At 67.6% G+C, this 201,897-nt stretch carries 176 protein-coding genes and 1 pseudogene (1 of these 177 cut by a window edge); 116 read left to right on the top strand and 61 right to left on the bottom strand.

Going from position 1 to position 201,897, the window contains the following annotated elements:
- Positions 1 to 84: 84 nt before the first annotated feature.
- Positions 85 to 843, bottom strand: coding sequence for a hypothetical protein (locus ABD260_RS19160; protein WP_344234959.1), 759 nt, complete (start codon positions 841 to 843; stop codon positions 85 to 87).
- A gap of 177 nt (positions 844 to 1,020) precedes the next feature.
- On the opposite strand from ABD260_RS19160, the gene ABD260_RS19155 reads away from it, so the two are divergent.
- A complete protein-coding gene (locus tag ABD260_RS19155; RefSeq protein ID WP_344234958.1) occupies positions 1,021 to 3,609 on the top strand; it encodes an SdrD B-like domain-containing protein in 2,589 nt (862 codons plus the stop codon).
- A gap of 78 nt (positions 3,610 to 3,687) precedes the next feature.
- Here the strand turns inward: ABD260_RS19155 and ABD260_RS19150 are convergent, their stop codons facing one another.
- From ABD260_RS19150 to ABD260_RS19140, 3 genes are all read right to left on the bottom strand, one after another.
- Positions 3,688 to 3,891, bottom strand: coding sequence for a DUF7489 domain-containing protein (locus ABD260_RS19150; RefSeq protein ID WP_344234957.1), 204 nt, complete (start codon positions 3,889 to 3,891; stop codon positions 3,688 to 3,690).
- Between the two features lie 39 nt (positions 3,892 to 3,930).
- Entirely contained in the window at positions 3,931 to 4,401 is a 471-nt protein-coding gene (locus tag ABD260_RS19145; protein ID WP_344234956.1) for a tetratricopeptide repeat protein, read from the bottom strand.
- Between the two features lie 157 nt (positions 4,402 to 4,558).
- Positions 4,559 to 5,353: a phytanoyl-CoA dioxygenase family protein gene (locus ABD260_RS19140; protein ID WP_344234955.1), complete on the bottom strand. Its 795-nt coding sequence runs from the start codon at positions 5,351 to 5,353 to the stop codon at positions 4,559 to 4,561.
- 70 nt (positions 5,354 to 5,423) lie between these two features.
- Between ABD260_RS19140 and ABD260_RS19135 the strand changes: the two genes are divergently transcribed.
- Positions 5,424 to 6,260, top strand: a complete 837-nt coding sequence (locus tag ABD260_RS19135; protein ID WP_344234954.1) for a helix-turn-helix transcriptional regulator — start codon at positions 5,424 to 5,426, stop codon at positions 6,258 to 6,260.
- Here the strand turns inward: ABD260_RS19135 and ABD260_RS19130 are convergent.
- From ABD260_RS19130 to ABD260_RS19120, 3 genes are read right to left on the bottom strand one after another with little or no spacing between them, the layout of a single operon-like run.
- Positions 6,238 to 6,636, bottom strand: coding sequence for an MAPEG family protein (locus ABD260_RS19130; protein ID WP_344234953.1), 399 nt, complete (start codon positions 6,634 to 6,636; stop codon positions 6,238 to 6,240). The genes ABD260_RS19135 and ABD260_RS19130 overlap by 23 nt on opposite strands.
- Complete coding sequence (locus ABD260_RS19125) at positions 6,633 to 7,586, bottom strand: ATP-grasp domain-containing protein (protein ID WP_344234952.1); 954 nt, start codon at positions 7,584 to 7,586, stop codon at positions 6,633 to 6,635. The genes ABD260_RS19130 and ABD260_RS19125 overlap by 4 nt, the downstream gene beginning before the upstream one ends.
- Positions 7,583 to 8,464: a glutamate-cysteine ligase family protein gene (locus ABD260_RS19120; RefSeq protein ID WP_344234951.1), complete on the bottom strand. Its 882-nt coding sequence runs from the start codon at positions 8,462 to 8,464 to the stop codon at positions 7,583 to 7,585. Before ABD260_RS19120 ends, ABD260_RS19125 begins: the two co-directional genes overlap by 4 nt.
- A 59-nt stretch (positions 8,465 to 8,523) precedes the next feature.
- Between ABD260_RS19120 and ABD260_RS19115 the strand changes: the two genes are divergently transcribed.
- Positions 8,524 to 9,057: a MarR family transcriptional regulator gene (locus ABD260_RS19115; RefSeq protein ID WP_344234950.1), complete on the top strand. Its 534-nt coding sequence runs from the start codon at positions 8,524 to 8,526 to the stop codon at positions 9,055 to 9,057.
- On the opposite strand, the gene ABD260_RS19110 is transcribed toward ABD260_RS19115, so the two are convergent.
- Entirely contained in the window at positions 9,054 to 9,629 is a 576-nt protein-coding gene (locus ABD260_RS19110) for an ArsR/SmtB family transcription factor (protein WP_344234949.1), read from the bottom strand. The two genes, ABD260_RS19115 and ABD260_RS19110, sit on opposite strands and share 4 nt — an antisense overlap.
- A gap of 25 nt (positions 9,630 to 9,654) precedes the next feature.
- Here ABD260_RS19110 and ABD260_RS19105 point away from each other — a divergent pair, with 25 nt between their 5' ends.
- The gene (locus ABD260_RS19105; RefSeq protein ID WP_344234948.1) at positions 9,655 to 10,257 is read left to right on the top strand and encodes a dienelactone hydrolase family protein; all 603 of its coding nucleotides are present in this window, start codon (positions 9,655 to 9,657) and stop codon (positions 10,255 to 10,257) included.
- Between the two features lie 31 nt (positions 10,258 to 10,288).
- Here the strand turns inward: ABD260_RS19105 and ABD260_RS19100 are convergent, their stop codons facing one another.
- Positions 10,289 to 11,740: an MFS transporter gene (locus ABD260_RS19100; protein ID WP_344234947.1), complete on the bottom strand. Its 1,452-nt coding sequence runs from the start codon at positions 11,738 to 11,740 to the stop codon at positions 10,289 to 10,291.
- A 120-nt stretch (positions 11,741 to 11,860) separates the two neighbouring features.
- Between ABD260_RS19100 and ABD260_RS19095 the strand changes: the two genes are divergently transcribed.
- The 5 genes from ABD260_RS19095 to ABD260_RS19075 are packed head-to-tail and all read left to right on the top strand — an operon-like array spanning position 11,861 to position 16,304.
- Complete coding sequence (locus ABD260_RS19095; protein ID WP_344234946.1) at positions 11,861 to 13,066, top strand: cytochrome P450; 1,206 nt, start codon at positions 11,861 to 11,863, stop codon at positions 13,064 to 13,066.
- A gap of 11 nt (positions 13,067 to 13,077) precedes the next feature.
- Positions 13,078 to 13,728: a TetR/AcrR family transcriptional regulator gene (locus ABD260_RS19090; RefSeq protein ID WP_344234945.1), complete on the top strand. Its 651-nt coding sequence runs from the start codon at positions 13,078 to 13,080 to the stop codon at positions 13,726 to 13,728.
- Positions 13,725 to 14,870, top strand: coding sequence for an NAD(P)/FAD-dependent oxidoreductase (locus tag ABD260_RS19085; protein WP_344234944.1), 1,146 nt, complete (start codon positions 13,725 to 13,727; stop codon positions 14,868 to 14,870). Before ABD260_RS19090 ends, ABD260_RS19085 begins: the two co-directional genes overlap by 4 nt.
- A gap of 27 nt (positions 14,871 to 14,897) precedes the next feature.
- Positions 14,898 to 16,097, top strand: coding sequence for a cytochrome P450 (locus ABD260_RS19080; RefSeq protein ID WP_344234943.1), 1,200 nt, complete (start codon positions 14,898 to 14,900; stop codon positions 16,095 to 16,097).
- A 12-nt stretch (positions 16,098 to 16,109) separates the two neighbouring features.
- Entirely contained in the window at positions 16,110 to 16,304 is a 195-nt protein-coding gene (locus tag ABD260_RS19075) for a ferredoxin (protein ID WP_344234942.1), read from the top strand.
- On the opposite strand, the gene ABD260_RS19070 is transcribed toward ABD260_RS19075, so the two are convergent.
- Positions 16,305 to 17,087, bottom strand: coding sequence for an NAD(P)H-binding protein (locus ABD260_RS19070; protein ID WP_344234941.1), 783 nt, complete (start codon positions 17,085 to 17,087; stop codon positions 16,305 to 16,307).
- 54 nt (positions 17,088 to 17,141) lie between these two features.
- On the opposite strand from ABD260_RS19070, the gene ABD260_RS19065 reads away from it, so the two are divergent.
- The gene (locus tag ABD260_RS19065) at positions 17,142 to 18,266 is read left to right on the top strand and encodes an epoxide hydrolase family protein (protein WP_344234940.1); all 1,125 of its coding nucleotides are present in this window, start codon (positions 17,142 to 17,144) and stop codon (positions 18,264 to 18,266) included.
- A 78-nt stretch (positions 18,267 to 18,344) separates the two neighbouring features.
- On the opposite strand, the pseudogene ABD260_RS19060 reads toward ABD260_RS19065, so the two are convergent.
- A pseudogene (locus ABD260_RS19060) lies at positions 18,345 to 18,632 on the bottom strand (GNAT family N-acetyltransferase); the annotation flags it as partial.
- Positions 18,633 to 18,845: 213 nt separating this feature from the next.
- Here ABD260_RS19060 and ABD260_RS19055 point away from each other — a divergent pair.
- On the top strand, positions 18,846 to 19,340 hold the full coding sequence (locus tag ABD260_RS19055; RefSeq protein WP_344234939.1) for a winged helix-turn-helix transcriptional regulator: 495 nt from the start codon (positions 18,846 to 18,848) through the stop codon (positions 19,338 to 19,340).
- 52 nt (positions 19,341 to 19,392) lie between these two features.
- On the opposite strand, the gene ABD260_RS19050 is transcribed toward ABD260_RS19055, so the two are convergent.
- Complete coding sequence (locus ABD260_RS19050) at positions 19,393 to 20,274, bottom strand: helix-turn-helix domain-containing protein (RefSeq protein WP_344234938.1); 882 nt, start codon at positions 20,272 to 20,274, stop codon at positions 19,393 to 19,395.
- Between the two features lie 171 nt (positions 20,275 to 20,445).
- Here ABD260_RS19050 and ABD260_RS19045 point away from each other — a divergent pair, with 171 nt between their 5' ends.
- Both ABD260_RS19045 and ABD260_RS19040 read left to right on the top strand, forming a co-directional pair.
- The gene (locus tag ABD260_RS19045; RefSeq protein ID WP_344234937.1) at positions 20,446 to 21,276 is read left to right on the top strand and encodes an SAM-dependent methyltransferase; all 831 of its coding nucleotides are present in this window, start codon (positions 20,446 to 20,448) and stop codon (positions 21,274 to 21,276) included.
- Between the two features lie 160 nt (positions 21,277 to 21,436).
- Positions 21,437 to 22,618, top strand: a complete 1,182-nt coding sequence (locus ABD260_RS19040; RefSeq protein ID WP_344234936.1) for an MFS transporter — start codon at positions 21,437 to 21,439, stop codon at positions 22,616 to 22,618.
- Position 22,619: 1 nt separating this feature from the next.
- On the opposite strand, the gene ABD260_RS19035 is transcribed toward ABD260_RS19040, so the two are convergent.
- Positions 22,620 to 23,189, bottom strand: a complete 570-nt coding sequence (locus tag ABD260_RS19035; RefSeq protein WP_344234935.1) for a helix-turn-helix domain-containing protein — start codon at positions 23,187 to 23,189, stop codon at positions 22,620 to 22,622.
- Positions 23,190 to 23,243: 54 nt separating this feature from the next.
- On the opposite strand from ABD260_RS19035, the gene ABD260_RS19030 reads away from it, so the two are divergent.
- The 7 genes from ABD260_RS19030 (at position 23,244) to ABD260_RS19000 (ending at position 28,466) form a co-directional block, all read left to right on the top strand.
- Positions 23,244 to 23,933, top strand: coding sequence for an AzlC family ABC transporter permease (locus tag ABD260_RS19030; RefSeq protein WP_344234934.1), 690 nt, complete (start codon positions 23,244 to 23,246; stop codon positions 23,931 to 23,933).
- Entirely contained in the window at positions 23,930 to 24,253 is a 324-nt protein-coding gene (locus ABD260_RS19025) for an AzlD domain-containing protein (RefSeq protein ID WP_344234933.1), read from the top strand. Before ABD260_RS19030 ends, ABD260_RS19025 begins: the two co-directional genes overlap by 4 nt.
- A 25-nt stretch (positions 24,254 to 24,278) precedes the next feature.
- Positions 24,279 to 24,989, top strand: a complete 711-nt coding sequence (locus tag ABD260_RS19020) for a hypothetical protein (RefSeq protein WP_344234932.1) — start codon at positions 24,279 to 24,281, stop codon at positions 24,987 to 24,989.
- Positions 24,989 to 25,690 (top strand): tyrosine-protein phosphatase, encoded by a 702-nt coding sequence (locus ABD260_RS19015; protein WP_344234931.1) that lies wholly within the window; start codon positions 24,989 to 24,991, stop codon positions 25,688 to 25,690. Before ABD260_RS19020 ends, ABD260_RS19015 begins: the two co-directional genes overlap by 1 nt.
- Positions 25,691 to 25,732: 42 nt before the next feature.
- The gene (locus tag ABD260_RS19010) at positions 25,733 to 26,632 is read left to right on the top strand and encodes an ABC transporter permease (RefSeq protein ID WP_344234930.1); all 900 of its coding nucleotides are present in this window, start codon (positions 25,733 to 25,735) and stop codon (positions 26,630 to 26,632) included.
- Positions 26,619 to 27,377 carry an ABC transporter ATP-binding protein gene (locus ABD260_RS19005; protein WP_344234929.1) on the top strand — a complete coding sequence of 253 codons (759 nt, stop codon included), beginning with the start codon at positions 26,619 to 26,621 and terminating at the stop codon, positions 27,375 to 27,377. Before ABD260_RS19010 ends, ABD260_RS19005 begins: the two co-directional genes overlap by 14 nt.
- 150 nt (positions 27,378 to 27,527) lie before the next feature.
- On the top strand, positions 27,528 to 28,466 hold the full coding sequence (locus tag ABD260_RS19000) for a type IV toxin-antitoxin system AbiEi family antitoxin domain-containing protein (RefSeq protein WP_344234928.1): 939 nt from the start codon (positions 27,528 to 27,530) through the stop codon (positions 28,464 to 28,466).
- Positions 28,467 to 28,544: 78 nt separating this feature from the next.
- Here the strand turns inward: ABD260_RS19000 and ABD260_RS18995 are convergent, their stop codons facing one another.
- Both ABD260_RS18995 and ABD260_RS18990 read right to left on the bottom strand, forming a co-directional pair.
- Entirely contained in the window at positions 28,545 to 29,549 is a 1,005-nt protein-coding gene (locus ABD260_RS18995; protein WP_425553353.1) for a glycosyltransferase family 2 protein, read from the bottom strand.
- A 6-nt stretch (positions 29,550 to 29,555) separates the two neighbouring features.
- A complete protein-coding gene (locus ABD260_RS18990; RefSeq protein WP_344234927.1) occupies positions 29,556 to 31,040 on the bottom strand; it encodes an LCP family protein in 1,485 nt (494 codons plus the stop codon).
- A gap of 258 nt (positions 31,041 to 31,298) precedes the next feature.
- Here ABD260_RS18990 and ABD260_RS18985 point away from each other — a divergent pair, with 258 nt between their 5' ends.
- From ABD260_RS18985 to galE, 3 genes are all read left to right on the top strand, one after another.
- Entirely contained in the window at positions 31,299 to 32,162 is an 864-nt protein-coding gene (locus tag ABD260_RS18985; RefSeq protein WP_344234926.1) for a S1 family peptidase, read from the top strand.
- Positions 32,163 to 32,204: 42 nt separating this feature from the next.
- Positions 32,205 to 34,283: a spermine/spermidine synthase domain-containing protein gene (locus tag ABD260_RS18980; RefSeq protein WP_344234925.1), complete on the top strand. Its 2,079-nt coding sequence runs from the start codon at positions 32,205 to 32,207 to the stop codon at positions 34,281 to 34,283.
- Positions 34,284 to 34,346: 63 nt separating this feature from the next.
- Positions 34,347 to 35,303, top strand: a complete 957-nt coding sequence (gene galE / locus ABD260_RS18975; RefSeq protein WP_344234924.1) for a UDP-glucose 4-epimerase GalE — start codon at positions 34,347 to 34,349, stop codon at positions 35,301 to 35,303.
- 1 nt (position 35,304) lies between these two features.
- Here galE and ABD260_RS18970 read toward each other — a convergent pair whose 3' ends face one another.
- On the bottom strand, positions 35,305 to 36,084 hold the full coding sequence (locus ABD260_RS18970) for an SDR family NAD(P)-dependent oxidoreductase (RefSeq protein ID WP_344234923.1): 780 nt from the start codon (positions 36,082 to 36,084) through the stop codon (positions 35,305 to 35,307).
- Position 36,085: 1 nt separating this feature from the next.
- The gene (locus tag ABD260_RS18965) at positions 36,086 to 36,778 is read right to left on the bottom strand and encodes a TIGR03089 family protein (protein ID WP_344234922.1); all 693 of its coding nucleotides are present in this window, start codon (positions 36,776 to 36,778) and stop codon (positions 36,086 to 36,088) included.
- A gap of 68 nt (positions 36,779 to 36,846) precedes the next feature.
- Between ABD260_RS18965 and ABD260_RS18960 the strand changes: the two genes are divergently transcribed.
- The 5 genes from ABD260_RS18960 (at position 36,847) to ABD260_RS18940 (ending at position 42,161) form a co-directional block, all read left to right on the top strand.
- Complete coding sequence (locus ABD260_RS18960) at positions 36,847 to 37,167, top strand: twin-arginine translocase TatA/TatE family subunit (protein ID WP_344234921.1); 321 nt, start codon at positions 36,847 to 36,849, stop codon at positions 37,165 to 37,167.
- A gap of 167 nt (positions 37,168 to 37,334) precedes the next feature.
- Positions 37,335 to 38,672 carry a hemolysin family protein gene (locus ABD260_RS18955; RefSeq protein WP_344234920.1) on the top strand — a complete coding sequence of 446 codons (1,338 nt, stop codon included), beginning with the start codon at positions 37,335 to 37,337 and terminating at the stop codon, positions 38,670 to 38,672.
- A gap of 46 nt (positions 38,673 to 38,718) precedes the next feature.
- On the top strand, positions 38,719 to 39,837 hold the full coding sequence (locus ABD260_RS18950; RefSeq protein WP_344234919.1) for a hemolysin family protein: 1,119 nt from the start codon (positions 38,719 to 38,721) through the stop codon (positions 39,835 to 39,837).
- Positions 39,838 to 39,966: 129 nt separating this feature from the next.
- A complete protein-coding gene (locus tag ABD260_RS18945; RefSeq protein ID WP_344234918.1) occupies positions 39,967 to 41,055 on the top strand; it encodes an NAD(+)/NADH kinase in 1,089 nt (362 codons plus the stop codon).
- A gap of 11 nt (positions 41,056 to 41,066) precedes the next feature.
- Positions 41,067 to 42,161 (top strand): mannose-1-phosphate guanylyltransferase, encoded by a 1,095-nt coding sequence (locus tag ABD260_RS18940; RefSeq protein ID WP_344234917.1) that lies wholly within the window; start codon positions 41,067 to 41,069, stop codon positions 42,159 to 42,161.
- A gap of 644 nt (positions 42,162 to 42,805) precedes the next feature.
- Here the strand turns inward: ABD260_RS18940 and ABD260_RS18935 are convergent.
- The 3 genes from ABD260_RS18935 to cofD form a co-directional block, all read right to left on the bottom strand.
- Entirely contained in the window at positions 42,806 to 43,471 is a 666-nt protein-coding gene (locus ABD260_RS18935) for a thioredoxin-like domain-containing protein (protein ID WP_344234916.1), read from the bottom strand.
- Between the two features lie 144 nt (positions 43,472 to 43,615).
- The gene (locus ABD260_RS18930; RefSeq protein WP_344234915.1) at positions 43,616 to 44,608 is read right to left on the bottom strand and encodes a coenzyme F420-0:L-glutamate ligase; all 993 of its coding nucleotides are present in this window, start codon (positions 44,606 to 44,608) and stop codon (positions 43,616 to 43,618) included.
- Complete coding sequence (cofD, locus tag ABD260_RS18925; protein ID WP_344234914.1) at positions 44,605 to 45,582, bottom strand: 2-phospho-L-lactate transferase; 978 nt, start codon at positions 45,580 to 45,582, stop codon at positions 44,605 to 44,607. The genes ABD260_RS18930 and cofD overlap by 4 nt, the downstream gene beginning before the upstream one ends.
- Before the next feature lie 115 nt (positions 45,583 to 45,697).
- Here cofD and ABD260_RS18920 point away from each other — a divergent pair, with 115 nt between their 5' ends.
- The 4 genes from ABD260_RS18920 to ABD260_RS18905 all read left to right on the top strand — a co-directional run bounded on the left by ABD260_RS18920 (position 45,698) and on the right by ABD260_RS18905 (position 52,124).
- The gene (locus ABD260_RS18920) at positions 45,698 to 46,981 is read left to right on the top strand and encodes a hypothetical protein (protein WP_344234913.1); all 1,284 of its coding nucleotides are present in this window, start codon (positions 45,698 to 45,700) and stop codon (positions 46,979 to 46,981) included.
- A 328-nt stretch (positions 46,982 to 47,309) separates the two neighbouring features.
- Entirely contained in the window at positions 47,310 to 47,561 is a 252-nt protein-coding gene (locus ABD260_RS18915; RefSeq protein ID WP_020389877.1) for a WhiB family transcriptional regulator, read from the top strand.
- Positions 47,562 to 47,730: 169 nt separating this feature from the next.
- Positions 47,731 to 50,646 carry a glycosyltransferase family 2 protein gene (locus ABD260_RS18910; RefSeq protein ID WP_344234912.1) on the top strand — a complete coding sequence of 972 codons (2,916 nt, stop codon included), beginning with the start codon at positions 47,731 to 47,733 and terminating at the stop codon, positions 50,644 to 50,646.
- Entirely contained in the window at positions 50,643 to 52,124 is a 1,482-nt protein-coding gene (locus ABD260_RS18905; protein WP_344234911.1) for a DUF5719 family protein, read from the top strand. The genes ABD260_RS18910 and ABD260_RS18905 overlap by 4 nt, the downstream gene beginning before the upstream one ends.
- A 12-nt stretch (positions 52,125 to 52,136) precedes the next feature.
- On the opposite strand, the gene ABD260_RS18900 is transcribed toward ABD260_RS18905, so the two are convergent.
- On the bottom strand, positions 52,137 to 52,520 hold the full coding sequence (locus ABD260_RS18900; RefSeq protein WP_184836277.1) for a DUF3499 domain-containing protein: 384 nt from the start codon (positions 52,518 to 52,520) through the stop codon (positions 52,137 to 52,139).
- A 31-nt stretch (positions 52,521 to 52,551) separates the two neighbouring features.
- Here ABD260_RS18900 and ABD260_RS18895 point away from each other — a divergent pair, with 31 nt between their 5' ends.
- From ABD260_RS18895 to ABD260_RS18860, 8 genes are all read left to right on the top strand, one after another.
- The gene (locus ABD260_RS18895) at positions 52,552 to 52,998 is read left to right on the top strand and encodes a metallopeptidase family protein (RefSeq protein WP_344234910.1); all 447 of its coding nucleotides are present in this window, start codon (positions 52,552 to 52,554) and stop codon (positions 52,996 to 52,998) included.
- Between the two features lie 453 nt (positions 52,999 to 53,451).
- On the top strand, positions 53,452 to 54,540 hold the full coding sequence (locus ABD260_RS18890; RefSeq protein ID WP_344234909.1) for a Gfo/Idh/MocA family protein: 1,089 nt from the start codon (positions 53,452 to 53,454) through the stop codon (positions 54,538 to 54,540).
- Positions 54,533 to 55,276 (top strand): ThuA domain-containing protein, encoded by a 744-nt coding sequence (locus ABD260_RS18885; protein ID WP_344234908.1) that lies wholly within the window; start codon positions 54,533 to 54,535, stop codon positions 55,274 to 55,276. Before ABD260_RS18890 ends, ABD260_RS18885 begins: the two co-directional genes overlap by 8 nt.
- Before the next feature lie 49 nt (positions 55,277 to 55,325).
- Entirely contained in the window at positions 55,326 to 56,711 is a 1,386-nt protein-coding gene (locus ABD260_RS18880; protein WP_344234907.1) for a phosphomannomutase/phosphoglucomutase, read from the top strand.
- Positions 56,712 to 56,915: a Trm112 family protein gene (locus tag ABD260_RS18875; RefSeq protein WP_344234906.1), complete on the top strand. Its 204-nt coding sequence runs from the start codon at positions 56,712 to 56,714 to the stop codon at positions 56,913 to 56,915.
- Positions 56,915 to 57,985, top strand: coding sequence for an SIS domain-containing protein (locus ABD260_RS18870; RefSeq protein ID WP_344234905.1), 1,071 nt, complete (start codon positions 56,915 to 56,917; stop codon positions 57,983 to 57,985). The genes ABD260_RS18875 and ABD260_RS18870 overlap by 1 nt, the downstream gene beginning before the upstream one ends.
- Positions 57,979 to 59,133, top strand: a complete 1,155-nt coding sequence (gene manA / locus ABD260_RS18865) for a mannose-6-phosphate isomerase, class I (protein WP_344234904.1) — start codon at positions 57,979 to 57,981, stop codon at positions 59,131 to 59,133. Before ABD260_RS18870 ends, manA begins: the two co-directional genes overlap by 7 nt.
- Positions 59,134 to 59,154: 21 nt before the next feature.
- A complete protein-coding gene (locus ABD260_RS18860) occupies positions 59,155 to 60,114 on the top strand; it encodes a cation diffusion facilitator family transporter (RefSeq protein WP_344234903.1) in 960 nt (319 codons plus the stop codon).
- A gap of 243 nt (positions 60,115 to 60,357) precedes the next feature.
- Here ABD260_RS18860 and ABD260_RS18855 read toward each other — a convergent pair whose 3' ends face one another.
- Positions 60,358 to 60,717, bottom strand: a complete 360-nt coding sequence (locus tag ABD260_RS18855; protein ID WP_184836262.1) for a MerR family transcriptional regulator — start codon at positions 60,715 to 60,717, stop codon at positions 60,358 to 60,360.
- 123 nt (positions 60,718 to 60,840) lie between these two features.
- Between ABD260_RS18855 and ahcY the strand changes: the two genes are divergently transcribed.
- On the top strand, positions 60,841 to 62,301 hold the full coding sequence (gene ahcY / locus ABD260_RS18850) for an adenosylhomocysteinase (RefSeq protein ID WP_344234902.1): 1,461 nt from the start codon (positions 60,841 to 60,843) through the stop codon (positions 62,299 to 62,301).
- A 44-nt stretch (positions 62,302 to 62,345) separates the two neighbouring features.
- Here the strand turns inward: ahcY and ABD260_RS18845 are convergent, their stop codons facing one another.
- Positions 62,346 to 63,092, bottom strand: a complete 747-nt coding sequence (locus ABD260_RS18845) for a class I SAM-dependent methyltransferase (protein WP_344234901.1) — start codon at positions 63,090 to 63,092, stop codon at positions 62,346 to 62,348.
- A gap of 21 nt (positions 63,093 to 63,113) precedes the next feature.
- Entirely contained in the window at positions 63,114 to 64,202 is a 1,089-nt protein-coding gene (locus ABD260_RS18840; protein WP_344234900.1) for an RDD family protein, read from the bottom strand.
- Between the two features lie 82 nt (positions 64,203 to 64,284).
- On the opposite strand from ABD260_RS18840, the gene ABD260_RS18835 reads away from it, so the two are divergent.
- Together ABD260_RS18835 and ABD260_RS18830 are read left to right on the top strand one after the other, a co-directional pair.
- Complete coding sequence (locus ABD260_RS18835; protein ID WP_344234899.1) at positions 64,285 to 65,280, top strand: stage II sporulation protein M; 996 nt, start codon at positions 64,285 to 64,287, stop codon at positions 65,278 to 65,280.
- Between the two features lie 46 nt (positions 65,281 to 65,326).
- On the top strand, positions 65,327 to 66,076 hold the full coding sequence (locus ABD260_RS18830) for a DUF1206 domain-containing protein (RefSeq protein ID WP_344234898.1): 750 nt from the start codon (positions 65,327 to 65,329) through the stop codon (positions 66,074 to 66,076).
- 96 nt (positions 66,077 to 66,172) lie between these two features.
- On the opposite strand, the gene ABD260_RS18825 is transcribed toward ABD260_RS18830, so the two are convergent.
- The 3 genes from ABD260_RS18825 to ABD260_RS18815 are packed head-to-tail and all read right to left on the bottom strand — an operon-like array spanning position 66,173 to position 69,257.
- Complete coding sequence (locus tag ABD260_RS18825) at positions 66,173 to 67,759, bottom strand: ABC transporter permease (RefSeq protein ID WP_344234897.1); 1,587 nt, start codon at positions 67,757 to 67,759, stop codon at positions 66,173 to 66,175.
- Positions 67,756 to 68,652, bottom strand: coding sequence for an ABC transporter ATP-binding protein (locus tag ABD260_RS18820; protein WP_344234896.1), 897 nt, complete (start codon positions 68,650 to 68,652; stop codon positions 67,756 to 67,758). Before ABD260_RS18820 ends, ABD260_RS18825 begins: the two co-directional genes overlap by 4 nt.
- A 2-nt stretch (positions 68,653 to 68,654) precedes the next feature.
- A complete protein-coding gene (locus tag ABD260_RS18815; protein WP_344234895.1) occupies positions 68,655 to 69,257 on the bottom strand; it encodes a TetR/AcrR family transcriptional regulator in 603 nt (200 codons plus the stop codon).
- A 1,731-nt stretch (positions 69,258 to 70,988) separates the two neighbouring features.
- Here ABD260_RS18815 and ABD260_RS18810 point away from each other — a divergent pair.
- Genes ABD260_RS18810 through ABD260_RS18775 form a run of 8 tightly spaced genes read left to right on the top strand, consistent with a single transcriptional unit; the run spans position 70,989 to position 78,563 of the window.
- Entirely contained in the window at positions 70,989 to 72,800 is a 1,812-nt protein-coding gene (locus ABD260_RS18810) for an ABC transporter substrate-binding protein (RefSeq protein WP_344234894.1), read from the top strand.
- Positions 72,797 to 73,831: an ABC transporter permease gene (locus tag ABD260_RS18805; protein WP_344234893.1), complete on the top strand. Its 1,035-nt coding sequence runs from the start codon at positions 72,797 to 72,799 to the stop codon at positions 73,829 to 73,831. Before ABD260_RS18810 ends, ABD260_RS18805 begins: the two co-directional genes overlap by 4 nt.
- Entirely contained in the window at positions 73,828 to 74,712 is an 885-nt protein-coding gene (locus ABD260_RS18800) for an ABC transporter permease (protein ID WP_344234892.1), read from the top strand. Before ABD260_RS18805 ends, ABD260_RS18800 begins: the two co-directional genes overlap by 4 nt.
- Positions 74,712 to 75,656 carry an ABC transporter ATP-binding protein gene (locus ABD260_RS18795; RefSeq protein WP_344234891.1) on the top strand — a complete coding sequence of 315 codons (945 nt, stop codon included), beginning with the start codon at positions 74,712 to 74,714 and terminating at the stop codon, positions 75,654 to 75,656. The genes ABD260_RS18800 and ABD260_RS18795 overlap by 1 nt, the downstream gene beginning before the upstream one ends.
- 2 nt (positions 75,657 to 75,658) lie before the next feature.
- Positions 75,659 to 76,618, top strand: coding sequence for an ABC transporter ATP-binding protein (locus ABD260_RS18790; RefSeq protein ID WP_344234890.1), 960 nt, complete (start codon positions 75,659 to 75,661; stop codon positions 76,616 to 76,618).
- 22 nt (positions 76,619 to 76,640) lie between these two features.
- Positions 76,641 to 77,018, top strand: a complete 378-nt coding sequence (locus ABD260_RS18785; RefSeq protein ID WP_344234889.1) for an ArsR/SmtB family transcription factor — start codon at positions 76,641 to 76,643, stop codon at positions 77,016 to 77,018.
- Positions 77,011 to 77,811, top strand: coding sequence for a VOC family protein (locus ABD260_RS18780; protein WP_344234888.1), 801 nt, complete (start codon positions 77,011 to 77,013; stop codon positions 77,809 to 77,811). The genes ABD260_RS18785 and ABD260_RS18780 overlap by 8 nt, the downstream gene beginning before the upstream one ends.
- Positions 77,811 to 78,563, top strand: a complete 753-nt coding sequence (locus ABD260_RS18775; RefSeq protein WP_344234887.1) for a phosphotransferase — start codon at positions 77,811 to 77,813, stop codon at positions 78,561 to 78,563. The genes ABD260_RS18780 and ABD260_RS18775 overlap by 1 nt, the downstream gene beginning before the upstream one ends.
- Here ABD260_RS18775 and ABD260_RS18770 read toward each other — a convergent pair.
- From ABD260_RS18770 to ABD260_RS18750, 5 genes are read right to left on the bottom strand one after another with little or no spacing between them, the layout of a single operon-like run.
- Positions 78,560 to 79,852 carry a DUF58 domain-containing protein gene (locus ABD260_RS18770; RefSeq protein ID WP_344234886.1) on the bottom strand — a complete coding sequence of 431 codons (1,293 nt, stop codon included), beginning with the start codon at positions 79,850 to 79,852 and terminating at the stop codon, positions 78,560 to 78,562. The genes ABD260_RS18775 and ABD260_RS18770 overlap by 4 nt on opposite strands.
- Entirely contained in the window at positions 79,852 to 80,823 is a 972-nt protein-coding gene (locus tag ABD260_RS18765) for an AAA family ATPase (protein WP_344234885.1), read from the bottom strand. The genes ABD260_RS18770 and ABD260_RS18765 overlap by 1 nt, the downstream gene beginning before the upstream one ends.
- Complete coding sequence (locus ABD260_RS18760; RefSeq protein WP_344234884.1) at positions 80,820 to 81,962, bottom strand: DUF4350 domain-containing protein; 1,143 nt, start codon at positions 81,960 to 81,962, stop codon at positions 80,820 to 80,822. Before ABD260_RS18760 ends, ABD260_RS18765 begins: the two co-directional genes overlap by 4 nt.
- Positions 81,959 to 82,591, bottom strand: coding sequence for a DUF4129 domain-containing protein (locus ABD260_RS18755; protein WP_344234883.1), 633 nt, complete (start codon positions 82,589 to 82,591; stop codon positions 81,959 to 81,961). The genes ABD260_RS18760 and ABD260_RS18755 overlap by 4 nt, the downstream gene beginning before the upstream one ends.
- The gene (locus ABD260_RS18750) at positions 82,588 to 83,607 is read right to left on the bottom strand and encodes a hypothetical protein (protein WP_344234882.1); all 1,020 of its coding nucleotides are present in this window, start codon (positions 83,605 to 83,607) and stop codon (positions 82,588 to 82,590) included. Before ABD260_RS18750 ends, ABD260_RS18755 begins: the two co-directional genes overlap by 4 nt.
- A gap of 226 nt (positions 83,608 to 83,833) precedes the next feature.
- On the opposite strand from ABD260_RS18750, the gene mtrA reads away from it, so the two are divergent.
- From mtrA to hpf, 5 genes are all read left to right on the top strand, one after another.
- Complete coding sequence (gene mtrA, locus ABD260_RS18745; RefSeq protein WP_141859693.1) at positions 83,834 to 84,511, top strand: MtrAB system response regulator MtrA; 678 nt, start codon at positions 83,834 to 83,836, stop codon at positions 84,509 to 84,511.
- A 59-nt stretch (positions 84,512 to 84,570) separates the two neighbouring features.
- Positions 84,571 to 86,319 carry an MtrAB system histidine kinase MtrB gene (mtrB, locus tag ABD260_RS18740; protein ID WP_344234881.1) on the top strand — a complete coding sequence of 583 codons (1,749 nt, stop codon included), beginning with the start codon at positions 84,571 to 84,573 and terminating at the stop codon, positions 86,317 to 86,319.
- Positions 86,316 to 88,082, top strand: coding sequence for an LpqB family beta-propeller domain-containing protein (locus tag ABD260_RS18735; RefSeq protein ID WP_344234880.1), 1,767 nt, complete (start codon positions 86,316 to 86,318; stop codon positions 88,080 to 88,082). Before mtrB ends, ABD260_RS18735 begins: the two co-directional genes overlap by 4 nt.
- A gap of 263 nt (positions 88,083 to 88,345) precedes the next feature.
- Positions 88,346 to 88,837 carry a ComF family protein gene (locus ABD260_RS18730; RefSeq protein ID WP_344234879.1) on the top strand — a complete coding sequence of 164 codons (492 nt, stop codon included), beginning with the start codon at positions 88,346 to 88,348 and terminating at the stop codon, positions 88,835 to 88,837.
- A 216-nt stretch (positions 88,838 to 89,053) separates the two neighbouring features.
- Positions 89,054 to 89,677 carry a ribosome hibernation-promoting factor, HPF/YfiA family gene (hpf, locus tag ABD260_RS18725; RefSeq protein ID WP_344234878.1) on the top strand — a complete coding sequence of 208 codons (624 nt, stop codon included), beginning with the start codon at positions 89,054 to 89,056 and terminating at the stop codon, positions 89,675 to 89,677.
- A gap of 67 nt (positions 89,678 to 89,744) precedes the next feature.
- On the opposite strand, the gene ABD260_RS18720 is transcribed toward hpf, so the two are convergent.
- Complete coding sequence (locus tag ABD260_RS18720) at positions 89,745 to 90,554, bottom strand: S1 family peptidase (RefSeq protein WP_344234877.1); 810 nt, start codon at positions 90,552 to 90,554, stop codon at positions 89,745 to 89,747.
- A 145-nt stretch (positions 90,555 to 90,699) separates the two neighbouring features.
- Between ABD260_RS18720 and ABD260_RS18715 the strand changes: the two genes are divergently transcribed.
- Both ABD260_RS18715 and secA read left to right on the top strand, forming a co-directional pair.
- Positions 90,700 to 91,911 (top strand): winged helix-turn-helix domain-containing protein, encoded by a 1,212-nt coding sequence (locus ABD260_RS18715; protein ID WP_344234876.1) that lies wholly within the window; start codon positions 90,700 to 90,702, stop codon positions 91,909 to 91,911.
- Positions 91,912 to 92,094: 183 nt separating this feature from the next.
- Positions 92,095 to 95,091 (top strand): preprotein translocase subunit SecA, encoded by a 2,997-nt coding sequence (secA, locus tag ABD260_RS18710; RefSeq protein ID WP_344234875.1) that lies wholly within the window; start codon positions 92,095 to 92,097, stop codon positions 95,089 to 95,091.
- A gap of 40 nt (positions 95,092 to 95,131) precedes the next feature.
- Here secA and melA read toward each other — a convergent pair whose 3' ends face one another.
- Genes melA through ABD260_RS18680 form a run of 6 tightly spaced genes read right to left on the bottom strand, consistent with a single transcriptional unit; the run spans position 95,132 to position 101,236 of the window.
- The gene (gene melA / locus ABD260_RS18705) at positions 95,132 to 96,421 is read right to left on the bottom strand and encodes an alpha-glucosidase/alpha-galactosidase (protein ID WP_344234874.1); all 1,290 of its coding nucleotides are present in this window, start codon (positions 96,419 to 96,421) and stop codon (positions 95,132 to 95,134) included.
- A complete protein-coding gene (locus ABD260_RS18700) occupies positions 96,418 to 97,356 on the bottom strand; it encodes a carbohydrate kinase family protein (RefSeq protein WP_344234873.1) in 939 nt (312 codons plus the stop codon). The genes melA and ABD260_RS18700 overlap by 4 nt, the downstream gene beginning before the upstream one ends.
- 5 nt (positions 97,357 to 97,361) lie before the next feature.
- Positions 97,362 to 98,180, bottom strand: a complete 819-nt coding sequence (locus ABD260_RS18695; RefSeq protein ID WP_344234872.1) for a carbohydrate ABC transporter permease — start codon at positions 98,178 to 98,180, stop codon at positions 97,362 to 97,364.
- The gene (locus tag ABD260_RS18690) at positions 98,177 to 99,127 is read right to left on the bottom strand and encodes a carbohydrate ABC transporter permease (RefSeq protein ID WP_344234871.1); all 951 of its coding nucleotides are present in this window, start codon (positions 99,125 to 99,127) and stop codon (positions 98,177 to 98,179) included. Before ABD260_RS18690 ends, ABD260_RS18695 begins: the two co-directional genes overlap by 4 nt.
- Complete coding sequence (locus ABD260_RS18685; protein WP_344234870.1) at positions 99,097 to 100,383, bottom strand: ABC transporter substrate-binding protein; 1,287 nt, start codon at positions 100,381 to 100,383, stop codon at positions 99,097 to 99,099. The genes ABD260_RS18690 and ABD260_RS18685 overlap by 31 nt, the downstream gene beginning before the upstream one ends.
- Before the next feature lie 34 nt (positions 100,384 to 100,417).
- Complete coding sequence (locus ABD260_RS18680; protein WP_344234869.1) at positions 100,418 to 101,236, bottom strand: endo alpha-1,4 polygalactosaminidase; 819 nt, start codon at positions 101,234 to 101,236, stop codon at positions 100,418 to 100,420.
- 275 nt (positions 101,237 to 101,511) lie between these two features.
- On the opposite strand from ABD260_RS18680, the gene ABD260_RS18675 reads away from it, so the two are divergent.
- From ABD260_RS18675 to ABD260_RS18650, 6 genes are read left to right on the top strand one after another with little or no spacing between them, the layout of a single operon-like run.
- Positions 101,512 to 102,567: a LacI family DNA-binding transcriptional regulator gene (locus ABD260_RS18675; protein WP_344234868.1), complete on the top strand. Its 1,056-nt coding sequence runs from the start codon at positions 101,512 to 101,514 to the stop codon at positions 102,565 to 102,567.
- Positions 102,568 to 102,596: 29 nt separating this feature from the next.
- Positions 102,597 to 103,862, top strand: coding sequence for an extracellular solute-binding protein (locus tag ABD260_RS18670; protein ID WP_344234867.1), 1,266 nt, complete (start codon positions 102,597 to 102,599; stop codon positions 103,860 to 103,862).
- On the top strand, positions 103,859 to 104,755 hold the full coding sequence (locus ABD260_RS18665) for a carbohydrate ABC transporter permease (protein ID WP_344234866.1): 897 nt from the start codon (positions 103,859 to 103,861) through the stop codon (positions 104,753 to 104,755). The genes ABD260_RS18670 and ABD260_RS18665 overlap by 4 nt, the downstream gene beginning before the upstream one ends.
- A complete protein-coding gene (locus tag ABD260_RS18660; protein WP_344234865.1) occupies positions 104,752 to 105,570 on the top strand; it encodes a carbohydrate ABC transporter permease in 819 nt (272 codons plus the stop codon). The genes ABD260_RS18665 and ABD260_RS18660 overlap by 4 nt, the downstream gene beginning before the upstream one ends.
- Positions 105,571 to 105,587: 17 nt before the next feature.
- Positions 105,588 to 106,646 carry a glycoside hydrolase family 130 protein gene (locus tag ABD260_RS18655; protein WP_344234864.1) on the top strand — a complete coding sequence of 353 codons (1,059 nt, stop codon included), beginning with the start codon at positions 105,588 to 105,590 and terminating at the stop codon, positions 106,644 to 106,646.
- 3 nt (positions 106,647 to 106,649) lie between these two features.
- Positions 106,650 to 108,533 carry a hypothetical protein gene (locus ABD260_RS18650; RefSeq protein WP_344234863.1) on the top strand — a complete coding sequence of 628 codons (1,884 nt, stop codon included), beginning with the start codon at positions 106,650 to 106,652 and terminating at the stop codon, positions 108,531 to 108,533.
- Here the strand turns inward: ABD260_RS18650 and ABD260_RS18645 are convergent.
- Together ABD260_RS18645 and ABD260_RS18640 are read right to left on the bottom strand one after the other, a co-directional pair.
- On the bottom strand, positions 108,517 to 109,542 hold the full coding sequence (locus ABD260_RS18645) for an aminoglycoside phosphotransferase/kinase family protein (protein WP_344234862.1): 1,026 nt from the start codon (positions 109,540 to 109,542) through the stop codon (positions 108,517 to 108,519). The two genes, ABD260_RS18650 and ABD260_RS18645, sit on opposite strands and share 17 nt — an antisense overlap.
- Before the next feature lie 23 nt (positions 109,543 to 109,565).
- The gene (locus ABD260_RS18640) at positions 109,566 to 110,270 is read right to left on the bottom strand and encodes a helix-turn-helix domain-containing protein (RefSeq protein ID WP_344234861.1); all 705 of its coding nucleotides are present in this window, start codon (positions 110,268 to 110,270) and stop codon (positions 109,566 to 109,568) included.
- Between the two features lie 321 nt (positions 110,271 to 110,591).
- Between ABD260_RS18640 and ABD260_RS18635 the strand changes: the two genes are divergently transcribed.
- Complete coding sequence (locus ABD260_RS18635; protein WP_344234860.1) at positions 110,592 to 110,999, top strand: cupin domain-containing protein; 408 nt, start codon at positions 110,592 to 110,594, stop codon at positions 110,997 to 110,999.
- A gap of 272 nt (positions 111,000 to 111,271) precedes the next feature.
- Here ABD260_RS18635 and ABD260_RS18630 read toward each other — a convergent pair whose 3' ends face one another.
- The 4 genes from ABD260_RS18630 to ABD260_RS18615 all read right to left on the bottom strand — a co-directional run bounded on the left by ABD260_RS18630 (position 111,272) and on the right by ABD260_RS18615 (position 115,159).
- Positions 111,272 to 112,216 carry a VanW family protein gene (locus tag ABD260_RS18630; RefSeq protein ID WP_344234859.1) on the bottom strand — a complete coding sequence of 315 codons (945 nt, stop codon included), beginning with the start codon at positions 112,214 to 112,216 and terminating at the stop codon, positions 111,272 to 111,274.
- Positions 112,217 to 112,395: 179 nt separating this feature from the next.
- Positions 112,396 to 112,731 (bottom strand): Rv3235 family protein, encoded by a 336-nt coding sequence (locus ABD260_RS18625; RefSeq protein ID WP_344234858.1) that lies wholly within the window; start codon positions 112,729 to 112,731, stop codon positions 112,396 to 112,398.
- A gap of 227 nt (positions 112,732 to 112,958) precedes the next feature.
- A complete protein-coding gene (locus tag ABD260_RS18620) occupies positions 112,959 to 113,495 on the bottom strand; it encodes a hypothetical protein (protein ID WP_344234857.1) in 537 nt (178 codons plus the stop codon).
- A gap of 566 nt (positions 113,496 to 114,061) precedes the next feature.
- Entirely contained in the window at positions 114,062 to 115,159 is a 1,098-nt protein-coding gene (locus ABD260_RS18615; RefSeq protein WP_344234856.1) for a LysM peptidoglycan-binding domain-containing protein, read from the bottom strand.
- Between the two features lie 157 nt (positions 115,160 to 115,316).
- Here ABD260_RS18615 and ABD260_RS18610 point away from each other — a divergent pair, with 157 nt between their 5' ends.
- A complete protein-coding gene (locus ABD260_RS18610; RefSeq protein WP_344234855.1) occupies positions 115,317 to 115,865 on the top strand; it encodes a hypothetical protein in 549 nt (182 codons plus the stop codon).
- Between the two features lie 277 nt (positions 115,866 to 116,142).
- On the opposite strand, the gene ABD260_RS18605 is transcribed toward ABD260_RS18610, so the two are convergent.
- A complete protein-coding gene (locus tag ABD260_RS18605) occupies positions 116,143 to 116,391 on the bottom strand; it encodes a helix-turn-helix domain-containing protein (RefSeq protein ID WP_184836195.1) in 249 nt (82 codons plus the stop codon).
- A 166-nt stretch (positions 116,392 to 116,557) separates the two neighbouring features.
- Between ABD260_RS18605 and ABD260_RS18600 the strand changes: the two genes are divergently transcribed.
- From ABD260_RS18600 to ABD260_RS18580, 5 genes are all read left to right on the top strand, one after another.
- Positions 116,558 to 117,217, top strand: coding sequence for a CpaB family protein (locus tag ABD260_RS18600; protein WP_344234854.1), 660 nt, complete (start codon positions 116,558 to 116,560; stop codon positions 117,215 to 117,217).
- Positions 117,217 to 118,497 carry a CpaE/TadZ family protein gene (locus ABD260_RS18595; protein WP_344234853.1) on the top strand — a complete coding sequence of 427 codons (1,281 nt, stop codon included), beginning with the start codon at positions 117,217 to 117,219 and terminating at the stop codon, positions 118,495 to 118,497. Before ABD260_RS18600 ends, ABD260_RS18595 begins: the two co-directional genes overlap by 1 nt.
- Before the next feature lie 99 nt (positions 118,498 to 118,596).
- Complete coding sequence (locus ABD260_RS18590) at positions 118,597 to 119,391, top strand: DUF4097 family beta strand repeat-containing protein (protein WP_344234852.1); 795 nt, start codon at positions 118,597 to 118,599, stop codon at positions 119,389 to 119,391.
- Between the two features lie 66 nt (positions 119,392 to 119,457).
- Entirely contained in the window at positions 119,458 to 120,129 is a 672-nt protein-coding gene (locus ABD260_RS18585; protein WP_344234851.1) for an HAD family hydrolase, read from the top strand.
- Positions 120,126 to 121,349 carry a glycosyltransferase 87 family protein gene (locus tag ABD260_RS18580; protein ID WP_344234850.1) on the top strand — a complete coding sequence of 408 codons (1,224 nt, stop codon included), beginning with the start codon at positions 120,126 to 120,128 and terminating at the stop codon, positions 121,347 to 121,349. Before ABD260_RS18585 ends, ABD260_RS18580 begins: the two co-directional genes overlap by 4 nt.
- On the opposite strand, the gene ABD260_RS18575 is transcribed toward ABD260_RS18580, so the two are convergent.
- Together ABD260_RS18575 and ABD260_RS18570 are read right to left on the bottom strand one after the other, a co-directional pair.
- Positions 121,329 to 122,654 carry a hypothetical protein gene (locus ABD260_RS18575; protein WP_344234849.1) on the bottom strand — a complete coding sequence of 442 codons (1,326 nt, stop codon included), beginning with the start codon at positions 122,652 to 122,654 and terminating at the stop codon, positions 121,329 to 121,331. The genes ABD260_RS18580 and ABD260_RS18575 overlap by 21 nt on opposite strands.
- Positions 122,654 to 123,118 carry a cupredoxin domain-containing protein gene (locus ABD260_RS18570; protein WP_344234848.1) on the bottom strand — a complete coding sequence of 155 codons (465 nt, stop codon included), beginning with the start codon at positions 123,116 to 123,118 and terminating at the stop codon, positions 122,654 to 122,656. Before ABD260_RS18570 ends, ABD260_RS18575 begins: the two co-directional genes overlap by 1 nt.
- Before the next feature lie 166 nt (positions 123,119 to 123,284).
- On the opposite strand from ABD260_RS18570, the gene ABD260_RS18565 reads away from it, so the two are divergent.
- The 4 genes from ABD260_RS18565 to pruA all read left to right on the top strand — a co-directional run bounded on the left by ABD260_RS18565 (position 123,285) and on the right by pruA (position 128,044).
- On the top strand, positions 123,285 to 124,766 hold the full coding sequence (locus tag ABD260_RS18565) for a WS/DGAT/MGAT family O-acyltransferase (protein ID WP_344234847.1): 1,482 nt from the start codon (positions 123,285 to 123,287) through the stop codon (positions 124,764 to 124,766).
- Positions 124,763 to 125,308 (top strand): DUF6912 family protein, encoded by a 546-nt coding sequence (locus ABD260_RS18560; RefSeq protein WP_344234846.1) that lies wholly within the window; start codon positions 124,763 to 124,765, stop codon positions 125,306 to 125,308. Before ABD260_RS18565 ends, ABD260_RS18560 begins: the two co-directional genes overlap by 4 nt.
- A 15-nt stretch (positions 125,309 to 125,323) precedes the next feature.
- On the top strand, positions 125,324 to 126,250 hold the full coding sequence (gene ku, locus ABD260_RS18555) for a non-homologous end joining protein Ku (protein WP_344234845.1): 927 nt from the start codon (positions 125,324 to 125,326) through the stop codon (positions 126,248 to 126,250).
- Between the two features lie 165 nt (positions 126,251 to 126,415).
- Positions 126,416 to 128,044 (top strand): L-glutamate gamma-semialdehyde dehydrogenase, encoded by a 1,629-nt coding sequence (gene pruA, locus ABD260_RS18550; RefSeq protein WP_344234844.1) that lies wholly within the window; start codon positions 126,416 to 126,418, stop codon positions 128,042 to 128,044.
- A 76-nt stretch (positions 128,045 to 128,120) separates the two neighbouring features.
- On the opposite strand, the gene ABD260_RS18545 is transcribed toward pruA, so the two are convergent.
- The gene (locus ABD260_RS18545; protein WP_344234843.1) at positions 128,121 to 130,886 is read right to left on the bottom strand and encodes an AfsR/SARP family transcriptional regulator; all 2,766 of its coding nucleotides are present in this window, start codon (positions 130,884 to 130,886) and stop codon (positions 128,121 to 128,123) included.
- Positions 130,887 to 130,964: 78 nt separating this feature from the next.
- On the opposite strand from ABD260_RS18545, the gene ABD260_RS18540 reads away from it, so the two are divergent.
- On the top strand, positions 130,965 to 131,138 hold the full coding sequence (locus ABD260_RS18540; RefSeq protein ID WP_344234842.1) for a hypothetical protein: 174 nt from the start codon (positions 130,965 to 130,967) through the stop codon (positions 131,136 to 131,138).
- A 2-nt stretch (positions 131,139 to 131,140) separates the two neighbouring features.
- On the opposite strand, the gene ABD260_RS18535 is transcribed toward ABD260_RS18540, so the two are convergent.
- The 5 genes from ABD260_RS18535 to ABD260_RS18515 all read right to left on the bottom strand — a co-directional run bounded on the left by ABD260_RS18535 (position 131,141) and on the right by ABD260_RS18515 (position 135,715).
- Positions 131,141 to 131,350 (bottom strand): hypothetical protein, encoded by a 210-nt coding sequence (locus tag ABD260_RS18535; protein ID WP_344234841.1) that lies wholly within the window; start codon positions 131,348 to 131,350, stop codon positions 131,141 to 131,143.
- A gap of 156 nt (positions 131,351 to 131,506) precedes the next feature.
- A complete protein-coding gene (locus tag ABD260_RS18530) occupies positions 131,507 to 131,998 on the bottom strand; it encodes a DUF2505 domain-containing protein (protein WP_344234840.1) in 492 nt (163 codons plus the stop codon).
- A gap of 16 nt (positions 131,999 to 132,014) precedes the next feature.
- Positions 132,015 to 133,436, bottom strand: a complete 1,422-nt coding sequence (locus ABD260_RS18525) for a hypothetical protein (protein WP_344234839.1) — start codon at positions 133,434 to 133,436, stop codon at positions 132,015 to 132,017.
- A gap of 18 nt (positions 133,437 to 133,454) precedes the next feature.
- The gene (locus ABD260_RS18520; protein WP_344234838.1) at positions 133,455 to 134,927 is read right to left on the bottom strand and encodes a glycoside hydrolase family 76 protein; all 1,473 of its coding nucleotides are present in this window, start codon (positions 134,925 to 134,927) and stop codon (positions 133,455 to 133,457) included.
- A gap of 308 nt (positions 134,928 to 135,235) precedes the next feature.
- Positions 135,236 to 135,715 (bottom strand): hypothetical protein, encoded by a 480-nt coding sequence (locus ABD260_RS18515; RefSeq protein WP_344234837.1) that lies wholly within the window; start codon positions 135,713 to 135,715, stop codon positions 135,236 to 135,238.
- 80 nt (positions 135,716 to 135,795) lie between these two features.
- Between ABD260_RS18515 and ABD260_RS18510 the strand changes: the two genes are divergently transcribed.
- The 6 genes from ABD260_RS18510 to ABD260_RS18485 all read left to right on the top strand — a co-directional run bounded on the left by ABD260_RS18510 (position 135,796) and on the right by ABD260_RS18485 (position 146,400).
- The gene (locus ABD260_RS18510) at positions 135,796 to 136,617 is read left to right on the top strand and encodes a tryptophan 2,3-dioxygenase (protein ID WP_344234836.1); all 822 of its coding nucleotides are present in this window, start codon (positions 135,796 to 135,798) and stop codon (positions 136,615 to 136,617) included.
- Between the two features lie 39 nt (positions 136,618 to 136,656).
- The gene (locus ABD260_RS18505; RefSeq protein WP_344234835.1) at positions 136,657 to 137,271 is read left to right on the top strand and encodes a hypothetical protein; all 615 of its coding nucleotides are present in this window, start codon (positions 136,657 to 136,659) and stop codon (positions 137,269 to 137,271) included.
- A 47-nt stretch (positions 137,272 to 137,318) separates the two neighbouring features.
- Positions 137,319 to 138,002 (top strand): response regulator transcription factor, encoded by a 684-nt coding sequence (locus tag ABD260_RS18500; protein ID WP_344234834.1) that lies wholly within the window; start codon positions 137,319 to 137,321, stop codon positions 138,000 to 138,002.
- Positions 138,003 to 138,004: 2 nt separating this feature from the next.
- A complete protein-coding gene (locus tag ABD260_RS18495) occupies positions 138,005 to 139,312 on the top strand; it encodes a HAMP domain-containing sensor histidine kinase (RefSeq protein WP_344234833.1) in 1,308 nt (435 codons plus the stop codon).
- 114 nt (positions 139,313 to 139,426) lie between these two features.
- The gene (locus ABD260_RS18490) at positions 139,427 to 145,258 is read left to right on the top strand and encodes a DUF7507 domain-containing protein (RefSeq protein WP_344234832.1); all 5,832 of its coding nucleotides are present in this window, start codon (positions 139,427 to 139,429) and stop codon (positions 145,256 to 145,258) included.
- Positions 145,259 to 145,440: 182 nt separating this feature from the next.
- The gene (locus tag ABD260_RS18485) at positions 145,441 to 146,400 is read left to right on the top strand and encodes a hypothetical protein (protein WP_344234831.1); all 960 of its coding nucleotides are present in this window, start codon (positions 145,441 to 145,443) and stop codon (positions 146,398 to 146,400) included.
- 82 nt (positions 146,401 to 146,482) lie between these two features.
- On the opposite strand, the gene ABD260_RS18480 is transcribed toward ABD260_RS18485, so the two are convergent.
- On the bottom strand, positions 146,483 to 147,304 hold the full coding sequence (locus tag ABD260_RS18480; RefSeq protein WP_344234830.1) for an undecaprenyl-diphosphate phosphatase: 822 nt from the start codon (positions 147,302 to 147,304) through the stop codon (positions 146,483 to 146,485).
- 312 nt (positions 147,305 to 147,616) lie between these two features.
- Between ABD260_RS18480 and ABD260_RS18475 the strand changes: the two genes are divergently transcribed.
- The 9 genes from ABD260_RS18475 (at position 147,617) to ABD260_RS18435 (ending at position 169,753) form a co-directional block, all read left to right on the top strand.
- Positions 147,617 to 156,829, top strand: a complete 9,213-nt coding sequence (locus ABD260_RS18475) for a LamG-like jellyroll fold domain-containing protein (protein WP_344234829.1) — start codon at positions 147,617 to 147,619, stop codon at positions 156,827 to 156,829.
- 1,827 nt (positions 156,830 to 158,656) lie between these two features.
- Positions 158,657 to 158,992 carry a sigma factor-like helix-turn-helix DNA-binding protein gene (locus tag ABD260_RS18470; protein ID WP_344234828.1) on the top strand — a complete coding sequence of 112 codons (336 nt, stop codon included), beginning with the start codon at positions 158,657 to 158,659 and terminating at the stop codon, positions 158,990 to 158,992.
- 53 nt (positions 158,993 to 159,045) lie between these two features.
- Complete coding sequence (locus ABD260_RS18465; protein ID WP_344234827.1) at positions 159,046 to 159,747, top strand: hypothetical protein; 702 nt, start codon at positions 159,046 to 159,048, stop codon at positions 159,745 to 159,747.
- 422 nt (positions 159,748 to 160,169) lie between these two features.
- Positions 160,170 to 160,700, top strand: a complete 531-nt coding sequence (locus ABD260_RS18460) for a hypothetical protein (RefSeq protein ID WP_344234826.1) — start codon at positions 160,170 to 160,172, stop codon at positions 160,698 to 160,700.
- A gap of 845 nt (positions 160,701 to 161,545) precedes the next feature.
- Positions 161,546 to 162,838 (top strand): FAD:protein FMN transferase, encoded by a 1,293-nt coding sequence (locus tag ABD260_RS18455; RefSeq protein WP_344234825.1) that lies wholly within the window; start codon positions 161,546 to 161,548, stop codon positions 162,836 to 162,838.
- Positions 162,838 to 163,386, top strand: coding sequence for a hypothetical protein (locus ABD260_RS18450; protein ID WP_344234824.1), 549 nt, complete (start codon positions 162,838 to 162,840; stop codon positions 163,384 to 163,386). The genes ABD260_RS18455 and ABD260_RS18450 overlap by 1 nt, the downstream gene beginning before the upstream one ends.
- Complete coding sequence (locus ABD260_RS18445) at positions 163,383 to 164,582, top strand: NADH-ubiquinone oxidoreductase-F iron-sulfur binding region domain-containing protein (RefSeq protein ID WP_344234823.1); 1,200 nt, start codon at positions 163,383 to 163,385, stop codon at positions 164,580 to 164,582. Before ABD260_RS18450 ends, ABD260_RS18445 begins: the two co-directional genes overlap by 4 nt.
- On the top strand, positions 164,579 to 164,776 hold the full coding sequence (locus ABD260_RS18440) for a ferredoxin (RefSeq protein WP_344234822.1): 198 nt from the start codon (positions 164,579 to 164,581) through the stop codon (positions 164,774 to 164,776). Before ABD260_RS18445 ends, ABD260_RS18440 begins: the two co-directional genes overlap by 4 nt.
- Before the next feature lie 114 nt (positions 164,777 to 164,890).
- Positions 164,891 to 169,753, top strand: coding sequence for an NAD-glutamate dehydrogenase (locus tag ABD260_RS18435; protein ID WP_344234821.1), 4,863 nt, complete (start codon positions 164,891 to 164,893; stop codon positions 169,751 to 169,753).
- 4 nt (positions 169,754 to 169,757) lie between these two features.
- Here the strand turns inward: ABD260_RS18435 and ABD260_RS18430 are convergent, their stop codons facing one another.
- Positions 169,758 to 170,498 (bottom strand): GntR family transcriptional regulator, encoded by a 741-nt coding sequence (locus ABD260_RS18430; protein ID WP_344234820.1) that lies wholly within the window; start codon positions 170,496 to 170,498, stop codon positions 169,758 to 169,760.
- Between the two features lie 154 nt (positions 170,499 to 170,652).
- Between ABD260_RS18430 and ABD260_RS18425 the strand changes: the two genes are divergently transcribed.
- From ABD260_RS18425 to ABD260_RS18370, 12 genes are all read left to right on the top strand, one after another.
- Entirely contained in the window at positions 170,653 to 171,639 is a 987-nt protein-coding gene (locus ABD260_RS18425) for a Gfo/Idh/MocA family protein (RefSeq protein WP_344234819.1), read from the top strand.
- Positions 171,640 to 171,731: 92 nt separating this feature from the next.
- Entirely contained in the window at positions 171,732 to 172,616 is an 885-nt protein-coding gene (locus ABD260_RS18420) for a sugar phosphate isomerase/epimerase family protein (protein WP_344234818.1), read from the top strand.
- A gap of 49 nt (positions 172,617 to 172,665) precedes the next feature.
- Positions 172,666 to 173,607 (top strand): 5-dehydro-2-deoxygluconokinase, encoded by a 942-nt coding sequence (gene iolC / locus ABD260_RS18415; RefSeq protein ID WP_344234817.1) that lies wholly within the window; start codon positions 172,666 to 172,668, stop codon positions 173,605 to 173,607.
- Positions 173,608 to 175,091: 1,484 nt separating this feature from the next.
- Positions 175,092 to 175,976: a Cgl0159 family (beta/alpha)8-fold protein gene (locus ABD260_RS37605; protein WP_425553355.1), complete on the top strand. Its 885-nt coding sequence runs from the start codon at positions 175,092 to 175,094 to the stop codon at positions 175,974 to 175,976.
- A gap of 48 nt (positions 175,977 to 176,024) precedes the next feature.
- Entirely contained in the window at positions 176,025 to 176,936 is a 912-nt protein-coding gene (gene iolB / locus ABD260_RS18405; protein WP_344234815.1) for a 5-deoxy-glucuronate isomerase, read from the top strand.
- Positions 176,933 to 178,846, top strand: coding sequence for a 3D-(3,5/4)-trihydroxycyclohexane-1,2-dione acylhydrolase (decyclizing) (iolD, locus tag ABD260_RS18400; protein ID WP_344234814.1), 1,914 nt, complete (start codon positions 176,933 to 176,935; stop codon positions 178,844 to 178,846). The genes iolB and iolD overlap by 4 nt, the downstream gene beginning before the upstream one ends.
- Before the next feature lies 1 nt (position 178,847).
- Positions 178,848 to 179,741, top strand: coding sequence for a sugar phosphate isomerase/epimerase family protein (locus ABD260_RS18395; RefSeq protein ID WP_344234813.1), 894 nt, complete (start codon positions 178,848 to 178,850; stop codon positions 179,739 to 179,741).
- A gap of 82 nt (positions 179,742 to 179,823) precedes the next feature.
- Positions 179,824 to 180,819, top strand: coding sequence for a sugar ABC transporter substrate-binding protein (locus ABD260_RS18390; protein ID WP_344234812.1), 996 nt, complete (start codon positions 179,824 to 179,826; stop codon positions 180,817 to 180,819).
- Positions 180,820 to 180,828: 9 nt separating this feature from the next.
- Positions 180,829 to 181,875, top strand: coding sequence for an ABC transporter permease (locus ABD260_RS18385; RefSeq protein ID WP_344234811.1), 1,047 nt, complete (start codon positions 180,829 to 180,831; stop codon positions 181,873 to 181,875).
- Positions 181,872 to 182,723 carry an ATP-binding cassette domain-containing protein gene (locus ABD260_RS18380; protein ID WP_344234810.1) on the top strand — a complete coding sequence of 284 codons (852 nt, stop codon included), beginning with the start codon at positions 181,872 to 181,874 and terminating at the stop codon, positions 182,721 to 182,723. The genes ABD260_RS18385 and ABD260_RS18380 overlap by 4 nt, the downstream gene beginning before the upstream one ends.
- A complete protein-coding gene (locus ABD260_RS18375) occupies positions 182,716 to 183,723 on the top strand; it encodes a Gfo/Idh/MocA family protein (protein WP_344234809.1) in 1,008 nt (335 codons plus the stop codon). The genes ABD260_RS18380 and ABD260_RS18375 overlap by 8 nt, the downstream gene beginning before the upstream one ends.
- A gap of 52 nt (positions 183,724 to 183,775) precedes the next feature.
- Positions 183,776 to 185,278 carry a CoA-acylating methylmalonate-semialdehyde dehydrogenase gene (locus ABD260_RS18370; RefSeq protein WP_344234808.1) on the top strand — a complete coding sequence of 501 codons (1,503 nt, stop codon included), beginning with the start codon at positions 183,776 to 183,778 and terminating at the stop codon, positions 185,276 to 185,278.
- A gap of 48 nt (positions 185,279 to 185,326) precedes the next feature.
- On the opposite strand, the gene ABD260_RS18365 is transcribed toward ABD260_RS18370, so the two are convergent.
- Positions 185,327 to 186,328, bottom strand: coding sequence for a Gfo/Idh/MocA family protein (locus tag ABD260_RS18365; RefSeq protein WP_344234807.1), 1,002 nt, complete (start codon positions 186,326 to 186,328; stop codon positions 185,327 to 185,329).
- A 296-nt stretch (positions 186,329 to 186,624) separates the two neighbouring features.
- Between ABD260_RS18365 and ABD260_RS18360 the strand changes: the two genes are divergently transcribed.
- From ABD260_RS18360 to ABD260_RS18325, 8 genes are all read left to right on the top strand, one after another.
- Complete coding sequence (locus ABD260_RS18360; protein WP_344234806.1) at positions 186,625 to 187,368, top strand: GntR family transcriptional regulator; 744 nt, start codon at positions 186,625 to 186,627, stop codon at positions 187,366 to 187,368.
- Positions 187,369 to 187,541: 173 nt separating this feature from the next.
- Positions 187,542 to 188,819 carry a TadA family conjugal transfer-associated ATPase gene (locus tag ABD260_RS18355; protein WP_344234805.1) on the top strand — a complete coding sequence of 426 codons (1,278 nt, stop codon included), beginning with the start codon at positions 187,542 to 187,544 and terminating at the stop codon, positions 188,817 to 188,819.
- Positions 188,819 to 189,679 carry a type II secretion system F family protein gene (locus ABD260_RS18350; RefSeq protein ID WP_344234804.1) on the top strand — a complete coding sequence of 287 codons (861 nt, stop codon included), beginning with the start codon at positions 188,819 to 188,821 and terminating at the stop codon, positions 189,677 to 189,679. The genes ABD260_RS18355 and ABD260_RS18350 overlap by 1 nt, the downstream gene beginning before the upstream one ends.
- Positions 189,676 to 190,614 (top strand): type II secretion system F family protein, encoded by a 939-nt coding sequence (locus tag ABD260_RS18345; RefSeq protein WP_344234803.1) that lies wholly within the window; start codon positions 189,676 to 189,678, stop codon positions 190,612 to 190,614. The genes ABD260_RS18350 and ABD260_RS18345 overlap by 4 nt, the downstream gene beginning before the upstream one ends.
- 14 nt (positions 190,615 to 190,628) lie before the next feature.
- Positions 190,629 to 190,835 carry a hypothetical protein gene (locus ABD260_RS18340; RefSeq protein WP_344234802.1) on the top strand — a complete coding sequence of 69 codons (207 nt, stop codon included), beginning with the start codon at positions 190,629 to 190,631 and terminating at the stop codon, positions 190,833 to 190,835.
- A gap of 77 nt (positions 190,836 to 190,912) precedes the next feature.
- Positions 190,913 to 191,641, top strand: coding sequence for a TadE family protein (locus ABD260_RS18335; RefSeq protein WP_344234801.1), 729 nt, complete (start codon positions 190,913 to 190,915; stop codon positions 191,639 to 191,641).
- Positions 191,638 to 192,087 carry a hypothetical protein gene (locus ABD260_RS18330; protein WP_344234800.1) on the top strand — a complete coding sequence of 150 codons (450 nt, stop codon included), beginning with the start codon at positions 191,638 to 191,640 and terminating at the stop codon, positions 192,085 to 192,087. The genes ABD260_RS18335 and ABD260_RS18330 overlap by 4 nt, the downstream gene beginning before the upstream one ends.
- A 131-nt stretch (positions 192,088 to 192,218) precedes the next feature.
- Positions 192,219 to 192,614: a Tad domain-containing protein gene (locus ABD260_RS18325; protein WP_344234799.1), complete on the top strand. Its 396-nt coding sequence runs from the start codon at positions 192,219 to 192,221 to the stop codon at positions 192,612 to 192,614.
- Between the two features lie 24 nt (positions 192,615 to 192,638).
- Here the strand turns inward: ABD260_RS18325 and ABD260_RS18320 are convergent, their stop codons facing one another.
- A complete protein-coding gene (locus ABD260_RS18320; RefSeq protein WP_344234798.1) occupies positions 192,639 to 193,439 on the bottom strand; it encodes an SDR family oxidoreductase in 801 nt (266 codons plus the stop codon).
- Between the two features lie 70 nt (positions 193,440 to 193,509).
- On the opposite strand from ABD260_RS18320, the gene ABD260_RS18315 reads away from it, so the two are divergent.
- The 3 genes from ABD260_RS18315 to ABD260_RS18305 are packed head-to-tail and all read left to right on the top strand — an operon-like array spanning position 193,510 to position 196,037.
- Entirely contained in the window at positions 193,510 to 194,121 is a 612-nt protein-coding gene (locus tag ABD260_RS18315; protein ID WP_344234797.1) for a TetR/AcrR family transcriptional regulator, read from the top strand.
- Between the two features lie 16 nt (positions 194,122 to 194,137).
- A complete protein-coding gene (gene prfB / locus ABD260_RS18310) occupies positions 194,138 to 195,259 on the top strand; it encodes a peptide chain release factor 2 (RefSeq protein ID WP_344234796.1) in 1,122 nt (373 codons plus the stop codon).
- Entirely contained in the window at positions 195,243 to 196,037 is a 795-nt protein-coding gene (locus tag ABD260_RS18305) for a pentapeptide repeat-containing protein (protein WP_344234795.1), read from the top strand. The genes prfB and ABD260_RS18305 overlap by 17 nt, the downstream gene beginning before the upstream one ends.
- Here ABD260_RS18305 and ABD260_RS18300 read toward each other — a convergent pair.
- The gene (locus ABD260_RS18300) at positions 196,026 to 197,456 is read right to left on the bottom strand and encodes an MFS transporter (protein ID WP_344234794.1); all 1,431 of its coding nucleotides are present in this window, start codon (positions 197,454 to 197,456) and stop codon (positions 196,026 to 196,028) included. The genes ABD260_RS18305 and ABD260_RS18300 overlap by 12 nt on opposite strands.
- Positions 197,457 to 197,557: 101 nt before the next feature.
- Between ABD260_RS18300 and ABD260_RS18295 the strand changes: the two genes are divergently transcribed.
- Positions 197,558 to 198,463: a helix-turn-helix transcriptional regulator gene (locus tag ABD260_RS18295; RefSeq protein WP_344234793.1), complete on the top strand. Its 906-nt coding sequence runs from the start codon at positions 197,558 to 197,560 to the stop codon at positions 198,461 to 198,463.
- Here ABD260_RS18295 and ABD260_RS18290 read toward each other — a convergent pair.
- Positions 198,456 to 200,339: a cellulase family glycosylhydrolase gene (locus tag ABD260_RS18290; protein ID WP_344234792.1), complete on the bottom strand. Its 1,884-nt coding sequence runs from the start codon at positions 200,337 to 200,339 to the stop codon at positions 198,456 to 198,458. The genes ABD260_RS18295 and ABD260_RS18290 overlap by 8 nt on opposite strands.
- A 93-nt stretch (positions 200,340 to 200,432) precedes the next feature.
- Entirely contained in the window at positions 200,433 to 201,341 is a 909-nt protein-coding gene (locus ABD260_RS18285; protein ID WP_344234791.1) for a LysR family transcriptional regulator, read from the bottom strand.
- Between the two features lie 73 nt (positions 201,342 to 201,414).
- Here ABD260_RS18285 and ABD260_RS18280 point away from each other — a divergent pair, with 73 nt between their 5' ends.
- Positions 201,415 to 201,897, top strand: partial view of an EamA family transporter gene (locus ABD260_RS18280; RefSeq protein ID WP_344234790.1) — the 5' portion only. 411 nt of this gene lie beyond the right edge of the window; the window shows 483 of its 894 coding nt (coding positions 1–483); it begins with the start codon at positions 201,415 to 201,417; its stop codon lies beyond the right edge, outside the window.

Raw genomic sequence — 201,897 nt, 5'->3', positions numbered from 1 at the left:
CCCATCACAACACCCCTTCAACCGACAGGTGTTGCAATCACCCCCTGAACCCGCCACCAGAAACGCTCCTACATCAAGCGGTGCTTACCGGGGGAGAGGTTTCACGGGCGTGTACGGCCGGGTGTCGAAGTCGATGACCACCGGCTGCGGATCAGAAGCCACCGAAACCTGAACGCGATACATAGTCCCGTCCCCCGCGATCCAGTAATGCACAGTGCCCTGTGTGTCAGGCCGATCCCGCGCTCCCGGCCCGCTCATCCTCGCCACCTCATGCCCGTTCACAGTCTCCTGACCGAGCCACGAAGCACCGTTCTGTGGCAGTAACTGCGCATTGTCCGGCCGGTCGTTGCCCAGCCCCAGTGCGATCCGCAACGCACTGTCCAGCGCACTCCCGTTCGCCTGCAACGGCCGGCTGCTCCACCCAGTCGCCGGCGGGGTAGTCGGCGCCTGATCCGGCGCATCCGCCAGCGGCGCAACGGAGACAACCGTCGGCGTCCACTGCACAAGCCCATCGCTGGACGAATTGCGCCCCTCCCCGCGGATCACCCCGTACGCCAATTTGGAACGGAAATCGACCGAAGCGGTGACCACCAGCCCGCCCGCCACATCAGGCACCGTGATCCGCACCGACCGCCCGCCGGTCTCGTAATTGCGGAACCGGGTGATCGCCAATCGATTCGCTTCGTCCGCCGTCAATGCGCGCGATTTGTCCGGACCGGAGCCTGAATCTTGGAAAAGAACCGCGGCAATCACTGCGACAGCAGTTATTCCGGCAATGACACCGGCGCCAACCAGCCATCGGGTGCGACGGCTCAGAGTGCGCGGATTCGGCAGGTTTCGCATGGCGCCGGACGCTAACAGGCGGTCAGATTCACCCAGCATTTCACCCGGCGTGTAGGTCTTTGTTACGCAGTGTTCTGGTTGGCTGAGGCGATTTAGAAGCGGATTGCGATCGGACGACCACGCTGAGCGCATGGAACAGCCTGAGCGCACAGAACCTCAAAGGGGACAGCGGCAAATATGAGCAGAGCCGGTAGAACACGGCGCGGCAGACCGGGGGATCGGCGGGTACTGCGCGCGGCATTGGCGGGCCTGTTGCTGACCGGCAGCGCCGCGGCCACGATGGTCGCGACCAGCGGCGCGGCCGGTGCCGCCAGCGCCGACGGGACGCTGACGGTCCAGGTGCTGCGCGACTTTTTCGGTACCGGCGTGATCAACGCCGCGATGGACACACCACAGCAGGGCATCGTCGTCGAGGTCACCGACACGGCCGGCCATCACGTCCGCGGGACGACGGACTCCACCGGCAAGGTGGTCGTCGCACCGTCCGCCACGCTGATCGGCGGGCAGTACCGGGTGGACGTCTCGATCCCGGCGCCGTACGACGGGTACTTGCGGGCCGCACCGGCCTCCACGGCCGACAACCACTTCGACAGCTTCACGTCGTTCGTCGACCTGCGCAACGGCAAGGACGACTCGGTCATCACCGCGGTCTGGAACCCGGCCGACTACACGTTGCCCGATTCCAGGTACTACGTGCCGGTGCAGAGCCCGGCCGTGAACTCCGACGGCTCCGCGCCCGACCCGAACGCGCGGGCGCTGGTGTCCTTCGGCCAGGACGCCCGCGGTACCTGCCCGGACCAGCTGCCTTGCCCGAAGGTGATCAACACCCAGGCCCAGGTGGGTACGACCTGGGGGCTCGCGTACGACAAGTACCGCAAGCGCATCTTCCAGGCCGCGTTCGCGAAACGCTTCACGGCGTACGGTCCGGAAGGCGCCGGCGCGATCTACACCACCGCGCTCGACGGCTCCAGCGCGCCGACGCTGTTCGCGAAGGTGCCGGGTGTCGCGGTGACGCCGCACGGTCCTGGCGACATGCGCAAGGACCCGCTGTTCACCGATGCCCCGGGCAAGGAAAGCATCGGTGGTCTCGCACTGTCCGAGGACGGTGAGACCCTGTATGCGGTGAACCTGTTGACCCGGCGGCTCGTCAGCTTCGACGCGACCGGTGACAGTGCGCGGCCGGCGAAGTCCGTACGCATCCCCGACCCCGGGTGCGCGTTCGCGGGCGACTGGCGGCCGTTCGCGCTGACGGCTCACGACAGCAAGCTGTACGTGGGCGGCGTGTGTTCCGCGGAAAGCACCAAGCAGCGCGATGACCTGAAGGCGGTCGTCTACAGCTATGACGGCACGACGTTCACACCCATACTGACCCAGGGGCTCGGGTTCGCGCGCGGTCAGGTCCTGATGGGGATGATTCCCCCGTCCACCAACCACTGGAACCCGTGGGACACCAGCCTGCTGAACTGGGACAGCCGCGCGGCCGGCACCAACCTGTTCGTCAACCCGCAGCCGGAGCTTGCGACCCTCGCCTTCAGCCGGAACGGATCGATGATCCTCGGCTTCCGGGACCGGTTCATGGATGTCATCGGCAACGGTATGGACCCGCGACCGGGGAACGACACGATCCAGACGGGCATGTCCGGCGGCGACATCAACATGGCCTGCGCCAAGCCGGACGGCGGGTACGACTGGGAAGGGACCGGGAGCTGCCCGAACCACGGAACGACCGCGACCAACGGGCACGAGCCGGAGGGCGTGATCGAGTACTTCCACGGTGACTTCTTCGACCCGAACCGGTCCGGCAACGGTCTGCACCAGGAGACCTCGCAGGGGTCGGTCGCCTACATCCCGCAGCAGGACTGGGTGGTCAGCACCGAGCTCGACCCGGCCCGGGACGTGAACTCGAACGGCGCCGGCTTCTACAACATCGACACCGGCATCGGGCCCGGTCAGGAGAACCCGAAACACGGGTACCAGTTCGTCGGCCCCGCCAACAGTTTCGGCAAGGCGGGTGGTCTCGGCGACATCGCGTACGCGGCCGCGAACGCACCGATCCAGATCGGCAACATCGTCTGGTTCGACGGTGATCACAACGGCATCCAGGACCCGTACCACGAGGACGAGGTGCCGCTGAAGGACGCGACCGTCAACCTGCTGGATGCCGACGGCAAGCAGGTGGCGACCACGAAGACGGACGCCGCGGGCGAGTACTACTTCGGCGGGGTCGGCGCAGCGTACGAGCTGACGCGCGGCGCCAAGTACACGGTCGAGTTCAATGTGTGTACTGCCGATACGAGCAACGTGCCGCGGACACCGGCGGCCACGGACCTTCGGTTCACGCTCCCGGTCGCAGGCAATGATCGTGCGCACGACTCGAATGTCACGCCACCCACCAGCGGGCAGCTCTGCAAGGGGTACGCCCCGGTGACCGCACCGGCAGTCGCGGGCGGGGTCGATCACACGATCGACGCCGGCGTCTACATCCCACTGCCGACGCCTCCGTCCACCCCACCGCCGACGACACCGACTGCCTCGCCGACACCGTCGCCTACGGTCACTCCGTCGACGACCCCCTCGGTCACTCCGACCATGTCGCCGACGTCATCGCAGTCGCCGTCAAGTCCGCCCAAGGAGCCAGGCGGTTCGCTGGCCGCGACCGGCGCGAACGTGCCGCCGCTCTTCCTGATCCTCGGCGGCTTCCTCCTCGCCGCGGGCGCCGTTCTGCTGCTGATCAGCCGGAAACGCCGCGCCGGCCGGCAACACTGAAATAGCTAACTAGTGTCCCGCCCAAGCCTCGGCCTGGGCGGGACATTGCTTCGAGGAAGCAACTGTTGTGCTGGAGAACTAATCGCGGTGCGGATCGGCGCCGGCGTCCTTGGTGACGCGGTCGCCCACCTCGAGTTGTTTCCAGAGGTCACGTTTGACCTTGACGTCCTGCACTTCGCCGCTGTCGAGCTTGATCTCGAGCTTGCGATACAGATTCGCGCCGTCGTACATCGCCCGAGACTTTTTCACGACGATCCCGCTCCAGCCATCTTCGCGGTCCATCGCTCCTCCTCTGCGTCAGCTACGTGGTCACCACGAACCTTAGCGATCCCCGGACTCCCGCAGCCGATCGGCGAGGTCGGCGAGCCCGGTGCGGATCAGGCGCCCGTAGTCGTCGTCTGCCAGTACGCCGATGGTGTCGCGGGCGTGCTGGAGGTGGTCGCGGGCGCGGTCAAGGTCGCCCAGCTTGCGGTAGCACTCGCCGACGTTGAGGTGCAGGGACGGATAGAGGCCGGTGACGGAGAGGGGTACGCCGGCCTGGGCAATCTCCTCGTCGGTGATCCGCTCCGCCGCGGCCAGTGCCTTCAAGTCCCACGCAAGCTCTTCGGCGACCTCGTCCTGTACGTCGGCCATCGAGTGCGCGAGGACGCAGACATGCAGCGGTTCGCCTTGTTCGGCGCCGATGTCCGTCCAGAGCTGCGCGAACAGCTCCCGCGCCGCGTCTCGCTTCCCCTGCCGATGATGAAGATCGACACCTTCACCGATCCGGGCCATGGTCGGATCAGCAGTCATCAGCAGCTCCTCGATCGACGCCAGGTCCAAACCAAACCCTAACCACCCACCGGCGCAAACTGCGGGGTTCACGTCTGAGGTGGTCTGTTAACCACCCGCATGCGGGGGGTGAAGGGTGTAGTTGAGGGGTTCACGTTTGAGATGGGGTGGGGTGGGACTACTGCGGGGTGGGCCAGAGTTGGGGCTGGATGGTGGGGTGGGTGTAGTCGGGGGTGGGGTTGTGGGGGACGAGGGTGTCGTTGGGGTGGGTGGAGCCGGGGCGCCAGCGGTTGGTGGTGGGTTGGAGGTGGATGGCGATCGAGCGGCGTGGGGCGGAGCTCAGGTTGGGAGAGCTGCCGTGGACGGTGCGGCAGTTGTGGAAGCTGACCTGGCCGCGTTTCATCCGCGGTACGACCGGCGTCGGATCGAACCCCTGCGCGACAATCGACGCCTCCAGCGCAGCCGAGTCCTGCGAGAAGAAGTCCAGGCCCGTGATGTCCCACCGATGGCTGCCAGGCAGGAACGCGACGGCTCCGTTGACCTCGTCGACATCGTGAAACCCGACCCAAGCAGTCAGCATGTCTTCCGAGCTGCACGACTGCCAGTACTGCCGATCGGTATGCCAGCCAACCTGCGCCACCCCACCCGGCGGCTTCCACAACAACTGGTCGTGCCACAACCGAATCCCCTCCGCACCGGACAACGCGGCCGCGGTTTCACCGATCGCCGGATGCCGTACGAGCGCGGCCAACTCATCGACCCGCAACGAGGAATAGTCGTTCTTCCGCAGCACGTCCCCATCGGACGGCTGCCAACCCCGCGTGGCCGGTACGTCCGGAAGCGAATGATCGTGATCACCCGCGTAGAACCGCTCCATCCCCCGCTCCGCCGCATCAAGTACTTCCGGCGGGACAATCACCGGCGAGATCCAATAGCCGTACTCACGGTAGAAGGCAATGTCCTCAGGCTTCATACCGCCCAACCTAGAAACCGCACCAGAAAACGGCGTTGCCGATGTTCAGCCGACCGGACACAATCTTCAGGTGTCCTTGTACCGGCCGGACGGCCTGCGCGCCGGCTTCCATGCCGAGGGTTTCCCCGGTACGAGCGGCCTGGTGCACGCGGGTGAGCAATGGGCGCCCGAGCATTTCCTGATCGAACCGCATGTCCATCCGGTCTGGGAGATCTACCTCCAGCAGCACGGCACCACGCACTGGATGGCCGGCGGTGAGAGCTACGTCCTGCATCCGGGCCACCTGTTCGCCGTGCCACCAGGTCTCATCCATCACCTCGCGGGCCGGTCCGGCAACCACCACTTCTACTTCGCGGCAGTCGACCTGGAGCCGGTCGTACGACGCCATCCCGCTCTCGCGCCGCACTGGCCGACGACCGTCGTACACACCGAGGCGGGAGAGCTCGCGTACGCGTTCGCGCAGCTTGTCCGTGAACTCACGACCCGCTACGAGTACACCGACCTCGGCCTGGAGCTGGCCGTTGACCATTTGATCCTCGCGGTTTCCAGAGCGCTGGCGCCGACCGCCGTACCGCAGCTGGCAATGCACCCCGCGGTGCGTACGGTCAAACGCCTGCTGGACCAGGAGTTCCACGAACACTGGACGCTCCGTGAGCTCGCCGATCGCGTCGGGCTCGCCCCGGCGTACCTGGCCGAGCTGTTCGCGAACGAGCTCGGCCAGCCGCCGCACCGGTACCTCAGCGAGCGCCGCATCGACCGCGCCCGTCAGTTGCTGGAGGCAAGCGATGTCACGATCACCGCGCTCGCGCTGAGCCTCGGGTTCAGCTCCAGTCAGCACTTCGCGCGGGCGTTCCGGCAGCACACCGGCAGTACGCCGACCGCGTTCAGAGCGTCACGATCGCGGTGACACCGAGCGCGATCCCGACGAGATAGGTGCCGACGGCACCGACATCTCTCAGCGGTCCGTGCGTCGCCAGTGTCGACGAGGTGAGGATGCCGACCGCGTGCACGGTGCGTACGACGACAGCGGCCACCGCGAGTACGCCGATCAGCGGACTGTCCGACAACGCCGAACACACCAGCAGCAGCACGATCATGGTCGGGATGTACTCGGCCGCGTTGCCATGCGCACGCACCGCGATCAGCAACCGATCGCTCGGATCGGTCGGAATCTGGTTGCCAGTGCCGCGCAACGCACGGTTGCGACTGACGTTGGCGCCGAGCAGGAAGAGGAGTATGCCCATCAGGGCGATGCAAACGACGGTGACGGTGCTGAGGTTCATACGAGTGCTCCTTCGAACAAACTGCTCACGATGGTGTGACTGAGTCGGGTCCCGAGCAGTGCGTCGGTCTTGTGCATGCCGCCGGGACAGGTGACGTTGACCTCGATCAGCCGGCCGTCGATCACGTCCGCGCCGGCGATCACCAGGCCGTACCCGCGCAGGACCGGCCCGAGCGCGGCGGCGATCGCGCGGTCGTGGTCGTCGATTCCGGCCGCTGCGACCGGCGGACCGATCCGGAAGTCGTCGGCGTCCGGCCGCCGCAGGACCGCGCCGACGATCTCGCCGTCCAGCAAGAACAATCGCTTGTTGCCAGCAGCAACCGCAGGCAGATACTCCTGGGCAATCACCAGCCGCCCGCCGGACGTTGCCGATTGCAACAAAGCGGCAGCGCTTCGATCATCCGGTACGAGCCACACATCATGCCCCGCGAACCCGTCGACCGGCTTCACCACCGCTGTACCGACAGCCGCGACGAACGACCGCAACGCGACCGGATCAGCCCCGACGTACGTCGCCGGGCACAAGTCCGGAAACCGCAGCGCGACGAGCTTCTCGTGCATCGCCCGGATCCCTTGCGGCCGGTTGATCATCCGCGTGTCCTCCACGAGGTCCAGCAAGTACGTCGTATGCAGGTACCGCGCATCAACCGGTGGATCGATCCGTACGTGCACGACCTCGAACGACGCGACCTCCACAACCGCACGGTCGAGCTCGTCCCACCAGGTCTTGTCGACAATCCAACGATGATCGCCGCGTTGTGCGGTTCGCGGCCGGAGGCGGATGCGCCGCGCGTACGCCCGGACCTGCCCGTCGGCAAAGGCCAGATCTTCCGGCGAGCAGCACCAGACCTCGACGCCTAGGTCCTGCGTCGCACTCATCAGTCCGATGCTGGCGTCGACGTCGGCCTGCAATCCGGTCAGCGGATCAGTGACGAACAGCGCGCCGTTCATGCCGCCACCACCTGATCGAGGGCACCCCACTGCTCCCGGAGAGAAGCCGGTTCCAGCCGCCGGAGTACGTTGCGCCGGTGCATGTCGTCGTACATCAACCGACTGAGCTCGGCGACCGCCTGATCGAGCGCGGCCGGTGGTTGCGCATCGAGGAAACGGACTTCCAGATAGCGCCCGCGCGGCCGAACGGGCGGGAAGAGCGTGCTGACATGCTCCGCCGGACCGCCGTCCACAAAGACCTCCGCGCCGGCGGCGAAGGCGGTGTAGGCCGCGATCGGATCGTCACCGCGCAGCAGCCGATCATCGAAGCCCGTACGCGCTGGATCGACCGCCAGCCAGATCGCGATCCGCTCACGATCACGAGCGAAACGCGCCGCAAGCATCGGACCGGCAAGGTTCAGCACGCGCCACTGCTCGAGGCCGACCGGTCCGGGCCACCAATCCAGGCAGATCTGGGTGGAGGTGGTCCGCCGCATCATCCGGCGACCGGCCGGACCGATCCGGTCGAAGTGCCGCTGCATCGCGACGTACCGCGGCGAGGTCAGTTGCAGCGGTACGTCCGGCCGCCGATCGACCGGGGTCTCGTGCAGCGTGATCCCGTACGCCGCCAATCGGCTGCGAAGGTCGGCCGCCAGCAAGCGCAGGTCGCGTACCGGCTCGGCCGAGGGCGGCAGGCTCAACTCGAGCTGACCGCCCGGTTCGAAACTGAGGTACGGCGCCGCGAGCGCGTCCGCCGCCGCCCGCCGGACCGTACCGATCGGCACCACGCCCCCATCCGCGCCGGCGACGACGTACTCCTGCTCGATCGCGACCCGCGTCGTCCGGCTGCCGCGGACGAACAGCCCGGCCACTACTGGGTGAAGCTCCTTGGCATCCATCGGCCCCTCCCTGATACCGTAAGGATTCCTGTCAAAATATTGGAAGGTATCCTTACGGCATGTCAAGGGCTGAGGTGCCACGTCCAGAAGTTCGCCCGCTGATCGCGCTGGTCGATCGGGCCCATCGGGCGCTGCAGTCGGACATGGTTCGCCGGGCGCACGCGGACGGGCACGCCGAGGTGAAGATGGCGCACAACTCGGTCTTCGGCACGCTGCATGCCGAGGGCGCGCGGGCCGCGGAGATGGCGGCCCGGGCCGGGATCACCCGGCAGTCGATGGGTGAGGTGATCCGCGACATGGTCGGGCTCGACCTGCTGGAGATGCGCGAGGACCCGAACGACGGGCGCGCGAAGGTGGTCACCTACTCCGAGCACGGGCTGGAGGTGGCGGGGGACGGCTTCCGGTACCTGATCGAGCTCGAGAAGCGGTTCGCCGCGGAGTTCGGCCCGGAGGAGTACGCGGTCGCGCGGGACGTACTCGCCCGGGTGGCCGGCGTCCTGGACCGCTACGCCACCGAAACCACCGAAACCAACGCCGAAACCAACGCCCAAGCCGCAGCCGAAAACACTCAGACCGAAGCCGGCGAGGCTTAGTCCTCGTCTTCGGCCGGCGGTAAAGTCGGGTAGCCGATCATCGGGTACAGCCCGACCGCGAAGCCGTACGTCGTGTCACCGGCCCGCGGCAACCGATCGAAATCGTGGATCAACGCGTCCACCCGCTGCCAGAACTCCGCCGCCCGGTCCTCCGGGATCCGCGCGTGCCGGATGAACGACCGCATTTGCCCGGCGTCGTACGCCGGTTTGGACTCCCCGGCCGCGACCTCGAAGTCGTTGAAGTCCGGCGGCAACTGCCCGTCCTGCCGGCCGAGCCCGACGAAGAACATCCGCGCCGCGCGCCCGTAGAACCGTTCCTCGATCGCCCGGACCCGCCGGGTCCGGACCACGCGCAGGATGCCCGCGTCGGCGAGCACCTTCACGTGATGAGCGACCGTGCTCTTCGGCCGCCCGACCGCGGTGGCCAGCTCGGTGACGGTCGCAGCCCGCTCGTGCAGCAGCCCGAGAATCGTCGTCCGCAACGGGTCGCTGATCGCCCGCACCTGCTCGGCGGTGGTCAGCTCGACCGTCTCCGCGAGCTCGTAGTCGGGCACCTCACTGTTGATCGGCATGGTCCGATTAGACTAACATCGCCGATTGTTCGAGATATTTGGATCATTGGAGCGGATGATGACCGAGGTCGTGCTGTACCACCACGCGCAGGGACTGACCGACGGGGTGCGGGCATTTGCCGACGAGCTCCGGCAGGCGGGTCACACCGTGCACACGCCGGATCTGTACGAGGGCAACACCTACGCGACCCTCGAGGAGGGCATCGAGTACGCGCGCAGCACCGGCTTCGGGGTCGTCCTGGAGCGCGGCATCGAGGCGGCGCAGAGCCTGCCGGAGCGAGTCGTGTACGCCGGGTTCTCGCTCGGCGTGATGCCCGCGCAGAAGCTGACCCAGACCCGTCCCGGCGCGGTCGGCGCGCTTTTCTACTACTCGTGCCTGCCGGTGGAGGAGTTCGGCAGCTGGCCCGATGGCGTACCGGTGCAGGTGCACGGGATGGACCAGGACCCGTTCTTCACCGAGGAAGGCGGCGACCTGGACGCTGCCCGCGCCCTGACCGCCGCCGTCCCCGAGGCTGAACTGTTCCTCTACCCCGGCAAGGAACACCTCTTCGCCGACTCGTCCCTCCCCAGCTACGACGAGCCCTCAGCCAAGCTCCTCCTGCAGCGCACGCTCGACTTCCTGGGCTGAGGTCGGCATGTGGACAGTACGTATATGTCCACTACGCCGGATTGGCGAGGCGCTCAGGCGTGGCGGGCTCGGCAGCAGGCGTATACGTACTGTCGAGCTGCCGATTGCGGGGGATGAAGGCGGCGATCGCGAGGGCCGCCAGGGCGGCGCCGGCGCCGATCAGGAGGACGGTGCGGAAGCCGGTTTGGGACGGGAGGGTGTAGCCGCCCAGGGAGATGGTGAGGTTGGCGAGGATCACGCCGGCTACCGCGCTCGACACCGACGTACCGATCGAGCGCATCAGGGTGTTGAAGCTGTTCGCGGCAGCAGTCTCGGAGACGGGTACGGCGGCCATGATCAACGCGGGCATCGCGCCGTACGCCAGGCCGATGCCCGCGCCGATCAGCAGCGATACCAGCACGAGCTCCCAGACCGAACCCATCAGCACACTGCCCACGCCGTACCCGGCCGCGACCACGACCGCACCGAGCATCAGCGTCACCTTCGGGCCGCGGGCCTTCGAGATCTTCGCCGAGAACGGCGCCGTGATCAGCATGATCAACCCGGACGGCCCCATCACCAGACCGGACGCGAGCATCGACTGGCCGAGTCCGAAACCTGTTGCCTTGGGCATCTGCAGCAACTGCGGCAGCACCAGCGACATGGCGAACATCGCGAACCCGAAGACCATCGACGCGAGGTTCGTCAGCAGTACCTGTGGGCGGGCGGTGGTGCGCAGATCGACGAGCGGCTCGTCGGTCCGGGTCTCCCACCAGCCCCAGGCCAGCAGCGCGATCACCGCGAGCGCGAACAGGCCGAGCGTACGCCCGCCGGTCCAGCCCCAGCTCGCGCCCTGAGAGATTGCCAGCAGCAACGAAATCAGGCCCACCGACAGCCCGATCCCGCCGAGCAGGTCGAACCGGCCGCCGGAGCGGACCGACGATTCCGGTACGAACCGCAGGATCAGCGCGAAGACGATCACGCCGAGGCCGGCCGACAGCCAGAACAGCGTGTGCCAGTTGAAGTTCTCCGCGAGCAGTGCCGCCGCGGGCAGGCCGAGCGCGCCGCCGACGCCGAGCGAGGCGCTCATCTGGGCGGTCGCCGTACCCAGCTTCTCGCTGGGGAGTTCGTCGCGCATGATGCTGATGCCGAGCGGGATCACGCCGGCGGCCAGGCCTTGCAGCGCGCGGCCGGCGATCATCGGTACCAGTGAGCTGCTGAGCGCGGCGACGACCGAACCGGCGACCAGCAGGCCGACGCTGATCAGCAGCATCCGGCGTTTGCCGTACATGTCGCCGAGCCGGCCCATGATCGGCGTCGCGACCGCGGCCGCGAGCAGGGTGGCGGTGATCGCCCACGCGGTGCCGGCGGCCGAGGCGTTGAGCAGCCGGGGCAGCTCGGGGACCAGCGGGATCACCAGGGTCTGCATCAGCGCGACCGTGATACCGGCCGAAGCGAGCACCGGCACGACGGCGCCGGTACGCACGGATGGAGCTGCGGACATCAGTTGCCTCCGAGGCGGAGATAGATAGTTGGTTTCTGCAACCATACGTTAAGTCAGTCAGTTGACTTAAACAAGTCCGCGAGGCAAGCTGGGGGAAAGAACACACGGAGGTGATGATCTGTGACCGATAGTGATCAGCTCGCCGAGTACCCGATCCCGCCCGTCGACGCGATCGAGCCGCCGCCGGAGTGGGAGCGCCTGCGGCAGCAGTGCCCGGTGGCGCACGTGAAGCTGCCGAGCGGCGATCAGGCCGCGCTGCTGACGCGGTACGACGACGTCCGGCAGCTGCTGTCCGACCCACGGTTCACCCGGACCGGTGAGGGCGCGGCGCGGCTGTCGGCCGAGGGCGTCGGCATCTTCGACCGGCCCCGCAACGACGTACCGCAGTCCGGCGAGGGGCACCAGCGCTGGCGGCGGCGGATCACCAAGTGGTTCACCGCCAAGCGGATGGCGGAGCTGCGGCCGTCGATCGAGGCGATGGCCGACCAGTTGGTCGACGAGATGATCGCGCACGGGCAGCCGGCCGACCTGAAGGCGAGTCTGGGCTTTCCGCTGCCGGTGTGGGTGATCTGCGAGCTGCTCGGCGTACCGGCCTCCGATCGCGACCGGTTCTCGCACTGGTCCGACACCTTCCTGAACCTGAGTCGCTACTCGGCCGCCGAGATGGAGACGGCGCAGTCCGAGTTCCGGGCGTACATGGCCGGGCACGTCGCGGCCAAGCGGGCGCACCCGGGTACTGACCTGCTGAGCGACCTGATCACCGGCACCGATTCGGCAGGGGAGTCGCTGACCGACGAAGCGCTCGTGTCCACCGGCACTGGTCTGCTGATCGCCGGGCACGAGACGACCACCAACATGATCGGCAAGATGGTGGCGATGCTGCTGGCCGACCGGGACCGCTGGGAGCAGCTCGTCGCGGACCCCGGTCTGGTACGAACCGCCGTCGAGGAAACGCTCCGGTACGACGCGAACGCCGGCTTCGGCATGATCCGGTACCTGTCCGAAGAGCTCGAACTGTCCGAGGGCGTGCTGCCCGCGGGAACGACCGCGATCTGCAGCATGGCATCGGCCAACCGGGACGAGCGGATCTTCGCCGAGCCTGCTGAGATGGACCTGACGCGCAGCCCGAACGTGCACCTGACCTTCGGCGCCGGACCGCATTCGTGCATCGGTCAGTCGCTGGCCCGGACCGAACTGCAGGTGGTGCTCGAGGTCCTGCTCCGGCGCCTGCCGACCCTTGCACTGGCCGGGCCGGCAGCGGAACTTCCGCTGGTCGAGGGGCTGCTCGTCGGCGGATTGCGGGAAGTACCAGTGGTTTGGAGGTAATCAAGGTGATGATGGCAAAAACCGAACGGCCGGAGCGGTCGGCGCGGGTGAACGCCACCCGGGAGCTCATCCTGAGTACGGCCGAGCGGCTGTTCGCCGAGCGTGGCGTGCACGAGGTGTCCAACCGGCAGATCAGCGAGGCGGCCGGGCAGGGCAACAACACCGCGGTCGGGTACCACTTCGGTACGAAGACCGACCTGGTCCGGGCGATCGTGCACAAACACGCCGTACCGGTCGAGGAGCGGCGGCGGGAGTTGATCGCCGAGCTCGGCGCGGAGCCGGACGTCCGCGACTGGGTGACGATCCTGGTCCGGTCGGCGACTGATCACATGGACAGCCTCGGCACGCCGAGCTGGCTGGCCCGGTTCAGCGCCCAGCTGATGAACGACCCGTCGCTGCGGGAGATCCAGCAACAGGAATCGCTCAGCGCGCCGATGCTGCAGCAGGTCGTCGAGGGGCTGGGCGAGCATCTCGCCGAGCTGCCGCCGGCGGTCCGGATCGAGCGTGGGGACATGGCCCGGCACCTGATCATCCAGATGACTGCCGAGTTCGAGCGGGCGCTGGCCGAGGGCCGGCCGACCGCGCGGGCCAGTTGGCAGGAGATGGCGGATGGCCTGATCGACGGGATCGTCGGTCTGCTGACCGCGCCGGTGACCGGATGAGCGTACTCGTCGTAGGAGCATCCGCGGCCGGGTTGACGACCGTGGAAGCCCTGCGGCGCAAGGGATTCCGGGATCAGGTCACGGTGCTCGGGGCGGAGTGGCATCCGCCGTACGACCGGCCGCCGTTGTCGAAACAGTTCCTCTGTGGGGACTGGGACGAGGACCGGACCCGGCTGCGGCCGGAGGCGATGCTGTCTGCGCTGGACGCTTCCTTTGTCCTTGGTGATCCCGCGGTCGCTTTCGATGCTGGTTCGCGTACGGTGACGACCGCTTCGGGGCGGACATTGACGGCTGACTCGGTGGTGATCGCGACCGGCCTCACGCCGCGCCGGCTGCCAGGAGTGCAGTTCGACGGTGTGCATGTTCTGCGTACGCTCGATGATGCTTCCGCCCTGCGAAAGGACTTTGCGGAGGCGAAGCGGCTGGTCGTGGTCGGTGATGGCGTACTGGGTGCCGAGATCGCCGCTACGGCACGGAAAATGGGCCTTGCGGTGACGATGGCCGGGCCGCAGGCGGTGCCGTTGGAGAGCCAGCTCGGTCCGGTGATCGGTGGACTGCTTGCCGAGCTGCACAGATCCGAGGGCGTCGAGCTCCGGTTGGGTACGGCGGTGGTCGGCCTGACTGCGCTCGACGGTCGAGTGAGCGGCGTACAGCTTGCCGACGGCAACGTAATCCCGGCAGATGTGGTGGTCGTCGCGCTCGGCGCCACACCCGCGACCGAGTGGTTGTCAGACAGCGGTCTTACGATCGACAACGGTGTCGTTTGCGATGCGTACTTGCGAGCGGCGGATGGCGTGTACGCGGCCGGTGATGTCGCGCGCTGGCAGTACGACGATGCGCTGATCCGCCTGGAAAACCGGACCAATGCGACCGAACAGGCCTTGTGCGTCGCGGACAACCTCCTCGGCGCGGATCGCCCGTACACGCCGGTGCCGTACTTCTGGACCGATCAGTTCGCCGCGAAACTCCAGGTACACGGCCGGCCGGCCGCCGACGCCGAGGTGGTGGTTGCCGAGGGCAACCTGGAGGCCCGGCGCTTCGTCGCGCACTACCGGCGGGACGGGCGCGTGGTCGCGGTGCTCGGCTGGAACCTGCCGAAACAGACTCGCCTGCACCGGGGACAGCACCTCGAGCCGGCGTAATGCACACATCTCTGGGGAAGGAATCGCATGAGTGTTCCTGTCTATCCGATGACCCGGGCAACAGGGTGTCCGTTCGATCCGCCGCCGCAACTGCGTGACCTGCAGGACGAGGCGCCGCTGGTCAAGGTGCAGGTCTTCGACCGGACCGCGTGGCTGGTCACGCGGTACGCGGACCAGCGCAAGCTGCTCGCCGATCCACGGCTGAGCTCCGATGTCGGCAAACCGGGGTACCCGAACAGCGTCGCCCGGCCGTTGAAGTCCGACGAGGACACGGGGATCGGGTTCATCCTGATGGACGACCCGGAACACTCCCGGTTGCGGCGGATGGTGACGGCGCCGTTCATGATCAAGCGGGTCGAGGCGATGCGCCCGCGGGTCCAGGAGATCGTCGACGAGTTGATCGACGACCTGCTCGCCGGTCCGAAGCCGGTCGATCTGGTCACGGCGTTCGCGCTGCCGGTGCCGTCGCTGGTGATCTGCCGGCTGCTCGGGGTGCCGTACGAGGACCATGACTTCTTTCAGCAGAACAGCAAGACCTTGATCCGTACCAGTGCGTCGGTCGAGGAGCGTACCGAGGCGCGGAACAATATCGGCCGGTACTTGAACGAGCTGATGGGCGAGAAGCTGGCGAACCCGCAGGACGATCTGCTCTCCGGCCTGGCCGAGCGGGTGAAGGCCGGTGAACTCACCCGGCGGGACGCGGCCGGTATCGGCGTACTGCTGCTGATCGCCGGTCATGAGACGACCGCGAACATGATCGCGCTCGGTACGCTCGCGCTGCTGGAGCATCCGGACCAGCTGGCCGTACTGCGGGAGACCGAGGACCCGAAGCTGGTCGCGGGCGCGGTCGAGGAACTGCTGCGGTACCTGAACATCACGCACAACGGACGGCGGCGGGCCGTACTGGAAGACATCGAGTTCGCCGGTGAGGTGCTGAAGACCGGTGACGGGGTGATCTTCCCGAACGATCTCGGCAACCGGGACGCGGACGCGTTTCCGGACCCGGACCGGTTGGACGTCACCCGCGACGCGCGGCATCACATCGCGTTCGGGTTCGGCGTCCATCAATGCCTTGGGCAACCGTTGGCGCGGATGGAACTGCAGGTCGTGTACAGCACGCTCTACCGCCGCATCCCGACGCTGCGCCGGGCCGTCGGCCTGGACGAGATCCCGTTCAAGCACGACGGCGCCGTGTACGGCGTGTACTCGCTCCCCGTGACGTGGTGAAAGGAAAGCACCGTGAAGATCATCGTGGATCAGGACAAATGCGTCGCCTCCGGCCAATGCGTGACCGCCGCCGCCGACGTCTTCGACCAGCGTGACGAGGACGGTGTCGTCGTCCTCCTCACCGACAACCCTTCGGAAGAGCTGTCCGCCGACGTCCACCAGGCCGCGGCAGTCTGCCCGGCCCTGGCGATCCTCGTCGAGGACTGATCAGCTGAAGGCAGCCGAGTTCCGGTCGGCCCAGGCGCGGAAGGTGCCGGCGGGCCGGCCGGTGCGGTCTTGGACGGTCGTCGTGATGAGGTCGGACGCCGGCCGGTTCTGGGCGCTGCCGATGAGTGCCTCGACCAGCTCCGGCGGCCGGCCGTCGGAGAGCAGTTGGGCGCGGGCCTCGTCGAAGGGCGTCGGCTGGAAGGTCAGCTCCCGGTTGAGCGCTGTGCCGAGGATCCGTACTTGGTCTGACCGGCTGACAACTTCCGGTCCGGTGAGGGTGAGCGTCGTGCCGGGATCGGGCTGGCGCAGGACGCCGGCCGCGACGGCGGCAATGTCAGCGGGATCGATCACGGCAGTGGCGGCACTGTCCGGTCCGCGGACGACATCACCGGAGCGGAGCTGTCCGGCCCAGCCGAGCGCGTTGGACGCGAACGTGTCGGCCCGCAGGATCGTCCACTCGACCCCGGATTCGCGGACGGCCGTCTCCAAGCCGGCGTGCAACCAGGTGATCGGATCGGTCTCCGCACCGAATCGCACCGCCGACGACGACAGATAGACCACGCGCCGCGCGTACTTCGCGATCTTGTCGAGTACGGCCGCGCCGCCGTCGCTGGTCAGGAAGGGCCAGACCAGAAAGACCGCGTCGGCGTCCCGGAGCGCGTCGTCGAGGCTGTCCGGTTTCGCGAGGTCGGCGCCGGTGGAGCGATCGAGCGGCTTGGCGTCCGGCAGCAAGGCGGTCAGCTCACGCCCGACGTTTCCGCTGGCGCCCGTCACGAGGATCATGTCATCCGGCAACTACCGGCGGCCGTGCCCGTATTCCCGGGTACGCTCAGGGAGATGATTTCCGAGTTCCGGATTGCGGTTCCGGATGCAGAGCTTGCCGGGTTGCGGGAGCGGCTGCGGGCGATTCGTTGGCCTCGGCAACTACCTGGTGACGGGTGGGAGCGGGGCGTGCCGGTCGAGTACGTGCGGCACGTGGTGGAGCGGTGGTTGGCGTACGACTGGCGGGTGTGGGAAGCGCGGTTGAACGCGTACCCGCAGTTCATCACCAGGATCGACGGGCAGACGGTGCATTTCCTGCACGTACGGTCGCCCGAGCCGGACGCGCTTCCGTTGGTACTGACGCATGGCTGGCCGGGATCGGTGGCCGAGTTCCTGGATGTGATCGGTCCGTTGACCGATCCGGCGGCGTACGGGGGTGATCCTCGGGACGCGTTTCAGCTAGTGGTGCCGTCGGTTCCGGGGCATGGGTTCTCCGTACCGCTGGAGTCCGGCTGGGATCACGGGCGGATCGCGCGGGCGTGGGTGGAGCTGATGCGGCGCCTGGGCTACGAGCGGTACGGGGCACAAGGTGGTGACACCGGATCGGTCGTGTCGCCACTGGTGGGGCAGCTCGATCCGGAGCATGTGGTTGGCGTACATATCAATGGAGGTTTGGCTTTCCCGGATCTTGAGCCGGGTGATCGCGAGCAATTGGACGAGGTCGAGCGGGAGCGGTTGGCGGCGGCGGAGCGGTTGCGTGCGGTCGGGACCGGGTACGCCGATTTGCAGGGGACGCGGCCGCAGACGGTGTCGTTCGGGTTGAGTGACTCACCGGTCGGGCAGCTGGCGTGGATTCTGGAGAAGTTCTGGGAGTGGACCGATCCGGCGCGGGCCTTGCCGGAGGATGCGGTTGAGCTGGATCATCTGCTCACCGATGTCTCGATCTATTGGTTCACCAATACCAGCGCGACGTCCGCCAATTTGTATTACGAGAATCGCCGGAGCGTTGACGATTTGCGGCCGGGGGTGCCGACCGGAGTGGCTGTTTTTCCTACTGATCCGGCGATTCGGCGGGTGTCAGCGCGTCGGCATCGGATTGTGCACTGGTCGGAGTTCGGCCGGGGTGGGCATTTCGCTGCTCTCGAGGCTCCGGATTTGCTCGTCGATGATGTGCGGGCGTTTTTCCGGCTCGTTCGGTAGGCGGGCTGGGGCCAGGTAGGTGAGGAGGGTGCCGTCGCGCTCGACGATGGCGTCCGGCCAGCGGCGGCGGACCATCCGGATCGAGCGTTCGTTGGCGGCGCTGACGACAAACAGGAAATGCGTCGCGCCGGAGGCGATCGCGTCCGCGGCGGCGATGGACAGCATCCGGACGCCGAGGCCGCGGCGCTGCTCGTCCTCCCCGATCACGGCGGCGAGCTCAGCTGTCATCCGCCCGCCGGCTCCACCCGCGCTGTCAGCCGCGCCGCCTGGCAGGCAGGTGGAGCCGTGCGCCCAGGCCCACATCGCGTGGCCGACGATGGTGGCGCCCCGGGTCGCGACGAAGGCGGCGCCGGCCGGGCAGAGCATCCGCAGCAGTACCGCCGGGCGGGGTGGGTGACCGATCGCGGTCTGGAACCGGAAGTAGCGGCTGAGGTCGGTCAGCGTCATCAGCATCGTGGCCAGCGCGTCCGCGTCGGGTTCACCGGCACGGCGGACGGCTGGCGGTCCCGCCTGAGTCTGGTTCACGGATTCAGCGTTCCTGGCTTGGCTGAGTCTGTCAAGCGGACTTATCCTGGTGGGATGAGCACGGTACTGGACGAGCAGGTTCCGGAGGCGATGAACTGGTCGACGGAGAACTGCACGATCTCCCGGATCATGGAGATCCTCGGTGACAAGTGGACTTTTCACGTTCTCCGCGAGTTGTTCGTCGGTGTCCGCCGGTTCGAGGACATCCGGGCCCGGGCCGGGATTCCGCGGCAGGTGCTGACCGAGCGGCTCGCCGGGCTGATCGAGCGCGGCCTGATCCGCCGGCACCCGTACCGGCTGGCCGGCCAGCGGGAGCGCTCCGAGTACCGGCTGACCACCGCCGGTCTGGACCTCTACCCGGTGCTCGTCGCGATGATCCAGTGGGGCGACCAGTACCTGCCGCTCGCGGCCGGCCCGCCGATCGAGCCCCGGCACCGCGGCGACTGTGGCGAACGCGTCACCGTCACCATGCACTGCGAAGCCGGCCACGACCCGGCGCCCCGGGACGTCGCCTTCCGCCCCGGCCCGGGCGCCGAGCGCCGCAAGTAGCCCCGGCCGCCCTCAGCCGAACCGCGCGGCCGGCTCAGGTGCGTACCGGCCGTCAGTAGTTGTCGAGCGCCTCGATCGCGCGGCGGATCAGGTTCTCCGTCTCGCGTGGCTGCGCGGCCGTGATCGACACCGCGTCCATCGTCACCGCGTACGTGTCCAACTCGTCGCGCTTGTCCAGGTAGATCGCGCTGGTCAGGTGCTCGATGTACACGATGTCGGGCAGATCCGAGTCGTTGAACCGGAGCAGCGTGAACGCGCCGCCGGTCGCGGTGTACCCGCCCTTCTCGAACGGGATGATCTGCAGTGTCACGTTGTGCCGCCGCGAGGCCTCGAGCAGGAACACCAGTTGCGCGCGCAGGACCTTGACCCCGCCGATCGGCCGCCGCAGTACGGATTCGTCGACGACTGCCCACAACCGCGCCGGTCGTTGCCTGGTCAGCACTTCCTGGCGGCTCATCCGCAGCGAGATGAGCCGGTCCTGCTCGGGGCGTGACAACGGCTGATCCTGCTGGCCGAGCTGGACGACCGCTCGCGCGTACTCCGGTGTCTGCAGCAGGCCCGGGACGAACTGGAGCTCGAACGTACGGATCAGGTCGGCCGCCATCTCCAGGCCGAGATAGGAATGGAACCACGACGGCGTCAGGTCGTCGTACCGCTGCCACCAGCCCGGGTTGTTCGCCTCGCGGGCCAGCGTCAGCAGCCGGTCGCGCTCCTCGGGGTCGTCGAGTTTGTAGAGCGTCAGCAGGTCGTCGACATCGCGGACCTTGAAGCCGACCCGGCCGAGCTCCAGCCGGCTGATCTTCGACTCCGAACCACGGATCGCCCAGCCCGCGTCGCTGCGGCTGACCCCGGCGTCCTCCCGTAGCCGGCGCAGGTGGACTCCGAGCATGATGCGCAAGGCGGTCGGACCGCCGTAAGCGCCTGGCTCGGTCACGTCTCGCCTCCCACAGCTTGTCCCGACGCATGCCCAGGTAACAGTTGATCATTCCACAACGAATCCGGAACCACCGCATGATCACCCGGACACGCGGTGTGTTCAGCGCACCTCACAGTCAGTAGAGTCTGACGCACAGAACTCCCGATCACTCTCTGCGAGGTTCACCACATGGTCGATGCTGCCAACGCGCCAAGCTCGATCCCGGTCGGCGTCGACACCAGCCGGGCCAGCATCGCCCGGGTGTACGACGCCTTCCTGGGCGGCAAGGACAACTTCGAGGTCGACCGGGAGGTGCTGCGTGGGGTCCAGGCCGCCGCGCCGCAGGCCCAGGACCTGGCCTGGTCGAACCGGAACTTCCTGATCCGTTCCTGCCGCTTCCTGGCCGGCCAGGCGGGGATCACGCAGTACCTGGACTGCGGGTCCGGCCTGCCGACCGCCGAGAACACGCACCAGGTCGTGCAGCGGATCCAGCCCGAGGCGAAGGTGCTCTACATCGACAACGACCCGGTGGTGCTCGCGCACGGCCGCGCGCTGCTCGAGGAGAACGAGAACACGCTGTTCGTCAGCGCCGACATCTTCGACCCGGACGAGGTGCTGAACAAGCCCGAGGTGCGCGAGTTCCTCGACTTCAGCCAGCCGATCGCGGTGATGCAGGCCGGCACGCTGCACCACTACATCGGCACCGAGGGCGCGCAGATCATGCAGAAGTACGTCGACGCGGTGGTGCCCGGGTCGTACACGGTGATCTCGCACTTCTACGACCCCGAGACGCCGGAGCACTCCGCGGTCGCGCAGAAGATGGAGGACAAGTTCATCCACAGCCCGATGGGCAGCGGCCGGTTCCGTACCCGCGCGGAGCTGATGGAGTTCTTCCCCGATCAGGAACTCGTCGCCCCGGGCCTGGTGCTCTGCGACGACTGGTGGCCGGACGGCCCGCGGATCAAGCCGCTGAACCAGGTCGAGGAGTGCATCGTCGGCGCGGTCGGCCGCAAGCTCTGATGACGTAGCACGGAATGCCCGGGACCCTGCGTGGTCCCGGGCATTCATGCTGTTCGGCCCAGGACCGCGCCGGTGGGCTGCGTCGGCGGGCTGCGCCGGCGGGCCTGCGGCCGTTGTGCGCGGCGGTTTGCTCCAGCGGCCGCCGGGTACCGCCGAGTGGATGACCGGAACCGCGGAACACACTGGAACGCGGCGCCGTGGGCCGTTCCTGATCACCGCCGGAGCATTGTTCGTCCTGCTCTTCGACGGCAACCTGCCGACCCCGCTGTACAGCGTCTATCGGCAGCGCTTCGGCTTCTCCGGGACCGAACTGACACTGATCTTCGCCGTGTACATGGCGGTCCTGGTCCCTTCGCTGCTGGTCTTCGGGCAGTTGTCCGACCAGATCGGCCGGCGACGCGTACTGATCGGCGGTTTGAGTCTTGGCGCCGTCGGACTGATCCTGCTCGCCGCGGCGCAGAACACCGCCTGGCTCTTCGCCGGCCGCATCGCCGCGGGTATCGCGCTCGGAGCGACCGCCGGGACCGCGGCCGCCGCTCTGGTCGAGCTCGAACCCGGGGATGACAAGAACAAGGCGGCGCTCGCGACCGTACTGGCGCAGAGCGGTGGCAGTGCGGCCGGGCCGTTGGTGGCGGGCGCCTTGGCGGAGTGGGCGCCGGCGCCACGGCAACTGTCGTACGGCGTGGGACTCGTGCTCACCGTGGTCACGGCGATCGCCGTCTCGCGGCTGCCGCGCGAGCAGGTCAGCGGACGATGGCGGCCGCAGCGTCCATCGGTGCCGGCGGAGATCCGGACTCGTTTCGCTCGCGCTGGTCTGAGCGCCGCGACCGTCTGGGCAGTCGGCGGGATCTTTCTTTCGGTGGTGCCGTCGTACACGGCGCAACTGCTGCACACGCACAACCTGGCTTTGCTTGGTGCGGTCTCGGCGATGATGCTGGCCGCTGCCTGCGCCGTTCAGGCGGTCTCGGTCCGGATTTCGTTGTCGCCGCAGCGTGCCCAGCCGGCCGGCTTGCTGGCGCTGGTCGCCGGGCTGGCCGCTCTGATCGGGGCCTTCCCGGCGAAGTCCCTCGTACTCGTGGTGCTCGCCGCGGTACTGGCCGGTTCCGGGCTCGGGCTGACGTACTTCGGCGCTCAGTCGGAGATCAATCAGCTGGCGCCCGGTGAACAACGTGGTGAGGTGACCGCAGCCTTCCTGACCTGCGTGTATCTCGGGGTTGCCGCGACCGCTATCTCGGCTGGGTTGCTGAGCGACCTATACTCGCTGCCAACCGCGATTGCCGCAGTGGGCGTCGCGGCCGGGGTGACCGCGTTGGGTGCCTTCGGATGGCAGTTGAAGCGCTGATTCAGATGTGCTCGGAGACAAGGGTTGCCGCCGTGTTGTCCTCCAGGGCCTGGAAGACGTGAGCCTGGTCGCCGGGGTAGGCGATGTAGTCGCCGGGGCGGAGCTCGACCGGGTCGTCGCTCGGGCCGACCAGCGCGCGGCCGGAGCCGAGGATGACGTGTTCGACGACGCCGGGCATGTGCGGATCGGCCTTCCGGCCGGGGCCGGGGGAGGCGACGATGCGGTAGATGTCGCGGCGCGCGTTCGGCGGGCAGGAGGCGACCAGGGTGGCGCTGTAGTCGGACCACTCGGAGTAGATCGCGGGGCCGTCGCCCGCGCGGATGACCTGCACCTTCGGCCGGGGCGGGTCGACCAGCGCGGCGAACGGCGTGTCCAGCGCGACCGCGAGCGCCCACAGCGTCTCGACGCTGGGGTTGCCGGTACCGGACTCGAGCTGGGAGAGCGTCGACTTGGCCACCCCGGCCCGCTTCGCTACCTCGGTCAGCGACAGGCCGGACCGGGCCCGGTGCCGGCGCAGGGAACTGGCGATCACGTCCAGTGGTGCCTTGCTGTCCATCGGTGTTCGCTCCATCGGTATGGTCGTTCGCCTTGACGAACGAGGGTCGCGTTGTTCATCATAATGCCCATGCGTTCGATCTGGCGAACACTCGATCGGGGACTGGCCCGGGACATCGCCCTGGTCTGCCTCGCGGACGGTGTGGTCGGGCTGTCGTACGGCGCGATCAGTGTCGGCGGCGGGCTGCCGTTGTGGGTACCGGTCGTGCTGTCGCTGATCGTGTTCGCCGGGGCATCGCAGTTCCTGTTCGTCGGGATCGTCGCGGCCGGCGGTAGCCCGATCGCGGCGATGATCGCCGGCCTGCTGGTGAACAGCCGGCACGTCGCGTTCGGCCTCGCGGTCAGTGATGTGATCGGAAGCGGCTGGCGGCGGTGGGCGGGCAGTCATCTGATGACGGACGAGAACGTGGCGTTCGCGATGGGGCAGGACGAGCTGCGGCAGAAGCGCGCGGCGTACTGGGCGTGCGGGGCCGGGATCTTCGTCTGCTGGAACCTTGGGGTGGTGGTTGGTGGTTTGGCGGGGTCGGTGATTACCGATACCGACGTTTTCGGGTTGGACGCGGCGTTCCCGGCGGTGCTGTTGGCGCTGGTGCTGCCGTCGCTGCGTGATCGGTCGACGCGTACGGCGGCGCTCGTCGGTGCGGTGATTGCCCTGGCCGCCACACCGTTCTTGCCGGCCGGGTTGCCGGTACTGCTGGCGCTTGTCGGGTTGCTGTTCTATCGCGCCGAGAAGCCCGCGCTGAAAGAGGTGGCATCGTGACGAACACTCCGTTGTTGCTGGCCGGGATCGGGGTGCTTGCCGTAGGCACCTTTTCGTTGCGGTTCGCCGGGCCGGCGTTGCGCAGCCGGTTCGAGGTACCGGAGCGGGCGCAGAAGTTCCTGGCGGCGGCCGCGATCGTGCTGCTGACCGCGCTGGTTGCCACGGCGGCGTTGACCGCGGGGCACGGTCCGGCCGGGATCGCGCGGCCGGCCGGCGTACTGGTCGGTGGCGTACTCGCTTGGCGAAAGGTGCCGTTCGTCCTGATCGTCGTCGGCGCGGCGGCAACAGCAGCCGTACTCCGCCTCCTCGGCGTTCCGTAGCCCGCACACCGGATAGCGTGCGGGCATGAGCACGTACCCGGGGCAGCCTGCGGCGCCGAAGAAGACCCTGACCTGGATCGCGATCGCCTGTTTCGCGCTCGGGGTGATCGTGACCGGCTTCTTCGTCTGGCGGATCGTCGTCACCGCGCCGCGCTCACCCCAGCCGATCGAGGGCGGCACGGTGCATCTGACGAAAGAGGGCTTGACCGTGTACGCGTCGGTCCCCGCGCTCCGCCCGCCGTGCGACGCCAAGGACGCGGCCGGCAACGACGTACCCCTGAAGGCGCCGGGCGGGTCGGAAACGATCACCATCAACGGCAACTCCTGGTACGTGGTCGCCCGCTCGGTGCACCCGGTCCCGGCCGGCGACTACAGCATTTCCTGCAAGGACACCGAGTCCAGCGCCACGTACGCCGCCGGCCCCCGGATGTCGGTCGTCGCCTTCGTCGTCTCCATCCTCGCCACCATCTTCTCGTTCCTGATCTTCATCGGCCTCGGCGTGGTCTTCCTGGTCATCAGCCTCATCCGCAACCACCGCCGCAACCGCCCCGGCAACACCTTCCCCGGCGGCCCCACCAACCCAGGCGGTCCCTCGAACCCTGGTGGACCCACCAACCCAGGCGGGCCCACCAACTATCCGCCGGCCGGCCCGCAGTACCCGCCGAACCCCGGCCAAACCTTCCCCAGCCAGCCGTACAACCCAGGCCCCAACCCCGACCGCCCCCAGGACCACTGATGGACCTCAACTGGCCGGGCTGCCGCAACGCCCGCGACGTCGGCGGCCTCCCGACCGCCGACGGTCAGGTGATCCGGAGCGGCGTACTGATCCGCTCCGACAGCCTGCACTACCTGAACGCGGAGGGGATCGCCGCGGTCCGGTGCTCCGGCGTCGGCCGGATTCTCGACCTGCGGGGTGATGGGGAAGTGGAGAACGCGCCCACACCGTTCACCGGTACGCCGCTCGCGGTCCGGCAGCGGCTGGCGGACCCGGCCGACCCGGACCACGGGCAGCCGACGATGGTCGCGGCGTGTACCTGGATGCTGGATCGGCGCCCGGAGCTGTTCGCGGCCGCGGTGAAGGCGATCGCGGACGAGGAAGCCGGCGCGGTCGTCGTGCATTGCCACGGCGGAAAGGACCGGACCGGGATGGTGGTCGCGCTGGCGTTGAGCGTCGCCGGCGTACCCGAGGACGAGATCGTCGCGGACTACTTCCTGACCCAGTCGCGGCTCGCGGCCCGGCTGGACGAGCAGCTGGCCGAGGAGCCGGATGTTTCGAAGCACCCGGAGATGATCGAGTTCCGGGACACCCGGGGCGAGACGATCGTCGCGATCTTGCGGTACCTGGGCGCGAAGTACGGCGGGCCGGAGGCGTACCTGCGGCGAGGTGGTCTCACTGGCGACGACCTCAGGAAGCTGAGAAGGCGCTTAGTGGGCTGACCTCGGTCATGGGGAGATCACGGTGCGCAGTAGATTGGCGCAATGCCGACCGCCGCAGAGCCGACCGGGGTGGACAGCCCCGCACAGCCGGCAGCGCTGGCCGAACGTTACGGACTCTCCAAGAGCTCGATCCGCCCGTCGCTCAGTACGTACCTGAGTGAGCTGTGGAGCCGTCGTCAGTTCGTCCTCAGCTACGCCACCGCACGCACCTACGCCATGTACGCCGGCGCCCGGCTGGGCTCGGTCTGGCAGGTGCTGACACCGTTGCTCAACGCCGCGGTGTACTACCTCGCCTTCGGGGTGCTGCTCGGCACCCGGAACGGGATCGACAACTACGTCGCGTTCCTGCTCAGCGGGATCTTCGTGTTCACGTTCACCCAGCGCTGCATGACCGAGGGTTCGCGTTCGCTCGCCCTGAACCTGTCGCTGATCCGGACGCTGCATTTCCCCCGCGCGACGCTCCCGCTCGCGTACGTGCTGAACGAGCTGAACCAGATGATGGTGTCGATGGCGATCCTGTTCGCCGTCGTCGGGTTCACCGACGGGCCGGCCTGGCGCTGGTTCCTGGTGGTGCCGGCGATGCTGCTGCAGGTGATGTTCAACATCGGCATCACGCTGGTCTTCGCCCGGATCGGTACGTTCGTCTCGGACATCAGTCAGCTGCTGCCGTTCATCACGCGGACCTGGCTGTACGCGTCGGGGATCTTCTTCTCGCTGCCGTACAAGCTGTCCCAGCTGCACGCGCCGGGCTGGGTGGTGCAGGTGCTCGCGTTCAACCCGATCTCGGCGTACATCGACATCATCCGGCGGTCGCTGCTGCAGGAGCACCAGAAGAACCAGCTCCCGCACGCGTGGACGATCGCGATCGTCTGGTCCTTCCTGATGCTTGCCGTCGGGTTCGTGTACTTCTGGCGGGCGGAGGACCGGTATGGACGCGGCTGAACCCACTGTCATCGCCGACAACCTGGACATCATCTACAAGGTGATCGCCGGGCAGGGCGGCAAAGGTACGGCGGCGACCGCGCTGCGGCGGATCATCAAGCGCCAGGACCGGCCGACGATCCGCGAAGTGCATGCGGTCAAGAAGGTCAGCTTCACGGCGTACAAAGGTGATGCGATCGGCGTCATCGGCCGCAACGGCTCCGGCAAGTCGACCATGCTGCGGGCGATCGCCGGGCTGCTCCCGCCGGCGTCCGGAGCCGTGTACACCGGTGGGCGCCCGTCGTTGCTCGGCGTCAACGCCGCGATGATGAACGACCTGACCGGCGACCGGAACGTGGTGCTCGGCTGCCTGGCGATGGGCATGTCCGCGGCCGAGGTCGACCGCCGGTACGACGAGATCGTCGAGTTCTCCGGCATCGGCGACTTCATCGACCTGCCGATGTCGACGTACTCGTCCGGTATGCAGGCGCGGCTGAAGTTCGCGATCGCGTCCGCGAAGACCCACGACATCCTGCTGGTCGACGAGGCCCTCGCCACCGGCGACGCCGAGTTCCGCGTCCGCTCCGAACGCAAGATCAAAGAACTCCGCGACCAGGCCGGCACCGTCTTCCTGGTCAGCCACAGCCTCGACGTGGTCCAGGAAACCTGCAACCGAGCCCTCTGGCTGGACGCCGGCACCCTAAAACAAGACGGCCCAGTCGACGAGGTAATCGCCGCCTACATCGCCTCCACCCGCACCGGCTAGCCGCTTGGTTATCCACCCGTCTTGTGGGTTCTCCACCGGTATGCGAGTGGAGAACCCACAAGACGGGTGGATATCCGCTCGCGTGGAGTTGTCCACAGGTGGGCGGAAAACCAGGCCTGGGGTGGCGGCGGGGCGGTGGATGCTTGGCGGGTGAATCAGCGGCTCAGGGTGATTGCTCAGCAGCAGGGTGGTGTTTTCAGTCGCCGCCAGGCGCTTGCCAGTGGGTGCACTCACGACCAGATCGCGCGGCGCTTGCGGGACGGTCGGTGGGAGCAGATCCGGCGCGGTCAGTACGCGGAACTGCTCGACCTGGCTGCTTTGCCGCCGTGGGAGCGCGACCGCTTGAAGCACCTCCGTCAGGTGCACGCGGTGGTGAACGCGATCCGCCCGGGTCGTGTCGCCGTCAGCCATCAGTCGGCGTTGGTACTGCATGGGATGCCGGTCTGGGGCCTCGACCTCGGCCGCGTACACATCACCCGGCTGGACGGGCGATCCGGTGGGGTGGTGGCCGGCGTACAGCATCACCTCGGCGTGCTGACCGAGGCGGATGTGTGCGTGGTTGACGGCCTGCTCGTGACGAGCGTGGCGCGTGCGAGCCTGGAGTCGGCGTGTACGGCGTCGTTCGAGGTGGGTGTGATCGGCGTTGATACTGCACTTCGCGCCGGCCGGCTTGGGGAGGGCCAGGTACGGCGGCTGCTGTCAGTGATGGCGTACTGGCCTGGGTCCGCCGCGGCCCGGAAAGCGCTGGAATTCGGGAACGGTCTGTCCGAGTCGGTCGGTGAGTCACGCATGCGGGTGCTGATGTACGAGCACGGGCTGCCGCGACCGCGGTTGCAGACCGAGTACCGCGACCGTTTCGGACTCGTCGGCCGGGTCGACTTCGACTTCGAGGGGTACGACACTGCTGTCGAGTTCGACGGCGCGTTGAAGTACGGCGGTGGATCGCCCGACGTACTGGTCCGGGAGAAGCGGCGCGAGGACCGCCTCCGCGCGCTCGGGCTCACCGTCATCCGCACCGACTGGACCGACTTCGACCACCCCGCCCAGCTGGCCACCAACATGCTCCGCGTCCTCAACCGCCGCCGCTGAGGAGCCTCTCTACCGTTGTTGTGGGTTCTCCACTCGCATACCGGTGGAGAACCCACAACAAGAGTGGATATCCAGGCGTCAGACCGCTTTGGGGCGTTCGCGGAGGCCGACCAGGAAGCCTAGGCCCCAGGAGACGTGCATGGTGGCGCAGACCAGGGGCATCCAGAAGAGGGCTTTCCAGGGGAGGTAGCGGCCTTCCATGGCTGAGCCGCAGATGAGGAGGAGGGCGTAGCCGAGGGGGGCGATGAAGCCCAGGTCCAGCCAGCTGATGCCGGTGGCCAGGCCGATGATGCCCAGGACGGTGCCTACGACCAGGCCGATGACCGCGACCGGCGGCGCCAGGTAGCGCTTGCTGGCGGTTTCGGGGTGGCGGCGGATGACCTCGCGGCGCCACTGGCCGGTGTGGAAGAACTGCTTGGCGACGGCGGACAGCGACGACCGTGGCCGGTATGTCACGGACAGGTCCGGACTGAACCAGATCAGGCCGCCGGTCTTCCGGATGCGGTAGTTCAGCTCCCAGTCCTGGGCGCGGTGCATGGTTTCGTCGAAGCCGCCGACCCGTTCCAGCGCGGCCCGCCGGAAGACGCCCAGGTACACGGTGTCGGCTGGTCCGGCCTTGCCGCCCTGGTGGAAGGTGGACGCGCCGAGCCCGAGCCGGGAGCGGTACGCGCAGGCGACCGCCATTTCGGTCGGCGTCCGGCCCTCGGCGGCCATCACGCCACCGACGTTGTCCGCGCCGCTCTCGTCCAGCACCTCGACCGCGCGGGTGATGTACCCGTCGGTGAGCGCGCCGTGCCCGTCGACCCGGACCAGGATGTCGTGCTTGGCGTGCGCGATGCCGACGTTCAGCGCGGCCGGGGTCTTGCCGGTCGGGTTCGGGACGATGGTGATCCGGTGGTCCTTCTCGGCCAGTTTGGCCGCGATCTCCTCGGTCCGGTCCTTGCTCGGGCCGATCGCCAGCACGACTTCGAGCGCACCCGGGTAGTCCTGCTCGAGGACACGGCCGACCGCCTCTTCGAGGTGGCGTTCCTCGTTCAGCACGGGCATCACGACGGAGACGGGTGGCCAGGGGGACAGCGGCATATCAGGTCAGGCCTTACAGATCGAGGCGACGTCGTCGACGCCGGCGGCGGGTGTTGTCGGGGTGGCGGAGGGCTTCTTGGTACTGCTCGGCTTCTTGCTCGTACTGCTGCTCGGGTGGCTGGCGGTACTACTCGGAGTGTTCGAGGTCTTACCGTCTCCTCCCGAGCCGCCCTTGTCCAGCGCTTCCGACTTCGCAATCGCCTCCGCGACCTTGGCCCGGATCACCGCGAAGTCCGGGTTGCTGGTGTGGATCAGCGGTGGGACCGCGGAGAAGCTTGACACCGGCAGCTTCTTCGCGTCCAGCGCGAGGTCCGTGAAGGTACCGAGCTGACCGGCCGGGATATCGGTCTTGACCACTTCCTTGCTGGCCGACGCGATCCCCTGGAACTTGGTGATCACGGTCTGTGGCGACAGCTGGTTCAGCATCGCCGACATCACGCACTTCTGCCGCGCCATCCGGGCGTAGTCCGACGAGTCGGCCCGGGACCGGGCGAACCAGAGCGCGTGGTACCCGTCCAGGTGCTGGTTCTTGCCGGCCTCGATGTAGCCCTTGATCGGCGAACTGCCGCCACCGATCGGTACCCGCCGGCCGATGTCCAAGGTGATGCCGCCGACCGCGTTGAGCAGGTCGCGGAAGCCGGCCAGGTCGATCAGGACGAAGTAGTTGATCTTCAGCCCGGTGGTCGCCTCGATGGCCTGCATGGTCGCGGTTTCACCGGGATTCGGATCGCCGGGGAACAGGTCCTTGTGGCTGGTCGCCCACGTGTACACGCCGTTCAGCCAGCAGTTCGGGGTGCAGTTCTTCCACTGGAAGCCGTCCGGGAACTGCTTCGCCATCGCCGTACCCGCCGGGAACGGCACTTTGGAGAGGTTCCGGGGCAGCCCGACCAGGACCGTACGGCCGGTGTCGGCGTTGATACTGGCCACCGTCATGCTGTCCGGGCGGGTGCCGATCCGGTCCGCGCCGGAGTCGCCGCCCATCAGCAGCACGTTGTAGCGGCCCTTCTCGGCCTTCGACGAGTGCCCGCTGCCGAACACGCTGGCGACGAAGTCACGCTGGGTGTTCACGAACACGCTGGCGTAGATCAGCGCGCTGACGACGACGAAGATCAGCGCGCCGTCGAGGATGCTGGTCATCAGCCGGTGGTTCCGCTCCAGCGTCAGCGGCTGCGCGATCCGGTACGCGTCGATGAACAGCGCGGCCCAGCCGACGGCGAGCAGGATCAGCAGCACCTGGACGAGCCGCAGCGTGCCCGGCTGGGCCAGGAAGTTGATCGTGCCGGCCCGCCAGATCAGCGCGAGTACGACCAGGAAGACGATGATCGCGATCAGGCCGGCGACGACCCGCCAGGCCCACCGGCCGGCCCGCTTGCTCCCGGCCACGATCTGGGCCGATCCGGGCAGGATCAGCGTCATCAACAGCAGCGTCAGCGCCCGCTTGAACCGGACCGGTTCGCGGAGATTGCGCAGGTCTGGCTTCTCCTGCGGCATGACATCCTTCCGTTCTCCACCGGCGGGCTCATGCCGACCGTACCTTGTCCTGCACCGTCACCCGGTACGACGTGCCGGGCGGGGAGATGGTTCGGGCGGAGGCGGATTCGGAGACGAAGAGTAGCAGCCCGGGTACGGAGCGCAGGAAAACCCCTGCACTGACCCTGTGGACAGCCGCTTTGATCGAGTTGTGATGGTCGCCGCCGGATGAATGCGTTACGAAGTCCTCCAAGTACAACCAGTGAGGAAACCGCCCCCATGAAACTCTTCAGTACGCTGCTGGCCGCCGCCGCGGTCGCGTCCACCACCCTCCTCGGCAGCACCGCCGCCCAGGCCGCGCCGACGCCTGTTGCCGAAGCACCGGCCGCCGCGCCAGGTGCCGATTTCACCGGGATCGCCGCGCTCAGCAACTGCTCCGCGTCCCTGGTCCGGTATGCGGAGTCCGCCGCCACCGACAAGGCGTTGGTACTCACCAACGGGCACTGCTACGAAGGCGGGTTCCTGCAACCCGGCCAAGTACTCGTGAACACCGCGTCGTCGCGGTCGATCACGTTGCTCAAACCCGATGCGAGCCGAGCCGGTACGGTCCGCGCCGAGAAGATCTTGTTCGGCACGATGACCAAGACCGACATGATCGTGTACCAGGTCAACGAGACGTACGCCTCGATCAAGACGCGCTTGAACGTGACGCCGCTGACGCTGGCCAAGCAGGGGCCGGCCGACGGCGCGGGCATGGCGGTCGTGTCGGGGTACTGGAAACGGATCTACACGTGTTCGGTGCAGGCGACGATTCCGCAACTGCGGGAGGGTGACTGGACTTGGCAGAGTTCGATCAAGTACCGGCAGCCGGGGTGCGAGACGATCGGGGGTACGTCCGGATCGCCCGTGGTGAGTACCGCTACCGGTGAGGTGATCGGGGTGAACAACACCGGCAATGAAGATGGTGAGCGGTGCACGGTGAACAACCCTTGTGAGGTTGATGCCAATGGCAACGTGACGGTCGAGAAGGGCGCTGCGTACGGTCAGCAGACGTGGTGGTTGTACACCTGTTTGACCGCTACTCGATCAATCGATTTGAACAAGACCGGTTGCCAACTGCCCAAGCCGGCTCGTCGGCGTTGAGAGTGTGACGTGTAGCACTTGGTTCCGGTAACGTCGCGCCGCATGGCTGTCGACTCCGCTACTGACCGCGTTGTACCGACCAGTTGGCCGAGCCCGTTCGGAGTACGGACGCGGCTGATCGCGGCCAGTGCACTGATGCTCTTCACCGAGCTCGCGCTGATCCGCTGGACCGGTTCCAACGTCGTCCACCTGAGTTACTTCTCGAACTTCGTCCTGCTCGGCTCGTTCCTCGGGATCGGCATCGGTGTCCTCCGGTCCAGCCGGGCGAAGCGGTTGCCGTACTACTCGCCGATCATGCTCGGCCTGCTGGTCCTGGTGATCGCCTGGAAGCCGGTCACCGTCGATCGGGGCAGTTCGTCGAGCGTCATCTACTTCACCAGCCTGAACACCACCGGGCCGCCGGTCTGGGTGATCCTGCCGATCATCTTCGTCGCGGCCGCGGTGGTGCTGGCCGGTCCGGCCGAGCTGGTCGGACGGTGCTTCGCCGAACTGCCACGACTGACCGCGTACCGGTTCGACCTGGTCGGCAGCCTGATCGGGATCGCGTCGTTCACCGCGCTGTCGTTCCTGGGCGCGCCGCCGATCTGGTGGGGCCTGGTGGTCACCGTGGTGTTCGGGTTGCTGATGATTCCGGCCGTCGGCCGCCGCGCGGTCGCGGTCGGGCTGAGCGCGGCGATGGTGCTGTCGCCGCTGATCGTGATGCTGGGCATCCTCTTCCACGAGTCGACCCGCCCGGAGAACAGTTGGTCGCCGTACTACAAGGTGCAGACGCAGCAGTACACCTGGGAAGGTGTGCCGCTGCTGACGATCAAGGTGAACGGCGTACCGCACCAGCAGGCGATCCCGGCGGACGCGCGGCTGCAGTGGGAGCCGCAGTACGGCCTGCCGTACGAGCGGGCGAATGCCGGCAAGAAGCCGAAGAACGTCCTGATCATCGGTGCCGGTTCTGGCTCCGACGTCGCGATCGCGCTGAAGAAGGGCGCGGAGCATGTGGACGCGGTCGAGATCGATCCGCGGATCCGTGATCTCGGCAAGGCGCTGCACCCGGATCACCCGTACCAGGACCCGCGGGTGACCTCGCACATCGACGACGGCCGCGCGTACCTGTCCCGGACGGACAAGAAGTACGACCTGATCCTGCTGGCGCTGCCGGACTCGCTGACGCTGGTGAACGGTGCGAGTTCGTTGCGGCTGGAGAGCTACCTGTTCACCAAGCAGGCGTTCGAGTCCGCGAAGGAGCACCTGAACCCGGGCGGCGCGTTCGCGATGTACAACTACTACCGCGAGGGCTGGCTGATCGACCGGCTCGCGTCGACGGCGCAGGTGGCCTTCGGGCACAAGCCGTGCGTGGACAAGATCGGCGACGGTCTGCAGCAGGCCGTGGTGACGGTCGGACTGACCGAGCAGGACCAGACCTGTGGGGCGGCCTGGGCCGGTGCGTCCGCGAACACCCCGCCGCCGGCCACTGACAACCGGCCGTTCCTCTACTTGTTCACGGACCGGATTCCCAGCTTGTACCTGATCACCATCGGACTGATCCTGGTCGCCGGTCTGGTAGCGGTCGGTATCGCGGGCGGCGGCTCCTCGTACCGGCGGATGCGCCCGTACGCGGACCTGTTCTTGCTGGGCGCGGGCTTCATGCTGCTGGAGACGAAGAGCATCACCGGCTTCGCGCTGCTGTTCGGCACGACCTGGGTGGTCAACGCGATCGTGTTCGCCGGCGTACTGGTGGCGGTGCTCGCCGCGGTCGAAGTGACGAGGCGGTTCAAGACACCACCGATCAAGGTGATGTTCGCGGTGCTGTTCGGCGGGCTGGCCCTGTCCTGGGTGTTCCCGGACAGTTGGCTGCTCGGGATGCCGGTCGGTTTGCGGGCAGTCGTCGCCGTACTGATCGCGTTCCTGCCGATCTTCGCCGCGAACGTGATCTTCGCGAAACGCTTCACCGACACCGCCGACGGCACCGCCTCGTTCGGCGCCAACCTCCTCGGCGCGATGCTCGGCGGCTGCCTGGAGTACGCGGCCCTGATCATCGGCTTCCACGGCCTGCTGATCATCGCCGCCCTGCTCTACGTCGGCGCGTTCCTGCTGACACCCAAGATCCGTCAAGTCACGCGGCAGTAGGTCTGGTACAGATTCGGCCCGCCCGGGCCAGGTTGGCTGGCCCGGGATGGCAGGATCGGTGGCATGACTTGGCTTGTGACCGGTGGTGCGGGGTATATCGGGGCGCATGTGGTGCGGGCGTTCCGCGACGGTGGGATCGACGTGGTCGTGATCGACGACCTGTCGAGCGGCAAGGCGGAGTTCGTACCGGACGGGGTGCCGTTCGTACGGGCCAATCTGCTGGACGGCGCGGCCGTGCGGCAGGCGTTGGACGGGGTCACGGGCGTCGTGCACTTGGCCGGGTTCAAGTACGCCGGGGTGTCGGTGGAGCGGCCGCTGCACACGTACACGCAGAACGTGACGGCGATGGTGTCGTTGCTGGAGGCGATGGCGGAGAAGGGCGTACGCAACATCGTCTTCTCCTCCAGCGCCGGCGTGTACGGAACGCCGACCGAAGAGGTGGTGACCGAGGCGACCCGGCCCGCGCCGGAATCCCCGTACGGTGAGTCGAAGCTGATCGGCGAGTGGCTGCTCCGCGACCAAGCCGCCGCGACGGAGCTGCACCACACCGCGCTGCGCTACTTCAACGTGGTCGGCTCGGGCGATCCGGCGGTGTACGACGCGAGCCCGTACAACCTGTTCCCGATCGTCTGCAACCTGCTGACCCAGGGAAAGGTGCCGCAGATCTACGGCACCGATCACCCGACCCCGGACGGTACGTCGGTGAAGGACTACGTGCACGTGGCCGATCTGGCCCGAGCGCATGTCGCCGCGGCCCGCGCGCTCGAGGCGGGTACGGTGCTGGAGCCGGTGTACAACCTGGGCAGCGGCACCGGCACATCCGTCCGCGAGATCATGGATGCCGCGCGCCGGGTGACCGGGATCGACTTCACGCCAGGCGAAGCCCCGCGCCGGCCGGGCGACCCGTCCCGGGTGGTCGCGAACGGCGATCTGGCCGCCCGCGACCTCGACTGGAAGAACACCTACACGGTCGACGAGATGTTCGCCACCGCGTGGGAAGCCTGGCCAACTGCTTCTTGAGCTAGTACTCCTTCTTGAAGTAGCCGGATGTTCCGAGGTCCATCCCGCCTGGCCCGGTGAGGATGCCGCCCTCGACCGGAAGGGTGTGCCCGGTGATCCAGGACGCGTCGGCGGAGGCCAGGAACGCGACCGCGGCGGCGATGTCCTCGGGCTCACCGACCCGGCCGAGCGGGTACAGCTTCGAGAACCGCTCCAGGGTGCCCGGCTGGTGGTCCCAGACCGGCGTCCGAATGGTGCCCGGGGCAACGACATTGAAGCGGACGCCGAGTTCGCCGTACCGGGCCGCGTAGTTGACGCTCATCGCGATCTGGCCGGCCTTCGCGGCGGCGTACTCGATGTTGCCGAAGGCACCGATCCCGTTCACCGAACTGATCGTCACCACGTTGCCGCGGTGCTTCACCAGCTGCGGCAGCGCGGCCTGGATGCAGCGCGAGGCGCCGATCAGGGTCAGGTCCAGCTGGGCCTGCCACAGCTCGTCGGGGGTGTCCTCGGGCGGCGGCGCACTGAGGCACCCACCGGCGTTGTTCACCACCACGTCCAGCCGGCCGAACCGCTCGACCGCGGCCGCGACCGCCGCATCGATGTCGGCGCGGTTCGTCACGTCCATCCGGATGGCCAAAGCCTGCGGACCGATTTCGGTCGCGAGCGCGCCGAGCTTGTCCTCCTGCAGATCCGTGACCACCACGGCCGCGCCCTCGTCCGCGAGCCGCCGCGCGACGGCCGCCCCGATGCCCTGCGCCGCCGCCGTGACCAGCGCGACCTTCCCCTCGAATCGCCGCACGCTACCCCTCCGCCAGTTGACTCAGCACCCGATCGACCTTCTCGTCCGCGACCCGGCGCTCCAGTTTGCTCTGATCCAGGTTGCGGCAGAGCACGATCGAACCACCTCCGGAGATCACGCCGACGAGCAGCGCCAGTCCGTCCCGGTCGGTCAGGGTCCGGGTGACGAGGATCCGGTCCCGGACGGGTTCCGCCGTACTGATCAGGTCCTCGTGGGTGAGTTCGTCGTACGCGGGTGAGGCGGAGGTCGGCGGGTCGAACGGGACGAAGACGTCGGGGTGGTTGTAGACCTCCGCGCCGAAGTCGTGCACACCGTCCGGCAACGGTTCGCGGAAGCGGCCGCCGAGGGGGAGCAGCGCGGAGGCGATCGTTTCGCGGTCGCCGCGGATCGGTACGTCCGGGCCGGTGATCGCGAGCGTGCCCGTACCGCTGGTCAGGGCCGCGCCGGCCGACCAGGTGGAGAGCGCCCAGACGACGCCCAGCCAGTGCGGTGGGAGGCCGATCGCGACCGTTTCGCCGGTTTCCAGGTCGTACTCGTCGACCAGCAGGTTCGCGGTTTTGGCGACCCAGTTCGCCGTGGTGACCGCGCTGAGCTCGATCCGTTCGCCGCTCGCGTCGTCGTAGTGGGTCAGGAACGGGGCGCCGCCGTCGCGCCGGACCGCGGCCGCGAACAGCTCGGGCAGGATTCGTGACATATGACCCACCCTACGGTTCCGGGCGCGGCGTACCTTGGACAGTGAATCCGCTCGGAAGAAGGCTTGTCATGGTGGTACAGCTCGCGCTGCCCGAAGGCGGCGAATGGATCGTCATCCTGGTCATCGTGGTTCTGCTGTTCGGCGCGAAAAAGCTCCCCGAACTGACCAAGAACGCGGCCCGGGCGATGAAAGAGTTCGAAAAGGCCCGCAACGGCGACGACGAGCAACCAGCCCAGGTAACAGCCCAGCCCCAGCCCCAGCCGGTTCAGCAGCAGCCGGGGCAAGCGGTTCAGCAGCCGGTGCAGTCGCAGGACTCGGTGCAGTCGGCTCCGACCACTCCGCCGGTGCAGTCCGGTTCGGAGCCGCCGGAGGCGTCCACTCCCCGGTAAGGGAGTCACCGGTGTTTGGTTAGGTTAGCCTAACCTCCTGTGACCATGCGACGGCCGAGCGTGGCGACGCCGAGCGGGTGAAGTGGTACACCCAGGCGACCGAGCGGGCCCTGGACGCGACCGACCCCGCCGTACTGCGGGAGCTGGAGTTCTCATAGGGTTTGCTCATGTTGATCCTGGCCGGCCTGGGCCTGATCCTGGTGCTGACCGTTGCTACCGGCTACTTCGTCTCCCAAGAATTCGCCTACGTCGCCGTCGACCGAAGCCGGCTGCGGACGCTCGCCGAGGAGGGAAATGCCTCGGCCGCCCGCGCGCTGAAGGTCACCGCCCGGCTGTCGTTCATGCTGTCCGGCGCGCAGGTGGGTATCACCATCACCGCGCTGCTGGCCGGTTACTTCGCCGAGCCGTACCTGGGCGAGGGCCTGGAGCACCTGATGGGTGGCGCCGGCGTGCCGGAAGCCGTCAGCCGGTCGCTGTCGGTGGTGCTGGCGTTGCTGCTGGCAACAATCATCCAGATGGTGCTCGGTGAGCTGGCCCCCAAGAACCTGTCGATCGCGAAGGCCGAGGCGGTCGCGCTCCGGCTGGCGCGCTCGACTTTGTGGTACTTGACCATCGCCGGCCCGCTGATCCACTTGTTCGACTCGGCATCGAACCGGATCTTGCGCCGGGTCGGAATTGAGCCGGTCGAGGAACTGCCCCAGGGCGCGACCCCGCAGGAGCTGGACAGAATCATCGAGACCTCGTACGAACAAGGTCTGCTCGACCAGGACACGATGCGGCTCCTGGATCGCGGCCTGGACTTCCGCGGCCGGACCGCCGGGGAGGCGATGGTCCCGCGCGTGGACGTGATCACGATGCATCGCGACGAACCGCTGACGCGGGTGGTCGAGCTGCAGGACACCGGGCACTCCCGGTTCCCGGTGGTCGGGGACACGGTGGACGAGGTGATCGGCGTCGTCGGGATCGGCGAGGTCGTCGAGCTCGAGCCGGCTGACCGGTCCTCCATTGCTGTCGGTACGTTGGCGTCGCCGCCGGTGGTCGTACCGACGACATTGCCGCTGCCCGCCGTACTGGAACGGCTCCGGACCGCGCGCCGGCAACTCGCGATCGTCGTCGACGAGTACGGCGGGTTCGCCGGAATCGTGTCGCTGGAGGACATCGCGGAGGAACTGGTCGGCGAGATCCGCGACGAGGACGATCTGCCTGAGACCGGTCTGGTGCAAGGTGGCGACGGTTCGTGGGTCGTACCGGCTCGTTGGCGGCTCGACGAGGTCGCGGAGGCGACCGGGGTGCAGTTGCCGGAGAGCGATGACTACGAAACCGTGTCCGGGTTGGTGATGGCGCGACTCGGCCGGATCCCGGCGATCGGCGACACGCTCGTACTGGACCTGCCGTCGCGGATCGACCACGACGGGAAGCCGGTTCCGGAGGAGTTCGTCCGGCTGACCGTACAGACCATCGAACGCCGCGTACCCGAGATCGTCCTGATGGAGCGGATCGCATGAGTACGACCTTGGCGTTGACCGGGTTCTTCGTGGTGGAGCGGATCGCATGAGTACGACGCTGGCATTGATCATTTCTGTTGTGCTGCTGGCGCTGAACGGGTTCTTCGTGGCGGCTGAGTTCGCGCTGGTTGCGTCCAAGCGGCACCGGCTGGAGGAGCTGGCCGCGTCTGGCAGCCGCTCGGCGCGATCCGCGATCGCCGGTGTCAGCGAGCTGTCGTTGATGCTCGCCGGCGCTCAGCTCGGCATCACGTTGTGCACGCTGGGTCTGGGTTCGCTGAGCGAGCCCGCGATCGCGCATTTGCTGCACCCGCTGTTCGAGCTCGCACACATCCCCGAGGGCGTCGGGCACGTGATCGCGCTGATCATCGCGGTCGGCGGTATCGGTCTGCTGCACGTCCTGCTCGGCGAAATGGCGCCGAAGTCGTGGGCGATCAGCAACCCGGAGCGGGCGGCGCTGATCCTCGCGATGCCGTTCCGCGGGTTCACGTACGTGTTCCGCCCGCTGCTCAGCATGCTCAACTGGATCGCCAACCTGTGCATCCGGCTGGTCGGCGTCACACCACAGAACGAGATCGCCAACGCCCACGGTCCGGACGAGCTGCGCCTGCTGATCGAGTCGTCCCGCGAGCACGGCACGCTGGAAGAACCCGAACACGAGCTCCTCACCGCGATGCTCGCGCTGCAGAACACCACGGTCGGCCAGGTGATGACCCCGATCGCCCAGCTGTCCACGGTCCCCACCACCGCCACCGCCCGCGAAATCGAAAAAACCAGCCGCCGGGAAGGCCACTCACGGCTCGCCGTGGTCCGCATCCACCCCGAGACCCCAGACCAGTCGCCCGGAGACGCCGCGGGCGCTGGAGGTTCGCTGTCGAAGTCGATCTGCGGCATCGTGCACGTACGCGACGCGGCTCGGGCGACGACGGCCGGTGACACCGCCAGCCGGGCGTCCGACCTGATGATGCCGGCGCTCGAGCTCGGCGACCGCACCCCGGTGGCGACCGCGATCCGCACCATGCGCGCGGAACGCTCCCAGCTCGCCGTCGTCTGCGGCGGCGACACCGCGATCGGCGTCGTAGCCCTCGAAGACCTCCTCGAAGAAGTCATCGGCGAATTCGACGACGAAACCGACCCCATCATCACCGCCGCCCGCCCCACCCCCTAACCCCGCACCCGCGCGTGCGTCGCCTGCCAGGGGCCGGCTTTGGGAAGGTGCTGTGTGTTTCCGGCGCTGGTTTTGCGCGGTGGCTTCTCAAAGGTGGGGGGTTACGGTGGGGTGGGCGCGGTTGTTCGCGTGGGTGATGGGAGTGGTGTGGTGGTGGTTCGGCGGTTGGGGTTGGTGGTGCATCAGGGGCGCGCGGTGGCGGTGGAGACCGCGGGCACGGTGCGGAAGTGGGCGGCGGACCACGGGATCCGGTGCACCGACATCGACGTCTGGCAGGACCATCAGGAACGCCGCGGCGGGACCGACGAACTGCACCATGCCGGTGATCCGGATCTGGTCGTCACGCTCGGCGGGGACGGTACGTTCCTGCGCGGCGCCCGGATCGCGGCGAAGAACAACGCGGCCGTACTCGGGGTCGACCTCGGCAAAGTCGGTTTCCTGACCGAGGTGGCGTGCCGCGATGTGGAGGCCGCGCTGGAGGCGGTGCATCACGGCGGCGCGACGTACGAAGAACGGATGACGCTGACGATGCGCGCATCCCGTCCGTTGGAGATCCCGGCCGGGATCGAGTCGTTGCTGCGGTACGGGCACGGTCCGGCGTTGCCGCCGCCACCCGTACGCCACGAGATGGCCGAAGGCGACGGCTGGGGGATGGCGCTCGACGTCACCGCGCTGAACGACGTGGTGGTGGAGAAGCTGGCGCGGGACCACCAGGTCGCGTTGGGCGTGTACCTGTCGGGGCGATTGCTCGCGTCGTACTCCGCCGATGCCGTGATCGTCGCGACGCCGACCGGTTCCACCGCGTACAGCTTCGCGGCCGGCGGACCGGTCTTGTCGCCGAACACCGAGGCGATCGTATTCACTCCGGTCGCGCCGCACATGACCTTCAACCGTACGGTTGTCGCCGCTCCGGACGAGCCGATCGCACTGCGCGTACTGCCGCACTCCGGCCAAGCCGCAGTCAGCATCGACGGGCAGCTGCGCGGCGTACTGGACCCAGGCGACTGGATCAGCGTGTACGGCTCGCCGCACCGCCTGCGCCTGGTCCGCCTGCAGCCGACCGACTTCTACGGCCGGCTGCGCGACCGCTTCAGGCTCCAGGACGCACCGGCAACCGCACTCGACGGCCAGTCCGACCTGTTCTGGCCGGTGAAGTCGCCGGTGCCCCCGGACCTCCAGCACCTGCGGCTTCCGCCACCAGTTGGTGACGACCGGTAGGGTTTCTCCTCATGCGAAACGTGGTGATCCTGGCGGGTGGTTCGGGTACGCGGTTGTGGCCGATGTCGCGGGACGACCGGCCGAAGCAGGTCCTTCCGCTGGCAGCAGGGCAGTCGCTGCTGCGGGTGGCGTACAACCGGTTGAGCGGTCTCGTCGACCCGGACAACATCTACGTGTGCACAGTCGGCGCGTACACGGATGTCGTCCGCAAGGAACTACCTGAGCTCGGCGAACACAACATCATCGGCGAACCGGCCCGGCGCGACACCGCGAACGCGGTCGGCCTGGCGTCCGCGGTGGTGGCCCGCAACGATCCGGACGCGGTGGTTGCCTTTGTCGGTTCGGACCATTTGATCAGCCCCGAGGACGAGTTCCGGGCCGCGATCGAGCACGGCTTCGAGGTGGTCGAGGCGCGCGGGCGGTCGCTGGTGACGTTCGGGATCGAGCCGACGCATCCGCATACGGGGCTTGGGTACATCGAGCGGGGCGCGGCGCTTGAGGGTACGAACGCATTCGTCGTGGATCGTTTCCGCGAGAAGCCGGACCGGGCGACCGCCGAGGAGTACTTGGCCACCGGGCGGTTCTGGTGGAACTCCGGGATGTTCGTCTGGCGGGCGTCGACGGTGCTGAACGTACTCGACACACTGTTGCCGGAGTCGGCAGCTCAATTGCGTGAGGTGGCTGCGGTTTGGGACACGCCCGCGCGGGACGCGACGTTGGCGGAGATCTACCCGGGTCTGCGCAAGATCAGCGTCGACTACGCGGTGATGGAACCGGCTTCCCAGGGCAAGGTGGACGCCGATGTGGTTGTCGTGCCGATGCCGGTGCATTGGCTGGATGTCGGGTCGTGGGCGGCGCTTGCCGATACGTACGAGGCCGATCCGGACGGGAACCGCACCGACAGCAGCACACTGAGCTGCCTGCTCGACTCACACGACAACATCATCGTGACCGACGACCCCGACCATTTGGTGGCTGCTGTCGGGCTGCGAAGCCACATCATCGTGCACACCCAGGACGTGACGATGGTCTGCCCACTATCGGACGGCGAACGCGTCAAGGACCTAGTGGCCCAGGTCCAATCCGACCACGCCAACTACATCTAATCCGCCCTCACCCGGCTTCCACCCGCCTGACAGGTGGTGCGTGCTATCGCGCGCTCCGTGCGCATGTTGCGCTAAGCGCGCGCTCCTCGCGCTAAGCGCGCGTTGTGGTGCTGCGCGTTCCTTGCGCTAGTGCGCGTTGTGGTGCTGGCGTGCGCTCCGTGTGCGGCTGTGGACTGCACTGCGGGTGCTGGCGCGTGCTCCATGCGCTGCTGCTGATGGGTGAGTGGGGATCTCCAGGCGATCACAATCCGGGCTCCGCCGGGGTGTGAGCGGGGGAGGCCGGTTTCGGGTGAGGTTGTGGTGGCCTGGGGATCCGCATTCGCACGTGCCGCGAGCGCTGCCGCGCGATGTGTCGTTCATCGCGGGGGACGTGCGCCGAGCTGCCCAACAAGGGGTTGACCCCTGAAATGAAGGGTTGCCCCCTGAGAATTTGAGGGGGCAACCCACCAGCTCAGGGGGCAAGGACCGGTCACGGGCGAGCAACCGCTCACCGAATGGGTGGTTTCGGTGGATCGCCCGGTGGCTCGCGACTCGTTGGCGATAGCTGAAATCTGGCGCGATAGCGGTCGTCCGGACGAAGAGCAGGCGGTGACGGAGGAGCCGGGTGTAGCGGCGCGTGGGGCTCCTCCATCGCCTGCGGGCGGTCAGCCGCCGTTGGGTTCCTGGGCGTCTGCGGCTGGGTACTTTTCCATGAACTGTTTCAGGGCGTCGCCGCTGACCGAGCCGCAGAATTGGCGGTGGCCGAAGGACTTCTGGGCGGAGTCGGGGGCGCTCCAGTGGGCGAAGGCGATGTTCTTTCCGTCCGGCCAGCCCTTGCCCTCGTCTTGTTTGAAGGGGGCCGCGATGAACTTCCCGACCGACGTGTCCGGCAGTTTCGACTTGGAGATCTTTTCGATCTGGTCGATCTGGTCCTGCGGCAGGGTGTCCTTGTACCAAAGGATCGTGTAGCCGTGCTCCAGGTTGTGGACCAGGTTCTCCACCGGCGGGCGGTCGCTCATCGAGTAGAACTTCTTGTCGAAGGGCGCCCAGACCGCGTAGTGCGGGCCGGAGGAAGGGGGCGACACCGCGTACGCGATCTTTTCGCCGTCGGGGCGGTGGTCCTGGGTGCCGCCGCCTTCGTCGTTGGTGACCGGGTCGCAGGACGCCGAGCCGGCGGCGACGCCGAAGTCGGTGAGCGCCTGGTTCTTGGTCCGGGAGTCCTGGATCAGCTTGATCGCCGGGTAGGCGATGATGGCCAGGCCGACCACGATGGAGCACACCACGATCAGGATCGTGCGGCGGCGGTCCGAGCGGACCTGTTCGCGCTGCATTTTCTCGATCATTTCGCGGCGCGACTGCTTCTGCGACGACGCTTTACCCACAGTGTTGGTCTTCCCGGCTAAGGGCGGCCACCGCGCCGCCGTGCGAAGGCAGTGTACGAGGCGACCCTAAGAAGTTGCCTAGAAAACTACTTGCTACCGGGCAGACCGTGAGCCGAACGTGACCGTCGCCTCACTGCCGGGCCCGGTGCGTATGGTCACGCCGTACCCTTCCGCGTGCAGCAGCACGGCCAGCTTCTCCGCGACGACCCCAACCGTCACCGGCTCGTCACCGAACACCGAGACACCGTTGTCAACCAACGACAACCGAACCCCCTCGACGTCATCCAGCAACCCGGAGCTCAGCAGTCCGGACCAAAGCGCCGCATCCACCTCGCGCGGCCCTTCCGGTGCCTTCCGGTCCAGTACGGCAGCCCGCGCAGCCTCCCGCGTACCCAGACTGAACATGTCGTGCTCAGCGTCACGTACGAGCGCCCGCGCCCCCGGACCGTGCTCCCCGACCGCAAGCACCGCGTCGTCGAGCCCGCGCAGTACGGCAACGGGTACGCCATCGGCCTTGCCCTTGACGAGTTCACTCGCACTCGCGATCTCGTCCGCGAGCGCAGGCTCCGTGACAGCAAGCACATTGCCGTGACTGTCCGTCGTACCGCGCAGATCTTCGACGACCCGCACGCCCGCCGCGCCGATCGCCAGGTCCGTCTGACCGTTGCGCCAAGGCCTGCCGAGCGTGTCCGTGATCACGATGCCGACATTGACGTCGTACCGCGCCTTCAAGGCCTCGCGCAGTTGCCGTGCGGACGCATCGGGGTCCACCGGCAGCAGCAGGACCGTACCGGGCGCGGTGTTCGACGTGTCGGTCCCGGCGGCTGCCATCACGAGACCGTGCCGGGTCTGCACGATCCGGGTGTCGCCGCGTTGGGCGACGACCCGGACGAGCTCGGAGTCGACGGCTTCGCGGCGGGTGCCGTACGTCAGCCTGCCCTCCGCTTTGCTGACGATCTTCGAGGTCACCGAGACGACGTCACCGTCGCGCAGGTCGGTACCGTCCGCGATCAGCGCGGCCAGGTCCTGGCCGGCCTCCACTTCGGGCAGTCCCGTCACCGGGAAGATCTCCAGGTGTTTCCTCATCGCCGCACGGCCTCCGCGAGGGTCAGTGCCGCGTCAGCCATCGCGGCGGTGGTGGTCTCGTCCGTCATCCACAACGGCACCGCCTGGACGTGAATTCCGGCGCCGGCGATCGAATCTGCCTGCATCGCGTCCGAGGAGTCGATCAGCCAGCCGTCCAGTACGCCACCGGACGCGCGCGAACCGTAGTACCGGGCGACTGCCGACGCGGTCGCGGCCACCCCGACGGTCGCTAGCACCTTGTCGGCCATCCCGCGGACCGGGCCGGTGCCGATGATCGGTGACAGGCCGATGACCGGTGCGGCCGTTTCGCGTACGGCATCGCGTACCCCTGGTACGCCGAGAATCGTGCCGACGGAAACGACCGGGTTGGACGGCGGCACGATCAGTACGTCGCAGTCCGCGATCGCTTCCAGTACGCCAGGCGCCGGCTTTGCCTTGTCCTGACCAACGGCAACGATCTGGTGGGCGGGGATCTCGGCGTGGTAGCGGACCCAGTACTCCTGGAAGTGAATGGCCTTGCGCTTCCCGGGCTGCTCCGGGTCGTCAACCACTACATGCGTCTCGATCCGGTCGTCGCTCATCGGCAAGAGGCGTACCGGCAGCTTCCAGCGGCTGCACAGTGCTTCGGTGACCGCACTGAGGCTGTAGCCGGCATCCAGCATCTGCGTCCGGACCAGATGGGTCGCCACGTCCCGGTCGCCGAGCCCGAACCAGGTCGGCTCCACGCCGTACTCGGCCAGCTCCTCCTTGATCACCCAGGTCTCGTCCTCCCGGCCCCATTTCCGTTCCTCGGAGATCCCGCCACCGAGTGTGTACATCACGGTGTCGAGGTCGGGGCAGACCCGCAGACCGAACAGGGTGATGTCGTCCGCGGTGTTCCCCACGACCGTGATCTCGGCGTCCGGCCGGGCCTTGATCAGGCCGCGGAGGAAGCTGGAACCGCCGATACCGCCGGCAAGCACTGTGCATCGCATGGGAAGAGTCTGCACGAGTCGTCAATGTGGCGGACCACCGCACGACTATGCTGCGGTGGGTCAGAAGAATCCGCACAGCTCAGTTGTACGGCCCCCCAACATCCGAGGAGCCCTCGTGGTCACCGACGCAACCAAGAAGCTCAAAGAGCCGGTCGCGTACATCTTGCTCGCATTCGCCGGCCTGCTCGCGCTGGCCTCGCTGATCCGGCTGTTCGTCGGCGGTGCCGGATTCACCGCCGCGGCCAGTATCGTCCAAGGCGTCATCACCCCGACCACGGTGTCGGGCCTGGTGATCGTCCTCGCGCTGGTCGGCTCGGTCTGGCTGGTGAACGAAGGGGAGCGGACCCCGAACGCGCGTACCGTCGCGCTGGCCGCCCTCGTCATCACCGGTGTGACCGCGCTGGTCGGGCTGATCGCGGCGTTCGCCGGGTTCAACGAGAGCAGCACCGCCGGTATGAAGATCGTCGGGTTCATCTACTCGATCGGTGGCCTGGCGCTGTACGGCGCTGCCGGTCTGTACATCCTGAAGACCTTCCAGGCGCTGCCCGCGCCGGTGCGGGCGCCGAAGCCGGGTCAGTTCCAGCAGGGACAGCAGCACGGCCAGGGCGGCCAGCAGTACGGCCAGACCGCGCCGTACGGCCAGCAGCAGGGCTACGCGCAGGGCCAGCAGGGCTATGGCCAACAGAGCCAGCAGGGTCAGCAGGGTCAGTACGGCGGCCAGTACGACCAGGGCCAGGGTCAGTACGGCGGGTACGCGGCTGGTGCGGCCGGTGGGTACGCGGCGGGTCAGGGCGACCAGCAGCAGTGGCCGCAGGAGCAGCAGTGGGGAGCCGACCAGGGCCAGCAGCAGGCGTGGTCCGCCGGTGCGGCCGAGAACGAGCACTCCGGCCAGCACTCGGCGTCGCCGGCTGCCGACCAGGGCCAGCAGGCGTGGTCCGCTGAGGGACAGGGCACCGAGCCGACGCAGGCGTGGAGCTCCGAAGGTCAGCAGCAGTGGGGCCAGGACGCAGGCCAGCAGGCCCAGCAGTGGCCGCAGGAGCAGCAGGAGCACCAGTGGGGCGCCGACCAGGGCCAGCAGCAGTGGGGCGGCCAGGAGTACGACCCGCAGGCCCAGCAGCCCGCTCAGCCGGGTCAGCCGGGTCAGCCGGGTCAGCCGGGTCAGCCGGGTCAGCCGGGTCAACATGGCCAGGAGTACGGCCAGCAGCAGGAGCAGGCCTGGCCGCAGGAGGAGACTCCGGCCGCCGAGCAGCAGCCGGCCGCGGAACCCGTGCAGCAGCAGGGCGAGCAGGCTGACGAGACCCGGGTCGACCAGCGTTCCGACCAGGACAAGAACGACCCGAACCAGCCGGGCCAAGGTCAGGCTCAGGGTCAGCAGGGCTGGTGGTCCCAGCCTTCCTGACAAGGCAGCTTCACGAGTAGCAAGCCTTTACCGAGGTCTGCGGGAAAATTCCGGCGGCACCGGGTTTGAGGGTGGGTACGCAGCGCGAGAGGCCTGTATCTGCAGGCCTCTCGTTCTTTTGCGGGCATGTTGCGGATGATCCCAATAGCAGAGCACGGCTTGACTTTCGTGGATTGCAGGAATGTAATTTCAACCGTGTCGTTCGTTGGACACTCGGTATCGGGGACCGTTGCAGAGCGCAGGACGGACGAGGTCAGGCATGTGGACCGCAAACCCACATGTACAGGGGAACGAACAGGGTCGAGGAGGTCGTACCGTGACAGAGCTGATGGCGATTGTCGACGGTGAGGCGATCGAGGAGGAGCCGAACTGGCAGGAAAGGGCGCTGTGTGCCCAGACCGATCCAGAGGCTTTCTTCCCGGAAAAGGGCGGTTCCACCCGCGAGGCGAAGAAGGTTTGCCTCGGCTGTGACGTCCGGGGCGAGTGCCTCGAGTACGCGTTGCAGAACGACGAGCGCTTCGGGATCTGGGGCGGCTTGTCGGAGCGGGAGCGCCGAAAGCTGAAGAAGAAGGCCGTCTGACCGGCGGTTATCGGCAAAACCACAGAGCAGACTTCCGCGAGGCCCTGGACGATCAGTCGTCCGGGGCCCGCGGCTTTTCCACCGCTCCGGCGGCGGCTGTATGGTGATTCCTCGCCGGGACCTGCGGTCACGGTGACCGTCCGCAAGCATCGAGGTGTCACAGCTCCGCATGGAACAAGAAGCCCCGGCCGGCTGGGAATTCTTCGACTCCGTCGACTTCCCGACCGACCACATCGACGACCCGATGGGTCGACCGCGGGTCCGGCATGTCGTCACCGCGGTGGTGGTGGGGCACGAGGGCGCGGCCTGGCTGCCGCGGCTGTCCGAGTCGCTGTGGGCGCTGAACCCACGCCCGGACCGGCTGATCGCGGTCGATACCGGCTCCACCGACGAGACCGCCGAGCTGCTGGCCGCGATGCCCGGCGTCGAGCCGGTGGTCAGCGTCTCGGCCCGGACCGGTTTCGGCGTCGCGGTCGCGCGCGGCCTGGAAGCACACGGTTTCGCGCCGATCCCGAGCGCCGTCGGCCCGTACGGTGACGACGGGCACATGCCCGTGGTGGAGTGGCTGTGGCTGCTGCACGACGACTGCGCGCCGGCGCCCCGGGCGCTGGAGCAATTGTTGCTTCAGGCCACTATGTCGCCGAACACCGGGGTCTGGGGCCCGAAGCTGCGGCTCTGGCCGCGGGACCGGGAACTGCTCGAAGTCGGAGTGACGACTTCGCTCGGCGGCCGCCGCGACACCGGGATCGAGAACGGCGAGCTCGACCAGGGCCAGCACGACCAGCCGCGGAACGTGCTCGCGGTCAGTTCGGCCGGCATGCTGGTCCGTCGCGACGTCTGGGAGGCGCTGCGCGGTTTCGACCCGCGGCTGCCGATGTTCCGCGACGACATCGACTTCGGCTGGCGCGCCAGCCGCGCCGGGTACCAGGTGGGCGTCGCGCCGGACGCGGTCGTCTACCACGCCCAGGCCGCGGCCACCGGCGAGCGGGCGCTGGCCGGCACCAGGCGGCACGCGTACCAGCTCGACCGTGCGCATGCGTACTACACCGTTCTGGCGAACGCACCTGGCAAACTGCTGCCGTTGCTGATGTTGCGGTTCCTGCTAGGCACGCTGATGCGGTCGGTGTGGTTCCTGCTCGGCAAGACGCCGTCCGGTGCCGTCGACGAGTGGACCGCACTGCTGGGCACTGTCCTGGCCGGTGGCTGGACCCAGGCGCGCAAGAACCGGCGGAAACTCGACAAAGTTCCGTACGAGGACATCAAGGGACTGTTCTCCCGGTCCGTGCACGCACTGCGGCACAACCTGGAGGAAACCACCAGCACGATCTCCGAGCGAATCCGCGAGGCCTGGGCGGACGAACCGGAAGAGCAGGTCGTCACCACCGCGCGCCGGGCGAAGTCCACTGCCCGGGTAGCGGTCGACCAACCACGCTGGCGTCGTCAGCTGATCCGCCGGCCGTTCCTGGTCGCGTGGGTCGTGCTGGCGATCGGTGCGGTGATTTCGGCTCGCGACCTGATCGGTGGCGGTGTACTGCGCTCGCAGCTGCTGCTCCCGGCCCACGAGAACCTGGCGGCTCTCTGGCATGCCGCAGCGGCCGCTCCGCCTGGTGTAACGCCGCCTGCTTGGCTGGCGCAGTTCTGGGCGTTCTCCGCAGTGCTGTTCGGTCCGACGGGTGCGACGAACATCCTCCTGCTTGGAGCGGTTCCCCTAGCCGGACTGGCCGCTTGGGCGTTGCTCCGTGCGTTCGTAGTGGACCGGATGGCTCGGGCGTGGGGCGCCTCGGCGTACGGGCTGGCGGTCTTCACGAACGGTGCGATTACGCAAGGGCGGCTCGGGACGTGTGTGGCGGCGATTGTGCTGCCGCTGCTCGGTGCGGCCGTGCATACCGTGGCAAGGCGGCGGCGCGTAGTCGTGCAGGGCAGTTGGCGGGCCGCGTGGTTCGCCGGGATCTGCCTGGCCGTGCTGATCGCCTTTACTCCGGCCCTGGGCCTGCTGGTTGCGGTCATCCTGGCTGTTGGCGGCGTGTTCGGGCTTGGCTGGCGCCGGCAAGGCCGTCAGCTGGTGTTCTCCGTCGTGCTCGGGTTGCTGCTGGTTCTGCCGTGGACGATCGACCTGGTGCGGCACCCCTGGAAGCTGGGGCAGGAGGCGGGTGGTCCGCCCACCACTGCGGTCGGTCCGGGCGACAGCCTGCCGCATTTGCTGACCGGCACCCCGGTCGGTGCGCCGACACCGTGGTGGTTCGCCGTACCGCTGATTCTGGTCGCTTTGCTCAGTCTGTTGCGGTCGTCGCGGCAGCGGTACGAACTGCTCGGTTGGTTCGCCGCACTGGCCGGTCTGGCCGGCACACTGATCTCCAGCCGACTGGGTGGCGGTAGCGGTCCGTTGATGTTCCTGATGACAGCCGGCTGGGTCATTGCCGTAGCTGTCGCCTGGGACTCGGTTGGCAAGTCCACCGAGATCATCGTCCAGGGCGTATTGGGCATCGTGCTGCTGACCAGTGTGGTGACAGCAGGGTTCTGGCTGGTGCGTGGCACGGACGGTCCGCTGTGGCGGGGGCCCGCGCAGGATCTCCCGGCGTACCTGGTGTCCTCGCAGGACCCACCGGACAACCAGTCCATCCTGGTGGTGCGCAAGGCACCAGGTGGACAGATGCGGTTCTCGCTGGTCAAGGACGGCGGCCCGCGGATGGGCTCGCTCGAAGCAGCACCCACTTCGGCGCAGAGCAAGCCGATCACTGACGTACTGGCAACTCTCGGTGGTGGCGGTAGTGGTGAGGAGGGCCGGCAGTTGGCCGGTCTGGCGATCGACTACGTGTACCTGCCTGGTCCGGTGGACCCGACGCTGCAGGCGACGCTCGACTCGCTGCCCGGTCTGACCAGGGCCAGTGCTGACGACGGCGACGCGTCCTGGCTGGTGGACCGGTCGAAGGTCGAGGGCAAGACCCCGCTAGTCGACCAGACGCATTCGGTCTGGCGCTTCTTCGGGCTGCTCGGGTGGATCATCGCGCTGGTGTTCTGCCTGCCGACAGTCCGCCGGACCGTCGCCGTACCGCAAGGCACGCACGCTAGGAGGGACCCGCGGTGACCCGGTTGCTGTCCGACCCGCGGCTCCGGATCGGAGCCGTCGTCGTCGCCATGGCCGCGCTGGCCGGGCTCGGCGTGGTCACTCACCCCGAGTCACCTGACACGCGCGCCCAGGCCGCGGTGACCGAGCCATCGCGCACTGTGGTGAACCGGGCGGCGCTGGCCTGTCCAGTGCTCGCGCCCGGCGGCAAGATGGCCAGCGTGGTGAACGCGGTGTCGCCGACATTGCCCGACGGCACGCCGGCGGCGTCCGGGACCTCGCAGCCGTTGTCCATCACGCCGCTGCCCGCCACCTCGGCCCCAGTCGGGTCGCTGCTCGTACGCGGCAAGATCGGGTCGAGTACACCGGCTGTGACGCCGCAACCGCTCGCCATCCAGGGCGCCGGTCCGTTGGCAGCAGGCACGGTCGGTACGGCGACGACCACCGCCAAAGAAGGTGTGAACGCCGGGATGGCCAGTGTGCCGTGCCAGATGCCCGGTGCGGACTTCTGGTTCGTCGGAGCGTCCGGTGCGAGCGACCGCCGCGACGTACTGGTGCTGACCAACCTGGACACCATCAACGCCGAGGTCAACGTCAGTGTGTACGCCCGCACTGGTGCACAGGACCTGCCCGCGACGCGCGGCATTGTCGTACCGGCTCGTACCAGCACCGAGGTGTTCCTCAAGGAGGTCACTCCGAACTTGCGGGACATCGCCCTGCACGTCGTATCGACCGGAGGGCGCGTGGCAGCCGCCGTACGCTCCAACGCTTCGAACGGGACGCAGCCGGCCGGTGTGGACTGGCTGAACCCGTCGGCACCGCCCGCGACCAAGGTGTTCGTACCAGCGGCCGCACCAGGCGCCGGACTGCGGATCCTGTCCGTGGCGAACCCCAGTGACCTGCAGGCAACGGTCAGCCTGACCGTGAACGGGCCGAACGGACCGTTCAAGCCGGCCGGCATGGAGACCGAGCTGATCGAAGCTGGTTCGGTGCGGACGTTCATCATGGACCCGACGCTGCACGGCGACGCCAGTGCGATCACCATCACCTCGGATCAGCCGGTGACCGCGTCGATGCGGATGACCGACGCGAAGAAGACCGACTTCGCGTCCATCGGCTCGGCCGAAGCGCTCACCGGCCCGGCGTACCTGGTGCTGCCGGCTCATCAGCAGCCGGCCGTACTGCAGGTGACCGCGCCGGGGAAGACCGGCAGCGTGAAGTTCGAGCTGCGCGACGCGGCCGGACGCGTACTGACTACGCGGGCGCTGGATGTGGTTGGTGGAGCGACGACGCAGATCGCCTTCCCGGCGCAGCCGCGCGCTACGTACCTGATGGTGCAGCAGACGCGGGGGACCGTGGTGGCAGGTGTCACGCTGATGCCGGCCGCTAAGACTGACTCGAGCGACACGGCACAGGTCGCGGCGTGGCCGTTGAACACGTCACTCGTGTTCCGTGCGCAGCTGGGGGCTCAGCCGGACGTCAGCGCCGCGCTGCGGTAGCTGAGGGTGTTCTCAGCCTTCTGAGGTGTTGGCGCCGGGGTCCTGCAGCATGCGGAGATGGCCCCGGCGAGCCACCTCGACAGGAGCTCCCGGAGTGCCGGCCCGTGGCTCGCGGGGCGGCAGCGGGCGTGCGGCCTCGCGGACCGCGTTCGCCAGTGCTTCCAGGTCGTCCGACGACGGTCCGGCCGCTGCAGGGTCCGGAGCGAGCCGAATGACTTCCCAGCCGTTCGGTGCGGTCAGGCGGTCTGCGTGGTCGGCGCACAGGTCGTAGCAGTGCGGCTCCGCGTACGTCGCGAGCGGCCCGAGTACACAGGTCGAGTCCGCATAGACGTAGGTGAGCGTCGAAACAGCCGGCTTCTGACATCCGGCGCGCGAACAGGTCCTGGCGATGCTCACGCACAGACGTTACCCCCACTAGGCTGAGCGCGTGACCGAGGCTCGCCGTCATCGCAGGCACATCGACCGCCACGGCCGCGGCATGCTCGGCCCGATCAGCCGGCCGAGCAAGTTCGCGCCGCGGGGTCTGCCGCTGCAGCGCTCGGCCGCTGCCCAGTTCGATGAGGTGGTCGCGATCGAGGTGACCCGGCTGGAGAAGCGGCTGCCGCAGGTCGTCGCCCGGGTCGAGTTCGCGATCGAGGACGTCCCGAACCTGGACCTCGACGCGACCGAGATCCCGCTCACCCATGCCACCGGCGGCACGTCGCACGAGCCGTACCGGATCATCGTCTTCCGCCGCCCGATCGAGCTCCGCGCCGAACGCTCCGGCGCCACCCTCGCCTGGCTGGTCCGCTCGGCCCTGGTCCTCGAACTCGCCGACGTCCTCGCCCTCTCCCCGGAACAAATCGACCCAGACTTCGACACCGACGACGACTGACCCACCCCCACCGGCCCCACCACCCCCGCCCCACCCTCACCGCCCCACCGCCCACCGCCTCAACTGGCAGCAACGAAGCCGCCGTGGTGGGGATCGTCCCCAAACCGGTTTGGGGTGGTTCGGCAGGTCGACTGGGGTCGGTGGGTGCCTGGTCGGGGAGGGTGAGTCTCCCCAAACCGGTTTGGGTGACGGCAGCGGCCGTGGGGGTAGGGCAGCTTGGGTGGGTTTGTGATGTGCAGCTCGACAGGATGTGTTGGTGGGTGGGTAGTGCACTTGAGCGTGATGGGGCGGGGGTGTACAGCGTCTCGCGGGTGCACTACCTGTCGAGCTGCTGATTGAAGCCGCGGTTGCCGTGACCGATCTGTTATATCTCGGGCGACCTGTGTCCGAACGTGTTCCGTAGTGTGGGAACAGGTTTGTGACCTTCGTTGTCATCGGGAGAGGATCGTGTCTGTGAACGATCAAAAACTGCGGGTCGGAGTTGTGGGGCTGGGGTTCGCCGGGCGGACCGCGCTGGAGGCGTTCTCCGAGCTGCCGGACGTCGAGGTGCTCGCGCTGGCCGGGCTGGAGAAGGACACGCTCACCAGCCTGGGCGAGAAGCACGGCGTACCGCACCTGTACGAGAAGTGGGAGGACCTGCTCGAGACGCCGGGGCTGGACGCGGTCAGCATCGGTACGCCGACGCAGCTGCACGCCCCGATCGCGCTCGCCGCGCTGGCGAAGGGCCTGCACGTCCTGTCCGAGAAGCCGCTGGCCCGTACGGTGGCGGAAGGCACCGCGATGGTCGAGGCGTCGAAACAGGCCGGCCGGGTGCTGAAGGTGGTGTTCAACCACCGGGAACGCGGTGACGTCGCGGCCCTGAAGCACCAGATCGACGAAGGCCAGCTGGGCCGGATCTACTACGCGAAGGCGCACTGGATGCGCCGCAATGGCATCCCCGGCATGGGTGGCTGGTTCACCAACCGGGAGCTGTCCGGCGGCGGACCGCTGATCGACCTCGGCGTACACATCCTGGACATGGCGCTGCACCTGATGGGTGAGCCGCAGATCAGTACGGTGTCCGCCGACACCTTCGCGGAGCTCGGTCCGCAGGGCAAGGGCAGCGCGAGTACGCCGGACCGCCCGACCGTCGACACGCTCGGCTCGAAGTTCGAGGTGGAGGACCTGGCCACCGCGTACCTGCGCCTGAAGGGTGGCGGCGCCTTGCAGCTGGAGACCAGCTGGGCGACCTACCGGGCACCGGGCGACAACTTCGGCATCGAACTGTTCGGTACCGAGGGCGGCGCCAAGATCGACGTCCAGAACTACACCACCGAGGACACGCTGCGGATCTTCACCGACGTGGCCGGCGTACCGGCCGAGGTGAAGCCTGCGACCGGCGCCGGACTCGGGCACCGCGCGGTGGTCCGGGAGTTCGTCCGGATCGTTCGCAGCGGTGAGTGGGAAGGCCAGAACGGGTCCGAGGCGCTGCTCCGGACCGAGATCATCGACGCCTGCTACGCCTCGGCGAAGGCGGGACGAGAGGTAGTTCTCCATGACTGAACCCATCCGCGTCACCGTCTGGGGCGAGAACGTCCACGAGGGCCGCGACGAGTCCGTCCGCAAGGTCTACCCGGACACCATGCACGGCACGATCGCGGCCGCACTGCGCGCCAAGCTCGGTGCCGACGTCGTGGTCCGGACCGCCACGCTGCAGGACCCGGAACACGGTCTGACCGAGGAGGTACTGGCCGACACCGACGTACTCACCTGGTGGGGTCACGCCGCGCACGGTGACGTCGACGACGCGGTGGTCGAGCGCGTACAGCAGCACGTCCTGTCCGGGATGGGTCTGATCGCGCTGCACTCGGCGCACTTCAGCAAGATCTTCATCAAGCTGATGGGTACGACCTGCTCGCTCGACTGGCGCGCCGAGAACGACCGGGAACTGATCTGGACGGTCGCCGCCGGCCACCCGATCGCCCAGGGCATCCCGCACCCGCTGGTGATCGATCGGGAGGAGATGTACGGCGAGCTGTTCGACATCCCGCAGCCGGACGAGCTGGTCTTCGTCAGCTCGTTCTCCGGCGGCGAGGTGTTCCGCTCGGGCTGCTGCTATCGCCGCGGTCAGGGCCGGGTCTTCTACTTCCGCCCGGGCGACCAGGAGTACCCGACGTACCACCAGCCGGAGATCCAGCAGGTGCTCGCGAACGCGACCCGCTGGGCCGCGCCGGTGGTCCCGCGGCAGCTGCCGACGGTGCATCACCGCAAGGACACCGGCTGGTTCGAAAAGGCCTGAGTGGGTGTCTGAAACACGGCGGCTGGGGTGGGCCGGATAGGGTCCACGCATGGTTGACGTTGCGGCGATCTTCAAGGCGTATGACGTACGGGGGGTAGTACCGGACCAGCTGGACGAGTCGGTGGCCCGGGCGACCGGGGCCGCGTTCGTCGAGGTGCTGGACGTGCTCGCCGGACCCGGGGCGGTCGTGGTCGGGTACGACATGCGGCCGTCCAGCCCCGCGCTGGCAGCCGCCTTCGCCGAGGGAGTGACCAGTACCGGTGCCGATGTGATCGACATCGGTCTGGCCTCCACCGATCAGCTGTACTTCGCGTCCGGGCGGCTCGATCTGCCCGGCGCGATGTTCACCGCCAGCCACAACCCGGCCAAGTACAACGGGATCAAGCTGTGCCGCCAGGCGGCCGCCCCGGTCGGCGCCGACTCGGGGCTGCGGGACATCGCGGATCTGGTCGCCAAGGCGCTGACCGAAGGCCCGGCGACCGGCTCCGCGGCCGGGCATGTCACCCACAAGGACCTGCTGACGGCGTACGCGGACCATCTGCACGACCTGGTCGACCTGAGCGGGATCCGGCCGCTCACCGTGGTCGTCGACGCCGGCAACGGGATGGGCGGTCACACCGTACCGGCGGTCTTCGCGGACGGCCCGGTGACGATCATCCCGCTGTACTTCGAGCTGGACGGCAACTTCCCGAACCACGAGGCGAACCCGCTGGACCCGAAGAACCTGGTCGACCTGCAGGCGAAGGTCCGGGAGACCGGCGCAGATCTCGGCCTCGCCTTCGACGGCGACGCCGACCGCTGTTTCGTGGTCGACGAGTTGGGCGATCCGATCTCGCCGAGCGCGATCACCGGCGCGGTCGCGGTCCGTGAGCTGGCCAAGCAGCCCGGGTCGACCATCCTGCACAACCTGATCACCTCCAAGGCGGTGCCGGAGCTGGTCACCGAGCACGGTGGGGTGCCGGTCCGGACCCGGGTCGGGCACTCCAACATCAAGCAGAAGATGGCCGAGACCGACGCGGTGTTCGGCGGCGAGCACTCGGCGCACTACTACTTCCGCGACTTCTGGCGGGCCGACACCGGCATGCTGGCCGCGCTGCACGTGCTGGCCGCGCTGGGCGAGCAGGACCGTCCGGCCAGCGAGCGGTTCGCCGAGTACGAGCGGTACGTCGCGTCCGGCGAGCTCAACAACACGGTCGCCGACCAGGCCGCCACCGTGGCCGCGATCGAGGACACTTACGCTGGCGGCGACGGAATCAGCGTCGACCACCTGGACGGTCTGACCGTCTCGGCGGGACAGTGGTGGTTCAACGTCCGTGCGTCGAACACCGAACCGCTGCTGCGACTGAACGTCGAGGCCGCGGACCAGGCCACGATGGAACGTGTCCGCGACGAAGTACTGGCCCTGATCACCGGTGCATCGGTGGAGGAGAACTGAATGGCAGTCAATCTGGACCCGGACCTGCTGAGCATCCTGGTCTGCCCGAAGTGCCGCTCGGAGTTCCGGGTGGACAACGAGGCGAACGAACTGATCTGTACGAACGCCGCCTGCGCGCTGGCGTATCCGGTGCGTGACGACATCCCGGTGCTGCTGATCGACGAGGCCCGGGACACCAGGGAAACCGCCTCGACGGAGAACTGATGAGTCTGTTTGACGACACACGGCTGGATGACCCGGCCGCACTGCAGGCGGCGGACCACCTGCTCCGGCGGCTGGCGATGGCCGGTGCGCGCGTGCGGGCCGAGCTGGAGGCCTCCGAGGACGTACTGTCCGGGCTGACGTCGGACGGCTTCCGTCCGCGCGCTGTGGTGGCTGTCGGCCGTGACGCCCGGCTGGTCCGGGCCGTGCTGGAGCCGGTCTGCCCGGTTCCGTTCCTGGCTTGGCCTGGTCCGGGGCTGCCCGGCTGGACCGGTCCGCTGGACCTGGTCGTAGTGCTCGGTGGCGCTTCCGAGGACCTGGACGCCATCTCCGCGACCGGCGAGGCAGTCCGGCGCGGTTGTGGCCTGATGGTCGCCGCACCACCTGACTCTCCGGTAGTAGTCGCCTCGGCCGGTCTGCGGCACGCCATCCGGCTGCCGTCCCAGTCCGACGACCAGTTGGCTGCAGCGGTCGCCGTACTGCAGGCACTGCACCAGATGGAGCTGGGGCCGGAGGTGGACCACAAGTCGGTCGCCGCGGTGCTGGACGACGTGGCCATCGAGTGCTCGCCCAACAACGACGTAGCGTCCAATCCGGCCAAGGACCTGGCTCTGGTACTGGCTGACGCGCTGCCCTTGGTGTGGGGCGGTTCTGTACTCGCTGCCCGGGCAGCACGCCGTGTGGTCGAGGCAATCCGGTTGGCCAGTGGCCGGCCGGCTCTGGCCGCGGACGCCGGCCACCTGCTGCCCGTACTGAACCAGCCGCCGCGTGACCTGTTCGCCGATCCGTTCGACAAGCCGGAGGACCTACGGCCCGCTCTGGTCATCCTGGACGACGGCGTGGAGGAGGTGGCCGAGCAGCGCCGGAAGCTGGAGGCGAAGGCCGAAGCGCATGACGTCCGCGTACACACCGTCACGCAGGCCAATGGCACGGACATCGCCCGGTACGCGGCGCTGACGCAGCACGGGCGGTACGCCGCGGCGTACTTGGGCCTGGGCCTCGGCCGGTACGGTACGGCGACTGACAGCGACCCGTTCGAGCAAGGGAATCCCTCGGAGGACCCAGCGTGGTAGTTCGGCTGCAGAACACCATCCGCGACTACGCCTGGGGATCGCGGACCGCGTTACCTGCGCTGCTCGGGGTGGAGCCGGACGGCAAGCCGCAAGCTGAAATGTGGATGGGTGCGCACGAGTCGGCGCCGTCGGTGCTGCCGAACGGTGACACGTTGTACGACGCGGTGTCCGCCGACCCGGCCGCGGTTCTCGGGGAGGAGACCGCCGAGCGCTTCGACGGCCGGTTCCCGTTCCTCGCGAAGCTGCTGGCGGCCGGGCAGCCGTTGTCGATCCAGGCACACCCGTCCCGCGACCAGGCGATCGACGGGTACGCGCGGGACGAGGCGAACGGGATCCCCCGGAACGCGCCGGACCGCAACTACAAGGACGCCTGGCCGAAGCCGGAGATCCTGATCGCGCTCGATCCGTTCGACGCACTGGTCGGTTTCCGGCCGCTGGAGCGTACGGTCGCGCTGCTCGACGCGCTGGCGCCGGCCGGGTTCACCGAGCTGACGAACCAGCTCCGCGACGGGAAGCTCCGGGAGGCCTTCACGGACTTCATGAGCACCGATCGCGACACCATCCGGCCGTTGGTCGGTGCGCTCGGCGAGGCAGTCGCCCAGTACAGCGGGGAAGCGTTCGCCCTGGAGCGCGAGACGCTCGCGAAACTGTGCGCCGACTTCCCGGACGATCCCGGCGTACTTGCCGCGCTCTTGCTGAACCGGGTGCGCTTGGAGCGATTCGACGCGGTGTACCTGCCGGCCGGGAACGTGCACGCGTACTTGCACGGGCTCGGTTTCGAAGTCATGGCCAACTCGGACAACGTGCTGCGCGGTGGGCTGACCAGCAAGCACGTCGACGTACCCGAGCTGGTCTCGGTGGTCGATTTCGAGCCGCTCGAGGACCCAGTACTGACCGCGACGGACGCCGGTGTCTACGAGACCGGATGCGAGTACTTCGCCGTGCAGCGGGTGGAGCTCGCGGGTGCCGAGCGGACGGTCGACGGCGTCGGGCCACGGATCATCGCCTGCGTCGACGGGGTGGTTGAGGTGCTCGGCCAAGAATCTGCTGAGAGCTTGTCCGCGGGCCAGTCCGGGTTCGCTTCCGGACCCGAAGGACCCTGTATCTTGCGTGGTTCCGGCACGGCGTTCGTCGTGTCCGCACGCTGATTACCGGAGGAACAGAACACCATGGCTGGTGGCGGGAACAAGGCCGTAGTCGCGGCTTTGCTGGCGAACACCGGGATCGCGATCACCAAGTTCGCCGCCTGGGGACTGACGCAGTCGGCCTCGATGCTGGCCGAGGCGATCCACTCGCTCGCCGACGCGGGCAACCAGGTGCTGCTGCTGGTCGGCGGTCAGCGGGCGAAGCGGGCAGCCGACGAGCTGCACCAGTTCGGTTTCGGCCGCGAACGGTACGTGTACTCGTTCATCGTGTCGATCGTGCTGTTCAGCGTCGGCGGTCTGTTCGCGCTGTACGAGGGCTACCACAAGGTGCACGACCCGCACGGGATCGACAGCTGGAAATGGGTGCCGGTGGTGGTGCTGGTGCTCGCGATCGTGATGGAGAGCTTCTCCTTCCGGACCGCGATCATCGAGGCGAACAAGGTCCGCGGCAAGGTCCCGTGGGTCAAGTTCGTCCGGAACGCGCGCGCCCCGGAGCTGCCGGTGATCCTGCTCGAGGACTTCGCCGCGCTGACCGGTCTGGTGCTGGCGCTGATCGGTGTCGCGCTGACCCTTGCCACCGGCAACGGTGTGTTCGACGGCCTCGGTTCGATGGCGATCGGCGCGCTGCTGGTCTGCGTCGCGATCTTCCTCGCGATCGAGATGAAGTCGCTGCTGCTCGGCGAGTCCGCGACCCGCGAGTCCCAGCAGCGGATCGTGGCGGCGATCGAGAACACGCCCGGCGTCCAGCGGCTGATCCACATCCGGACGCTGCACCTCGGTCCGGAAGAGGTACTGGTCGCCGCGAAACTGGCAGTCGAGCCGACCTCGGACGCGGCCGTGGTGGCGCAGACGATCAACGCGGCCGAACATGCGGTACGCGAAGCCGAGCCGATGAGCCAGCACATCTACCTCGAGCCGGACATCTACGTGGAGAACTACGTCCGCGAAGACCGCCCCACCGTCCCCGAAGCCCCTTCCCACTAACCGACCGCCGTCTCAGGGGCCAGCCCCTGAGGTCGCGGGTTGGCCCCGCGCATTCGGGTAGGCGAACCCACCGTCTCAGGGGTCAGCCCCTGGGGTGGCGGGTTGGCCCCGCGTATTCGGGTAGGCGAACCCACCGTCTGAGGGGTCAGCCCCTGGGGTTGTGGGTTGGCCCCGTGTATTCCGGTAGGCGAACCCACCAGCTCAGGGGTTGACCCCTGAGACGGGGCAGCAGGGGACGGGGTGTCAGCGGGGTTTTGGTGGGAGTACGCCGGAGCGGCCTAGCCAGCGGAGGGCGCGTTCGCGGTCGATCTCGGACTGGGTGGGCGGGGCGGACAGCCGGCCGGTGCGGTAGCCGAGGTTGCGGATGTCCGCCGCCACGGACGGTTCGGCGAGCGCGCGGAGGGCGAAGGCAAGGGCGGCCGGCGTCACGTCGTACCGGCGTTCCAGATCGAGCGCGAGCTGCACCGCGGCCAGATCGCGCTCGTCGTACTGGCGCTGGGCGGTGTGCTCCGATCGGGACCGCGGCAGCAGGCCGAGTGCCTCCCGGTAGCGCAGCATGCGCGGAGTGGTACCCAGCTGGCGAGCGGCCTCGGTGATGCGCATAGCATCAATCTTGACATTTCGGTGTCAAAAACGCGCCTGGAGCGATCAAACCGCGTGGCTCGGCCCTCTACGCTCAGGTGCGGTAGCAATGACACGTCCAGTGACAGTCTTCAGGGGAGCGGCATGACGTTCGACTACAAGGTGGCGGATCTCGGCCTGGCCGAGTTCGGGCGCAAGGAGATCCGGCTGGCCGAGCACGAGATGCCCGGCCTGATGGCGATGCGTGCGCAGTACGGCGAGAGCAAGCCGCTGGCCGGCGCCCGGATCATGGGTTCGCTGCACATGACGATCCAGACCGCGGTACTGATCGAGACCCTGGTGGCGCTCGGTGCCGAGGTCCGCTGGGTGTCCTGCAACATCTTCTCCACCCAGGACCACGCGGCCGCCGCGGTCGTCGTCGGCCCGAACGGTACCGCCGAGTCGCCGGCCGGTGTCCCGGTGTTCGCCTGGAAGGGCGAGACGCTGGAGGAGTACTGGTGGTGCACCGAGCAGGCGCTGACCTGGCCGGGTGAAGGCCCCAACATGATCCTGGACGACGGTGGCGACGCGACCATGCTCGTCCACAAGGGCACCGAGTTCGAGAAGGCGGGTGCCGTACCGGATCCGTCGACGGCCGACTCCGAGGAGTACGGCGTCGTCCTGAAGCTGCTGACCCGTTCGCTGGCCGAGTCGTCGTCGAAGTGGACCACCATCGGTCAGGGCATCAAGGGTGTCACCGAGGAGACCACCACCGGCGTGCACCGGCTGTATGAGATGCACAAGGCCGGCGCGCTGCTGTTCCCGGCGATCAATGTCAACGACTCGGTGACGAAGTCGAAGTTCGACAACAAGTACGGCTGCCGGCACTCGCTGATCGACGGCATCAACCGCGCCACCGACGTACTGATCGGCGGCAAGGTCGCGGTCGTCTGCGGGTACGGCGACGTAGGCAAGGGCTGCGCCGAGTCGCTGCGCGGTCAGGGCGCCCGGGTGATCGTCACCGAGATCGACCCGATCTGCGCGCTGCAGGCCGCGATGGACGGGTACCAGGTGTCGACGGTCGACGATGTGGTCGGGATCGCGGACATCTTCGTCACCACCACCGGCAACAAGGACGTCATCACCGCCGATCACATGGCCGCGATGAAGCACCAGGCGATCGTCGGCAACATCGGCCACTTCGACAACGAGATCGACATGGCCGGGCTGTACAAGGTGCCGGGCGTCGAGCGGGTGAACATCAAGCCGCAGGTCGACGAGTTCCGCTTTCCGCCGGAGGCGAGCAAATCGCAGAGGCCGGACGGTCACACGATCATCGTGCTGTCCGAGGGGCGGCTGCTGAACCTGGGCAACGCGACCGGTCACCCGTCGTTCGTGATGTCGAACTCGTTCACCAACCAGGTCCTCGCGCAGATCGAGCTGTTCGTCCGGACGGCCGAGTACCCGACCGAGGTGTACGTACTGCCGAAGCACCTGGACGAGATGGTTGCGCGACTGCACCTCGACGCACTCGGCGTGAAGCTGACCGAGTTGACGAAGGAGCAGGCCAACTACCTGGGCGTGCCCGTCGAAGGCCCGTACAAGGCTGAGCACTACCGCTACTGAGGTTTGGAGCACCCCGCGGGATTTCCTGCGGGGTGCTCTGGTTTTCAGCGGATGGCGGCTAGTAGGTGTTTGTCGGCTACTTGGCCTAGGACTGCCACCTCTTGGAAGCCGGCTTTGCGGAAGGATTCCAGGGTGTCGGTGAGGGTGATGTCGCGCGTGGTTGTGCGGTTGGCGAAACGGTCGGCTCGTACGGCCAGGAGGTCCGTGAAGGCGGGCTCGGCGGCGGCCGCGGACCACCAGGTTTCCCAGTCCTCGACGCCATTCGCGTGCGAGTCCGACCAGATCTGGTTGCGCAGCTCGACGGCGATCGCGTCCAGGCGTGGTACCTCGGTCGGGCCCAGGCGCATGGTGTCCGCGTTGAGGAAGACGCCACCTGGGCGGATGCGGCGGGCCAGCGTACGCGCGAGGGTGTCCAGGTCGGCCGGGTCCAGCCAGTGCAGCGCCGTCGCGGAGCAGACCGCGTCGACCGGGGCGTCGCCGAGTACGGCGTCCCAGTTGTCGGCGCGCAGGTCCGCTTCGGCGAACCGTGCGCCGGGTATGGCGTTCCGGGCGATCTCCAGGAGGAACGGGTCGAGGTCTACGCCGATCACCTCGGTGCTGGGGAAGCGCCGCAGCGTGCGCGCGGAGATCGAGCCGGGGCCGCAGGCGAGGTCGACGAATCTCTTGGGCACGCCGATGAGCTTGTCGACGATGGTGAGCATCAGCTCGAACTGTTCGTCCCGGTCCGGCAGGTACCCGGCCTGCTGGTCGTCCCATCTCGCCAGCCACTGGTCCCACGCTATTTGCGACATGGTCGCAAGAATACTGCCCGGCTAGAACCACTGGGTGGAGTCGCCGCTGCCCGGTGCGGCCCAGCCTTGCGCGTTCACGCTGACCGGCCGGCTGTCCTGGTGCGGCGCCGCGGGTGGCGGGAAGGGGCCTGGCGCTGCGGCCGGAGAGAAGGCGGGCGGAGCGGGCGGGAGTGCGCCGTACGGGCTGGGCGGGGCGAACGGTCCGGCGGGGATCGCGTACGACGGGGCGCCGGCTGGCAGCGGTGGGGCGTACGACGGGGCGCCGACCTGCACCGGTGCGGCGTACGGCTGGTTGGGGGCGTACTGCGGTGTGATGGTTGCAGGTGGGGCGAAGGGGCCGGTGTGGAGGGGGCGTTGGGTGGAGAGGCGGTGGAGCTCGCGGCGGCGGCGTTCGGCCAGTACCGCGGAGAGGTACGCCGGTGCGATCAGCTGCACAGGCGGCGTCGGCGCAGTGACAGCAGCGACCCGTGCGGCCAGCGCCTCACCAAGCGCGATCTGCGCCCCGGGCAGCAGTTCGGCGTACCGCGCCAGGTAATCACGTGTCGCGTTCGCCAACTCATCCGACAACCGCGACAGTTCAAGCGACTGCGCCCACTGCACCAGCTGACCAGGCACGAAGAGCGGCGGCGACGCCATCGCCTGGTGCCGTTCGCGGATGACGACCGTGCCGGCGACCATGTCCCCGATCCGCTTCCCCTGCTTGTTCATCAGGCTCGCCACGATCCCCGGGCTGGCCGCGAACCACGGGGCGAAGTCCACAAAGAACCACAGCAGCGTACGCACCAGTGCGTGCCGGAACCGGATCGAGCTGCCGTCGTCGCGTACGACCTTCAGCCCGAGCACCATCTTCCCGAGCGTCCGCCCGCGCGTCAGTGTCTCCATCACGACCCGGTAGCCGATCACCACCACCAGTACGACGATGAAGATGAGTGCGAACGCCAGGGCCTCACTGGCCTCGCCCCCGAGCAGGAATCCGGCCAGTAGCGAGATCAGTACGACCAGTACGACGCCCTGCAGGATCATGTCGATCGCACATGCCAGTGCCCGCGTCGGCATCCGGGCGATCCGTACCTGGAGAACGACTGCTTCACCGGTGACCAGCTGAGACACGACGTCGCCCCCCTCCTCTACAGACACTCGGTCCGGCTAGTCTGCCAGCGCAAGGAGCCAGCCGGGCAGAGGAGGTGTACCAGTGGACGTCGAAGCGTTCGTTTCCGTGCACCAGCCGCAGTGGGACCGCCTGGCGTACCTGACGCGCCGCCAGCGCCGGCTGACCGGTGCGGAGGCCGATGAGCTCGTCATGCTGTACCAGCGCGTCGGCACGCATCTGGCTGCGCTCAGAGCGGCCGGAGCGGACCCGGTGTCGATCGGACGGCTGTCCGGGCTGATCGCTGACGCCCGTGGCGCGGTGACCGGTGCACAGGCTCCTGTCTGGCGGGACATCTCCAAGTACTTCCTGGTCAGCTTCCCGGCCGCGCTGTACGCGTCCAGACGCTGGTGGGTCGTCATTGGCCTGCTGTTCTACCTGGTAGCCGCCTGGACCGCCTGGCGCGTGCTGGCGCATCCGGAGGTGGTTGACTCGATCGCCACGCCGGACCAGGTGAAACAGCTCGTAGACCACGACTTCCAGTCGTACTACTCCGACAACCCGGCGCAGGACTTCGCATTGCGCGTCTGGATCAACAACGCGACCATCAGCGCCGCCGTGCTCGCGCTGGGCATCCTGATGATCCCGTCGATCCTCATCCTGTGGGACAACGCGCTCAACCTCGGTCTGAGCGCCGGTCTGATGATCAGCCACGACAAGGGCGGTCTGTTCTTCAGTCTGATCACTCCACACGGTCTACTCGAGTTGACCGCGGTTTTCATCGCTACTGCAGCCGGTCTGCGGCTGGGCTGGTCCTGGGTAGTGCCGGGTGCCCGTACGCGCATGCAAGCTCTTGCCCAGACCGGACGCGCCACGATCGGTATGGCGATCGGCCTCGCTGCTGTGCTCTTGGTGACCGGCCTGATCGAGGCGTTCGTGACGCCGTTCCTGCCGGCCGCGGTCCGGGTCACCATCGGGATACTGGCCGAGTTGGCGTTCTTCACGTACGTGTGGACGCTCGGCCGGCGCGCGTACCGCCTCGGTGAGTACGGCGACGTGGACGAACTCGACCGCGAGGCGACCGCGCCGGTCTCCGCCTAACCGTTTCTGCGGTGGGCACCGGTAGAAGGTGAGTACCGCCCAGGAAGTGAGGCACAGCCGCGCGTACGATCTGGCGATCACGCTCGGTCTACTGGCCTACGGCCTCGTGCACCTGTTGATCGCCTGGATCGCACTGCAGTTGGCCTGGGGGCGGTCGCCGCAGGAGGCGTCGCAGCAGGGCGCACTGCAGGAGCTGGCCGGTCAGCCGCTCGGTGGTGTGCTGCTGTGGGTCGTGGCGATCGGCCTGTTGACGCTGGTGGTGTGGCGGGCGGTTGAGTTGATCTACGGGCACCTGAACCTGGAGAAGAAGGTGTCCTCGGTCGGGCGGGCCGTGGTGTACCTGTTCCTTGGCATCAGTGCGATCAGGGTGGCTGTCGGTTCCGGCGGTTCCAGTACGAGCAAGGAGGAGTCGACGTCCTCCCGGCTGATGGCGCACGGTGCCGGACGGGCCCTGATCGTCGCGATCGGTCTGGTGATCATCGGGATCGGTATCCGGCAGCTGCACCGGGCGGTCACGAAGAAGTTCACCGAGGACCTGGTCGGCGGCGTCTCCGACCTGACCATCCTGCTGGGCCGGATCGGCTACGCCGCCAAGGGCATCGCTTTCGGTGTGGTCGGCGTGCTGTTCGGCTGGGCCGCCATCTCCTACGACCCGCAGAAGGCCGGCGGTCTCGACACCGCCCTCCGCACTGTCAAACAGCAACCTTTCGGCTCGGTTTTGCTGACCATTCTGGCGCTGGGGTTTGCCGCCTTCGGCGCCTACGCCTTCATCTGGTCCCGCAACGCCCGGAAGTAAGCCAGACGGGTAAACCTAACTCAGGCGGATAAAGCTAACTGAGCCGGGCAAATTCAACCCAGCCGGGCAAATTCAACCCAGGCGGGTAAATCTGACTCAGGCGGGTAAGTCGCGGCGGCGGAGGCCGATCAGGCCGGCGCTGCCGATGACGGCGGTGATTGCCAGCAGGATGAGAAGCGGGCCGGGGGAGACGTGGCCGCCGGGCAGGGACGGGAGGTGGGTGAACGGTGAGATGTCGCGAACCCAGGCCGCGGTCGCGACGCCGGCACTGACCAGGCCGATCAGGATGCAGAGCGCGGGACCGGCCCACGACACCATCGACAGCTGCGGGACGAAGCCGAAGATCGCGATCGTGATCGCGGCGAGGACCCAGACCGCGGGCAGTTGGGCAAGCGCAGCCGCGACGAGCCGCGGCAGCTGCCCGCCGACATCGCCGATCGCGAGCCCGTACGCGATGCCCTCGGTGATTCCGGCCGCCAGCAGCGCGACCGCCGGACCGAGCAGGCTGAAGACCAGATGGCTCCCGGCCCATTGCCACCGGCTCGTCGCGGTCGCCAGTACCGGTTCGGCGCGCCCGCTGGTTTCCTCGGCCCGGAGCCGGAGCGTCGCCTGCACCGCGTACGCCGACGCGATCAGCCCGACCAAGGTCATCACCCCGGCGAGGAACGAGTCGATCAGCCCGGCCGCGCCACCCATCCGGCGGAAGATGTCCTGGATGGTCGCGTCGTCACGCATCATGTCGCCGACGCCCTTCGCGACCCCGCCGAACAGCAAGCCCAGCAAGGCGAATCCGGTCGTCCAGGCGAGCAGCAGTCCACGGTGCAGCCGCCAGGCAAGCGCGAGCGGCGACCCGAGAGTACCCTCCGCGGGACCTGGTTTGTCCGGGAGCAGTCCGGCGCCGACGTCCCGCCGTACGGAGAGAGCGATCGCGGCAGCAATCAGCGAAACGGTTGCCGCTAGCACGATCGCGCCGAGCCAGAGGCGGTTCTGGCCGTACGGGTGAATGCGCTGCGCCCAGCCGATCGGCGACAACCACGACAGCCAGGCGAGCGGTCCGTTGGTATGCGCACTGGTATCGCCGGCGGCCCGCAGTACGTACGCGGCGCCGAGGACACTGATCGCGATGCCCCGCGCCGTACCAGCGCTTGCGGTCAACTGCGCCGCGACCGCGCCGACCGCCGCGAACAGCCAACCGGTGCCCGCGTACTCGATGCCAAGAGCAACGGAACCGTCGAGCGGCAAGTTTTGGCTGTGCATGCCTAGGGCAACGAATACGCCGAGCACCAGGTTCGCCGCGAGCACCGTCGTCAATGCCGCGGCGAGCTGGGCGTGGCGTCCGATGACTGTTGCCCCGAGCAACTCGCGACGGCCGGTTTCCTCCTCGACCCGGGTGTGCCGGATCACGGTGAGCAAGCTGATCAGCCCGACCATCACCGGCACGAAGCCGAGTCGCCAGGTCACGAATTCACCCAGGCCGGAGCCGGACAGTTCGCCGTACAAGGTGATGAAGCCGGCGTTGCTCGCGTACTTGAGCCGGGAATCCGGGGTCGGGAACAGATCGCCGTACTGCTTGACGTAGCTGACCGAGATCGCCACCAGCAGCACGATCCACAACGGCATCACGATCCGGTCCCGGCGCAGGATCAACCGGATCAGGCCGCCCGTGCCGGACAGGGCTTTCATTGCGCGGCCTCGGGTTCGTACAACCGCAGGAACAGTTCCTCCAGCGACGGCGGCTGGCTCACCAGGCTCCGTACGCCGATGTCCGTCAGCCGGCGCAGCACCGGATTGATCTCGTCGGTGTCGACGTCGAACCGCACTCGGCCGTCGTCGATGCGGAAGTCGTGGACGCCGGTCAGCTGCGCCAGGCCGTCCATCGAGCCGACCAGCTCGGCCTGGATCGACGTCCGGGTCAGGTGCCGCAACTCTGACAACGTTCCGGTTTCCACGGCGCGGCCGGCCCGGATGATCGTGACCCTGTCGCACAGCGCCTCGACCTCGGACAAGATGTGGCTGGACAGCAGCACCGTACGCCCCTCGCGGTCGCTGATCTCCTGCACGACCTCACGGAAAACCTCCTCCATCAACGGATCCAGGCCCGACGTGGGTTCGTCCAGGAACAACAGCTCGACGTCCGACGCGAACGCCGCGACCAGCGCGACCTTCTGGCGATTACCCTTCGAGTACGCCCGGGCCTTCTTCCGCGGATCCAGATCGAACCGCTCCAGCAGCTCGGCCTTCCGCTTCTTGTCCACCCCGCCGCGCATCCGGCCGAGCAGATCGATCGCCTCGCCACCGGACAGATTCGGCCACAGCGTCACATCACCCGGCACGTACGCGAGCCGCCGGTGCAGATCCGTCGCATCCGCCCACGGATCACCGTCGAGCACCCGCGCCGTACCCCCGTCGGCCCGGGTCATCCCGAGCAGAATCCGGATCGTCGTCGTCTTCCCCGCGCCGTTCGGGCCGAGGAAACCGTGCACTTCACCGGTCCGTACCTCGAGGTCGAGACCGTTCAGGGCGTACGTCCGCCCGAACCGCTTGACCAGACCTTCCGTGCTGATCGCAGCCGGCATGATCACTTCTCCTGTTGGTTGAGCTTTTCGACCTGTTCCGGGGTGAGCAGCGGAATCGTGAAGACCTCCATCAGGGCCTGACCGATCCGGTTGTACCCCGCGGGTGTGGTGATGTCCTCGCCGATCGCCTTCGAGACCTGGTCCCGGAGAATGAACACGCTGAGCTTGATCGCGGCCAGCGCCGCCGCGTACCCCCGCGGGTCCTTCGGCTTGATGCCGTACCCCGCACTCCACTCCTCGACCGCGTCGACCCCCTGCAAGAACAACGCGGTCGCGGTCTCCGAACCGTCCATCATCGACCGCACCAGATACAGCTGCAGCGGAAACGCCACCGGATGCAGCGCGACCGGATCCAGCCCACTCACGCCCGCCTCAGCGCTGAGCTCCGCCCCGATCTGCAGCATCCGCTCCTTCGCGTACTGATCGCACGCCTCCCGCAACGCCTCCTTCGACCCGAAGTGATGCCGCACCAACCCCGACGAAACCCCCGCCGCCGCAGCAATATCCCGAATCGAGGCCCCCTCGATCCCCCGCTCCCCGAACAACCCGATCGCCGCGTCCCGAATCCGAGCCCGCGCCGTCAAATCCCCAACCGCCCGATCCATCCCCAACTCCTCTCCCTACACACAACAGCAAACTACTACACGATCGTGTAGTCAAGTCCTGGTTTGGTGACGTACGAGCAGGTGGTCGCCCGCGTACGTGTAGAGCAGCCCCGCGTACCTGTACAGCAGCCCCCGCGTGCTTCGCGGGGGCTCCCTTCGTCGCTCCGCTCCTCACCGCCCCGCTACGCCCGCTACCCACCCACCCCCGGCTCAGCGCCGATACACCTTTCCGGCTATCGCCGGGTCCTCCGGGCTGGCGCCGGGTCCTCCGGGCTGGCGCCGGGTTCTCCGGGCTGGCGCCGCGTCCTCCGGGCTGGCGCCCGTGCCTCCCGCTGTCGTGGGGTTCCGGCCTATCGCCCGACGTGCCGGCTATCGCCGGGATCTCCCGGCTACCGCCGGACGTGGCGGCTATCGCCGGCCCTCCGGCCGACCTCGCGTTCTCGGCGGGCCTCCTTCGTTGCTCCGCTCCTCACCGCCTCGCGACGCGGGCTAGCCACTCGCCCGGAAAGGCCCACCCCCGGTGCACCTTTCCGCGCACCGCCGGATCTCCCCGCTACCGCCGGTTTTTCCGCTACCGGATCTTCTCGCTACCGCCGGATCTCCCGGCTACCACCGGATGCCCCCTACCACCGGGAGGGCCGGGCGCCGGAACTGCAGCCGCCTGGACTGCCGCTACCGAGCTCGGACTTCGCTGTCGAGGGCGTTCCTACTCCCGGATCTCCCGTCTCCCTCACCAATCCACTTCCGCATCTCCAGGGCGGCTGACTCTCCACCACGTTGCCCCTCGAGCTGGTGGGTTGCCCCCTCAAAATCTGAGGGGGCAACCCTTCAACTGAGGGGCCAAGCCCTCGAGAGGGCGCCGCGGTGGACGCCAACCTTCAGGCCTCAGCGGCTCCACGTATGCGTGCAGCCGCCCCCGCGCACTTCGAGGGCCCTTTCGTCGCTCCGCTCCTCACCCCACCCCGCTCCCACCCCGCTACTCACCCGCCCGCGGCTCAGCGCCCGCATTTTCCGAGCAATCGCTGGACAGTCCGTCCGCCGCCGGGACAACCCCGTGCCGCCGAGCCAACCCCGATCCGGGCTCCAACGACACGTTCGCCTGGCGCGTGCTGCCTGATGTCGCGGGCTCGTTCGATGTGTACGCGTCCTGCCCGGTGCGCACCGACGCGACGACCGTGGCGACGTACACGATCAATTACTCCACCGGGTCGGCATGCGCACTTTGGTGCTGATATCCGCACGGCAGTGCGGATAGTTGGGTGAATGTCAAGTCAGAGGCGCGTGCGTTGGCCAATGATGGATGGCGTAGCGGTTACGTCTTCGGCCGGCGGCGCAGAAGGTGACCCGGGCGTGGGCCTTCGAACAGACGTTCCAGGTACCGGCCGGCGGCCGAGCTGGGCGGAGCGATGGGGTGTGGCCGATCGCGCGGTTGCGCTTAACCGCGGGGCGGCAGCCCACAACCTGCGGGCGACAGCCGGATGAAGCCGGCGATAGCCGAAAGGGATGCCGGCGCTGAGCCGGAGGGTGGGTGGGTAGCGGGCGTAGCGGGGGCGGTGAGGAGCGGAGCGACGAGGGGAGCTCCGTGAGGCACGCGGGGGCTGCAGGTCGTACGCGGGCCCAAAGCGTAAGAAGGTTACTGAAGTGTGACGAATCGCCGTAGATTGTTGACAGGATAGGGCTTGCTGGTGTGGTTTCTTCCAAACACCAACACAGTTGGGGAAGGGCGGGCCCATGCGGAAGTTGTTGGCGAGTCTGGCGGCGTTGTGTCTGGTGGCGGCGTTGCCGGGGCTGCCGGGGGTGGCGGGGACTGCGCGGGCTGCGGAGCCGGCGAAGAAGGTGATCAAGATCGGGGTCACGCAGTCGGTGGATTCGATGAACCCGTTTCTTGCTGTCCGGCTGGTGACCGGGTCGATTCAGCGGCTGATCTACGGGTTCCTGACGGTGCCGGATTCGAAGACGCTGCAGCCGAGCCCGGATCTGGCCGAGTCGTGGACGACGTCGCCGGACGGGCTGACCTGGACGTTCAAGATCCGGCAGGCGAAGTGGTCGGACGGGCAGCCGATCACGGCGGACGACGCGGCCTGGACGTTCAACAAGATGATGACCGACGACGGCGCGAAGACCGGGAACGGGCCGGCGGTGGAGAACTTCCAGAGCGTGTCCGCGAACGGGCAGGAGCTGACCATCAAGCTCAAGACCCCGCAGGCGTCGATGCTGGACAACCCGGTGCCGATCATGCCGAAGCATGTCTGGGAGAAGGTCAAGGACATCTCCAAGTTCGACGGCGAGGTGTACCCGACGGTCGGCAGCGGCCCGTACATCGCGGTCGAGCACAAGAAGGACCAGTTCGTACGGCTGGAGGCGAACCCGGATTACTGGCGTGGACGCCCGAAGATCGACGAGCTGCAGATGATCTTCTACGACAACCCGGCCGCGTCGATCGTCGGTTTGAAGAAGGGTGACATCGACCTGATCGGGCGGCTGAATCCGCCGGACTTCGAGTCGCTGAAGGGCGATGACAACATCGTCCAGTGGAACACCCAGGGCCGCCGCGCGACGTACCTGCAGATCAATCATGGTGCGACGACCAGCGACAACAAGCCGATCGGTGACGGGCATCCGGCGTTGAAGGATCCGCGGGTACGAACCGCGCTGCACTACGCGATCGACAAGCAGAAACTGGTCGACGAGGTCCAGGGCGGGCTGGCGAAACCGGCCGACGGATCGATCATTCCGCCGCTGTACAAGGACTTCTTCTGGGAAGCCACCGGTGACCAGAAGATCGGCTTCGATCTCGCGAAGGCGAACAAGATCCTCGACGACGCCGGGTACAAGAAGGGCCCGGACGGCGTCCGCACGATGCCGGACGGCTCGCGGAAACTGCAGTTCCGGTTCAGCATTCACACCGATACGCCGATCGAGGACAAGCTGGCCGAGTACCTGACCGGCTGGTTCAAGGAAATCGGGATCACGCTGACGACGAAGCGGCTGGACTCCAGCAAGTTCACCGAGGAGACGGGTACGACGGCACTGTTCGACATCGCGATCAGCGGCTGGTCGGTGAACCCGGATCCGGAGGAGGTCCTCGGTACGCATCTGTGCAGCCGCCGGCCGACCGCCTCCGGCCAAGGTGGTGGCACCGAGTCGTTCTACTGCGACCCGACGTACGAGAGCCTCTACCAGCAGCAGCAGAAGGAACTCGACCGGACCAAGCGCGCCGACATCATCAAGAAGATGGAGGAGCGCCTGTACACGGATGCGCCGGTGATCGCGCTGTACTACCCGAACGACCTCGAGGGGTACCGCAAGGACCGGATCGCCAGCATCACGCCGATCCCCGAGGACAAGGGCCTCCTGTACGGGGGCTCCGGGTACTGGCCGTTCTACACGGTGCAAGCGGTGACGAACGACGCCAAGGCGAGTGACAGCGGCGGATCGAACGGCGGCCTGATCGCGGGAATCGCGGCCGGTGTGGTCGTGCTGGCGATCGGCGGGTTCTTCCTGACCCGGCGTCGGCGCGGTGCCGCTGACGAGCGCGAATGACGGTCCCGGACGTCGGCGCCGTCGAGGCGCTGGAGGAGACCCCGGCCCGCCACGGTCTGCTGCGCTACGCGGCGACCAAGGCGGGCGGGGCCCTGCTCAGCATTGCGATGGTGATCGTCGCGACGTTCTTTCTGTTCCGGTTGTTGCCGGGTGACCCGGTCCGGGCGCTCGCGCAGGGCCGGAACATGACGCCGGAGCAGCTTGATCTGGAGCGCGCGCGGCTCGGCCTGGACAAGCCGATTCCCGAGCAGTTCCTGCATTTCCTCGGACAGACCCTCCGGTTCGATCTGGGTGACTCGTACGAGTACAAGCGTCCGGTCGTCGATCTGATCAGTGAACGGATCGGATCGACGCTGCTGCTGACCGGGACCGCGCTGGTGATGGCGGTCGGGCTGGGTCTGTGGCAGGGCGCGCGGGCCGGTTGGAAGCCGGGCAGCCGGTTCGACAAGATCTCGACCGCGATTTCGCTCGTGCTCTGGTCGGTGCCGACGTTCTGGCTCGGACTCTTGCTGCTGATGGTGTTCGCGGCCGGCATCGGTCCGATCCCGGGGATCTTCCCGACGCGGGGCAGTTCGAGCGTCGACAAACCGGACGGTTTCGCCGGCGTGCTCGATGTCGGCGAGCACATGGTGCTGCCGTGCCTGACGCTGGTCGCGGTCGTGTACGCCCAGTACTTGCTGGTGATGCGCTCCTCGGTGATCGACGAGATCGGCCAGGACTACATCACCACCGCGCGGGCGAAGGGGCTTCGCGACGACGAAGTACGCCGGAAGCACGCCGTACCGAATGCGCTGCTGCCGACAGTGACGTTGGTGTTCATGCGGATCGGGTTCGTGGTCGGAGGCGCCGTGACGGTGGAGGCGATCTTCAGCTGGCCGGGACTCGGGCAGCTGTTCTACGAGGCGATCCGGGTGCCGGACTTCACCTTGATGCAAGGCACCTTCCTGCTGATCACGGTGTCGGTGATCGTGATGAACACGCTCGCGGACGTGATCTACCACTTCCTTGATCCACGAGTGAGGTCGGCATGAGTACGGTCGCGTGGACGCGCCGCCGGCGCGCGGTCGGCCGGTTCTGGGCCGACTTCCGGACCCGCCGGGCCGGGGTCGCCGGGCTGGTGATCCTGCTGGTCGCGGTCGTCCTGGCGCTGATCGCACCGCTCTTCATCGACGCGGGCGTGACCAACGTGGTGTCCGGGACGGGCGCGAAGATGGCGCCGCCGAGCCTGGATCATCCGCTCGGGACCGATGAGTCCGGGCGGTCGGTGCTGCTGATGATCTGGTGGGGTTCGCGGACCTCATTGCTGATCGGGTTCCTGGCCGCGCTGCTAAGCATGGTGATCGGGACCGTATTCGGGATCGCGGCAGGGCATTTCCGCGGCTGGGTCGGCGCGGTGATCCTGCGCGTGACCGACTGGTTCCTGGTCCTGCCGTCGCTTGTCACTGCCCTGGTTCTGGCGGCGATCCTGGGCGGTTCGACGGCAACGATCATCGTCGCGATCGGCGTCACGTCCTGGCCTTCGACGGCACGGCTGATCCGGGCGCAAACCTTGGCCGTGGAAGCGCGCCCGTACATCGAACGGTCGCAGGCACTTGGGGCCGGGCACTGGCACATCACGACGCGGCACGTACTGCCGAACGTCGCACCGTTGCTGTTGGCAAGTACCACGCTGGAAGTGGCGAGTGCGATCGTGACCGAGTCGACGCTGGCGTTCCTGGGCGTGAGCGCGAACAAGACCTCGTGGGGCACGATGCTGCGCGGTTCGTACGACTGGGGCGCGGCTACTGCCGGTGCCTGGTGGTACATCCTGATTCCCGGTCTGTGCATCGTGACCGTGGTGATGGCCTTCACCTTGTGTGGAAGGGCTCTGGAGACAGTGTTGAATCCCCGGCTGCGGACAAGGGCGGTGTGATGCTGTCACTCGAAGAGCTCTCGGTCACTTACAAGATCGGGTCCGGCGACGTGCCCGCCGTACGCGGAGTGTCGCTGTCGCTGGCGGCCGGGGAGGCGGTTGGGCTGGCCGGTGAGTCCGGGTCGGGGAAGTCCTCGGTCGCGCTCGCGCTGCTGCGGTTGTTGCCCCGATCCGCTCACGTCACCGGGCGCGTACTGCTGGATGGCGAGGATGTTCTGGCGATGAAGTGGGGCCGGTTGCGGGCGGTGCGGTGGTCCGCGGCGTCGATCGTCTTCCAGGGTGCGCAGCACGGGCTCAATCCGGTCCGGCGGATCGGTGAACAGATCGCGGAACCGTTGCTCGTACACAAGTTGGCGTCCGGTACGGCGGCCGATGCGCGGGTGCGGGAACTGCTGGAACAGGTCGGACTGCCGGCTTGGCGGGCGCGCAGTTATCCACATGAGTTGAGTGGTGGCCAACGGCAACGAGTGATGATCGCGATGGCACTTGCTTGCTCACCGCAACTGATCATCGCGGACGAGCCGACGACTGCCCTCGACCTCATGGTGCAGGCGCAAGTCCTGACGTTGATCCGGCAGTTGATCGCCGATCATGGCATCTCGCTGTTGATGATTTCGCACGACTTGTCCGTACTCGCCGATGTCTGCGATCGGTTGGCGGTGATGTACGCGGGCCGGCTGGTGGAGCATGGTCCGTCGTCCGGAACGTTCGCGCATCCCTACAGTCAGGCGCTTTCCGACGCGTTTCCGACGGTGGGCGACCCCGCATCCCGGCTGGCGCCGCGCGGCCTGGCGGGTGATCCGCCGGACCCGCAGCAGTTGCCCGGCGGGTGTTCGTTCCATCCGCGCTGCCCGGTGGCGATGGACACTTGTGACACCGTGCAGATCGAGCTGCGGCCGGCGGGCGCCGATCGGCATGCGGCCTGCGTACGAGTGGGGGAGTGACGATGCTCGAAGCAACTGATCTCGCGGTCGAGTTCCCCGGCCGGTCCGGGCGTCGCGCGCGGGCGGTCGACGGCGTCAACCTGTCCGTGGGCGCCGGCGAAATCGTCGCCCTGGTTGGCGAATCCGGCTGCGGCAAGACCACGCTCGCCCGTACGCTCCTCGGCCTCGAACGCCCGGTGGCCGGACAAGTTCGGTACGACGGTACGCCGCTGAGCTACTCCGGGCGGGCGTTGCGTGCATTCCGCCGGCAGGTGCAACTCGTACTGCAGGATCCGATGGGATCGTTGAACCCGCGCCACACCGTGTACGAAGCGGTTGCCGAAGGCCCGCGAATCCACGGGCTGCCGGACGAGGAGAAGGTGGTGGCGACCGCGCTCGCGCAGGCGGGTTTGCGGCCGCCGGAACGGTTCTTCCACCGGTTTCCGCATGAGCTGTCCGGTGGTCAGCGGCAGCGGGTCGTGATCGCCGGGGCGCTTGCCCTGAGCCCCAAAGTGCTCATCGCCGACGAACCTGTCGCATCGCTGGATGCGTCGGTGCGAGGCGAGATCCTGGCGTTGATGCTGCGGTTGCGCGACGAGTTGGGGTTGTCCGCGCTGGTCGTCACGCACGATCTGGGGCTGGCCTGGAACATTGCCGATCGGGTCGCGGTGATGTACCTCGGGCGCATCGTCGAATCGGGTCCGACCGAGGACGTGCTGACCGCGCCGCAGCACCCGTACACGCAGGCGCTGCTGTCTGTGCTGCCTGAGTCGCCGGAGCGGATCATTCTGACCGGGGAGCCGCCGGACCCGACGCGGATTCCGGCTGGTTGCCGGTTCCATCCGCGCTGCCAACTGGTTGCGGCCGGCCACGGTACCGACGCGTGCACCAGCAGCCCGCTGGCGATCCTGCCGGCTATCGATACTCCGCAGGTTGCCTGTCACGTGGCGGCCGGCAAAGTTTCGGCTCTTGACAATAGTTAACAAGTTCTAGAACTATTGCGGCATGGCGGAAGATCAGGTCGACCGGTTCTTCGAGGTGCTGGCGGACCCGACCCGGCGGCAGGTGGTGCAGCTGCTCGGTGAAGGTCCGCGGCGCGCGGGGCAGCTGGCCGCGGCGACCGGTGCGTCGTCGCCCGCGATGAGCCGGCACTTGAAGCTGCTGCTCGCGGCCGGCCTGATCGCCGACGAGCGGGTTCCCGACGACGCCCGCGTCCGCCTGTTCCGGCTGAATCCCGAGCCGGTCGTCGCCGTGCAGGCCTGGCTCGACCAGGTCCAGGCGCACTGGCGCGACCAGCTGAGCTCGTTCCAGCGCCACGTCGAGCAGCGTGCTGCCGATCAGGCGGCTGCGAACGATTCGACCCGAGGGAGTTCCGATGACTGAACCGTCCGCGCGTGCGTCCGTACAGGTCGCGGTGGACCCGGCGACCGCGTTCCAGGTGTTCACCGAGGAAATCGACCTGTGGTGGTTGCGCAATCCGATCAACTTCTTCGACTCCGGGCGGGTGACCGCGATGCGGATCGAGCCCGGGGTCGGCGGGCGCGTGCTCGAGGTGTACTCGGGCGACGACGCGCTCGAACTCGCAAAGATCACCGACTGGGAGCCTGGTACGCGGCTCGGCTACCGGAGCTCGGTCGACGACACTGCTACCCAGGTGGATTTCGAGGCAGTCGACGGTGGTACGCGGGTGACTGTGGTGCAGTCGCTGGTGGTGGATGACGGACGCGCGTTCTACTTCTGGCCGCGGGTGCTGCGCTGGCTGCCCGGGTGGGTCGATCGGCGGGGGACCGCTGACAACCAGCTGCGCGAGCTCGACCGGCTCTCAGTAGGCCTGTACTACGACGACCCGGCCGCCGCGGCGCGCTGGCTGCACGAGGTCTTCGGCCTCGGCTCCTGGGACACCCTGCCCGCCGAAGGCACCACACCATCGTGGATCGAGCTGCACGCCGGTTCGGTCGCCATCCTGCTGTTCAAGCGCACCGAAGCCCGCCCCACCGCCGTCGACCACAACATCTGGGTCTACGTGGACGATCTCGATGCACACTTCGCTCAGGCCCAGTCCGGCGGTGCGAAGATCCTGACCGACATCCACTCCCACGGCTACCGCTGCTACGAGGCAGAGGACCTGGAAGGCCACCCGTGGACCTTCGCCCAAGCCCGCCCGACGATGGTCTGATGCCAACGGACAACCCGCCGGCTTCCGCGCCGCCGTCTGTTGCCCAGGCCGGGCAGCAGACGGCGGAGGTGCCGTTGGCTGGTGGGCGGCTCACCCCGGGAGTAGTACGGGTCGGCGACACCGTTCGCCGCCCAGCACACCCCTTCACCGCTGACCTCCTGCGCGTACTCGCAGAGTCCGGCTTCACCGCTGCCCCGCAGTACCTCGGCCGCGACGACTCCGGCCGCGACATCCTCACGTACCTGCACGGCACCGTCCCGTCCAGCTACCAGCGCTGGCAGGACAACCAGATCGCCGCAGCAGCCACCCTTCTCCGCGGCTTCCACAACGCGACCCGCGGCACGCACCTGACCGCCGGCCAACCGGTGGTCTGCCACCACGACCCTGCCCCCTCGAACTTCGTCTTCGTGAACGACCTACCAACCGGCCTGTTCGACTTCGACCTGGCCGCACCTGGTGATCCGCTGGAAGACCTGGGGTACGCCGCCTGGACCTGGTGCATCGCCTCCAAGCACGCCGACCCGCTCCGCCAGGCCCATCAAGTGCGCGTACTGGCAGACGCGTACGGCCTGACCGCCGCGCAGCGTGCGCAACTGATCTCAGCCACCCTGGCACGCCAACTGCTCAACGTGGGCTTCTGGTCACAGCGCACAGCGGCTGGAACAGAGGTGGCTGAGCGCATCGCCTGGTCGCGGCGGGAGCACGCGTTTGTGGTGGCTCATAGGGCCGTGTTTGAGGCTGCGCTCGGTTAGAGGCGGCCGGCCTTCTTCAAGGCGAGGTAGGTGTCGGCCAGTGCGGGAGCGATCTGAGCGGGTGGCTCGTCTACTACGGTGACGCCGGCTCGGGTGAGGGTGGCGGTCAGGCGTTCGCGGTCCAGGCGGGTGCGGGCGGCGGACGCGGCGGAGTAGACCTCCAGCAGGTCGGTGCGGGTGGCTTCTAGTTCGGTTAGGCGGGGGTCGGAGACCGAGGCCAGGAGTACCACGTGGCGCCGCAGCAGTGGGCCGATGACCGGTAGCAGGGACTCTTCGATTGCGGCGGGGTCCAGGCCGGTGAGCAGGACGACCAGGGAGCGTTGGCCTAGGCGTTCCAGGACCTGAGAGACAACGATGCGGAAGTCTGTCTGGACCAGCTCCGCCTCCACGTTGGCCAGGGCGTTCACGAAGGACGGTAGGACGTCCTCCGGCGCGGGGCGGCGTACGTCGGCCCGTACCGCGGAATCGCACGCCAGCAACGACACCCGGTCCCCAGCGCGGGTAGCCAGCGCGGCCAGCAGTAGCGCGGCGTCCATCGCGTGGTCGAGTCGCGGCGCGTCACCGACCCGCCCTGCCGACAGGCGCCCGGAGTCGATCACGATGGCGACCTGGCGGTCCCGTTCCGGTCGCCAGGTGCGCAGTACGACGTTCCCGCGCCGAGCCGTCGCCCGCCAGTCGATGCTGCGTACGTCATCCCCAGGTACGTAATCCCGCAGCGAATCGAACTCAGTGCCCTGCCCGCGCACCAGCAGCGCCGTACGCCCGTCCAGCTCGCGCAACCGTGCCAATCGCGACGGCAGGTGCTTCCGGCTGTTGAACGGTGGCAACGCCCGCACGGTCCACGGAACCTGGTGCGACCCCTGCCTGCCCGCGAACCCCAGCGGACCGATGGAGCGTACGGTCACCCGCACCGCCTGCCGATCGCCCCGCCGGGTCGGAACGAGATGAGTCACCAACCGCCGCCGCTCACCGGACGGCAGATCCAGCTTGTGCGGCGGATCGAGTACCCCAGCCGACGGCGGCCAGGCGTCCCGCAGCAACCCACGCACCCGCCTGCCCGGGTTGGTGACCAGCAGCTGCACAACAGCCTGCTCACCGAGCCGTACGGCGTTGTCACCGTCCCGGCTGAACTGGAGCCGCCGCGGCGACCCAGCCAGCAGCAGGTCGACCACGCACACCAGCAGCACAACAGCAACAACCAGCCCGATCCCAGCCCAGGACGGCATGGCCAGCGCGACAAAGACCACGCCGGCCGCAGCCAGTACTGCCGCTCGCCCTGTCAGCACCATCAGCGTGGTACCGGGACTGTCGCCAGCACGCTCTCCAGAACCGCGTCCGCGCTGACACCTTCCAGCTCGGCCTCCGGTCGTACCTGGACTCGATGCCGAAGGCAAGGACGTGCCATCGCCTTCACATCATCAGGAATCACGTAGTCCCGCCCGGACAACCAGGCCCAGGCCCGCGACACCGCCAGCAGGGCAGTGGCACCACGCGGCGACACACCGAGCTGCAAGGACGGCGACTGCCGGGTGGCGCGGCACAGGTCCACCACGTACGCCAGGACGTCGTCCCGGACCGCAACCCGGCGTACGGCGTTCTGCCCCGCCTCCAGATCCTCCGGCCCGGCAACCGGGCGCAATCCGGCAGCAGCCAGGTCCCGCGGGTCGAAGCCCTGCGCATGCCGGGCGAGCACTGCGATCTCGGCGTCCCGCGGCGGGATGTCCAGCGTCACCTTGAGCAGGAACCGGTCCAGTTGAGCCTCCGGCAAGGGGTACGTTCCCTCGTACTCCACCGGGTTCTGCGTAGCCGCCACCACGAACGGCACCGGCAGCTTGCGCGGCTCGCCGTCCACAGTGACCTGACGCTCCTCCATTGCCTCCAGCAACGCGGCCTGTGTCTTCGGAGGCGTCCGGTTGATCTCGTCGGCCAGCAGGATGTTGGTGAACACCGGACCCGGCCGGAACTCGAACTCGCTCGTCTTGGCGTCGTACACGAGTGATCCGGTGACGTCACCAGGCATCAGGTCCGGGGTGAACTGCACCCGCTTGGTGTTCAGTCGCATCGCCATCGACAGTGCGCGCACCATCAGCGTCTTCGCCGTACCCGGGACGCCCTCCAGCAGTACATGGCCGCGGCAGAGCAGTGCGAGCACCAGTGCGGTCACCGCGGTGTCCTGGCCGACCACCGCCTTGCCGATCTCGGTCCGCAGCGCCACCAGCGCCTGCCGGGCCTGCTCCGCGGTGACCTCGGTAGTCGTCACGGGTGTCGTACCTCCTGCGTCAGTACGTCGAGTTGCTGGGACAAGGACATCAGTGCGGCGTCGGACTGCGGTGGCAGGCCGTAGAGCAGTTCGTACAGCATGGCTGGGTCTCGTCCGGTTCTGGCGGCCACTGTGGCAACTACGGCCGTCGGATGGGATCGCCGCGGGATGCCATGCGCCTTGTGGAGCTGGCCGAGCGCCGACTCGCGCAGCGCCGCCGCGGCCCGGTCGCGAGCCTGGGAGCGGCGGTAGAGCCGTGCACGCCCCTCCGTGGTCTCGGAAGCATGCACGATCACCGGCAACCGCTCCGCAACCACAGGACCGAGCCGCCGGCCCCGCCAGATCGCCACGACCAGTACGGCGAACGCTAGCGCCCACGCGATGTACCGGACGTCCGGTGGGATCAGCGGCGGCGCGTCCTTGTCCGCCGGACCGCTACTTGCCGACTCGAGCTGCGGCAGGTACCAGGTGAGGTCCCCATGCGTACCGATCAGGTTGAGCGCCAGCGCCGCGTTGCCGTCCTTCGCGAGCTCCCCGTTGGTGAAGGACGTCGGCGTACCGATCACGTCGACGATCCGCCCACCAAGGTCCAGCCGTACGACCGTGCTGTTGATGCCGTCGCCGTAGCAGGCAGTCGCATCGGACGGCGCGCTGTAGGTTGCTCCGCTGACAGTGACCGTCCCAGCCTTGACGGCCGCCGGCAGGTCACAGCCGGCCTCGCGGCTGCGTTCCGTCAGCACATCACCAGTCGCTTGCACCCCAGGCGCCAGCACGCTCAGCGCCTGGCTACCGGGGCGTACGAGCACCAGGTGGCTCCATCCCGCGTTGGCGATCTGCTGCCAGTCGCCATGTTCCAGCGACCCACCTGGACCGATAAGCAACGTCTTGCCGTCTCCTGGCTGCTGCGCATCGTCCAGCGTCTCAGTGCTGTGTACGGACACGTTGTGGTTCTTCAACAGCGTGGCAAGCGCCCGTGCCCCGTTCGAGTCAGTGGAGTCCGGGCTGAACGGTCCAGAAGTCCGCGCCGACGTAGCGATCAGAAGGCCGATGGCGGCCAACACAATCAGAGCGGTGACAAGCAGCGGCGTACGCAACGCCCGCCAGCTCTCCGCAGTGCTCCGTCCGACCGGCGTACTCATACAGTCACCCGCGCTGTCCGGGCCGCATCATCAGCAGCAACAACAACCGAGTACCGCTCCGGGGTGCCCGGGCGGTTGCCGTAGACAACCTCCGTGAACACCAGTGCGGCCGGTTGCAACGGCTCCCGCAGTACGGGCGCTGCCCGCGACGCATCCGCGACCACCTCGTACGCAGTGCGTCCAGCGCGCTCGTCCAGTACGGTCCGCTCGGTCAACTCGGCTACACAAGCACGGAACCGGCTGCGGATCGCCAGCGCGTACTCTCCGGACGCAGCCTCCCGCTCGGCCAGCGAACGGTACTGCGCGGCGCTCTGCGGACGTGCAGTGTCGAAAACGGCCTGTGACGTCGCTTTGCGGCTGGTCCGCAGGACACCGGCCCGCCAGAGCACCACAACCGTGATGAGCACGAGCAGGCCGATCAGCATCGCCAGGCCGGCATGGCCGTTGGGCGACGTGCCAGTGAGACTGTCCAGCAAGTCGCGGATCCAGTCCATCACCTTGGCGAGCGCCTTCTCGATCAGTGAGCCACCGGACTCCCGGTACGCCGACTTGGAGAGCTCCTTGGCCGCCTCCTGAGCGGCCTGGTCACGGTCGATGTCGACCGGAGGCTCCTGCAGGAAACTGATCACACCGGCCCCTCGGACCGCAGGGCCGGCCGCATCCACAGGTCGAGACCCTCCCGGCGAACCCGCAGGTCCAGGTAGATCAGCGCCTGCACCGCGGACATGAAGGCCAGGCTGGCGATCAGAGTCATCACCGTCGCGATACCGACCGCCGCACCGAGCACAATCGCCGCCACCGTGCCGCCAGTGCTCTCACCGGCGCCCGCCCACGAGCCGACCGTGATCAGCAAGGTGCTTGCGCCGAACTGCAGGGCGTACCCGACGATGTTGACCACCAGTCCGCCGAACAGCAGGATGCCGAATACCCGCCAGAACTTGCCGCGTACCAACTGCCAGGACCGGCGCAGCGCACCCCAAATACCCACTCGGACGGGGATGTACAGGCCGATGTCCGGTGCATGCCGCCCCTCCATCAGGACGACCGTGCCGGCAAGCACCAGGCGGATCCCGAAGATCAGCACCAGTACGCCGCCGAGCAGCGTCATTCCCAGCGCGACCGCGCCGGCGGCCTCGGAGGACACCACTGCATCCGCGCCGGTGCCGAGGCCGAGCATGGCCAGCCCCCAGCCACCGATCAGCAGCATGAACGACAACGACTGCACCAAACCGACAGCGGCAAGCGAGGGCAGCGCCGGACGGACCAGTCGCATCAGCTCCTGCGGACCGACCCGGTTGGCCAATTGAGTGCGTACGGCTGCCAGAGCGATGATTCCGGCCAGCATGCTCGACACCACCGAGAAGAGCACCAGCTGCACGCCGTACGTGAGCAGCAACGCCGCACCGGCCTGCTCGAACGGGCTGTCCGACTCGAAGAACCCACCGAGCCCACCCGGCACCGCCACCTCGGTCAGCGCGGCCTGGATCGCGACCAGGGCGATCCCGGCCAGCACCGGCAGACCGAGCATGATGGTCTTGTTGTCGGAGATGGTCCGGGCGGCGTTGTCGAGCAGGTCGGCGGGCAGCCAGGGCCGCAGCGGTTCGCTCGCGACGTCGTCGTGCAGCATCATGTTCTGGTCGGCCACTGCGGACCTCCTCTCCGGGTGACGAGTTGTGGTGGACCCCGAGCGTGCACCATGATCCCCGGATGATCACAGCCCAACCTGGGGTCACACGGCGATCCGGCGTGTGCACTACCGCGGGAATGGGACACTATCCGTAGTGCGTACGGCCTGGCACCTGCCGGGCGCACACCGATCGGTCGGCAAGCGGACGGCAAGGAGCTAGGGCGTGGCAGACGGTAACCGGACGATGCGGGGCCGCATTCTCATCGTCGACGACGACACCGCGTTGTCGGAGATGCTCAGCATCGTGCTGCGCAACGAGGGGTACGACACCTATCTGTGCGCGACCGGTGACAAAGCGGTACCGGCGTTCCGGGAGTTCAAGCCCGATCTGCTGCTGCTCGACCTGATGCTGCCCGGGATGGACGGGATCGACGTCTGCCGCGCGATCCGGGCCGAGTCCGGCGTGCCGATCGTGATGCTGACCGCCAAGAGCGACACCGTGGACGTGGTGCTCGGGCTGGAGTCGGGTGCCGACGACTACGTGGTGAAGCCGTTCAAGCCGAAGGAGCTGGTGGCCCGGATCCGGGCCCGGCTGCGGCGGATGGACGAGCCCGGTCCGGAGTCGCTGACCATCGGCGACCTGACCATCGACGTGGCCGGCCACTCGGTGAAGCGGGCCGGCGAGACGATCCAGCTGACGCCGCTGGAGTTCGACCTGCTGGTCTGCCTGGCGTCGAAGCCCTGGCAGGTGTTCACCCGCGAGGTGCTGCTGGAGCAGGTCTGGGGGTACCGGCACGCCGCCGACACCCGGCTGGTGAACGTGCACGTCCAGCGGCTGCGCTCCAAGATCGAGAAGGACCCTGAGCACCCGGAGATCGTCGTGACCGTCCGTGGTGTCGGATACAAGGCTGGTGCGGACTGATCGAGTACGGACGCGGCCAAGAGTCGCAGGCTGCCACCGGCACCGCCGACGACCCCGTCGTGGTGCCGGGTGACCAGCCCATCGGCCAGTCCGGTGGGACGGCGCAGCCGACGGCACCGCCCGAGCAGGAGGTGGCCGAGTCCCGCGGGACGGAACTGGAACTGACCGCCGCCGCGGCGGATTGGGCTGCCCAGCCGAAGCCACTCTGGCGGACGCACCCCAAGCACTGGCCGGACCACTGGCGCCGTTCCATCCAGGCCCGGATCGTCACCGGCACGCTGCTGATGTCGACGCTGGTCCTGATCCTGGTCGGCTGGGTGATGATGAGCCAGGTCACCGACGGTGTCCTGGAGTCCCGGCGTACCAGCGCACAGGCCGAGGTACGGGCGCAGCTCGCGCAGTTGAGCAGCACCATCGACGCGGCCGACCGCAGCACCATCAACCAGCAGCTGTCCGAGCTGGTCCTCGGTACGAACCGCCCGGGACTGTATGACGTGCTGCTCGTTCCGACCGACCAGGCGGCGTCCAACGCGATCCGCTACACCGGACTGGTCGACAGCGACTCCATCCCGCAGGCGCTGACCTCGTCGGTGATGAGCGACGGCTCCAAGCTGTACGACACGTACACCAAGATCAACTACCGGGAAGCGCCCAGTGTCCCGGGGCTGGTGATCGGTTCACAGATCCGGATCAACTCCACCGGCGACCGGTATGCCATCTACTTCCTGTTCCCGCTCACCGGTCAGCAGGAGACGCTGGATGTGGTCCAGCGCGCGCTGGTGACCGCTGGGCTGTTGCTGATCGTCCTGCTCGGCGCAGTGGCCTGGCTGGTCACCCGGCAGGTCGTGACACCGGTCCGGATGGCCAGGCGGATCGCTGAGCGGCTCGCGGCCGGCAAGCTCGAGGAGCGGATGCAGGTACGCGGCACAGATGACCTGGCCCGGCTGGCGGTGTCGTTCAACAAGATGGCCTCCAACCTGCAACGCCAGATCCGCCGGCTGGAGGAGTTGTCCCGCTTGCAGCGCCGGTTCGTCTCGGACGTTTCCCATGAGCTGCGGACGCCGCTGACCACCGTACGCATGGCTGCTGACCTGCTGCACGAGAGTCGCGACCAGTTCGACCCGATCAGCCGCCGCTCGGTCGAGCTGTTGCAGAACGAGCTCAACCGATTCGAGGAGCTGCTGGCCGACCTGCTGGAGATCAGCAGGTTCGACGCCGGTGCCGCCGCGCTCGACCTGGAGGACGTGGACCTGCGGGACATCGTCACCCGGGTGCTGGAGAACCACGAGACGCTCCTGGAGCGGAAGGGCTGTCCGGTCGAGCTGGACATGCCGGCGCCGTGCCGGGCCAAGGTGGACTCGCGCCGGATCGAGCGCATCCTGCGGAACCTGATCGGCAACGCCATCGAGCACAGTGAGGGCCAGCCGATCCGGATCAGCACGGCGTACGACGACGATGCCGCCGCGGTCGCTGTCCGCGACCATGGGGTCGGCTTCCGGGCGGAGGAGGCCGAGATGGTGTTCAGCCGGTTCTGGCGGGCCGATCCGGCCCGGGCCCGGACCACGGGCGGCACCGGACTCGGTCTGTCCATCGCACTCGAGGACGCCCGGCTGCACGGTGGCCGGCTGGACGCCTGGGGCTCACCGGGCGACGGCGCGTACTTCCGGCTGACGCTGCCGCGCCGCCCGGACGTCGCCCTGACCGGATCGCCGCTGCCGCCACGCCCGGCCGACGCGACTCGGGTCGTGACCGAGCTGGTCGACGTCGGCGCGCCGTACCAGAAGCTGAACGGTGGTACGGATCGGTGAAGCGCGTTCTGCCTTTCGTACTCCTGGCCGCCCTCTTGCTGGGTGGCTGCGCGACCGTACCGACGCAGGGCACCATCCGCAGCGGTGACCGGCAGGGCATCGCGCCGGACTTGGGCGGCGTCGGCGTCGAGGCGAAACCACCCAGGCCGAACGTGGACGAGCTCTCCCTGGTCAGCGGCTTCCTGGAGGCCATGTCCGACTCCCAGGCGTACGACGTGGCCCGCCAGTACATGACCTCGGACGCGGCCGCGAAGTGGCAGCCGGAAGCACAGACGATCGTGTACGACCAGACGCCCGACTCGCTCACCCGTAAGGGCGACGGGATCCAGCTGACCGCCCGCAAGATCGCCACCATCGGTCCGCGCGGCGAGTGGATTCCGGCGCCCGCGAACGCCCGCGCCGACTTCTTCTTCAAGCTGAAGAAGGTGGAGAACCAGTTCCGCGTCGACTCGGTGCCGCCGGGTGCGTACCTGGGCAGCAACCAGGTCGACTTGAAGCTCGCTCCGCGGGACCTGTACTTCTTCAACCCGACCCGGGACATGCTGGTGCCGGACCCGGTCTACTTGCCGGTGAACCTCTCCCAGGGCCAGGCGGCCACCCAGCTCGTCCAGGAGCTGCTGAAGGGCCCTACCGGCCGGCTGGGCAACGGAGTGGTCTCGCTGGCACCGCCTGGCACTGAGGTGCAGGTGTCGGTGCCGACCGAGTTCGGTGTGGCCACCGTGGCGCTGAACGACGCCGCCAGTGGGCTCAGGGACCAGGACCGGCGGCTGCTCGCCGCACAGATCGTCTGGACCCTCAACCAGATCAATGTGCGCGCCAAGATCACCGTCGGCGGCGCACCGCTGCTCCCGGACGATCCGGACGTGCTGCCGTTCACCAGCTTCAGTCAGTTCGACCCGCAGGTACCAGGAGCGGCGCTGACCAAGCTGTTCGGGCTCCGGGAGAAGCGGATCCAGCGGATCGTCGGTCTGGACGGAGCGTCGGACATCGCCTCCCAGCCGCTGAACGGCGGGCCGCTGTGGGCGCACCCGGCCGAGTCGTTCGCCGTCACGCTGCGCGGTGATGCCGGCGCGATCGTGACCAGTGACAAGAAGCAGGTCCTGTACGGGGTGCTGGACACGTCCGACAAGAACAAGGATGCGGTCTCGGTGAAGGTCGACGGGGACACGCTGACACCGAGCTTCGACAACCAGGACAACCTGTGGATCCTGGACCGTGCGAACGACGAGCATCCACGCCTGCAGGTCCGCGAACACGACGGCAAGCTCACGCCGGTGACCGTGGACTTCGGTGGGGACACCCCGGTGTCATTCCGGATCGCTCCGGACGGTGTCCGGGCGCTGCTGGTCATGCACTCGCGGACCACCGACCAGAACTACGTACAGACCGCCACGGTGCAGACCAAGGACGGTGGCAAGCAGATGCTGCTGACCGAGTTCCGTCCGCTCCAGCTGGCGCTGACCAGCATCAGTGACGCCGCCTGGAACAAGCAGGGCATCCTGGTGATCGGAGCGAGCAGCAAGGTCAGCAACTCGGCCCGCCAGGCCTGGCTGGTGAACACCGACGGTTCCAGCCTGCAGTTGCTGCCCGGCTCCAGCCCGGACTTCCGCCCAGAGCATGTCGCCTCGAACCCGAACAAGGACACCCTCCCGGTGATCCAGGACGACACCGGGCAGATCCACTGGCTCAGCAAGGACCTGCTCTGGGTGAGCATGGACTCCGACGGCGCGGGCGCCGCGATCACGCCCACGTACCCGGGCTGACGGTTGTCCACAGGCTCGCGGCAGCGGGCTTGTGTGGACGCACCGCACTCGGCGATCGTGGTGCGGTGCCGGCCCGGGACGTGTTCGTGGATCTCGTCCTGGGTGGCCGATGCGCGGGGTGCGAGCGGCCGGGCGTGACTCTCTGTACTGGTTGCCGTCGGCTACTGGCCGAGGCGACTCCGTTCCGTGCATGGCCCGACCCACGGCCACCGCGGCTCGCCCCGCCAACGGCCGCCGGGGTGTACGGTGCTGAGCTCCGGGGCATGATCATCGCCCACAAGGAGCACGCGCGGTACGGGCTTGCCAGGCCGCTTGGGCAACTGCTGGCGACAGCGGTGCGAACGGCGCTGGGAGACCGGCGCGCCGGCTGGCTGTGTCCGGTGCCGTCGCCCCGGGCAACTGTTCGGCAGCGCGGCCACGACCCGCTCCGGCGGCTGACCGCGGTCGCGGTCAAATCCCTGCGCAGACAGGGAATCGACGTACGCGCGGCCGACGCGCTTCGGGTGATCCGGCGGCCCGAGGACCAGGCCGGCCTGTCCGCGGCGGCCCGCGCGGCCAACCTGGACGGCGTTTTCGGGCTGCGTTCGCGCTGGGCTGAAACACTGATCGATCAGCCGGTCCTGCTGGTCGACGACGTGATCACCACCGGTTCCACGCTCAGCGAGGCGGGCCGGGCCTTGGAATCCGGCGGGATCCGGGTCCTCGGCGGTGCCGTCCTGGCCGCGACCGCGCGGCATCGGGCGTCTGGTTCATGAGAACTTCCCTACCGGTTTTCGCCGAAGCCGACTAGCGTTGGCCTATGACACCCGCTAGGGCTTGTCGGGCAGTGGAGTGGTGGAGGACCGGATCAGCCGGATTCCTCGCCACCAGGTCCGATGGGTTCGACAGCGGGTGTTCTGGTTTCGGGCACCGTCACCATCAGCACGGGGGTCCGGACAGGTAAAAGAAGTCGCCGATCGATGGAGGTTTCCGTGGACGTCGTTGTCAAGGGTCATCACTGCGAGGTCAGTGACCGCTTCCGGCAGTACGTCGAGGAAAAACTCGAGCGGATCGAGAAGGTCGATCACCGGGTACTGCGGTGCGAGGTGGAAGTCAGCCAGGAAAAGAACCCGCGACAGCACGATCGGGCGATGCGCGTAGAGCTCACCATGTACACCAAGGGTCCGGTGGTCCGCGCGGAGGCGTGCGGGGAGACCAAGCAGGCGGCGTTCGACGTCTGCCTGGACCGGCTCCGGTCCCAGGTCCGCAAGGCGGCCGACCGGCGTCGCGTACACGGTGGGCGGACGCCGGAAGGCCTACGGCATCTGAACGCCAAGCAGCCGCTCAACGGCACCGCACCGGTAGTGGAGGAACCAGTCGCCGAGGACGAGGTGGCGACACACAAGTACGGATCGCTCACGGTCACCGGCGACGGTCCGCTGGTGATGCGCGAGAAGACCCACACCGCCAAGCCGATGACCATTGACCAGGCGCTCTACGAGCTGGAGCTGGTCGGGCACGACTTCTACTTGTTCGTCGATGCCGACGAGAACCAGCCGAGCGTGGTGTACCGCCGTCGCGGTTACGACTACGGCGTGATCCGGCTGGCCGTCTAGTACCTCGGGAGGAGCAAGCGAAAGGGCCGGGCGAGCTGCCCGGCCCTTTCGTCACACCTGGCGCGAGCTAGCCGATCTGCTGCTGGAGCTCAGTGGCGTACGTGGCTACCTGCGCGTACACGCCCGGGTTGCCGGCGTCCGCGCAGCCGACGCCCCAGGAGACGACGCCGAACAGCCGGCCGTTCAGTACCAGCGGGCCGCCGGAGTCACCCTGGCAGGAGTCCTTGCCGCCCTGCTCGTAGCCGGCGCAGATCTCGCCGTCTGCGGTGTAGCCCTCGCTCGCGTACGCCTTCTGGCAGTACGCGTCGCCCAGGACCGGCACGGCCACCTTCTGGAATGTGTCCTCCGGGCCGGTGCCTTCGGTGGAACCCCACCCGTACACGACCGAGGCCGCACCGGCCTTGTCGACCGCCTTGTCGGTCTCCAGCGCCAGCGTGGCCACGCCCTCGAACGGCGTCGCCAGCGTCATCACCGCGACGTCGTGCGCGGACGACTTGCCGTACTGCGGGTCCACCCAGATGCTGCTGATCTTGGACACCTTGCCGCCCGTCTGGGTCAGCACGTCCCGGCCCTGGATCGCGGTGTACGTGGACGCCGCCTCCTGTGCGCAGTGGGCCGCGGTGACGATCTTGTTCGCCTTGACCAGGGTCGAACCGCACCACTGACCACTCGGCGACGGCGAGCCGCTGTTGTTCAGCGCGACGGCCCAAGGCGCGTCGGCGGTGTGGGCGATGGTGCCGCCGACGATCCGGTTCACCGGCCCACCCGGGTGCTGCGCCGCCGACGCCGACCCGGACAACGCCACCGCGCCAATCGACGCCACAGTCAGGACACCGGCCGCCAGGGCAGCACGGATCACATGCATCTTTGCTGTCATGCCTCACTCCAGGGAAATAGGGGCCGCACGGGCGGACGGCCTCCCCGCCAGACTCCCCGAACACCATCCGTAGCACACCTCCCACTTTCGGTAACTCCCGAGTTATGCCCACCGGACTGTCGGTGCCATCCGGAAGAATCCCGGCATGACTTCTCAGGTGCTGTCTACGGCTCAGGCACGGCGGGTGGGGCTCGCGGCGCAGGGGTTTATGGATCCGCGGCCGAAGGGGGTGCCGGATGCGCGGGCATTGAATCGGGTGCTCGGGCGGATCGGGCTGATCCAGATCGACTCGGTCAACGTTCTGAGCCGCGCGCAGTACCTCCCGCTGTACTCCCGGCTCGGGCCGTACCCGCGGGAGGTGCTGGACCGCGCCGCCGGGAAGGCCCCGCGGCGGCTGGTCGAGTACTGGGCGCATGAGGCGTCGCTGATCCCGGTCGAGACGCACCCGCTGATGCGCTGGCGGATGGCGCGTGCGACCACCGAAGCGTGGGGCGGCCCGCGGTCGATCGCCAAGGAACGGCCGGACCTGGTCAAGCAGGTACTCGCCGATGTCCAGTCCCACGGGCCACTGACCGCCCGGGAGATCGACGACGACGTCGAGCGGACCAAGGACCACTGGGGCTGGAACTGGTCGGACGTGAAGCGGGCGCTGGAGTTCCTGTTCTTCGCCGGCGAGATCACGGTGGCCCGCCGGAACCAGCAGTTCGAGCGCATGTACGACGTACCCGAGCGGGTGCTGCCCCGCGCGGTGGTGGACACGCCGACGCCGTCGCTGGACGAGGCGCACCGCGGGCTGGTGTCGATCGCCGCCAAGGCGCACGGGGTGGCGACGGCGCAGTGCCTGCGGGACTACTTCCGGACGGCGCCGGAGCCCACGCTGCAGGCGATCGCGGAGCTGGTCGAGGAAGGTGAGCTGCTCCCGGTCCGGATCGACGGCTGGAAGCGCCCGGCGTACCTGCATCGTGACGCCCGGCTGCCGCGCCGGGTGAACGCGCGCGCCCTGGTCAGCCCGTTCGACTCACTGGTGTACGAGCGGACCCGCACCGAGGTGCTGTTCGATTTCCGGTACCGGATCGAGATCTACGTACCGGTCGAGAAGCGCGTGCACGGTTATTACGTACTGCCCTTCCTGCTCGGTGACCGGCTGGTGGCGCGGGTCGACCTGAAGGCGGACCGGCCCGGCGGGGTGCTGCTGGTGCAGTCGGCGCACGCGGAGCCGAAGGCGCCGGCCGAGACCGCGGAGGAGCTGGCCGCCGAGCTCGTCCAGCTGGCCGGCTGGCTCGGCCTGGACCAGGTCCGGGTGGCCGGCGGCGGTGACCTGGCGCCCGCGCTGAGTGACGCCCTGCGCGGTTCCTGAGACCACCCTGGGAACTTTCCGGCCCGCCTGAGCGTGGGACAAATGCCCTCTGCGGCACGCTGCGGGCGTGGCTTGGCACAGCGCGCCCCGTACGATGGGGGACGCACGCCCTCCGTCGGGTCGGTCGTGCCATGCGGCGACGCCCGCTTCCAGGCTTCAGCAGCAAGGAGAGAACTCCCCACCATGAAGGTTGTCGACAAGGTCCTGCGGATCGGCGAGGGCAAGATCCTCCGCCAGCTGCAGGGCATCGCGAAGATGGTCAACTCCATCGAGGACGACTTCGTCGGCATGTCCGACGAGGAGTTGCGCGGGCAGACCGCGGAGTTCAAGCAGCGGCACGAGAACGGGGAGTCCCTGGACGCGCTGCTCCCGGAAGCGTTCGCGGTGGTCCGGGAGGCCGCCAAGCGGACCCTGCACCAGCGGCCGTACGATGTGCAGATCATGGGCGGTGCCGCGCTGCACCTGGGCAACATCGCCGAGATGAAGACCGGTGAGGGCAAGACCCTGGTCGGGACGATGCCGACCTACCTGAACGCGCTGTCCGGCAAGGGCGTGCACGTGGTCACGGTGAACGACTACCTGGCCAAGTACCAGGCCGAGTGGATGGGCCGGGTGTACCACTTCCTCGGCCTCGACTACGGCGTGATCCTGCCGGAGATGTCCCCGGCCGAGCGCCGGATCGCGTACAACAAGGACATCACCTACGGCACCAACAACGAGTTCGGCTTCGACTACCTGCGCGACAACATGGCCGGCAGCATCGAGGACTGCGTCCAGCGCGAGCACAACTTCGCGATCGTGGACGAGGTGGACTCGATCCTGGTCGACGAGGCCCGGACCCCGCTGATCATCTCCGGCCCGGCCGAGGACTCGCAGCGCTGGTACGTCGAGATGGCCCGGATCGCGAACACGCTGAAGGCCTGGACGCTGGCCGACGAGGCCGAGCTGAAGAAGAAGAACCCGCGGGTCACCGATCTGGAGATCGACGAGACCAAGCGCCGGCTCGCCGACTACGACGTGGACGAGAAGAAGCGGACGGTCGCGATCCTGGAGCGCGGGATCGAGAAGGTCGAGGACCGGCTCGGCATCGACAACCTGTACGAGTCGGCCAACACCCCGCTGATCAGCTACCTGAACAACGCGCTGAAGGCGAAGGACCTGTTCCACCGGGACAAGGACTACGTCGTGGTCGAGGGCGGCGAGGTGCTGATCGTCGACGAGCACACCGGGCGTACGCTGCACGGCCGCCGGTACAACGAGGGCCTGCACCAGGCGATCGAGGCCAAGGAAGGCGTCGAGATCAAGGAGGAGTACCAGACCCTCGCGACGATCACGCTGCAGAACTACTTCCGCCTGTACAACAAGCTGGCCGGCATGACCGGTACCGCGATGACCGAGGCGAACGAGTTCTCCAAGGTCTACAAGCTCGGCGTGGTGCCGATCCCGACCAACAAGCCGATGATCCGGGTCGAGGAGCGGGACCTGATCTACCGCACCGAGGACGCCAAGTTCGACGCGGTGGTCAAGGACATCGTCGAGGTGCACGCGACCGGGCAGCCGATCCTGGTCGGTACCACCTCGGTGGAGAAGTCGGAGCGGCTGTCCCGGCAGCTGCTCAAGGAGAACGTCGAGCACGAGGTGCTGAACGCGAAGCAGCACGCGCGCGAGGCCGCGATCGTGGCCGAGGCCGGCCGCAAGGGCGCGGTCACGGTGGCCACCAACATGGCCGGTCGTGGTACCGACATCATCCTCGGCGGCAACCCGGAGTTCCTGGCCGACAAGGAGCTGCGCGCCCGCGGCCTGGACCCGGCCGAGGACGTCGAGGAGTACGAGGCGGAGTACCCGAAGGTGCTCGAGCAGTTCGAGAAGCAGGTCAAGGAGGAGCAGGAGGAGGTCCGCGCGCTCGGCGGCCTCTACGTGCTCGGCACCGAGCGGCACGAGTCGCGCCGGATCGACAACCAGCTCCGCGGTCGCGCCGGCCGCCAGGGTGACCCGGGCAAGTCCCGGTTCTACCTGTCCCTCGAGGACGACCTGATGCGGCTGTTCAAGCGCGAGATGGTCGACTGGGCGATGTCGCGGAACAACGACGACAGCCAGCCGCTGGAGAACAAGGTCGTCACCAAGGCGATCGCGTCGGCGCAGGGCCAGGTCGAGGCGCAGAACTTCGAGACCCGGAAGAACATCCTCAAGTACGACGACGTGATGAACCGGCAGCGGCACGTCGTGTACGACGAGCGCCGCCGCGTGCTCGAGGGCGCCGACATGCGCGACCAGGTGCACGACATGCTCGAGGAGACCGTCACCGGGTACGTCCAGGGCGCGACCGCCGACGGGTTCGCCGAGGACTGGGACCTGGACGCGCTGTTCACCGCGATGCGGACGCTGTACCAGACCGAGCTGACCGAGGAAGACCTGATCGAGGAGGCCGGCGGCGAGAAGGCCGGCCTGACCCAGGACTTCCTGATCGAGCGGTTCCTGGAGGACGCGAACGCGGCGTACGAGCGGCGCGAGGAGCTGCTCGGCGAAGAGGCGATGCGCGAGCTGGAGCGCCGGGTCGTGCTGAGCGTGCTGGACCGGAAGTGGCGCGAGCACCTGTACGAGATGGACTACCTGCGCGAGGGCATCGGCCTGCGCGCGATGGCGCAGCGCGACCCACTGGTCGAGTACCAGCGCGAGGGGTACGACATGTTCGCCTCGATGATGGAGTCGATCAAGGAGGAGTCGGTCGGCTTCATCTTCAACGTCGAGGTCGACATCGAGGCGATGCGGGCCGAGATGGCGCTCGCCGACGAGGCGCAGCTGGCCGACCTGGACCCGAACGGTGAAGGCCTGGAGGGCCGCCGGATCGAGGACATCCTCAAGCCCGGCGCGCCGGTCGCGGAGTTCGCCGGCCGGACCGCCGAGGACGGTGAGGAAGGGCCGCAGGACACCCCGCGCCCGCGGGACACGCCGCGGCTGCGGGCCAAGGGCCTGTCCGACGGAAGCCGTCCGCAGCAGCGCCTGACCTACTCGGCGCCGACGATCGACGGCGACGACGAGGTCTCGGTGCACCAGGACGCCGTCGAGGACGGCAAGCTGGAGTACGCGGGTACGCCGCGCAACGCCGCCTGCCCGTGCGGTTCGGGCAAGAAGTACAAGCGCTGCCACGGCGACCCGCAGTCGGACGCCTACAAGTTCTGAGCAGTGTGTTGAAGGGCCGGTCCGCTAGGACCGGCCCTTCTCACGTGAGTGCCACCCGCAACGACGGGTCCAGATAGTTGTTGTGGGCAAGGACCAGGTCGTTGCACAGGGCCCAGATCTGGTCGACCGGGATCGAGGTCGCGGGGTCGAGCATGACGGCTTGGCGGATGGCCAGTGGGTCCTGGTCGAGCGCGGCCTGGACGGTGAGTTCGGCGACGTTCAGGTACGAGCGGTTGACGGCGGCGCACTGTGCGGGCAAGGCGCCGACGGCTGTTGGCTGAACGCCTGAAGCGTCAACCAGACAAGGGACTTCGACGACTGCTCCGGATTGCAGGTTGGAGATCAGGCCGGTGTTCGGTACGTTGCCGTACACCGTGCGCGGCGTGCCGGTCACGATGCTGTGGATGATCTGCGGGGCGTACTCCATCGTGGGCTCCACCGGTACCGGCTCACCGCTCTTCAACGCGCTGCGGGTTTGCTCGTACGAGGCCAGGTTTTCGGCGACAATGTCCAGATACGCACCGATGGGCAGTCTCAGGCGATCGATTTCGGCGGGGTGCGAGAGGTACCAGGGCACATACTCCGCGGAGTGTTCGCTGGTTTCGGTCGGGTAGTACCCGAGGCGGCGGTACAGGTCGACGCGGACCCGGCGGCGCAGTTCGGGATCCGCGGCGACGCGTTCGTCCAGCCGGTCGTACAGGTTCTCGGCGCCACGCTCGAAGCGCAGCACCCAGGACTGGTGGTTCACGCCGGCGGCCAGGTACCGGACGTCCTCGTACGGGACGCCGACCAGCTCGGACAGTCCCTGCATCGTCCAGTACACCGAATGGCAGAGTCCGACCACGTTGCGTACGCCGAGAGCCTTCAGGTACCAGACGTTCATCACCATTGGGTTGGTGTAGTTGAGCAGCCACGCGTCCGGGCAGACCTCGGCGATGTCGGCGGCAAGGGCGCGCAGCACCGGGAACGTACGCAGCGCCCGGAACACCCCGCCGACGCCGAGTGTGTCGCCGATCGTCTGCCGGATGCCGTAGCGGGCCGGGACTTCGAAGTCGATCTGGGTGGCGGCGTTCATGCCGACCTGGACGATGTTGATCACGAAGTCCGCGTCGTCGAGCGCCGCCCGGCGTTCGAGGTGCGTGCTGATCCGCGGCGTCACCCCACGCTCCCGAGCGATGTACGCCGCGGCGGCCGCGGCTGTGTCGAGCCGCTCCGGATCGATGTCGTGCAGCGCGATCTGCAGCGGGCCCAGGTCGAGCTCGAACAAGTCCGCGAGCAGCCCTTGCGTGAACACCACGCTGCCCGCACCGATGAACGCGATCTTGGTCATGCGGTCAGCCTTTCGAGGGCGTCGTCCCAGGTTGGTTGGGCGGCGGTGCCGCCGGCGGAGCGGGTGGAGAGGGAGCCGCAGATGGTGGCGATGGCCAGTGCACGGTCGGGACGGGCGCCGCTCAGGACCGCGGCGACCCAGCCGGCGTCGAAGCTGTCACCCGCGCCAACCGCATCGACCGTGTCCACCTTCGCCGCCGGTGCGGTGATTACCTTGGAACCGTCGTGTGCCAGCGCCCCGGCTGAGCCGTTCTTGACGACGACGAGCGTTCCGCCGCGAGCCATCCGGCGCGCGAGGATGCCGGCGGCGTCCTCGACCGAGTGATGCCCCGTGAGCGCCAGCGCTTCGGCCGCGTTGGGCAGGAAGTAGTCCGTCACCCGCAACACCGGGTCGAGCACCATCCGGTCCCATCGGCCGGCCGGATCGTCGTTCGGATCGAGTGAGGTGGTCGCCTTCGCGGCCTTCGCCTCTTTGAAGATTCCCGCCAGCCCGGCCGCCAGCTTGGGCATCAGGTAGAACGACCCCGCATGCACATGCCGAACCGACCGCAGCAAGGCGGGCGGCACATCCTCCGCCGCTGTCGTGGGTAAGCATCCGGGGGACGTCAGGATCGCGCGGTCGTCTCCGGACGTGAGGATCGTGGTCAGCGGAGTCGGCAGCGTGTCGTCCACGACCAGCGCATCCACGTTCACGCCGCGGTCGGCCAGCGACGTACGGACGAAGTCGCCGGCCGGATCGTCGCCGACCCGTCCCGCGAACGCGACCCGCAGCCCGAGCCGCGCCGCCCCACAGGCCATGATCGATGCCGAACCGCCGAGCACTAGAGAGCCGGAAGGAACAAGGCGTTCCCGCTGGCCGAACTGGATCGGCTGGTCGACGGGCCCGACGACCACGTCGGGGTTCGCGTCGCCGATCACCAGAAGGTCAAAACTCATATCTGTCAGCCTTTGAGTCCGGTGGAGGCCAGAGAGCGGATGAACGCTTTCTGCGCCAGGAGGAACCCCAGCAGGACCGGCAGCACCGTGATCACGTTGCCGGCCATCACCGCCGACCACTGGGTGTGGTGCTGTCCCTGGAAGGTGGTGAGTCCGAGCTGGAGGGTGTACGTGGAATCGCTGTTGATCGCGATCAACGGCCAGGTGAGGTCGTTCCAGGTGGCGAGGAAGGTCAGGACGGCGACCGTGCTCAACGCGGGCCGGGCCAGCGGCAGCACGATCGACACCAGAATCCGCAATCGCCCGCAACCGTCGATCCAGGCTGCTTCTTCGAGCTCACGCGGCAGCGAGACGAAGAACTGCCGGAACAGGAACACCGACAGCGGAGTCACCAGGGACGGGACGATCAGCGCGCCGAGAGTGTCGATCAGCCCGAGCTGCTTCATCACCAGGAAGGTCGGGATCATCGTCAGCTGGAACGGAATCACCATCGTCGCCAGCATCAGCCCGAGGACGATCTTCGACCCGGCGAACCGAATGCGCGCGAACGCGTACCCGCCGAGGGACCCGAGGACCAGGTTCGCCGTCACCGCGATCGCGGACACGATGAACGAATTCAGGAACCACCGTGGAAACAGGGCGTTTCCGAGCACGTACCGGTAGCCGTCGAGCTTGATGCCGTGGGGAACCAGCGCCGGTGGAAACCGATTGATTTCCGCGTTGCTCATCACCGAGCTGACCAGCAGCCAGACCAGCGGCAGCGCGAACAGCAACGCGAGCGGTGCGAGGACGAGATGCCAAGCGCTGAAGGGCAGTCGCTTCATTGTGCCGCCCTCCGCCGGTAGATCCGCAGCGCGGCACCGATCACGAGCAGCGCAACGGCCAGCGTGTACGCGGCTGCCGCGCTGTAACCGGCGGTGAACGTCTTGAACGCCTTCTCCCAGATGAAGTACACGATCACTGTGGTCGACCCGAGCGGGCCGCCCTTCGTGGTGACGAACACCAGGTCGAACACCTGCAACGCGTTGATGGTCTGGAACAGCAGCAGAAAGATCGTCACCGGTGTCAGCGCGGGCAGTGTGACGTGCCGCAGTACGCCCCAACGGTCGGCGCCGTCGATCCGCGCGGCCTCGACCAGCTCGCTGGAAACACCTTGCAGGCCGGCGAGATAGACGATCACGCAGAACCCCGTACCGCTCCACAACGAGATCGCGACCAGCAGGTACAGCGCCTGACCGGGATCACTGAAGAAGCCCTGCGCGGGCAGTCCGACCTTGTGCAGCAGCGAGTTCGCCACACCGAACTCAGGGTCCAGTACGAACGAGAACAGGACGCCCTGGGCAGCCGCGGACACCACGAACGGTACGAAAACCAGCGTCCGGTACAACCCGATCAGCGCGATCTTCCGGTCCAGCGCGATCGCGATGCCCAAGCCGGCGATCACGCTCAACGGCACGTACAAGGCGGTGTAGATCAGCGTGTGCGTGACCGCCGAACCGAAAGCCGGGTCCTTCAGTAGCGCCTTGTAGTTCGCCAGGCCGACCCATTCGCTCGGCGACACCAGGTCGTTCACCTGGAACGACAACAGCAACGACCACAACACCGGTACGACGCTCAGCCCGAGGATGATCACCACCGACGGACTGACGAACGCCCAGCCGGTCGCGCCCTCGCCCCGGGCGCGCCGCTTGGCGGCCCGGCTGCGTGGATCGACGGTGAACGTGCCGACCACGCTGGCCATCAGCTCGGCACCGCCAGCACCTGGTTGCACTTGTCGACGGCCTGCTTCAGGGCGTCCGCCGGGCTCTGCTTCCCGAGCAACACTGAGGCGATCGCCTCGCCCATGTGCTGCGAGATCTGCGGGTACGTCGAGATGGTCGGCCGTACTTTGGCGGTGTCGAGCGCGGTGACGAAGACGTCCAGACCGTTGGTCGCCGCCGAATGCTGCTTCCACTGCGGCAGCTCGGCCGTCGCCTTGGTGATCGGGAGGCTGCCGCCCTTGATGTCCCATTGGATGTCCTGCGCCGGATCGGCCAGCCAGGTGACGAACTCGGCAGCCGCCTTCACCTTCGCCTTGCCGTTGTCGAAGACCGTCCAGGTGTCCGGGCCGGAGATCGTCACCGGTTTGCCGGAGTAGGACGGCAGCGGTACGACGCCGTACTCCAAGCCGTTGTCCTTCAGCTCGGGGAGCTGCCAGGGGCCGGTGGCAACCATTCCCATCCGGCCGCCGAGGAATACTTGGTAGAGCTGCTCGCTGCCCGGTTTCGGGTCGACATACAAGGACTTGTCGGTACGCAAGCGGTCCAGCGTGCCGAGCGCCTGCGCACCGACCGAATCGAAGCCGACCTTCTTGCCGTCACCACTGACCACATCGCCGCCGAGATCCCAGATCATCGGCCAGATCCGCCACACCGTGTCCTCGTCGCCGACGCCCGGCCAACCGGTACCGAAGACGCCCTTCGCCGGGTTGGTCAGCTGCTTCGCGGTGCTGACGAACTCGTCCCAGGTCCAGCCTGCCTTCGGCACCGGTACGCCGGCCGCGGCGAACAGTTTCTTGTTGTACACAACGCAGAGCGAGTCGAGCAGGGCCGGCGCGGCCCGGACCTTGCCCTTCACGCTGACCGCGTCCTTCGCGGCCGGCCAGTAGTCGTCGATCTTCAGCTGCCCGGTCAGGTCCGCGACCTTCGGGGACTTGGTCAGGCTGGCGAGATCCGACCCGAAGATGTATGCGATGTCCGGGTAGGACCCCGCCGCCAAGCCCGCGGTGACCTTCTGGAGCATGCTGTCCGCGGTCACGCCGCCACCGCCACCGACCACCTTGATATTCGGGTGACTCTGGTTGAACGCGCTGATCAGGGCGTCGATTGCGGCCTTACCGCGGTCGACCTGGCCGTGCCAGAGGTCGAGCGTGACCACGCCGTTCGGGTCGGCGCCGTCGTCGTTCTTGCTACAGGCACCCAAGGTGCCGGCAGCGGTGGCAGCGGCCGCGGCCCGGAGGATGTCGCGGCGGGACAGGGTTCGAGACATGACGGTCTCCAGAGAGGTGCAGGATGAGGGAGGATCAGCAGGTCTTGCGGACGTACCCGGAATCGCCCGGCGTGGAGACGTCCACGTCGCGCTGCACGATCGTCAGCGTGCCACCGTACTGCGCGCAGGCCGTCTTCCGGCCCTTGTCGGTGTACTCGATCACGATCACGTTGTTGCCGAAGGCACTGACGTACTCGCCACACTCGTTGTACTGACCGCACTCCTCGGCGACGGCGAAGTCCAGGCCGACGGTCTTCCGGTCACCGGCCAGTTCGGAGGTGTTCTTCTGGCCGATGGCAAGGTTCTTCGAGTGCGCGTGCGTGGCCAGCAAGGTCAGGTACGCCTTGGCCTGCGCTGCCGTGAGCAACTTCTTGGAGCGCGTGTAGCTGTCGTAGTTGTCCGGCTCGATCGCCTGGTATCCGGCGGCCGCGCAGCCGTCGATCCAGCCGTTGACCTTGGCGGCGATCCGGTTCCGCTTGTCGGCGGTGCGCAGGTCGAGTAGCGCCTCGCCCCAGTCCTGGTCGATCACGACGTTGCCATTGGCATCGCGGAGCAGCAGGTCGGCGGCCCACTGGCCTTCTTCGCCGGGCTGCACCTGGAACGCGTTGACGTAGCAGATGTTGTAGAGCCCGGCCGCCGGTGCGGCGGTCCGGTCCCGGGTGACCACCTGGACACCGGCGGGTGGGGCGTACGCGCCGCCGATCTGGTAGTCGAACTTGGCGTGCGTCGGTGGGAGGGTGATGGCCGCGTCGGCGCGGCTGCGGGTCAGCACGGAGGTGGCTGCGGTGACTACGAGGGCGGTGGCCGCGGTTGCCGACACGATGGTCAGCAGGCGGCGGGCGAGTCTGGACACGATTGGCTCCATCGGTCCCGGGGACGCGACCCCGCCTCGGGCTCACCACCACCCTGGCGCCGGAAAACCGGACTGCAGGCCGTCGGCCTGGTACCGGCTGGGTGCGTCACTGCGGACCAGTTAAGCGATCCGCCGGGTACGCAGTCAAGCGGTCGGCTGCAAACGAGTGCGCGGAACCGGCGGCAGTTTGCGGTACTGCGCAGTGCGCTGAGCCTTGACAGCGTCGGTTTAAACCGGTTTGAATGGCGTTTAAACCGGTTTAAACGGAGGATCGCGTGACGAAACGACCGACCATCGCGGATGTGGCCCGGCGTGCCGGGGTGTCCAAGGGGTCGGTCTCGTTCGCGCTCAACGGGCGGCCCGGGCTGGCCGGCGCGACGGTCGAGAAGATCCTCGCGGCCGCCGACGAGCTCGGCTGGCGGCCGAGCAACCGGGCCCGGTCGCTGTCGGTCTCGAAGGCGTTCGCGCTCGGCCTGGTGATCACCCGGGACCCGGCCGTGCTGTCGTCGGACCCGTTCTTCCCGGCGTTCATCGCCGGGGTCGAGAGCGTGCTGTCCATGCACGGTCAGGCGCTGGTCCTGCAGGTGGTCGCCGACGGTTCGGAGGCCGACGGATACCAGCGGCTCGCGCGGGACGCCCGGGTCGACGGCGTCTTCCTCTCCGACCTCCGGTACGACGACCCGCGGATCGACTTGCTGGTCGAGCTCGGGCTTCCGGCGGTCACGCTGAACCGTCCGGACGGTGAGTCGCCGTTCCCGGCCGTGGTGCTCGACGACCGGCCTGGCATCGTCGCGGTCGTCCAGCACCTGCTGGAGCTCGGGCACACCCGCATCGCGCATGTGGCCGGCCCGTCGGAGTTCGTCCACGCGGCGACTCGGTCGACGGCGTTCGTCGAGACCTTGACCGCGGCCGGATTGCAGCCGGTGGCGGTCGAGGCCGGTGACTTCACCGCGGCCGGTGGGATCGAGGCCACCAGGCGGCTGCTCGCGCTGCCGGAGCCGCCGACCGCGATCGTGTACGCCAACGACCGGATGGCGATCGCGGGCCTCGGCGCCGCGCAGGCAGCCGGCCTGACCGTGCCGGACGACCTCAGCATCGCGGGCTTCGACGACAGCGAGCTCGCCGAGTACGTACACCCCGGGCTGACCACGGTCCGGGCCGATCCGTTCCACTTCGGCGTCGCCGCCGCCCAGACCCTGAACCGGGTCGTCGACGGTGACACCGAGATCCCTGACGTCGAGCTCCCGCCCGCCCAGCTCGTCCGCCGCCGCTCCACCGCGGCACCCCCTGTGCAGACCCGGTGGCAGCCCCCGGCGCAGCCACCTGTTTAGGCACCTGTTTTAGGCCCCTAGGAGGACCTATGAAGCTCCAAGCCGGCCTGCTGGCCGTTGTCCTGGCGGGTTCGCTCGCCGCGTGTGGAAGCAGCGGCGGCGCTGGTGACGCCGACGCTGCCGCCAAGGCCCGCGGGCCGATCACGATCTGGTACTCGAACAACGCCGAGGAAGTGGCCTGGGGCAAGCAAATGGTCGCGGCCTGGAACGCCGAGCACGCGGACCAGAAGATCACCGCGCAGGAGATCCCGACCGGGAAGTCGTCCGAAGAGGTGATCGGGGCCGCGATCACGGCCGGCAACGCGCCGTGCCTGATCTTCAACACGTCACCGGCCTCGGTGTCGCAGTTCCAGAAGCAGGGCGGTCTCGTACCGCTGGATGCCTCGTACATCGAGGAGCGCTCCGGCGACGTGGCGCAGCAGTACAAGTCGCCGGACGGGAAGTACTACCAGCTGCCGTGGAAGTCCAACCCGGTGATGATCTTCTACAACAAGAAGGTTTTCGCGAAGGCCGGCATCACTGAACCTTCGCTGAAGACGTACGACGAGTTCCTGGCGACCTCACGGAAGATCGTGGCCTCGAAGGCGGCGAAGTTCGCCATCTATCCGGCGCCGAGCAACGAGTTCTTCCAGTCCTGGTTCGACTTCTACCCGTTGTTCGCGGCCGAGTCCGGTGGCAAGCAGTTGGTTGCCGATGGCAAAGCGCAGTTCGCCGGGGACGAGGGGAAGAAGGTCGCCGAGTTCTGGCGGACCATGTACCAGGACAAGCTGGCGTCGCCGGAGAAGTACACCGGGGATGCGTTCGTCGACGGTACGGCCGCGATGGCGGTGGTCGGTCCGTGGGCGATCGCGACGTACAAGGGCAAGGTCGACTGGGGCGTCGTGCCGGTGCCGACCTCGAGCGGGAAAGCGCCGGGCGAGATTCACACCTTCAGTGACGCGAAGAACGTCGCGATGTATTCCGCCTGCAAGAACCGTGGCACCGCTTCGGACGTACTGAAATTTGCGACCAGCAAGGAGCAGGACGGGAAGTTCCTGGCCGCGACCGGGCAGATGCCGCTGCGCAAGGACGTCGCTGGTACGTACGCGGACTATTTCGCCAAGAACCCGGATTACAAGGGCTTCGCGGATCAGGCGTCGCGTACGGTCGAGGTGCCGAACGTACCGAACTCGATCACGATCTGGCAGACCTTCCGGGACGCGTACTCGAAGTCGGTGATCTTCGGGCAGCAGGACACCGGCGCGGCCCTTGACGGCGCTGCCCAGAAGGTCGACGAACTCGTCAAACAATCATGAGGCGTGGGCCGCTGGCTCGGGTCTTCGGTGCGCATCCGATCGGGACCGCGTTCGTCACGCCGTACGTCGTGTTCCTGGCCGCGGTGTTCGCGTATCCGCTCGGGTTCGCGGTGTACATGTCGTTCCATGACTACTTCTTCGCGGCGCCGGGTGCGGTCGTGGATCGGCCGTTCGTTGGGTTCGCCAATTATGTGACGGTGTTGTCGGATCCGGCCGTCCGGCGTGCGTTCGGGAATGTGCTGATCTTCCTGGTGATCAACGTTCCCTTGACGGTTGTGCTGTCGTTGGGGCTCGCGAATGCGCTGAACGCGGCGATCCGGTGGCGTACGTTCTTCCGGGTCTCGTACTACGTTCCTTATGTCACCGCTTCGGTTGCGGTGGTCGGGGTTTGGCTGTTCTTGTTCAACTCGAACGGGCTGGTCAATTCGGTCCTCGGGCCGCTCGCGCCGGACCCGTCCTGGCTGGTGAACTCGGGACTGGCGATGCCGACGGTGGCGATCTACGTGACCTGGAAACAGCTCGGCTTCTTCATCCTGTTGTATCTGGCCGCATTACAGAACGTTTCGAAGGACCTGTACGAGGCCGCGTCGATGGACGGCGCGGGACGGTGGAAGTCGTTCCTCAACGTGACGGTGCCGGGGGTGCGGCCGGCGACCACGCTGGTCGTGCTGCTGGCGACCGTCACCGGCGCGAACCTGTTCACCGAGCCGTACCTGCTGACCGGCGGCGGTGGTCCGGACGGAGCATCCGCCTCGCCGGTACTGATCATGTACCAGCGCGGAATCGAGCAAGGAAACCCGGATGTCGGGGCCGCGATCGGCGTCCTGCTGGTGATCGGGGTCCTGTTGCTGGCCTTGATCGAACGCAAATTCGTCGGGAAGGAGGACGCGTGAAGCGCAAGTTCGTCGCGTTGCTGATCGGCGCGTTTGTGTTCCTGTTCCCGTTCTATTACATGCTGATCGGCTCGCTGCAGCGGGAGCCGGACCCGTCGGTCGGCGGCGCGTTTCCGCAGCCGGGCAACCTGACCGGGCACAACTACGCCGAGATCAACAAGGCGATCGATCTCGGGCGGTCGTTGATCAATTCGGGCATCTTCACCGGTGGTGTGATCCTCGGGACCTTGGTGTTCGGCGTACTCGCGGGTTATGCGCTGGCGCGGCTGCAGTTCCGCGGGCGGGGCCTGGTGTTCAATCTGATGTTGCTGATCCAGGTGGTTCCGTTCCAGTTGCTGACGATTCCGTTGTACGTACTGATCGTGCGCAGTTATGGGCTGGCCGACTCGTACCTGGGGATGATCCTGCCGTTCCTGATCAACTCCACCGCGGTGTTCGTTTTCCGGCAGTACTTCCTGCAGTTGCCGGCCGAGCTGTTCGACGCGGCCCGGATCGACGGGGCCTCGGAGTTGAGCATTCTGTGGCGCGTCGCCGTACCGCTCGTCCGGCCGGCTCTGTTGACTGGCGTGCTGCTGACCTTTATCGGTCCATGGAACGAATTCTTGTGGCCGTTCCTGATTACCAAGCAGCAGGACCTGCAGCCACTCGCAGTTTCATTGTCCAACTACCTCACCACCGTGTCGGCTCGGGCGGCCAATCCGTTCGGCGCGGTGCTCGCCGGGGCGTGCGTACTGGCCACTCCCGCCGTTGCATTGTTCGTGATCTTCCAGCGCCGGTTCATCTCCAGCAACCTGTCATCCGGCGTCAAAGGCTAATTCCAGAAGGGCTTTCCGTGACTGTTCCTTATACCCTCACCCGCGTCGGCGTACTGATGACGGCCGAGCCGGGCAACGACCTCGAGGCCGAGGGGGTGCTGAACCCGGCCACCGGACATACTCCCGACGGGAAGTTGTACCTGCTGCCCCGGCTGGTTGCCGCTGGCAACGTATCCCGGGTCGGCCTGGCCGAGGTGGTGCTCGACAACGGCGTCCCGGCCGGCGTACGCCGCGAGGGGGTTGTGCTTGCGCCCGACGAGGGGTGGGAGCGCGGCAAGAACAACGCCGGCGTGGAGGACCCGCGGGTGACGTACGTGCCGTCGCTCGGGCTGCATGTGATGACCTACGTCGCGTACGGACCGCTCGGGCCGAAGCCGGCGCTCGCGGTGTCGTCCGATCTGCGCGAGTGGCGACGGCTGGGGCCACTGCACTTCGAGTACCAGCCCTCGCTGGACACCGATTTGAACCTGTTTCCGAACAAGGACACGGTGTTCTTTCCGGAGCCGGTGCCTGGTCCGGACGGTGAGCTGTCGTACGCGATGCTGCACCGGCCGATGTGGGACCTTGGCTGGTTCCGCGAGGGGGAGGGCGTGCATCTGCCGGCTGGGGTGACCGACGACCGGCCGGGGATTTGGGTGTCGTTCGTTCCGGTCGCGGAGGTCGAGGCCGACGTACGCAACCTGGTTCATTTGCGGCATCACCGGTTGGTCGCGATGTCGGAGCATCCCTTTGAGGAGTTGAAGATCGGTGCGGGTCCGGCGCCGCTGCGGGTGCCGGAGGGGTGGCTGGTGATTCATCACGGCGTGACCGGTGAGCAGCCCGCGGGTTTCGATCCGACCACGCAGAAGGTCCGGTACGCGGCCGGCGCACTGATTCTCGATCCCGCTGATGTCACGCGGGTGATTGCCCGTACGGCCGAGCCGCTGATGGTTCCGGAGACCGAGGAAGAGAAGGTCGGCACGGTCGGCAATGTCGTTTTCCCCACCGCCATCGAGGAGGTCGACGGCGTCCAGTACGTGTTCTACGGGATGGCCGATGCCGCCATCGGTGTCGCCCGCCTGGATCGAACGGAGTAGACCATGAAGCCCACCCGCCGAACCGTCCTCGGCGCCGCGCTTGCGGTTCCGGTTGCTGCGTCGTCCGCTCTGCCTGCCCGTGCTGCGACTCGGCTGTCCAATCTTGCGCATCTCGACTATTTGCGGGCTTCGGTCAGTCCGCCCGTGGTGGCTGGGCACAGTACGTACGGCTCGGGTCCTGTCGGGGTGTTGTGGACGTACGCCGAGCGGGACAGCGGGTACAAGCGCGTTGGCGGTGGTGCGTACGATGCTGCGACCGACACGTACGGGCAGGGGGCTTACAACGCCGACGACATCGCGCGGGCGGTTGTGGTGTACGTACGCCACTGGGCGCTCTTTCGGGAGCGGACATCGTTGGAGGCTGCTCGGGAGTTGTTGCGCGGGCTGACCTTTCTGCAGTCCGTGAACGGCAACGTCGTGTTGTGGATGCAGCCGGATGGGACGCTGAACCCGAGTGCTGAACCGGTCGAGTTGCCGGATCCGTCTGACTCCGGGCCGTCGTACTGGTTGGCTCGGACTGTTTGGGCGTTGGGGGAGGGGTACGCGGCGTTCCGGCAGGTTGATCCCGCTTTTGCGGCGTTCCTGCGGTCGCGGCTTGAGCTTGCTCTTGGTGCGTTGGAGCGGCAGGTGCTGGTGCGGTACGGCCAGTACAACGTGGTTGATGGTCGGCGGTTGCCTGCTTGGCTGATTGTGAACGGGGCGGACGCTACGTCGGAGGCCGTGCTGGGGTTGGCGGCGTACGTGCGGGCTGGTGGGTCTTGGCGAGCTCGGCAGGCGCTGGCTCGGTTTGCTGAGGGGATCGCGTCGATGGCTGCGGGGTCGGCGCGTGAATGGCCGTTCCGCGCGCTGATGCCGTGGGCCGAGTCGATCTCCGACTGGCACGCTTGGGGTGCCCAAATGCCCAGCGCCCTAGCGGCTGCAGCATCCGCTCTCGGTCAGAAGCACCTTCTTGGTCCTGCAGTTGGAGACACGGCAGGATTTACTCCGCTGCTACTGACCTCCGGCGGCCCGGACAACGGCTGGCTGCCGGTGCCGATCGACCGGTCTCAGATCGCGTACGGGGTCGACGCCCGCCTGCAGGCACTTCTAGCGGTCAACCGCCCCGGCCAGCGCCACCTCGCCGCCTTCGTCGCGGCCTGGTACTTCGGCGCAAACCACGCCGGCCAGCCCATGTACGACCGGACCACCGGCCGTACCTATGACGGCATCTCCGGCGACGGCACGATCAACTACAACTCGGGCGCCGAATCCACCATCCACGGCCAGCTCTCCATGCTCGCCCTCGACGCCAATCCAGACCTTCGGCGTTTGTCCGGCACACCGACCTACGACGGCCTCCAGATCATCGAAGCCGAATCAGCCACCGGTGGCGAGGTTGTCACCCCACCATCCGCGTGGACCGGTGAATCGCAGTGGAGCAACGGGTCGTACCTGTCCCTAAGGAACGATTCGGCCAACTGGACCGTACCCGCCGCTGCGCAGCCACGCCTCGTGCTGCCGGTTGTCAATCTGACCGAGACTCCAGCGCAGACTTTGTGGACAATCGGCAATCAGACAATCGGCACGCTGAACCACCGCGGCGGCGCACAGGGCATCTCCGCGGCTCCCGGCGCTCTCTTGCCTCTGACCCTCCGCAGCCCCCTGCCATCGCGGGCAACCACCCTCACTGCGCGCGCGATCGGCTCCGTCCAGCTGGATGCGCTGCTCCTGCTGCCTTTGATCAGCAGTCTCCGCATCGGCAACAGCACGCTGCTGGTCAGCGTTGACAAGGTCGCACGTACTGTCAGCATCCCGGGCGCGCGGGCGTACTCGTACGACAGCTCTGGCAACCTGGTTGGGCAGGGGCGGGCAGTAGTACAACCCGGCGGCTTCACCGTCGTGTTCTGAGCGCCTCCGCGCACCAGTTGGCGACGAACAGAAACGCCTGCCCCCGCTGGTGGAACAGCTGCCGGCTGTCCACCTCGCGGTGGTAGGCGTTGTGCGTCAGATCGGATGCGCGGCCGAGCAAACCGGGCAGCAGCCAGGCGTACTTCACTCCAGAGGCCATCACCGCCAGCCGGACCTGATCGGAGTCGCCACGCCACCCTGCGTCTTGCAGACCGTCCAGGTAGTTGGAGACACACGCGTCGGCTAGCTCTGGCATCTGTTCAGCCGGCCAGAACAGGTCGAACACCGCGTCCGGGATGTGATTGCCGATGTCCTCACCAAGTGCGCCGTCGCCTGTGAACGACCAGTCGAAGAGCGCTAGCTCACCGGTTGGGCGCTGGATCACGTTGGATACCCAGAAGTCGAGGTGGCACTGCGTACGCGGCAGTGCGGCGACCAGGTCGAGCAGCTCGTCGCGGTGTGCGACCAGGTGCGTCCAGGCTTCGCGCAGTTCGCTTGGCCAGGTCTCCTGGATGATCGGCTGCTTCCAAGCTGCGTCGTCGGCCAGCAGGTGCCACGGTACGTCGCGGGTCGTGGAGTAGTCGCGGATGAACCCGCGCGAGGTCCACGGACGGTCCGCGACCGGGCGCGCCTGCCAGCGACCGCAGGCCCGCGCCAGCGCCGCATGCTCCGCAAGACCGAACTGAGTGCCCGGGGTGCCGCCGATGTCCTCCATCAGCAGCACAGCGCGGTCCGCGTGCTCCTCGACCTCGGCTTGGGGGAGTAGCAGTCCGGCTTCCGCGAGATCGGCGCGCAGCTTTTGGTCGCGGTACACCTCGACCTCACGCCGCCAGTAGTTCCAGTGCCGTGGGTCTTTTGATGCTGCCCATGGACCGGTGGTTTCGGTGGGTGCGCGGAGTTCCTTGCGTACTGCGGTGCGGCCGTCGGCGTACGTGACCCGTTCGACGCTGGCGGTGACTGCGTTGAGTGGGTTGTGCCTTAGCGCCGCTGTGCCGATCTCACCGGTCATAAGGAGTCATGCTGGCACGTGGGTCAGCTCAGGAGGAGTTTTGGCGGCAGGCCGGTGAGTGCTTTCACGTCACGGGTGAAGTGCGCCTGGTCGGCGTACCCGGTGCGGGTGGCGACGTCGGCAAGAGCGAGTCCGGTACGGGCGTGGTCGAGTGCGACGTTCATCCACAGCACCCGGTCGAGCATCTTTGGTCCGTACCCGAAAGCGTCCAGGCAGCGGCGGTGCAGCTGGCGCTCACTCAGGTCGACCGCACCGGCCAGACGCGAGACACCGGCGCTACCGCGGAGCAGCCCGTCGCGGACGCTGCGAAGTACCTGGCTGATCAACCTGTCCGGCGGTGTGTCGACCAGCTTGGCCACCTCCTGGTCCAGCGCAGTCGCCGGGTCCGGGGCCGAGCGGATGCGGTCCGCTAACCGCCTGCTCCGGTTCGGTGACCAGAGGTCGCCGAGCAGCACCTGCTGATTCAACAGCTCTCGTGCCGGTACGCCGAGGAACGCAGGCGCCGAGCCCGGCGCGAAGCGGACGCCCGCGTACTTGGTTCCGCGCGGCGCTTCACCCGTCCAGGCCCGACTGTCCGGCCCGGCAACGTACAAGGCACCGTCGATGAGCATCAGATCCATGCACCCGTCCGGCAGGATGCGGAACTCACCGCCCTCAGCAGTCCGGGTCCACAACTCAGCCCCCGCCACCAGCGCCGGCCGCTCCCGATACGGCTCCACCTCGATCACCCATCCAGTCTGCAACGCCCCACCGACAGTTTGCGCCTAGTACTCCACCGGACGAGGATGGTGGAACCCGCCCCACCCGTTCGCGATGGTGGAACCGGCCCCACCCGGTCGCGATGGGGAAACCGCCAGACCGCGGCTACCCAGCGGCGACCGGGGAACCGCCAGACCATGGCTACCCGGTGACGATGGGAAACCGCCAGACCGCGGCTACCCAGCGGCGACCGGGGAACCGCCAGACCGCGGCTACCCGGTGACGACGGGGAACCGCCAGACCGCGGCTACCCAGTGACGACGGGGAACCGCCACGAGGAGGAGATCCCAGTGCCGCGTCGCACCGACTTATCGGCCGTACCCCTGCTCGGCCGGACGGTCGCGCCCGAAGGCTCCGGCCTGGTCCTAGCCGAATGGGAAGCCGCCGGCCGCACCACCGACGAAGTCGCCTGGCAGGCCCCACTACACGTCCACCACACCGACGACGAGGCGTGGTACGTCCTGTCCGGAACGCTCCGTCTAAACATCGACGGCGAGTTCTACGACGTACCAGCCGGCTCCGGGATTGTCGGGCCCCGCGGCGTCCCCCACACATTCGGCAACCCATCCGAAGAGCCCGCCCGATACGTCCTCGTCATGTCCGCCACAACCCAAGCCATGCTGACCGAACTACACAACGGCTTCTCCGGAGACGTAGCCGCCCTCTTCGAAAAGCACGGCTCAACCCTACTCAGCTAGTTCACCCCCCTTCCCCACCCCTCGACGTCTCAGGGGCCAGCCCCTCAGACGATGGGTTGACCCCCGAAAATCTCGCGGCCAATCCCACCGTCTCAGGGGTCAGCCCCTCGGATGATGGGTTGACCCCCGGGAATCTCGCGGCCAATCCCACCGTCTCGGGGGTCAGCCCCTCAGGCGGTGGGTTGACCCCTGAGAATCTCGCGGCCAAACCCACCAGCTCAGGAGTTGACCCCTGAGACGGGAGGCGGGGCTGCGGTGAAGAGCCCGTTGGGTCAGAAGGTTTTGGGGAGGATCACGTCGAGTACGGGGACGTCGACCGGGACGTACTTGACCAGGGCAACATTTTCGCGGATCAGTTCGTCGCGGAGCGCGCTGCCCGTACGCCGATCGATCACGGTTCGCCAGATCTCGTTCCGCCGGAAGTAGTCCGCGCCGGCCCGCAAGAACCGCTCGCCCTTCGCGAACACGCGGTACGACGATTCGGCCGGTACGTCCGCGAGGATCTCACCCTGCAGGTACCGCTCGCCGACATCCACCCGCAACTGGAACGTCTGATCCGTGTCGTTGCGGAACTGCAGATCCACGTAGTTGTAGACGATGCTGCACCCCACACCCCACGGCAGCACCCGCCCGTTGTCCGGGAACGGATCGAAACTGTGCGTCGACCGCTGCGTCACAGTCAACGGCGAGTGCAGCACCATCCAGTGCAGCAGATTGGCGAGCTGGCAAATGCCACCACCGATCCCCGGCTTGGCCTGCCCGTTCGACAGCCGCATCCCTTTCAGGTAACCCTTGCGGCGCGTCGCGTTCCCGACCACCTTGTTGAACGAGAACGTCTCACCCGGCCGGATCAGCAGCCCATCCACCTGACCGCAGGCGAGCTTCAAGTTGGTCACCTTGTTGTGCTGCATCCACATCTCGGTCTCCCCGAGCTGCCGCAACAGCAACGACTTGTGCCGCTTGATCCGTACCGGAAGGGCATCAACCTGCCGCGTACCCGCGTACGCCGTGCTGGACCGCATCCACTCGATGCGCTTCAGCCCCCGGTGGTACCGCACCGCCAACGGGTACGCCATCGGCACCCGCTCACTCCACCGCCGCCGCCGAACCGCCGGCAACACGCGGGCCCGCTCGGCCGCGCTCAGCTCCTCAACCCCCACCCGCCAACCACCCGCCGGCGCCCCCACCAGCTCGTCCCGCACAGTCACGTCAGTCACAATTTCCCCCGAAAAGAAGACCATCCGACCCAACTCCGGTCACCGTACGCCGCAGCCGCCGCAACCACATGACAGCAACAGCACGATCACGTTGCGCTCCCTAAGACGCCCAGCCACCTCAAAGAGTTCGATCCACGCCAAATACATCCGTACGCCGACTCCGCCCCGCCGCGAACATCTCAGCCAAGCTCGAGTGCAGTACACACCCAGCGATTCCGACGAATCTCCATCCGCAGTGCGATCGCGCGGGAGCGGTCCCCGTGCCGTACGTGAGCTGACACCTCGGCGATCGACGGCTCCGGCATGAACACGCGCACCGACCGCATCGTGCTCTTCTCCTTCGCTCCCCGACTCCCGGCCGTAGACGTCATCCCCAGCATCCGCACCCGCCGATTGACATCCGCAAACACCGACTCATCCACAAACCGAACCAACTGCGAAATCGGCCGGTCCCCCACCAGCACCTCAGAAACAGCCTGAGCCAACCGAGCCCCCCAAGCCCGAGCCTCCGGCACCGGAACCCCCGGCCCCCCACCCGCCCGAACGCCCGCAGGAACACCCGCACGAACAGCCTGCGCAGCGCCAGCCTCGCCCTCCTCGACCGACTTCGTGCCCTCGGTCGCCTCCTCAACCGCCCCCAGAGCCAGCGGCGTACGAGCACCAACTGGCTGTCCCGCCCCGCCGACCGCACCAACCCCCAACCGTTTGACCGTCCCAAGCCGCGACGTCAGCGCCTTCTCATTCAGCTCCCCGCCGTACCGCCCCGCCGCCGGCACCCCCCGCCCACCACCCGCCAAAGACCGATCCCGCACAACCGCAGCAACCACCGCACCCGCGCCGCCCCCCGCGCCCGGGCCGTCCACCGCACGCGCGCCGTCCGCCGTGCCCGCGCCGTCCGCCGCACCCGCGCTGTCCGCCGCGCCCGAGCCGCCCGCCGCACCCGCGTCGTCCGCCGTGTCCGCGTCGTCCAGCGCACCGGCCGCATCGTCTGCACGCCCGGAGCCAGCCGGCGTCCCGCCCGTACCGCCGTCAGCAGACCCAGGAGCACCACTCCCCACAGCCCCACCGCCCGACCCGCTCCCTGCACTGCCAGCATCTCCACCAACGGACTGACTACCAACGCCGTCAACCGACTGACCACCAACGGCGCGAACAGGCTGACCGCCAACGGCGCGAACAGGCTGACCACCAGCGCTCTCAAGGCGGCTGTCAGCTGCGGCACCCGCAGTAGCAGGACCCCTGCCAACGGGACCTCCGCCAGCAGGACCGTCAGCAGCATGACCCCCAACCACCAAGCCGTCGGTCAGACCTCGGGTGCCAACCACCAGACGATCGGCCGAACCATCCGCAGCTGCAGCAGCTGCGCCAGTCGAGGATCCAGCGCCCGCAGGTGTGTCGGGCGGTTCGTCCGCGTCTGTGGTGATGAGTGTGAGGGTGACTGTCTCCTCAGGCGTGACGTCGACGGGAGAGTCGGCGTGGTCGTCAGGTACCGCGTTGGAACGCATCAGGTTCTCCTTCGTCGTGTTCGGTGTACGGAGGGCCTCCGCCGCTGTCCCGCCTCCACTGGCAACTGCGCCCATCGCATCTCTCCCTGCCCTGGCAGGCAGTCCGTCGACCCCACCGGCTTCATCACCCGCTGCCCCGGCGGTTTCACCGGCGGATCCTTCGGCGCCCTCACCAGCGCCCTCACCAGCGCCCTCACCAGCGCCGTCACCAGCGCCCTCACCGGCGGATTGTTCGGCGGCTTCGTCGCGGGCGAGTGCGGGGGTGTACGCGGAGGTCGCACCGCGGATGGAGGGTGACTTGCCGGGCGGGAGGTGGTTCGCGCGGAGGTTCCGGCTCATGTCACTTCTCCTGATCGGTCGGCGGGAGGTGATCGCCTTGAGTCGGCGGCACGTGCTCGCCGCCGGTGGACGGCACGCCGCCGCCGTGATTGCTTGGTGCGCCTCCGCGAATGGGAGGTACTTGGAGTACCTGGCCGGGGATGAGGAGGTTGGGATTCGGTCCGATCAGCTGGCGGTTTGCGGCGTACCAGTCGAGCCATCGGGTCGCGATGGTGTCGTCTGTCGCTCCCGTACCAAGTTCGCGAGCTGCCAGCGTCCACAGCGAGTCCCCGTCGCGTACTACCACCCGAATGGCAGCTGCAGCTCGCACATCCGTGTACCGGATGGGCGCCCCATCAGTCGGCCGATCCGGCACCCCAATCCGCGTCCGCCGATCCGGCTCTCCGATCCGCGTTCGCCGATCCGTTGGCTTCTTGCCAGCCGGTCGATCCGCCGGTAGCCGCGTACCACCAGGTTGATCTGCAGGTGTCGGCCTCCCACTCACCGCACCGGGACCAGGCGTCGTACCGCGGCCAGGGGTGCCGGGCGCGCCCGGGGAGGTGCGGTGAGTGGGAGTGTCTCGGCGACCAGAACCGCCCACCTCGGGGCCGAGTTTGATGGTTGATGCGGGTTCGGTGGCGCGGAAGGTGGCGGTGTCGCTTGTTGGGGGGCTGACGGTGTGGTTGCTCGTGCGGGCGGTGGGGGCGGTGGGGATCTTCAGGTTGGAAGCGGGCTCGGCCTGAGGGGTGGGGGTGGTCTGGTGGGTTTGGGTGGGGGTGGCTTGGGCTGTGGTGAGGGTTAGGGGAGTGACGGCGGCTACGCCTAAGCCGGAGCGGAGCAGGGTGCGGGCGGTGCCGGTGGTGATGTGGCGGGACAGGGTGCCGGCTAGGGCGCCGGTTAGGCCGGGGAGTTGTTCCAGGGCGGTTGTGAGGACGGCGAGGGCCAGCCAGGCGTACGCGATCCACGCGACTGTGCTGATGGCCAGCACGGTGAGCGAGTCGAGGTCGTACGTGCGGACGCCGGTGATCGACCCGGCGGTGATCCAGCGCAGCAGGACGGCGACGGCAGCCAGGGCCAGTACCGCGATCGTGCCCTTCACTAGCCGGATCGTCGCGTTCATCCCACTTTGCCCCTGATCTATTAGTTTGCTTTAGTTTGCTTTGCCTTGATCACTATAGACCGGTTCTGGGCCGGGTTCGCAAGTCCTCGGCGTACGCAGCGTGGGCCTCGCGTGCGGAGAGTGACGGGTCGTGGTGCGGAGAGGTAGGTTCGCGGGCATGCGGTGGGATGCGTTGTTCGCGGACCTGGAGTCGCAGTTCGAGGCGCTTCAGGACGCCGATCTGTACGGCGAGGTGGCCGACCGGATCCGGGCCGAGGTCGGCAAGATCACCGTGCTCGACCGGCTGCGTGGGGCGGTGAACACCGTTGTCCGGATCGAGGTGCAGGACGCGGATCCCGTACGCGGCGTGCTGACCCGGGTCGGGAAGGACTGTCTGCTGCTCGAGACCGAGTGGTCCGAGGAGTGGTTGGTGCCGGTGGGCGCGCTGGTGGCCGTACACCGCCTGGGGCCGTGGGCGGAGCCGGCCGTGGGGGCGGTCGAGGGCAAGCTCGGGCTGGCGCATCTGCTGCGCGGGATCGCGCGGGACCGGTCGCCGGTCACGCTGTTCTGCAGCGGTGGCGGGCCGGTGACCGGGACGGTCGATCGGGTCGGCGCGGATTTCCTGGAGCTCGCCGAGCACCCGCTGGACACACCGCGCCGGCGGACCGAGGTCTACAACGTGCGCCTCGTCCCCACCCAGGCCCTACGAGCCCTCCGCCGCCGCTAACCGCGTCCGCCCGGCGGGGTTGCCACCTGGCCTGAAGGGTTGACCCCTCAAATTTCCAGGGGGCAACCCTCCATCTGAGGGGTCAACCCTCCAGATGGCGGGGGCAAGCACCCCAGCCGACCAGCAGCAGTTGGCGGTCCGTGCGGCGCCAGTGCGCCGGGCGGTTCGTGCAGGTGCCAGTGCGCCGGGCGGCTCGTGCGGCGCCGGCGCCGGGTAGTTCGCGCGGGGCGTCAGCTCGCCGCGCGGGCGGGTGGGTGCTCAGAGGTGGGCGGTGTGGCTAGAGGTGGGCGGACTCCGTTGAGTCTGCGTCTTCGCCGAACGGGTGGGTGTCGATGAACTCTTTGGTTTCCGTGTACAGCCGTTCGATGTACTTCTCGAGTTCGGTCGACTCGACTCGCCATTGGCCCCGGCCGCCGATCTTCACCGCTGGGATGTCGCCGCGGCGGACCAGGGCGTAGACCTGGTTCGCGGAGATGTTCAGCACCTCGGCGACGTCCGCGAGCTGGAGGAATCGGGGACCTGGCATCGTCCTGCTCCTTCGGGTAATGGCTGGTTCCTTCAGTTTGCCATGGTTCGCGGCCGGATGATCGCGGTTGTCCCCAATATGACTGCCTGTGGACAAACCTTCACGTGCTGCTCACGAACCAGGCAGAATAACGCCGAGGAGCGAACGATTGACTGGGGGAGACGACGTGGCCGAGACAGCCGTGCGGAGCGGGTTCGGGGCGCCGTCCGCCCCGGCGCAGCGGAATCGGAAGGCGCGGTGGAAGGACGGCCGGCTGGTACTCGGGGTGCTGCTCGTCGCGGTCACCGCGCTGGCCGGGGCCAAACTGCTCTCCTCGGCCGATGACACGACCACGATCTGGGCGGCGAAGCACGAGCTGAAGACAGGGATGCCGTTGACGGCCGACGACCTGACCACGGTGCGGGTGCGCTTCACGAGTGGCAAGGACGCGGAGCGGTACGTGGCGGCGGATGCTGATTTGAAGGGCCTGGTGGTGGGCCGGTCGATCGGTCCGGGGGAGTTCGTGCCGAAGGACGCCGCCGTACCGAAGGCCGATCAGGGCCGTACCGAGCTGCCGCTTTCCGTCGCGACCGGCCGGTTGCCGTCGGATACCGCGATCGGCGATGTGGTGGATGTGTGGGTGGTGCCGAAGAGTGAAGGGCAGTCCGCGAAGCCGTTGTGGAGCAGTGTCCGGGTGCTGCAGGTCGATTCGGTGAAGGGCGTCTCGGGCAGTTCGGCGCGGCGTCAAGTACTGATCGGGCTCGCCTCGAACGATCTGACCCGGATCCCGTCGGCGCTGACCGCACTGAGCACGGGTGAGCCGACGCTGGTACGGAAGGCCGGCTGATGTCGACGCCGGTGCTCTTGGCCGTGACCGGCGCACCGTGGGAGGCGGAGGTCGTACGGCGGACCGAACGCGCTCCCGGGATCCGAGTCGTTCGGCGCTGTGTCGACATCGCTGATGTGATGGCGGCGGCGGTGAGCGGGCAGGCGCGGGCGGTGCTGCTGGCCGATGCGCTGCCGCGCTTGTCGGGCGATGCGGTGGCCGCGCTGCATGCTCGCGGGATCGCGGTGCTGGCGCTGGTCGATCCGACCGAGACGGGCGCGCCGTTCGGGCCGGAGGACCGGCTCAGCCGGATGGGGATCGAGCGCATCCTGCCGGCCGATGTCAGCCCGAGCGACCTGGCCCGGGCCGTGATCGATGCGGTCGAGGCCGGGCCGCCGATATCGGCTTCGCATTTCGGTGGCGGGTTCGTACCGCTGTCCCCCGAGTCGACCGCGCCGAATCTCGAACCGGCCGGGTTCCAGCCGGGGTCTGGCCGGCTGATCGCGGTGTGGGGGCCGACCGGTGCGCCGGGGCGGTCGACGGTCGCGGTGAATCTGGCGTACGAGCTGGCCGCGAAGGGCGTACCGACCTTGCTCGCGGATGCGGATGTGTACGGCGGGACGGTCGCGCAAATGCTGGGGATGCTCGACGAAACGTCCGGTCTGGCGGCCGCAGCGCGGTCAGCGTCGAACGGTTCGCTGGATCTGATCATGCTCGCCAAGCACGCCAGACAGGTGGAGCCGGGGTTGCTCGTACTGACCGGGCTGAGCCGGGCGGATCGGTGGACGGAGTTGCGGCCGGCCGCGATCGAGACGATTTGGTCGACGGCGCGTCAGTTGGCGCCGTGCACGGTGGTGGATGTCGCGTTCTGTATCGAGACGGATGAGGAGATCTCGTTCGACTCGCTCGCGCCGCGACGGAACGGGGCGACTGTGGCGACCCTCGAAGAGGCCGATGAGGTGATCGTGGTCGGCACAGCTGATCCGGTCGGGTTGACGCGGGTGATCCGGGCGCTGCATGAGTTGCGTGCGGTGGTGCCGTCCGCGGTGGTTCGGGTGGTGATGAACAAGGTGCGTTCTGGCGCGCTGGGTGGGTCGCCGGGCGAGGCGGCCGGCGCGGCGCTGGCGCAGTACGCGGGGGTTGAGGTGGCTGCGCTGTTGCCGTTCGACCAGAGTGCGGTGGATGCGGCGATGACGCACGGCCGCAGCCTGTCCGAGGCGGCGAAGTCGAGCAAGCTCCGCAAGTCGTTCCAGCAACTGGCTGCCTCAGTCGCGAAGGAGGTCACCCCGGTAACTGCATAGGTGGCGGAATCAGGGTTGGGGTCGGGGTTATCCCGGCCGACAGGGCGGGCTGGTTGTGTCAGGGTTGGGACTACCTTCGTAACGTAGCTGAGGAGCGTCATGTCCGATGTTCAGGACCGTCCGGTGAGTTCGATGACGTCTCAGCGGCGGTACGGGATCGCCATTTCGGTCGCCCTCATTCTCGGTGCGGCGTACTGGGCGCTGACCGGGCTCACCGACGGTACGAAGAACAGCCAGGACTCGTACCAGTTGCAGGGCGATGCACTCGTGGTGAAGGGCGGATCGGCACCGGTCGAGGTACGGGCGGGGGACGGATCTGAGGTGAAGGTCGAGCGCCAGTTCCAGCGGAACGTGTTCGGTTCGGACCCGAAGGAGCAGTTCCACCCGGACGACGGCCGGCTCGATCTGAAAGCCGGCGGGTGTGGGTTCCTGTCCTTCGGCTGCAAGACCAGCTATGTACTGACTGTTCCGCGAGACGTGAAGCTGACCGTGGAGAACAGCAGCGGTGATGTGACCGTCACCGGATTCCCCGGCGGGGCGAACCTGAAGACCAGCTCCGGCGACATCGACGCCCATGGTGTCGGCGGACCGTTGGTGATGGAGTCCAGCTCCGGCGGAATCACCGGCGACGAACTGACCTCGACCTCGGTCACGGCGCACAGCAGCTCGGGCGGTTCGAACCTGGAGTTCACGGTCGCGCCGGAATCGGTGGAAGCCAAGTCGAGCTCCGGCGACGTCGCGATCCGGCTTCCGTCCGGCGACGAGGCGTACAAGGTGGACACCAAGACGTCCTCCGGCGACGAGTCCGCGACCGTGAAGACCGACCCGAACGCGACCCGCACGATCCAGGCGAAGACCTCGTCCGGCGACGTGACGATCGAGTACAACCACTGAGCTACGCCGAGTGACCGGCAGGACCGGCAGGGTGAGCGGGCCGGTGGGCTGAGTAGGCTTGCGGGCATGGTCGAGGTGCGTGCGCAGCCGCGTGGTCTGCTGGTGGACTGGGGCGGCGTCCTCACCTCAGGCCTGGAACCGGCGCTCCGCCGCTGGGCGGAACTGGACGGTTTCGACTTCGATTCGTACCTCCAGGCGGTGCTCAAATGGCTGCCCTCGGACAGCCCCGGCGCCACCGCCGCCGAGGCCGAGCTGAACCCGGTGCACGCGCTCGAGCGCGGTCAGCTCGCGGTCCCGGACTTCGAGCGGAAGCTGGCCGCGATGCTGGTCCGTCAGGACGGTACGCCGGTGCCGGCCGAGGGCCTGATCGAGCGGATGTTCGCGCATTTCGAGCACCAGCCGGCGATGTCCGCGCTGGTCCGCCGGATCAACCAGCGCGGCATCCGGACCGCCCTGCTGTCGAACTCCTGGGGCAACACCTATCCCCGGGAGACCTGGGCCGGGATGTTCGACGACATCGTCATCTCCGGTGAGGTCGGCCTGCGGAAACCCGAGCCGGAGATTTTCCGGCTCGCGGCCGGCCGGCTGAACCTCGAGCCCGCCGAGTGCGTCTTCATCGACGACCTGCAACTCAACGTCGACGGTGCCCGTGCCGTCGGCATGACCGCGCTGCTGCACACGTCGTACGACGAGACTCAGCGAGCCCTGGAAACCCTGTTCGGAGCCGACCTGTCGTGACCGTGACCACCCCCGCCTCCTCCCCAGCTCGTTCGGACGGCCGCCGCCGCGTCGCCATCGCGGTCGCCGCCTGCGCGGCCCTCGTGGCCCTCGGTGCCTGGATCGGCAGTCTGTACGGCGGCATGATCGACCTGCGCGTGTACCGGATGGGCGGCTCGGTCCTGCTGCACGGACAAGCGCTGTACGACGCGAAACTGCCCGGCTCTGGCCTCCCGTTCACGTACCCGCCGTTCGCGGCGATCGCGATGGTCCCACTGGCCGCGGTGCCGTGGGGCGTCGCGCTGGTGACCTGGACGACGATCTCGGTGCTGTGCATCACCGCGCTCTGGCGGACCAGCCTGCCGAAGACGTTCTGGTCGTTCATCAGCCAACGGAAGCGTACGGCGGTACTGGTCGCGCTGACCGTCCTTTCACTGCTGCTCGAACCGGTCTGGCAGACGATCCAGTTCGGTCAGATCAACCTGCTGCTGACCGCGATGATCCTGCTGGACCTGGTCCGGCCGAACAACGCCCGGCTGCGCGGCTTCTGGCTCGGTGTGACGATCGGCATCAAGCTCACCCCGCTGCCATTCCTGGCGCTGCTGGTGGTGACGAAGCAGTGGCGGGCGCTGCGCAACGCCCTGTTCGGCCTGCTGGCGACGATGGCGGTCGGGTTCGCGCTCGTTCCGCATCAGTCGTGGCGGTACTGGACCAGCGTGATCCTCGACGCGAACCGGGTCGGTGGAATTGCCTACACCGGGAACCAGTCGTTCAACGGCTTCTTGCACCGGATCGGCAACAACGCCGGCTGGGTGCAGCCGACCTGGTTCTTGCTGTCGGCAGTGTTCGGCCTGCTGGTGCTCTGGCTGGCCCGGCGGTACTGGCTGGCGGACGAGCGGGTCACAGCGATCGCAGTACTGGCGCTGGCCGTGCTGTACGCGTCACCGATCTCCTGGAGCCACCACTGGGTGTGGATCATCCCGCTCGGTGTCAGCCTGATCCGCGGGATCAACCGGGTCTGGGGCCTGAATCCGGCTGTGGCCACCGGTGTGCTGTTCTACGGCCTGTTCGTACTGCGGTCGATCTGGTGGGTGCCGTACCGGGATGACCGTGAGCTGGACTGGTCGTTCTGGCAGGCCATCCCCGGCAACTCGCACCTGATCGTCGGCATGATCGCCTTCATCCTGCTGGCAGTCACCAGCCGCAGCCTGCCCAAGGCATCAGCTGGAGAACAGCAGTAGCAGGCCGCCGCAGGTGTAGCCGACCATCACTACTAGAAGTGGCAGCTGGCCGACCAGCGCCCTGGCACGGGGGAAGAGTGCTACGGCGCGGTCGTGCGCGGAAATGACCCCTAGTAGGTGACCGCAGACCACAGCCAGTACCTGCACCACGGCGATCGCTGTGCTGTGGTTGGTGATGCCGGTGTTCACCGCGAGCAGTCCGGTGCCGAAGACGTTGGCACCGTTGCTCAGTGGGTCACTCAGGTAGATCAGCGTCCGCTGGCCTTCCAGAATGAACAGTGTGAGGTAGTGCGCCACCACGTACCCGAGCACGATCGGTACGACGGAGTGCGCGAACAGACCCGGTAGTGCAGTCCGGGAGCTGTCCGACAGACGCCCGGCAAGCACAGTGGCGCCGGAGTACGTCAGTAGTACGACCAGGATGAAGACGATCAGTGCACCGGTACCGAGCCAGGTCATCGAGATGTCCTGGTTCTGTGCCCAGCCGATCCAGGCCGACGAGTTCGAGAACCCGTCGTACGCAGTGGAGCCGAGTAGTGCGGCGACCATGCCGACGAGACCGGGCTGTGGTTTCAGACCGTCCAGGTTCTCCAGCGGGCGGCGTACTACCAGTGCACCGTCCGTACGACGACCCCACAGGGACAGGCGCGACATCAGCGTGGCGTACACCTCGAACGGATCGCCCTGGGAGAACCAGCGGTCGCCGAACAGGATCGCGCCGAAGAGCGTGATCACGACGTACAGCGCGATCCAGGCCTGTAGTACTGGAATGGTCGCTCTGTCCGGTGCGACCAGCTCCAGCCAGGTGAAGGCGAAGATGCCCAGTGCGGCCGGCCACAGTCCCACCCAGGCCGGTAGCTCCAGCAGGCCCTTCGACGGTGACTGGCGGAGCAGCTTGGACAGTAGTAAGTGGATGGTTCGCAGCGGGTTGAGAGTCCGCCAGACCGGGCCGAGCAGGAGCGAGATGGGTACCAGGCCGACCCAGACCAGGATGTAGATGAAGCCGAAGATCGGGTTCGTCAGGCGGTCGACACCGAACATCAGCGACACCATCGCGTACAGGAAGATCGCCAGGCCGATCAGCCGGACCAGCCAGCGGAACCAGCTCGCGTCGACGGTCCGGGTGAAGGCGGCAGGCAACGGATCGCCGGACGCGTTGCCCCGGTACTTCGGGCTCCGCCAGGCCAGCCCGAGGATGACGAACGACAGCGTCACCGCGACCGCCGCACCCCCGACCGCCAGCCCGAACGGAACCGGCAGATCCTGCCGCCCGCCGATGCCGTGCAGCGGCAGAAGCAAAGGCATCACGAGACGACGAGCTTGGCGACCAGCTTCGCGGACTTGTGGGTCTCGACCTCGAAGGTGCCCTTCATGTTCGCGGTGAACTTCACCGACGCGGACTTGCCCGGGGTGAGCTCCAGCTCCTTGTCGTAGCCGTGGATGTGCAGCTCCTCGTCCGCGTCACTCACCGCGGTGACCAGGACGGTCTGGCCGGCCTTGACCTTGATCGTCGCGCCGCTCGGGTTGACCTTGCCGTTGGCAACAGTGATGTCGATCTTCACGTCGGCCTGCTCACCCGCCGGGGTGCCGCTGCTGGACGGGGCACCGGAGCTCGGCGTACCAGAGCCGGCCGGGGTGCTCGCCGGCGCGCTCGGTGACGGTGAACCGGAGCCGCTACTGGAGTCGCCTCCACCACAGCCGGCCAGGACCAGCATGCCGAGGGTGGGCAGGAGAGCGGTGGCGGCACCGCGGGTCAGCGTCGAACGCATCGGTCCAGAGGCCTTTCAAGACGATCTACGAGGGGCACAAGACGCACCCTCTTGCCTGACGAACACGAATACCTCAGTGTTCCCGTACGGCCAGTGTCGCAGCCCACTGTCCGTGCCTGCCGCTAGGGTGACGAGAGACTGGAAACGAGAGGAAGGTGACCCCGGAATGCCTGATCGGCTGACCTCGTTGGACCTCACCTTTCTGAAGGCCGAGTCGCCGGCCACGCCGATGCATGTCGGTACGGTCGACATCTTCGAGCCGCCGGTGCACGGGGACGAGGGGTTCGACTACGAGAGCCTGGTCGCGCTGATCCGGGACCGGATCGCGTTCGTGCCGCGGTACCGGCAGCGGGTCCAGCAGATCCCCGGGCGGTTCGCCGGGCCGGTCTGGGTGGACGACGAAGAGTTCGACATCACATTCCACGTCCGGCGGTCGGCGCTGCCCCGGCCGGGGACGCACGCGCAGCTGCTGGAGCTGGTCGCCCGGATCATGTCCCGGCGCCTGGACCGGGCCCGTCCGCTCTGGGAGATGTACCTGGTCGAGGGCCTGCAAGGCGACCGGTTCGCGATCATCGCCAAGTCCCATCAGGCGCTTGTCGACGGCAACAGCACGGTCGACATCGGGCAGGTGGTGCTCGACTCGACCGCGCACCCACGCGAGACACCTACTGACACCTGGCAGCCGGAGCACCCGCCGTCCGCGCTGGAGCTGCTCGCCGGTGTGTTCGCCGACGCCACCCGGCACCCGACCGCCGTGCTGGAGCTGGCCCGCGCCGAGATGGCCAGCCTGACCGGCTCCACCTCGGTCCGTGAGGTGCTCGGCGACGTGGTCGGCTCGCTGGCCGCACAGCGGCACGCGCAGGAGAGCTCGCTGCACGTCAAGACGTCCGGTCAGCGCCGGTTCACCACCGTGCAGACCGACCTGGAGGATTACCGGACCATCCGCGCCGCGCACGGCGGCACGGTCAACGACGTCATCCTCGCGGTCGTCGCGGGCGGGTTCCGGGCCTGGATGATGACCCGCGGCGAGGGCGTCGGCCCGACCCGGAGCGTACGGGCCGTGGTGCCGGTCAGCATCCGCGACGACGAGGACGACGAACCGACTTCGCTCGGCTCCCGGGTGATCGCCTCGACGGTGAACCTGCCGGTCGGGGAGAACTCCCCGGTGATGCGGATGCACCAGATCTCGTACCAGACCAAGGTGCACAAGGACACCGGCCGCGCGGTGAGCGCCCGCTCGCTGGTCGGGATCGCCGGGTTCGCTCCGACCACGCTGCACGCGCTCGCGGCCCGGGTGGCGACCGAGACGGTCCGGCCGATCGACGACGTGGTGATCACCAACGTGCCGGGACCACAGTTCCCGCTGTACGCACAGGGCGCGCCGATGCTGGCGTCGTACCCGGTGGTGCCGTTGATGCCCGGCCAGGGCCTGTCGGTCGGCGTCACGTCGTACGACGGGAAGGTGTACTACGGGCTGAACGCGGACCGCACCGCGATGCCGGACTTGACGGTTTTCGCCCAGTGCCTGAACGACGCGCTGGACGAGTTGCTGGACACCACCAAGGGCAGCCGGAACCGGGCCTCCCGGGGCCGGAAGAAACCCCGCTCCGCACCGAAGAACACACAGCCCAAGAAGGCGGGTTCATGAGGGTCTACATCCCATCCACGCTGCGGTTGCTGAGCGCCGCGTGCAACGCGGGGGAGCTGGGGCCGGCCCCGCTGGCGGCGTACGCCGTCACGCCGGCGCTCCGCGAGTGGTACACCGAGGGTGACGAGGAGGAGCTGGAGTACGCCGCGATGGCGCAGGCCGCCCGTGCCTCGGTCGGACTGCTCGCGGCCGATCCGGGTACCGCACGGAGACGGGTGGTGATCGCGGCCGAGGTCAGCGCGGTGCCGCCCGCCGACGGGTCGGTGGAGCTCGGTGATGCCCGGCTGGAGCTGCATGTGGTGATTCCGTGGCGGATGGTGGCCTCGGTGCACCTGGACACGGCGGACGCGGTGCCGGTGGTGCGGAAGGCCGCCGACAGCTGGGAAGCCGCCCAGAACGGTGACGACGACGCGGTGTTCGCCCTGGATTCGTGCGAGGGTGAAGACCTGATGTGGTATGCGACACAGGAGATTCCCGACCTGCTCGCGGCGGAGGGGCCGCGCGGACGGTCGGTCAACGGGTCGGCCGATGGGTCGGACTGACGGGAGCTGATGGCGATGCAGGCGATCTGGAAGGGTGCCATCTCGTTCGGGATGGTGACGATCCCGATCAAGGTGTTCTCCGCGACCGAGGAGAAGGACATCTCGTTCCGCCAGGTGCACGTGGCCGACGGGGGCCGGATCAAGTACAAACGGATCTGCTCCATCGACGGCGAAGAAGTGCCCTACTCCGACATCGGCAAGGGGTACGAGATGCCGGACGGGCGGATGGTGGTGCTGGACTCGGACGACTTCGCCGACCTGCCGCTGTCCAGCAAGAAGGTCATCGACGTGCTGGAGTTCGTGCCGGCCGACCAGGTCGACCCGCTGTACCTGGGCAAGTCGTACTACCTCGCCGCTGACGGCGGGCCGGGCGCGAAGCCGTACGTGCTGCTCCGGGACGCCCTGGAGGGCTCCGAGCTGTACGCGCTGGTGAAGGTCGCGCTCCGGTCCCGGGAGAGCCTTGGGCTGCTCCGGACGGTTGACGACGTCCTGGTGCTGCAGGTGATGCTCTGGCCGGACGAGATCCGGGACAAGGCGTTCGCGGCGCCCCCGGAGGACGTCGAGATCCGGTCCCAGGAGAAGGCGATGGCGTCGTCATACATCGACACGCTGCGCGGTGAGTTCGACCCGGATCAGTACCACGACGAGTACCGGGTGGCGCTGGAGAAGGTGGTCGAGGCGAAGGCGGAGGGCGTACCGCTGCCGGAGTCCGAGGAGGAGGAGACCGAGGGCGCCGAGGTGGTCGACCTGGTCGCCGCGCTGCGGGCGTCGGTCGAGGCCGCCAAGGCCCGCCGCGCGGGTGGCGCGGCGGAGGAGCCGGCCAAGAAGGCGACGGCGAAGAAGGCGGCCGCCGCGAAGAAGGCCCCGGCCAAGAAGGCGGCCGCCGCCAAGAAGGCACCGGCGAAGAAGACCGCGAAGAAGGCCACCAAGAAGTCGGCGTGACCTTGGTCGCAGAGGTCCGGACCAGTTATCCACAGGGCGTACCAGTCGGGTTCGTGGTCCGGGGCTCTCGCGTGGCACGATGCAGGTGTACTTGAGGGGGTACGGCGGCCATCCGTCCCGCTGTACCTCTGCAACGGTCCACCACATGATCGAGGAGTCCGCAGCATGGATGCCGTCACCGTCGTCCCGACGCCCGCCAACGAGCCTGTGAAGGGGTACGCGCCTGGTTCGGCCGAGCGTGCCGGGGTGGAGGCGAAGCTCAAGGAGTTCACCGCGGCCGGGGCGATCGACCTGACCTGCACGATCGGTGGGGAGCAGAAGCTGGGCGGCGGCGCCCCGATCCAGGTGGTGCAGCCGCACAAGCACGCCCACGTGCTGGGTACGCTCGGTAACGCGACCGAGGCGGACGGCAAGGCCGCTGTCGACGCGGCGCTGGCGGCCGCTCCGGCCTGGCGCGCGCTGTCCTTCGACGACCGGGCCGCGATCTTCCTGAAGGCCGCCGACCTGCTGGCCGGTCCGTGGCGGGACACGCTGAACGCGGCCACCATGCTCGGTCAGTCGAAGACGATCCAGCAGGCCGAGATCGACGCGGCCTGTGAGCTGATCGACTTCCTCCGGTTCAACGTGGCGTTCGCGCGGCAGATCGTCAGCGATCAGCCGATCTCGTCGCCGGGTGTCTGGAACCGGGTGGACTATCGTCCGCTCGAGGGTTTCGTGTACGCGATCACGCCCTTCAACTTCACCGCGATCGCCGGGAACCTGCCGTCCGCGCCCGCGCTGATGGGCAACACGGTGGTGTGGAAGCCGTCGCCGACGCAGCAGTTCGCGGCGCACTGGACGATGCGGTTGTTCGAGGCGGCCGGGCTGCCGGCGGGTGTGATCAACCTGGTCACCGGCGACGGCATCGAGGTCAGCAAGGCCGCGCTGACGCATCCGGACCTGGCCGGCATTCACTTCACCGGTTCGACGAAGACGTTCCAGTCGTTGTGGGGCACGGTGGGGGCGAACATCGCCTCGTACCGGACGTATCCGCGGCTGGTCGGTGAGACCGGCGGCAAGGACTTCATCCTGGCGCACCCGTCGGCGGACCCGGCGGTGCTGAAGACTGCGATGGTGCGCGGCGCGTTCGAGTACCAGGGGCAGAAGTGTTCGGCGGCCTCGCGTTCGTACGTGCCGCGCTCGGTGTGGAACCAGATCCGCGACGACCTGATCGCCGAGACCGACTCGCTGACGATGGGCGATGTCACCGACCTGTCGAACTTCATCGGTGCGGTGATCGACGACCGCGCGTTCGCCAAGCACAAGGCGGCGCTGGACCGGGCCGCGGCGAGCGACGCGGTCGAGGTTGTTGCCGGTGGCACCTATGACGACAGCGAGGGGTACTTCGTCCGGCCGACGCTGCTGGTCTCGGACGACCCGGCCGACGAGATCTTCACGACCGAGTACTTCGGCCCGATCCTCGGCGTGCACGTCTACGACGACGCGGATTACGCGGCAGTGATGAAGGGCATGGAGAACTCGGCGCCGTACGGTCTGACCGGTGCGGTGATCGCGCAGGACCGGCACGCGGTGGCGGAAGCGGCCGAGTACCTGCGGTTCGCGGCCGGGAACTTCTACGTCAACGACAAGCCGACCGGCGCGGTCGTCGGGCAGCAGCCGTTCGGCGGCGCCCGCGCCTCCGGAACGAACGACAAGGCCGGCTCGATGTGGAACCTGATCCGCTGGGCCTCACCCCGCTCGATGAAGGAAACCTTCACCCCACCCACCGACTACCGCTACCCCCACCAGGGCTGAGCCCCCCACCAGGGCTGATACCCGGACCGCGGCTGATACCCGCCACTCGAGCCGGCCTGGGCGCCCACCCAGGCCGTCAGCGCAGGGTGGCCGGGCGGGTGGGCGTGGGGGAGCTGAGGACGTCGGCCGCCTCGGCTCGGCTGACGATGCCGGCCGCCCGGCCGAGGTCGACGGCCTGTTCCCAGTGCGTACGGGCCGCGCGGTGGTCACCGAGTTGCGCCAGCGCGTCGCCGATACCCCAGATGAATTTCGGTACCAGCCGATCGTGCCCAGTGCCTTCCGCGAGCTCGGCGGCCTGCTGGAGACAGGAGATCGTCTCGCGCGGGCGATTCGTCCGCGCGTAGACCTTCGCCAGGTTTCCGAGCAGGACCGCCTGGAGTGCGTGCTGTCGTGGCGGTAGCTCCGCCTCGGCTGCCAGTTCGCGCATTCCACGGACGGCATCCCCCAGCACCTTCTCGGCCTCGTCCAGGTTGCCGGACTCGCGATAGACCAGGCCGAGCTGGTTCGCGGTCGCGAGCACGCCGAAGCGGTCACCGGAGACGCGCCGGATCTCGATCGCGCGCCGGAGCAGCCCGAACGCTTCCTCGACGCCGGCGGCGTCGGTACCGCCGTCCGCCAGCACATAGCCGAGCCAGCCGACCGCGTTGGCCTCACCGAACGTGTCGCCGATGGCAACGAACCCGTCGGCCGCGGCCCGCCCGTGGCGGATCGACACCTCGTGCTGGCGCAGCGACAGGTGGGTCAGAGCCAGCTCCAGGTGCGCGAAGGCCCGCAGCTGCTCGGTGGCGCCCGCGGCCAGCACCAGCCCGCTGAGCGTGATCTGCTCGGCGGTCCGGGCCAGCCCGCTCAGCACATAGTTGCCAGCAGCCACAAAACTGCCGACCAGGTCGGCGCCACCAGGTTGTTCGACGACGAGACGCGCGACCTGCAGTACTCCCGCCAGCTCCGCTCGGACCCAGTCCGCGGCTCCGTCTCCGTCGGCGATCACGGCCGGTGCGGCGTCCACCGCGGGTCCGGCCGACGTACGCCAGCGAGCTCGCTCGCCACCGACGAGCAGCGCGATGGCCCGCGCGGTCGCGACGTAGTGCGCCATCACGTCGTACCGCGCCCGGTCCCGCTCGGCCGTACCGAGGCCCCGGTCGGCCACTTCCCGGGCGAAGAGCCGGACCAGGTCGTGCAGTACGTAGCGGTCGCCGGCCGGCTGCACGAGCTGTGCCTCGACCAGTTCGTCGAGGTTGCGGCGTACGTCGTCCCGCCCGGCCATCGCCGCGGCGACCGGAACGCTGACGCTGCTCAGGCCGAGCACCCCGAGGTGAACGAGAACGCAGGCGGCGTCCGCGCTCAGGGCGTCGAAGCTGACAGCGAAGCTGGGCCGGACCGCGAGATCACTGTGCTCCAGCTCGGCCAGCCGGCTCCGATCGTCGGCGAGACGCGTGGTCAGCTCCGCGACCGGCCAGTCCGGCCGGGCAGCCAGGCGCGCCCCGGCGATCCGGAGCGCCAGCGGCAGGCCACCGCACAGCTCGATCAGCTCGTCGGCGGCGGCGCGATCGGCATCGATCCGGGCCTGGCCGGCCAGCCGGCTCAGCAGTTCGACGGACGCCTCGTTCGCCAGCGTTTCGAGGCGGATGTGCAGCGCGCCGTCGAGCGTTGCCGGCACGACCCGGCTGGTGACCAGGACGGCGCTGCCCGCACCTGGCAGCAGCGGACGAACGTGTGCCGCATCGGCCGCGTTGTCCAGTACGACCAGGGTCCGCGCGGAGCTGGTGAGTGACCGGAACATCGCCGCCAACTCGTCCTGGCCGGACGGAATCCGGTCCTCGGCGACGCCCAGCGATCGGAGCAGGCGGGTCAGTACCGCGGCCGGGACGGACGGTTCGGCTCCCGGAGTCGAACCGTGCAGATCGACGTACAGCTGGCCGCCCGGGAAGGCGTGCGCCGCCGGGTGCGCGGTCTGCAGGGCGAGGGCCGACTTGCCGACCCCGCCCGGTCCGCTGATGGCGATCACCGTGACCGCACCGTCGGTGGGCGGCACAGTCAGGTACTCGGTGATGCTCTTCACCTCGGTGCGGCGGCCGGTGAAGGTCGTACTGAGCGGTGGAAGCTCGGCCGGTACGTGGCGTGCCGCCGGCGCCGGATCGGCTGCCTCCAGCTCACGGTCCTGCTCGAGGATGCGTTGTTCCAGGCGGCGCAGCGCCGGTCCGGGCTCGATGCCGAGCTCGTCGATCATCCGGGCGCGGGCGGCGCGGTACGAGTCGAGCGCCTCGGCGGTCCGGCCACTGCGGTACAGGGCGAGCATCAACTGTCCGCGGGCGCGCTCCCGCACCGGGTGCTGCTCGGCGAACGCCTGCAGTTCCGGGATCAGCCGGTGATGACGGCCGGCGTCGAGCTCGGCGTCGTACCAGTCCTCGGTGGTGGTCAGTCGGCCTTCGGTCAACCGGGCGGCCTCGTCGCGGACCTCGTCGATGTCGGCGATGCCCGCGTACGGGTCACCGCGCCAGAGCGCGAGTGCTTCGGCTGGACGGCCGGCGGCCGCGAGACGTTCGAACTGCAGCACGTCCAGCTCGTCCGGAGCGACGGTCAACCGGTACCCACCGGGGCCGTGCGCGATCCGGTGCTCGCCGAGGACCTGGCGGAGGCGATGCACGTACACCTGGAGGTTCGTGCGGGCGTTGCGTGGCGGACGGTCGCTCCACAACCTGTCCAGCAGGTAGTCCGCGGAGAGCGGCTGGTTCGGCCTGATCAGCAGCAGCGCGAGCAACAGCCGCTGCTTGCCCGACGAGATCGTGAGCACGGCGCCGGCGTCGCTCAGGATGTGCAATGTCCCCAGTACGCCGAAATGCATCGGTGCCCCCCAGCAGCGTCGTGCCGGTCAGCATAGTGCGGCGCAAGGCCACGTGTAGCGGCCCCGATCACAGTGTGGATGTCAGGTCACCGGCCGCTGGACAGTACGGCAGTCGTACAACGCCCACGCACTGTCGTCTGTGGTAGCTACCTGCACCGCAGCTCGACGTACACCCTGCGAACCGCGAACGTGTACCTCTACAACACCAACAACGGCCGGTTGTCCCTCAGCGGGGTGTACCGCATCCGCTGACGTCAGGCCGTGCGGGTGTCCTGGAGGGGTGGGTCTACGAGGAGTGCGGAGCCGCAGCGGACGCAGATCCACTCGTCTGGCTCGTCCACCAGGTAGCCCGAGGGCTCGATCCGTTCGAACGGCATCATGGCGGCGCAGAACGCGCAGTACTGGTCCGTGCCGGCTTGATCAGTGCTCGACTGATCGGTGCTTGGCCGCTTCTTCCGCAACATGGGAACGGGTCACCTCCGGTGCGATCCTTCAGTTCAGATTGCCACCGGAGGTGAGTCGTTCAGCGCAGCGACACGGCTTCGTGCCTGGTCAGGCAATCGGCGGCCGGCTCGGGGCAGCGGCTGAGCAGCTCGTGTGAGCAGTTGAGCAGGCTCGGGTCAGCGGCCGGCCCATTCGCGGCCGAGGTCGTGTTCCTTCCGCAGGCCGGACTCGATCGCCTCGACGACGGTCGGCTCGAGCTTCTTGCCGATCAGCGGAACGTTGACCTTCACATCCAGGTCGATCGACTGGACGGTCTGCGCGCCGGCCGGCGTGATCCGCGCCGAGCCCTTCAGCGTGACCGGGGTGTTGGAGATCTCGCCGGTCACGTCCGCGGTCCGCGAACCGTCGGCCGCGGCCGCGTGCCAGGTCTCGGTCTGCACCACGGTCAGCGTGTCGCCGACGAACTTCTTCGCCATGTCCGGGATGTCGACGGCCTCCATCTTCCGGGTCACCGCGACGATCGTGTCACCCCCGGACGTGCTCACCCGCACGTCGTACGACAGCGCCTTGGTCTTCTCGCAGGCCTGCTCGCGGAAGGCGGGGTCGGTGACGATCGCGAACACTTCCTCGGGGGTGGCGTCGTACGACGCCGAAAGCTTCAGCTCCATGGCGACATCATGACATTCAGTCCGAGTTCAGCCACACCCAGACATCGGGTGTCGCGTCGATCCCGGCGGCCTGGAAATCACGCAGCACAATGGCCTGATTGGTTTTCAGCGCCATCCCGTCACCGAGTACGCCGGTCGCGACCAGGTCCTTGAACGCGTTGATCAGTCGTTCCGGCGCCGGTCCATCGGCCCCCGGGGCGTACGCGTCCGCGAGCACCTCCAGGGCGGCGTACGGAGCATGCACGCTGTACCCGTACTCGCGACCGGGATCATCGCCGCTCGGTCCGTAGTCGTAGAACTCGGTGAACAGGATGCCCTTGTCCCGCGCGTCCGGGTCGATCGTCAACGTCAGCGTGAAGATGCAGTCGTTCGGACGATGTACGCGGAGGAGCGTCTCGCGCCAGGCGGATCCGTAACTGCGGAAGGCGACACCCGCTTCGGTCAGCCAGCCGGCGACGCGGTCGCGGATCTCCATCGGGCGGCGCGGTGTCAGGTCACCACGATCGGCCAGTACACGCCAGGCGGCGACCATTGCGTCGTCCGGCTGGAGCCGACTGTCGATCGGAGCTCGATTTGCCAACCAGGGCAGGAGTTTGTCGAGTTGGCCGTGGTCGAACTGCAGCTGGTACAGGGCGTCGCGCCAGGGTTGTCCTTCTGGACCCCAGCCTTCTTGGAAGCTGATTTGTTTGGTGGCTGAGGCGATGGTCAAGGTTATCGCGGCCTGTTGATCAGGTTGGGTGGGGACTTGGATGAGGGTTTCGCGCCGGTCGATGCCGCGCGGGCGGGTGCGGACGCCGGAACCGCGGCACCAGGTTGCGAACTGGTCGCGGACGGCGCCTTGGCCGGCCAGCGGATTTATGGTGCCATTGGCAACTAATTGATGGATCGAGGCGACCAGTTGGTCTTCGAGGTTGCCGCTTGTGGGGGCTTTCAGCAGGTGGGGCAGGGCGTCGTACGCGAGGCTGAGGCCGTAGCTGTAGCCGAGGATCTCGGCCGGGGCGCGGTACTCCTCGGTGAACGAGATTTCGTCGGCGTCTCCTGGGGTCCAGAACGCCACGCTCAGGGTGATCGTTCGGTCAGTGAAGGGTTGCGGGACAGTCGAGATGATGTGCTCGCGATGGGTGCTGCGGCCGTCGATCGACCACTCGGCGGAGAGGCCTGCCTGGTGGCACCAGCGGCGGAGTTCGGCGGCGATGGTTCCCGGGGCGTAGCGCTCGAAGTCGTCCCGCACCGCCGCGGCCCGGCTGACGTCGGCAAGCCGGTCGCTGTCATCTGTGCTGGCGCGGTGGCCCGGCTGTTCGAGGTACGCGATCAGCGTGTTCAGGCCGCTGAGCGGGGTGCTGACGATGTGGTGGGTGTCGGCTTCGAGGGTGTACTCGATCCGGTCGGCGAGCTCCAGCGTCAGCCGGCAGTTGTCGCGCTCGTAGATCGTCGTCACCCGGCGAAGGTACCTCTCCTAAGGGGCCGCGTTGAGCAGATCGAGCGCCGACTGCTGCCGCGCGGCATCCAGCTTGTCGATGGGCCCGTACCAGCGCAGCCCGTAATGATCCATCGGCGTCCGGTCGGCCGCGTACGCCCGATCGGCCTGTCGTTGCAGATAGGACGTGTACGGATGATCGCCCAGCGCCGCATTGAGCTTGCCGAGCCCGCGAACATGCGCGCCCTTGAACGAAGGACCGTCCGCGCCGCAATCACCGCCCTCGCACGGTTCGCGCAGGATCCCGTCGGTCGTGTGCAAACCCGCCGCGGTCGTCGAGGCATCGGCCAACTGGCGCGCGGACGTCAGGTACGCCGAGTTGTTCGTTGCCTTCGACAACTCGGTGAGCGCTCCGATCAGTACGCCCTGGTTGTACGTCCACGCGGTGTCGCCGTTGTTCTTGCAGGTGGACAAGTTGATGCCGTCGTTCACCAGATTCGACCCGTTGATCATCCCGGTCTGCTGGAACCAGGTCCAACCGGCTTGGGCTCGTTGCAAGTACGTCGCGTCGCCGGCGATCCGGGTATGCAACTGCGCATTGAGCTGGATGTACAAGGAGTTGGAGATCGCGTTCTTGTACGTTTTCGCTTCGCTCCACCACACTCCGCCGCCGCATGTGTTGTCCCAGTACGCGGCCATGTGATCCGCGTCGGCGCGGGCGGTTTGCAGGTACCGTGCATCGCCGGTGAGGTCGTACGCCGCGACCCACGCGAGACCCCACCAGCCGGTGTCGTCGATGTAGTCGTTGCGGAACTGGCCCTCGAACTTGTTCAGATTCAGGTCGTACGTGCGGGCGATCGCGTACTGGTAGCTCTTCATGCCGCTGATGCTCATGTTGTCGATCAGCGCGTTCAGGGCGTTGGCCGAATTCCACCAGCCGGTGGTGTCGAACAGGCCGGTGCCGAGGTTGTAGTCCTGCATGATCGCGGTGGCGGCCGCGGTCCGGCGATCCCAGGCGTTCCAGGTGGTGCGCGCCCACGGTGTACACGCGATGTCCGGGCGGTCGCCGGCCTTGCCGCAGGCGCGCAGGGCGCCGACGCCGAGGTTGTTCCAGTCGTCGATGTTGTACAGCTGCGTACGCCAGCCGCGCTGCCCGGTGGGGATCGCGGTGTTGCCGAGGCGGCTGCCGCCGGTCCAAGTGCGGCCGCCGTCCATCGAGCGGTCCAGCCACACCTCGTCGCCGGGGTTGCCGTTCTCGATCGAGGCCCAGCCCATCGCGTCGTCGTCGTCGAAGTGCAGCGCGATCGTCCGGCCGAAGAGCGTGCTGGAGACGGGGACGCGGTCTTTCGGGGCGAGCGCCGGGTCGCGGGCGTCGCAGTACTTGTTGCAGATCGTCGCCTGGGTCGACATGGTCACCGGTGGGGTCTCGGGCGCCGGCGGGACGGGTGCGCCGAGCGGTGCGATCAGGGTCAGGCTTGCGGCGGCGATGCTGGAAACGATTCCAACAATCATCGGATCTCCCCGGGGCGGTAGGAAGAATGCGGTGCCACCGAAGGTAAGCGCCCCACCACACCACGTCAAGATCCGCTGACCACCGAGAGCCGGCCGCCCGCCCGCAGGGGTGTCAACCGCCCCAAACCGGTTTGGGGCGGCTGCCTACGTGGAGTGGGGTGGGTTGTGCTCCCGTTATGGGTGGTGGGGCGCCCCAAACCGGTTTGGGGCGCCGCCCAGGAGAGTGGGGCTGGTGAGCTGAAACCTGGCGATGCGGCGCGCGTAGTTGGCCAGGCGCGCGCGGTGCGGCTGGAGTTGGGGCGGGCGGGTCAGGAGGTGAGGAGGGTGAGGAGGATTGCGGTGGTGACGGCGATGGTGGTGATGATGGCGACGCGGCGGCCGCGGGTGCGGCGGCGGGTGATGGTGGAGCGGTCGACGCGGGTGGAGCACGGCTCGAAACCGAGGCCGTCGGCCGGTGCCAGCACGCTCCCGAGCCGCGCCAGGACAGACCGCGCGGCAGCCTGCCGGGTCGCCTCCTCGACCACCCGCCGGCGCATGAACTCACGCGCCAGGACCGGCGAAGGCGTGAGGTCCGCCGGGAGCGTGAGTGTGGGCGGGAGGGCGCGGTGTACGGCCGCGTGGGCGGACGCGATCCGCCTTGCCCGGCTGATCGCAGGCGGGAGGATCAGGTAGGCAAGGTGGACCAGCGAGCGGTACTCGTCGAGCAGCAGTGCCTCGATCGACGGTTCTTCCCGCGTCGGCCCCTGGACCGGCTCTGGGACGATCGGGGTTTCGACCGTGGCGGTCATGCAACTCCTCAGCTCGGCGTACCCAAGGTCCAACGAACGAATCACTGACCAGTCACGAACTGGTCGGTTAGTCTCCGATCATGAGCACTGGTGAGGGAGTCACGGGGCAGTGGGGCGGCGTCGACGTGCACTTCGGGGAGGACGGCGGCCGGCTCACGTACGGGAGCTATCTGCGCTTGACCGAGCTACTGGACCAGCAGCGACTGGAATCCGATCCGCCCGCGCACGACGAGCTGCTGTTCATCACCATCCACCAGGTGTACGAGCTGTGGTTCAAGCAGGTGCTGCACGAGCTGACGGCGTCACGTGACGCGATGCTGTCGGGTGAGTTGTGGCTCGCGGAACATCTGCTCCGGCGCGTACACACGATCGAGCGGACGCTGACGCAGCAGGTCGACATCCTGGAGACGATGACCCCGCAGGACTTCGGGGAGTTCCGGCACCGGTTGTCGCCGGCGTCCGGGTTCCAGTCGGTGCAGTTCCGCGAGATCGAGTTCCTGTCCGGTGCGAAGGACCCGTCGTTCGTACGCCGGTTCCGTGGGCTGACCGAGGTGGAGAAGGACCGCCTGCGCCGCCGCCTGGAGGAACCGACCCTCTGGGACGCGTTCCTGGAGGTGCTGAGCAAGGCCGGTTTCGACACCGAATCCGAGGACACCGTCCGGCACGCGCTCCGCACGGTGGCCGGCGATCGCGCCCACTACGCCGCCATCTGGGAGCTGGCCGAAGCCATCCTCCAGCACGACGAACTCGCCGCCGCCTGGCGCGCCCGGCACGTCGTCATGGTCGAACGCATGATCGGCACCAAACCCGGCACCGGCGGCTCCTCCGGCGCCAGCTACCTCCGCAGCCGCCTGGATCTCCGCTACTACCCCCTCCTCTGGAACCTCCGTTCGAACCTATAGTCCTTCCGTCCAGCTCGTTCTGCCGGAAGGACTGATGGTGTGAAGGTCTACTCCGAGGTTGGGGTGCGGCGGGTCGGGCAGGTGGTGGGGGATTTGATGCTGGTGGTGTGGATTTGGGTTTGTGTGGAGCTCGGGCGGGTGGTTTTCCGGGTTACCGACGCGTTGGGGGCGCCGGGGCGGAAGGCGGCCGAGGCGGGCGACGGGATCGTGGGGAACCTGCGGCAGCTATCCGAGCCGATCGGAAAGGTGCCGGCGGTGGGGGACCAGTTGCGGTCGCCGATCGACGGTGTCGCGGGGGCGGCAGCGAAGCTGGCCGAGGCCGGGCGGGATCAGGCGCACGCGGTCGAGCAGCTCGCGTACGTGCTGGCGGGCGTGACGATCGGCCTGCCGGTGCTCTTCGCCGTACTGCTCTGGGTCCCGCTCCGGGTACGGTTCGTACGGCGGGCGACCGCGGCGCAGAAGTTCATCGACAATGCCGCTGATCTGGACCTTTTCGCCTTGCGGGCGATGGCCAATCAGCCGATGCACAAGCTCGCCCGGATCTCCGACGACCCGGTGACGGCCTGGCGCGAGGGCGACCGCGCGGTGATCGCCCAGCTCGCCACCCTCGAACTGCGCACCGTCGGCCTCAAACCACCTCGGGAACCGGCTTAACAACCGCTTGAGGGTGGCTTGGGGTGGGGCCGGTTACCCTCAGGTACATGGCGCGGGTGCTGCTGATCGAGGACGACGACGCGATCCGGTTGTCGCTGGGGAAGTCCCTGACGGCGGCCGGTCATGTCGTGTCGGCGGTGGGCGCGGGCGCCGACGGGGTGGCGGCCGTGGCGCGGGAGCGGCCTGAGGTGCTGCTGCTCGACCTCGGCCTGCCGGATCTCGACGGCCGGGACGTACTGGCGATGGTGCGCGCGGTGAGTGACGTACCGGTGATTGTCGCGACCGCCCGCGACGACGATGCCAGCGTCGTACGGCTGCTCGACGCGGGCGCGGACGACTACGTGATCAAACCGTTCAGCGCCGCCCAGATGGACGCCCGGATCCGCGCCGTACTGCGCCGCCTCGGCCAGGACCAGCAGGGCGACTCGACGGTCGAGATCGGCGGCCTGAAGATCGATCCGCGCAGCCGGGAAGTGACGGTCGACGGCAACGCGGTGGATCTGACCCGGAAGGAGTTCGATCTCCTGCTCGCGCTGTCGCGGCGGCCGGGCGCCGTGGTGACGAAGCGCGAGCTGCTCGCGGAGGTGTGGGGCCTGCCGTGGGGCGGCGGTGACCGTACAGTCGACGTCCATCTGTCCTGGCTCCGGCGGAAGCTCGGTGAGACGGCCGCCGAGCCGCGGTTCGTACACAGCGTGCGCGGCGTCGGGGTCAAGCTGTCGGCGGACGGCTGACCATGCGCCGCCGGATCCTGCTGCTTTCGGTCGGTATGACCACGTTGGTCGTGCTCGCGTTCGCCGTACCGCTGGTGCTCCTGCTGCGGTCGACGACGGCCAACGAGTCGAAGGACAAGGCGCGGTACCGGGCCGAGAGCGTGGCGTACTACGTCGGCGAGCGGGGTCGTACGGCCAGCGACATCACCGCGTACATCGATGGTCTCAGTGACGGTCCGGGCAAGATTTCGGTGCGGATGCCTGACGGGTCGACGCTCGGAACTCCGCCGCCCGGTGGCGTCCCGGCGCCTCAGCAGGTCCCGGGCGGCGGTTACGGCGACGGCGATGGCGACCACGACAAGGGCCCGCCGAAGGTTGGTGACGCCAACTACCGCGACGTCAGCGGCGGCCTCACCGTCGATGTCGGAGTCGGTACGCCGAGCGGGCCCGCGTCGGTGTGCCTCTACCTGACCAGCGACGAGCTGTACGCCGGTGTGGTCCCGCGATTGCTGATCCTGATCGGCGGCAGCCTGGTCGTCCTGCTGCTCAGCATCGTCGGCGCCGAGCTGGTCTCCCGCCGGCTGGCCCGCCCGCTGGAGGAGACGGCGGGTACGGCGGAACGGCTCGCCCGCGGTGACATGAATGCCCGCGCGCCGACGACCGGTCCGGCCGAGGTCGCGAAGGTCGGTTCCGCGCTGAACAGACTCGCGGACCGGATCGACGAGGTGATCGCGGTCGAGCGCGAGGCGGTCGCGGACCTGTCGCATCGGCTGCGTACGCCGTTGACCGCGCTTCGGCTGCAGGTGGAGGCAATGGGCGACCAGGAGAGCGCGGAAGAGCTGAACACGCAGGTCACGAGCCTGGAGCGGACGCTCACCGCGGTGATCAGCGCGGCCCGGCGTCCGCAACGGGAGGGCCGGGTGCCGCATTGTGACGCGGTTGAGGTGACGCGGCAACGAGCAGCGTTCTGGGAGCCTCTGTTCGAGGATCAGGGCCGTGAGCTGGCGCTCGACCTGCCCGAGCCGCCCGCGATGGTGCGGGCGTCCGCGGAGGATCTCGGCGCCGCGCTGGATGCGCTGGTGGAGAACGTGGTCGCGCACACTCCGGACGGGACACCGGCCAGGATCACGCTTTCCCGTACGGCGCCGGGAGTGCGGATCACGGTTGCTGACAAGGGTCCGGGCATCCCGCTGGGCGCCGGTGAGCGCGGTCGCAGCGATCGCGGGTCCACCGGGCTCGGCCTGGACATCGCGCGGCGCTGCGCCGAGGCCGCCGGGGGCAGCCTGACTATCCAGGCCAACGAGGTCTCGCTGACGCTCGCCGGCCAGTAGCAGTACATGCCAATGGCAACAAAACCTTGCGACACACTGTAGTCATTTGGTTACTCTGAAGTCCTTTCTGTGGTATGCCTGGCTGGCGACTCTGACAGAAACGGGGACTTTCGGATGGCCGCAGGTGTTTCGTCTGCCCGGGTGTTGAGCAGGGCGCTGCAGCTCGCGCTCGCGCTGCTGCTCGTGGTTCTGTCCGGATTGATGCTCCCGGCAACCGCCGACGCCGCGTCCGTCCGCGACTTCGGCAAGGTTTTCGGTGCGCAGACCAATGGCGCGATCCGGATCACCGGCAACAGCCTGCTGACCTGCAACGGTTCAGCGGCCTGCCGGGCGGCGCTGGCCGGTGGCAGCTCGAAGGCGAACAACAACGACTGGACGATGGAGCCGCTGGACGCGGACTCCGATCCGTCCACGAAGTCCTCCTCCGGCGCGTCCGTGGCGCTGCCGTCAGGTGCCCACGTGCTGTACGCGGGCCTGTTCTGGGGTGCCGCACGTGGCGCCGGCCGGGGCGGTACCGCGACCACCGAGGACGGCAAGACGATGCGCTTCCGCCTCCCGGGGCACTCGGCGTACCAGACTGTTACAGCCAGCTCGACGGACTACTTGAACAACACCACCAAGAAGGACTACTCCTCGTACCTGGATGTGACTGCTCTGGTGCAAGCCGGGGGCAACGGCGAGTACTGGGGCGCCGATGTGGCGACTGGTACAGGCGCCGACCGGTACGCGGGTTGGAGCCTCGTGATCGCGTACCAGCAGGCGGATGAGCCGCTGCGCGACCTGAGTGTGTTCAACGGGTACGGAAGCGTCAGCAGCGGTCAGCCGGAGCGGACCACCATCTCCGGCTTCCTGGCGCCGCCCAGCGGTGCGGTGAACGCCCGGTTCGGCAGTGTCACGTACGAGGGTGACGCCGGCATCAGCGGCGACTACTTCGCGGTGAACGGCACCCGGCTGGCGGATGCGGAGAACCCGTCGGCCAACTTCTACGGCAGCCGGATCACCGACGGCGGTGTGAACCTGACCAACCGGACTCCGGCCAGTCTGAACAACCTGGGTGTGGACGCCAAGGTGGTGAACGCGGCCGGCATCCTCCCGAACAACTCGACCAGCGCCGAACTGACCTTCGCCAGTACGGGCGACGTGTACTACCCGGCCGCACTGACGACGCAGATCGACCTGTACGCGCCGACCATCGTCGGTACGAAGACCGTCCGGAACCTGTCCGGCAACAGCCCGGCCAAGACCGGCGACACCCTCGAGTACACGCTGAGCTACAGCAACACAGGTGATGACGACGCGCTCCGGTCGACCGTGCGCGACCAGTTGCCGGCCAACACGACCTACGTACCTGGTTCGCTCAGCGTGGTTTCCGGTGCCGGAGCGGGGAGTAAGACTGATGCAGCCGGAGACGATCAGGCGGAGTACGTCGGCAGCTCCCGTACTGTGCGGTTCCGGATAGGTACTGGGGCGAACGCCACTGCTGGTGGACGGTTGACGAAGGACCAGAGCAGTACGGTCCGTTTCCGCGTCACGGTGGACAAGTCCGCTGCTGGTACGACGCTGGTGAACACAGGTCTGCTGGACTACACGGCTGAGACGCTGAACAAGCAGTACACGTACCAGACAGACGAGGTGCACACTCCGGTTGCGGCAGAAGCCGATGTGTCGATCACCAAGACGGCGAAGCCCGATCGGGTGTCCGCGGGCGGTGAGCTCACGTACACACTGGTTGCCCGCAACAACGGACCCAGCCCCGCACAGGACGTCAACGTCACGGACACCTTGCCGGACGGCGTACAGCTGGTGTCTGCCACACCTACTCAGGGCACCTGCAAGGCTGCCACGTGTTCACTGGGCACGCTGGCCAACGGTGCTTCTGCGACGATCACAGTGGTGGTGAAGGTTGCCGCGGCTAGTACGGCGACCAGTCTGACCAACGTTGCGACGGTTACTACGTCTACTTCCGATCCGGAGCCGTCGAACAATACGTCCTCGGTTACTACGGACGTGACGCGTACGGCGGATCTCGTACTGACGAAGACTGCTGCACCGACGCATCCGGCACCGGGGGAGCCGGTGGTGTTCACACTGACTGCCAAGAACAACGGACCGTCGGACGCTGAGCAGGTGCGGATCGCTGACTCGGTTCCGGTCGGGTTCGCGATCACCGGCGTACAGTCCGCGGCTGCATGTACGACGGCTGGGCAGGACGTGAGTTGTACGTTGCCGCGGCTTGCTGCCGGGTCCAGTGTGACGGTGCGGATTGCGGCGACGCTGGACTCGGGTTACACCGGCGGCGCGCTGACCAACACGGCCAAGGTGGTCAGTGATACTCCTGATCCGGACGAGTCCAACAACACCGGTACCAGCACGGTGACGCCGGGCGCAGCCAAAGCTGATGTCGTTGTCACCAAGGAGACGGTGACCAAGCCGGTAGTCGCTGGGGAGCCGATCACGTACCAGATCAAGGTACGGAACGCCGGGCCGTCGGATGCGAAGGCAGTGCAGCTGTCCGACCTCGTACCGGCTGCTCTGAGCAGTGTCACGGCCGATAGCTCAGCAGGTTCGTGCACGGTGAGCTCTGGGCAGGTCAAGTGTGCGCTGGGCGACCTGACCACCGGTTCGACTGCGGTGGTCACGGTGAATGCGGTTGTCTCGCCGAAGGCTCTCGGTGAGCTCACCAACTCTGCGACTGCAGACAGTTCGACGCCAGACCCGGACACCAGCAACAACACCGGCAAGACCACTGATGAAGTGAAGACCAGTGCGGACCTGGCGATCGTGAAGACCGCGCAGCCCGTGCCGGTACAGGCAGGTCATCCCGTCACGTACACGCTGACCGTGACGAACAACGGTCCGTCGGCCGCACAGTCCGTCAAGGTGGTCGATCCGGTGCCGGCGCCGCTGCAGTACGTCTCGGCGAAGAGCTCGAGTGGTAGCTGCACTGAGGCGAGTGGAACGGTCACCTGCTTGGTTGGCACGGTTGCACCAGGCGACACCGTTACGGTCACGGTAGTGGCGACCGTACCGTCTGGTGCGCCGCCGAACGACCTGAAGAACACTGCGACCGTTTCGTCGCCGACACCGGACCCGGTCAAGGACAACAACACGGCAACGTACACAGTGACGACTGGTGCCCAGGCGAACATCTCCGTCGTCAAAACGGCTTCGCCGAACCCGGTGATTGCCGGCAAGGCGATCACTTACAAGTTGACCGTACGGAACGCCGGACCGTCGGATGCACAGGCGGTCAGCGTGGTGGACGAAGTACCTGACGCAGTGACCGGTCTGTCAGCCAGTGCGACCGGTGGAGCGACCTGCACAGTCGTTGGCCAGCGCGTACGTTGTCTGGCCGCGACACTGGCCGCTGGAGACAGCTACGTCGTCACGGTGAACGGAACAGTTGCTCCGTCGACCAAACCAGGGGAGCTGGTCAACACCGCGACAGCCACATCGGAGACACCGGAGGACCCGACCACTTCGGACAACACCTCAACCACGACGCCGCTGGTCGAGGCAGAGGCCGACTTGTCGGTCAAGAAGACTGCTCCGGCAACCGGTCTCGCCGGCAACGAGTTGACGTACACACTGGCCGTTCACAACGCCGGTCCGTCGGATGCGGTCGGTGCAGTCGTCACGGACACACTGCCCGCGGGTACGACCTTCGTACGAGGCACTGGTCCGGGCGGCGACTGTACGCAGAACCCGGCGGTGTCCGAGCCGGTCGTGAGCTGCCCAGTAGGCCGGATGGCACCGGGTGACGACGCAACGGTCACTGTGGTGGTCAAGGTCTCGCCGGACCAAGCAGCCGGGACGCTGGTGAACAAGGCGACGGTGAGCTCGCAAACACCGGATCCGAACGACGGCAACAACAGCGACTCGGCGGAGACCAAGCTGTCGACATCGGCTGACCTGTCTATGGTCAAGTCGGTCAAGCCGTCACCACTAGTGGCAGGTGGCGAGGCTGTTTACACGCTGACGGTTCACAACGCCGGCCCGTCCACTGCACATCAGGTGGCAGTCACTGACACTGTTCCGGCCGGCCTGTTGGTGCTGGAGGCAACCAGTGCGGATGGCAGCTGTACTACTGCTGGTTCCAAGGTGACATGTGCACTCGGTGCAGTGGCGTCCGGCGGGGATGCGGTAGTAGTGATTCGGGTAGCAGTCGCGGCGGCGCAGACGGCCTCGATCACCAACGCTGGCTCGGTGACCAGTACGACGCCTGATCCCGATCCGTCGAACAACGAGGACCGGATCACCACTGAAGTCGAACGGGCCGCCGATGTGGAGGTCATCAAGACCAGCGACGAGCCAGTGGCTGTTGCCGGTGGTGGAGTGACCCATCGGCTCACCGTGGTCAACCACGGTCCGTCTGACGCGACAGCCGTGGTTGTGAACGACACTCTGCCCGCAGGACTCACGCTGGTGCAGGTAGAGCCCAGTCAAGGAACTTGTACGCCGGCAGTGCGTTGTGCGCTCGGTACCATCGCGGCTGGTAAGACTGCGACGGTTGTCATCACAGCGGCGCTCGACACTGCGTACACCGGTAAGACGCTGGCGAACACCGCCACGGCCACGTCCCCCGTACCCGACCCGGATGACAGCAACAACAGCTCCACGGTGACCATCCCGGTTCAGACACAGGCGGATTTGAGTGTCGTCAAGAGCTCCGATCCGTCCGGAGTGACGCCAGGCAGTGCGTTCGACTACACGATCGTCGTCACCAACGCCGGTCCGTCTACAGCACGTGCGGTCGTGGTGACCGACACCGTGCCGGTTGGGCTGACTGTCACGTCCGCCAGCAAGGGATGTGTTGTTGACGGTCGGACGGTGCGCTGCGAGCTGGGTGATCTGCCGATCGGACAGGTCGTCGTCCAGCTCAACGTGCGGCTGCACTCCGGGTATGACGGGGCGAGTCTGACGAACAATGCGACTGCCACGTCGTCTACTCCCGATCCGAACACCGGCAACAACACGGACACGGTGGTGTCGCCGGTGACCGCACTGGCGGACCTGGCGATCACCAAGACCATGTCACCGGCCGCACCGGTGTCAGGACAATCGGTGAAGTACCTGCTGACCGTGAAGAACAACGGCCCGTCCGACGCGCGTCTGGTGGAGGTCATCGACGAGCTGCCTCGCGGTCTCATCAAGGTCACTAGTACGGCATCTGCTGGTGTGAAGTGCATCCTGTTGCCGCCGGTTGCTGCGGGTGCGCCGGATTCACCAGAGGCCGGCAGCGTGCAGTGCAGTACGCCGCTGCTCGCCGAAGGCGCCAGTATTACCGTCACCATCACTGCCACCGTGGTACCTGGGTTCAGTGGGTCGCTGGAGAACATTGGACGGGTCAGCTCGGCCACCTCCGATCCGGTGATCGGGAACAACGAGGCTCGGGTCACCGGTCGTCCGACCCAATCGGCGGACCTGAGTGTTCGTAAGACCGCTTCAGCGGCCAGTGTGGTGGCGGGGCATTCACTGCGGTACGTGATCGCCGTACACAACACTGGTCCGTCGTCAGCGACTGGTGTGACGGTCACGGACCAGCTGGCTACCGGACTCCGGCTGATCAGCAAGTCGGAGCAGTGCACTGCGCAAGGCCAGCAGGTGACGTGTGCGGTGGGCCGGATCGACCCTGGTACTACGGCGCAGGTCTTGCTGGAGGTGCTGGTGGACACTGCGTACCGGGGGACCTCGGTGACGAACGGTGCGAAGGTCGTCTCGACCACACCGGACCCGGACCCGTCCGACAACACCAGCTCGGTCACGGTACGGGTGACGCCGCCGCAGCCTGGCCGGCCTACGCCGCCTGTCCCGCAAAAGCCTGGTGGCGAGCTGGGCAACACGGGTAGCTCGTTCGGGCCTGGAATCTTGCTCGGCGCGCTGGTACTGATCGTGGCCGGCATCGGGGCGATCGCGGCGGCCGGCTCCCGCCGTACGCGACCCTGATCGAGCACCGGTGCCCTCCAGTTGACGGACTGGAGGGCACCGGCTCCCACGGGCCGGCCCACTCCATCGCCTTCCGATTGGCGCTTGCAACTAGGTGCAATCGGAGTCGCCTTTGTCGGCGGCGTCGGCTAGAGTTCGCCCGATCTCAAGCATTTGAGAGAATTCCTGGAGGGGGAACTCCTATGAAACTGCAGCGCTTCGCGCTCGCCCTGGCCGGAGCGGGCCTGCTTGCCGCCGCGGCCGCTTCGGTACCGGTGACCGCCACCGCCAAGCCCGCACCGAAGCCGTACTTCGAGACCAAGACCGCCAACCCGAACTCGGCGAAGGCAAGCGCCGCCGAGGTCTGCGAGAGCGCCGTCGGCGTGCCGACCGCGGCCGGCACCATGCAGGAGGTCTACGTCCTGCCGGGCCGGACCCCGAAGGCGGACGCCCTGGAGCCGTACAAGTTCGTCGGCACCCGCGCCAACGCGACCTGGTACGGCGCGGTGAACGCGGCCGGTACGCAGTTCTACTACTACGGCCTGCTGCTGCAGGGCGGCAACCTGTACCGGCACACGACTTACCTGCCGGCCAGCGAGACCGCCTCGCCGCGTCCGACCTTCAAGAAGGTCGGCTCGGGCTGGAGCAGCTTCAAGTCCATCGCGACGTCGAACTACAGCGTCGCCGGGCCGCGGCACCAGTACCTGTACGGCCTGAACACCAACGGCAGCCTCTACCGGTACGCGATCGTCGGCGCCGGCTTCAAGGCGCTCGGCCCGCTGCCGGGCTTCCGCGGCTTCAAGGCGATGACCGTGCTCAGCGAGACGGCGACGTACGACACGCTGCTGATGACGACCAACGCGGGTGCGCTCTGGACCGTGCACATCCCGGTCGCGGCCGGTGCCAAGCCGGTGCTGAAGCTGGTTCGCTCGTCCGGCTGGTCCGCGTACGAGTCGCTGGTCGTTCAGGGCTGCGGTACGCGCGGCGGTTCGCTGATCGTCGGCGTCGACCACGACACCAAGACCGGCTACCAGTACGCGATGAGCAAGGCGAACGGCAGCAAGACCGCGATCACGTCGTACGGCAAGATCCCGGGCGTCGAGTTCAACGGCTCGAGCCACGTGTCGCTCACCACGCACTACGACCAGCTGGTCGGCGAGTAACAAAACCCTGGTTCCGGGGACACCGCCGTCGGGTGGTGTCCCCGGTTCTGCTTTTCCCGGGTGTTTCAGGGCGCGGTTGTGCTCAGGGCGCCAGGGTGCCGGTGCCGACCAAGGCGAGGATGACCACGCCGAGGCCGATCCGGTAGATCACGAAGCCGGTGAACCGGTGCGTGGTGATGTACTTCAGGAACCACGCGATCGCCGCGTACCCGATCACGAACGCGATCCCGGTCGCGAGCAACGTCGGCCCCCAATCGGCATGATCCTCGCCGCTGCCGATCTTCCGAACTTCCAGCAGCCCCGACGCCAGTACGGCCGGGATCGCGAGCAGGAACGAGTACCGCGCCGCGGCCTCCCGCCGGTACCCGAGCAACAGCCCGGCCGTGATCGTGCCGCCGGACCGCGATACGCCCGGAATCAACGCCAGCGCCTGCGCGAACCCGTACCCGATCGCATGCCCCGTCGTCAGCCGCGTCAACGGCCGCTCGTCGGCACCGACCCGATCCGCGATCCCGAGCACAATCCCGAACCCGATCAACGTCGCCGCGACGACCCGCAAATCCCGGAACGCGGTCTCGATCTGATCCTGCAGCAACAACCCGAGCACCGCGATCGGAATCGTCCCCAGAATCACGTACCACCCCAGCCGCGCATCCGGATCACTCCGCCGCGACCGATCCGTCAACGACCTCACCCACGCCACCACGATCCGCGCGATGTCCCGCCGGAAATAGATCAGCACCGCCGCCTCGGTCCCCAACTGCGTCACCGCCGTGAACGCCGCCCCCGGATCATCCCACCCCGCCAACGCCGCAACCACCCGCTGATGAGCCGAGGACGAAACCGGCAAAAACTCCGTAAGCCCCTGCACAATCCCCAGCACCACAGCCGAAACCCAACTCATCAATCACCCTCGCCATAGACCCACAGAACCCCGCAGAGCCTACCGGCCCGCACAGTGGCGCCTGCCTCCCGAAGCTCAGCGCAGTCGCGGCGTTACAGATTTTCGAAGATTTGCAGGTACCTGCCTATTCCTGGCTCTTCGGAACCTCAGCAAATAGGGTCGGAGACGGCGCTGGTGGGGTCGCGGGACCCCAGGGTCGTGATTCAGGTCATCCACGCCCAGGGGGATCTCGTCATGCCCAAGTCCAGGTTGTCTTCACGTGCTCGCCGTCGTCGGGTACGGGTAGCGAGGCTGACCGCGATTCTTGTCGCGTTGGCTGTTCCGCTGCTCGGGCTCGGTCCGGCGTTGCCTGCCGCACCGGCCGCGGCGGCTGATCCACCGGTGCCGCCGGCGGCGATGTCAGGTAAGGGAGAGGCGAAGGCGCCGGCCCAGCGACTTGGTGCGGGGAAGTTGCCTGCCCCGTTGCCGGCTGGGCAGAACCAGGTAAGGCCGCCGTCATTGCGGTCGAGGTTTCCAGTCACGGCAGCGAAGCCCGTGAATGCCGCAGCGGAGCAGCCTGCTCCGAAGGCCGCGAAGGCGACGCCGTCGAAACAGCTGTCGGTGAAGGGGTTCGACAAGCAGACGAGCCGGGAGCTGCCGGAGAAGCGGGACCGCTACTCACAGACGTTTGTCAACGCGGACGGCACCGAGACGAGCATGCTGTCGCCCGCGCCGTTGAACTTCCAGAAGCCTGATGGTTCGTGGGCCGGGATCAACGCGAACTTGCAGCCGCGCGAGGGCGGTGGCTGGGAGACGATCTCGACGGAGATCTCTTCCTGGATCGCGGGACAGGCGGACGCGGATCCGGTGGCGGGTCTGGAGTTGGGTGACGGGCACACGGTTGGTTGGGGTGTGGCGGGTGCCGCGGCTGTGCCAGGGCAGTTGGCGGGCAGCAAGGTGCTCTTTCCGGAGTTCTTACCTGGCTCGGATCTGGAGCTGGAATCGCAGCCGCGTGGTGTCAAGGAAACGATCGTCCTCAAGTCGGCCACGGCGCCGCGTTCGTTCGTGTTCCCGCTGAATCTCAGCGCCAATCTGACCGCGTCCCTGGTCGGGCGGGACGTGGTGCTGACCGACGAGCACGGGACCGAGCGGGCGCGGATTCCGGCCGGCACGATGGAGGACTCGAACACGGTCGAGGTACGCGCGACGTCGAACGCGGTCGCATACGAGCTGGTGACTGTTGACGGCCGGCAGGCGCTCAAGGTCACGGCGGACAGCGCTTGGCTGGATGACCCCGCGCGGGTGTTCCCGGTGCGGGTCGACCCGACGGTGATTCCGACGGATCGGGTGACGCCGAACTATGCGGTCAGTGCGGGTGTGAACGGTTCGATCAGCGGCGCGAGCGACCTGCAGGTGGGTTGCCGTCCGGCGGCGGGTACGACGAACTGTTCGTCGACGTCCGGCTGGAACGCGTTCACGTCGCTGTTGTCGTTCCCGAGTCTGGTGGATGCGTTCCGGTACGACACGATCGTCGCGGCGCAGCTTGAGGTGTACAACTACCAAGCCGACACCTGTTCGTCGCGTGCGCTCGATGTGTACGGGGTGATGGAAGGGTGGCAGTCGACGCCCTTGCCGAGCTTGAAGTATCCGGGTCCGCAGACGACGCCGTCGGTGGTCGCAGCGAAGAGTTTCTCGCGTGGATACGTGTCGAACTCGACCGGAACGACAGCCTGTCAGCCAATGTACGACGCGCTGCCGTTCAACGCCGCCGGTGTTTCTTGGCTGCAGAGCCTGGTTGATGGGAAGCGGTCGAACTTCGGGTTCGCGTTGTTCGCGAATCAGCGCTCGGATCGGTACTCGTGGAAGAAGCTGGCCGGTATCAACACCGCGAATCCGCCGCGGCTGGCGGTGACGCATTCGCCGTACCACGCGTCGTACGCGTTCCGGAAGCAGAACCCGGCGGACTATGTCACGCAGGACAAGGCCGGGAAGTTCCCGATGACGATCACGAACCTGGGCGGGTTCACCTGGCAGCCGGGCAACGACTACATGAGTTACCGGATCTACAAGGGTGGCAAGCTGCAGAACTGGGCGGTGCTGAGCACTCCGGTGACCACGTCGGTGCCGCACGGTGGAAAGATCAATCTGGACGTCGCGGTCAATCCCCTCCCTGGTAGCGCAGCGGGCGTCGATTATCAGCTCGAGTTCTCGATGGTGCATCGAGATACGACCGTCCATCGCTGGTACACCGACTGGGGCGTGGTGCCCGCGGCTCGGTTGATCACCATCCAGAACGTTCCACCAGTGGTGGATCTGTCGAAGGTCTGGCCGCTGAACGGCGCGCAGGCGTACTCCTTGACGCCCCAGGTGTGGGCGTCCGCGATCGACCCGGACGCGCCGGCGAACACCCTGAAGTACTCGTTCCGGCTGTGTGAGGTCGTCGGCGAGGACACCCATGTCGGGTGCTTCTTCAGGGGTGACTACACGTCGTCGAAGACCTGGATCGTGCCGGCCGGGAAGCTGGCCTGGAACCGTGAGTACCGGTGGGAGATCTACGTTCAGGACAACGACGGTTCGCATTCGATTGGTCCACAGATCGGGCTGTTCACCGACGTGCCGCAGCCGGCGATCACGGGGCATATCGCGAACAATGACGGGAAGTCGCAGGACAAGCCGTACGATCCGGCGGTCGGGAACTACACGGCCTCGGCGCTGGACATCGTGGTGCCGGTGGCGGGTCCGGAGTTGAACGTCGCGCGGACGTACAACAGCCTCGATCCGCGGCGTGACGGCTTGTTCGGGGCGGGCTGGACCAGCCGGTACGACATGCGTCTGGTGCTCGAGAACAATGACAACGGGAACGCTCTTGTCACGTACCCCGACGGCCGGCAGGTCCGGTTCGGCCGGAACGCGGACGGCACGTTCGCCGCGCCGCGCGGATCGAAGGCGGTCCTGACTGCTGCTGCGGCCAACGGCCCTTGGACGTTGCAGATCGCACCGGGCACGAAGTACGAGTTCGCGGCCGGTACCGGGCGGCTGTCGAAGATCTATGCCACGCAGGGCAAACCCCTCACGCTGGCCTATCGCGCGGACGGGACGCTGGACTCCGCAGCGAGTTTGGACGGCGCGGGGCGGAAGCTGTCGTTCACCTGGACGGCTGACAACAAGCACGTTGCGTCGGTCAGTACGCAGCCGGTCGGCGGTTCGCCGCTGACATGGACGTACGAGTACTCCGGTGATGTGCTGACGAAGTCGTGCAATAGCGAGCAGAAATGCACGACGTACGGTTCGGCGCCGGGGTCGCACTATCGCAGCGCGGTGCTGGACAGTAAGCCGGACGGGTACTTCCGGCTGTCCGACGATGGCAGCGATGCCAATGCCACCAACGAGGTGGACATCGCGCTGGACGACGGCTTCGGTACGTACGCGGGCGTCCAGTACGGGCAAGGCAGCGCGTTGGCCGGCGCCGGCGATGCGGACAAGTCGGTTGCCTTCACCGGGGCGGGCCGGGTCCAGTTGCCGAACGGGATCTCGACCCGGAGCCGCGATGAGGCGGTCGAGTTGTGGTTCAAGACGAGCGGGTCGACGAGTCAGCCGCTGCTGGGATACCAGAAAGAGTCGTGGGGCAAGGCCACGACCGGTGGCATGCCGGTGCTGTACGTCGGCGCGGACGGCAAGCTGCGTGGTCAGTTCTGGCACGGTTCGGCGGCGCCGATGACCTCAGTCGGCTTGGTGAATGACAACCAATGGCACCACGTCGTCCTGAGCTCACTGGGGACACGGCAGTCGCTGTACCTGGATGGTGTCGCGATCGGGACAATCACCCAGAGCGTGGTGGATCACGAGCAGTTCCCGGTCACCCAGATCGGTGCGGCTGTCGCGGCGGCGCCGACAGCATGGCCGTCGTACGGGACGCAGTCGGTGAAGTACTTCACCGGTCAGATCGACGAGGTGGCGCTGTACTCGCATCCGCTGACGACCAAGGATGTGGTCGCGCACTGGCAGCAGGGTCGCAACGCTGCTGATCAGTTGTCGTCGATCACGTCGGCCGCGGGTCGGACAACTGCTCAGATCGAGTACAACCAGGCCAATGACAGAGTGCAGAAGTATGTCGACGGGAACGGTGGTGCTTGGACGGTCGGCGCTCCCGAACTGATCGGCAACTCCAAGGACCTGGTCCGCGATGTTCTGGTCACCGGTCCGGGCAACAGCTCGTACATGTATGAGTACGACGCTCTGGGTGGCTGGCTGCTGCGTACTGGACGGCCGCTCGGTGAGGACACGCACAAGCCGTGGACGGCGGATACGACACCGCACTGGCCGGATGTCGGCTATGCGATCCGGAGCTTCACCCACGACAAGACGGGTCAGTTGACGAAGGTCACCAGTGAGATGGGTGGCGAGGTCAGCATGGCGTACGACGATCGTGGCAACGCGACGTCGACGAAGACCTGTCGCGGTGCGGGTGGGACGGACTGCCGGACCGAGTACAGCACGTACTTCACGAATGCGATCTGGCCGGCGCTCGATCCGCGCTGGGACAAGCTGTGGGAGTTTCGTGACGGTCGCTCGTCGGGGCCGGCCGACAACACGTACAAGAAGAACCGGAACATCACGGCTTCGGGGGATGTGGCGTCGGAGTTCAGTCCGGATGGTGGCCTGAAGACGTACGCGTACACCGATGGGGTGCAGACGGGGCCTGACGGCAAGGCGATGCCGCCGGGATTGCTGAAGACCGAGACAGTGAAGGTCAACGCGTCGACGTCGGCAGTGACGCAGTACTTGTACGACCAGTTCGGTGGCCTTGTGCAGACGACGGCGCCGTCGGGGCTGGTGACGAAGTACACCTACGACGAGATCGGGCGAAAGAAGACCGAGACACAGATTTCGGACACCTATCCGACCGGTGTGACCACGTCGTACGACTACGACAAGATGTCGCGGGTCACGGCGATCACCGGGCCGGTGACGACGGACGCGGTGACTGGTGAGCAGCATCAGCAGAAGGCCGAGCTGGAGTACGACGCCGACGGCAACGTGGTGAAGACGACGGCGCGGGATCTGACGACGGCCGACGAGCCGCGGGTCACGACGATGACGTACGACGACCGGAACCGGCTGGCGTCGACGGTCGATGCCGACGGCAAGCAGTCGCAGCAGGGGTACGACGATGCCGGGAACCGGACCTGGTCGGAGGACGCGAACGGGAACCGGTTCGAGTACAAGTACTCGGATCTGAACATGCCGACCGAGGTTTGGGACCTGAACCTTCCGGCCGATCCGAACAACCCGCCGACGGACGGTCCGCGGGAGGGGATCGACTATGCGGTGCGGTCGAAGACGCAGTACGACCTGGCCGGCCGGAAGCGGGCCGAGGTCGACGCGATGGGCCGGCTGGTGACGTACGAGTACAACCTCGACGACACGCTCAAGACCAAGAAACTGGAGGGTTTCCACAACCCTGATGGATCGACGCGGCCGTACGTCTTGGAATCGAACACCTACGACAAGGCCGGCAACCGGGTTCAGGCGGTCACGGACAACGGCAAGTCCACGACGACGTACACGATCGATGTCGCGGGGCGGGTCGGGACCGAGACGAGTGACCCGGCGGGGCTGAAGCGGAAAGCCTCGTACGTGCACGACCTGGCCGGGAATGTGACCCGCCAGGAGAACACCGGCGACTGGTCGAACGCCGACCTCGCCGGGCCGACCGCGGTCGTTGATGCGACCAACTACGTGTTCGACGCGGCCGGGCGACGGGTGTCGCAGACGGTGGAGAACACGTCGGGCAATCTGACGACATCGTGGGTGTACGACCAGCGTGGGTTGACCACTGCGATGACGACGCCGCGAGGCAATGCGTCCGGCGCGGTCAAGGCGGACTTCACCACGACGTACGTGAGTGACGAGCTCGGCCGGTTGATCAAGACCGTCGCGCCGAAGGTGAAGGCCGAGCAGGACGGCGGTACGCCGGCTGACGTGCAGCCGACCGCGTTGGTCGGGTACGGCGCGTTCGGGCAAGCGACCTCGTCGAAGGACGCGCTCGGGAACGTGACGAAGTCGGTGTTCGACAAGCTCGGCCGGACAGCTGAGGTGAGTGGGGCGCCCTATACACCGCCGGGTGGTAGCGCGGTGACGCCCAAGACGAGCTTCAGCTACGACGCGGTCGGGAACCTGTTACAGCAGGTCGACGAGCGGGGCAATGCGACTCGATTCACCTACGACCAGCTGAATCAGCGGGTACAGGTCGACGCACCGGGCAAGACGAATGACGAGCGGGCCGTCTCGAAGGTCACGTACACGCCAAACGGTGACGTGGAGTCGACGACCGATCCGTTGGGTGCGGTGAAGAAGTTCACCTACGACGACCTGGACCGGGTGGTCACGTCCACGGCCGTGGAGCGGAAGCCGACGGCTGCGAACTTCGTGACGCGGCTGACGTACGACGACATGGACAACGTCGTGAGTGCGCAGTCGCCGTCCGGCGCGGTCGCGTTGAGCACTTATGACACGCTCGGTCAGTTGACCAAGTCGACCGATCCGAACAACGTGGTTTCGCAGTTGGGCTACGACTACGCCGGGCGTCAAGTGCGGTCGTCGGATGCGATGGGGCGGAGCAGCGTCGCGACGTACGACAAGGCCGGGCAACTGGTCGCTTCGAAGACGTTGAACTCGTCGAACGTTGCCCTGGGCACCACCGTGCTCGGGTACGACTTGGACGGCAATCTTGTTTCGTCGACACCGGCGTCGGGGAATCGTGCGTCGACGTACACGTTTGACGCGCTTGGCCGGCTGATCACGCAGACCGATCCGGTGTCGGCGACCGATCAGGTGAACGTGTCGTACGGGTACGACGCGGCGGGCAACCGGACCAGGTACACCGATGGGCGTGGAAACGCGACCACGTACACCGTGAACAGTCTGGGTCTGCCGGAGAAGGTGATCGAGCCGTCCACCACGGCGCATCCGGCGCTGACCGATCGGACCTGGACGGCGTCGTACGACGCGGCTGGGAACGCGGTCTCGCTGCTGTCTCCGGGCGGTGTCACTCGGACGCGGGTCTTTGATGCGGCGGGACGGCTGCAGACCGAGACCGGTGCCAACGCGGAGTCGCCGACTGCGGCGCGCAACCTGACCTACGACTTGGGTGGCCGACTGGCGACCTCGAGTGCGCTGGATGGTGTCAACACCTACAGCTACAACGACCGAGGGATGCTGCTGCGCGCCGATGGCCCGTCCGGTACGTCGACGCAAGGATATGACCCCGATGGTCAACTGACACAGCGGATCGATGCCGCCGGTACCGCCGACTTCACGTATGTGAATGGTCGTCCGGCGACGGTCACCGATCCGGTCACGCGTCTGTTGCAGACAATCGGCTACAACGCGGCCGGTCAGTTGTCGACAATCGACTTCGGCTCGGGGCGGGTCCGCACAGTTGGGTACGACGCATACGGGCGGATGAACTCGGATGTGCTCAAGGCCGGTGCTGCTTCGGTGTCATCGATCACCTATGGGTACGACGCCGACAACAACGTCACTTCGAAGAACACCACCGGGGTCGCGGGCGCCGGCAACAACACGTACGCCTATGACCAGCTCGGACGCCTCACCTCATGGACGAAGGGAACGACGACCACCGCGTACGGCTGGGACGCGAACTCGAACCGCACCAAGGCCGGTACGAAGCTCGCGTCCTTTGACGAACGCAACCGGCTCCTGGACGACGGCACCTCCACCTACACCTACTCGCCCCGCGGTGCGTTGCGGACGCAGGCGACCACGGCGGGCGGGACCACGACGACGGAGGCGTTCAGCTTCGACGCTTTCGACCGGATGATCACCCGCTCGGACCGTGACTTCACCTACGACGCCCTCGACCGTCCTGTCCAGGCCGGCACGGCCCGAATGCGCTACGACGGCTTCAGCGACGAGGTCGTCTCCGACGGCACCCAGTTCTTCGGCCGCGCGGCTTCGGACGGCCTGCTGGCCGTCGGCTACGAAACCACCAAGCGCCTGGTCCTGGCCGACCGCCACGGCGACATCGTCGCCGGCTTCGACCCCACCGACACAACCCTGTCCGCAGGCCTCCCCGACTCCCGCACCTACGACCCCTTCGGCCAATCCACCAACGCCACCGGCCTCAAATACCGAGTCGGCTACCAAGGCGACTGGACCGACCCCCGCTCCGGCGACGTAAACCAAGGCGCCCGCTGGTACAACCCCAACACCGCCACCTTCAACTCCCGAGACACAATCACCCACAACGCGGGAACCACCAGTTCCGTCCAAAACCTGTACGCGTACGCCGGCGGCAACCCCCTCACCTACAACGACCCGACCGGAAATATTCGCCAGGATCCCGGTGGTGGCGGGAACTGCGACCGTGACTACAGCATCACCAAGAAGATTCGGATGACCGAAGGGGGCGACGATTTTGTCGACTGGCATCCCTGTGATTACAAGCCGCCCAAACCTCCCAAGAAGCCGACGTGCAAGGAGACCAATACCTGTGAGGTGAAGTGCCCGCCGGGCGGTGGGGGTAAGAACTGCCCCGGCACCGGCCAGGGTGACGGTGGAGACGACGATGGGGATGGGGATGGGGGGTGTAAGACCCGGTGTGGGCCGAAGCCGCCGCCACCACCGCCGCCCTGCGACCCCCAATGCCAGCTCAACAAGAAGATCAAGAAGGAACGCGATCAGCTGGAGCAAGACGCCCAGAACGTCAAGCAGCCGCCACCCGGCGACCCGGTCTGCGCCTCCGGCAACCCCCTCTGCCCAACCAACCCTGCCACCCCAGCCACAGTCGTCGGCCCCCAAGGTGACCTAACCGACGAAACCAGCGCCTGGTCCGACCAGCAATACAAGAACGCCCTGAACCAGTACGGCTCCGTCATCTCCAACGTCGGCACCACCGGCAACTACAACTGGTTCAACATGGGTCTCACCGGTGGCCTGGGATCGACAAACAACCCCGCGTGCGGTGCTCCCTGCATGGCCGGCGGAAGCGGCGGCGGCTGGGGCGGCGCAGGCCGAGGAGGAGCCGGCGGCGGATTCGTCCCACTCCCACCGGCCCAGGCCATCGTCGGCGGCGGCGCAGTAATAGCCGGCGGCTTCGGCGTCCTCGGACTACCAACCAAAATCCTCCTCTCCATCATCGCAGGCAAGGGAGGCGGCGGAGGAACTAGTGGAGGGACCGCTCAACCACCCGATGACGGTGACTGTGGCCCGCCTAGAGAGTGTTTTCGGGGCGGCCGAGGCGATGATCCACCAAGTTTCGAACCGCGCCCAAATGAATATAAGGTGGACAAGCAAACCGGCTTCGTCAAGGACAGCCATGGTATCTCTTTGTTCAGTAACTCCGGAAAGTTGACCTCCAAGGGATTTGTGCCATACGAGGTCGATCAGAGTTCCATCCCGAGCACGCTCCGAATAATTCAGAGAGGGAAGGATTTGGAGCATTATGAGATTGCACCACGGCCGGGAGCAAATCTGACGCCAGAGCAATTCGCTAAGGAGCTTGCTAAAGTTAAGATCCGCTAGGAGGTTACGTTGGAGAGCGACTTTGAGGTGGAATTTCCAGGATATCTCGACGGGTATGAGTTCGAGACCGAGTCGAAAGGGTACCTCGTTGATGTTGTGGTGCGCAGGGGAGTTCGGCAGTGGAATCTGACGATCTATGATTCGGCGCGGCTACATCAAGAAGTTTTGGATGAGATAGAGAGGTCCGGCAGGTGTGCGTTGTCGCATGTTCTTGTCGTGCCTAGTGTTACGCGTGAGAACGTAATGTCGGCATTGTCCGACCTTGCCAACGCGGACTTTGAAGATCTTGCCTAAGCCGACTCGTGCTGCGGCGCAGCTGATGGGAGGTATGGTCCCGACGCGCCGCGCACTGAAGGTCGGTGCGGTCCAGCAATGGAGGCAGCAAGACGTCGATCGCAGTGGAGTCGATGGAATTGAGTCACGAGTCTGTGCCGTTTCGGTCCGGCGGAACAAACTTCGCACCGAGGTGGTCACAGGGCCATGCGCTCTTCGCTCCACGTAGGCGGCTGGGATATCAGAGAATTGTATCGTGACTTTAAGTGGTGTCGGTTTATTGAATCTGAGGATTGCGCAATCGACCTCGGCGGAGAATCGGTGCACATGTCGTATTTGTGGCCCGTGCCAATGGATGTCCGAGGTGGCAAGATCGATGTGGTGCGCATGTCGCCGAATGTGCGACATGCGGTAAACTTGTCTGCAAAGAACGGTCTAAGTCTGAGAATTAACAACTAGCTCCCATCTAAGGCGATTCTATGGACAGATACTGCTCCTTTCCCGTTGAGTGTTGAATTTCTGACGCCGCGGTCGTCCGGTGGAAGAAGCCCAACTCGGGACCTCAGGATGTGGAATAGCTGGATGTAATGAATCCGGTGTGACGCACGCCTGGATCGGCAATGCTGGGATCTTGATCGACGCTTGGTCGCAGAGCTCGGTTCGCCTTCATTGCGGCGATGGTCCCGGAGATGTCGATTTCGAATCCTTGGTCATCGAGGTAAGTGCCCAGTGTTGATCTTGAGTTGGGTGGGCCGTTGATCGGGGCCTTGTGATGGCATTTACCATTCGACCTGCCTTGTTGCGTTGTCGAGGTCCTCAAGGTGCCGTGCATGGGTGGCGATATGCGGCGATATGCGCTGGGCAGTGTTCGATCGAGTGTCAAGGGCTCGGGTGAATTTCATACTGATGGCTGTGTTGGGACACGCCTCAACCTGGCCGGCCTCCATCGTCGGTACCTAAACAACCTGACTGACAAACCCAGCGCCTGGCCCGACCGGTAATACAAGAACGTCCTGTCAACCAGTACGGCTCCGTCATCTCCAACGTCGGCACCACCACCGACTACAACTGGTTCAACATGGGCCTCGGCGGCGGCCTGGGATCGACAAACAACCCCGCGTGCGGTGCTCCCTGCATGGCCGGCGGAAGCGGCGGCGGCTGGGGCGGCGCAGGCCGAGGAGGAGCCGGCGGCGGATTCGTCCCACTCCCACCGGCCCAGGCCATCGTCGGCGGCGGCGCAGTAATAGCCGGCGGCTTCGGCGTCCTCGGACTACCAACCAAAATCCTCCTCTCCATCATCGCAGGAGGTAGTGGAGGAACCGCACATCCGCCGGGCGATGATGGAGACGACTTCACGCCACCGAAACCCGACGATCTCGGACCGCGGTGGAAGCCGCAGGATCCCGCGGATTCGAAATGCTGGACTGGCTGCGAGAAGGTGGCGAAGCAGATTCAGAGGAAGCTTGGTGGTGGCCAGATCTATAGGATCTCCTGATCATCAGCCGAAAGTTGGCCTCGTACACGGGTCGGGGGTCGTTTGCCGGTTGGGTGACCGTGATCAGTTCCAATGCGGCGCGGGCGACGTACCGTTCGCTGCGGGACCGGGCCGACGCGCTCGGCGTACTGGACACTGTCCCCGAATCGCCCGATCCGCGGACGACGAGTGTGATCGCGGGCACCCGCCTGGACCTGCTCGACGCGCTGGACGAACTCGAGCAGCAGCATCCCGTACTGGTCGAGTCCTTCATCCTCCGCGACCTGGGTGAGCTCAGCTATCAGGAGATCGCCGACGTCACGAAGACAGGGCTGGGTACGGTCAAGGACCGCATCCACCGGGCGCGGAAGTTCATGGAGCCGCGACTCCGGTCGGACGCTTCGCGGCGGTCATGAGGCCTCGTACGGGGATGTGCGTGGTTGGGGCCGCTGCAGTGCTGGGAGCGGTGGTGGGTGCTGTTGTGCTGCCGGATGCGGGTACGCCCGTGGCTGGTCGTCCTGGTGAGAGTGGCACGACTCCGGTGCCGCCTGCTCACACCAGCTCGCCGCGGCCCAGTGCGAGTACGCAGAGCGGGTCGCTTGATGGTCCGGTCACCAGCGCGAACATGCTCAGCAACGCCGACCTCAGTAGCGTCGGACTGGCGGTCAGTCCGCAACCGCCCGACGTACGGCTCGAGTTGGTTGGCTGCGACAAGATGCAGACCCTTGACGACATCGCCGTCAGTGGACCGCCTGTCCAGCGAACGTGGGAGGGCGGGACCGTCGTCGCGTACGAGCAGGCGGTTGCTGCCCGCGACGAAGACGAGGCCGAACAGGTCGCACGGCAGGTACTCGGCAAGCTGGAAGCGTGTCAGAAGCGGCCGGCCGGCTATTGGGTGTACGGAGCCACGCACAGCGAACCGATCGACCGGGTGACGACTGCTAGCTGGGTGGGCGAGATCGACGGGTCGTTCAACACCGCTGGGCGGGCGCCAAAGGACGCGAAGATCAGTGGGGGTACGGCCGTGCTGCGCCGTGGAAACCATGTTGCTGTGTTCAGCATCAACTGGTGTTCCAGCGCCGGTGACGAGGCGGCTTGTGTGGTCGCTGATGGTGACGCCGCCAAGCAACTCGCCACCCTGAGCCGCCTCGCGGCCCGCCGCCTGGGCTGAGAACGGTGCTGTTGGAAAGTCGCATCCAACAAAATGCTGGCATGGCCCCTCTCTGGTGGTGACAGCAACCGCCGTGCTGCTTCGGCGGCACGACCAGAAGGGGAATCTTGATGCTTACCGACAACAACACCACCGGCCCGTCGCGCTCGGGGAGCGGCGGTCCGGAAACAGGCCGGTCGCACGGTACGGGCGGGCGGCGCCGGGTGCGTTCGCTTGGAGTGCTTGCGGGCGCGGCAGTCGTCGCTTCTGTCTCGGTCAGTGTGGCCTGGGGGCTCATGCCGGCTCAAGCCGACCAGCCCACCTCCGGTCACGCCGGAGCCGGGCAGTCCGCTGTTGGGAAGGCAGGGTCGGTCCAGTCGACGGGTGAGGGGGCTACGTCCGGTCAGGGCGCGGTGGAGCGGTCCGGGGCGGGTGTGGCGGCTGTGCGGGCGATTGGGTCGAGTCAGCTGCTGCAGAGCGAGGACCTCGCCGCGGTGAGCCCGAAGCTCGACACCGCGAAGATCGGACTCAACCGGGACGAAGACTTCTCCGCGTGCCTGGGGGAAGGGAACCCGTGGACGGGCGTCCTGCACGGGGCTCGCAAGCCGATCAACGTGGCGTGGACTAGCCGGAATGACAAGGAGCAGTTGCTCACCGAGTCGATCGCGCAGGCCAAGTCGGCGGCACAGGCGAGTGGGTACGCCAAGACGCTGGTCAACGCCGGTATTCGGGGCTGCCAGGCTGGTACGTCGCAGTGGGACTTCCACTACGGTCCGACGCACACCGTGAAGGTCGGTACGGGTGTCGCCACCTGGGCGGTGTCGTACCGCGGGCGCGAGACCCGCCCGAGCGGGGGCATCGTCGTCTTCAGCAAGGGCACCAACTACGGCATCGCCGAGGCCAGCGGAACGCCAGGCTCGGTCGACAAGGCAATCGCTTCCTTGGCCAAGTCAGCCGTCAACCGCCTGGCCTGACCCACAACGGGCGTGCCAGTGCCCTGCTGAACCGGCACCCGTTAACCACCCGCAACTCACCCGGCGCCGTGCAACCACTCGCAACTCGCTCGGCACCGGCAACCACACGCAACTCACCGGCACCCGGCGACCACCGGCATCCGGCGACCACCGGCATCCGGCGTCCCGCCTCGGCGCCGGTCCGGGGTGCTGCTTGCGGATCCGGCCTCGCTCGGCCCCGGTGAACACGGCACCCCGGCTGACCGGGCGCGGCGCCGTCCTCCGCCGCGGTGGGGGCGTTTGTGTCGTGGAAGCTGTCGCCTGCACGGGGCGCTGCACCGGGAGCTGCACGGGGCGCTGCACCGGGAGCTGTACGGGGCGCTGTGCGGGCGCTTCCTAGGATGTGTGGCGGATTCTGAGCGGGGCTTTCAGGGAAGGTTCAGGAGAACTTGATGGTGGCTTGAGGGTTTCTTGGAGTGGGGCTGAGGGGGATCGGGCGAGCCTCGTTGCATGGTGATGACAGGTGGGAACGGCGGATCACGTTCGGGGCGGCGGGGGTGGGTGCGGCGGGCTTCGGTGGCTGCGATCGCGACCGCGGTGCTTGGGGTTGGGGCGACGGGGGTGTCGGTCGCGGTTGTGTCGGCCAAGCACTCCGGCGCTGGGTCGGGGGCGGCGACGAGCTCGGACGAATCGGGTTCCAGCAGTTCGAGTGGCTCAAATGCTTCCGGGAGCTCCGGTGGCTCGAGTGATAGTTCGGGTGGGACTAGTTCCAATGGGACTAGTTCGGGTGGGAGTAGTTCGAGCAGCGGTAGTGGGCTTGGGTCGGCGGACTCGGGGTCCAGCTCTCAGGGTGGGAGTCATGGGTCATGAGTGCGTCGCGGGCTTGGAGTGCGTGGAGTTGCTCGGTGCGGCTGACCGTGGACGACCCGGCCGTGCTGGGGGCGGCTTGTGGTGAGCTCAAAGGATTGATGGATCGGGTTGACAAGGCTGCCAGCCGGTTTCGGGTTGATTCCGAGTTGTCGGTGGTGAACCGGCGGGCTGGGGCGTTCGTGCCGGTGTCGCGGCTGTTTGCCGAGCTGGTTGATGTCAGCTTGGTCGCGGCGCAGGTGAGCGGCGGGGCAGTTGATCCGACGGTTGGTGCGGCGGTTATTGCTGCTGGGTATGACGCCGACATAGAAGCCGTACGCCGCCGCTTCCCGCCCTCTCCCCACGAACCACAAACACCCCACGAACTGCAGTCCTCCCAGGAACTGCAGTCCTCCCAGGAACCGCAATCACCCCACGGAGAGCAACCAACCCGCGAAGAGCGAGCGGCTCGCGAGGCGTCTGGTGCACCGCAGGCGGCTGGTGGAGAGCAGGTGGTGGGTGGAGCGCACCGGCCACCTCGGGAGGTGAGTGGAGCTCGTAGGTTGCCGCAGGAGGTGCGCGGGACGTCGCCGGTGGTGGGTGGAGCTCGCGGATTGTCGCCGGAGGTGCGCGGCGGCCGGCCCGTGGGTGGTGGTGTGCGCGGGTTCCCGCCGGGGGTTGGCGGGGTGCGCGGGCCGGTCGTGGGTGGTGGCGTGCGTGGGGTGTCGTCTGGGGTGGATGGCATGCCGGACGTTGGTGGGGTTGGTGGGTGGCGGGAGGTGCGGGTTCATCGGAAGTTGGGGTTGTTGGGGGTGCCCAAGGGGGTTGCCCTGGATTTGGGGGCTACTGCTAAGGCGTGGACTGCTGATCGGGCGGCCAATTTGTTGAGTAAGCGGTACGGGTGTGCCGTGCTGGTTGAGATTGGTGGGGATCTAAGGGCAGCGGGGGTGCCTAAAGAGCCCTGGGTGGTGACGGTGGCGGAGCGGGCTGGTGGGCCGGGTGTGTTGGTGACGCTGGCGCACGGGGGGCTCGCCACGTCGACGCGTACGGTACGTCGGTGGCGTACGGCGGACGGGTACGCGCATCACGTAATCGACCCGCGTACGGGACATCCGGCCGAAGGGGCGTACCGGACTGCCTCGGTGTGGGCGCCGACGGCTGTACGCGCGAACACCTTCAGCACCGCGCTTATTGCCACTGGTGACGCGGCACTCGGGCGGTTGAAGCTGTCCGGTCATCCGGCGCGGTTGATAGGCGAGGACGGTGAGGTCACCGAGCTGTCCGGCTGGCCGACTACTAGCAGGGCCGCCTGATGACCCTCTGGTACTTGGCCCGTGCCGCCGGCGTGGTCACGATGGTCATGTTCACCCTGTCGGCCGTACTAGGCATGGTGATGCCGCGCATCCGCAAACCGGAGCGCCGCTTCTGGCTGCAGTACGTCCACCGCTCAGCCGCAGTGACCGGACTGGTCTTGCTGACAACGCACGTGGTCGCAGTAATAGCTGACACCTACGTCAGCATCAGTCCGACAGTCCTGTACTGGCCGTTCGGCTCCGGGTACCGCCCCTTTGCCATGGCAGTCGGCGTACTCGCGCTGTACAGCCTGGTACTGGCATCACTCGTCGGAGCGTCCCGCGGTCGCCTAGCGGTCTCAGCGCGCTTCGCCAAGTACTGGCGCAAGCTGCACATCGCCGCATCGGTTGGCTGGCTCCTGTCCATCGGCCACGCACTGCTGGCAGGTACGGACCGCACTACGCCGTGGATGCTCTCCATCACCGTGACCTGCCTTGCAGCGGTCGCGATAGCAGGTGCGTACCGCCTCAACGCAACGCCGATCTCTCGCGCGTGGAGGGCCCAGTGAGAACGCTCGAAGCAACCAGAGTGATCGGTGTGGCCAGACTCCTAGCCGGACTCGACCAGGGACCACTGGACCTGCACCGCCACCTACAAACGCACGGTCCCCAACCGCACCGAAACCGCGACGACTACACCGCCCTGGCTGAAGCTGTCGGGCTCAGAGGACGCGGTGGCGCTGCCTTTCCCGTAGCACTCAAGCTGAAGGACCTCCCGCGACGTGGAGTGGAGGCAGTAGTCGTCAACGGCTCCGAGAGCGAACCACTGAGCCGCAAAGACCGCCTACTGCTCGCACAGTCGCCGCACCTCGTACTGGACGGTGCTGTCGGTCTCGCACATGCACTACAAGCGCCGCACGTACTCATCGCCGTACACGACCACGAAGCGGCCACCAAAGTACGAGAAGCGCTGATGGAGCGTGATGACGACCTGGCGATCGAGGTACGAGACACACCGGGCCGTTTCGTCGCAGGGGAGGCCCGCGCCGTGCTGAATGCACTGGAAGGCTCCCCGGCCATACCACCCGGCCGGAGGGTCTTGCCGACACGCAAGGGCTACCACCGGCGACCCACCTTCCTGTCCAACGTGGAGACGTTCGCCCAGCTAGCTGTACTGGCCCGGCTGGGGGCACGTGGTTTCAGCAGTACCGGCGCGAGTACTGAGCCGGGTACCCAGCTCCTGACCATCGCCGGTGCCGTACGACGCCCCGGTGTGATCGAGACACCGACCGGTATCCCACTGAACACGGTCCTCCAGTACGTAGATGCAGAACCAGGTCCTGTCCTACTAGGCGGCTACCACGGCCGCTGGCTGCCCCAGACCGACGCCGTCACGCTCCAGCGACCAGATGTGTCAGCCGGCATCGTGCTTCCGCTCGGATCGAGTACCTGCCCGCTCGGTGAGGTCACCAGGGTCGTGCAGTGGCTGTCGAACCAGTCGGCCGGCCAATGCGGTCCATGCGTGTTCGGTCTGGCCGCACTGGTCGACGACTTCACCAGGCTGACTGCTGGTGACCCGCAGGGCTGGCACGACGCGCAGCGGCATCTCGGTGTGATTCCGGGGCGCGGCGCCTGTGCGCACCCGGACGGGTCGGCGCGGTTCCTGGTGTCGGCGCTGGAGGTGTTCGGGGACGACGTACACAGCCACCTTTCCGGAACAGGCTGCGGCCGGCCGGTGCGAGGGATACTGGGAGGTGCCTGGTGAGCAGGTTGGAGATCGACTGGACCCGGTGCGACGGGCACGGCCTGTGCGCCGGTCTGCTGCCGGACGGCATCGCCATGGACGAGTGGGGATTCCCCGTCCTCCGCGCCGGCGAGATCACCCCCGGTGAGCTCCCGGACGCACGCCGCGCAATCCTCGCCTGCCCCGCTCTCGCCCTACGCCTCACCAATCGATGACAGCCCCGTCCCGGCACCACACCAGTGACGATGGTGGACTAATCTCTGAGTGACCGCACAACGTCGTGCGGTCCGGCGGGAGCGCGCCGACGTCACGTGTGGAGACGGTGGGGAATGCAGAGCAAGCTGGACGTTCTGAAGGCCGATGTGATCGCCAAAGCGGTGGCCACGGGAACTCATGGGCACGACAAAGTGGTCGACCCGGTCAGGCTGAAGACCTTCCTGGAGCAGTACTACCGGCACGTCGCCGCCGAGGACGTCGCCGAGCGGCAGCCGAACGACTGCCTGGGCGCCGCGCGGCACCACTACAAGTCCGCGACGACCCGCCCGCAGGGCACGGCGAAAGTCCACGTTTTCACTCCGACACCGGAGGAGTACGGCTGGTCCGCGAACGGGCGGACCGTGGTCGAGATCGTCGTCGACGACATGCCGTTCCTGGTCGACAGCGCGGCGATGGTGATCACCGACCGCAACCTCGAGCTGCAGCTGCTGATTCACCCCCAGTTCGTGGTCCGGCGGGACATGGCCGGCACGCTGCAGGACGTCCTGGACGACAGCGCGACCGCGGACGAGCACGACCTGGTCCGCGAGAGCTGGATGCACCTGGAGATCGAGCGGATCGCGGACGTCGCCGAGCACCGCGCCCTCGAGCACGACCTGCTGAAGGTCCTGAACGACGTCCGCGAGGCGGTCGAGGACTGGCCGAAGATGCACGAGAAGGCAACCAGCATCGCGGCCGGCCTGGACGCCGCCGAGCTGCCGGTCGCCGAGAGCGAGGTCGAGGAGGCCCGCGAGCTGCTGGAGTGGCTCGCCGACGAGCACTTCACCTTCCTCGGCTACCGCGAGTACGACTTCACCATGGAAGGCGCCCAGGGCATCCTGCGCGGCCGCCCCGGCACCGGCCTGGGCATCCTCAGGCCGGATCCGAAGCCGGGCTCCGGCAAGCTGCCGCCGGAGGTGAGCGCCAAGGCGCAGGAGCGGAAGCTGCTGATCCTGACCAAGGCGAACTCCCGCTCGACCGTGCACCGGTCCACGTACCTGGACTATGTCGGGATCAAGCAGTTCGACGAGAACGGCGACCCGGTTCGCGAGTGCCGGTTCATCGGTCTGCTGTCGTCGACCGCGTACACCGAGAGCGTCATGCAGGTGCCGGTGCTGCGGCGGAAGGCACTGGAGCTGTTCCGCCAGACCGGCTTCGACCCGAACAGCCACAGCGGCAAGGGCCTCCTCGACGTACTGGAGACGTACCCGCGTGACGAGCTGCTGCAGGCGCCGGTAGAGGATCTGCTTCCGATCGTGCAGTCCGTGCTGCACCTGCAAGAGCGGCGCGCGGTCAAGCTGTTCGTACGACGTGACGTCTACAACCGGTACCTGTCCTGCTTGGTGTACCTGCCACGCGACCGGTACACCACCGCGGTGCGGCTGCGCATGCAGCAGATCCTGAAGGACGCCATCGGAGCGGAGTCGGTCACGTACGCTGCGTACGTCACCGAGTCTGTCCTGGCGCGCGTGCACTTCGTCGTCCGGATGAAACAAGGTGAAACGGTCGGCGAGTACGACACTGACCTGCTGGAGCAGCAGGTGGTCGACGCGACCCGCGCCTGGGCGGATGACTTCACCGTGGCGTTGCATGCGCAAGGCGGCGACGTTGCGGTGACCAAGCTGTCCCGCCGGTACGCGGATGCGTTCCCGGAGGCGTACAAAGAGGACTTCGACGCGCGCGTAGCAGTCAACGACGTCCATGTACTGGAGGGTCTGCCGGCCGATGACGGGCTGGCGATGTCGTTGTACAGCCCGATCGAGGAGGAGTGGGAGGGTGAGCGCCGGTTCAAGGTGTACCGCACCGGTTCACCGCTCTCGCTGTCCCAGGTACTGCCGCATCTGACCGCTATGGGCGTCGAAGTGATCGACGAGCGCCCGTACGAGATCCGCTGCGACGACGGCACCATGTCCTACATCTACGACTTCGGTCTGAAGGCACCGGAGGACACCGAGGAGCGCGAGGAACTGCGTGCGCTGTTCTCCGACACGTTCCAGGCGGTATGGCAGGGCAGGGCCGAGTCCGACAAGCTGAACGCGCTGGTACTGCGTGGCAGCCTCAGCTGGCGGCAGGTGTCGATTCTGCGCGCCTACCAGCGCTACATGCGGCAGGGCGGCACGCCGTTCAGCCAGGACTACATCGAGAACACGTTCCTGAACCACGTGGACGTTGCCAGTCTGCTGGTGCAGCTCTTCGAGACCAGCTTCGACCCGGCGCGCGGTCCGGCCGACGACCCGGACCGGACCACGCTGATGGACCAGCTGGAGAAGGAGATCCTGGCCGCGCTGGACACGGTGCAGAGCCTCGACGAGGACAGGATTCTGCGGTCGTACCTGACCGTGATGAAGGCGACGCTGCGGACCAACTACTTCCAGCCCGGCCCGGACGGCCGGCCTCGGTCGTACCTGTCGCTGAAGCTGGAGCCGAAGGCCATCCCGGACCTGCCGCAGCCGCGCCCGGCGTACGAGATCTTCGTGTACTCGCCGCGGGTCGAAGGTGTGCACCTCCGGTTCGGCGCGGTCGCCCGCGGCGGTCTGCGCTGGTCGGACCGGCGCGAGGACTTCCGGACCGAGGTGCTCGGCCTGGTCAAGGCGCAGATGGTGAAGAACTCGGTGATCGTGCCGGTCGGCGCGAAGGGCGGGTTCTACGCCAAGCAGCTGCCGGACCCGGCGGCCGACCGGGACGCCTGGCTGGCCGAGGGGATCGCGTCCTACAAGACGTTCATCTCCGGGCTGCTCGACATCACCGACAACATCGTTGCCGGTGACATCGTTCCGCCGCGGGACGTGGTCCGCTACGACGGCGACGACGCGTACCTGGTGGTGGCCGCCGACAAGGGCACCGCGACCTTCTCGGACATCGCGAACGGTGTCGCGAAGGAGTACGGCTTCTGGCTCGGCGACGCGTTCGCCTCCGGCGGATCGGTCGGGTACGACCACAAGGCGATGGGTATCACCGCTCGCGGCGCCTGGGAGTCGGTCAAGCGGCACTTCCGCGAGATGGGGCACGACTGCCAGAACGAGGACTTCACGGTCGTCGGCGTCGGCGACATGTCCGGTGACGTGTTCGGCAACGGCATGTTGCTGTCCGAGCACATCCGGCTGGTTGCGGCGTTCGACCACCGGCACATCTTCCTGGACCCGGCGCCGGACGCGGCCACCTCGTTCGCCGAGCGGCGGCGGCTGTTCGAGCTGCCGCGGTCCTCGTGGGCGGACTACGACAGCGCGCTGATCTCGGCCGGCGGCGGCGTGTACGCGCGGACCGAGAAGGCGATCCCGATCTCCGCGGAGGTCCGTTCGGTACTCGGCATCGAAGGCACCGCCACCAAACTGACCCCGGCCGAGTTGATGAACGCGATCCTGAAGGCGCCGGTCGACCTGTTCTGGAACGGTGGCATCGGCACGTACGTGAAGTCGAGCAACGAGTCGAACGCCGATGTCGGCGACAAGGCGAACGACGCGATCCGGGTGAACGGTTCCGAGCTGCGCGCCCGCGCCGTCGGCGAGGGCGGCAACCTCGGCTGCACCCAGCTCGGCCGGATCGAGTACGCGGCGGCGGGCGGCCGGATCAACACCGACTTCATCGACAACGTGGCCGGTGTGGACACCTCCGACCACGAGGTGAACATCAAGATCCTGCTGGACAAGGTGGTCGCGGACGGCGACCTGACCGAGAAGCAGCGCAACGACATCATCGCCTCGATGACGGACGAGGTCGGTGCGCTGGTGCTGAAGAGCAACTACCGGCAGAACATCGCCCTCGCGAACGCGACCGCCCAGGCGCCGGCGCTGATGCACGTACACCAGGACTGGGTCCGGCGGCTCGAGCGTCAAGGGCTGCTCGACCGGCAGCTGGAGTTCCTGCCGAGCATCCCGGAGTTCAAGCGGCGCAAGGCCGAGGGGCGTGGGCTGACCTCGCCGGAGCTTTCGGTGCTGATCGCGTACACGAAGATCGTGATGGAAGCCGAGCTGCTCAAGACGTCGCTGCCGGACGATCCGTTCCTGAAGCACAAGCTGGCCAGCTACTTCCCGAAGGCGATCCACGAGCGGTTCGCCGACCAGATCCAGAGCCACCAGCTGCGCCGGGAGATCATCACCACGCAGGTGGTGAACGAATTCGTGAACACCTCCGGCGTCACCGCGTACCACCGGTTGTCGCTGGAGACGGGCGGCACGGTCGAGGATGTCGTCCGCGCGAACCTCGCCGCGTCGCGGATCTTCTCGCAGCCGGAGCTGCTCTCGGCGAACGCCGATCTGGACAACATCGTCGACGCCGAGACCCAGACGCACATGCGGCTGGAGACTCGGACGCTGGTCGAGCGCGCGACCCGATGGCTGGTCAGCAACCGGCGCCCACCGGTGGACATCGAGGAGCTGATCGAGTTCTTCGGTCCGGGCATCGCCAAGCTGACCACGGCATTGCCCGACGTGTTGCGCGGTCGCGAGCTCGCGCTGTTCGAGCAGCGGCGGGAAAGCCTTGTGCAGAAGGGCGTCGCGGAGGACTTCGCGACCCGGATCGCCGTGCTGCCGCCGACCTACGCCGGGCTCGGCATCGTCGAGACCGCGTCCCGGGACGACATCGACATCCTCGAGGTCGCCAAGGTGCACTTCGCGCTCGGTGAACGGCTGCAGCTCGGCCGGTTCCTGGAGCGGATCATCGGCCTGCCCCGGACCGACCGCTGGCAGACGATGGCCCGCGCGGCGCTGCGCGACGACCTGCACGCCGTGCACTCGCGGCTGACCCGGCAGGTGCTCGCCACCACCGACGCCTCGGCCGAGCCCGAGGACCGGGTCATCACCTGGCAGGACCAGAACGCCGCGGCGCTGTCCCGGGCCGCGTCGATGCTGGAGGAGATCGTCGAGATCGAAGGGCCGGAGCTGGCCCACCTCTCGGTCGGCCTGCGGCTGGTCCGGACCCTGATCGCCAACCAGGCCTAGCGGTTCATCGTTCGGAAACGACGACGTCGACGGAGTACTGGTCCGCGCGGTAGCAGTGGCTGCCGTACTCGACCGGTGATCCGTCGGCGGCGTACGCCGAGCGGGTCATCGTGATCAGCGGTTCCGCCTTGGACATGTGCAGCGTACGGCGCTCGTCGGCGGTCGCGTTCCGGGCGCCGATGCGCTGCCGGGCGACCGTGGGACGGATACCGCGGGCGCGGAGCACGGCGTACAGGCCGTCGGCGATCAGCTCTTCGGTGGTCAGGTCGGCGAGCGTCGGCGGCAGCCAGTTGCGCATGATCGCCAGCGGAAGATCATCCGCGTAGCGAAGCCGGACGATCGACACCAGCGGCGTACCGGGCGGGAGCTCGAGGACCGCGGCGGCGCGCTCGTCGTGCGCGGCGCAATCCAGCGCGAGCACCTCGGTATGCGGCGTGCGGCCCTCACGGGCGAGGTCGTCGTACAGGCTGGTCAGCTCGGCTTTGCGATGCACCATCTGGTTCGCGACGGTGGTGCCGATGCCGCGGCGGCGGACCAGCAGGCCCTGGTTGACCAGCTCGGAGATGGCCCGCCGCACCGTCGGGCGGGACAGGTTCAGCCGATCGGACATGCCGATCTCGTTCTCGAACGGGTCGCCGGGCCGCAGCCGGCCGTCGGTGATGGCGGCGGTCAGCTGCTCGGCCAGCTGGTGGTACAGCGGTACCGGACTGGTCCGGTCGAGCTGGATGGGCAGCGCCGTGATCATGCCCGGGATGGTACATCGACGATGTACTCATGTCGCGACGTGAGAATGTGTTAACAAAGTATTGACACCTCCCGTCCGGGGCCGGAAAGCTGACGGGCAACCAGCGCGCCGCCGGGGCTGTGGCGCGCCTGTACTTCGAGAGAGGGCTGCGCGGATGCGGATCGGGTTGGTCGGGGTCGGTCGGATCGGGGCGTTCCACGCCGCGACGCTGAAGGGCTTGCCGGCGGTGGATCAGGTGGTCGTCGCCGACGCGGACCCGGCCCGGGCCGAGGTGGTCGCGAAGGAGCTGGGCGTCACGTCCGCGCCGGACGTGCCGGCGCTGCTCGCGTCCGGGCTGGACGGTTTCGTGATCGCGGCGGCTACGTCGGCGCATGCGGACCTGATCGCGGCGGGCGTCGCGGCCGGCGTGCCGACGTTCTGCGAGAAGCCGGTCGCTCTGGACCTGGCCGAGACCGAGCGCGTGCTGGAGTTGGTCGAGGCGTCGACCGTGCCCGTACACATCGGTTTCCAGCGCCGGTTCGACGCCGGCTACCAGGCGGCGCGGGCGGCTGTGGAGACCGGCGAGCTGGGGTACGTGCACCACATCCGCACGAACACGAACGACGCGTTCCCGCCGCACCACGAGTACATCCCGAACAGTGGCGGCTTCTTCCGGGACTGCACCGTGCACGACTTCGACATCATCCGGTACGTCACCGGGCGCGAGGTGGTCAGTGTGTACGCGACCGGGGCGAACCGCGGGGAAGCGTTCTTCGGTGAGCACGGTGACGTGGACTCAGCCGCCGCACTGCTCACGCTGGACGACAACACCTTCGTCACGGTGAGCGGCACGCGGTACAACGGCGCCGGCCACGACGTACGGATGGAGCTGCACGGCAGCCTCGGTTCGATCGCGGTCGGCCTGGACGAGCACACCGCGCTCCGGTCCGCCGAGCCGGGCGTCACCTTCCCGGGTGGGCAGCCGCACATGACCTTCATGGACCGGTTCCAGCCCGCGTACGTCGCGGAGCTGACCGCTTTCACCGAGGTCGTCGCCGGCACGCGGGCGGTGCCGTGCACGGTCCGGGACGCGCGGGCCGCCTTCCGGATCGCCGACGCCTGCGAGCTGTCCCGGCACGAGAACCGCATCGTCACCCTCTGAACTTGCCATGCCTCTGAACTTGCCATGCCTTTGAACTGCTTGCCGCTGAAGTGCTGTGCGCCGAACCATCACGCTCTGAGGAGTTTGCTTTCATGACCGACATTGCTGCTCGTATCGCCGGGGCCCCGATCTCGTGGGGCGTGAGCGAGGTACCGGGCTGGGGCTGGCAGTACGACGCCGAGACGGTGCTCGCCGAGATGCGGACCGTCGGCCTGGCCGCGACCGAGTTCGGTCCGGACGGATTCCTCCCGGACGACCCGGCGGACAAGGCCAAAACGCTCGCGGACGTCGGGCTCCGCGCGGTCGGTGGGTTCGTACCCGTCGTCCTGCACGATCCCGCGCATGACCCGGCGCCGGAGGTCGCGACCGCGCTGGAGGGGTTCGTCGCGGCCGGCGCCGGCACGCTCGTGCTGGCGGCGGCGACCGGCCAGGACGGGTACGACGGCCGCCCGGTCCTTGATGACGCGGGCTGGAACACGCTGCTCACCAACCTCGACAAGCTGGCCGAGCTGGCCGCATCGCGGGGCGTGCTCGCGACCGTCCACCCGCACGTAGGCACGATGGTCGAGAACGCGGCCGACCTCGAGCGGGTCCTGAGCGGCTCGTCGATCGGGCTCACGCTGGACACCGGCCACCTGCTGATCGGTGGCGCGGACCCGGTCGCGCTCGCCGTCGACCACACCGACCGGATTCGGCACACGCACCTGAAGGACGTGGACGCCGCGTGGGCCGCCCGCGTGCAGGCGGGCGAGGCGACGTACACGGATGCGGTCCGGCAGGGCATGTACCGGCCGCTGGGTGCCGGTGACATCGACATCACCACGATCGTGACGACGCTGGAGCAGGCCGGGTACGACGGGTGGTACGTACTGGAACAGGACACGATCCTGACCGATCGGCCGAGTGGCGAAGGGCCGGTGGCCGACGTACGCGCCAGTATCGGCCACCTGCACGCGATCGCGGCCGCGCTTCGATGACCGCCCGAGTGCCGTCCGGACGGACGGACCGGCGGGATGGGATGGTCTGATGGTGGACGACGTACTGACAATCGGGCGGATCGGGGTCGACCTGTACCCGCTGCAGCCCGGAACACATCTCGAGGACGTGACCTCGTTCGGCAAGTTCCTCGGTGGGAGCGCGACGAACGTGGCGGTCGCGGCGGCGCGGCACGGGCGGAAGACGGCGGTGATCAGCCGGACCGGGAACGACCCGTTCGGCACGTTCATCCACCGCACGCTCGGTGAACTCGGCGTCGACGACCGTTTCGTCACGCCGGTCGACGGGCTGCCGACACCGATCACTTTCTGCGAGATCTTCCCGCCGGACAACTTCCCGCTGTACTTCTACCGCTTCCCGAAGGCCCCGGACCTGGTCATCAACCCGTCCGAGCTCGACCTGGACGCGATCCGGGACGCTTCCATCTACTGGTCGACCGTCACCGGACTGTCCGCGGAACCGTCGCGGACCGCGCACTTCACCGCCTGGGAAGCGCGCGGGCGGAAGCCGCTCACGATCCTCGACCTGGACTACCGGCCGATGTTCTGGGCCGACCCGAGTGAGGCGCACGAGCAAGTGTCGCGGGCGCTCGAGCACTGCACGGTTGCCGTCGGCAACCGTGAGGAGTGTGAGGTGGCGGTCGGCGAAACCGATCCGGACAAGGCCGCCCAGGCGTTGCTGGACCGCGGCCTTGACCTGGCCGTGGTCAAGCAGGGGCCGCGCGGCACGCTGGCACGGACCCGCGACGAACGTGTCGAGGTCCCGCCGTTCCCGGTCGAGGTGGTCAACGGCCTCGGCGCCGGTGACGGCTTCGGTGGCGCCCTCTGCCACGGGCTGCTGTCCGGCTGGCCGCTGGAAAAGGTCATCCGCTTCGCCAACGTCGCCGGCGCGATCGTCGCGTCCCGGCTCGAATGCTCCACCGCGATGCCGACCACCGACGAGGTCCTCTCCCAGCTGGGAGGCAACTCATGAGCCCCAACACCCCGAACCCTCAGCACCCCGCTACACCGCAATCCGAGGAGGGGTACTCCGAGGAGGCACGGGCGATCCCGATCCAGCCTCCGGGCGAGCACTCGACGTCCGACGACGAGACCGTGCTGGTTCCAGGCGCGAGCGAGCCCACCTTCGAAATCCCGCGCGAGTCCCCGTTCGCACCACAACACCCGGAGCCGCTCGCCGGCGCCGACGACCCGACGGCAAGCGCGCGGCCCCGCGTCGACGCTGGTTCGAGCGACCCGACGATGATCGTGCCCACCGACGACCGACCCGGACCGGGTCCCGGCTCCAACGATCCGACAGCGGATCTGCGGGGCGGGGTTGGCTCGAATGATCCGACGGTGATTTCGCGCGGTGGGGTTGGTGCCGGCTCGAACGGTCCGACGGCGGATCTGCGGGGCGGCGTTGGCTCGAACGATGCGACGGTGATTGCGCGCGGTGGGGTTGGTGCCGGCTCGAACGATCCGACGGCGGATCTGCGGGGCGGGGTTGGCTCGAACGATGCGACGGTGAGTGTGCATGGCGGCGTTGGTTCTAATGATCCGACGGTTGTTGTGCGCCGTCCGGACGTTCCTGGGGCTGAGGACCTGACGGTCGTGGTGGATCCGTCGCGGACCACCACGAGCGCTGACGGGCAGACAACAGTCATCGGCAACCTGGATCTTCCCGCCGGCACTCGTGCGCCGGCGGAGGCCGACCACCTCGTCGGTGGGCAGTCCGGCCTGATCGAAGGCCCCGGCAACCAGCAACAACTCGCCCCACCAACAACTCCCGCACAACCAACCGACCCCCCCGAAGCCGCACCCACCGCAAGTCCCACGCCCACCGACCCGACCGCCACTGACCCAGCCGCCGCCCAGCAGCTCGCCCCGGACCCGCTGGCTACCGAGCAGCTCGCTCCGGGCCCGATGGGTGCCGAGCAGCTCGCTCCGGGGTCGATGGCTGCGGAGCAGATTGTTCCGGGGCCGATGGGTGCCGAGCAGGTCCTTCCTGGGCCGATGGCTGCTGAGTCGACTGCCTCCGAACCAACCGCTGCACGGCCGACTGCTCCGGAGTCGATCGCCACTGAGCCGACCGGTGCTGAGCTTGCCTCCACAGCACTCAGAGGCGACGGGCCGGCGGCTGCTGAGCCGAGCGCTGGGCAGCTGATCGACTCCGCACTCGCATCCACAGAGCACATCGCCGGCGGCCCGGCCGACTCCGCACTTGAGTCCACTGAGCTCATCGCCGGTGAGCCGATTGCGGCCGAGGTCGCTCCGACAGAGTTCATCGGCAGTGGACCGATCGATGCGGACATCGCCCCCACAGAGCTCATCGTCGGTGGGCCGGTTGCTGCTGAGGCGGTGGTTGCTGAGGCTCCGGCTGAGGTGCTGAGTGTGGGTGCGCCGGTTGCTGAAACCGGTGCTGCTGATGGGGAGGGCTGGGCCTCCGGAGACGCCGGGTGGCAGGAAGAGTTTGCCCTGCGGCTGGCGGAGCTGACCGAGGTTCGGGTTCGGTATCCGGAGCGGGTTGAGGAAGGCTGGCTGGGTCGGCGCACGCGTGGGCTGGTCGGTGCGGACGGCCGGCTGCTGATTGTCGCTGCTGATCATCCGGCGCGGGGTGCGCTCGGCGTGCGCGGTGATCGGATGGCCATGGGCAGCCGGGCCGATCTGGTCGCGCGGTTGGTGATCGCGTTGCAGCGGCCGGGCGTGGATGGCGTACTCGCGACGCCGGATGTGCTGGAAGACCTCCTGTTGCTCGGCGCGCTCGAGGGCAAGGTCGTCATCGGTTCGATGAACCGCGGCGGCCTGCAGGGCGCATCGTTCGAGTTGGACGATCGCTTCACGGCGTACCGGACCGCGGACGAGATCGCGGCGCGCCGGCTCGACGGCGGGAAGATGCTGACCCGGATCGACCTCGCCGACCGCGGGACGGTCGCGACGTTGGAGAGCAGCGCCGCCGCGGTGACCGCGCTGGCGGAGCACAAGTTGATGGCGATGGTCGAGCCGTTCTGGTCGACGCGGTCCGAGGACGGGCGGGTGACGAACCTGCTCGACCCGGAGTCGGTGATCAAGTCCATTCAGATCGCCTCCGGTCTCGGGGCGACCAGTGCGTACACCTGGTTGAAGCTGCCGGTCGTCGACGAGCTCGATCGGGTGATGGAGGCAACGACTCTGCCGACACTGCTGCTCGGCGGTGACCCGACCGGCGACCCGGAGGCAACCTACGCCGCCTGGGGCAAAGCGCTGGATCTGCCTTCGGTACGCGGGCTGGTCGTCGGCCGGGCGTTGCTCTTCCCGCCCGACGGTGATGTCGCGACGGCTGTCGATCGGGCCGCCGCTCTTGTCCACGGTGGCACCGCATGACCGCGCAGGAAACGCAGAGCACCCAGGTTCGAGGGGAGCGAGGTCGGGATGAGTGAGTGGGTTCGGCCGGCGGGGACCGCGGCGCGGGACGGGTACGACGTGGTGGTGCGGCCGGGCGATCCCGGCTGGCAGCACAGTGGGCTGACCGTACGAACCCTGCGCCCCGGGCAGTCTGTGGAAATCGACACCGGCGACTGCGAGTACATCGTGCTGCCCTTGAACGGCTCCGCCGAGGTGATCATCGACGGCGAGTCGGTACCGCTCGGTGGCCGGGCCGATGTGTTCGCGGGCGCGACCGATCTCGCGTACGTGCCGCGGAACACAACCTTCGCCGTGGTCAGCCCCGGCGGCGCGCGGATCGCGTTCCCGTTCGCGAAGGCGGCCAGTGATCGCCCGTTCCAGCGGATCGCGGTCGAGGACGTCGAGACCGAGCTGCGCGGCGCCGGCGTCGCGTCCCGTCAGGTCCGCAACTTCGGTACGCCGGGGGTGCTCGACGCCGACTCGATCATCGCCTGCGAGGTGATCACTCCGGCCGGCAACTGGTCGTCCTACCCGCCGCACAAGCACGACGAGCACCGGCCCGGGAAGGAGAGCGAGCTCGAGGAGATCTACTACTTCGAGCTGCAGCTCTCCGACGATGCACCCGAAGGTGCCAAGGGCAACGACCCGATCGGGTACCAGCGGGTGTACGGCACCGACGACCGGCCGATCGACGTCCTGGCAGAGGTCCGTAGCGGGGACGTCGTCCTGGTCCCGCACGGATGGCACGGTCCGGCGATGGCACCGCCCGGCTACGACATGTACTACCTGAACGTGATGGCCGGCCCCGGCACGGAACGCCAATGGCTGATCACCGACGACCCGCTGCACGCCTGGGTCCGTGAATTGTGGAACTCGCAACATATCGATCCACGCCTGCCTTTCCAGCAAACTGAGCCTCTCGGAGGGGATGAGTCATGACGGTGCGTCTCACGGTCGCCCAGGCCCTGGTGCGATTCCTGAGCGTTCAGTACTCGGAGCGGGACGGCGTACGGCAGCGGCTGATCGCCGGGTGTCTGGGCATCTTCGGCCACGGCAACGTCGCCGGTGTCGGGCAGGCGTTGCTGCAGTCGGAGCTCGACGACCCGGAGGCCCTGCCGTACATCCTGGCCCGCAACGAGCAGGCGATGGTGCACACTGCGGCCGCGTACGCCCGGACCCGGGACCGGCTCCAGACCTACGCCTGCACGGCAAGCGTCGGCCCGGGCTCGACCAACATGGTGACGGGTGCGGCCCTCGCGACGATCAATCGGCTGCCGGTGCTGATCCTCCCTTCCGATGTGTTCGCGACCCGGGTGGCGACACCCGTGCTGCAGGAGCTGGAAAGTTACGGCGCGGGTGACATCTCCGTGAACGACGCCTTCCGGCCGGTGTCAAAGTACTTCGACCGCGTCTGGCGGCCGGAGCAGTTGCCGTCGGCATTGCTGAACGCCATGCGGGTGCTGACCGATCCGGTCGAGACCGGCGCGGTCACGCTGGCCTTGCCGCAGGATGTGCAGGCCGAGGCCTACGATTGGCCGGAGGAGCTTTTCGCCGAGCGCACCTGGTACGTCGGGCGGCCGGTGCCGGAGGCATCAATTGTCGACAAGGCGGTAGATCTCCTAAGGTCCGCGCAGCGTCCGCTGATCGTCGCTGGTGGCGGCGTGCACTACTCGGGCGCGGAGGACGCGTTGCGTGCGTTCGCCGAGCGGACCGGCATCCCGGTCGCGGAAACCCAAGCAGGCAAGGGATCGCTGAGCTTCGACCACCCGCAGTCGGTGGGCGCGGTCGGCTCGACCGGCACCACGGCAGCCAACGCGCTGGCCCGCGAAGCCGATGTGGTGATCGGGATCGGCACCCGCTACAGCGACTTCACCACTGCCTCGCGGACTGCTTTCCAGAACCCTGACGTGCGGTTCGTGAACATCAACGTGGCGCGGTTCGACAGTGCCAAGCATGCTGGTCTTCCTCTCGTCGCCGATGCCCGGGAAGCCCTTGTTTCGTTGGGCTCCGGACTCGGGGATTGGTCGGTGGACGCCAAGTACACCTCGCTCGCGAGGGAGCTCGCAACCGCCTGGAACGCAACTGTGGATAAAGTCTTCCGGCCCTCGGCGGAGGTGACGGACAAACTCGCCGACGGCCTGCTGACCCAGGGCGAAGTGCTCGGTGCCGTGAACGAATTGTCGGCGCCGTCTGATGTGGTTGTCTGCGCGGCCGGTTCGATGCCGGGTGACCTGCACAAACTGTGGCGGACGCGCGACCCGAAGGGATACCACGTCGAATATGGCTTCTCCTGCATGGGATACGAGATCGCCGGCGGTCTTGGCGTCAGGCTCGCCGCGCCGGATCGGGACGTGTTCGTCATGGTCGGCGACGGGTCGTACCTGATGATGTCCAGCGAGCTGGCCACCGCGGTCCAGGAGAACCTCAAGATCATCGTGGTCCTGGTGCAGAACCACGGGTTCGCGTCGATCGGTGCGCTGTCCGAGTCGCTGGGTTCGCAACGGTTCGGCACGGCGTACCGCAAACGCACTGGTGACGGCAGGCTCGACGGCGACTACCTGCCCGTGGATCTGGCGGCGAACGTACGCAGCTTCGGTGTCGACGTGATCGATGTCCGCAGCCGCACCGAGCTGGAGCAGGCTATCCACACCGCGAAGGCGGCGACTGGTCCGATCGCGATCCATGTCACCACCGATCCGTTGGTCGGCGGGCCGGACAGCGATTCGTGGTGGGACGTTCCGGTCAGCGAAGTGTCGGAGCTGCAGTCAACGCAGGCGGCCGCGGCGTCGTACGAGGAAAGCAAGAAGACCCAGCGGCCGTACCTGGCTCCCGCCGAAGGCGATCGCTGACATGGGCCGGATCGACATCGGTACCGCGCCGGATTCGTGGGGAGTCTGGTTCGCCGATGATCCACAACAGACGCCGTGGACCCGGTTCCTCGACGAGGTGGTCGCGGCCGGGTACACCCGGATCGAGCTCGGTCCGTACGGGTACCTTCCGACCGATCCGGTGCGACTCAAGGACGAGCTGGATCAACGCGGTCTGACGATGACGGCGGGTACGACGTTCGAGCAGCTGCACCGTCCTGGTGGCTGGGAACCGACCTGGCGCGATGTCGCGAAGACAGCCGAGCTGACGGCGGCGATGGGCGCGAAGCATCTCGTCGTGATGCCGTCGATGTGGCGTGGCGACGATGGCGAGATCGTCGAGGAACGGCTCGATCACGAGGGACAAGCGCGGCACGGTCAGGCCGTGACCGAGCTGGGTCGCCGACTGGCGGAGGAGTTCGGGCTGCGTACGCAGTACCACCCGCACGCTGACGGTCACATCGACACCCAAGACACAGTCGAGCGCTTCCTCGAGGAGACCGACCCCGAACATGTGAACCTCTGCCTGGACACCGGGCACATCAGCTACTGCGGCGGCGACAACCTGGAGCTGATCCGCAAATACCCGGACCGGATCGGTTATCTACACGTGAAGCAGGTCGATCCAAAGGTGCTTGCCGAGGTCGAGGCCGAGGGCCTGAGTGTCGACGAGGCGGTCCGGCGAGGCGTGTTCGTCGAGCCACCACATGGCGTACCCGAGCTGCCGCCGGTGCTGGACGCGCTGGCAGCGCTCGATGTCGACGTGTTCGCAATCGTCGAGCAGGACATGTACCCGTGTGCGCCGGAGGTCCCGCTGCCGATCGCAGAGCGGACGCTGGCGTACTTATCCACAGGAGGGGGTGGCGTATCGAGCTGACGACCAGCGGAGTGTGACACTCTCTGGTCCCACGCATATCCGCGGAGTCACCGCGGTTCGTCCTGAAAGGCTGGTCCAAGTCATGGTTCGGTGGCAGAAGAAGGCGGTGGCCGCGGTCGCGGCGGTCGCGCTCGCCGCGGCACTGGCGGCGTGCAGCTCGTCCGGCGGCAAGCAGAAGGAGCAGAGCTCCAGCGGAAGTGGCAGCGGCGTCGCGGACACCCCGCGGATGAAGGTGGCCCTGATCACCCACTCAGGCCCGGGCGACACCTTCTGGGACATCGTCCGGCGCGGCGCCGAGGCGGCCGCCAAGAAGGACAACATCGACTTGCAGTACTCGGCGGACCCGGACGGCGCGGCCCAGGCGAACCTGGTGCAGACCGCGATCGACTCCAAGGTGGACGGGATCGCCGTCACACTGAACAAGCCGGACGCCGTCATCCCGAACGTGAAGAAGGCGATCGCGGCCGGCATCCCGGTGACCGTGCTGAACGGTGGCCTCGACCAGTGGAAGTCCAGCGGCGCGATCGGGTACTTCGGCCAGGACGAGCGGATCGCCGGGCAGGCGACCGGTGAGAAGCTCAAGGAACTCGGCGCCAAGAAGGTGCTCTGCGTCATCCACGAGCAGGGCAACGTCAGCCTGGAGGCCCGCTGCCAGGGCATCAAGGACAAGTTCGGCAACGTCGAGAACGTGAACGTCAACGGCACCGACCAGCCGGGTACACAGGCCACGCTGACCTCGAAGTTGCAACAGGACAAGGCCGTCGACTACGTCGTCGCGCTGAATGCGGGCATCGCGCTGACCGCGGTGCAGGCCGCGAAGGACGCCGGATCGAGCGCGAAGATCGGCAGCTTCGACATGAGCAAGGAGATGGCCAAGGCGATCCAGGACGGCAGTGTGCAGTTCGCCGTCGATCAGCAGCCGTACCTGCAGGGGTACCTGGCCGTCGACGCACTCTGGCTGTACAAGAACAACGGCGACACCATCGGTGGTGGTCAGGCGACGCTGACCGGGCCGGCGTTCATCGACAAGGCGAACATCGCGGCCGTGCTGAAGTACGCCGAAGCCGGGACGCGCTGAGGTAACGCCATGGCATCCACCATCACCTCACCGGCCCCGGGCGACGACCGCGTCTCCGCCCGTTCCATCGGCGCGCGGCTGCTCAGCCGGCCCGAGATCGGGTCGCTCGTCGGCGCGGCAGTCATCCTGGTGTTCTTCCTGATCACGGCGCCGCCGTTCCGGGACGTCAACAACACCGGCACGATCCTGTACCAGGCCGCCCTGATCGGTGTGATGGCGGTGCCGGTGTCGCTGCTGATGATCGGTGGCGAGTTCGATCTGTCGGCCGGTGTCGCGGTCACGACCTCCGGCCTGACCGCAGGCATCTTCGCGTACCAGTTCAGCCTGAACGTCTGGGTGGGTGTGCTGGTGGCGCTCGTCCTGTCGCTGGCGATCGGCGCGTTCAACGGCTGGCTGCTGATGCGGACCGGGCTGCCCAGCTTCCTGGTGTCGCTGGGCACCTTCTTCATCCTGCAGGGCCTGAACATCGCCGTCACCCGGCTCACCTCCGGCGCCGTCGCGTCGAACTCGATCAGTGACATGGACGGGTTCGGCGCGGCGCACGCGGTGTTCGCCTCGGAGTTCAAGCTCGGCGGCGTGACGATCAAGATCATCATCGTCTGGTGGATCGCGTTCGTCGCGATCGCCGCCTGGGTGCTGCTGAAGACCCAGATCGGCAACTGGATCTTCGCCGTCGGTGGGGACGCGGCGGCGGCGCGGGCGGTCGGCGTACCGGTGAAGAAGGTGAAGATCGGGCTGTTCATGGCAGTCGGGTTCTTCGCGTGGTTCACCGGCATGCAGCTGCTGTTCGTACAGAACGGAGTCGTGCAGTCCGGTGAGGGTGTCGGCAAGGAGTTCCTGTTCATCATCGCGGCGGTCGTCGGCGGCTGCCTGCTCACCGGCGGGTACGGATCGGTGGTCGGCGCCGCCGTCGGTGCACTGATCTTCGGGATGGTGCAGCTCGGCGTCGTGTACGCGGGCTGGAACCCGGACTGGTTCAAGGCGTTCCTCGGCGCAATGTTGCTACTGGCAACGATCGTCAATCTGGTCGTGAAGAACAAGGCGGAGGCGCGATGACCACCACGGAGTCCTTCGCGGACGAGGCGGCGACCGCCCCGAACACACCGATCGTGCTGCTCGAGGACGTCGGCAAGAGCTACGGCAACATCGCCGCACTCCGCGGGGTGTCGCTGGCGGTGCGGCAGGGTGAGATCACCTGTGTGCTGGGCGACAACGGCGCGGGCAAGTCGACGCTGATCAAGATCATCGCCGGGCTGCACGACTACACCTCCGGCCGGATGTCGGTGAACGGTCAGGAGCGGCACTTCTCGTCGCCGCGGGAGTCGCTGGACAGCGGGATCGCGACCGTCTACCAGGACCTCGCGCTGGCGCCGCTGATGTCGGTCTGGCGGAACTTCTTCCTCGGCAACGAGATCACCAAGCGGCCGTTCGGGCTGCTGGACTCGGTGGCGATGAAGCGGATCGCGCAGGAGGAGCTGACCAAGATGGGGATCTCGATCCCCGACCTGGAGCAGCCGGTCGGGAAGCTGTCCGGCGGCCAGCGGCAGTGCGTGGCGATCGCGCGGGCGATCCACTTCGGGGCGAAGGTGCTGATCCTCGACGAGCCGACCGCGGCGCTCGGGGTGAACCAGTCGGGCGTGGTGCTGAAGTACGTGGTGAAGGCGCGGGACGCCGGGATCGGGGTCGTATTCATCACCCACAACCCGCACCACGCGTACTTGGTCGGCAATCACTTCGTGGTGCTGAAGCTCGGCCGGGTCACGCTGGACACGCACCGTTCGGAGATCACGCTCGAACAGCTGACGACGGAGATGGCCGGCGGGTCCGAGCTGGAGGCGCTCAGCCACGAGCTCCGCGGCGCGAACCCGGATGATCAGGAGGAGGGGACGGCGGGGAATGAGTGAGTTGCGGGTGGGGATTGTCGGGGTCGGGGTGATGGGCGCCGACCATGCGGAGCGGGTGGCGCGGAAGACCTCCGGCGCCCGGCTGGTCGCGGTGTCGGACCCGGACGGGGAGCGCGCCGAGAGAGTCGCGGCCCGGCTCGGGGCGCGGGCGATCGGCGATCCGCTGGAGCTGATCGCGGCTGCCGATGTGGACGCGGTGATTCTGGCCTCGCCGGGGTTCGTGCACGCGGAGCAGCTGTTCGCCTGCCTCGAACACGGCAAGCCGGTGCTCTGCGAAAAGCCGCTGACGATGGACGCCGAGTCCGCGTTGCGGGTGGTGGAGGCGGAGCACAAGCTCGGCCGGCAGCTGATCCAGGTCGGGTTCATGCGCCGGTTCGACCCGGAGTACGCCGCCCTGAAACGGCTGCTCGACTCGGGAGAGCTCGGGCGTACGCTCGTGTTGCACAACGTGCACCGGAACAAGACCGTACCGGCGACGTTCCGCAGCGAGATGATCGTGCGGGATTCGATGGTGCACGAGGTGGATGTCGCCCGGTGGTTGTTCGACGACGAGATCACCCGCATCACGGTGCGTACGCCGAAACCGACCGGTCTGGTCGGCGAGGGCGTACTCGATCCGCAACTGGCCTTGTTCGAGCTGGCGGGTGGCGCGATGGCCGATGTGGAGGTGTTCGTGAACTTCCAGGTCGGGTACGAGGTGCGCTGTGAGGCGGTCGCGGAGCGGGGCAGCGCGACGATCGGTCTCGGGACCGGGGTGGTGACGCGCGCCGGCGCGACCTGCGGTACGGCGATCCCGGCGGACTTCCGGGTGCGGTTCGAGCAGGCGTACGACATCGAGGTGCAGCGTTGGGTCGACGCGACCGTACGCGGCGAGCTGGACGGGCCGACGGCCTGGGACGGGTACGCGGCGGCGGCCGTGTGCGAGGCCGGCCTGGAGTCGCTCGCGACCGGTCAGCCGGTCGAGGTCGCCCTCGCGGACCGCAGCGCCATCCTCGGATGAACACCGTCTTGGATGAACATCAATGAAGAGAACCCGGCAGTGAGGAAACATCGTGAGTACTGAGATCAAGCGGATCACCCACCTCGTCGGTGGGAGTGTGTGGACCGGCGTCGCCGAGCGGACCAGCAAGGTCTACAACCCGGCGACCGGGCAGGTCACCGGTGAGCTGGATCTGGCCTCGGCAGCGACCGTCGACGAGGTCGTGAAGGTCGCTCACGAGGCGTCCAAGGCGTGGGGCCAGATGTCGCTCACCAAGCGCACCCAGGTCCTGTTCGCCTACCGCGAGCTGGTGAACCGCGACAAGGAGCGGATCGCCGCGCTGATCACCGCCGAGCACGGCAAGGTACTGTCCGACGCGCTCGGCGAGGTGACCCGCGGCCTCGAGGTGATCGAGTTCGCCTGCGGCATCCCGCACCTGCTCAAGGGTGGGTTCAGCGAGGGCGTCTCGACCAAGGTCGACGTGTACTCGATCCGGCAGCCGCTCGGGGTGAGCGCGGTGATCTCGCCGTTCAACTTCCCGGCCATGGTGCCGATGTGGTTCGTCCCGATCGCGGTTGCCTGTGGCAACAGTGTGGTGATCAAGCCGTCCGAGAAGGACCCGTCGGCGGCGAACGCGATGGCCGAGCTGTGGAAGGAGGCCGGGCTGCCGGACGGTGTGGTGAACGTCGTGCACGGCGACAAGGAGTCGGTGGACCGGCTGCTCGAGCATCCGGACGTGAAGTCGGTGTCGTTCGTCGGCTCGACGCCGATCGCGAAGTACGTGTACGAGACCGCGACCCGCAACGGCAAGCGGGTGCAGGCGCTCGGCGGCGCGAAGAACCACATGATCGTGCTGCCGGACGCGGACCTCGACCTGGCCGCCGACGCGGCGGTGAACGCCGGCTTCGGCTCGGCCGGCGAGCGCTGCATGGCGATCTCGGCGCTGGTCGCGGTCGAGCCGATCGCGGACGAGCTGATCGGCAAGATCAAGGAGCGGATGGGCCGGCTGAAGACCGGCGACGGCACCCGCGGCTGCGACATGGGCCCGCTGGTCACCGGCCCGCACCGGGACAAGGTCGCCGGGTACGTAGCGGCCGGTGTGGAAGCCGGCGCGGACCTGGTCGTCGACGGGCGCGAGGGCGACTTCGACGGCGGTGACGACGGCTTCTGGCTCGGCCCGACCCTGTTCGACAAGGTCACCCCGGAGATGTCGATCTACACCGACGAGATCTTCGGCCCGGTGCTCTCGGTGCTGCGGACCTCCTCGTACGACGCCGCGCTCGAGCTGGTGAACTCGAACCCGTACGGCAACGGCACGGCGATCTTCACCAACGACGGCGGCGCGGCCCGGCGCTTCCAGAACGAGGTGGAGGTCGGCATGGTCGGGATCAACGTCCCGATCCCGGTGCCGATGGCGTACTACTCGTTCGGCGGCTGGAAGAACTCGCTCTTCGGCGACACGCACGCGCACGGCACCGAAGGCGTGCACTTCTTCACCCGCGGCAAGGTGGTCACGTCCCGCTGGCTCGACCCGTCGCACGGCGGCCTGAACCTGGGCTTCCCGACCCACGACTGAACAAAGCAGAGGCGGCCGGGATGCACACCCGGCCGCCCCTGCCAAGAATCAGATAACCGACACCGGCCGCGGAGTCATGCCTGCGGCCGTGTAGCACGCGTCAATCAGCTCCATCGTCGCCAGCGCGTCATCAGCATCAGTGAGTACGGGCGCGCCGTTCCGCACCGCCCCGGCAAACGCCTCCAGCTGGTACGTGTACGACGTCCTGGTGCCGAGATGCTCCACCCAGGTGTCTTCCTTCGTCGTCACGATCACCCGGTCGTCGTTCTGCGGCAGTACGTAGAACGGTGCGAACGCCTCGCCCCGGCTGCCGATCACCTTCAGGCTGAACTCGACGCTCTCCGCGGCCATGCTGGTCCGCACCGCGCCGGTCGCCCCGCTCGGGAACTCCAGATCGGCGTTCAGCCACTCGTCCACACCGGGCAGCCGCTTCCGCTCGCCGGCCCGCGCACTGACCAGGGACGGCGCACCACCGGCGTACGCGGCGAACATCCGCTGCGCGTGCAGTGCGTAACAACCGACGTCCATCACCGCGCCACCGGCGAGCGGCAGCGACCAGCGCGGGTCGTCGTCGGCGGGCGGCGGCATCACCATCGTCGCCTCGACGTGCTGCAGGTCGCCGAGCTCACCCTTCGCGATCAGCTCCTGGAGCCGGCGCAGCGCCGGGTGGTACGCGTAGTGGAAGCCTTCCATGAAGACCAGGCCGGACGCCTGCACGGCGTCGCGCACCTGCCGGGCCTCGGTGGCGTTGCTGGCCGACGGTTTCTCGGTCAGCACATGCTTGCCGGCGGCAAGTGCCCGCAGGTTCCACGGGCCGTGCAGGCCGTTGGCCAGCGGGTTGTAGATCGCTTCGATCTCCGGGTCGTCGAGCAGGTCCTGGTACGTCGCGTGGACGCGTTCGACGCCGTGTTCGGCGGCGAAGGCCTCGGCCCGGCCGGTGTCACGGGCGGCGACCGCGACCAGCCGGGCGCCGGTCAGCTTGGCCGGCTCGGCGATGGCCCGGCCGGCGATCCGGGCGGCACCGAGGATGCCGATCCGCAGCGGTTCCATGCCTTCTCCTTCGATGGTCGGCCGCACGGGCGGTACGGCAGTACGGCATTGGGTTCCAAAGGCGCGTCAAGGGGTCCGAAAGGGGCGGGTTCCGCCGGTAAGGGTAGCTCCAAGCTCCGGCGGCGAACGCGCCATCCTGCCTGACGGGCAGCGGCTGCCGACACCGGCTGCCCGTGATCCGGACTCCGGTTCACCGAACGTTCACATCTTCGTCAGCCGGTGCCGGCGGCTGTCCGGGTCTGATCAAATCGGGGCCGAAGGTCGACGGCAGCCGGTCCAGGCTTCAGGATGTGCCCATGAGTACCGTCCAGATCCAGGTCGATCGGAACAGCCGTACGCCGTTGCACGTGCAGCTCGCACAGCAGCTGGAAGCGGCCATCCAGGGCGGTGAACTGCCGGTCGGGTCGCGGCTGAGCAACGAGGTCGATCTGGCCGAGGCGTACGGGCTGAGCCGGCCGACCGTACGCCAGGCGATCGCCCGCCTGGTCGACCAGGGCCTCCTGGTCCGCAAGCGCGGTGTCGGTACTCAGGTCGTCGGCAACTCCGGCCAGGTACGCCGCTCGCTCGAACTGACCAGCCTGTACGACGACCTGGTGGCAGCGCACCGCAAGCCACAGACCGACGTGCTGCGCTTCGGTATCTCACCAGCAACCAGGGAGGTCGCCGCCGCACTCCAGTGCGAGCAGGGCGATCGAGTGCTACGGCTGGAGCGGCTGCGGCGAGCAGACGACGAGCCGCTGGCGCTGATGCGCAACTGGCTGCCACCGGAGATCCTGGAGACGGATCCGTCCACCCTGGCCGACCGCGGGCTCTACCAGCTGCTGCGGGCGGAGGGAGTCCGGCTGAAGGTGGCGCATCAGACGATCTCCGCGATCCCAGCTACGCCTGAGCAGGCGCGGCTGCTCACGGAGGAGCCTGGTTCGCCGCTGCTGGCGACGACGCGGATCACGTACGACGACCACGGTCAGCCGGTCGAGTACGGCTCCCACCTGTACCGCGCCAGCCGCTACTCGTTCGAGCACACCCTCGTACACCGCTGATTGCAGAAACCTGCAGCCTTCTGGACCGCTCTGTCATCTGACAGATACGGTGAGTAATCAATTGGTTATCCACAGGTCGGCGGAAGCAGGTAGCGCCAGGTGCTCCACGGTTGACAGGATGGTCGCGCACGGTGACCGCATGATCGCCGGCCGGCACGGACGTGGGGGGATCGATGACGACGGACAGACTCGACGTGCACCAGTCGGGCTGGGACGGTGCCATCGAGCTGATCGACGCCCAGGTGCGGGACGTGGTGCGCCGCGAAGGCATTGACCCGCTCCGTGACCCCGGCGCGGTGAACACGATTGTCGCGACGGTCGTCCGGGAGTACGACGAGCGCAGCCTGGCCGGGGTGGTGCCGCCGATCGGCGATCTGGCCGCGATCAGCCGTGAGGTCCACGACCGGGTGGCCGGCTTCGGGCCGTTGCAGCGCTACCTGGACGATCCCGGCGTCGAGGAGATCTGGATCAACGAGCCGAGCCGCGTCTTCATCGCCCGCGAGGGCAGGCACGAGCTGACCACGACTGTGCTGACCGAGGAAGAGGTCAGCGACCTGGTCGAGCGGATGCTGAAGACCACCGGCCGCCGGGTCGACGTTTCGCAGCCGTTCACGGACGCGCGCCTGCCGGACGGGAGCCGCGTACACATCGTGCTCGGCGGCATCACCCACCGCTACGCAGCAATCAACATCAGGAAATTCACGGTCCGCGCGACTCGGCTGAGTGACATGGTGCAGCTCGGATCACTGACGCCGCACGCGGCCGCGGTGCTGGAGGCATCCGTTGCCGTCGGCCTCAATGTGCTGGTTTCCGGCGGCACGCAGGCCGGCAAGACCACGATGCTGAACGCGCTGGCCGGGTCGATCCCGGGCAGCGAGCGGGTGATCAGCTGTGAAGAGGTTTTCGAGATCAAGCTGCCGATCCCTGACTGGGTGTCGATGCAGACCCGCCAGGCCGGGCTCGAGGGCACCGGCGAGGTCCGGCTGCGCGATCTGGTCAAGGAATCGCTGCGGATGCGGCCGTCCCGGGTGATCGTCGGCGAGGTTCGCGGTGAGGAGTGCCTTGATCTGCTGCTCGCTTTGAACAGTGGTCTTCCTGGCATGTGCACGATTCATGCGAACTCGGCCCGTGAAGCGCTGACCAAGATGTGTACGTTGCCGTTGCTGGCCGGCGAAAACATCGGCTCGCGGTTCGTGCTGCCAACAGTTGCGGGCTGCGTCGACATCGTCGTACACCTCGGCATCGCCGCCGACGGGCATCGGCGGGTGCGGGAGATCGTTGCCGTCACCGGGCGGGTGGAGGAGCAGGCGATCGAGACCGAGACGCTGTTCGCGACCCACGATGGGTACCTGCGTCGCGCCGAGGGGCATTTGCCGCATCCGGAGCGTTTCCAGCAAGCCGGGTACAACGTGTCCGGTCTGCTGACCGAGCTGCCGCGCGGGGTGGCGTGATGGGGATAGTGCTCGGGCTGCTCTTCGGTGTCGGTCTGCTGCTGATCATCGCGGCGTTCGTGGCGCCGTCCGAGGCCGAAGCCGGTGCGGATGGCTGGCTGCGTGGCAAGAGCCGGGCGCTGCTGGCCAGCGCGGGGATCGAAGGGCTCACGCCGGGTGCATTCATTGGTGCCTGCATCATCACCGGGCTTGCCGGGTTTCTGCTGATGTTCTTGGTGTCTGGCGCGTTGCCGGTCGGCGTGGTGTTCGGGCTGATGGCCGGTTGGGCGCCGATCGCGCTGGTACGAAGCCGTGCGCGCCGTCGGCTGGCCGAGTTCCGCGAGCTGTGGCCGGACGTGGTGGACAACGTCGCATCCGCCGTACGCGCGGGGTTGTCGTTGTCCGAAGCGCTGGCCCAGGTTGGTGAGCGCGGGCCGTTGCAGTTGCGCGAGCCGTTCCGGCGGTTCGGCGCGGACTATGCGTCGACCGGACGGTTCGCCGAATCGCTGGATCGGTTGAAGGCACGACTGGCTGATCCGGTTGGCGATCGGGTCGTCGAGGCGTTGCGGATCGCGCGTGAGGTCGGCGGTGGTGATCTCGGGCGGCTGCTGCGCTCGCTGTCCACGTTCCTGCGCGACGAAGCACGGACCAGATCCGAGCTGGAATCACGGCAGTCCTGGTCGGTGAACGGGGCGCGGGTCGCGGTCGCGGCGCCGTGGCTCGTACTCGCGATGTTGTCCTTCCAAGGCGATGTGATCAAGCGGTACAACTCGCCGGGCGGAGCAGTTGTCATCGGTGTCGGCGCGTTCGTCTGCATAGTCGCGTACCGGTTGATGCTCCGGATCGGCCGGCTGCCCGCGCCGGAGCGGGTGTTGCGATGAACCCGATGGTGCTGGGCGGTCTTCTCGGCGCACTGCTCGGCGCCGGGGCGCTGCTTGTCGTACTGCGCTTGCCTTTTCTGCGTAAACCGACGGTGGACGAGCGCGTCTCGCCGTACTTGCGGGATCTCGGCGCGGCGGATGTGTTCGTCGACGTGGTCGACTCGCGGTCGCCGTTCTACGCGATCCTGCGGTTGTTCGGTCCGTCGTTGCGGTCGGCGGCGCGGCGGCTGGAGCGGATTCTCGGCGGCGCGGGCACGATTCGGCGGCGGATGCAGCGCGCCGGGCTGGAGCGGACCGTCGAGGAGTTCCGGATCGAGCAGTTGCTGTGGGGGACGCTCGCGTTCGGTGCCGGGCTGGTGATCTCGATCATCGCGTTCGCCTTCGGACGTGGGAATCCGGTCGGCATGCTGGTGTTCTGCGCGATTGTCGGCATCCTCGGAGTGCTTGCCCGCGACACCTATCTCACCGCGCAGGTACGGCGGCGTGAGCGTCGGCTGCTCGCGGAGTTGCCGACGGTTGCGGACTTGCTGGCGCTGTCGGTCGCCGCCGGTGAAGGACCCGCCGCCGCGCTCGACCGGGTGTCGCGGTCCTGCCAGGGCGAGCTGGCCGACGAACTGAAACGTGTCCTGGCGGAGACCAGGGCGGGGGAGACACTGGTCCGCGCGCTCGACGCACTCGCGGACCGAACGGGGTTGCTGGCGTTGTCCCGCTTCGCGGACGGGCTGGCAGTAGCGCTCGAGCGCGGTACCCCACTGGCCGACGTCCTGCGAGCGCAGGCCGGCGACATCCGTGAGGCAGGGCGGCGCGAGCTGATCGAGTCCGGCGCGCGCCGCGAGGTAGCCATGATGGTCCCGGTGATCTTCCTGATCCTGCCGGTGACGATCGCGTTCGCCTTCTACCCGGGCGCTGTCGGATTCCGGATGATCGCCGGATGAATCGAGGAGAGATCATGTCCCTACACCTGACGAGATTGCTCGTGGCGAGGCTGGCCGGTTTGGCGAGCTCACGCCCGGCGCGGACGGAACGCGGTGACGTACCCGGCTGGGTGCTGATCACCGTGATGACGGCCGGCCTGGTAATCGCAATCTGGACCCTCGCCGGCCCCCAGCTAACCCGCATGCTCCAGGACGCCCTGGACTCCGTCGCCAACAAGTAATGCAACCCCGCATCAACCGGAACCACAGCACCTCGCACCACCCCCACACCAAGTGGAACGTCCACGGTGAGCGGGGCGTGCGCAGTGTGGGGGACGTGCGCGCCGAGAGCGACGTCCGCGGTGAGTGCGCCGAGTGCGGCGTCCGCGCCGAGGAGGACGTCCGCGCTGAGCCGGGCGTTCGCGCCGAGCGTGACGTTCGCGATGAGTGGGAGATGCGCGGCGTGGGCGATGAGTGCGGCGTGCGGAACGTCCGCGGTATGCGGGACGTGCGCGCTGAGCGTGACGTCCGCGCCGAGCCGGGCGTGCGCGCCGAGCGTGATGTCCGCGCTGAGTGCTGCGTACATGCTGAGCGTGGCGTTGGCGTTGAGCATGGTGTTCGCGCTGAGCGGGGCGTGCGCGCCGAGCGTGGCGTTCGCGGTGAGTGCGGCGTGCGGGGTGAGCGGGGGGCGGCGGTGGTTGACTTCGTGCTGGTGGGGATGCTTGTGGTGCCGTTGTTCCTCGGGATTCTTCAGGTCGGCCTGTTCCTGTACATCCGGAACACGGTGACCGCCGCCGCCTCGGAAGGTGCGGCGTACGCGGCCGTGCTGAACCGTGCACCGGCCGACGGTGAGTTGCGTACGCGTGAGCTGATCCGCGGGGTGGTGCGTGATCAGCTGATCGACTCCGTGTCGGCGGAGGAGACCGACCTCGACGGTCAGCCCGTCGTCGAGGTCTCGGTCCGCGCGCACATCCCGCCGCTCGGCCTGTGGGGCCCGGGCATCTCGTTCAGCGTCGAAGGCCACGCGGTGAAGGAGACCGGCGAATGAGCCGCCGTCGGGGTGAGCGGGGGAGTGCGGTGGTTGAGTTTTCCTGGCTGGCGATTTTGTTGATGGTTCCGTTGGTGTACGTGATGCTCGGGGTGTTCGACGTTCAGCGTGCGTCGTACGGGGCGACTGCCGCGACGCGTGCTGCCGGGCGGGCGTTCGTGATTGTGCCGGATGGGTTGTCGGAGGACGAGGCGCGAGCGCGCGCGTACGAGGCCGCCCGGATCGCGATGCGAGACCAGGGTATGGAGCTGAATCCCGGCGACCTGAGGATCAGCTGCGACCCCGCCTGCTTGCATCCCGGCTCCACAGTCACGGTCGCACTGGACGCCAAGGTCCGGCTACCGCTCATCCCGGACGCCCTGGGCGGCGAGCCACCCGCGGTACACATCACCGCCCAACACACCGAGCCCTACGGCACCTACCGCGAAGCCAAGGGCACCGGATGAAGCAGCCCACCCGCCGCCGCTCAGACCGCGACCCGAGCCCACCCAACTACCCGCGCCTTGCCCGCTCGCGCCCTGCATACCGGCGCCCCTCCCACCCGCGACTCGCTCGTCTGCGGGATGAGGCTGGTCAGATGAGTGTGCTGATCGTTGGGTTTAGCGCCGTGATCCTGTTGATGATCGTCGTGGTCACTGATATCTCCAAGGTCTTTCTGGTTCGCCGCGGCCTCGACGCCACCGCCGACGGTGCCGTGCTCGCAGCCGCCAACGGTTTGGCTACAGTCACCGCGCACACCGCCGGCGACGAGGCCACCATCGACCCCGAGCAGGCCGCCCGCCTGACCGCCGACTACCTGAACCAAACCGCCGCCACCACCAAGTTCGGCAACCTCACCTGGTCAGTGGACGTAGAAGGCACCACCGTCAAAGTCCGCCTCACCTCCACCGTCAACCTCCCCTTCGAACCGCCCGGCTGGCCCGGCGCCTCCGACATCGCCTCCGAAGCCGCCGCCACCGTCCCAATCCGCTGACCCGTACGGCCCAGGCCCAGGCTGTTAGCCGAAGAGGCCTGGGTTGTCGGTCAGCCAGGTGGTGAAGGGGCGGGGGGTGTGCGTGGTGAGGAGTTCGACGTTGGGTTCGATGGGTTGGGGGTTGCCTACCCGGGAGGACCAGTAGGCGAGGAGGGTTTCGCGTTGGCCTTCGTCGGGCATCGGCATTTCGGCGCGGGCCTGGTCGGGGGTGAGGTCGACGGCCTCGATGGGTACGCCGGTGATCTTGGTGACCAGGGCGATCTGATGCCGCCGCGTCATGGACTCCGGGCCGGTCAGCGGGTAGCCGCGGCCGTCGTGGGTGGTGCCGGGGCCGTCGAGGAGGATTCGGATCGCGGCGTCGGCGATGTCCTGTTCGTGGATCGGGGCTTCCTCGGCGTCCAAGTACGGGAGCCGGATCTGGCCGGTGGCGCGGACCTGGTACGCCCAGTACTTGGCGTTGCTCATGAAGGCGCCGGGCTGGAGTCGCGTGGTGGCGTACGCGCCTGAGGTGATGACCTGCTCGGTCTTCGCGTGGGGATCGTCCGGACCGCCGAGCGATGACAGCGACGAGAGCAGTACTACCTGCTTCACGCCCGCGGCATCGGCGGCTGCGACGAAGGCGGCTGCGGAGGACGGGTCCGAGTACAGGAAGACCTGGCTGATGCCCTCCAGAGCGGCCGCGGGGTCAGCGGGGTCGTACGCGACCGCCGAAGGCAGCGCGGACGGCTCGCGGCTGGCGACCCGGACGTCCTGCCCGGCGTCGATCAGGCCGGCGGTGACGGCGCGGGCGATGGCGCCGCGGCCGCCGGTGACGAGAACAGTCATTGGATGTGCTCCAAAAGTGTAGTGACTACAACAATGGAATCAGTAAAGCAGATGCCCTACCCTCGGTGCAATGGAGCTCGGGCGGCGGGAACGGAAGAAGCAGCAGACGCGGCAGGCCATCTCGGCGGTGGCGACCACGCTGTTCCTCGAGCGCGGGTTCGACGCGGTCACGGTCGCTGAGGTGGCGCGGGCGGCGGATGTCGCCGTGCAGACGGTGTTCAACCACTTCCCGGCCAAAGAGGACCTGTTCTTCGACGAGTCGGAGTGGTGGCAGGGGCCGGCCCGGGCGATCCGGGCGGCGCCGACGGATGCGGACCCGGTCGACGTGCTGGAGGCGACATATCTGGCTGAGACCCGGGATCGTGTCGAGGTCGGGCATCTCGCGACCTGGAAGCAGTTCATGCGCACGATCGACAACAGCCCGGCGTTGCTGGCCCGGCGCCGACTGGTCGCCGCCGAGCTGGAGACCTCGCTGACCGCGGCCCTCGACGAGCGTGACCCGGATCAGCTGCGCAACAGGCTGATCGCGGCCTTGTACGCCGCCGCGCAGAAGGTGCTTGAGGAGCGGCTGATGCAGGTTCTGCCCGACGATGCGGGGCCGGAACAGCTCGTGTCGGCGCAGGCGGAGCTGGAGCGGGCCGTACGCCAGGTCTTTGCCGTTCTTCGTCGCGGACTCGGCTGAGCTAAGCTGCTTAGTTGTGGCTGGACTGGATTTTGACGCGGAGCTGAAACAGCTCGACGCGACGATGACCTCGATCGAGAAGGTGCTCGATCTTCCTGCGTTGCGCAAGGAGATCGACGAGCTCGGCGAGCAGGTCGCTGCGCCCGACCTCTGGGACGACCAGGCGAACGCGCAGAAGGTGACGTCGCGGCTGTCCAGTCTGCAAGCCGACGTGGAGCGGGTGACCCGGCTGCGCGGCCGGCTCGACGACCTGGGCGTGCTGGTCGAGCTGGGCCGCGAGGAGAACGACGCGGACAGCATGGCCGAGGCGGAGAAGGAGATCGGCTCGCTCGCGAAGGCGATCCAGTCGCTCGAGGTCCGGACCCTGCTGTCCGGTGAGTACGACGAGCGCGAGGCGCTGGTGACGATCCGCTCCGGCGCGGGTGGTGTCGACGCCGCGGACTTCGCCGAGATGCTGCAGCGGATGTACCTGCGGTACTCCGAGCGGCACGGCTACCCGACCGAGGTGTACGACACGTCGTACGCCGAGGAGGCCGGGATCAAGTCGACCACCTTCGCGGTCAAGGCGCCGTACGCGTACGGCACGCTGAGTGTCGAGTCGGGTACGCATCGCCTGGTGCGGATCTCGCCCTTCGACAACCAGGGCCGCCGGCAGACGTCGTTCGCGGCGGTCGAGGTGGTTCCGGTGCTGGAGCAGACCGACGAGATCGACGTACCCGAGGAAGAGCTGCGGATCGACGTGTACCGCTCGTCCGGCCCGGGTGGTCAGAGCGTCAACACGACTGACTCCGCGGTCCGGATCACGCACCTCCCGACCGGCACCGTGGTCTCCTGCCAGAACGAGAAGTCGCAGCTGCAGAACAAGGCAAGCGCGATGGTGATCCTGAAGGCGAAGCTGCTCGCGCTGAAGAAGGCCGAGGAGCGGGCCCAGCTGGACGCGCTGCGCGGTGACGTGGCCGGCTCGTGGGGCGACCAGATGCGCTCGTACGTCCTGCACCCGTACCAGATGGTCAAGGACCTGCGGACGCAGTACGAGTCGGGCAACACGTCAGGTGTCTTCGACGGTGAGATCGACGACTTCATCGAGGCCGGCATCCGCTGGCGCCGGACCGGCCAGACGGTTGCCGAGCAGAACTGACCCCCGGAGCGAGACCGATCCCCGCGGCAGGCTCAGCGCCGACTGCGGTAACTGCTTCGGCCTCTGCTGCGTAGCGCTGACGTTCGCGAAGTCGGCGGACTTCGCGCTGGACAAACCGGCCGGCGAGCCGTGCCCGAACCTGAGCACGGACTTCCGCTGCACGATCCACGCGAACCTGCGCACCAAGGGTTTCCAGGGCTGTACGGTGTACGACTGCTTCGGCGCCGGCCAGGAGCTTTCCCGCCGAGCTGGTACGAGTTGGCGCGATCAGCCGGGACAGGCGATGTTCGCCGCGCTGCCGATCCTCCGCCAGCTACACGAACTGCTCTGGTACCTCACTGAAGCCCTTGTGTACGACGCGAAGGCGCAACCCGCGATCGACCGAGTCGAAGCAGTGAGCCGCACGGCGGATCTCAGCACTGTCGACGTGGCCGCCGAACGCGCTGCCGTCAACGAGCTACTGCTGACCATCAGCAAGAAGGTCCGCGGCAACCAGCCCAAAAAGAAGGAACGCCGCGGCGCCGACCTGATCGGAGCCCGGCTCCGCGGCGCCGACCTGTCCAAGGCGAACCTCCGCGGCGCGTACCTGATCGCCGCCGACCTCCGCGAAGCCAACCTTCGCCAGGCCGACCTGATCGGCGCCGACCTCCGCGACGCCGACCTCCGCCAAGCCGACCTGACCGGGGCCCTGTTCCTCACCCAGTCTCAGGTCAACGCTGCCCGCGGCGACCAATCCACCAAGCTCCCGGCAACACTGACTCGCCCGTCACACTGGTAGCCGGCGGGAGCGGAGCTGGTGGGTGATGGGCGTCATCAGCAGGGAGATGGCGGTGATAGTCAGGGCAACCGCTGCCAGGGCCTTGCCTTGGCCCCAGGACGAACCAGCCAGGGACAGGTAGGCCGTACCAACGGTTGCGGCTCCCAGCGCCAGGCAGGTCTGCTGGCTGGTCAACAGGATGCCGCTGCCTAGACCTGCTTGCGCCGGTGGGACCTGGCTGAGTACTACGCCGATCAGCGGGACCATCACCAAACCAGCACCAAAGCCGGCGATCAGCATGGGGATGGCCAGGCGCCAAGGGTCTACGTGCGGCCACAAGGTCAGTGCCACGACGGCTAGGAGAGCGTAGCCGACCGCCTGGATGATCCAGCCGCGCAAGATCAGCCCAGCGCCGTACCGGACCTGCAGTCTTGGTCCGTAGACCGAGGTGATCAGGAAGCCGACTGCCATCGGTAGCAGGCTCAGACCGCCTTCCAGCGGGGACATGTGCGCTTCGCCTTGGGTCGCGAGGGCGAACACGAACATGAAGCCGCCGAACGTGGTGAAGAACGCTACGGCCAGCAGTAGGCCGATCCGCATCGCGCGCAACCGCAGTACGGTCGGTGGGATCAGTGGGTCCCCGCCGGTCCGCTCTGACCGGTGCTGGTGCAGTCCGAGCGCAGCAACGGCTGGGACGGTCGCAGCGAGGCAGATCCACGTCCACAGCGGCCAGCCGAGCGGACGGCCTTCCGTGAGCGGCAGGAGCAGCAGTACCAACGCCAGTGCGAGCAGGGCGGCGCCAACCAGGTCCACTCGCTGTGCACGGTCTGCCTTGGTCTCAGGCAGCAACCGGTACGCCGCAGCGATCGCCAGCACGCCGATCGGGACATTGACCAGGAACACGGCCCGCCAGCCGAGGTCGAAGACGTTGGCCTCTACCAGTACGCCACCGAGGATCTGACCGAGTGCCGAGGCCGCACCGCCCGCGACGCCGAACATGGCCATCGCACGGGCCCGGTGCTCGCCGGTGAGCAGTGCGGAGATGGACGCCAGCACCTGCGGAGTCATGGCTGCTGCCGTAGCACCTTGTACGACGCGAGCAGCCAGCAGTACGCCGATGGTTGGGGCGATCGCGCAGATCAGCGACATGATGGTGAAGCCGGTCAGTCCGATCAGGAACAGCCGCTTGCGGCCGAGTCCGTCGCCGAGGCGGCCACCGACGACCAGCAGAGTGGCGTTCGCGATGCCGTAGCTGCCGACGACGAGTTGCAGCTCGCCGGAGCTGGCATGCAGGTCCGAGCCGATGGCGGGCAGGGCGACGTTGATGATGAAGAAAGAGAGCATCGGCAGGAACGCGCCGAAGAGTAGCGTGGTCAGAGCGACCGGGCCGAGCGGCGGGGCCTTGACGCCCGGGCGGGCGGCTTGGAGCTGGTCTGTCATGTCCTCAGCCTGCACGCAGGAGCATCCAGGTACTAAGAGCCTGTTTATCCTGGTATTCACACCACCTGGAACCACGCTGCCGTAGTCGTCATGATGGTGACATGAGTACTGACCGGAGCGAGCAGCGACGTGAGCTGGGGGTGTTCCTGCGCAGCCGCCGGGAGCGCATCCGGCCGGACGAAGTGGGGTTCGCTCCAGGCGGTCGGCGGCGTACGCCCGGACTGCGCCGCGAGGAGGTCGCTCTACTCGCCGGAGTCGGGGTGACCTGGTACACCTGGCTAGAGCAGGGCCGGGACATCAACGTGTCGGCGCAGGTGCTCGAAGCGGTCGCTGACACGCTGCGACTCGACCGGCAGGAGCGGAACCACCTCTTCACGCTGGCCGGGCTACAGGTCGGTCCGACGCGCGGGGATTGTGGGGCGCTGCCGGCGTCCGTACAGAAGACGCTTGACGCGGTCACGCCGTACCCGGCGCTGGTGCTGAACGCCCGGTACGACATCCTCGCGTTCAACGAGGCGTACTGCCGGGTGGTGCTCGACCTGCGGAAGATCCCCGTCGAGGAGCGCAACATGCTCTGGGTGGTGTTCGTAGCGAGCGAGTGGCGGTGCACCTTCGTCGAGTCCGAGTCGATGAAGGTCCACATGGTTGCCGGGTTCCGCGCCGCGATGGCCGACCACGTCGGTGAGCCGGCCTGGCAGGACCTGGTCGAGCGGTTGCTGGCTGGTTCACCACTGTTCGCGGAGCTGTGGGAGCGGTACGAGGTGGGCGCACCGAGCACGCGGATCAAGCTGCTGGAGAGCGCGACCGCCGGCGTACTGCGGATCGAGCCCGTGAACTTGTGGCTGTCCCAGCTCGGCGAGCTGCGCGCGACCGTGTACACGCCCGCGGACGAGGAGACCGAGGCGAAGCTGCGCGTCCTTGCCGGTCCGGCTGCCGGGGCGGGTCAGCCGGACCGGTCCCCGGCCGCTGAGCTGAGCGGCCGGGGAGTCGGAGTGCCGGTCAGCTGACCGGGATGCCCGGATTGGTCAGCGCCTTGCCGCCGGTGACGGTATTGCTGCGGTCGATGGTGACCTTGCAGCTGGACGCGTTGTAGTTGGTGATGTTGAACGCGTACCGCCCGCTGCCGGTGGCGCCGGTCAGGTCGGACTTGTTGCCGCGGAACACCGTTCCGCAACCCCAGCCGGACTGCTGGGTGTGCGTCTCGTACCCGTTGTTGGTGGTGTTCTTGCCGGTGTTGTTCTCGATCACGTAATCGTTGCCCTTGACATCGACCCAGCTGTCGTCGAAGTTCGCGCCGGTGAGACCGCGACCGTCGAAGCTGTTCCCGGAGACGAGCCCGCCGGTGGTGCCCTCCTTCAGGTCCACCGCCTCGCCGCCGACGTCCGGGCCGATCGTGTTGCCGATGATCTGCACGTGGTCGGACTTGTCGGAAGTACCTCCGGCGCTGCCGACGTACACGCCTTCGCCCATTCCACGGCCGTCGTTTCCGGTGTCGTAGATCCGCGAGTTCTTGATCACGCCGTACGTGCTGCTGTTGCGGAAGTGGACGCCTTCCATGTCGAGGCCATGGACGGTCACGCCGTCGATCGTGACGTGCGTGGCGCTGTCGATCATGATGCCCTTCTGGCCGCCGGTTACGGTGATCCCGCGGACGTTCCAGTAGGACGCGCCGTTCAAATGCAGGCCGTACCCACCGCTAGCTTTCAGGACGGCACCCGCCGATCCGGTCAATGTGATCGGTGCCGAGGCCGTGCCTTTCGAGCTGGTCTTGAAGTTGCCGGTATAGGTGCCGTCGGCAAGCTTGATCGTGTCGCCGGGTTTCGCGTTGGTCAGCGCTGCCTTCAGCTCGGCCGAGGTGCTCACGTCGGTCGAGGCGGCGGCGAGGGCGCGGTTGCGCAGCTTGTCGCGAATCCACACGCCGGCCGGTTTCAGTGCTGACGTACCCGTGAAGTTGTTGCCGGCACACGTGCCCTCCTTGAAGACGGCGCCGGAGCGGAAGTCGTCGGAGAAGTTCCAGTTCGTCCAGCCGATCTGCTTGCTGGCCAGGAAGTCCAGGTACTTCTGCGACCAGGTGAAGTCGTTGCCACCGTCACCGGTGTACGTCTGGGTGCCGAACTCGGTGACGAACAACGGGATCTTCGCGGCCGCGCGGGACAGAGCGTCGAAGTACTCCTGTTTGTGCGATGCGGCGTAGAAGTGGAACGTGTACATCAGGTTCGTCGCGTTCACCGGATTGTTGACGACATCCGCCTCGGTCCGGCCGTCGGAGACCCCGAGCGAGGCCCAGCCGTGGGTGCCGACAAAGATCACGCCGTCCGGGTCCTTGGCGCGGATCACCGGCACCATCTGCTCCGCGTACGACTTGATGCCCGCCCAGCTGACGCCGTTCGGCTCGTTCGCGATGTCGTAGATGATGTTCTTCTTGTCCTTGTGCCGCTGGGCGATCTCGGTGAAGAACGTCTTCGCCAGCCGGAGGTTCTTGTTCGGGTCGCCCGGGTCGAGCTGATGCCAGTCGACCAGTGCGTACAGGCCGCGCTTGGTGGCTTCCTCGATGTACGTGTTCACCAGGTCGGTGTACCGGCGCGGGTCGGTCTCATAGCCGCCCTCCTGCACGTACATCGAGATCCGGAGGATGTCGGCCTTCCAGTCGTTGGCCAGTGCGTCGAGTGAGGCGGTCTTGAGGCAGTTGGCGTACCACTGCAGGCCGTGCGTACTCATGCCGCGGAGCTGCACCGGTTCGTTGCGCTCGTTGCAGAGCTTCGTACCGCAGACGTGCAGCTGCCCGTTGCGGCCGACCGGGGTGTCGGCGGCGGCCTGAGCGGGGGTCGTGGGGAGCAGGGTCGAGGCGGCCAGCAGGGTGCTGGCGACGAGGGTATGGAACATGTTCTTCCTCCGGGGCGTCGAGGGAGAATCATTAGGAAGGTTTCCTAATAGTTCCGGCGAACCTAGTATTCATCGCGGAGGGTTGTCAACCATTCACGCGGTGTCGCGGTCCGGCCAGGCTTCCTTCAGGGTCGCGAGCGTGACCGCGATCGCCGGCCGGCGCGAGGTGGTGGTCCGCCAGACCGCGTACAGCCGGCGGCTCGGGGCGGGCTGCAACGGGATCGCGACCACGCCGTCCGGGACCGGCCCGCGGCCGAGGCGGGGGAGCAGGCCGATACCGATCCCGCGGGCCAGCATCGCCAGCTGGGTCTGGTACTCGCCGACCGAGTGCCACACGTCGGGCTCGACGCCAGCCCGGCGCATCGTCCGGATCAGCCATTCGTAACAGATCGAGCCGGCCGGCTGGCAGATCCAGCGCTCGCCGACCAGGTCCTCCGCGCGGACGAACTCCTTGCCGGCCAACCGGTGCGACGCCGGAACCAGCACATCGGCCGGATCGACGCCGAGCTTCACCCGGGACAGGTCCTCCGGCAGGCCGAGTGGCGTGTCCTGCCAGTCGTGCACGATCGCGATGTCGATCTCACCACGGTTGACCGCGGCAACGGCTTCGAACGGATCGATCTCCGTCATCCGGACGTCGAGCCCCTGATAGTTGTCGATCAACCGCGCGAGTGCCGACGGCAACAAACCGCGCGCCGCGGTCGCGAAGGCCGCGATCCGCAGTGTCCCGATCGCCTGTCCGCGCTGCTCTTCCAGGGTCAGCTCGGCGTCCTCGACCAGCTCCAGAATCCGCGCCGCGGTCGCCGCCAACTGGGTCGCGGCGTCGGTGAGCACGATCCCCCGGCCCTGCCGATCGATCAGCGTGGTCCGCGTCTCGCGTTCCAGCTTCGCCAGCTGCTGCGACACCGCGGACGGGGTGTACCCGAGCACCTCGGCCGCGCGCTTGACCGACCCGTACTGTGCGACCGCGTGCAGGGCGCGCAACCGGCCGAGATCGATCATGTAGCACTCCTACATCCAAAGCAGTAGTAATCGGTGCTGGTCCTTAAATGTACTCCCGTCGACACTGGACCGCATGAAGCCTCGTGACCTGCTCCTCGCGCTCGCCGCCGTGACCGTCTGGGGGATCAACTTCGTCGTCATCGAGGTCGGTCTGGAGGGCGTACCGCCGTTGCTGCTGTCGGCGCTGCGGTTCTTCTTCGCGGCCGTACCGGCGCTCTTCGTGCTCGGCAAACCCCGGGTGCCGTGGCGGTACGTCGTCGGCGTCGGGCTCGCGCTCGGGGTGGCGAAGTTCGGGCTGCTCTTCATCGCGATGAGCCACGGCGTACCGGCCGGCCTGGCCTCGCTCGTCGTGCAATGCCAGGTGATCTTCACGGTGCTGTTCGCGATCCTCGTACTGCGCGAACGCCCGCGTCCGGCGCAGCTCATCGGCATCGTCATCGCCTGCCTCGGGATCGTGCTGATCGTGCTCGACCGGAAGCTGTCCGCGCCGCTCGGGGCGATCCTGCTGGTGATCGCGTCCGGCGCGTGCTGGGGCGTTTCGAACACGATCACCCGG

Source organism: Kribbella hippodromi (genome assembly GCF_039531045.1).
In the GTDB taxonomy this organism is placed as follows: Bacteria; Actinomycetota; Actinomycetes; order Propionibacteriales; family Kribbellaceae; genus Kribbella; species Kribbella hippodromi.
The sequence above is the reverse complement of the archived record's forward strand: the minus strand, read 5'-3'. Positions and strand labels throughout refer to the sequence as shown.

What these genes read in the sequence shown, in the direction of transcription:
- ABD260_RS18645 (WP_344234862.1), bottom strand. Translation starts at nt 109,542, where the DNA reads ATGACCGGTGAGATCGGCACAGCGGCGCTAAGGCACAACCCACTCAAC.
- ABD260_RS18695 (WP_344234872.1), bottom strand. Translation starts at nt 98,180, where the DNA reads ATGAAGCGACTGCCCTTCAGCGCTTGGCATCTCGTCCTCGCACCGCTC.
- ABD260_RS19125 (WP_344234952.1), bottom strand. Translation starts at nt 7,586, where the DNA reads ATGAACGGCGCGCTGTTCGTCACTGATCCGCTGACCGGATTGCAGGCC.
- ABD260_RS18685 (WP_344234870.1), bottom strand. Translation starts at nt 100,383, where the DNA reads ATGTCTCGAACCCTGTCCCGCCGCGACATCCTCCGGGCCGCGGCCGCT.
- ABD260_RS18435 (WP_344234821.1), top strand. Translation starts at nt 164,891, where the DNA reads ATGCAGAGCAAGCTGGACGTTCTGAAGGCCGATGTGATCGCCAAAGCG.
- ABD260_RS19040 (WP_344234936.1), top strand. Translation starts at nt 21,437, where the DNA reads ATGACCGGAACCGCGGAACACACTGGAACGCGGCGCCGTGGGCCGTTC.
- iolD (WP_344234814.1), top strand. Translation starts at nt 176,933, where the DNA reads ATGACGGTGCGTCTCACGGTCGCCCAGGCCCTGGTGCGATTCCTGAGC.
- ABD260_RS18760 (WP_344234884.1), bottom strand. Translation starts at nt 81,962, where the DNA reads ATGAGTACGCCGGTCGGACGGAGCACTGCGGAGAGCTGGCGGGCGTTG.
- ABD260_RS18785 (WP_344234889.1), top strand. Translation starts at nt 76,641, where the DNA reads ATGGCGGAAGATCAGGTCGACCGGTTCTTCGAGGTGCTGGCGGACCCG.
- ABD260_RS18485 (WP_344234831.1), top strand. Translation starts at nt 145,441, where the DNA reads ATGAAACTGCAGCGCTTCGCGCTCGCCCTGGCCGGAGCGGGCCTGCTT.
- secA (WP_344234875.1), top strand. Translation starts at nt 92,095, where the DNA reads ATGAAGGTTGTCGACAAGGTCCTGCGGATCGGCGAGGGCAAGATCCTC.
- ABD260_RS18700 (WP_344234873.1), bottom strand. Translation starts at nt 97,356, where the DNA reads ATGAGTTTTGACCTTCTGGTGATCGGCGACGCGAACCCCGACGTGGTC.
- ABD260_RS18855 (WP_184836262.1), bottom strand. Translation starts at nt 60,717, where the DNA reads ATGCGCATCACCGAGGCCGCTCGCCAGCTGGGTACCACTCCGCGCATG.
- ABD260_RS19090 (WP_344234945.1), top strand. Translation starts at nt 13,078, where the DNA reads ATGGCAAAAACCGAACGGCCGGAGCGGTCGGCGCGGGTGAACGCCACC.
- ABD260_RS18320 (WP_344234798.1), bottom strand. Translation starts at nt 193,439, where the DNA reads ATGACTGTTCTCGTCACCGGCGGCCGCGGCGCCATCGCCCGCGCCGTC.
- ABD260_RS19140 (WP_344234955.1), bottom strand. Translation starts at nt 5,353, where the DNA reads ATGAAGCCTGAGGACATTGCCTTCTACCGTGAGTACGGCTATTGGATC.
- ABD260_RS18385 (WP_344234811.1), top strand. Translation starts at nt 180,829, where the DNA reads ATGGCATCCACCATCACCTCACCGGCCCCGGGCGACGACCGCGTCTCC.
- ABD260_RS18880 (WP_344234907.1), top strand. Translation starts at nt 55,326, where the DNA reads ATGGTTGACGTTGCGGCGATCTTCAAGGCGTATGACGTACGGGGGGTA.
- ABD260_RS18595 (WP_344234853.1), top strand. Translation starts at nt 117,217, where the DNA reads ATGTCGACGCCGGTGCTCTTGGCCGTGACCGGCGCACCGTGGGAGGCG.
- ABD260_RS18570 (WP_344234848.1), bottom strand. Translation starts at nt 123,118, where the DNA reads ATGCGTTCGACGCTGACCCGCGGTGCCGCCACCGCTCTCCTGCCCACC.
- ABD260_RS18515 (WP_344234837.1), bottom strand. Translation starts at nt 135,715, where the DNA reads ATGACCGCCACGGTCGAAACCCCGATCGTCCCAGAGCCGGTCCAGGGG.
- ABD260_RS18960 (WP_344234921.1), top strand. Translation starts at nt 36,847, where the DNA reads ATGGTGGTACAGCTCGCGCTGCCCGAAGGCGGCGAATGGATCGTCATC.
- ABD260_RS19115 (WP_344234950.1), top strand. Translation starts at nt 8,524, where the DNA reads ATGTCAAGGGCTGAGGTGCCACGTCCAGAAGTTCGCCCGCTGATCGCG.
- ABD260_RS18650 (WP_344234863.1), top strand. Translation starts at nt 106,650, where the DNA reads ATGAAGCCCACCCGCCGAACCGTCCTCGGCGCCGCGCTTGCGGTTCCG.
- ABD260_RS18910 (WP_344234912.1), top strand. Translation starts at nt 47,731, where the DNA reads ATGGAACAAGAAGCCCCGGCCGGCTGGGAATTCTTCGACTCCGTCGAC.
- ABD260_RS18290 (WP_344234792.1), bottom strand. Translation starts at nt 200,339, where the DNA reads ATGTTCCATACCCTCGTCGCCAGCACCCTGCTGGCCGCCTCGACCCTG.
- ABD260_RS18340 (WP_344234802.1), top strand. Translation starts at nt 190,629, where the DNA reads ATGTCCCTACACCTGACGAGATTGCTCGTGGCGAGGCTGGCCGGTTTG.
- ABD260_RS18560 (WP_344234846.1), top strand. Translation starts at nt 124,763, where the DNA reads ATGAGGGTCTACATCCCATCCACGCTGCGGTTGCTGAGCGCCGCGTGC.
- ABD260_RS18490 (WP_344234832.1), top strand. Translation starts at nt 139,427, where the DNA reads ATGGCCGCAGGTGTTTCGTCTGCCCGGGTGTTGAGCAGGGCGCTGCAG.
- ABD260_RS19065 (WP_344234940.1), top strand. Translation starts at nt 17,142, where the DNA reads ATGATTTCCGAGTTCCGGATTGCGGTTCCGGATGCAGAGCTTGCCGGG.
- ABD260_RS19110 (WP_344234949.1), bottom strand. Translation starts at nt 9,629, where the DNA reads ATGCCGATCAACAGTGAGGTGCCCGACTACGAGCTCGCGGAGACGGTC.
- ABD260_RS19015 (WP_344234931.1), top strand. Translation starts at nt 24,989, where the DNA reads ATGGACCTCAACTGGCCGGGCTGCCGCAACGCCCGCGACGTCGGCGGC.
- ABD260_RS18930 (WP_344234915.1), bottom strand. Translation starts at nt 44,608, where the DNA reads ATGAGGAAACACCTGGAGATCTTCCCGGTGACGGGACTGCCCGAAGTG.
- ABD260_RS18615 (WP_344234856.1), bottom strand. Translation starts at nt 115,159, where the DNA reads ATGAACGCGACGATCCGGCTAGTGAAGGGCACGATCGCGGTACTGGCC.
- ABD260_RS19005 (WP_344234929.1), top strand. Translation starts at nt 26,619, where the DNA reads ATGGACGCGGCTGAACCCACTGTCATCGCCGACAACCTGGACATCATC.
- ABD260_RS18295 (WP_344234793.1), top strand. Translation starts at nt 197,558, where the DNA reads ATGAGTACTGACCGGAGCGAGCAGCGACGTGAGCTGGGGGTGTTCCTG.
- ABD260_RS18510 (WP_344234836.1), top strand. Translation starts at nt 135,796, where the DNA reads ATGAGCACTGGTGAGGGAGTCACGGGGCAGTGGGGCGGCGTCGACGTG.
- ABD260_RS18540 (WP_344234842.1), top strand. Translation starts at nt 130,965, where the DNA reads ATGTCAGGTCACCGGCCGCTGGACAGTACGGCAGTCGTACAACGCCCA.
- ABD260_RS19070 (WP_344234941.1), bottom strand. Translation starts at nt 17,087, where the DNA reads ATGATCCTCGTGACGGGCGCCAGCGGAAACGTCGGGCGTGAGCTGACC.
- ABD260_RS19020 (WP_344234932.1), top strand. Translation starts at nt 24,279, where the DNA reads ATGAGCACGTACCCGGGGCAGCCTGCGGCGCCGAAGAAGACCCTGACC.
- ABD260_RS18605 (WP_184836195.1), bottom strand. Translation starts at nt 116,391, where the DNA reads ATGCCAGGTCCCCGATTCCTCCAGCTCGCGGACGTCGCCGAGGTGCTG.
- ABD260_RS18730 (WP_344234879.1), top strand. Translation starts at nt 88,346, where the DNA reads ATGATCATCGCCCACAAGGAGCACGCGCGGTACGGGCTTGCCAGGCCG.
- ABD260_RS18775 (WP_344234887.1), top strand. Translation starts at nt 77,811, where the DNA reads ATGCCAACGGACAACCCGCCGGCTTCCGCGCCGCCGTCTGTTGCCCAG.
- ABD260_RS18940 (WP_344234917.1), top strand. Translation starts at nt 41,067, where the DNA reads ATGCGAAACGTGGTGATCCTGGCGGGTGGTTCGGGTACGCGGTTGTGG.
- ABD260_RS19145 (WP_344234956.1), bottom strand. Translation starts at nt 4,401, where the DNA reads ATGACTGCTGATCCGACCATGGCCCGGATCGGTGAAGGTGTCGATCTT.
- iolC (WP_344234817.1), top strand. Translation starts at nt 172,666, where the DNA reads ATGGTGGACGACGTACTGACAATCGGGCGGATCGGGGTCGACCTGTAC.
- ABD260_RS18450 (WP_344234824.1), top strand. Translation starts at nt 162,838, where the DNA reads ATGACCCTCTGGTACTTGGCCCGTGCCGCCGGCGTGGTCACGATGGTC.
- ABD260_RS18885 (WP_344234908.1), top strand. Translation starts at nt 54,533, where the DNA reads ATGACTGAACCCATCCGCGTCACCGTCTGGGGCGAGAACGTCCACGAG.
- ABD260_RS18520 (WP_344234838.1), bottom strand. Translation starts at nt 134,927, where the DNA reads ATGATTGTTGGAATCGTTTCCAGCATCGCCGCCGCAAGCCTGACCCTG.
- ABD260_RS19155 (WP_344234958.1), top strand. Translation starts at nt 1,021, where the DNA reads ATGAGCAGAGCCGGTAGAACACGGCGCGGCAGACCGGGGGATCGGCGG.
- ABD260_RS18330 (WP_344234800.1), top strand. Translation starts at nt 191,638, where the DNA reads ATGAGCCGCCGTCGGGGTGAGCGGGGGAGTGCGGTGGTTGAGTTTTCC.
- ABD260_RS18935 (WP_344234916.1), bottom strand. Translation starts at nt 43,471, where the DNA reads ATGCAGCGCGAACAGGTCCGCTCGGACCGCCGCCGCACGATCCTGATC.
- ABD260_RS18985 (WP_344234926.1), top strand. Translation starts at nt 31,299, where the DNA reads ATGAAACTCTTCAGTACGCTGCTGGCCGCCGCCGCGGTCGCGTCCACC.
- ABD260_RS18455 (WP_344234825.1), top strand. Translation starts at nt 161,546, where the DNA reads ATGAGTGCGTCGCGGGCTTGGAGTGCGTGGAGTTGCTCGGTGCGGCTG.
- ABD260_RS18915 (WP_020389877.1), top strand. Translation starts at nt 47,310, where the DNA reads ATGGCGATTGTCGACGGTGAGGCGATCGAGGAGGAGCCGAACTGGCAG.
- ABD260_RS18360 (WP_344234806.1), top strand. Translation starts at nt 186,625, where the DNA reads ATGAGTACCGTCCAGATCCAGGTCGATCGGAACAGCCGTACGCCGTTG.
- ABD260_RS18375 (WP_344234809.1), top strand. Translation starts at nt 182,716, where the DNA reads ATGAGTGAGTTGCGGGTGGGGATTGTCGGGGTCGGGGTGATGGGCGCC.
- ABD260_RS18565 (WP_344234847.1), top strand. Translation starts at nt 123,285, where the DNA reads ATGCCTGATCGGCTGACCTCGTTGGACCTCACCTTTCTGAAGGCCGAG.
- ABD260_RS19030 (WP_344234934.1), top strand. Translation starts at nt 23,244, where the DNA reads ATGCGTTCGATCTGGCGAACACTCGATCGGGGACTGGCCCGGGACATC.
- ABD260_RS18545 (WP_344234843.1), bottom strand. Translation starts at nt 130,886, where the DNA reads ATGCATTTCGGCGTACTGGGGACATTGCACATCCTGAGCGACGCCGGC.
- ABD260_RS18575 (WP_344234849.1), bottom strand. Translation starts at nt 122,654, where the DNA reads ATGCCTTTGCTTCTGCCGCTGCACGGCATCGGCGGGCGGCAGGATCTG.
- ABD260_RS18990 (WP_344234927.1), bottom strand. Translation starts at nt 31,040, where the DNA reads ATGCCGCAGGAGAAGCCAGACCTGCGCAATCTCCGCGAACCGGTCCGG.
- ABD260_RS18590 (WP_344234852.1), top strand. Translation starts at nt 118,597, where the DNA reads ATGTCCGATGTTCAGGACCGTCCGGTGAGTTCGATGACGTCTCAGCGG.
- ABD260_RS19130 (WP_344234953.1), bottom strand. Translation starts at nt 6,636, where the DNA reads ATGAACCTCAGCACCGTCACCGTCGTTTGCATCGCCCTGATGGGCATA.
- ABD260_RS18610 (WP_344234855.1), top strand. Translation starts at nt 115,317, where the DNA reads ATGCGGTGGGATGCGTTGTTCGCGGACCTGGAGTCGCAGTTCGAGGCG.
- ABD260_RS18420 (WP_344234818.1), top strand. Translation starts at nt 171,732, where the DNA reads ATGACCGACATTGCTGCTCGTATCGCCGGGGCCCCGATCTCGTGGGGC.
- pruA (WP_344234844.1), top strand. Translation starts at nt 126,416, where the DNA reads ATGGATGCCGTCACCGTCGTCCCGACGCCCGCCAACGAGCCTGTGAAG.
- ABD260_RS18480 (WP_344234830.1), bottom strand. Translation starts at nt 147,304, where the DNA reads ATGAGTTGGGTTTCGGCTGTGGTGCTGGGGATTGTGCAGGGGCTTACG.
- ABD260_RS18345 (WP_344234803.1), top strand. Translation starts at nt 189,676, where the DNA reads ATGAACCCGATGGTGCTGGGCGGTCTTCTCGGCGCACTGCTCGGCGCC.
- ABD260_RS18495 (WP_344234833.1), top strand. Translation starts at nt 138,005, where the DNA reads ATGCGCCGCCGGATCCTGCTGCTTTCGGTCGGTATGACCACGTTGGTC.
- mtrA (WP_141859693.1), top strand. Translation starts at nt 83,834, where the DNA reads ATGCGGGGCCGCATTCTCATCGTCGACGACGACACCGCGTTGTCGGAG.
- ABD260_RS18810 (WP_344234894.1), top strand. Translation starts at nt 70,989, where the DNA reads ATGCGGAAGTTGTTGGCGAGTCTGGCGGCGTTGTGTCTGGTGGCGGCG.
- ABD260_RS18870 (WP_344234905.1), top strand. Translation starts at nt 56,915, where the DNA reads ATGAGTCTGTTTGACGACACACGGCTGGATGACCCGGCCGCACTGCAG.
- ABD260_RS18875 (WP_344234906.1), top strand. Translation starts at nt 56,712, where the DNA reads ATGGCAGTCAATCTGGACCCGGACCTGCTGAGCATCCTGGTCTGCCCG.
- melA (WP_344234874.1), bottom strand. Translation starts at nt 96,421, where the DNA reads ATGACCAAGATCGCGTTCATCGGTGCGGGCAGCGTGGTGTTCACGCAA.
- ABD260_RS19085 (WP_344234944.1), top strand. Translation starts at nt 13,725, where the DNA reads ATGAGCGTACTCGTCGTAGGAGCATCCGCGGCCGGGTTGACGACCGTG.
- ABD260_RS18980 (WP_344234925.1), top strand. Translation starts at nt 32,205, where the DNA reads ATGGCTGTCGACTCCGCTACTGACCGCGTTGTACCGACCAGTTGGCCG.
- ABD260_RS18500 (WP_344234834.1), top strand. Translation starts at nt 137,319, where the DNA reads ATGGCGCGGGTGCTGCTGATCGAGGACGACGACGCGATCCGGTTGTCG.
- ABD260_RS18950 (WP_344234919.1), top strand. Translation starts at nt 38,719, where the DNA reads ATGAGTACGACGCTGGCATTGATCATTTCTGTTGTGCTGCTGGCGCTG.
- ABD260_RS18390 (WP_344234812.1), top strand. Translation starts at nt 179,824, where the DNA reads ATGGTTCGGTGGCAGAAGAAGGCGGTGGCCGCGGTCGCGGCGGTCGCG.
- ABD260_RS18530 (WP_344234840.1), bottom strand. Translation starts at nt 131,998, where the DNA reads ATGGAGCTGAAGCTTTCGGCGTCGTACGACGCCACCCCCGAGGAAGTG.
- galE (WP_344234924.1), top strand. Translation starts at nt 34,347, where the DNA reads ATGACTTGGCTTGTGACCGGTGGTGCGGGGTATATCGGGGCGCATGTG.
- ABD260_RS18350 (WP_344234804.1), top strand. Translation starts at nt 188,819, where the DNA reads ATGGGGATAGTGCTCGGGCTGCTCTTCGGTGTCGGTCTGCTGCTGATC.
- ABD260_RS18825 (WP_344234897.1), bottom strand. Translation starts at nt 67,759, where the DNA reads ATGAAAGCCCTGTCCGGCACGGGCGGCCTGATCCGGTTGATCCTGCGC.
- ABD260_RS19100 (WP_344234947.1), bottom strand. Translation starts at nt 11,740, where the DNA reads ATGTCCGCAGCTCCATCCGTGCGTACCGGCGCCGTCGTGCCGGTGCTC.
- ABD260_RS18535 (WP_344234841.1), bottom strand. Translation starts at nt 131,350, where the DNA reads ATGTTGCGGAAGAAGCGGCCAAGCACCGATCAGTCGAGCACTGATCAA.
- ABD260_RS18380 (WP_344234810.1), top strand. Translation starts at nt 181,872, where the DNA reads ATGACCACCACGGAGTCCTTCGCGGACGAGGCGGCGACCGCCCCGAAC.
- ABD260_RS18790 (WP_344234890.1), top strand. Translation starts at nt 75,659, where the DNA reads ATGCTCGAAGCAACTGATCTCGCGGTCGAGTTCCCCGGCCGGTCCGGG.
- ABD260_RS18965 (WP_344234922.1), bottom strand. Translation starts at nt 36,778, where the DNA reads ATGTCACGAATCCTGCCCGAGCTGTTCGCGGCCGCGGTCCGGCGCGAC.
- ABD260_RS18425 (WP_344234819.1), top strand. Translation starts at nt 170,653, where the DNA reads ATGCGGATCGGGTTGGTCGGGGTCGGTCGGATCGGGGCGTTCCACGCC.
- ABD260_RS18300 (WP_344234794.1), bottom strand. Translation starts at nt 197,456, where the DNA reads ATGACAGACCAGCTCCAAGCCGCCCGCCCGGGCGTCAAGGCCCCGCCG.
- ABD260_RS18620 (WP_344234857.1), bottom strand. Translation starts at nt 113,495, where the DNA reads ATGCTGCTGACGGTCCTGCTGGCGGAGGTCCCGTTGGCAGGGGTCCTG.
- ABD260_RS18780 (WP_344234888.1), top strand. Translation starts at nt 77,011, where the DNA reads ATGACTGAACCGTCCGCGCGTGCGTCCGTACAGGTCGCGGTGGACCCG.
- ABD260_RS18845 (WP_344234901.1), bottom strand. Translation starts at nt 63,092, where the DNA reads ATGTCGCAAATAGCGTGGGACCAGTGGCTGGCGAGATGGGACGACCAG.
- ABD260_RS18715 (WP_344234876.1), top strand. Translation starts at nt 90,700, where the DNA reads ATGACTTCTCAGGTGCTGTCTACGGCTCAGGCACGGCGGGTGGGGCTC.
- ahcY (WP_344234902.1), top strand. Translation starts at nt 60,841, where the DNA reads ATGACGTTCGACTACAAGGTGGCGGATCTCGGCCTGGCCGAGTTCGGG.
- ABD260_RS18665 (WP_344234866.1), top strand. Translation starts at nt 103,859, where the DNA reads ATGAGGCGTGGGCCGCTGGCTCGGGTCTTCGGTGCGCATCCGATCGGG.
- ABD260_RS18770 (WP_344234886.1), bottom strand. Translation starts at nt 79,852, where the DNA reads ATGGTGCTGACAGGGCGAGCGGCAGTACTGGCTGCGGCCGGCGTGGTC.
- ABD260_RS18430 (WP_344234820.1), bottom strand. Translation starts at nt 170,498, where the DNA reads ATGATCACGGCGCTGCCCATCCAGCTCGACCGGACCAGTCCGGTACCG.
- ABD260_RS18285 (WP_344234791.1), bottom strand. Translation starts at nt 201,341, where the DNA reads ATGATCGATCTCGGCCGGTTGCGCGCCCTGCACGCGGTCGCACAGTAC.
- ABD260_RS19035 (WP_344234935.1), bottom strand. Translation starts at nt 23,189, where the DNA reads ATGGAGCGAACACCGATGGACAGCAAGGCACCACTGGACGTGATCGCC.
- ABD260_RS18955 (WP_344234920.1), top strand. Translation starts at nt 37,335, where the DNA reads ATGTTGATCCTGGCCGGCCTGGGCCTGATCCTGGTGCTGACCGTTGCT.
- ABD260_RS18800 (WP_344234892.1), top strand. Translation starts at nt 73,828, where the DNA reads ATGAGTACGGTCGCGTGGACGCGCCGCCGGCGCGCGGTCGGCCGGTTC.
- ABD260_RS18355 (WP_344234805.1), top strand. Translation starts at nt 187,542, where the DNA reads ATGACGACGGACAGACTCGACGTGCACCAGTCGGGCTGGGACGGTGCC.
- ABD260_RS18795 (WP_344234891.1), top strand. Translation starts at nt 74,712, where the DNA reads ATGCTGTCACTCGAAGAGCTCTCGGTCACTTACAAGATCGGGTCCGGC.
- ku (WP_344234845.1), top strand. Translation starts at nt 125,324, where the DNA reads ATGCAGGCGATCTGGAAGGGTGCCATCTCGTTCGGGATGGTGACGATC.
- ABD260_RS19010 (WP_344234930.1), top strand. Translation starts at nt 25,733, where the DNA reads ATGCCGACCGCCGCAGAGCCGACCGGGGTGGACAGCCCCGCACAGCCG.
- ABD260_RS18995 (WP_425553353.1), bottom strand. Translation starts at nt 29,549, where the DNA reads ATGCCGCTGTCCCCCTGGCCACCCGTCTCCGTCGTGATGCCCGTGCTG.
- ABD260_RS19045 (WP_344234937.1), top strand. Translation starts at nt 20,446, where the DNA reads ATGGTCGATGCTGCCAACGCGCCAAGCTCGATCCCGGTCGGCGTCGAC.
- ABD260_RS18805 (WP_344234893.1), top strand. Translation starts at nt 72,797, where the DNA reads ATGACGGTCCCGGACGTCGGCGCCGTCGAGGCGCTGGAGGAGACCCCG.
- ABD260_RS19150 (WP_344234957.1), bottom strand. Translation starts at nt 3,891, where the DNA reads ATGGACCGCGAAGATGGCTGGAGCGGGATCGTCGTGAAAAAGTCTCGG.
- ABD260_RS18365 (WP_344234807.1), bottom strand. Translation starts at nt 186,328, where the DNA reads ATGGAACCGCTGCGGATCGGCATCCTCGGTGCCGCCCGGATCGCCGGC.
- cofD (WP_344234914.1), bottom strand. Translation starts at nt 45,582, where the DNA reads ATGCGATGCACAGTGCTTGCCGGCGGTATCGGCGGTTCCAGCTTCCTC.
- ABD260_RS18860 (WP_344234903.1), top strand. Translation starts at nt 59,155, where the DNA reads ATGGCTGGTGGCGGGAACAAGGCCGTAGTCGCGGCTTTGCTGGCGAAC.
- ABD260_RS18820 (WP_344234896.1), bottom strand. Translation starts at nt 68,652, where the DNA reads ATGCCGGCTGCGATCAGCACGGAAGGTCTGGTCAAGCGGTTCGGGCGG.
- ABD260_RS18585 (WP_344234851.1), top strand. Translation starts at nt 119,458, where the DNA reads ATGGTCGAGGTGCGTGCGCAGCCGCGTGGTCTGCTGGTGGACTGGGGC.
- ABD260_RS19120 (WP_344234951.1), bottom strand. Translation starts at nt 8,464, where the DNA reads ATGGATGCCAAGGAGCTTCACCCAGTAGTGGCCGGGCTGTTCGTCCGC.
- ABD260_RS18670 (WP_344234867.1), top strand. Translation starts at nt 102,597, where the DNA reads ATGAAGCTCCAAGCCGGCCTGCTGGCCGTTGTCCTGGCGGGTTCGCTC.
- ABD260_RS19080 (WP_344234943.1), top strand. Translation starts at nt 14,898, where the DNA reads ATGAGTGTTCCTGTCTATCCGATGACCCGGGCAACAGGGTGTCCGTTC.
- ABD260_RS18815 (WP_344234895.1), bottom strand. Translation starts at nt 69,257, where the DNA reads ATGGATCGGGCGGTTGGGGATTTGACGGCGCGGGCTCGGATTCGGGAC.
- iolB (WP_344234815.1), top strand. Translation starts at nt 176,025, where the DNA reads ATGAGTGAGTGGGTTCGGCCGGCGGGGACCGCGGCGCGGGACGGGTAC.
- ABD260_RS19055 (WP_344234939.1), top strand. Translation starts at nt 18,846, where the DNA reads ATGAGCACGGTACTGGACGAGCAGGTTCCGGAGGCGATGAACTGGTCG.
- ABD260_RS18720 (WP_344234877.1), bottom strand. Translation starts at nt 90,554, where the DNA reads ATGACAGCAAAGATGCATGTGATCCGTGCTGCCCTGGCGGCCGGTGTC.
- ABD260_RS19160 (WP_344234959.1), bottom strand. Translation starts at nt 843, where the DNA reads ATGCGAAACCTGCCGAATCCGCGCACTCTGAGCCGTCGCACCCGATGG.
- ABD260_RS18395 (WP_344234813.1), top strand. Translation starts at nt 178,848, where the DNA reads ATGGGCCGGATCGACATCGGTACCGCGCCGGATTCGTGGGGAGTCTGG.
- ABD260_RS18315 (WP_344234797.1), top strand. Translation starts at nt 193,510, where the DNA reads ATGGAGCTCGGGCGGCGGGAACGGAAGAAGCAGCAGACGCGGCAGGCC.
- ABD260_RS18325 (WP_344234799.1), top strand. Translation starts at nt 192,219, where the DNA reads ATGAGTGTGCTGATCGTTGGGTTTAGCGCCGTGATCCTGTTGATGATC.